Source organism: Halobacterium zhouii (genome assembly GCF_021249405.1).
GTDB classification, from domain to species: Archaea; Halobacteriota; Halobacteria; order Halobacteriales; family Halobacteriaceae; genus Halobacterium; species Halobacterium zhouii.
This window is the reverse complement of sequence record NZ_CP089593.1, coordinates 166,603-393,248: the sequence shown is the minus strand read 5'-3', so window position 1 is coordinate 393,248 and position 226,646 is coordinate 166,603. Positions and strand designations below refer to the sequence as shown.

The window sequence follows — 226,646 nt, the reverse complement described above, 5'->3', positions numbered from 1 at the left end:
GAACTCGACGTCGCGGAACTACAGGCGAGAGGTGCATCTGATGACTGAGGACCACGAACATTACGAGGCAGTCGTGGTCGGCGCCGGCCCGGGTGGGGCGGCGGCGGCCGCGACGCTCGCACGGAACGACGTAGAGACGCTCGTCCTGGAGCGCGGCGTAGAGGCCGGGGCGAAGAACGTGAGCGGCGGCTTGCTGTACGGCGAGACATCAGCGCCGTACACGATAGACGACCTGTTTCCGGACTTCCGAGAGGAAGCGAGCGAGCGCCCGGTGACGGAGTACAAACTCCACAACGTCGCGGGCCGGCAGGTCAAGACCTTCGACATCACGCCGCTGCACGAGCACGACACGGACTGGTCGGACGCCGTACTGCGGCGACACATGGACTCGTGGCTCGCCGAACGCGTCCACGAGAAGACCCGCGAGACGGTCGGCGGTCTGCTGACGGACGTCCGCGTGAACGGACTTCTGCGGGAGAACGGGGAGGTCGTCGGTGTGACCTGCGACGAACTCGACCCGATCCGGGCGGACCTCGTGGTCGCGGCGGACGGCGCGAACAGCGAACTCGCGCGGGATGCGAACTTGATGAATTGGGACGAGCCAGACGAGTGGTTCCAGGGCGTGAAAGCCGTCGTGGACGTCGACCCCGAGGAGATAAACGAGCGCTTCGGCATCGAGGACGGCGAGGGCGTCGCGCACCTGTTCTCGGGTGACCTGTTCGAGGACGTTCGGGGCGGCGGGTTCTGTTACACGAACGAGGACACGCTCTCCATCGGGACGGTGTTCCACCTCGACAGCCTCGTCGCACAGGAGGCCGAACCCCACGAGTTGCTCGACGCGCTGCTCACTCATCCGCTGCTCGCGGACTGGCTGGGCGACGACTACGACGAACTGGAGTACTCCGCGAAACTCGTGCCGGACTCGAAGAAGGCCGCGCACACGTCACCCCACCGCGACCGCCTCGTGCTGGTCGGGGACGCCGCGGGCCAGATGCAGGCCCAGGGGCCCATCATCAAGGGGATGAATCACGCCGTGACCGCGGGCGCGCTGGCGGCGGAAGCGTACGTCGAGGCGAAATCCCGGGGCAACCCGCATCGCGCCGGCGAGCGCTACGAGAAACGCCTCCACGACGAGGGCGTGATGGGGAAACTCCGACCGACGGGGTACCGCGTGACGAGCGCACTCGGCGAGCACGCACCCGTGACGAGCGTCGTGGACGGCGTCCTGGAGTCCGGAGTCGGTCGCGCCGCCGTTCGCGCGCTCGGCGACCGCCTCGAGGGCCTGTACGGGTCACCGTACCTCTCCTCGATCGTGCCGGACACGCAGACGCCGTACGTCACCCTGCCGACGGTCATCGCGGAGGAACTCGGCGAGCGCGTCGAAGGCGTTTCCGCGGTGGAACCGCCGAGTCTCGCGGACCGCATCGGCGACCTGACGTACGACACGGACGTCGGCAACCCCCACATCGAATTGGTCGACGAGTCCTACGCGGCGAGCGGTGCGGCGGTGGCGGCGTGTCCGGTGAGCGCCGAGGACTTCGGCGGCGGCTGTTACCGCTCCGAGACGGTCGAACGCAACGGCGGAGAGGAGCGCGTCGTGAGCCTCGACACGCAACCCTGCGTGGAGTGTGGAACGTGTGCGGTGGTCGCCGACACCGAGTGGGAGCACCCGCGCGGCGGGAAGGGTGTCGAGTTCAAAGAGGGATGACCCAGTCGTCTCACTCGGCGCACTGGGAGCGCGTTCGCGCGCTCGCGGAGGAGTCGCGCCGGGACCGGGAGTCCTTCGACCCGCCGACGGAACCGCCCGACGAAGAGCAAGCGAAGCGCTACCTCGTGGAGGGCGTCGGTCCCGCCGTCTCGGTGTACGTCGAGGGGCGGACCGGCGGGAGTAACGCCGCGTTCTCGGACGTGGAGTTGTCGCTCCTGGAACGCGCGATGAACGACTGGCTGACACTGTACACGCGGTGTTACGGCGTCGAACTGGACGCGGATTTCTCGATTCGAGAGGCCGCGACAGCGCTCCTCGACACGCGGAACGTCGTGGACACGGCGCAGGTGTTGACCCGCGTTCCCGAGCGCGGCGGGTCGTGAACGCCACCCCGTGTTCGATACTGCAGCGCAGTGACGGTCGTGCTAACTGGTGACAAGATTTTAATAGCGAGGTTTGGTAGCAATAAGCATGAACGTACAGCGGGACCTGGAGTTCGGGCACGCGGACCGGAGACAGATCTACGACTACGTAGAGCGGAACGGCGCCAGCCGGTTCGAAGACCTCGAAAGCGCGCTGCGCCTCGACCCCCGGGGCATCCGCCACCACGTCGCCATCCTGCGCCGCGACGGCTACCTCACGGTCGAGGACGGCGTCATCCAGGTCGCGTTCGACGACACCGTCGCCGAGGAGCACCGCGACGGCGACGTCGAGTTCGTCGTACGGCCCGCCCGGCAAGCAGATCTGACTGGCCTCGTCGGCGCGATCCGCCAGGTCGCGAGCGAGGGCGCGTACATCGAGGCCGAGAGCGTCGCGGACGTCATCGACCACGAGGAAGTACTCCTGCGCCACAACGACCTCGAGGAGCGCATGTTCTTCGTCGCCACCGTCGGCGACGACGTCGTCGGGTGGGTGCACGTCGCCGGCCCCGAACTGGAGAAACTCGCGCACACCGCCGAACTCACGGTCGGCGTCATCGAAACGTACCGCACCCACGGCATCGGCAGCCACCTCCTCGAGCGCGGCCTCGAATGGGCGGCCGCCCACGACTACGAAAAGATCTACAACTCCGTCCCCGCGAGCAACCAGGACGCCATCGAGTTCCTGAAAGCCAACGGCTGGGAGGTCGAAGCCACGCGCGCCGACCACTACCAACTCGACGACCAGTACGTCGACGAGGTGATGATGGCCGTCCGGCTCTGAGCCGCGACCCGTGCCAGCACCGAAATGACCTGTTCCGAAGACGGCTGTGACCGCGCGGTGGCCATCCGCCTCTACGACCCGCGCGGCCCCGACCGAGACGTCTGTCTCCCCCACGCCCGCGTACTCGCTCGCGAGGACGGCGTCGTCGCCGAACCGCTGACCGACTCGAACTCCGAGTGGCCCTAGGATTTACTGCTTGTTCTGGCCAAATGTGAGTAGCAGAGCTGTCTGATTCCTCTGCCGAGACTGCCCAGAAAGCCCCGGTTGAAGACGACAATACTGCTTTTGAGGCCACCCAGAAAGCCCCGCCCGGCTACGGTCGCGCGACTCGCTGCGCTCCGGCGGGTGCTTACTTCGTCGGGCTTCCCGTAGCCGGGCGCCCCTTTCAGTCCCTCCCAGGCCGGTTGGCCAGCCGGCATCGGGTGGGGTCGAAAGGGGCGGGCGTCTCGGCGACGGCAGGCGACGTAAGCATCGCAGCGACCATCGGGAGCGAGGAGCGCAGCGAGCCTCCCGAGTCGAGACGTTCGGAAGACGCGCAGCGTCTTCCGCAGTCGTCCGAGAGACGCGATGCGTCTCTCGGGATGACAAGAGGCGGCTCCGCCGCCTCTTGAACCACCCATCAGAAACGCTACGCGTTTCTGAGGACGCCCGGGGCTTTCTGGGTGACTGAGGAAGTAGTTCGGTTCTCTGCAGTCAAGACCTTCTGGGCGTCTAACGACGACCTTCGTTTCCAACCCCCAAACAAACACTACTCCTCTTCTAGCAGTTCGCGCTCGATGTCTGGTTCGCCACCCGTAGCACCCCCCAGACTGCGCGTGAGCACGTCGAAGAAGGCCACGAGTGGCCACAGCACCAGACCGATGTAGCGAACGGGGCGGGCGACCGCGAGCGCCCACGAGTCGGCGTTCGCGAGCCCCCAGGATTTCGGGACGATCTCGCCGAAGACGAGCACGAGCGTCGTGGCGACCAGCGTCGTCCCGGCGACCGCGAACCCGGGCGGGAGGTAGGCCACGAGCAACACGGTGAGGATGCTGGTGAGCGCGACGTTCACGACGTTGTTGCCGACAAGAATCGTGACGAGCAGGCGGTGGGGGTCGTCGCGCAGGCGTTTCACCTCGGGGCCGCGGGCGTCCTCGCCGGCGAGCGCGTCGAGGCGACTCGGCGTCAGTGAGAACAGCGCGATCTCGGTGCTGGAGAAGAACGCCGACGCCGCGAGCAGGACGGCGACGGCGGCCAGCGACGCGGCGATGGAGACGTCGACCATGTCGAGAAAGACGGCATCGCGACGGAAAGCGGTTGGTGCGGCCTCGCTGGTGGTTGCTTCCCGCTATTCGTTCCACTTCGCGTCCGCGAGCGTGCGCTGGACGGCGCTCTCGCCGACGGCGCGGGCGAGCGTGTTGTAGCCGGCCTGCTCCGAGCGGTCGGCGGCGTCCGCGACGAGGCGGGAGACGATGAACTCCGGCGTGGACTTCCCGACGGTGTCGAAGCGCGGCTGGTAGTCCACGCGGAGCGCGAGGTCCTGGTTCAGGCCTTCCGCGAAGATGCCGTCCGTGCGCGCGACGTCCGGCAGCGGTTCGAGGTCGTCCGCGAGGTGGGTGACGAACACGCCGAGGGCCTCCTGTTCGACGGTGAGCGTGACGAGGCCGTGGAGCAGGTCGGCGGCGCTCCCCGGTTCGGTGATGGCCTCGAACTCGTCGACGAGCATCAGCGTGCGGTCGCCGGCGGTGACCGGCGGCACGACCGAGCGCAGCGTCGCCTCCAGCACGCCCGCGTTGAACGACGCGTGGCGGCGGTGGAACACGACGGAGTCCATCGGCCCGACCTCCGCGCGCTCGGCGGGCACCGGCAGGCCCATGCTGGCGAGCACGGCGACCTGGCAGAGCGTCTCTAGGAGCGTGGTCTTCCCGCCGGAGTTCGCGCCCGTGAGCACGGCGACGCGGTCTCCGGAGGGCGGGTCAGCAGCGGCGCTTCCCGAGGGCTCTATGTCGTGGTCGCCGACGGCGTACGTCACTGGCTGGACGTCCTCGCCGTCCGCGTCGAGTGCGAGGTTCCGGGCGTTCCGAACCGCGAGTCCGTCGTGGTCGACGAACTCGGGGCGCGTGAGGTCGTACGCCGCCGCGAAGCGTGCGAGCGAGAGGTGGAATGCGATGTCGCTCACCGCCTCGACGGCGGCGGTGACGGCCTCGCGACCGCCCGAAATGTCGCCCCGCAGTTCGGCTTCGACGTCGTCCTCGCGCTCGGCGGCGCGCTCCCGGACGTCCTCGGCGAGCGAGCGCAGCGTGGTGCTCACGAAGTCCGCGGCGTCGGCGGCGTCCGGCGACATCGCCTCCCGGACTTCTCCGGTGCGCACGTCGGTCTCGCTGGCGACGTACTGGACGAACGCCTCGCGGAACTCGTCTGTCCCGTCGACGCCCTCCGAGCGAACCGTCTCGAGCACGTCGAACGTGTCGCGTTCGAGGCGCTCGAGGGTACTCGCCCGCTCCCGGAGGCGGTCGAGTTTTGCGTCCGCGCCCTCACGCACGCCGTCGGGACCGAGGTAGCGAAGCGCCTCGGCGGCGTCCTCGAGATGGCCCCGGTCGATGGCGGCGAGCGGCGCGAACACGCCGCTGGCAGCTGTTTCGCCCGCTCCATCCGACCACAGGGCCTCGCAATCCCGGAGCGCGAGCGCCGTCTCGACGGCAGCGCGCTCCCCGCTGTCCCGGCTGTCGTGTTCCTCGAAGATGGCCAGTACGTCACCGCGCGCGTCTTCGTCCAGATTCCGCCAGGTCTCGCGGGCGGCGGCGACGCTGTCGAGGCGCGCGGCCATCTCCTCGCGGTCGGTGAGCGGCGTGAGCACGCGGACGCGGTCGGCGGCGTGCTGTGTCACCGCGAACGTCGCGGCGAGCGCCACGAGGTCCTTGTACACCGCTCGCGCGTCGTCCGTCGCGAGCGCGTCCATCCCCTCCCCGCCGTTCGCGCGCCGCAGAATGCGGGTAGCACGGCCGCGCGAGATGCCCGCGGACACCAGCGTTCGCACGTCGGCGCTCTCGATGGCGTCGACGGCGTCGGCCACCCCGAGTTCGGTTTCGAGGCGCTCGGCCGTCTTCGGGCCGACACCCCAGAACTCCTCCAGTCGCATGCTTCGCCGTCTGTCGGCACGGGAGTAAAGGGTTGCGTGGTCGGCCCGGCGGTGACGCTCCGCGTCGCGACCGGGTAGCGATGCTGGCGACCAACCGGCGACCGCTGCATCCCAACGCTTAATTACCCAGTTGTAAAACCCAGTAGTATGCCGTTCGACTCGTTCGCAGACGCCGACGAAGCACAGGTGACGCGCGCCATCGCCCGCCAGTGGACCGAGAAGTTCATCGACGACACCGAGACCGACGTCATCGTCGTCGGCGGTGGCCCGTCCGGCCTGATGGCCGCGAAGGAACTCGCCGACCGGGACGTCGACGTCACCGTCGTCGAGAAGAACAACTATCTGGGCGGTGGGTTCTGGCTCGGCGGCTTCCTGATGAACAAACTCACCGTTCGCGCGCCCGCAGACGACGTGCTCGACGACCTCGGCGTTCCGTACGAGTACGACGAGGAGACCGACGGTCTCGCCGTCGCCGACGGCCCGCACGCTTGCTCCGCGCTCATCAAAGCGGCCTGTGACGCCGGCGCGCGCGTCCAGAACATGACCGAGTTCACGGACGTCGTCGTGCGCGACGACCACCAGGTCGCGGGCATCGTGATGAACTGGACGCCCGTCCACGCGCTCCCGCGCGAACTCACCTGCGTCGACCCCATCGCTGTCGAGGCCGACCTCGTCATCGACGCCACCGGCCACGACGCTGTCGTCGTCTCGAAACTCCAGGAGCGCGGCGTCCTCGACGCGCCCGGCATCGAGCACGCGAGCGAACACAACACGGGCATGGATAAGACCGCAGACGGCGAGTACGGCGCGCCCGGTCACGACTCGCCCGGCCACGACTCGATGTGGGTCGCGGACAGCGAGGATAAGGTCGTCGAGCACACCGGCAAAGTCCACGACGGCCTCGTCGCGGCGGGTCTCGCCACGGCGACGACGCACGGTCTGACGCGAATGGGACCGACGTTCGGGGCGATGCTCCTCTCCGGGAAGGCCGCCGCGCAGGCCGCACTCGACGAACTCGGCGTCGACGCGCCGACGGTCGACCTCCCGGGTCGCGGTGCCACCGCCGCCGACGACGACTGATGCGGAGCGCGCTCGCGGTTCCCGTGGCTGCAGTTCTGGCCCTCGCCGGGTCGACAGCCGTCGGACTGTGGGCCGCACGGGGTCGTGTCGGCACCCTCGACGACTTCGTGGTCGCTCGCGGAACTGCGGACGTCGGGACGCTCACGGCGACACTTGTGGCATCCGCGATGGGAGGCTGGATCCTGTTCAGTCCCGCGGAGGCGGGCGCGGCGTTCGGCGGGCTTCCGGCCGTCCTCGGCTACGCGGTCGGCAGCGCGCTTCCGCTGTTCGCGTTCGCCGTCGTCGGGCCGCGCGTCCGCGACGTCGTCCCCTCGGGGCGCTCGCTCACGGAGTACGTCCACGCGCGCTACGGGAGCGCCGCCTACGCCTACGTTCTCACGGTGAGCGCGCTCTACATGTTCGTCTTTCTCGCCGCAGAGCTAACCGGCCTCACGAGCGCCCTCGCGTATCTCGCCGGCGTGCCGCCGTGGGTGACCGCCGCTCTCGTCGGCGGCGCAGTGCTCGTCTACGCGGGGTACGGTGGTCTCGTCGCGACGCTCGCGACCGACGCCCTGCAGGCGCTGGTCGTGCTCCCGTTGCTAGCCGCGACGGTGGCGGCCGTCGTGCTCTCGTTCGGCGGCGCGACGGCAGTTCACGGCCACATCGTTGCGACGAATCCGAACCTGCTCTCGCCGGGCTACCTCCCCGGCGTGACGTTCGGCGCGTACGTGACCCTCGCGGTTCTCGGCGCGAACCTCCTCAACCAGAGCGAGTGGCAGCGCGTCTACGCCGCGCGCGACGACACCACCGTCCGGCGCGGATTCGTCGTCGCTGGCGTCGCCGTCGTCCCGATGGTGCTGCTCGCCGGTCTCGTCGGCGTGCTCGCGCGCGGCCTCGGCGTCGTCGGCACGGAGCGCGCGAGCGTGGCGTTCTTCGCGGCCGCAGACGCCGCGCTCCCCCAGGCTGGGGTGCTCGCGGTCGTCGTGCTCGCGGTACTCCTCGTCGCGAGTTCCGCCGACACAGTGTGTAACGCGCTCGTGAGCCTCGTCACCGTGGACGCCGCACGCCTCCTCGACGACCCGGACGACTCGACGCTCGTGCGCGCCGGACGCCTCGGCACCGCGGCCGTCGTCGTCGCCGCCACAGTCGTTGCCGTGCAGGGGTACGGCGTGCTGACGCTGTTCCTGTTCGCCGACCTCCTCGCAGCGGCGACGTTCCCGCCGATCGTCGCGGGACTCTACGCCACTCGGCCCACGGGTGAGGACGCACTCGCAGCGGCCGTCCTTGGACTGGGAGCCGGTCTCGTCTGGTTCCCCGGAGCGAGGGCCGTCCTCCCGAGTGGTCCGTTACCAGCACCCTCGTACCTCGCGGCGTTCGTGGCGGCAACGGCCGTCGCTACCGTGCTGACGCTACTGCTGCCCAAACGACACGACCGCTCCATCGACGTCGACGCGCTCGACGACCGCGTCCGCTCGCGCTCTCGAACCGCTCGCGCGGACGGCGGGGAGGGGTCGAAGTGACGGTCGGACCGCTCGCGTTCGCCGCGCTGGTCTGGGGCGCTGTCGCGCTCGTTCTGGGAGCGTTCGCCTTCGAAGTGTACGCGGTTCTCGGCGGGTGGTCGGGGTGACCGACCCGCCAGTCGCACTCACGGTCGCGGGATCGGACAGCGGCGGCGGTGCGGGCGTCCAAGCCGACCTCAAGACCTTCGAGGCGTGCGGGGCGTTCGGCACATCCGCGCTCACCGCCGTCACCGCACAGAACACGACGGGCGTCACCGCGAGCGAGGTGCTCGACCCGGCGGTCGTCCGCTCGCAGTTCGATGCCGTCGTCTCCGACTTCCCCGTCGCAGCGGCGAAAACCGGGATGCTCGGGAACGCGGACGTCGTGGCAACGGTCGCCGACGCGGTCGCTGACGCCGACTTCCCCGTGGTCGTCGACCCGGTGGCAGTCGCCCAGAGCGGTGACCGCCTGCTCACCGAGCGCGGCGTCTCCGCGCTCCGCGAGGACCTACTGCCGGAAGCGACCCTCGCCACGCCGAACGTCCCCGAGGCGGAACTGCTGGCGGACGTCACCGTGGCGGACGAGAGCGACCTGCGCGCCGCCGCCGAAGCGGTCCTCGACCTCGGCCCGGACGCGGTCCTCCTGACCGGTGGCCACCTCGACGGTGACCCCGTAGACGTGTTCGTCGGCGAAAGCACGCGGGCGTTCACTCGAGAACGCGTCGACACCGCGAACACGCACGGCTCCGGGTGCACGCTCTCCGCCGCCATCACTGCCCACCTCGCTCGCGGCGACGAACTGCCCGTCGCCGTCGAGCGCGGCGTCGAGGCCGTAACGCGCGCCATCGAATCCGGACTCTCGCTCGGCGCCGGCAACGGCCCCGTCGACCACGACGCTGTCGACGCCGCCAGCACCGACGCACTCGCCGACGCCCGGAGCGTCGTCGCCGCGCTCGAACGCGAGTGGCCGACCGGTCTCGTCCCTGAAGTCGGGACGAACGTCGCCGTCGCACCACCAGACGCCCGCACTCCCGACGACGTGGTCGCCGTCGACGGCCGCCTGCACGCCACGCAGCGCGGCGTTCGTGCCGCTGGCGGAGTTGCCCCGGGCGCGTCGAGCCACGTCGCGCGCTTCCTGCTCGGCGTTCGAGAACGCGACCCTGCCGTCTCCGCGGCCGCGAACGTCCGCTGGAGCGAGCAGCGCGACCGCGACGTGCGCGAGCGCTGGGACGCTGTCGTCGTGGACCGCGCCGAAGAACCCGCCGACGCCGACGGCACGATGGACTGGACGGCCAGAGAAGCGATGAAACGCGTGGCCGACCAGCGAGAGGCCACGGAAGGACGAGCGGTGACTGGAAGAAACCGCGAGCGACACCGAGCGCCGGACGCAGTCGTCGACAGCGGCGCGGTCGGAAAGGAAGCGATGATCCGCGTGCTCGCCGACGACGCCGAATCGCTCGAGGAAAAACTGCTCTCGTTCGCGTAGAGGACGAACGGCCGTCTCGCGGCGGCTACTCGAATTTCACGCCGACGTCGTGCATCCCCTCGTTGTTGACCGCGAGATTCACGAGCAATGGCGTAAGCGACTCCACCTCCGCCGCGTTCGCGAGCGGGCCGGCGTCGAGCGCGCGCAAGCCCTCGATTCCGCTCGCGAGGTCGGCGACGTTCTGCTTCGCGTCGCCGTCGTCACCCACGACGAGCGTGTCGAGGTCCAACTCCACGTCGAGATTCGCGAGGCGGTCCGCCGCGAGGTTGTGGAACGCGCCCACCACGGGTGTGTCGTCGGGCACGTGGCGCGCGACCAGTTGGCTCACGCTCCCCGCCTTCGGGGGGTTGTACCGGAATCCGTCGTCCGTGCGCTTCATCCCGACCGCCGGCGTCACGAGCGTCGTCTCCGCGTCGAGTCTGTCCGCGACCGCCTCGACGGTGTCCTTGGCGTGGTACGCCGGCACCGCGAGCACCACCACATCCGCGCGGTCGGCCGCCATCTCGTTGGCGAACCCAGTCACCTTCCGCTCGACGCCGCGGCTGTCCAGTTCCGTCTCGTACTCCTCGGCCTTGGTTCGGGCCTTCTCCGGGTCGCGGGAGCCGATCACGACCTCGTGGTCGGTGTGGTACGCCCATCGCAGCGCCAGCCCTTCGCCGATGTCGCCGGTCCCACCGAGCAACGCGATTCGCATACTCGTGAGTCACCCGGCGACCGAATAAGGATTTGTGTCACGCTCTCACTCGGATCCCGACCTCGGCTCCAGTGCCTCCGGCAGGTCGTTCACCGAATCCAGCACGAGATCCGCGTCCGCCCCCTCGTACTTCCGTCGGCCCGCGTCGCCCGTCAGACCGCCGGTAAGCACGCCAACAGCCCAGTACTCGCGCCCAGAGTCTGCCTTCCGAGCGTTCAACGCCGTCTCGATGTCGTCGAGCGTGTCCCCCACGAACACCGCCGAGTCGGCGCCGGTGCGCTCCGCGAGCGTCACCAGCGCACGGGGGTGTGGCTTCCCCTCCTCCCAGTCGTCCATCGTGAACCGACGGTCGGCCGGCACGTCGAGACCGACGCGGTCGAGTGCGATGTCCGCCTCGTCCGACGGCCGGCCCGTCAACACGCAGACGGGGTAGCGTTCGGTCAGGCGCTCGACGGTCTCCGGGGAGACCAGCACGTCCTCGTCGTGGATGAACCCCGGACAGTCGATGTCCGCCGCGCCACCCTCCAGTTCCTCGTACAGGTCGCTCCCGAGGTACAACTGCTGGAACACCTTGCGGAGACGCTCGGGGTTCCAGGCCTCCCGCACCTGCTCGACTGCGTCCGGGGCAAGCGAGGATTCCACGACCGCCTCCGCCGCTTCGAGTCCGCCGCCGCGCTCGGCTATCGCGTCCGTGAACGCCGCCACGTCGCCGTCGTAGCCCTCCCGCGTGGCCAGCACGAACAGCGCCGCGGCGTCGGTCAACGCCCAGTCGTTGTTGAACCCGCCCGCGTCCTTGAACGACTGGACGGCGCCCTTCTCGATGGTGTCCCCGTAGACGCGCTCGACGGACTCCACGATAGCGCGACGGTACGAGTCGGCCACGTCCACGAGCACGCCGTCCACGTCGAGGACGACAGCGTCGGCTTCCATGTCCGCAGCCACGCGACGCGGCGGAAAATCAGTTCCCATTCGGGCCACCACGTCGCGTCACACGCCACCGCGTTACAGCACAGACCACCGCGCTACGGGTCGTATCTGGCGATGACGCCGCTGGAGTTGTTCCCCTGATAGTAGATGCGAATCGCCTGACCCTCCGACCACTCGGTCACCGACGCACGCTCCCCAGCGTCCAGCGGGTCGCTCGGGTCCAGGTCCAGGTCGATGCCAGCCCACGTCCGGTTCTTTCCGCCCACGATGTCCACGTACACCCGTCCGCTCTCGATGGCGTCACCCCCAGCGAAGTACAGCGTCATCGAGTTCGGATTCGGCCGGAACTCGATCTGCACGTCCGGCAGGTCGTCTTCGCGCGGTTCCGTGGGGTCCACCGACAACGTCGGGAACCCCAGTCCGAACACTGTGACCGCCACGAGGATGACGGCGGCGACCAGCGCCGCGCCAGCCAGTATCCAGGTGAACGTCGAACGACCGTCACTCATCGAACGTGGGAATGTCCGGCTTCGCCGAGGAAAACCGTGCTGGCCAACTACCGGCGAGCGACGTACAGCGTGTCTGCCTCGACGGTCCGCCGCTCGACGGACACCGCGGGCTGGTCACCCCCTAGCGTCGTAAACACGCACGCCGCGCCCGCCGCGTCCGCCACGTCAACGACCGCGCGATGGAGTTCCGGCGGACAGTTCAACGCGTACACCGCGTCCGCGTCGGCGTACACCTCGGGGTCGGGGTCGGTCACGTCGTCGACCACAAACTCGACGCCGTCCGGTACGTCACGCTCGTACACGTCCGTCGCCGTCACCGCACACCCCCGCTCTGCCAGCGCCGCCGCCACGTCCGTCCGCCGGCCGACGCCGACCTCCACCAGTCGATCGAACTCGGCCAGCGCGTCCACCACCGTCTGCGGTTCGCTCACGCCGGGATGTTTATTGCCGACGCCGATAAACATCACCCCATGCGGGTAGATATCGTCCCTGTCGGCGACGTGCCCGCGCACGTCAAACGCGAGGCCTCCAGCAGTCTCCGGTCCATCTACGACTGCGAGGTGACCGTCTCCCCCGAACAATCCGTTCCGGAGGACGCCTACGACGAGGGACGCAGCCAGTACCGCGCCGCTGAATTCATCGACGTCGCCAGTCGCGTCGGCGACGGCGACAAGACGCTCGCCATCACCCCTAACGACCTCTACTATCGACGACGGAACTACGTCTTCGGCCTCGCGTACCTCGACGGCCGCGGCTGTGTCGTCTCTACCTACCGACTCCAGACCTCCAGCGACGGCGGGTTCTCCGAACGCCCCGCAGCAGACGTCTTCGACGACCGCGTCCGGAAGGAGGTCGTCCACGAACTCGGCCACACGCTCGGCCTCGAACACTGCGACAACAACCGCTGTGCCATGAACTTCTCCCCCACGGTCCGCGAAGTCGACCGGAAGGAACAACACCTCTGCGGGAGCTGCCAGCGGAACATCTTCTAGACGCACGTTTTGCGCTGTCGCCGAAAGGCGCGAAGCGCCTTTCGAGATGACGAAAGACGGCGTAGCCGTCTTTCGGACCACGGGCGCGCTTCGCGCGCCCTCGGCAAAACCTGCACTAAAAGCACTCCTCGCTCACTTCACTTCGTTCCGTTCGCTCGTCGGCCCGCGAGCCTTCGGCTCGCGGTGAATCGCGCGTCTCGGGTTCTGGCGAACCGCTCGACGCGCGAACGCTAGCGCCGGCCGGCTGGTCCGGTCCCGTCTCGAACACCAGCTAGACAACCTCTCCACCGGACACCAGCTGGTCAGTCCGCTTCGAGATTGCCGGCCCGCCCCTCGGCTTTCGCGACGACTTCCGGACGGGCCGCGAACTCGAAGCTGATTGTCGAACCGTACTCGACGGATTCGACGGCGCCGTGGTCGTGGCACCACGAGACGAACGCGTTGCCGGCGTCCGAGTTCGGGACGCCGAGCGAGACGCGGTCGCGGTCCGGGAGCGCGTCGGTAACGGCGGTCTGGAGCGCGCCAATGCCGTCGTCCTCCGTCGCGCTGACGACCACCGGGTCGCCCGCGAGTTCCGCGACGGCGTCGCGCTTCTCCGCGAGGTCGGTGGCAACGTCGCGCTTGTTGAGCACCGGGACGAGTGCTCCCTCTCGGGTATCTAGTTCCTCGAGGCTGGTCTCTGTCTTCCGCAGCACCTCGGAGACGGAGTCGCTCGCGTCCACGACGAGTAGGACGGCGTCCGCCTCGCGGGCGGCCGACAGCGTCGTCCGGAACGAGGAGACCAGCCAATGCGGGAGGTCGCTCACGAAGCCCACGGTGTCCGTCAGCAGGACGCGGCGGTCGCCGAGCGTGGCGCGCCGCGTGGTCGTGTTCAGCGTCTCGAACAGGCGGTCGCGGGAGGCCGCGGTCTCCCCCAGGTCGTCGTGGCGCGCATCGTTCTCCTCGACGGCGTGGTCCTCGGCGAGGCGGCGGAGGAGTGTCGACTTCCCGGCGTTCGTGTAACCCGCCAGCGCCACCAGGTCGAACCCCGCTTCGTGGCGCTCGCGCCGGGCGTCGTCGTCCGCGTCGTCCAACTGGTCGAGTTGCTCGCGGACGTTTTTGATGCGCTGTTTGTAGTCCGCGCGCATCTGGGCGGCCTGCGGTTCCTCGCCGCCGCTCTTGAACCCGCGGCGGCCCGAACTCTCGCCGCGCCGCGCCTTCGCCTCGGCGTGCGGGAGTTCGTACCGCAGTTCCGCGAGTCGGACCTCCAGGCGAGCGCGCTTGGTCTCCGCGCGTTCCGCGAAGATGTCGAGGACGAGGCGCGTGCGGTCGACCACCTCCGCGCCGACCGCCTCCTGGAGGTTGAACGCGCGACCCGGGTCGAGTTCGTCGTCCACGACCACCAGGTCGGCGCTCTCCTCCGTGACGCGCTCGGCGATGTCCGCCACCGCGCCAGCGCCGAAGTCGTGGGTCGGGTCGGGCGGGCGAACCTGCGTCCGCTCCCCGACGACGTCGAGGCCGGCGGAGTCACAGAGCGCGCGTATCTCGTCGGTGTCGATCGGTTTCGAATCTGTGCGTTTCGCTACGAGTGTCTTGTTGCCGCGTCGTGACATGCGTGTGAGAGTCGGCGGTCGAACGTCGATGCACGTCGTGACGCCCGCACGCGGCGGATGTGAGAAGGGCCGAGCTTCGTCGGCCGCCGGGTTCGGACGCCCGGCTACGAGTCGAGGAGCATGTACACACCCACCGACGACGGCACCCGGAAAAACGATGCCGGTGGTGTGTCAACGGCTACCGCACCATCGGCGGGAACGTCGACGCGTTCGCCGACTGCTCAGCGTGCCGCCAGCGATCCGAACGCGGTCAGCCCGTCGTCGTCGCTCGTGTTCAGCGTCGAGTCGTCGGTGTCGTTCACCACGTCGATGACGCCGCTCGTGGTCGAATCCGGAGTGAGAGACGTGTTCGTGGACCCGGCGGTTTCACCGCCGGCGCCCACCGTCAGATTTCCGTCCGGGCCGACCGACAAGTTACCGTCCGGCCCGACGGACAAATTTTCGTCCGGACCCACAGACAGATTTCCGTCCGGGCCGATGGACACGTTCCCGCCCGAACCGACCGACCAGTTACCGCCGCCGACCGGACCGGGAATACCACCGAACCCTGGTTTGCCGGCACCGAGTCCGATCGAGGTGTCCCCGGTCTCGTTCGACACTCCGGCGACGCTGCGGGCTATCGAGGACACCGTCGGGCCCGACAGGTTCGCCGCGTCCGTCCGGAGCCTCGTGATGGCGTCGACGTCCACGCCGGTGGCCTCGAGTTTCGCCCGCGGCAGTTCGGCGGCGGTGTTCGCGGTCACGTTCGACAACTGGCGCGCCGTGGATATCTCGGCGGCCAACCCCGCCATCTCCGCGCGGAACCTCGCCTGGGAGATACTGCCGTTCTGTTTCGCTTCGAGGAGCGCGCGCTTTCGCTCCCGTAACTCCGCGAGCGTCTCACTCAGTTCGCCGGCCTGCGTCGCCACGACTGCGGCCCTCGACGCGTTCGAGCGAGCAGCGGCTATCTGCAGGCCGAACGAGCGAGCCTGCACCTCGCCCTCGACGGCCGCGGCCTGCACGTTCACCACGCCGGCGAGTTGCGCACCCGGCGACGTCGACGTGTTCTCCGCCCCGTTCTCCGTCTCGTTGCCCGGCGTCTCGAGTGCCTCCGACGCCGGCCCGGCGTCGGTTGCCGACGGCAGAGGCCCTGCCCCTGACGCCGCGACCAGCGGTGCACTCGCGCCGACCACGACCAGTGCCGTGACGACGACGACAAATGCTCTCATCTTACCAGTTCGTTGCACCCCGTTGGACTTATAGAACCGTGACCGTGCGACCCACTTACGGACGATTAACGCGAATTAACCGTGGTTAACGGTCCAGTTCGCGGAAGAGCCCGCAGAAATCGTCAGTTTCCGTCGGAAGTGTAGCCGGTCGACGGACAGGTCAGTTCGTGTAGTAGTATTCGCCGTCCCGCTTCTGCTGTTTGTCGAGTTGGCTCCCCGGCTTGTTGATGCGCGGCCGGCCGAGGTTCTCGTCGCGCCGGAACGTCACGTCGAGGTTCGCGAGGAACTCGTTCATCCCCGAACGCATCGGCTGCGGCGTCGACGCGTGGCCGTGTTCGGCGGGTTCACCGTCGAACACCATCAGGCGGTCGGACACAAGGTCGACCATGTAGATGTCGTGGTCGATGACCATCACGGTGGTTTCGCGGTTCTCCGCGAACCGACGGATTGCGCTCGAGGCGAGCACGCGCTGTTCGACGTCGAGGTGCGCCGACGGCTCGTCGAGCAGGTAGAGGTCGGCGTCCTTCGACAGCGTCGCCGCGATGGCGACGCGCTGGCGCTCCCCGCCCGAGAGGTCCGGGAGGTTCTGCTCCATGATGGAGTCGAGCTGGAGTGGGTCCGCGATCTCGGTCTGCCAGTAACTCGACCCGAAGTCGTCCGTGATGGACGCCAGGAACGCGTCCACGCGCATCTGCTGGTCGGCCTCGACGTACTGGGGCTTGTACGCGATGTCCAGATCGAGGTCCAGTTCGTCGGCGTCCTCGCCGCCGACCGTTGTTGGTTCGAGGTCGCCGGCGAGCATCTTCGCGAACGTCGACTTCCCGATGCCGTTCGGGCCGACGACGCCGAGCACCTCGTTCCGGTTGACCTCCCCGCCCTCGATGGACAGCGAGAACTCGCCCTCGCCGTAGGACTTCTCCATGTCCGGGTAGGAGACGAGGGTGTCCGCGCGCGTTGCGGGCCGCGGCGCGTGCTCTTCGAACTCGATGGTCTCCGGCCGGATGCGCATGTTCTCGTTCTGGAGATACCCCCTCAGGTACTCGTTGATGCCGTTGCGCACGCTCTTGGGTGGTGTGACGACGCCGTACACGGACGGTTCACCGTACGCGACGTGGATGGTGTCCGCCAGCATGTCGAGCACGGCGAGGTCGTGTTCCACGACAAGCACCGCCTTGTCCTCCTCCTCGGCGAGTTCGCGCACGATTCGCGCCGCCGTGACGCGCTGCCCGATGTCGAGGTACGGCGTCAACTCGTCGAGGAAGTAGAAGTCCGCGTCGCGCGCGAGCGTCGCCGCGAGCGCCACCCGCTGGAGTTCGCCGCCGGACAGCGAATCGATGGACTGGTCCATCACCGGGCGGATGGAGAGTCGGTCGACGAGGTCGTTGAGGACGCCGCGCTCGTCGGTCGCCTCCAGCAGCTCGCGGGTGTCGCCGTCGAACTGGTTCGGAATCTGGTCGACGTACTGGGGTTTGCGCGCGACGCTCACGTCGTCGTCGCGCACGTCCCGGAGGTAGTCCTGGAGTTCTGTGCCGCGGTACTGCTCCAAGATCTCCTCCCACCCTGGCGGATCCCCGTGGTCGCCGAGGTTCGGAGTAATCTCGCCGTCCAGGATCTTCACCGCCGTGGACTTCCCGATGCCGTTCGGGCCGAGCATCCCCGTCACCTTCCCGGACTCGGGCACCGGCAGGCCGTACAGCGCGAACGCGTTCTCGCCGTAGCGGTGGGTCGGCTCCTCCGTGAGCTCCTGCGGGAGGTTGATGATCTCGATGGCGTCGAACGGGCACTTCTCCACGCAGATGCCACACGACTCCCCGAGACAGATCTCCTCGGAGATGTGCACCTGGTCGGGGTCGCCGTCCTCTGCGTCCTCCCCGCGCAGCGTGATACACTCCTTGCCCGTGCGGTTCGGCGGGCAGTAGTTCGAGCACTCGTAGTTACAGCGGTCGGGTTGACACCTGTCGAGGTCAACGACCGCGATGCTGTCCTCCGCCATTGGTTAGAAGGCGATGCCCTCGGTCAACAACACGCCCCACGCCACGAACCACATCGCGAACGTCATGAACGCAATGTAGAGGTGGTCCTTCGCGGAGAACTCACCGACGTCCACGCCGAACGCGCGCATTAGGCCGAGTTCCACGACCACGAGCGCAAACACCACGAGCAGGCTGTTCCTGCTCCCGGCGGGCACGCTGATGGCCTGGGACGCGAGCGCCGCTGCGACCCCGCCGAGCGTGGCGATGGTGGTCACCTTCAGGCTCCGACGATGGGAGGCCTTGCGGTCCACGGTCTCTGTCATACCCGACTCTCCGAGGGCCGCGCTCAAAAGGAGTTCGCTTGCTAGATGGCGTGGTTTGTCGAGCCTGATTTCTCGGTGTGGGTTGGAGGTGTTCAGAAGTCCGCACTGCAGACAACGAATCTGCTACCGCCGCCAACACCCAGAAAGCCCCGACTGGAAAACACAACTGAGCCACCGCCGTCAACACCCAGAAAGCCCCGGCGCACTCGCGGTCGCGCGCCGGCATATCTGCTCGCTGTGCTCGCAGATAGTGGCCAGCGAGACGACTAAACGATGCGCGAGCGCGCCGCCCCTTTCAGTCCCACCTCGTGCCGACTGGGCAACCGGCTTGGGTGGGACTGAGCAGGCGCTTGCGCCCGCGACGGTTGGAAGACGAGCGCAGCGAGTCTTCCAGGACTGAAAGGGGCGGCCGTCTCGACGAAGGCAGCCGACGCAAGCACGGAAGCGAACACAGTGAGCGACGCGCGCAGCGAGGCTCCCGAGTCGAGACGTTCACGAGACGCTGCAGCGTCTCGTGCAGCCCATCAGAACGGCTTCGCCGTTCTGAGGACGGTCGGGGCTTTCTGGGTGTTGGCGGCGATGATATGACCGTGTTTAGCCGGGATTTCCGGACGTTCGAGGATTTGACGAGTTCACGTCGAACGAACATGCCAACGTATTCGCCCGCAGATTTAAGCGGGTGGGGTGTTTCGAATCGTAATGATGGCTTCAGACGACAGTGTGCTGGAGGACCTGCCACCGAGCGCCAAGCTCGTCTACAAGGTACTCGAGTACGACGGTCCCCTCACGCAGAAACGAATCGTCGAGGAAACCATGCTCTCCGCCCGGACAGTCCGGTACGCGCTCGAGCGCCTCGAGGACCGTGGCGCCGTCGACGAGGACATCTACTTCGCGGACGCCCGCCAGAGTCTCTACCAGTTGACCCGCCAGAACAACGACGACGCCTGCGCGGAAGCCGACGCGGAAGCCGCGTAGCGCTCCCGTTCTACGACCCTCTTCTCGCTCGTTGTCGCCTTCTCGTCGGCTGCCTCCTACTCGTTCGGGACGACCGAGATCATCAGTTCGCGGTCGATGGCGCGCTCTAACTCCTCCGCGATGGCCGAGCCACGGGAGACCTTGATGTCGCCACCACGGCCAACCGTCGCCGTGAACAGGTACTCGCCGTCGGCCTGCACTTCGACCGTCTCGCCGGAGCGACTGCCCTCCAGCGGGATGATGATATGCCGCGAAGTGACCTCGGGTGTGACGATGTCGCCCGACTGACCCGCGCTCTGGCCGCCAGCAGAACCTGTCGCGCCGCCAGCACCGCCGCCGCTGCCGCCCGCGCCGCTCCCGCCAGCACCGCCACCGCTCCCGCCCGGGTGCTCGTCGAGCGTGCGCACGTCGATGCTGATGCCGAGGCGGTTCTCGATGTCCGAGATGCGGCCGCCGCCCTTCCCGATGACGTGGCTGATGTCGTCGTCGGAGACGTAGACGACCGCGTTGTTCGGCCCCTGGATGTCGACCTCGACCTGGTCGCGCGTGGCGGCCTGAATCTCGCGCTCGACCTCCTGTTTCGCCAGCTGGTCGACGCCGGACTCGCTGCCGCCGTCCTCCAGCGGAACGGTGACGACCTGGCGGTTGAACGTGTAGATCTCGTAGGCTGGCTTGCCCGTGGACTGGTCCCGGACCTGGATGACGGGGCGCGCGAGGTCCTCCTCCATCAGACCCTCGGGCACCTTCACCTCTGTCGCCACGTCGTACACCGTCTCGACGTCCCCCGCTTCGATATAGACGACGGTGTCCACGATCTGGGGGATCATGCCGAGTTCGACGCGGCCGACGAGGCGCTGGAGCGCGTCGATGGGGCGCGTCGCGTGGACGACGCCGACCATCCCGACACCCGCGAGGCGCATGTCCGCGAACACCTCGAAGTCGCCGGTCTTGCGCACCTCGTCGTAGATGGTGTAGTCCGGGCGCACCATCAGGAGGCTGTCTGCGGTCTTCTCCATCTGCCCGCCGAGTTCCGTGTACTGCGTGACGTCCTTCCCGACCTGGAGGTCGCGGGGTTTCTCCATCGTCTTCACGACGTACCCGGAGTCCGCGAGGAACTCCGCGACGGCCTGCCCGAACGTGGACTTCCCGGCGCCCGGCGCGCCGGCGATGAGCACGCCGCGGTCGCGCTCCAGGAGGCGCTCCTGGAGTTCCTCCTGGTGTTCGTAGTCCTCCATCGTCGTCTTCACGGTGGGCCGCACGGCCGTGATTTCGAGCGCGTCGGAGAACGGGGGCTCGGAGATGGCGATGCGCATGTCACGGACCTGCGCGATGGTCATGCCGTCCTCGGACAGTTCGACGAACGAGTCGTCCGCGCGCTTGGCGGTGTCGACGACTTCGCCCGCGTACTCCTTGAGCGTCTCGGGTTCGAGGACGTCCTCGCCGACCTCCTCGTAGGACACCTCGCCGACGCTCCCGCGCTTGGCCATCGGCACGACGCCCTCCTTGAGGTGGACGCTCATCGTCTCGTCGTCGAAGAACTGCTCGACCGCGAGTTCACCGAGTTCGCGTTCGAGGGGTTCGAGATACTCGACGTCCAGGCCCTTCGCCTTCGCTACTTCGGCCTGCACGATGTCGCTCGTCACGAACACCGCGTCGTACTCGTCCGCCACGTCACGGATGATGGCGTCGATTGCGCCTGCGGACGCGCGCTGGATGTCCTCCTCGGCGGCGCGGTCCCCCACGTAGTGAAGCTCTATCTCGCCGTCGTCGGCGAGGTCGGCGAGGCGCTGGAGTTCCTCCAGTGCGTCCCACCCGGTCTCCCGGCCGCTGTTCGCTTGCGCTTCGACTTCGCCGACGACGGCCTCCGGGACGTAGATGGTGACCCCGGCGTACTCGCCGTCGCGGACGCGCTCCGAGACGCGGCCGTCGACGACGACGCTCGTATCAGGAACGACGTTCATGTTGATTCGAAGTTGTCCCGGCGCACCCATAAGGGTGTTCAAGCGCACGACCGGGCGATGATTCGATTCGTGGCGGTCGGTTCAACGGCGACGGTCGACACGCGACCGACAGGTCGACGGCGACAGACTAACAGTTCGTTGACGACACGCCGACAGGAGAGGGGGCTACCGCCGCACGTGTCAATCAGACGGAGGCAGGATGAATCTCGAGTGCGAACGCCTGACACCCTGAATTACCCGCGAGTCGGTACTGTTTTTTGGTTGGCTCGTATCGGAGTTACGTAACATGGACGTAGAGCGCGTCGACGAACAGACAGTTTCCCTCTCGAAGGTGGCGCTGTACGGGAGCCTCGTACTCGCCATCGTCGTCGTCGGCCTGCTGCCGGCACTCCTGTCCTGGTCGTACATCCGAGCGTTGAAAACGGTCATTCTGCTGGTCATCCTGGTCCAGCTCGCACGACTCACCCTCTCAGCTATCATCTCCGTTCCGGAGGCAGCCGACCCGCCCGAACTCGCGGACGACGAGCGGCCGACGGTCAGCGTCATCATCCCCGCGTACAACGAGGCGAGCGTCCTCCCGGAGACCATCGAGGCCTGCAAGAACCTCGAGTACGACGCCGAGAAACTCGAAGTCGTCATCTGCTACGAGGCCGACTGCACCGACAACACCGGCAAAATCGCGGAGCGCGCGGCCGCCGAGGATAGCCGCTTCGTCGCCGTCGAGCGCGACGAGGAGGGCGGTGGCAAAGCGGTAGCCGCCAACTACGCGCTCGAACACGCGGACGGCGAGATCATCGCGAGCATCGACGCCGACCACCAGTTCGAATCCGACGCCGTCGACCGCGCCGTGCGCTGGTTCGCCGCCGAGGAGGACACCTGGTGCGTGAAGGGTCGCTGTTACGGCCGCAACCCCGGCGACTCCCTCATCGCGCTGTACGCCACCGTCGACCGCCACATCATCGAGAAGGTCGAGCTGTTCGCCCGGCAGGTGTTCGGCGGATTCACGCTGTTCGGCGGCGGCCAGGCGTTCTTCCGCTCGACGGTGTTCGAAGAGATCGGGCCGTTCGACGAGGAGATCCTCGTCGAGGACATCGACCTCTCCGCGAAGATCCACGCCGAGGGGAAGACCATCCGCATGGACCCCGACATCATCACCTACGAGGAACAGCCGACGACGGTGCTGTCGTGGTGGAGCCAGCGCAAGCGCTGGGCGCGCGGCTGGATGCAGGTCAGCGTCCGACACATCGGCCGTATCATGCGCTCGCCGGGCCCGTCGAAGACAGCGAAAGCCGACGCCGTCCAGACGTTCTCCTACAACCTGCTGTTGCCGCTTCTGTTCATCGGACTGCCGCTCCCGCTGCTCGACCTGCTCCAGACCGCGGGCTTCTTCGACGCGGGCGTGAAGCTCACGGCGTACCTCCCGTACAGCCGCGTTCTCTGGACGATTCTCGGAGTCTTCCCGGTCATCGCCGCGGGCGCGATGTTCTACAGCGACCGCCGGGACGGACTCGACCACCATCCACACGAGTACATCGCCGCGCTCACCATCGGCGCGTTCCTCGTGGTGAACTCCATCTTCTACGTCATCGCGTTCATCGAGGAGTTCATCCTCCGGCGCGACGCCGTCTACGTGACGACGGCGCGAGCGGACGACGAGTAGGCAGTTCAACGGCTCTGGCACGTTTTGGCAGACGACACTGCTTTTGTGTCCCGAGTAGACCGCGCAGTATCGCGTTCAGTCCAGATAGCACTCCTCTCGCGTCTGTTCTCCGAAGAACCGCCGCAGTGTGTTCGGCGGCCGGGACAACACGGCCAGGACAACAACCCTCATAGGTTCGCGCGTGAACGTGGCACTATGGCGACACAGGCCACCGACGAGGCCCCCGAAGCGTACGAAAACCTGCTCGAGCACTACGAACAGATCTCGAGCGTGAACGACGCGAACGGCATCCTCTCCTGGGACCAGGAAGTCATGATGCCCGAGGGCGGCACGCCCGCCCGGTCGAAGCAGAAGTCCGCGCTCTCTTCGCTGTCCCACGACCTGCTCACTGAGGAGCAGGTGGGCGAGTGGCTCGACGAACTCGAGGACGCCGACCTGACCGACGAGCAGGCGGCGGTCGTGCGCGAGATCCGCCGCGACTACGAGCGCGCCGCTGAGGTGCCCAACGACCTCGTCGCGGAGATCTCCGAGAAGACCTCGGAGGCGCTCCCGAAGTGGAAGCAGGCCAGGGAGGAGGACGACTTCTCGGTCTTCGCGCCCATCCTGGAGGAACTCGTCGAACTCAAGCGGGAGTACGCCGCGCACATCGACGACGAGGCCGACCCGTACGCGGTGCTGTTCGCGGACTACGAGCCGTACCTCGACCTCGAGACCGCAGAGCGCGTGCTCTCGCGTCTCCGCGAGGAACTCGTGCCGCTCATCGAGGACATCCGGGAGAGCGACGTGGAACTCGCGGACCCGTTCGACGGCGAGTTCGACGTGGACACCCAGGAGGAACTCGCGCGGGACACCCTCGACACGCTCGGCTACGACTGGGAGCACGGTCGCGTCGACACCGCGCCCCACCCGTTCTCCTCGGGGACGCAGTTCGACGCTCGCGTGACGACGCGCTTCAAAGAGGACGACCCCGTGGACGCCCTGATGTCCACCATCCACGAGTTCGGGCACGCGCGCTACACGCTCGGCCTGCCCCGCGAGCAGTACGGCAGCCCGCTCGGTGAGTCGCGTGACCTCACCGTCCACGAGTCCCAGAGCCGCCTCTGGGAGAACCACGTCGGGCGCTCCGAGGTGTTCTGGGAGAAGTTCCTGCCCGCGATGAAAGAGCGCTTCTCGCAGGTCGAGGATGCGACGCCCCGCGAGGGCTTCGAGGCCGCCAACGAGGTGTACGACGACAACCTGATTCGCGTGGAGGCGGACGAACTCACCTACCACATGCACATCGTGGTGCGCTTCGAGATCGAGCGCGCGCTCATCGAGGGCGACCTCGACGTCGAGGACGTCCCCGAGGCGTGGAACGACAAGTACGAGGAGTACCTCGGCGTGCGCCCGGACACCGACGCGGAGGGCTGCCTGCAGGACATCCACTGGAGCCACGGGTCCTTCGGCTACTTCCCGACGTACTCGCTGGGGAGCGTGCTCGCCGCCCAGATCTACGACGCTCTGGAGGAGGACGTCGGCGACGTCGAGGCGAAGGTCCGGAAAGGCAACTTCGACGTCATCGCGGACTGGCTGGAGGAGCATATCCACCAGCACGGCGCGCGGTACACGACGCCGGAACTCGTCGAAGAAGCCACCGGCGAGGCGTACAACGCCGACCACTTCCTCGACCACGTCACCGAGAAGTACACCGAACTGTACGACCTGTAGATCGCTCGTTCGGAGCGAATTTTTGCAGTAGTCGCCGGTACGGTTTCGTTGTTCAGCGTTCCGGATGAACCAGCTACTCGGTACAGTGGTGCGGGGAGCGCTCGTGGGTCGAGGGTGGGACTGCAACTGGTTGCTGTCGCAGCACGCGGGGGTCATCCCCGCCTACGAACGGTCACCTGAAGAGCGCGAGACGAATCACCTGAAGAGCGCGAGCCCAACGATGCCTGCGAGCGTGACGCCGAGGAAGAAACAAATCAGGAGCAGGCGGCGCGGCTCACCGGCTTCGGTGGGGGCGCTGATGAGGGCGTCCTGAGTGGCGAGGCCGTCGGGGGCCTCGGAGTTCTCGTTGAAGCTGGCGGTGCCGGTGAGCAGGCTGACGACGACGAGGCCGCCGAACGTGAAGGCGAACGCGGTCAGAGCGAGGGGGAACGACTGCGAGGCGGCGAGCGCGTATCCGAGCGCGGCGACGACGGCAGCAGCACTCCCGCCGTAGAGTCCGGGGGAGACGAGGAGACGCAGGTTCATACTCGGTTACAAAATCGTCAACACGAAAAAGGGAGGGGTGGTGTCCCGTCTCGCGGCGTCGCGACAGGGATGCGGTTGCGGACGTGCTCGTCCCGCCGAAAACTTATGATGCGTCTGCCGGCAAGTTCGAGTATGCCAGGACCCGTCTTTCTCTCCGGCGAGACCGTCACTCTCCATCCGCCCGAGCGCGAGGACCTCGCCGCGATACGCAGATGGATGAACGACCCACGAGTGTGGCGGCCAGCGCTCGACGCGAACCCGATGAACGCCGACCTCGGCGAGGAGTTCTTCGAGCGAGCACTCACCACCGAGGACGACGTGAAACTGGTGGTGTGCGCGGACAACCAACGGGCGGCTACGACACGCGAGGACGACGAACCAATCGGTATCGTCTCGCTGACCGGCAGCCAGTACGGCCCGACGGCGACCGACCGTGCGCGCAGCATGGAACTCGCGTATCACTTCGACCCCGACTACCAGGGACAGGGGTATGGCTCGGACGCCGCGTCGACGGTCGTCGAGTACGCCTTCGAGGACCTGAACCTCCGGCGCGTCGAGGCTGACGTCGGCGCGTTCAACGACGCCTCCATCGGCCTGCTCGAATCGCTCGGCTTCGAGCGCGAGGGGGCGCGTCGGGACGCGGCGTACTACCGCGGCGACTACCACGACATGCTGGTCTACGGCCTGCTTCGCGAGGACTGGGACAACGACGAGGAGTAGGTTCTCGTCGGGTGTCACTGCTCCTGGGTCGGTGCGGTGAACGGTATCTTGGCGGCGGTCCGCCGGGCGACCGTGGCGGTACGGAGGATGTACGCGAACAGCGTGATCAGGGGGAGGAGGCCGACTGTGATGGTGACCGAGACCAGCAGGTCGAGGTATGGACGTGGGACGATTGCGGTGCTGCTCGCGGTGAACGCCAGGAGCGTCGATACGACGACGAAGAGGGCGGGGATACCGACGTAGAACAGGAGTCGAGAGAGCGAGGCGAGTTCCTGCTGGAGGTAGACGCCCTTGAAGTACTGGCGTGCGATGTCGATGTCCTGTAACTGGTGGATGAGCGTCTCGGTCGCGTCCCTGACCTCGTCCGGGAGTCGGTCACCGTGCTGGGCCCTGAGCTGTCGGAGCCGGTAGATGTCCCGGGCGTAGTTGGTGCCGAGCGTGGTCGAGAGCACCGTGAACGTGGAAGCGTCGGAGTTCTGCAGGAGGTTGTCGACTCTGTCGACGTTCTCGGTCACGTTCGTGACGACGCTCTCTAACTCCTCCGTGACGCCGTCCGCGTTCTCGGCGTCTACGGCCATAGAGACGTCCGATGTCATCTCGGAAAACGTCAGTCCGCCGAGTTGTTGGGCGGTCGTGCGCGTGTTCTCGTAGAGCAGGCGGAGGAATCCGAGTGGTTCCACGGGCGCAGTTCGCCCGGAGACGTCCTCGACGTGGTTGCGGTACTCGATGGTGCCCTCTATCTGTGAGCGGAGTTTGTCCGGGGTCGTCAGCTCCCGGGAGATCAACAGCTGGTTGATGGAGACGACCACGGTGATGATGGTGAGGTTCCCGCCGAGGAGGCCGCTGAAGACGTAGAACAGCGGCTGGGTGTCCTGTAACGGAGCGATTCCGGACGCCGACACGAACGTCACGAGCACGAACAGGATGCCGGTGATGCCGCCCGCGACGACGCCGCGGTTGCCGTCGAGGAGGAACCACTCCCGGAACTGGACTTTGCGGCGCTCCACACCGAGTTTTCCCCCCTCTTCACCCCCAAAGAGCATGCGAACCGGGCTACGACCCGAACGTCAAAATGTCCACGGGCCAACTGATTGGTGGGTGACCGCCAGTCGTTGTCCGCCGCTGGCTCCCCGGTCACTGCCCACGCCGATTCCGGACGCCCACTTTTCCGGCTGCCGAGGGTTGATGTACTGACAACACACACGCGTTTGCATGGCGACGAACGCGGACGCGGATGGCTCCGAGACGGACGCATACACCGAACTCGAAGACCGGGTGAAACGGCTCTCCTACCTGGGCGACGCGAGCGGCGCGCTGGCGTGGGACCAGCGCGTGATGATGCCCGAGGGCGGTGCGCCCGCCCGCGGGAAACAGCTCTCGGCGCTGTCGACGGTGAGCCACGACCTGCTCACGGACGACGAGGTCGCCGGCTGGCTCGACGAACTGGAGTCCCGCGACCTCGGCGAGGACGAACGGGTGCTCGTGCGGGAGACGCGCCGACAGTTCGACCGCGCGACGAGCGTGCCGAGTGACCTCGTCGCGGAGCTGACCGAGACTCAGTCCGACGCCCAGCAGGTGTGGGAGAACGCGAAGGCCGACGCGAACTTCGACGCGTTCGCGCCGACACTCGATGACCTCCGGGAACTCCACGTCGAGCGCGCGGCTCACATCGACGAGAGCGCGGACCCGTACCGCGTGATGTTCGAGGACGGCGAACCGTACCTCCCGCTGGAGCGGGTGGAATCCATCTTCGACACGCTGCGCGAGGAACTCGTGCCGCTCATCGAGGAGATCACGGAGAGCGACGCCGAACTCGCGACGCCGTTCACAGGGGAGTACGACGACGACACGCAGATGGCGCTGTGCCGCGAGGTCGTCGACGAACTCGGGTACGACTGGAACCGTGGTCGCCTCGACACCGCGCCCCACCCGTTCATGGTCGGCCCACAGTTCGACGCGCGCATCACGACGCGCTTCGCGGCCGACGACCCCGTGGGGTCGGTGATGTCCTCGATCCACGAGTTCGGCCACGCGACCTACCAGCACGGCCTCCGGGACGACGAGTACGGCCTCCCGCTCGGGCAGTCCCGCTCCTCGGGCGTCCACGAGTCCCAGTCGCGGTTCTGGGAGAACCACGTCGGTCGGACGGAGGCGTTCTGGGAGTACGCGACGCCCATCGTGAACGACCACCTCGACACGGACGCCACGCCAGAGGAAGCGTTCGAGGCGGTGAACCAGATCTACCCCGAGAACCGCATCCGCGTGGAGGCGGACGAGCTCACCTACCACATGCACATCATTCTCCGGTCGGAGATAGAACGGGAGTTCGTCGCGGGCGACCTCGACGTCGATGCAATTCCGGAGCGCTGGAACGACCTGATGGAGGAGTACCTCGGCGTGCGCCCCGAGAACGACGCTGAGGGCTGCCTACAAGACATTCACTGGACGGGCGGATTCGCGTCGTTCCAGAACTACACGGTCGGCAGCGTGCTCGCCGCACAACTCGACGCCGCGATGCGCGAGGACCTCGACGTGGACGACCTGGTGCGCGAGGGCGAGTTCGACCCGATTCGCGAGTGGTTGACCGAGCACGTCCACAGCCACGGCCAGCGGTACACGACCGACGAACTCGTGGAGGTCGCCACGGGAGAGCCACTAACGGCGGATTACTTCGTGGAGTACGCCCACGAGAAATTCGGCGACCTGTACGACCTGTAGGGTAGCGGCGGACGCGACACGGCGACCGGGAACGCGGTTCACGTCAGACCAGGGTTTAGCGCGGTGTCAGTACCCCCGGTAGTTTGAAGTGCGTGGTGTGCCATACCATACCTTGTATGTCGAGTGCACCGTCTCCGGACGACGACTCACTGCTGGACGACTTCCTCGAACAGCGCGGCCACGACACCGCGACGTGGGAGCGAAGCTACAACAAGAAGCAGTGTCCGGACTGTGGCGGACTACACGACGTAGACGCGACGACGTGTGACGTCTGCGGGTGGACGCCGTAGGTCGCGTTCGCTTTCCTCCCAGCGGATTTTCGAAGATGCCCGAGAGCTATCGCCGTCCACTCACGCGAGTTCACGGCGGACACTGGCGTGGAGTGGTAATCATGTAGTAACAGAATGACATCCACCTGGTCGGCCAGCACACCTAAGACGACTGCGACGAAATGCCAGACAAGATATGCCCGAGTGTCAGAACTGCGGGTCGTTCGTGACAGAAGCGTACGCCCGAGTGTTCACCCCGAACGAGATTGCTGCCCCGCGAGTGTGTCCGAACTGCGAGGACAAGATCCGCGACGGCGCGGACGTGCGGGAAGCACGGTCGACGCGCCGCGCGTGACGCATCTCACGGTGGAGACGTAGTCGTCTGGAAACTCGCGGCAGAAACGTGGCTCCTGGGGTAGACGCGTCGTCTAATACCCCACATAATTCAGCGAGAATTCACGTCGTTTATACGTTATCGGCCCCTGTTACTGTGCAATGACTGACTCGGAGCCGGAAGTGACGCGGCTGTTCGGTGGCCCGGGAAGCGGGAAGACGACGGCGCTCCTCGACAAAGTCGAAGAAATCCTCGAGGACGACGACGTCGAAGTCAGAGACATCCTCGTCGTCTCGTACACCCGCGCCGCGGCCGCTGAGATCCGCGAACGACTCGCCGAGCGCCTCGACGAGAACCCGCGTTCCCTCCGCGGGAACGTCTCGACGATGCACGCGAAGGCGTACGAACTGCTCGGCCTCTCCCGAGGCGACGTCGTCGGCGAGTCCGAGAAAGAGGAGTTCTGCGAGGAGTACGGCATCCCGTTCGAGGACGAGTACTCCTCGGGGTCCCGGCGGACCGCGCGCTCGACGACGCTGGGCAACAAGGTCATCGCGACCAGCCAGTGGCTCCAGCGCACGGGACGCGAGGTCTCGGACTGGCACGACGTGCCGTTCCGGTGGAACGACGAGGAGGTTCGTCTGCCACCGGAGATCGACGACAACGCCCAGGTCGGGAACAAGTACACGCCGACGTGGCCCTCCAGCGACGAGCGTTACGACATCCCGGAGGCGATTCGCGCGTGGCGTTCGTTCAAGGGCGAGCACGAACTCGTCGGCTTCGCGGACATGCTCGAGCGCGTGAAACAGCGCTCGCTCGTGCCGAACGTCGACTACCTCGTCATCGACGAGTTCCAGGACATCACGAGCCTGCAGTACGAGGTGTACAAGGAGTGGCGGCCGCACATGGAGGAGGTGCTCATCGCGGGCGACGACGACCAGGTCGTCTACGCGTGGCAGGGCGCGGACCCCGACCTCCTGCTCGACACGCACGTCACGGACAACGTCGTGCTGCCGAACTCCTACCGCCTGCCTTCCGAGGTGCTGGAGGTCGTCCAGCAGGAGATCGGCCACATCAAGAACCGGCAGGAGAAGAACCTCAAGCCGCGAAAAGAAGGTGGGAGCGTCGAGGCAGTAGAGAGCCCGTCGATGCTCGACCTCGTGCGGAACGTCCGTGGCACCGTCCAGGAGTCCGAGGACGAGACGGTGATGGTGCTGTTCCGGGCGCGCTACCAGCTCTTCGAGTTCGTCGACGAGTTCATCGACGAGGGCATCCCGTTCAAGGCGCTGACCGACCAGCGCATGTGGACCGACCGGCTCCAGCAGTACGTCGACGCGGTGGAGGCGCTGACGGCCCAGGAGGACATCGACGGCCTGCAGGCGCGCCGCCTGATGGACATGCTCCAGGATTCGGCGTTCGGGACGAACAACCGCAGCGACCTCCGGGAGGCCATCGACGAGGCCCAGGGCGAGAACACGGACCTCACGGAACTGACGTTCTCGCCGTCGTTCATCAAGGACTTCGTGCCGTTCGTTCCGGGGCCGTCGGCGGCGGGTGACATGCTCCGGAAGGTCACTCGCTACCAGCGCAAGAGCGTGGACGCGTACTTCTCGGGAGATTACCGCGGGATGGACCCCGACCGCGTGCGCGTCGGCACGATCCACTCCGCGAAGGGCCGCGAGGCCGACCACGTCTTCGTCTCGACGGACCTCACGGAGAAGGTCGTCGAACAGATGGCGGCCTCGGTGGCCGACGAGGGCGTGGACTTCGACTCCAAGACCAGTCCCGTGCCGGTGCTGACGGACAACGAACGCCGCGTCTTCTACGTCGGAATGAGCCGCGCTCGCGAGCGCCTGGTCATTCTCCAGAATCTCATCGACGGCGCGCCGACGCTTCCCATCGACGTGTTGCTGTACGGGAAGCCGACGGGGGAGACCCTGGAGGACGCGCTCGCTGCCGACACGCCCGTCACCCTCCCCTGAATGCGACTCGCGGCCCTCGACGCCGCGCTCGCGGAGGCGGACGCGGCGGCGTTCGTCCACGCCGGTTCGGCCGGCGATTCGACGATACGATTCCTGAGCGGTGTGGCTCTCCCCTGTGAGACCGTCGTCGTCTACGACGAGGACAGCGTCATGCTCGTCCCGGCGTGCTCGCTTCCAGAGCACGTCGAACCGAAGGACGGCGTCACGGTCCTCGATCCTGCTCCGTCGCCGGCCGAGCGCGCCGCGGAGCTGGCCGACGGCCTCGACGGAAGGCGCGTGCTCACACCCAGAGATATCCCCCACGACGCGGCGCTCTACCTCGAGCAGGCGGGCCTCACCGTGGCGTCGACGGACGCCCATTTGCGGGCGCGCGAACGGAAGACGGACGCCGAACTCGACGCCGTGGCGGACGCGCAGGCCGCCGCCGAGGCGGGGATGGCGGCCGCCGCGTCGCTGCTCGCCGACGCGTCCGAATCCGGTGACGGACTCACGGACGAAAGCGGTGCCGTGACTGCAGCGCGCGTTCGCCGCGCCGCGAACGTGGCGGTGGCCGAGGCGGGCGCGAATCCCGCCGGGAACACGGTCGTGCTCGGGGGTGGCACGGCTGTTGAGTCTGAAGACAGCGCACTCTCGGCGACCGACCCCGTCGCCGTCCGCGTCGCGCCGCGCGTCCGGGGCTACCACGGTCTGCTCGCTCGGACGTTCGTCGCGGACAGCGACGGCGGGTGGGAGCGCCGCGCGACGCTCGCGTGCGAACGGGCCATCGAGATGGGACTCGACTTCGTCGACCCGGGGGAGACGACGGCGGACGCCGCGGCCGGAGAGGTCGCGGCGGAACTCGGGTCGTACGGCTTCCCGCCGACCGACGCGTCCGGGGACGTCTACGGCGTGGGTCTCGACCGCCGGGAGCGGCCGGTCGGTGAGCACGCCCTCGAACCCGGCGCCGTGGTCGCGCTCGAACCGAGACTCGACGGCGACGCGGACGACAGCGGAGCGGGTGACAGAAGAGAAACGGTGTGGCTCGCGGACCTCGCGGTGGTCGCGGCGGACGGCGCGGAGCGACTCGGGTCGTTCCCGCGGTCAGTAGTGCCTCAATCGGGCGCGTGGCAGTCAGAGTAACTACTCGTTTTCCGCACGCTCCCCGGTTCCGTCCTCGGGCGTCTCCGCGACGCTGTCGGCCGCTCGCTGGGCGGCGAGTACGGGGATGTCGGTGGGCGTAGTGACGTAGCGCTCGAAGAGTAAGATAGCGGCGGCGAAGCCGAGGTACACCCACCCTGTCGGGTCGCCAGCGAGCACCGTCTCCAGACCGAACAACGCGGCGGGCGCGGCGAACGCGAGCGCGACGGCGAAGGTGACGAGGTCCAGGATGCCCATGGACGTTGATGGGCGCCGGGCGCGGAAAAGTCTCACCACGTCCGCGCGGGGAGGAGGTCGCCGGCGCGGCAAACGCCAACCTCCCCGTCGTCGGTCCGGACGACAGCCCGGACGTCGGGCCCGTAGTCGGCGAGGAGTTCGGCGCAGACGCCACAGGGCGAGACGACGCGGAAGTCGTCGGCGTGCTCGTCCCGGGGGTGCTCGACTGCGACGACGCGCTCGAACGCCTGGGCGCCGTCGGCGACGGCGCTCCCGATGGCGCCGGGTTCGGCGCACGTGGAGGCGCGCCCGATGCTCGCCGGAAGACTGGCGGACGTGTAGACGTCGCCGTCGGCCGTCTCGACGGCTGCGGTGACGACGTGGGCCGCGCCGTCGAAGCGGCCCTCGCCGGCGGGGGAGAACGCGTTCTCGGCGGCGTCGACCGCGCGGTCGACGAGACGTTCGTCGGCGGGCGTGAGCGGGTCGGTGTCCATACTCCGCTGGTTCGGGAGCGGCGGCAAGTGCCTTCCGGCGCGTTCCACAACACTTTCGTTACGCATGACTAATTTGGATGTATGTTCACGGGAATCGTCGAGGAGGCGGGGACGGTCGCTCGCGTGACCGACGACGAGGGCGGCCGCCGTCTCCGCATCGAGACCGATGAGATGACCGACTTCTCGCACGGCGAGAGCATCAGCGTGAGCGGCGTCTGCCTCACCGTCGAGGAGTGGGGAGATCAGTGGTTCTCGGTGTTCACGGCGAGCGAGACCCTCGAGAAGTCCACGCTCGACGCCGTCAGCGAGGGCGACCGCGTCAATCTGGAACGCGCGCTCCCCGCGGACGGCCGCCTCGACGGGCATGTCGTGCAGGGCCACGTCGACACCACCACCGAGGTCCGGGACGTCGAACAGGTCGGCGACGACTGGACGTTCACGTTCGCGCTCCCCGAGGGCTACGAGCAGTACGTCGCGGAGAAAGGATCTATCGCGCTCGACGGCATCAGCCTCACCGTCGCGGACGTGGACGACTCGGCAGGAATCTTCTCCGTCGCGGTCATCCCCACCACCCACGACCTCACGACACTTGCGGAACGCGACCCGGGCGACCGCGTGAACGTCGAGGTGGACGTGATGGCGAAGTACGTCGAACGCCTCGAGGGTTATCGCTCTGACTCCGTCGCGTCGGAGTCCACCGACATCGCTGATTCGACCGCGTCCTCGGAGGCAGCCAGTTCGTCCTCGTCGTCGTAGACGAACGTCGCGCCGCTGTCGACGTACGCGTCGCGGTACGCCGAGAGTTTCCGGTAGAGGAGGTAGAACAGCACGCCGTCGTACGCGATGACGAACGCGAGGAACGCGACGCCGGCCCCGATACCGAGGATGCCCGCGAGGACGCCGATGTTCGTGACCGTGGTGTTGTACGCGCCGTGGATGAGCGCCGCGATGAGTATCCCTTTCACGACGATGGGGCCGCGGTTCTCCGGGTTGAACTTCGCGAGACCGAGGTAGTAGCCGGCGAACGCCGAGTAGATGACGTGCCCCGGTCCGGCGAGCGTTCGCACCGCGGCGGTCTGGAGCGCGACGTCGGCGATCACCTGTCCGCTCGCGGCCTGAGACACCGTCAGCACCTCGCGTGCGATGTAGATGGCGTTCTCGATGGTGGCGAATCCGAGGCCCGCCATCGCGCCGTACACGGCGCCGTCGACGACCGCGTCGAAGCGCGAACTCCGGTAGGCGTAGAGGCGAACCGCGAGCCACTTCACCGTCTCCTCGACGGGGCCGACGACCACGAAGAAGTACACTGCGGGCGCGGCGAACGCTAGCAGCGCGGGCGCGCCGGGGGACGCGAACTGCATGAAGAAGCCGGAGAATACTGAGTTGAGGATGGCCGCGAACCCCGCGAACAGGAACCCGAGCGCGAACGTGACGACGAGCAACTCCAGGGGTTCCTGCATCGTCACGTCGGTCCGCCAGATGAAGACGGCGAGGCCGAGCGCGGGCACCACCGAGAGGAACACGTAGCCCGCGACGACCGGCCGGTTCACGAACACGAGGCCGGCGGCGGCGACGAACTGCGCGAGCACGATGAGCACCGCGAGCAACACTACCAGTGCGCGCGCTGCGCTACGGACGCCCCTGTAGAGCAGCGTGGACGCTCGGTCCACGACCGTTCGTTCCTCCCACGTCACCACGTCGTAGAGGTCCATCTCCTCCCCCGCTGCGCGCTGAATCGGGTCCCTGTCCCCTGTCATGACGCGTCCTTCTGACCGGAGGCATTTCTATGTTCTCGCCACCCGACCTAATATGCCATAAACTGCCTAAAGGAGGTAGCTTATCAGTTCTCCCTGGTAGACCCAGCCATGGCACAGAGCCACAGTCGAGGGCTGCTGTATACGGCCCCGCCGAAAGCGAACCGACGAGACGAGAACCAAGAACCCGACGCCACAGCGGACGCGGAGTCCGCACACGAACCGACCGCCGACGCCGACGACGCGAACGCGGCCGTACACGCCGACGACTAATTCTGGGAGACGCACTGTGGTCGGTTCTGCTACCGCACGTTCCGCGACGCAGTAACCCCGAGCAAGCGCGAGTTCTCGACGGGCGTGGGACAACAGACGCGAGGCGACAACCCTGAAAACCCTGCGCGCCGAACGGGAGGTATGCTCTTCGACCAGCGCACCCGGGCCGCGCTCCGGGAAGCGGGCCTCTCGCAGGACGACCTCCGCGAGGTCGAACAGGCGGCCAGCGACCGAGCGGCCGAGGATGCCGAGCGCGTCGAATCGTTCTTCGACGGCCTCGACGTCGTCTACTCGGACATGGACCTCACGCACTCCCGGGACGACCACCCCGAGCACGACCTCGAGTACGTCGACCTGTTCACGCACAGCGAGGACGTCCGCGGATTCATCCGGTTCGCGTCGTGGGGGGTGTACGTCGAGGGGGCGCGCGTGTTGGAAACGACGGACGGCGAAAGCGCGGGCGAGGTTCGCGTCGTGGAACTCACGCTCGGCCCGACCGTAAACGACCGCGTTCGCTTCGCCCGCGAGCGGTCCGCGCTCGAATGACGAGCGTTCGCGTTCGCGGCATCTACGCCACCGCGCTGACCCAGCGGTTTCGGGAAGCAGACCTCGACGTGGTGGCAGCGTCCCCGCCAATCCGCGAGCGATTCGACGCCGACCTCCCCACCCGGGAACCCGACGCCGACGTCTGGATGACCGGCGACCGGCAGGGCGTCGGTATCGTCGGCGACCCCGCGGCCGCCGAGGACGTGCGCGCCGTACTCGCTGAAACCGGCGTCGACACCCTCGTCTGGGACGCCGACGCGCCCCGCGGCGCCGTCTTCGACGCGACCGTCGAGCGCGCACTTGGAAGCGGGGCGGTCGTCTCGCTCGGTGATAGCGAGGGAGACGGGGGCGAAAAAGGCACAACCGAGGGGTTCCTGCCGTTCGACGCCGCCGACGGCTACGTCGAGGAAGACGACGACCTCCGGGTGCAGGTCCACGACCCGAATCCGCCGTGGCGGGACGACCGCCCGGTCGTCGGCACGGAACTCGAGGTCGGGGGCGCGCTCGCGTCTCTCGTTCGCGGCGTCGATTCGCTCGTCGCGGGAACGCCGGGCGGGTCGACTGACCACGAACTCGCGCGCACCACGGAGATTCTCCCCGTCGATGTGCCAGACGAGTGGGGCGTGCGGTGGCAGTACGCCGCAGAGGGCGCCGAGATGGACGCGCTCTCCGGCGCGCTGTCGGGGCTCGTCGAGCGCGCCGAAGAACTCGAAGCGGTCGTCGACAACGCGGATGTCGAACAGGACGGCCCCCGCGTGGCCACCCCGGAGGCCACGCTGTGGGCGTGGTTCGGGCGCGAGTCGCGGTTCGCGCTCGACGACGCGCGGCGCGACGTGACAGACACGCTCACCGGCCACCACCGCGTGAAAGCCGGCTGCGAGGCCGCGAGCGCCGCCGTCGACTTCGCGGAGTCTCTCGGCGCGGCGCCCGGGTCGTTCCCGTTCGACGCCGTCACCGACCGGTTCGGGCCGACCGAGGACGACTCGGTCGCTATCCACCACGGCAAACCCGCGGGCGACTGTTTCTCGCTCGGCCGCGGCGACGTGGTGGAGCGGAACGTCGAGAAAGCACAGGTCACGGTCCGCCGGGAGATGACCGGCGGCGGGACGTACGACGCGCTCGGCGTCGACCGAGAAGCCGGGGACACCGCCACGACGCGATTCACAGAAGGGAACTGGTGGTATCCGACGGTGTACCGGGGTGAGGAAGGGAGCGTGAAGGGGACGTACATCAACGTCTCGACGCCCGTCGAGGTGTTCCCGGACGCCGTCCGCTACGTCGACCTCCACGTCGACGTGATAAAGCACGCCGACGGCGCCGTCGAACTGGTCGACGAGGACGAACTCGCGGCCGCCGTCGACGCCGGCCACGTCACCCAGGAACTCGCGGACCGCGCGCTCGACGTCGCCGAACGCGTGCGTCGCGCGGTCGAGTAACGCGACAGCGGTCGCAGAATCAGCAGTACCGTCGGGGTTTCAGAAGTGCTGGTCGGAATCTGGACTGCCCTCGCCGCGGCCGCCGCGGCCGCCCTCGTTCTGCTCGACGCCCATGTAGCTCTCGGCCTGGCCGTCCGCCCAGTCGCTGCTGTCCGAGTCCGTGAACCGGACAGTCACGTCGGTCACCGCCTCGAACTCGTCGGCGAGTTCGATCTTGATGGTCTGGGCGGTGCGCGGGCTGATACCGCACCCGGAGCACGCGCCCCCGAGTTCGATGACGACCTCGCCGTCCGCGGGGTCGGCCTTCCGCACGGCGCTCGTGCCGCCGTGCATCTGGATGACGGGCATCTGGCCGGCGAGCCACGTCTCGACGCGTTCGTGGAGGTCGCCTGCGCCCGCTGTCTCGCTCATACCCGGGGCTTGGGGCTCGACGTATGGAATACCTTCGGTTCGTGTACGTGGTTGGGTTTCGGTGAGCGAGTACTGGTCCTGAATGCCTCGAAAGCCCCGGCGTGCTCGCGTCCGCTCGCTCGCTGCGCGCTTCACTCACTTCGTTCGCCCAGTGCTTGCCTGCGAGGGACGCTTCGCGTCACTCGGGCCGTGCGAACGGGGGCTTTGCCGCCGTGAGCAGACGTCGCGAGCGAACAAGCGATGCGCGAGCACGCCGCCCCTTTCAGTCCCACCCGGTTCCGGCTGGTCAACCGGTAGGAGGTGGGAAGGAAAGGGGCCGGGCGCTGAACCCGGCCCCGACGATGTAAGCACCGCAGGTCGAAGACCAAGGAGCGCAACGAGTCGCGGACGGTTCAGCGCTCGGGGGCTTTCGAGGCGTTGAAAACGCCTGTCGAGCAGTTCTATACCTATTCTCCTAGCCGTCGCCACGCCGCGAGCGCGCCAGCAGACACCGCAGACAAGCCCGCGAGTACGCCGAACCCGGGCGTGTTGCCGCCGGACTCTCCGTCGGTCGTCGTGCCCGGGTCGACGTTGTCGGTCCGGGTCGTGGCGTCCGCCGTGGTCGTGTCCTCCGCAGCTGTCCTCACCACTGTCGTCGTCTGTGTTGTCGCCGTCTGCGTCGCGTTGGACCCCGACGTCGTGTTCGGGGAAGGGTCGTCGATTTCGGGTGGGTTGGCCTGTTCACCCGCGCGGTCGGGGAACGTGTAGACGCCCATCGGGTGGTTCGTCCCTGCAGACGCCATGTCGCTGCCGACGAACACGCCGTCGCGGGCGAACTGCGCGGCCCAAATCTTCGCGTAATCTGGCTGGCGCCACCACGCCAACTCCTCGGGGTTCGCGGGGTCGCTGACATCGTGGATCTTCACGCCGCCGCGGTACCACGACGTGTAGAGGCGGTCGCCGTGGAAGTCGAAGTTGTGGGAGGTCGTCCACACGCCGCCGTACGTGGGATCCGGCGTCAGCGGCGGTTCGATGAACGCGACCTTCTCGGGGTTCTGCGGGTCGGAGATGTTCCAGAGGTCGATGCCGCCCGGGCCGCCGTCGCGCTCGTCGTCGGGGTTACGATCCCACGCCTCCGCGCCCGACGCGAGCACGGTAGCGTCGTCGTTCACGGCGACGTAGTGGGAGTTTCCAGGAAGTTGCAGCCCCTCCCTGCCCGGCTGGACGTCCGTCAACTCCGACAGCTCGTAGTGCCCGAAGTGGTTGACGTACTCGGGGTTCGCGGGGTCGCTGACGTCGACCAGCCACGTGCCCGCGTCCCAGTGAGCGATGTAGAGCACGTCCTCGTGCACGTAGACGTCGTGGCAGGTGCGCACGTACCAGTGGACGTCAGCCCACGCCTCGTTGTAGTCGACGATGGACCAGCGGGCAATCTCCGTCGGACTGTCCCCGGAGACGTCCACGATGACGACGGGATTGTCCTGGCGGTTGTTCGCGGTGAGGTACGCCGTGCCCTCGTGCAGGAAGCAGTTGTGGATGGGGAAGTCGGTCTCGAAGAAGGACTTCTGGGTCGGGTTCGCGGGGTCGGTGACGTCGTAGACGAGCATCCCCTCGAGGGACGGCTCGTCGTGGCGGTTCGCGGGGCCGACCACGAGGAGGGTGTTCCCCTCGACCTTCACGTCGTAGATGCCCGATAGCGGCCCGCCCTCGCGGTCGGGGAGGAGGTCACGGCGGGTCGCGAGCGTCTCGGGGTTCTCGGCGTTGCTGATGTCCACTGTCACGAATCCAGTCGTCGCGGCGACGTAGACGGTGTTCCCGTCGTCGCCGACGACGGCTTCCTTGGCCCCTTCGATGCGCTGGAAGCCGAGCGGTTCGTAGGCGTCCTGGGTCGTCGCTGTCGCGGCGGTACTGACGAGTGGGAGGGCTGTCGCGCCAGCGGTGGCGCGCAACACGTCGCGTCGTCGCATACCACCTCTCCACGTGGCTGGAGGAAAAAACCCTGTGCCGAATCACGGTTCGCGCGAACCGACGACAGCGTGCGGACAGCCCCGGCTACGCCCGGTGAGACCCGTCACCCGTGCCGCCCGTGAGCGCCGCCGCGAGCGCGCCGCGCAGCACCACGTCGTCCCCGAGTTCGGTGAGTCGGACCTCCGGAACGTTGTTGAACACGTCCGTCTCGAGGTGTTCCCGGATGGGGGCGAGCACGCGGTCGGGGTTGTTCAGCGCGACGGCGCCGCCCACGGAGACCACGAGTGGCGCGTACGCCTGTACGATGTTGGTCACGCCGACGGCGTTCCAGAATCCGACGCGGTCGACGACCCGGGCCGCGAACTCGTCGTCGTCAGCGCTCTCGAAGACGTGTTTCGCGGAGAATTCGGAGTCCTCGAGCGGGAGGGTGGTCTCGACGCCGCCGGATTCCTCGGCGAGCGACCGGGCGTACTCGGGGATGTTCTCGCCAGAGCAGTACGCTTCCCAGTGACCGTCGCGGCCACACCCACACGTCTGTCGGCCCTGTGGGTCGACGATCATGTGCCCGATCTCGGCGGCGTTGCCGTCCCACCCCGCGAGCACGTTCCCGTCGACGGCGACGCCCGCGCCGATGCCCGAGGAGATGGTGACGTACGCCATGTCGTCGGGGTTCCGGTCGGCGTAGAAGCGTTCCCCGATGACGCCCGCCACGGCGTCGTTGTACAGGGAGACGCGCTCGGAACCCACGAGATTCGAGAGCGGGCCGACCAGCGGAACGGTGCCGACGGGGATGTTCGCGGGCCCCTCGGCGACGCCCTCCGCCAGGTCGAGGGGGCCGATGCTGCCCACCGCGGCGGCCCGAACGTCCGTCGGGGCGACGCCGGCCCCATCACACGCGGCGCGCACCGTCTCGAGAACCTGTTCTGTGACGGCGACGCCGTTCGGACCGTGCGGAGTGCGCTTCCGGGCCGTCGCGAGCACACGACCGTCGTCGTCGCCCACGGCGGCGCGCACGTTCGTCGCGCCGAGGTCGACCCCCACGAAAGACGCCATCTACACGGAGTGCCGGTCCGCGCGCACTTAACTGCACAGTTTTACTCGGAGCAGAGTTATCGTGGGCGGCCGCCGACCGCCGGCCTCGTCCCGACCCAGACCGTCGCTGGCCCCTGAATCCGGCAGGTCGGCGTCGCCTCCTCCTGTGCGCCCGCCCGCTCGACGGTCACGTCCGCGCGTTCCTCGAACGCGACGACGTGGGCCGCAGTCACCACGCGTTCGTCCCCTGCTTCGAGTGTGATTGCGTCGACGCGGCCGCGTCCCGCGAGGTACAGCGTGCCGTCGCCCGCGCCGGTGGTCAGAAACAGGCCGTCGCCCCGCGCCGGACCGTCGCCGACGCGGTCTGCGCCGACGCGGACGCCGTCGGTCGCCGCGAGGAACGCTGTGCGGGCAGTCGCGACGGGTTCGTGGTCGACGCTACAGGCGACCACCTCGCCGTGGAACGGCGGCGCGAGACGGACCGTCGCGTTCTCGTCGGCGACGACGCGGACCGGCGTGCGTTCGCTCGTCGCATTCGCCACCGACCGCAGCGCGTCCTCGCGCGGACGCCTGACCCGCACGCCGCCGGTGTGGTCGACGAGCGAATCCGTCGCTGCAAGCACGGACTCGCCCGCGTCGAGGTCCAGGACGAGCGTGCCGCTGGCTCCGGGTTCGGCGGTCGCGTCCATCAGTGGTCGCCGCGCACGAACGTCACCGGACACGGCGAGGACAGTAACACCGTCTGGGCGGTGCTGCCGAACACCGCCTTCCCGGTCGGCGAGCGCTGCCGGCCGCCCACGAGCACGAGATCGGCGTCCGTGTCGTCGGTGAGAGAGACGATGGACTCGCCGTGCAGTCCGACGCTGCCCCGGACGGCGTGCTCGACGCCCGCGTCCGCGAGGCGGTCGGCGAGGTCCTGGACGGTCGCGTGCCGGCGAGCGACGTCGTCCGGTGTCACCGCCGCATCCTGGTCCACGCCGAGTCGCTGTCTCGTCTCCTCGTACTGGTCGTCGGTGAATACGTGCGCGAGTGTCACCGTCGCATCGGCGGGTGCCGCGACGTTGGTCGTCGCCCGCGCGAGAGCGTCGACCCGGTCAGCGTCGCCGGGGCCGACGGCGAGTAGAACGTTATCGAGAGCCATGTCCGGGGGTGTCCCGGGAACCCCATAAGCATATGGCCGCGTCCGCAGTCGATTCGGATATGCTCGACCCCGACCTCGACGGGCGCGTCGCGCTCGTCACCGGCAGCGCGAGGGGGCTCGGTTCCGCGCTCGTCCGCTCGCTCGCGGACTGCGGCGCTAGCGTCGCTGTCCACTACCACACCAGCGCGGACGCCGCCCGGGAAGTAGCCGACGAGGCCCGCGACGCCGGCGCGCCCGACGTCACGACAGTCCAGGGCGACGTCACGGACCCCGACAGCGTGGACGGTCTGTTCGCCGCCGTGGAGTCAGATCTCGGGAGCGTGGACGTGCTCGTGAACAACGTCGGCGATTTCGCGCCCGAACACTGGAGCGACACCTCGTTCGAGGACTGGAATCGCGTACTCGACACGAACCTCACCGCCACCTACCTCTGCTCGAAGCGCGCGCTCCCCGCGATGCGCGACGCCGAGTGGGGCCGAATCGTCAACGTCGGCTACGCGTCCGCGGAGAAGGGCCTCGTCGCCCCGAAGAACTTCCCGTACTTCGCCGCCAAACAGGGCGTCCTGATGTTCACGCGGATGCTCGCCGCCGACACCCAGGACGACGGCGTCACCGCGAACGCCGTCTCACCATACGTCCTGGAGAACTCCGACGAGTATCCCGAGGACGCGCCGCGCGGCCGCTGGGCGTCCTTCGAGGACGTCGCGCAGGTCGTGCGGTTCTTCTGCCACGAGGACTCCGGGTACATCTCGGGCGAAAATATCGAGGTGGACGGCGGATGGCTGCCGGAAGACGTGTGAGTCGGCGGCAGGTGGCTGCCGGAGGACGTGTGAGTCGGCGGCGGATGTCGACTACTCCGTCTCCTCGGCGGCCCATGGGCCGACTCCGGCGACTGTTCCCAGCACCCACCCGGCGAAGAACGGTGCGAGGACTACCAGACACCCGATTCCCACCCACCGCGCAGGCGGCGGTTGCGAGGCGAGGTAGCCGAGATAGAGCGTCCCCGCGAGCGGCAACAGTTTTCTGAGTCCTGTCCCGCGCTTCGAGGTCATGTGTCCAGTAGCGAGCGCTGACGGAAGAAGCCACCTCTGTTCGGTTCGCCGTGGGTGTTCCGACCGGCTTCCGCGACGGTACGCTCGAATTACGGCGAGCGACACGCCTTTGCCACCCCGGCGTGTCACACCAGCGCATGCACGAGCGAGCGGCCGAGTTCGCCGAGCGGGCGCGCGAGGAGTACGGCCTCGACATCGATGTTCACGAGTTCGACGAGGGCACGAAGACGGCCGCCGACGCCGCGGACGCCGTCGGCTGTGACGTCGCCCAGATCGCCTCCAGCATCGTCGTAAGCGTGGATGGGGACCTGGTGGTCGTGGTGACGAGCGGTGCGAATCGCGTGGATCTGGACGCAGTTGCAGCGCTGCGCGGCGCGAGCGAGGGCGAGATGGCCGACCCTGGAGACGTGAAGGAGGCGACCGGGTGGAGCATCGGCGGTGTGCCACCCATCTGCCACGAGAACGGCGTCCCAGTGTTGCTGGACGAGACGCTACTCGAACACGAGGAGGTGTGGGCGGCGGCGGGCACGCCGACCGCGGTGTGGCCGGTCGAACCGGCGCGACTGCGCGAACTCGCGGACGCGGAGGCGGCGGCCGTCGCGGAGTAGAAAAGCGGGAGTGCTAGTTTCCTTCGATAGCGTCTATCACCATCGCCGCAGCCACGACGGCCTCCTTGGGCACATCGCTGGCGTCGTCGATTTCGACGGTGTACTTGTCGCGGAGGGAGAACTGGCCGCTGATGCGGCCGACGTGGTCGCCGTCCGGGTCGACGATCTTGTACTTCGGCGGGAGCACGTCTACGAAGTGTTTGAGTAGCGAGTAGAGCTTGCTCTTGGACTTGATGGTAGCGAGGATGTCCCCGGTGTCGGGGTCTCGGATGCGCCAACGCGTGCGCAGCAGCGTGAACTTCTTGTCGAGGACGACGACCTCATCGCCCGTCCCCTCGTCGACGATGGCGTAGTTCCCCGCAACGTCCAGAATGCCGCCGGCCTTCACGGTGAACGCGGGGTCGCCATCCCCGGTCTCGAACGGGAACTGCTCTTTCATCTTCAGCATCTTCTGCTTCCCGCGGAGGACGACGTCGCCGGCGCTGTCGCGGGCGGCGTACTTGTTCCGCACGAGGGACTGCGTGACCTCGTAGCGGTCGTCGTCCAGTTGCAGCGTGGAGATGTCGTAGGTGCCGCTGTCTGCCATACCGGGCAATCCAAGCGAGAGGGGAAAAGCGTTCCCACGACAGTTCCGACGTATCGATTCGGGGGCGTGGTTACCGTCTCGTCGACCGATGCTGGCCACAACACGCGGGCGCGTACCGGGACCGACAGACCTTCACCCCCGTGGCGGCTACTGCGTCTCCAATGAGTGAGGACTTCATCGAGGTCCGAGGGGCGGAAGAGCACAACCTCGAGGACCTCGACGTACAGATTCCACGCGAGTCGTTCAACGTGGTGACCGGCCTCTCCGGGTCGGGGAAATCGTCGCTCGCCTTCCAGACCATCTACGCGGAGGGCCAGCGCCGGTACATCGAGAGCCTGTCGGCGTACGCCCGGAACTTCCTCGGGCAGATGGACAAACCCCAGGTCGAGGCCGTCGAGGGGCTGTCTCCGGCAATCAGCATCGACCAGAAGAACGCCGCGAACAACCCGCGGTCGACCGTCGGCACCGTCACCGAACTCCACGACTACCTGCGACTGCTGTACGCCCGCGTCGGCACGCCACACTGCCCGGAGTGCGGCCGGGAGGTCGGCGAGCAGTCCGCCCAGCAGATGGTGCGGCGCATTCTCGAACTCCCCGAGGGAACGAAGGCGAAGATCGCCGCGCCGGTCGTACGCGACCAGAAAGGCGCCTTCGAGGACCGCTTCGACGAACTCGTCTCGGAGGGGTACTCCCGGGTCGAGGTCGACGGCGAGGAGTACGACCTCGCGTACGACCGCCCCGACTTGGACGAGAACTACGACCACACCGTGGACGTGGTCGTGGACCGCGTGTCTGTCAGCGAGGACGCGCGCTCCCGCATCACGGATTCGGTCGAGACCGCACTCGAGGAGGCCGACGGCGTGCTGAAGGTCGTTATCCCGGACCCCGACGAAGGAATCGAACTGGGCGGTTCGACGGCGCGCTCCACCGGCGACCTGGCAGGCGGCGCTGGTGATGCAGACGGCGACGGAGCGGAGAACGACCGCCTCGTCGTGGAGTTCTCGGAGGCGCTGGCGTGCACGCACTGCGGCATCGACATCAGCGAGATAGAGACCCGCTCGTTCTCGTTCAACAGCCCCCACGGCGCGTGCCCGGAGTGTGAGGGCCTCGGGAACACGAAGGAAGTCAGCGAGGACCTCGTCGTGCAGGACCCCTCGAAGCCGCTGCGGGACGTCTTCGAACCGTGGAGCTACGACCGGTCGTACTACCGCACGCGCCTCGACGCGGTCGCCGAGCACTTCGACGTCTCGCTGTCGACGCCGTTCGAGGACATAGAAGAGGACGTCCAGCAGAAATTCCTCTACGGCACGAGCGAGCAGGTGGTGTTCAAGCGCTCCACGAAGAACGGCATCCGGCGCAAGAAAAAGCGCTTCGAGGGCGTGATTCCGAACCTCGAGCGGCGCCACGTCGAGACGGACTCGGAGTCGACGCGCGAGCACATCGAGAAGTACATGAGCGTCACGACGTGCCCGGCGTGCGACGGCACGCGCCTGAAACCGTCCTCGCGCGCGGTGCTCGTGGACGGCACGTCCATCACCGAGGTCAATCGCGCGAGCATCGGTGACGCGCTCGAGCACTTCGAGGCGATGGAGGAAGGGATGGACGAGCGCGACACGAAGATCGCCGAGGAGATACTCAAGGAGATCCGCTCGCGCCTCGGGTTCATGCAGGAGGTCGGCCTCGAGTACCTCACGCTCGACCGCGAGGCGTCGACGCTCTCGGGCGGTGAGAGCCAGCGCATCCGCCTCGCGACCCAGATCGGGGCTGGCCTCGTCGGCGTGCTGTACGTCCTCGACGAGCCCTCCATCGGCCTCCACCAGCGCGACAACGACCGCCTGCTGAACACCCTGGAGGAACTCCGCGACCTCGGGAACACGCTCGTCGTCGTGGAGCACGACGAGGAGACGATGCGGCGCGCGGACAACGTCGTGGACATGGGACCGGGACCGGGTCGCCACGGCGGTGAGGTCGTCGCTAACGGCTCCGTCGAGGACCTGATGGAGGCCGAGGAGTCGGTCACCGGCGACTACCTCGCGGGCCGCAAGGAGATTCCCGTCCCCGAGGAGCGCCGCGAGTGGGACGCCGCGCTCACCATCGAGGGGGCGCGCCAGCACAACCTCCGCGACCTCGACGTCGAGATTCCGGTGGGCGCGTTCACCGCCATCACGGGGGTTTCGGGCTCCGGGAAGTCGACGCTGATGCACGACATCCTCTACAAAGGGCTCGCCCGCGAGATGAACGACAACACCTCGGTCGACCCGGGCGACCACGACGCTATCGAGGGCGTCGAGAACGTCGAGAAGGTGCGCCTCATCGACCAGTCGCCCATCGGTCGCACGCCGCGCTCCAACCCGGCGACGTACACGAACGTCTTCGACTACATCCGCGAGAAGTTCGCCCAGACCAAACTCGCGAAACAGCGCGGGTACGAGAAGGGGCGGTTCTCGTTCAACGTCAAGGGCGGGCGGTGTGAGGCCTGCGGCGGCCAGGGCACTCAGAAGATCGAGATGAACTTCCTCTCGGACGTCCACGTCCCGTGCGAGGAGTGTGGCGGCGACCGGTACAACGACGAGACGCTGCAGGTCGAGTACAAGGGCGCGACCATCGCGGACGTCCTCCAGATGAGCGTGGAGGAGGCCCACGACTTCTTCGAGGCGGACTCCCGGCTCGGCCGTCGCCTGAAACTCCTGATGGACGTCGGCCTCGACTACATGCGCCTCGGCCAGCCTTCGACGACGCTCTCCGGTGGTGAGGCCCAGCGCGTGAAACTCGCAGAGGAACTCGGGAAGAAGGACTCGGGCGACACCCTCTACCTGCTCGACGAACCCACCACGGGTCTTCACTCCGCGGACGAGCGGAAACTCATCGAGGTGCTCCAGCGCCTCACCGACCGCGGGAACAGCGTCGTGGTCATCGAGCACGAACTCGACCTCGTGAAGAACGCCGACCACATCGTCGACCTCGGCCCGGAGGGCGGCGAACACGGCGGCGACGTCGTCGCGATGGGGACTCCCGAGGAGGTGGCGGGGAACGACGACAGCCACACCGGGCGCTACCTCCGAGACAAACTCCCCGGAGTCGACATGGAGGGGCCGCGCTCGGACCGCAAGAAACCCGCGAAGGACGACGAGAAGGCCGCGCTCGCACAGGACGACTGACGCCCGTCAGTGCGAGTCGACAGGTACGCCGAGCGCTCGGAAGTCGCGCTGATTCGCGGTGACGACCGGCTCGTCGTCGCTGTCGGCGACGGCCGCGCCTCGCCGGCCTCCGCTGTCTCTCCGCTACGTCACCGTCAGCGTCGCGTCGAGGTCACCGACCGAAATCGTGTAGTCGCCGGGAACCACCGTCAGTTCGTCCTGCGAGAACATGCCTCCGGGTACCGTAGCAAGCGGCGCGATCGACGCCCGGACGCGGACCCGGTTCGATTCGCCGGGAGCGAGTGAAACGCGCTCGAAGCCGACGACCTCCTCCTGGGGGTAGAGCACCGGGCCGTGGCGGCGAGTGCCGTAGACGGGGACGACGTGCTCGCCGGCGCGGTCGCCGGTGTTCGTCACCTCGACGGAGACGGTGACCTCGTCGCGTGCGGCCGATTGCTGGAGTGTCGACGGGCGCACGCGCAGGTCGCGGTACGAGAACTCGGTGTAGGACTCGCCGTGCCCGAACGGGAAGACGGGGTCCTGGTCCGAGTGGGGTGGGCCGGGGTCACCGCCCTCGTGGAAGCGGTCCGGCGGGTAGTTGTCGTGGAGGTTGAGCAGTTGGCCGGTTCCGTCCGGCCACGTGAACGGGAGGCGGCCGCTCGGATTGGTGTTCCCGAAGACGGCGTCGGCGACGGCGCGGCCGCCCATCGTGCCGGGGAGGTAGGCCATCAGCGCGGCCGGGAGCTCCTCGAACACCTCGGTGCCGCGCGGGCGGCCAGCGAAGAACACGCCGGCGTGTGGGGTGTCGACGTCCGCGAGCGTCGAGACGAGTCGCTGCTGGGCGTTCGGCAACTCGAGCGTATCGGTGTCGCCTTTCTCCTCGGCGTACGGCCCCTCGCCGACGACAGCGAGGACGGCGTCGGCGCGCGCAGCGGCGTCGCGGACTTCGCTTTCCTTCTGGAACTCGTGGAGGCCCGTGGGCACGTGGACGACTTCCGTCGACGCGGAGACGGTCTCCCGGATGGCTTCGAGCGGGGTGACCGCCGGCGGGAGCACGTCGCCGACGCCCTGCCAGCCGAGCGTCCACCCGCCCATCATGTTGGCGACGCTGTCGGCGCTCGGCCCCGTGACGAGAATCGTGTCGGCGTCGGCGTCGAACGGGAGCGCCCCGTCGTTCTTCAGCAGCGTCATCGAGTCGGCGGTGGTGTCGGCGGCGATGCTGCGGGCTTCCTCGGAGCCGACGACGTCGGCGGCGCGCTCGGGGTCCGCGGTGGGGTCGTCGAAGAGGCCGATCGCCTCCTTGAACGCGAGCACGTTCGTCACCGCGTCGTCGATGCGCTCCATCGGCACTTCGCCCTCCTCGACCAGTTCCCGGAGGTTCTGCTGGTAGGTCTCGACGGTGTCGCTCGGGATGCCACCGGCGGGCACCATGTACATGTCGATGCCGGCGTTGATGCCGAGTTTGGTGGCTTCCTTCACGTCCGCCGCGAACTCGTGGACCGCGACCATCCGGTAGAAGTCGTGCCAGTCGGAGACGACCATGCCCTCGAAACCGAGCATCTCGCGCAGGATGTCCTCGAGGAGTTCCTCGGAGGCGTGCGCGGGGATGCCGTTGACCGACCCGCTGTTGACCATCACCGTCTCCGACCCGGCGGAGATGCCGGCGTGGTACGGCGGCAGGAAGTAACTCCGGAACGTCCGGTACGGGAGGAGCGCGGGGCTCCTGTCGTTGCCGTTCGCGGGTTCGGAGTACCCCGCGAAGTGCTTCGTCGTGGCCGCTGCCCGCTTGTGGTCGCGTTCGTCGGTCTCGTAGCCACGGACCTTCTCCTCGACCATTCGGGCGGTGAGGTAGGGGTCCTGGCTGAACCCCTCGTAGAACCGACCCCAGCGCGGGTCGCGCTGGAGGTCCGCGACCGGGGAGAACGTCCACGGCGTCCCCGTCGCGCGGAGCGTCTTCGAGGTGTGGTCGGCCATCTGGTGGGCGTACTCGGGGTTCCACGTCGCGCCGAGGCCGTGGTTGTGCGGGAAGATGATGGCGTCCTTCAGGTTGTTGTTCCCGTGGACAGCGTCCAGTCCCCACACGAACGGCACGTCGTGTGGGTGGGTCTCGACCATCGCCTCCTGGAGGTCGTTCGTGGCCTTCGCCTGCGTCACGGCATCCTTCGATTTCGCGTAGATGAGCGACCCAGGGAGGTACTCCTCGAAAAACTCCCGGGGGTTCTCGCCGAGTTCGTAGGCGGCGACCTGGGTCATCTGTCCGATCTTCTCGTCGAGGGTCATCTCCCCGACGCGCCGTTCGACGTCGGCGCTCGGGTCGGCGCTCTGTGCGGTCGTGACGCCGGAACTGATGTACGCGGAGAGCGCCGTTACCGACGCCAGGCCGCCGGTCGCCTGCATGAACGTGCGTCTCGACTCGTCGATGGCATCACCGTCACTCTCTACCATGACACCTCATGCCAACCCCACCATATTAATTGTATTGTATGGTCTATTTAAACTAACGTCGATTTGACCTGTTTTCTCGAGTTACTGCCCCGACCGCGAACAGGTTGGCGCAACTCTTCCGAGGGGAAGACATTTGCTCGTCCCCGGGCTACGGCGACGTGATGTACGACTTCGCGGTCGTCGGCGTCGGTCCAGCGGGCGCGCGGTTCGCGCGGCGGGCCGCGGAACGCGGCCACGACGTGGTTGCCTTCGAGTCGGGTGAACTCGGCAAACCACTGGCGTGCTCCGGACACGTCAGCCTCGACGTCTGGGAGTTCGTCCCCGAGGAGTACCACGACGAGTTGTTCCAGAACGCCATCCACGGCGCGCGCTTCCACCTCGGCGGCGCGGACTCCGAGTCGTATCCGTTCTACAAATCCGAGCCGATTTCGAACGCCATCGACCGCGTGCAACTGGACAAGACGCTGGCAGACGCCGCCCGCGACGCGGGGGCCGACGTCCGTGAGCAACACACCGTGACGAGCGTCGAGGAGCACGCCGACCGCGTCGAGTTGACGGTTCGCGGCCCCGAGGAGACAGTTGAAGTGGACGCGAAACTGGTCGCCGGCGCGGACGGCCCGCGCTCGCGGGTTCGTGACGCGCTCGGCCTGCCGGAACCAGAGGAGTTCCTGCACGGCGCGCTCGCGTTCGACCCGGACCCCGACCACCAGAACTTCGTGGACGTCCACCTCACCGTCCCGGAGTTCTTCGCGTGGCGCATCCCGCGCGGCGACGCGGGCGTGGAGTACGGTCTCGCCGCCGCGCCCGGCGAGGACGTGACCGCGATGTTCGACGACCTCGTCGAGGACTACGGCGTCGAGGTCGAGCACCGCTGCTCGGGGCTGATTCCCATCGGTCCGCCGGACAGCGTGACCGGCCGTCGCGGGTTCCTGCTCGGCGACGCCGCCGGGCAGACCAAGCCGTTCACGGGCGGTGGCATCCGCTACGGGATGACGGCGGCGGATTGTGCGGCGCGCGTAATCGACCCCGACGACCCCGGTACGCTCGCGGCCTACGAGTCGGCGTGGCGCGACGAACTGGCGCGGGAGATCAGACTCGGCCACCTGGTGCGTCGCGGCTACTCGTTCCCCGAGGTCGTCCAGCGCGCCGGCATGCGGCTGTTCTCCGGGGAGATCGGCGTCCACATGGACGAACCGACGAGCGTGTTCTCGCTCGCGCAGATGAAGGCGATGCTGCCCGGCCTATCGAGCGCCGAGAAGAACCGCTGACGGTCAGTACTTCGGCAAGCGCGCGGATTGCTCGCTGCCCTCGACGAACGGCAGGTCCGCGACGGGCGCGTCGACGAAGCCGTTGGCGGTCTCGACTGCCAGCGAGTCGCCCGCCTCCCACTCCACGGTGGCGAGCGCGACCGGTTCGTCGAGCACGGGGCTGACCGCGGCGCGCGTCACCTCACCGATGGGTTTGCCGGCGTCGCTCACGGTCGCCCCCGCTTCCGGGAGCGCGTCGGGCGCGAGGCCGACGAGTCGGGAACTCGGCTGCCCTCTGTTCTCGACCTTCGAGACGACCTCCTGGCCGACGAAACACCCCTTCTCGAAGTCGACGGCGTTCCGCAGGCCGAGCACGTTCGGAATCTGTCCCTCCAGTTCCGTCTCGTACAGCGGCGTCCCCGCTTCGAGGGTGAGCGTCTCCCAGGTCTGCCGGCCGAACGGCGCGGCGTTCAGGCCGCGGACCAGCAGCGTCTCGAACACGGGGTCGGCGTCCTCGGCGGCGCAGACGACGAGGTAGCCCTCTTCGCCCGCGAGGTTGTCGTCCCGGATGACGGTGACGCCGGCCTCCATCTCGCCGCGCACGAACGTCAACGGGTCCTCGCTCGGACTGGCGTTGTGGAGCACGCTCGCTATCTTCTCGGTGGCGTTCGGGCCGTGGACGCCGAACACACCGAAGTCGTCGGTCGCGTACTCGATCTCGACGTCCTGGACGAACGTCCGCTCGCTCCACTCGTCGGCGAGGTCCTCACCGGTGCCCGCCGGCAGGAACAGGAGGAGCGTGTCGCTCGTCGCGAACACGTAACAGTCCAGGCGGACGCGGCCCTGGGAGTCGAGGAGGAGCGCGTACACGCCCTCGCCGTCGGCGTCGGGCACGCGGTTCGTCACGGTGTCGTCCACGAACTCGCGGCGGTCCTCGCCGGCCACGACGAGCACGTCGAACGCGTGCTCGGTGACGCCGACGACGTTGCGCACCGCGCGGTGGGCGCGCTCCGGGCGACCGTACTGCTCGGGGAACGCGCGCCCCGCGACGTCGCGGAACGCGGCGCCGTGGTCCTCGTGGCGCTCTCTGACGACGGTCATCGGTCGAACGTCCGCACGGACGGCGGGTAAACCCACCGCTCCGCGGAGCGGGACGGCGCGAGGACGGTCGTTCAGAAACCGAGTTTCCGGCGGATGGCGTCGAGCCAGGACGACTCCTCGACGGAGTCGTTATCTCCCTCGGGGACGACGCGGTCGTCGGCGATGAAGACGGTACGGTCGCCGTTCTCCTCGGCGTCGATGAGGTTCTCGTCCTTCAGCGAACTCAGGGCGTCCTCCAGCGTGTCGATGTCGGCGTCGACCTGGGAGCGCAACTCGAAGACCGTCATCCCCTCTTCAGAGCGGTCGACGAGCGCGTCGAGCACCGCCACTTCGGTGTCGTCACGGTCCCGATACTCGCGCTTCGCGTGCATACTCGAACCGAGACGCCCCTGCGTCTTATCGGTATCCCCGAACGGTACCCTTTTGCCGTTGGCCCCGGAACGACCCTGCCAATGGGTCTCAGGTGCTCCCTGCTCGGACACGACTACGGAGAGCCCTTCGTCGAGCGGGGCCGGGAAGAGCGCGGGAACGAGGTGGTCGTGACCGAGCGCGAACTTCAGGAGTGTTCGCGCTGTGGAGCGGAGAACGTCACGACGGAGAACACGGAAGTTCGGTCCATCGAACCGACCGATTCGGCGACGTCGTCGGACGCAGGGGCGTCCGGCGCGTCGACGGGGGCCGAGAGTACGGCCGGCGGTTCGGCGTCCGGGAGAGCCGGCGCCTCGCCGTCCGGCGGTGAGACCGCCGACGCAACGTCTGGCGCGTTCACGTCCGCGTCCGACGCCATCGAGCGAGCGGAAGCCGACATGCAGACGGACTCGTCGGGCACCGCCGGCGGTGCGTCGGCGGCCGACGCAGACGCGACCGCGGCCGGCGCCGACACCGCGACGGACGCGGGCGAGGACGACGCCGTCATCATCGACGATTCCGCCGACGAAGACACTGCGGGCAGCGAGCAGTGGGACGAGCAGGCGGACGTCGACCCGGACGCCGACCACGACCCGGCGCCCGACCCGGACGGCGAAGACGTCGAGTTCGTCGACGGGCCACAGACCGGCGGCGACAACACGTCTACCGACACCGGAGCCAGCGACGCCGCGTCCGCGGGACAGTCCGGCGGCGCGCAGGCCGTCGCCGCCGAGCGTTCTGACGACCGCCCGCGAGGCGAGTGGCCGGACCACGACGGCGAGGACGCCGGCGTCGACGCGACGACCGACGACACGTCGTTCCAGTTCGGCGACGAGAGCGAGCAGTTCGTGGAGGCCGACACGGGGTTCACGAGCGCCGGCCCCATCGAGCAGTCCGAGAGCGAGGACGACCTCGACTTCGCGCTGTACTGTCCGGAGTGCGGGTTCGAGCGCCGCGCCGCCGGGTCGAGTCTGCGCGCGGGCGACATCTGCCCGGACTGCCGGAAGGGCTACCTCGCCGAGGACTAGTGACGGCCGGCGGCGGCCGTGCTGTCGGTGGAACGTGGCAATTTCGGACGTGGTGATTCCGGACTGGCAGTGAGCCGTGGCGGCTTCCGGGGGCGCCCGCTGACGAAACAGGTAAACCAATCGCTGTGCTTTTCGAGTCCATGAAGGAGTACAAGATGCGCCGCGGGGAGTACCTCGAAGACCGCATGCCCGACCTCGAGGCCGAAATCGAGGACTACTTCGGTAGCCCGACGGCCACCGAGGAGTACAAGGGAAGCGACCTCCACGTCGTCGAGGACCCCGACAACCCCGTGTTCGATCGCATCGTCGCGGGCGCAGTGACTTACTCCGGAAAGAAGGACAAACTCGCCGTCGACTTCGAGGAGCGAGACGCCGAGGACGTCATCGCGGAAGGGAACGCCGAGGCCGCTGCGGACGCCGTCAACGCGAAAAACGAGTTCCTGCTCGAGGCCACGGGCCGCGACGCGAAGTCCCGCCGCGACTCGATGAAGCGCTCCGTCGAGGACGACGCGGAGAAACCCGACAACGTCTCGTAGCGCACTTTTCGACTGGGCCGTTCACGTCGTTATCAGAGAGGGTGATTACAGTTGCCGAGAGCAAGGGCTGTCCGCCAGCCTGTGACTCGTAGAAGGCGAAGAGAGTGTGGTTACCGGTGGTTCAGCTTCGAGCGGCTGATGCCGATGCCGCTCGGCGTGACGATGATCTGGTCGTCGCCCTTCTGGACGATGTCGCCGCCGACTTCCCGGGCGACCTGTCGGAGTTCGTCGACGACGTGTTCGACGGTGCTGTCCTCCGTGCGGAGGCGCGTGATGTCCGCGATGACGAGGTCGCCGTCGTACACCGCGTCCTTGATAGCGATGACGTCCTCCTGTCCGTCGATCTCCGCGATGTGGAGTTGCACGCCGGCCTCCGCCGCGTCCGTGTCGAAGTCCTCGATGTCGAGTTCGACGTAGTCCTCGGTGGAACTACCGCTCCCACCGAGAATCTTGTCCATGAAGCCCATTGGGGAGGAGGTGGCCCGCCGCCCGCATAGTTCTTGCGTCAGACGCCGCGGGCAGAGGGTGCTTCGCGAGTCGGAGGTCGGTGCGTGGACCGTGTGCCCGCGGTCGAAACCCAGACCAGGGGTTCTCGACGCAGTCCGCCGCCGGCCAGCGACACCTACATGGAGTAAGGTGCCCCAGTTTCGACCATGCAGACCGCGCTCGTCGTGCTGGACGGCTGGGGGCTCGGAGACCACGACAGACTGGACGCCGTCCGCGCGGCCGATACGCCGAACTTCGACGACTACGCCGAAAGCGGCGCGTTCGGCACGCTCACCACGTCCGGGCGGGACGTCGGCCTCCCGCGCGGGCAGATGGGGAACAGCGAGGTCGGGCACCTCACCATCGGCGCGGGGCGCGTGGTGCGCCAGGAGTACGCGCGCATCGAAGACGCTGTCGCGGACGGCGAACTCTGCCAGAACGACGCCATCTCGGGTGCGCTCGATCACGTCGAAGTGACGGGTGGGCGCGTCCACTTCATGGGACTCGTGAGCGATGGCGGGGTGCACTCGGACCACGAACACCTGCACGCGCTCCTCGAGTGCGCCGCGAGCCGCGACCTCGAAGCGACCACGCACGCGTTCACGGACGGACGAGACACCGCCCCGCAGAGCGCCGAGAACTATCTCTACTCGCTCCAGGAGGTCGTCTCCGAGTACGACACCGGGGACGTCGCCACGGTCTCCGGCCGGTACTACGCGATGGACCGCGACCAGAACTGGGACCGTACCAGGAAAGCCTTCGACGCCATCGTCGAGCGGAACGGGATGCACCGCGCGGAAACGGCGGTCGACGCCGTCCGGGAGTCCTACGAGCGAGGGGACACGGACGAGTTCGTCGAACCGACCATCGTCAGGGGCGGCGACCGACTGAGCGAGGGCGACGCGGTCGTGTTCTTCAACTTCCGCGCCGACCGCGCGCGCCAGCTCGTGCGGATGCTCGCGGACATCCGACCGGACGACTGGGGCTTCGACACCGACCCGCCGGACGTGCCGGTCGTCACGATGACGGAGTACGACGAGACGTTCGACCTCCCGGTGGCGTTCCCGGCGAAGGAGCCAACGGACACGCTCGGTGAGGTCGTCTCGGAGGCCGGACGTACACAACTGCGGGTCGCGGAGTCCGAGAAGTACCCTCACGTCACGTACTTCCTGAACGGCGGGCGCGAGGTGGAGTTCGACGGCGAGATGCGGCGCATCGTCGACTCCCCGGACGTGCCGACCTACGACCAGCAACCCGAGATGAGCGCGCGCGAGGTGACCGACGTCACGCTCGACGCGCTCGCCGACGAGGACCCGGACGTGCTCGTGTTGAACTACGCGAACCCGGACATGGTCGGGCACACGGGCGACTACGAGGCCGCAGTCGATGCAGTAGAGGCCGTCGACGAGCAACTCGGGCGACTCGTGCCAGCGCTCAGAGAGGCCGATGCGCACGTCGTTCTCACCGCCGACCACGGGAACGCCGACGACATGGGCACCGAGGCGGAACCCCACACCGCGCACACGTTCAACCCCGTGCCGTTCGTCCATGTAGCGCCCAGTGAGGGCAACAGGGACGACGATGGTGGATTTACCGTCCGCGAGGACGGCGCGCTCCGCGACGTGGCTCCCACGCTGCTCTCCCTGCTCGACGTCGAGCAACCTGACGTGATGACTGGCGAGTCGCTACTCGAATAGCGCTCTTCTCACGCGTCCTGCCGGTACACGACGTCGCCGCCCACGACCGTCGCGTCCACGTTCACGTCCCGAATCGACTCCGGGTGCTCCCACGGCGAGTCCGCGAGCACGACGAAGTCCGCGAGCACGCCCTCCCGGAGCGTGCCCATCTCGTCCGCCGCAAATCCGGCGTACGCGCCGCCCGAGGTGTACGCGCGGAGCGCGTCGGTCACGCCGAGTCGCTGTGAGTCTGCGGGCGCGTTGACCGCGTGGTGGACGCCGAGAAGCGGGTCGAGTGGCATGCAGTCGCTGCCAAACGCGAGGGGCACGCCCGCCTCGCGGTACGCCGCGAATCGGTTCGATGCCTTCCGGCGCTCGGTGCCGAGGCGGTCCTCGTAGAGGCCGTCCTCGCCCGCCCACTTCAGGAAGTTCGGCTGCATCGACGCCACGACACCCAGGTCGGCCATGCGCTCGATGGCGTCGTCGCTCGCTAGTTCGGCGTGTTCGATGCGGTGGCGGCGGTCGCGCACGCTCCCGTCACCCGACTCGCCTGCGCAGGCCTCGTAGGCGTCCAACACCGCGTCGACGGCCTCGTCGCCGATTGCGTGGACGGTCATCTGGAGACCAGCGTCGTCCACGCGCTCGACGACCGACTCCAGTTCCTCGGGGTCGACAACCCACTTCCCTGTCTCGTCCGGGTCGTCCGCGTACGATTCCGAGAGCTTCGCGGTTCGCCCACCGAAACTCCCGTCCGTGAACGACTTGATGCCCCCGACCTCAACCATCTCGCTCCCGTGGTTCGTCGCCAGACCGGTCTCCAGGACGGCGTCGAGGTGGTCCGTCCAGTAGTTCAGGCGCACGCGAACCGAGAGCTCGCCGGATTCGTCCAACTCGCGGAACGCCCGCGGCGAGTGGGACTGTCGCACCATGTCGTGGACGCAGGTCACGCCGAGGCTGTTGGCTTCGCGCTGGGCCGCTCGCAGGAGGTCCTTCGTCTCCGTGGAGTCCGGGTCGGTGGCGTCGTAGACGACCTCGACGGCGTCCTCCACGATGCGGCCGCCACCCATCACGTCGCCGTCGGGCATGTCGTCGCCGTACTCGCTGATGACGGCGCTGTTCACCGTCGCCGTGTGCATGTCTTCGCGGATGGCCGCAACAGGCCGGTCCTCGCTCACGCGGTCCAGGTCGCCCGCGGTGAGGTCGGCGGCGTCCGTCCCCTCGCTCGCGTTCCACGTGCTCTCGTCGTAGCCGAAGCCCAGCACCCAGCCGCCGGCGTCGTTCTCGCTGCCCTCGGCCAGTTCGTCCGCGCGCACCTGCAGTCGCTCCACGACCTCCTCGGGCCCGCTCGCGCCCCGGAGGTCGGCGTGGACGCCGTACTGTCCGACGGTCTCCATGTGCGTGTGGGCGTCCACGAATCCGGGCAGCAGGACGCGTCCGTCGAGGTCGACCACCTCCGTCTCGACGCCCTCCAGGAACTCGATCTCGTAGTCGCTGGCCAGGCGCACGACGCGCCCGTCCCGCACGGCGACGGCCTCGTGCGTCTCGTCCGGGTCGGCAAGCGTGTGCACCTCGCCGTTGCGCAGAATCAGGTCGGCGGCCGCAGTCATACCAGTTCGCGGGACCCGCGACGCCAAAGTCGTTCGGGAACCAGACGTTCGTCCGCGCTGGCCGGGCCGCTCGACAAAGGACAACCTTCAGGGCGTCCGCCCGACGAACTCCACGCATGACCGACGCCTCGGGGCTCGCAGACCGCGTGCAGTCCGGTGACCTCCGACTCTACGAACTCGAAGACCACGCCGACGCCGACACCGCCGCCGCGGCGCGTCGTGAACTCCTCGCCCGGGAGACCGGCGTCGACCTGGACGCCATCGGCTCGTTCGCGTTCGACGCCGAACAGGCCAGCGAAACCGCCGTCGAGAACCTCGCGGGCGGTGCGCAGTTGCCGATGGGCGTCGCGGGACCGCTGGCCGTGAACGGCGGCGCCGCGGACGACGAGTACTACCTGCCGCTGGCCACCACGGAGGGCGCGCTCGTCGCGTCCGTCAATCGGGGCTGCTCGGCGATTACGACGGCGGGCGGCGCGAACGCTCGGGTCACGAAGACCGGGATGACGCGGGCGCCCGTCTTCCGCGTCGAGGACGTGCGCGAGGGCGCTGACGTCGCGGAGTGGGTCGAGGAGAACGTCGACGCGCTCCGGGAGGCCGCCGAATCCACGACGAGCCACGGGAAACTCACCGGCGTGACGCCGTACGTCGTCGGCGACAACGTCTTCCTCCGGTTCAGCTACGATACGAAGGACGCGATGGGGATGAACATGGCGACCATCGCCACGGGCGCCGCCGCGGACGTCGTCGAGGCGGAGACGCCCGCGGAACTCGTCGCGCTCTCCGGGAACCTCTGTGCGGACAAGAAGCCCGCCGCCATCAACGCCGTCGAGGGCCGCGGACGCACCGTCACCGCCGACGTCCACATCCCCGCGGACGTCGTCGAGGAGCGCTTCGGCACGACGCCCGAGGCCATCGAGGAGGCGAACACGCGCAAGAACCTCATCGGGAGCGCGAAGGCCGGGAGTCTCGGGTTCAACGCGCACGCCGCGAACGTGGTCGCCGCGGTGTTCCTCGCGACCGGGCAGGACGCAGCACAGGTCGTCGAGGGCGCGAACTGCATCACCACCGTCGAGGCCAGGGAAAACGAGCTCTACGCGTCGGTGAATCTAGCGTCCCTGGAGGTCGGCACCGTCGGCGGCGGCACGAAACTCCCGACCCAGCGCGAGGCCCTCGACGTGCTCGGGGTGCGCGGCGGCGGTGACCCCGCTGGGTCGAACGCCGACGCGCTCGCGGAGGTCATCGCCGCCGGCGCGCTCGCGGGCGAACTCAGTCTGCTCGCGGCGCTGGCGTCCCGCCACCTCTCCTCGGCGCACGAGGACCTTGGGCGCTGAACTCGCCCCCCTGAATCTGGACGCCGACGCCGTCCACTGAACCCAGCCACACGCAACCCCTCTGGGAGCCAACATTTACGTTCCGGGGTGCGTACCACCGACCATGTCAGACGTCGACGTGCGCGGCACGGCGCTCCAGTACGGCATCGGGTGGGGTGGACTGACGGGCGTGCTCACCGTCGCGCTCGCCGTCGTCGTCGCGTTCCCGCTGAAGTTGCTCGGCGCCCTCATGTTCGCCCTCGCGGCGTTCATCGTGCCCGCCATCGTCGGCATCACGGACTCCGGCATCGAGACGGTGGCGGCGAGCACCCGCATCGGTTTCTCGGCGGGAGACCCGAACGACTACCGCGCCGGCCACCTGCCCGTTCCGAACGCGCTTCAGGTCGTCTGCTGGCTCTGCGGGGTCGGCGTCGTCGGCCTCGTCACGCTCGTGCTCACCGCGTGACCGGGCCATCGCACCCCCGTCTGGACGCTCTCGACACCCGCCCAGACACTTTCACTTTCATCCCGGTGCAGGCACAGGGTTATTTTTCCAGCCGGCGTTTCGAGTAATATGCGCACGCTCGACGACCCTAGCGCTGACGGCAAATCACCGTCGCGAGCGGTGCGCACGCTCCGCGTGCTGAAGTTGCTGCTCACGGTGCTCGTGCTCGCGCTGACGCTCTGGCGCGGCGTCGGCGAACTCCCGCTGTAGGGCTCAGTAAACGCGCCACAGGCGCGTCGCTGTCGGATCAGAGCCGGCGGTACCGTCCCCCGGACTTCGAGACCTCGCCCGCTCGCTCGAACTTCGACAGCGCGCGCTCCACGTACTCCCCCTCGACGCCGTGCTCGGCCGCGAACGCCTTCACTTCGTCCTCGGTCGGTTGGTCGAGTTCCCGGAGCGCCGTCTCGACGGCCGCGCGCTTCCCGAGACTCCGCGTGGACTGCTCGGCGCGCTCGCCCGCAGCGGCCACCTCGTCGGTGTCCACGCCCGATTGCGCCATGAACTCGTCGTCGGTCATCCCGGTGTCCTCGACGAAATCCTCGAGCGTCGTGAAGTCCTCCACCTCCGCGAACGCGTCGCCGTGCCCGGCGCGGTTCGCGAGCATCGACGCGCGAACTTCGCGGGCGTGGTCCTCGTCCTCCGTCGTCACGAACTTCCGAAGTTTGGAGAACTGGTGGCGTTTCTCACAGCGCGGACACCCCGAGGTGTCGGGCCGCCCCGAGACCACCCACAGCGCGCTACAGTCCGAACACCCCACGACCGCGTACATGCTCGGGTGTCGGTCGCCGTTCCGGATAAACTACCGGGTCGACGGAAACACTAACGTGTCGACGCTGCGTCCGCCCCGGCATGACTGACCCGCCGTCGACGCGAGCGCGGCTCGCCGAACGCCCGGACTGGTGGAAGCCCATCGCCGGCATCGTCGCGTCGCTCGTCGTGACCGCCGTGCTCGGCGCCGTGCTCCCGCCGGACGCGTACGTCTCGCTTCTCCTGGTGCCGTTCGTGCTCGTGGGGTTCGGCCTCGCTGTCCTCTCTCCCGTGTTCGTCTACTTCGACCGACGGTACCTCGCGGACGCCGACGGCTGGACGCCCTCGGAGTGGTACTATCTGATGTGGTTCCCGCCGCTCGCGCTGGTGCTGCCCGCGCTCTACCTCTACCGGCGCCACCGACGCGTCGGCGTTCCCAGAAACCCGCTCGCGTGACCACTCCACCGAACTCCTGCTACTCGGATCCCGACAGATACCAGCCGTAGCGCTTGCGAGCGGCGCGTTCCTCTCGGTCCCGCCCCTTCTTCGAGCGGCCCCGCGTCTTCCCCTCGAGAATCTGGCGCTCCACGACGTTCGCGGCGAGGCGGAACGCGTGCCCCGCGCCGTAGCCCTCGCCGGTGCCGACGAAGTGACCCTTGTCCGTGAACAAGCGGATGCGCGCCAGCATCAGCGGCGTGCCGCGCACCCGTTCCTCGTGCTCGTGGAAGTAGACGTTCGCCTCCAGGAGTGACATCGCCTCGTACCGGGAGACGAGTTCGTCGACAGTGTTTCGAACGTTGTCCACCGAGAGGTCGTCCATCAGGTCGACGTTCTGGACCTGCACGACCGGCGCGTCCTCGTCGGTCCACGTCAGCGACTCGAGCGCGTCGGTCTTCGTCACGATGCCTGTCGCTCGCTCCGATTCGTCCACCACGACGAGCGAGGAGATGCCGCGCTCCAGCATCTCTCCGACGGCCTCCCCGAGCGGTCGGTCGGGCGTCGTGGTCGCTGCCGGGTCGCTCATCACGTTCCCCACCGGGACGCTCATCAGGTCGTCTCGGTCTCCCTCTCGCGCGCCGAACCCGCCGTGGCTCAGCCCCTCCGGGAACCCGGTGTCGCCGCCGCTCGACTTCTCCACCGAGCGCGTGGTGATGCCGAGCAGGTCGTGGACGCTCACGACGCCAGCCACGTCCCCGTCGTCGTCCACGACCGGGAGGTGCGTGATGGCGCGCTCGCGGAAGTGGTTCAGCACGACGCCGACGCCGTCGTCTGGCGACACCGTCACCAGATCATCGGTGTGAACGTCGTCGACCGTGAGCGCGTCGAGGTCCTCCCGAACAGCCTCGAGTACGCCGTCCGCGGTGACGACCCCAACGAGTTCGTCGCCGTCGAACACTGGCAGCACTGTCGTCTGCCCGCCGACGAGCAGGCGCGCGACGTCCCGGACGTCCTCGTCGGGTCGGACTCTCGATACGTGCCAGACGAGCGACCGAACCTTCGTCTTCGGCGGCACGTGCGAGCGCAGGAACTGGCGCTCCGTCACGACACCCTCGTAGTCGTCTCCCCGGACGACCACAGCTTTCACGCCGTCCTCGCGGAACCGCGCGGCGAGTTTCGACGCGGGCACGTCGGGTGATACGTCCGCGTACTCGGTGACGTAGATGTCTGCGATGTCCATCCCGCTGGCTAGACGCCACCGACAGTGATTCGCTTTCTTACCAGTCTGTTCGAGTTCTGGTGGTCAGTTCGTCGCGGCGTCGCTCGCTCGACGCTAACTCGCAAGCAGGGACAGCGCCGTTCAAGACCGGTCACTCCACCTCGAATCCCTGGTCGCGCAGCAGGTCGGGGACGCGGTCGGTGTGGTCGCCCTGCACCTCGATGGTGCCGTCGTCCACCGTCCCGCCCGCGCCGAGCTGGGACTTCAGTTCAGACGCCACCGCAGAGACGTCCACGGAGTTCTCGTCGAACCCCTCCACGATGGTCACGGGCTTGTCGTAGGTGCGCCGCTCGACGCGCACGGTGAGCTGCTGGGTGGCTCGGTCGAGGTCCGAGGTCGGGTCGTCCGGAATCTCGTCGAAGGGGTCGTCTCCTGACACGTCCCGACGTACGGTGCCCGGGGACAAAGCAGTTGGCGAACGCGGCGGCTCCCGGTCGCAGTCCCGCAAAGAAGTGGCTTGTTTGGTGGCCCGGTGGGCCGGCGCTCGATTGCGCGCGGTCGTGGACGTCGTCGGCGAAAGCCGACTGCGCGAGGAGCGAATTACGCGAGCTCCTCGATCCGGTCGACGACGGCGTCAGCGTACTCCGTCGTGGAGAGCTTCTCGCCGCCCTCGATCTGGCGCTCGAGGTCGTACGTGACCTCGCCCGAGGAGATGGTCTCCTCGACGGCGTCCCGGATGAGCTGACCCGCGTCCTCCCAGCCCATATACTCGAACAGGAGGCGCCCGGAGAGGATGAGCGCGGTCGGGTTGGCCTTGTTCAGGCCGGCGTTCTTCGGCGAGGAGCCGTGGACCGGCTCCGCGAGACAACGGCCCTTCCCGAAGTTCGCGCCCGGCGCGACGCCGAGGCCGCCGATCTGAGCGCCCGCGGCGTCCGAGAGGTAGTCGCCGTTGAGGTTCGGCATCGCGAGCACGTCGAACTCGTCGGTGCGCAGCTGCATCCACTGGAGCATCGCGTCGGCGAGGCGCTCCTCGACCATCACGGCGTCCTCCGGGATGTCGACCTCGTCCTGTTCCTCCCAGAGGGAGTCGGGCGCGGCGAACACCTCGTCGTCGGGGTACTCCTCGTCGGCGACCTCCATCCCCCAGTCACCGAACTGCCCCTCGGTGAACTTCATGATGTTGCCCTTGTGGACGAGCGTGACCTTGTCGCGGTCGTTCTCGATGGCGTAGTCGATGGCCTCGCGGACGAGGCGCTTGCTGCCCTTCTCGGAGATGGGTTTGAGACCGAGGCCGATGGGGCCGTCGTGCATCACGCCGTCGAAGTCCATCTCGTCCTCGACGAAGTCCCGGACCTGTTCGGCCTCGTCGCTGCCGGCCTCCCACTCGATGCCAGCGTACACGTCCTCGGTGTTCTCCCGGAACGTCACCATGTCCATCTCCTCGGGCGACTTCATCGGGGACGGCACGCCGTCGAGGTAGTACGTCGGGCGGACGTTCGCGTAGAGGTCGAGCGTCTGGCGGAGCGCGACGTTCAGCGAGCGGAAGCCCGCGCCGACGGGCGTCGTGAGCGGACCCTTGATGGCAACGCGGTGGTCGCGGATGGCGTCCACGGTCGCGTCCGGGAGGTTCTCGTCGTACTTCTCGCGGGCGGTCTCGCCGGCGTACACTTCCATCCACGCGACGTCGTGGCCCGTCGCTTCCGCGGCGGCGGTGAGCACCTTCTGTGCGGCGGGACCGACCTCGTTTCCGATGCCATCCCCGTGGAGGATGGGGATGATGGGGTTCTCGGGGACGCGGAGTTCGTCCGCCTCCTCGTCGTACGTGACCTTCTCCCCGTTCTCGGGGACCTCAACCTGCTCGTAGCTCATATCGGTTCGAAAATCGCAGGTAGCGCCTAAAAGGACTGCTGTTTCCCGCCGTCAGTGTCAGTTGTTCACGCGTCAGAAGCGGTCCGACGGCGGTTCCGTGGAGTCCAGCAGTCGTCGCGTCAGCCCACGTCTGTCGGCCCGCGCTCCGAGTCACTCCGCGGGGGGCGCGGGTCGCACGACGTCCGCGAGCGTGACGAGCAGGCCGAGCACCCACCCGACCGGGACCGCGAGCGCGAACCACATGCCGACGTAGGCAACGCCCGCGAGGTCGAACCGCGAGCGGAGGAACTCGTCCACGCCGGTCCCTGCGAGCGGGTTCTCGAGGAGCCACACCGCGAAATTGTAGCTGTTCGGGAACACCCACTCGCCCAGCGTCGGCGAGTACAGCGCCGCGACCACGGGCGGCAGGAACACCGCGGTGACGCCGAACGGGTACGCCAGCAGGACTGTCGTCGCCCGCCCGTCCCACCGCGCGAACGCGGTCGCCAGCGCCGCCGACGCGACCGCTACCCCGCCACCGGCGGCCACCGCGAGGACGCCCTCGCGGGAGAACTCCAGGAGGTAGACGCCGACGGTGAGAGCCCCCCAGATCAGCGTGGCCACTGCGACCACGCCGAGGACGCCGAGCGCGAGCGCGGTGCTGTACAGCCGTCGGCTGTAGAACCGGACCGCGAACCCGGCGAGCGCGAACGGATAACCCACGGCGACGGCGAGCGCGCCGAGGACCGCCCACGCGACGTAGGCGACCCGCTCAGTGAACGTCGTCGGCGACCACCGGCCGAGCGCCGGGTGATTCTGGCGCTGCTCGGGGAACACGAGCCCCATCCAGGCGGCGTGAAGCCACGCGAGGTCGTTGCGGAGCAGCGTCAACACGCCAGGGTCGCTACCCGCCGTCCCGCGGCCAGTGCGCTGCTCCCGGGCCACGGTGTCAGTCCGACCGCTGGAGTGACCTGATTCGATGCTGACGCCACGGAATCGCGGCGCGAATTCTCCGCGTCATACCGGGTCGAGGCGGTTCTCGGCGTCCGTGACGAGGTTCGTTATCGCCTCCTCGCGGCCCGTGGCCTGCCGCTCGATGTCGGACTGGGCGTCCACGGCCTGCTCCTGGAGGCGGTCGACGCGGGGGACGTCGGTGACGTTCGAGAGCAACACGGTCGCCGAGAGGGTGTCACTCGACGGCCGCGGGTCGTCGCCAGCGAGCACCTCCACGCTGTCGATCTCTCCCTCCAGCCACTGTCTCGCGCGGACCAATCCCTTGTGTGAGAGTTCCTCGGGCGGGCCGGAGACGACGACGAGCGCGCGCTCCGTGGATTCGACCTCCGCGGGGCACGTGAGCCGGGACTGCACCGCGCGCCGGACGAGGCTGTGGATCTTCGTCGCCGAGTCCGCGTCGGTGCCGTCCGAACCGTTCGAGCGGACGCGACCTAGCAGGCCCTGCTGGCGCCGCGTCGACTCGTCGACGGCCGCCTCGGCGTACGCCACCGTGCTGACGCCGCCGACCGCCAGCGTCCGGTTGATGTCACTGGAGTCCATGGCGTTCTCCGAGACCGTCGAACCGTCGTACTCGCCAGCCCCGAGCAGCGTCACGACGCGCTTGGCTATCTCGTGGTTCGTGCGCTCGTAGCCGGACTCGACGGAGTCCGCTCCCTCCTTCCAGGCGTCGTTGTCGAACAGCACGAGGCCGTCCGTCTGGTCCATGTACGACTGCACCGAGCGAGCGGCGTTCAGGGACGCGCGCCCGCCCTCGTCCTCGCTCGGGAGGACGCCGAGCCCGTAGACGGGTTCGTTGTACTGCTCGGAGAGGATGCCGGCGAGCACGGGGCCGCCGCCGCTCCCCGTGCCGCCGCCGAGGCCGCCGACCACGAGGAACGCGTCGATGTCGTGCAGCGGGACGCCGTCGAGGAAACGTCTGATCTCCGCCCGGTCCTGGCGGGCCAGCTCCGCGCCGAGTTCGGGGTCCGCGCCCGCGCCGTGGCCCTTCGAGCGCTCGTCGGTCTGCCCGACGAGCACGCGGTTCTCCCGCGGAATGTGCGTTATCTTCTCCAGGTCGATGCTCGCAGTGTTCACGGCGGCGGTGAACCGGCAGAGCGCGCGCCCCGTCTCGGCCTCGTACTCCACGATTCGGTCGGCGACCTTTCCGCCCGCGTTACCGAAGCCGATCACGGCCAGTTTCATGATTCCTCTCGGACCCTCAGGATGCTTTGCTATTCACAGGCTACTGCGCCCCCGGACTGTCTACCCGCTGCGTACAGAGTTCCTAACGCGGGCGTCCGGGTGTGCTGCGAGCTCCGGTTCGTCGGCCGGGAAACCCCACGACTAAGAGCGCGTGCGCGACAGGAACGAGTATGAAGATTATCGTGCACGGCGGCGCGGGCAGCAGCCCGGACGAACCGGAGCCGCGACAGGCGACGCTCGACGAAGCGGCGAGCGCGGGCGCGGACGAGGACACCGTCACCGACGCCGTCGAAGCCGCGATTCGAGTGCTGGAGGGGAACCCCCGATTCAACGCGGGAGTGGGCGGCGCGGTGCAGTCCGACGGCATCGTGCGGACGGACGCCGGCGTGATGAGGAGCGGGCGGGCGGGCGACGACAGGACGGAGTCGCCGGATGGCCGAGCGACCCGCGAGGCCGGCGCGGCGGCGTCGATGCCCGGCGTCGAGGCCGCGATTTCGGTCGCGCGAGCGGTGATGGAGGAGACGCCCCACGTCATGCTGAACGGCGTGCACGCCGTCGACTTCGCCGACGACGTGGGAGTCAAGACCGAGTGCGACCTCTGGAGCGAGGACACCCGAAAACGCTGGGACGACCTCGAAGACCACCCCGACGGTGGCCCGCGCGAGCACCTCGAGTGGATCCGGGACAAGTTCGGCGCGATGAACCTCGACAACGGCGGTGACAATAGCCGGACTAGCGACGACAAGGACCACGACACGGTCGGCGCGGTTGCGTACGATGGGGACGAGTTCGCCGCGGCGACGTCGACGGGCGGTCGCTGGCTCGCGCTCGCGGGACGGGTCGGCGACGTTCCCCAGATCGGGTCCGGGTTCTACGCCGCGCCAGCGGGCGCGGCGTCGGCGACGGGCGCGGGCGAGGCCATCGCGAAGACGACGCTGACGCGGCGCGCGGTTCGCCACCTGGAGGACGGGATGAGCGCGCAGGCCGCCGCGGAGCAGGCCGTCGAGGAACTCGAGGAGATGACGGGCGAGGGCGCAGGCGTCATCGTTCTGGACAGCGACGGCGGGTTCGGAGAGGCGTTCAACACGGACGGGATGCAGACCGCGCGGGTCGAGTGAAACGAGACCCGCGGGATTGCGAGCGGGGAGCGTACTGATGGCCCCGCACCAGAGCACCCGAACCAGTTCGCCGAAGCGTTCTTCTACCGTCCGCCTGTAGAGACGTGCCTACAGTCGGAGCGACGCCTCCGGCGGCCCTCCAGCATGCCCGAACGGCCCACGTACGACGGTTTCGAGAAGATGTCCCTGCTCGACCCAGAGCAGTTGCGCGAGCAAACCGACGTGTTGTTCCACGAAGAGACGCGGGTGGTGAACGACCGCGGCGCGTTCAACGGCCACGAGTCGTGGGTCGGGACGGTCGCTGTCGGCGTGGTGAACGGTGACGGCGACGTGTTGCTCGTGAACGCGCCCGAGGGGTGGTCGCTGCCGAGGAGTCCGGTGCGACCGGGCGACGACTGGGGAGCGGTGGCGCGACGGTGGGTCGCCCAGAAGACGGGCCTCGCCGTCTCACTCGAGCGACCGGAGCGCGTGACGCGGACGAGCTACCGCCTCGCGGGCGCGGAGTACCGCCAGACCACCGGCTACGACGTGGTCCTTCGAGCCGAGCCGGTCGATTCGGCGGTTCCGGAGAACGCGAACACGCCGATGGACCACCTGAGCGCGAAGCGCGCGTCCGAGGAGGGTGACGAGTGGGACGCCCGGTGGTTCGGCTGCGTCCCCGACGGCGTCGCCGAGCGCGCGGACGGCGAACAGTACTGGAACGGCGGGGAGCGCGAGGACGCCGTCTCGGACGTCGAGTGGTTTCTCGAGGAGTGAGCGCGCCGGCAGGACTTTGAGGGCGCCGAGAGACGAGTCGCGTATGAACGTGCGCCGCCTGCTCGTCGGCCCCCGCCGCAGTGCCCTCCGCGTCGGCATTCCGGTCGTCGCCACGGTGTTCGTCGTCGGCGCCGTCTCGACCGTGGTCTACCTCGATGCGAACGAACCCGGCGTCTACTTCCCGGTCGACGCCGCGTTCGCGGCGGTGGTGGCGAGCACGCTGTACGCCATCCGGTATCACGCGTTCGCGGTCTGCGTCGCCATCGGCGTCGCGGCGTTCGCCGGGTCGGCAGTCGGGTTCCACGTGCTCGGCAGCGACGGCGCGCTGCTTACGACGCTCGCGCGGTTCGCCACGGACCTCGAGGCCGCGACCATCGGCGGGATCTTCGGCGTGCTCGGCGCCGCTGCGGGCGGTGCCGTCGGTCGCGTGCTGCGGTTCCGGCGTCGGACGACCGCGTAGTCCCGCAACCTCTTTCCCCTGTTCGGGTGAAGGGACGGGCATGGCAGACAGCGTCGAACCCGGCTCCGAGGCGTACGAGCAGTACGTCGAGGCCGGGGAGATCCTGCAGGACGTGTTGAGCGAGGCCGCCGACCGCGTGGAGGTCGGCGTCACGCAACTCGAGGTCGCGGAGTTCGCAGAGGAGCGCATCCGCGAACTCGGCGGGGAGCCCGCGTTCCCGGTGAACATCAGCGTCGACGAGGAGGCGAGCCACGCCGCGCCCGGCAGGGACGACGACACCGAGTTCGGCGAGGAGATGGTGTGCCTGGACGTCGGCGTGCACGTCGACGGCCACATCGCGGACGCCGCGACGACGGTCGACCTCTCGGGCAACCCGGAACTCGTGGAGGCCGCCGAGGAAGCCCTCGAGGCCGCCGTCGACGCGGTCGAACCGGGCGTCCACACGGGCGAGGTCGGCGCGGAAGTCGGGGACGTCATCGAGGCGTACGGCTACAACCCCGTTGTGAACCTCACCGGCCACGGCCTCGACGTGTACGACGCGCACACGCCGCCAAACGTCCCGAACCGGGCCGTCGACTCGGGCACGGAACTCCAGGCGGGCGACGTGCTCGCAATCGAGCCGTTCGCCACGGACGGCACGGGGAAGGTCACGGAGGGCTCTGCGACAGAGATCTACGAGGTCGTAGGCACCGGGAACGTGCGCGACCGGCGCGCCCGCCAGTTGCTCGAGGACCTCGAGGCGTTCGACGGCCTGCCGTTCGCGGCGCGCTGGCTGGACGACTCGCGCGCCGAGATGAGCCTGCGCCGCCTCGAGATGGCGGACGTCGTGCGGTCGTACCCCGTGTTGAAGGAGGACGACGGCGCGCTCGTGAGCCAGGACGAGCACACGCTCGTCGTCACCGAGGACGGCTGCGAGATTCTGACGTAACTGGTCGTCGCGAGGGCTGTCGACGCGGCTTCGTCGCCCGGCAAAAAATATGAGGAACGGCTCCGGCGACGACGTCTACGCGTTGTTCATGCGCTGGCTCGTCTCCTCACCGCACACGAGACACGACGTTACTCGATACGGCTCGCGGGAGAACTCGGCGTTCTCCTCACTGGAACTCTCGGTACGAAGTTCGACGGAGACTTCGTGAGACGTCTCTCGCCCACAGTTCGTACACTGTTCCGTCATACCGTCAGATCGAGATGCTTTACTCTCCATCGGAACCACCCTCGTCGAGTACGAGTCGTTCGCGACGTAAATAAGCGGCTCTTGATTTCGGTTTCGTGCCATGTCACCGGAGGGTTCCGGGAACCACCGGGTGGTGGGGACAAATCCCCGAAACACTACTGGCGTGGGCCGTCAATCCCGCGGCATGGACCAGGTGTTCGCGCCGTGGCGAATCGACTGGGTCGAGCGCGAGGAGAAAAACGAGGACGTGGACTGCGTGTTCTGCGAGTACCCGGAGCGGCCGGACGCCCGCGAGCATCTCGTCGTCGCGCGCTCCGAGCGCGCCACCGTGATGCTCAACAACTATCCGTACAGCCCGGGCCACTGCATGGTGATTCCGAACGTGCACACGGGCGACTACACGGACCTCGCTGCCGACGTGCTCCTCGACCACGCGCGCCTGAAGCAGGCGACGTTCGACGCCATCGAGGCGGCCTTCGGCCCGGACGGCTTCAACGCCGGGTTGAATCTCGGCGGGAGCGCCGCGGGTGGGAGCATCGACGACCACCTCCACACGCACGTGGTGCCGCGCTGGGACGGTGACACGAACTTCATGCCCGTCATCGGCGACACGAAGGTCATCGTAGAAGCTCTAGAGGACTCCTACGACCGCCTCCACGAGGCGTTTTGCGACCACCCCGCTGCCGCCGAGACGGACGGCGGTGCGGTCCGACTCGCGTTCGAGTAGTCGGGAAACCCTACTTCTGCGTATGTGTCATTGCGACGCGCATGTCCCTCCAATCGACGCGACGACGCGTCCTCCGGACTGGCGGCGTGCTCACAGCAACCGCACTCGCTGGCTGTACCGCGCTCTCGGGGAACGGGAGCAAGGACCCCGACGCGGGGACCGACTCGTACGGCGTCCGCCTCGAGAACGAAACCGAACAGACACAGTCGGTCACCATCTCCGCGACCCTTCACAGCGGCGGCGAACCCGTCTTCGAGGAGACCGTCGAAAGCGCCCCCGACGAACCCCAGAAGTGGGACCAGGTGTTGACCGGCGAGCAGACGTTCGTCGTCGAGGCGACGGTCGACCACGAGCATTTCATCGAGGGGATGGGGTCGAACGTCAGAATGATTGTCGTCGGCGCGTCGAACTCCATCGAGGCCAGGAACGTCGTCGTGACGGTGGCACCGTACGACCCGGGAATCGTCGCCAAGGTCGGACTCGGAACCGACGGTTAGTCGTAGCCCGCGGCCGCCACCAGGTTTCGACTGAATCGAAAAACCGAACATCGGGGCGCGAAAAGGAGACGTAGAATGGACCGCAAGCGCGCCGTTCGGCGGGTCGGCGTCGTGGTGCTCGCCGCGAACCTCCTGCTCGTGGCGGCGAAGGGCGTCGCGTGGTGGCTCACTGGCAGTCTCGCGGTCGGCTCTGAAGCCGTCAACAGCATCGCGGACGTCGCGTACTCGCTGGTCGTGCTCGGCGGCCTCTACTTGACCACCCAGCCGCCGGACTTCGAGCACCCGCACGGCCACGAGCGCATCGAACCGTTCGTCTCGCTCGTCGTCGCAGTGGGCGTGCTCGCCGCTGGCGCCGGCGTGCTCTGGACCGCCACGAACGCGGTTCTCGACGGCTCGTACGGCCGCTCGACCAGCCTCGTGGCTGTCGTCGTGCTCGTCGGCACCGCCATCGGCAAGTACGTGCTCTACCGCTACTGTCTGGGCGTCGCCGAGGACCACCGCTCGCCCGCGACTCGCGCCACCGCGCTCGACAATCGAAACGACATCCTCACAGCGAGCGCGGCGCTCGTCGGCGTCCTCGGATCCGCCATCGGCTACCCCGTGCTCGACCCGCTGGCCGCGTTCGTCGTCGCCGCCGGCATCCTCTACACGGGCTACGAGATCATCCAGGACAACGTGAACTACCTCGTCGGTGCGGCTCCGGACGAGGACCTCCGCGAGGAGATACTCTCCCGCGCGCTCGACCACCCCGAAGTCAACGGGGCGCACGACGTCGTCGCCCACTACGTCGGCCCGGAGGTCGACGTCAGCCTCCACATCGAAGTGGAGGGCGACATGACGCTCCACGACGCCCACGACATCGAGACGGCCGTCGTCGAGAACCTGCGCTCGATTCCCGAGATCGACGACGTGTTCGTGCACATCGACCCGCGAGAGCTCGGCGAGTGGGAGACCAGGGCGGGCGACGGCGATAGGTGGACAGCGGAGGACGGCGATAGCGGGGTCGAATCGGAGGACAACGATAGCGGAGTCGAATCGGGGGACGACGCAGGCAACGAGTCCGCCACGCGGAAGTGACTCGACTCACTCCGCGAGCGTCTCGGCGGCGTTGTCCCGGGGCGTGTACCCGAGTACGCGCATCGTCTCCGTGAGCGTGTATGTTCGCTCGTCGTTCCGCGAGACGGCGTTCAGCGTCACCGGGCTCTCCGAGAGGTCCGCGAGCGCGGCCTTCCGGTGGACGTCCCGGCAGTCGTGGGGGCTCAGCCACATCGCTCGCGCGAACCGGTCCTCGACGCGCTCGACGGCCTCCCCCGTGTGCTCCCGGAGGTCGTCTTCGTCGAGGTACCAGCCGATGCGGAGGTTCACGACCTCGAGGCCGTGACGGTCGGCGTAGAAGTTGGTCAACGCCTCACAGGCCGCCTTGCTCACGCCGTAGTAGGTGTCCGGGCGGGGTGACGCGTCGGCGCCGACGGTCCGGGCGTTCTCGAGTACCATCTGCTCGGGTTCGGCGGGGTCCGCGGTGTTGTACATGCCGACGGCGTGGTTCGAACTCGCGAACACCACCCGCTCGACGCCGTTCTCGACGGCCGCGTCGAGGACGTGTTTGGTCCCGTGGAAATTCACGTCGACGACGGTGTCCCAGTCGGTCTCCGGAGACGACGCCCCCGCGAGGTGGACGACGACGTCGAACCCGTCGAGGGCGTCGGCGACCGCGTCGGGGTCGGTGACGTCGAGTAGTTCGCTGTCCAGATCTTCGTGCTCAGAGTGCGTGAACGGAACGACAGCGTGTCCGTCGCCGAACGCGTCGAGGAGTTCTCGACCGACGTTGCCGCCGGCACCCGTGAGTGCGACCCGTGTCATTGTCGGCGGTACAGGGCGTGGGGATGTATCGTTACTGGATTCCCGCAGACATCGCCGGCGGCGACGGCGTTGTTCCGAAACTTCGAGAACCACTCAGCGTCCGGGAACTCTGGGTGCCCATTCCAGCACTCCCGAACGCGGGACAGTCCGTCTCAGAACCCCGAGGGCGCCACGTCTCGCGCGTCGCGGAACGCGCCCTGGACGACCTCCGAGAGCGCCGGATGGACGTGAATGGTCTCCGCGATTCGCTCGGCGTCCCCGCCGGCCGCAACCGCGGTGCTCACCTCGTGAACGAGCATCGAGGCGTGCGGCCCGACGACGTGGAAACCGAGGACTTCGTCGTCCGGTGCGACGAGCGCCTTCGCGTACCCCGCGTCGCTCGCCAGCGCCGACCCGAGGGCGGTCTCGTCGTACTCGAACTCGCCGACGTCGTACGCACGGTCCCCGAGGTCGGACTCGGTCTTCCCGAGACTCCCGATCTGTGGCGACCCGAAGACGGCGTGAGCCATCCCGGGGAACTCGACGGGTGTCCGGGCGTCGCGCACGACGTTCTCGACGACGTACTCGGCCTCCTTGTCGCCGGAGTGCTTGAACATGAAGTTGTCCGCGATGTCGCCGATGGCCCACACGCCGTCCACGGACGTCTCCAGGCACTCGTCGGTCGCCACGAACCCCTTCTCGTTCGTCTCCAGTCCGGCGGCCTCGACGTTCCACAGGTCCGAGTTCGGTCGCCGGCCCGTCGCCACCAGCACCTCGTCGCCGCGCACCTCGAGTTCGTCGCCATCCTCGGATTCGGCGGTCACGACCGTCTCGCCGTCGTCGTCAGCGAGCGCGGTCACCTCGTGGCCGAGGTGGAGTTCGTGCTTCCGACGGTAGGCCTCGGTGAGTCGCTCCGCGACGTCGTGGTCCTCTCGGTCGGCGAGTACGTCACCGTGGCCGACGATGACGACGGTTGCGCCCATCTGCCCGAAAAAGTGCCCCATCTCGACGGCGATGTACCCCCCGCCGACGACGACGAGGCGGTCGGGGAGTTCGTCCAGTCGGAGCGCCTCGTCGCTCGTGAGGAACGACGCTTCGTCTGCGCCGTCGATGGAATCCGGAATCAGCGGTCGTGACCCGCCGGCGAGCACGACGTCGTCGCCTGTGATCGTCTCGTTACTGTCGTCTCCCCACTCGCCTCCGGTTCTCACCTCGACGGTCCGCTCGTCGACGAACCGTCCCGCCGCCTGATAGAAGGTCACGCCGTCGTGTTCGCGGGCGCGCTCTGCTTTCGACTCGGCTTCCTCGGCGACGGTCGCGTTCACCTCCGCGACGACGTCCGCGAACGGAACGTCGTCCAGCGTCGCGTCGATGCCGTACGCCGAGGCGTTCCGGACTGTCTCGACGACGTCCGCCCGGTGGATGAGTTTCTTCGAGGGGTTACAGCCCCGGTTGAGGCAGGTGCCGCCGAGTCGGCCGCGCTCGACGATGGCGACGTCGAGTCCTGCGTCCGCCGCCGCCGACGCGACGATGTTCCCGGTGCCACCACCCAGCACGACGAGGTCGAACACTGTCACGCGACGCACTATGGCGGCCTCCGTAAAGAGTATCCTTGCCGTCCCCGGTCGAGGATCCGCCTGGCCGCGGACCGTGGCGACGAACCACGGACGGTCAGTCGATTGTCTCCTCCAGCACCGCGTCGAGCACCTTCTGTTCGGCCTTCCGGAGGTGCTGGTGGAACGTCGGCGGCGCGACGCCCATCGAGTCGGCTATCTCCTCCCCGGAGTGGGTGCGCGGCCACTCGAAGAACCCGCCGCCGTAGGCCGCCCTCAACGCCGCGACCTGTCGCTCCGTGAGTCCCCCCTCGAGGTCCCGGTGGGACCCGACAGTCGGGTCGTCGTCCCTGGTGACCTGCCGGCGGGACAGCATCTCCGCAGTCGGATACTCCGACTGGACGGTGTCGATGACCTGCCGGACCGCAGTCCTGGGTCTGAGGTGGAGTCGCAGGTCGAGTTTGTCGCCCTCGAAGACCGCGCGTTCGACGCGGCCGCCCTGGGATGCGACCATCGAGAGGATCGTCGATTCGGAGATGCGCACCTGGAACCGGACGCCGTCGTCCGTCTCTTCGCGGCGCAACAACCCGTTCCAGTTCGGGAGCGTCTCCGTCAGGGCGTCCACGAGTTCGACGCCGGCGGCGTTCGCCGTGCCGTGGGCGAGGAACGAGTCCGCTCCCGTCGGGACCGTCTTCGTAATCTCCAGCCGACAATCGGCAGGGACGTCGACGTCCAGTTCGTCGAACACGCCCGGGATGGCGAAGTCGAGTTCGACGACCTCGTCGCTCATCAGCGCGCGCTTTCGCTCCACCGCGGCGATGGCGTGCCCGACGACCTCCCCGAGTTGCTGGAGGACGGCTCTCTCCCGTCCCGTGAACGCTTCGGGGCGGTCGGAGTAGACGTTCAACACGCCGTAGATGGTGCTCTCGTGGACGACCGGGATGGCCGCCGACGCGACGAACCTGTGCTCCCGGGCTTTCTCGCGCCACGCCTCGTAGGACTCGTCCGTGAGCGCGTCTTCGACGACCTGCATCTCCCTCGTCTGGACGGCGCGCGCGGTCGGCCCCTGGCTGTGGGTGTCCTCGGGGTCGATGGTGATCGTGGTTCCCTCGAGGTAGTTCTCCACGCCCGCCTCCGTGCGCGGATTCACCGTGCCGGTCGCCACGTCGACCGCCCCGACCCAGGCGAACTCGTAGGAGTCTGTGTCCGCGAGGTGGTCACAGACGGTCTGTTCTACCTCCTCCCGGGTCGGCTGTTCGACGACCGCGTCCGTGATGTCGCGGAAGACGACGTTGAGGGTGTTCAGCGCCTCGAGTTGCTCGCGCTTCCGTCGGAGTTCGCGCTCGTCGCTGTGCCGGTTGATGGCCGTCGTGAGGATGTTCGCGACCGACTGAACGAAGTTCACGTCGTGCGTGGAGAACTCCGTGCGGTCGCTGTCGTGGGTCCCGAGAATCCCCCACGGGTCCTCGTGCGAACCGATGACGACGCTGATGCCGCTCCGAACGTCGTGATTGCGCAGGAGGGACGGCCCGCTGAACCGGTACTCGGTTTCGAGGTCAGTGACCACGACCGGTTCGTCGTGTTCGAGCGTGTAGGCCGCCTGCGAGGAGTCCTCGCTGGCCGACACGGTCGCGTCGCCGACGAGGCCGTCCTGCCAGCCGACGCCCTGCCGGAGCAGGAGTTCGTCGGCCTCCGGCTGGAGGTCGAGGACCTTGCAGTAGTCGTTGTCGAGCACGTCGGCGACGCGCTCGCTCACCTCGGCCATCAGCGCGTCGACGTCGTCGGTGTTCAGGGCCAGTTGCCCGAGGTCGGCGATGGCCTCCTGCTGGCGGAACTGGGCCCTGAGTTGCTGTTCGCGTTTCGTCCGCTGGGAGACGTCCCGGACGATACCGGTGAGGAACCGCTCGCCGTCGTGCTCGTAGTCGTTGAACGAGATCGCGAGCGGTATCTCGTTGCCGTCCGCGTGCTCTCCCTGGACCTCGAGGTTGTCCCAGTTCCCCTGGCGGTCGCCGGTCTCGAGGTACTGCCGCAGGTTCGCGTCGTAGTCGGCGGCCATCTCGTCTGACAGCAGCGTCCTGATCGACGCGCCCACCAGGTCGTCCGGTTCGTACCCGAACACGTCCTCGACGGCGGGGTTGGCCATCTGTATCGTCCCCTCGGTGTCGATGGAGACGATGACGTCCGACGCGGTCCGGGCGACCGTCTCGTACTGCTCGAGGTGGCGCTCGCGTTCCTTCCGTTCGGTGACGTCGCGAACGTACGCGGAGAGCCCGGTCTCCGAGGGGTAGACGCCGACGTGGAGGTGCCGGTCGAGGTGGGCCGAGAAGAACGACAGTTCCGCGGACTCCTGGGTCTCGATGGCTCGCTCGGCGACCGCCCGGGGCCGCCCGCCGTCGAACGCGGGAAGCACGTCCGCGACGTCGGTTTCGAGCAGTTCGTCCGCGGAGCGTCCGGCGAATTTCGCCATCTTGTCCGTCACGTACGTGAACTGCCACTGTTCGTCGACGGCGAAGAAGGCGTCGTCGATGCGTTCGAACACCTCGTCGAGTTCTGACTCGAGGGTGTCGCGCTGCCGGCGGAGTCGTTCCTCGAACCGCCGTCTGTCGCTCATGTCACGCGTCACCTTCGCGTACCCCTGGAGATTGCCATCCTCGTCCCGGATGGCGGTGATGGTGACGTTCGCCCAGAACCGCGACCCGTCGTCCCGGACGCGCCACCCGGTGTCCTCGACGGACCCCTGTTCTGCGGCGCGGGCGAGGTTCTCCGCCGGCACGTCCGCCGCGACGGCTTCCTCAGTGTAGAACGTCGAGAAGTGCTGGCCGACGATGTCCTCTCGGTCGTACCCCTTGATGCGCTCGGCACCCGGGTTCCAGGTCCTGACACACCCGTCGGTGTCGAGCAGGAAGATGGCGTACTCCTCGACGGCGTCGACCAGCGAGACGAACAGTTCCTCGGTGGCCGCCGCGTCGTCCACCGTCTCGTCGTCGAATTCGTCCGCCGACTCCACGGCGTTCACGTCCGCCGACCCATCTTCGATTCCGTCGACGGACCCGGACTGGGCCCGCCACCAGACGCGCCCGCGGGCACCCACTTCCTTGGTCTCGAGGTGCCCGCCGTCGGCCAGTTTCTTGAGCCTGTCGTACGTGCTGCGTCTCCCCACGTCGAGGTGGGCGGTCACCTCGCTGGTGGTCAGTGGCCGCCTCGAATCGAAGACAGCGAGCGTCTCTCGGAGGGACTCCGTCATCGATTCTCCGGTCATTGACCCATTCCAGGTGCTCGTTCGACTTCAAGACTCCGACAACGGAACCCATCACCACCGAACGGCGAAATCCCGAGCTATGAGAGGATGGATACCTCCGACAACGGAACCCGCCGGCACAATTCGCCCAGGTAGTTCCGATAACGGAGGCTATCACGCGGCGACGTTCCGCTGTCACGCATCTGGTACGTATCGTAACACCAGGTGGGTGCAGACCGGGTGCTGTCCTGTACGCAGAGAGCGGTTTCTCTCGGACACGGCAGCCTTATATTTTACAGGGAGGGCTTACCCGGATAGGGTGTATGTGTAGAAGTACGTTCCCGGGGCGGCCCCGGGTGAATCACCATGTCGAAATCACCAACTGACAAAGCCAGTGTCGAGAACAGCTCCACCCGAATGGACGCTGACGCGCGGTACCACGTACTCGCCAACGACGACCGGCAACGCGTTCTCCACGCGCTCGAAGGCACGTCCGCGCTCTCACTCGAGGAACTCGTCGAGGCGGTGATTGCAGAGAAACAGGACGAGAGCACCAGAAGGCAGGTCAAGATCGCGCTCGTCCACCAGCACCTCCCGATGCTGGACGACGCCGGCGTCGTCGACTACGACCGCGACGAGGGAACCGTCACGCACTCCGAACGGGCACTCGAGGACCTTCTGGAGCTACTGTAACTGCGACGCTGCTGGCGGCCACGAGACGAATCACTATGACGGACACTCCTGACGAACCGGCTGGCTCAGCGACAAGCACTGACGAGTCTCCCCCGGTCAAAGACCCCAGCAAGTGGACGCTTCAGACCCAGGCAGCGTTCGAGCCAGCGGACACGAGCGACCTCGTCGTAACCATCGTCTCCGCGGTCGCCGACGTGGAGGACGTCCCCGTCGACCGCGTCGACCCGCCGCTCCAGGAGGTCGTCGACGTCGACGCCATCAGCAGGTCCTTCGCCAGAACTCACGCGACAGACCGGGACCGGGATTTCTCCCTCGAGTTCCCGTATCGCGACCACCGCATCGTCGTTCGGGGTGACGAGTGGGTGCAGGTGTACTCGAAACAGGAGTGACGGCGAAACAGGAGTGACGGCGAAACAGGAGTGACGGCGAAACAGGAGTGACGGCGAAACAGGAGTGACGGCGAAACAGGAGTGACGGCGAAACAGGAGTGACGGCGAAACAGGAGTGACGGCGAAACAGGAGTGACGGCGAAACAGGAGTGACGGCGAAACAGGAGTGACGGCGAAACAGGAGTGACGGCGAAACAGGAGTGACGGCGAAACAGGAGTGACGGCGAAACAGGAGTGAAGGTCACACACTCGAAGAACAACGGGGCCAGCCGGCCGCCACGCGTCTCTCCACTTCCACCAGCTATCCGACTGTTACCGCCTCTTTCCGCCTGTTACTCGTCTATCCGCCCGCCACCAGCTATCCACCCGCTACCCGTCTGTCCAGTTGCTACGCGTCGACCGGTTCTCCGAACGCGTAGACGGTCTGGTGGCCGACGACCTCGACCTCGGCGAAGTCGCCGGGTTCGAGACCGTGCTCGCTGGCGTTCTGCACGACGACCTGCCGGTAGGCGTCGTCGTAGCACTTCACGGAGTCACCGGTCCCCTGCTCGGTGACGAGCACGCGGCGCTCCGTGCCCACCATCGACTCGTGGGCGTCCGCGACCACGTCCATCTTCAGGTCGGTCATCGCCTTCGAGCGGTCCTTCTTCGTCTGACCGCCCAGGCCCTTCAGGTCCGCGGCGTCCGTGCCCGGGCGCTTCGAGAAGCGCGTGACGTTGATCTTCTCCGGCCGGGTCTCCCGCAGGAGCGCCATCGACTGCTCGTGGTCGTGGTCGGTCTCCGTGGGGAAGCCGACGATGAAGTCCGTCGACAGCGTCCACTCCTCGAGGTAGTCGTCGAAGGTCTCCACGATGTCGACGTACTGCTCGACCTCGTGCTGGCGCCGCATGTCCTCGAGCACGTCGTCGCTTCCCGACTGCACGGGCGCGTGCAGGAAGTTGTATATCTCGTCGTGCTCGGCGAACACTTCGGCGAGTTCCTCGCGGATGCCGTGCACGCCGCCGGGGTTCGCCATCCCCACGCGGACGCGGAAGTCGCCCTCGATTTCGGTGGCGATTCGCTCCAGCAGTTCCGGCAGCTTCCGCTCCCCGTTGTCCCAACCGTAGACGCCGGTGTCCTGGCCCGTGATGCGGACCTCCTTCGCGCCGGCGTGAACGAGCGCGCGGGCCTTCTCGACGTTCTCCTCGACGGGTGGCGAATCGACGCGTCCCGTCGCCTGCTTCGTGATGCAGTACGAGCAGTTGCTCATGCAGCCTCGGGCGATGGGGAGGATGCCGATGACGCCGTCCAGGATGGGTTCGGCGTCCGGCGTCGTCGTCGGGCACTCGCCGTTCGTCACGGCCTCGGGTACCTCGTCCCAGTGGAGCACCTGCGCGTCCACGTCCTCGTCACGGAACTCCTCGCCCTGCGCGAGCGCCATGCAGCCAGTGACGATGAGGTCGGCCGTCTCGTCCTCCAGTTCCTTGGCCCGGCGGAGCATGTTGCGCTCCGTCTTCTCGACGACGGTGCACGTGTTCAGGATGGCGACGTCCGCGGCGTCCGGCCCATCCACCTGGTGGTGGCCGGCGTCGCGGAGCCGCCGCTCGATCTCGCGGCTCTCGCCGCGGTTCGAGGTGCAGCCGTACGTCTCGATGTGGTACTGGGCCATGCGTTAGAAGAACGTTGGGAGCGGCACAGCAAAAACTCGGCGATAGCGAGACCAGTGTTCGCGCGAGGGGTATTCGCGAGAGAGGCTGTTCGCGCGAGGAGGGCCATCGGTCCCCCTGCCGTTTAAGACGAACCCGGCCGCGGGTGGTGGTATGGAACTGCCGGGCGTCGAGCGAGCGACGGGTCGCGTGGCGGTCGCGCTCACGCTCGCAGTCGCCGCGCTGTCGGTCGCGGTGGGCATCCTCGGCATCGTCGACCCGACCGCGAACTTCGGGCCGCTGGCGCGCATGATTCCGCCCGCTGTGAGCCAGACCGCGGGGTTCACGGGCGCGCTCACCGGCTTCCTGATGGTGGCGAGTGCGCTCGGCCTGCGGCGCGGACTGCGCGTGGCGTGGTACTCCACGGTCGTGCTGTTGCCCGTGACCGCCGGCCAGGGACTCGTGCAGGCGACGCCGTACTCGGTGCCTCTGGTGGTGCTGTCGGTGGTCGCGCTCCCGGTCGTGTTCGTGGCGCGCCCACGCTTCGACCGCCGCGTCTCGCTGTCCACCACGCAACTCGCAGCGGGCGGCGCGCTCGTCGGCGTACAGGCCTACGGCACCGTCGGCACGTACGCGCTCCGCAGCGGGTTCCCGGGCGTGAACACTGCCCTGGACGCCTTCTACTACACGCTCGTCACCGCGACGACGGTCGGCTACGGCGACATCACGCCCCAGAGCCAGGAAGCGCGCCTGTTCTCGCTGTCCGTGCTCGTGCTCGGCACCGCGAGTTTCGCAATCGCGCTCGGCGCGCTGCTCGGCCCCGCCCTCGAAGCCCGCTTCGCGAGCGCTCTCGGACGCATGACCCAATCAGAACTCGAGTCCCTCGACGGCCACGTGGTCGTCGCGGGCTACGGCGACCTGACGGAACCGATTCTGACCGAACTCACCGCCGGCGGCCGCAGCTTCGTCGTGGTTACGGAGGACGAACCCGTCGTCTCCACGCTCCGGGAGCGTGACGTGAACGTGCTCGCCGCCGACCCCGCCGACGTGGAGTCCCTTGATCGCGCGGGCGTCGGGCGCGCCACAGCGGTGGTCGCGGCGACGAACGATGACGGCGAGGACGCGCTCTCGATACTCACCGTGCGCGAGCGCTTCCCGGACGTGCGCGTCGTGGCGTCCGCGACCGAGCAGGAAAACGAGGAGAAGTTGCGGCGAGCGGGCGCGGACGCCGTGGTCAGCCCCGTGGTCATCGGCGGGCGGTTGCTCGCGCGGTCCGCGCTCGGCGACGAGGACGCCGAGCGGGAGGCCGCAGACGTGTTCGAGGAGAAATGACTGTCGACTGGTGGAGAGCGCCGTACTACCCGAGGTGGACGACCGCGATGTCGGTTTCGAGGTCGCGGACGCGCTCGAACGTGGGCCGGGAGATGAACCGGGAGGCCGCCGACCGGTCCGTGCTCGCGCCGAGGAACACCACGTCGTAGTGGGCGTCGTTTCGCTCTAGGAACGACTCGACCGACGACCGCGAGACGCGGGTCTCACAGCGAGCGTCGACCGTCTCCGTGAGGTCGGCGAGCATCGACTCCGTCGTCCGGCGGTCGCGCTCCACGTCGATACAGGAACAGACGCTGAGCGACCCCGTCTGCCCGACGAGCCGTCTGGCGTAGTCGACCATCGCGTGCGCCACGTCCGAGGCGGTTCGCACGGGCACCATGACGCGCTTCCAGCGCGTGCGCCCGCCGGTCGACCGGAACGCGATGGCGTCCATGTCGCTGCGGAACAGCGAGCGCACGAACGGCGAGAGCCCGCTCCCGTTGGCTTCGAACGGCGTCACCACGAGGTCGGAGTTGGTCTCCTCGGCGGTCGCCAGCACGGTGTCCGCGGGGTCGCCGTCGGCCACCGCGACCACCACGTCACAGGGGACGCCGATGCGCGTCTCGATGGCGTCCGCCTGCCCCTCGAGTTCCAGCGCGGTGGCGTCAGCGGCCTGCTGTTCGGCCTCGTTCTCGGCCTCGCTCTCCCGAGTTCTGTCCTGGTCGAGGCGCTCGCGGGTCGCGTCCGAGATGGCGTCACGTTCGACGGCGGCGACGTCCTCGTCGTCCACGACGTCCAGGAGGACGACCTTTCCAGCGTCGTGGGCCGCGGCGATGCGCGCGCCAAACATCGACGTTTCCGCGGCGCGGTCGCCGCGCATCGGGACGATGACGTGGTCGTCGGCCCTCGTCGTCTGGTAGAGAAAACGGGCGCGCTGGGAGTAGAACTCGTGGTGCCACACGACGAACACGAGGGCGACGAGGCTGGTGGAGAGCGCGACGCTCACGACGTACGCGAGCTGTCCGGCGCCCGTGATGAGCACGAGCAACGCGGTGGAGAACGCCGTCGGGAGTTCGAGGTCGACCGTCCACGCCACGATTCCCGTGAGCAACACGCTGAGCGCCGCGGCGCCGGCGTGCGCGCCGAGTTCGGCGGGGGGCACGCCGTAGACGTACGCGGCGGTGAACTCCACGGACGCCCACCCGCAGAGCGCGCCGAGGGTCATCCCGCCGACGAACTTCCGGGGGTCCGAGTAGCGGCCCTCGGGGTCCGAGAACAGCGTGTACGTGCCGGACGCGAGCGGCGGGAACAGCAGGAACGAGACGACGCCGAGGGTGCTCGCCAGCAGCGTGACGAGCGCGATGAGCAACGGCACGAACAACAGCACCGAGAGGTGGGTGAGATTGTTCGTGGTTTCGAGCCACTTGCGTAACTGCTCGGCCTCGCGGCGCTCGAGGCGGTAGACGCGGCGGCGGGCGGCGACGAGACGGCGCTTCAGTTCCGCGAGCACGTCCCGCAGTCCGCCGGTCGGGAAGTTGGATGTTTCGCTTCGAGGAGTTCGTTGCGGCAGCCAGACGACTGAATCGTGGGGTTTCGGGCGCTCACGCGAGTTCGACGACGTTGGCAGACGAAGTCTGCCAGGCAGTCGAGTCGGCTACGCCAACTCGACGACCGAGTCGAGTGCGATGTCGATGGCGCGCGCGACGTTGTTCTTGGCCTTCTCCGGGAGTTCGTCGTCGCTGTCCGCGCCCTTCTGGTTCCCGGCGACGAGGTTGCCGTCGACGGTGCAGATGGCGCCCGCGGCGAGGCCCTTCCGGCGCGCGAGCGAGAACACGGTCGCGGCCTCCATCTCGATGGCGAGTAGGCCAGCGTCGTTCCAGTCCTCGACGTACGCGTCGTCCTCGTTGTAGAACGCGTCGTCGCTCACGATGGGGCCGACGTGCACCTCCTCGCCTCGCTCCTCGGAGACGTCCACGAGACTCGTGAGCACGTCGTAGTCCGGCACCGCGGGGTAGACCGCGGACTCGTAGCGCTTGCTCGTCCCTTCCTCCTTGGCGGCGCCGGTGGCGACGATCATGTCCCCGACCTCGACGTGCTCCTGGAGGCCGCCGATGGTGCCGACGCGGATGAACGTCTCCACGCCCACGCGAGAGAGTTCCTCCACGGCGATAGCGGCCGACGGACAGCCGATGCCGGTCGAGCAGATGGTGAGATCGACGCCGTCGTACGTCGCGTTCACGACCTTGTACTCGCGGTTTTCCGCGACGACCTCGCTGTCGTCGCAGTGGCCCGCGATGCGGTCGACGCGCCCGGGGTCCCCCGGGATGAGTGCGATGTCGTTCACGTCGCCGTCCTCCACGAGGAGATGGGGCTGTTTCGCCATGCCAGCGGATTCGGTGCTCCCCGAGAAAAAGAGCGGGGATACCGGACGGCGGTCCGCCCGGTCGGGCCGCGGACGCCAGAGTCCGGGTTCGGAACGCGACAGGCGTACCGGTTCGCGTACCGTTTTGTCGCTCCGGGCCCCAGCACGACTGTGACTTTCAGCATCTGCGTCCGCGAACCGTACGAGGCCGAGGACGGCGAGGAGGCGTACCGCTTCGGCGTCGCCATCACCACGCGTCTGCCGGGCGTCGGCGTCCCGTGCCCGCACGTCAACGAGTACGGCGCTGTCGCCACCCAGAGCGTGACGAACCCGGACCTCGGCAGCCGCGGCGTCGAGTATCTCGCGGAAGGGCTGGCCATCGAGGACGCGCTCGACGCGCTGTTGAACGCAGACGACGGCAGCGCACAGCGCCAGTTGCACGGCGTCTCCAGAGACGGCGCGTTCACGTTCTCCGGCGAGGAGTGCAACGACTGGTACGGCCACGTCGAGCGCGAGGGGTTCACAGTCGCCGGGAACCTGCTCGCGGGCGAAGCCGTCGTCGAACGCACCGCCGACCACTACGCCGACCACCGCGACGACCCCGACCCGCTCCCGAAGCGACTCATCGACGCGCTCGGCGCCGGACAGGCCGCCGGCGGCGACAAGCGCGAGGACCTCGACGTGCAGAGTGCGGCGGTGCGCGTGGTGGACACGGCCGACGACGAGCGCCCGTACTACGACGACCTGCGCGTCGACGCCAGCGAGAACCCGATTTCGGACCTCCGCGAGACGTACCGGCTGGCCAAGCGGGGCTACGAGGACGCCATCGAGAAGTACGGCGAAGAGTAGCGAGAAGCACGGCGAAGAGTAGGCTGTCGGTCCGCGCGCGCAGACCGACAAGGAAGCGACCTCAGACCGAGAACTCGTACAGTTCGTCGCCGACGTGGTGGAGACTATCCACGACCTTCCCCGAATTACCGACCATCTCGTCGCCGTCGACGAGCGCGCGCCCGACCGCGAGCACCTTCCCGTGGGCTTCCTCGGCGATCACGACGAGGTCCCCCGTTTCGATCTCGTCGTCTGCTTCAGTGATGCCCGGACGCATCACGTCCGCGCCGTCGCTCACGAACGACACCGCGCCCGCGTCGACGGTGACGACGCCCCGCGACGGCGGATGCGCGTTCGCGCCGCGCACGGTGACGAACGGTTCGCCCTCCGGATACCACACCATCGGCTCGCCGTCCACGAGCACGAGGTCGAAGTCCTCGTCGGCGAACTCCACGAGTTCGAAGGAGTCCGCGTCGAGTTCGACGCCGAGGCCGTCCGCCAGCGCGTCCGCTATCTCGCGGACGTCGTCGCTTCGAAGGTGGTGGCGAGAGGATACCTCCATACCCGACGTGTGTCGTCTCGGCGCTTAAATCGTCCGCTCTGCGGTGCGCGTCTTCCTGTGGCACTTGCTTGGGCGAGCGAGCGCCGGGAACGGAGTCGTTTACGGGGTGCCGACCGACTCACGACCACCGACCAAATCGCTAAGTACGGGGCCGGCCTCTCTTTGCGTGATGCTGGGGTCCCGGAACCAGACCGTCTCCTGTATCGCGTGCGGGACGGACCTCGAACGAGCAGACGCCCGCGAGTACGACAAGTACGGCGACCGGTGGGATCGAGACGGGAAGGAGTTCGAACACCTCTGCAAGCCGTGCTTCCGCGGTCTCAACAAGTACGCCCGCGACGGGTTAGAGGACACGCTCGTGGAACTGGACGCGGGGCGCGTCAGCGACGCGGAGTTCATCGAGCAGTTCATCGAGCGGACCCACGAGGAACACGCCGGCCGCGAGTGACGCGGTAGCGTGAGTTTTGCGTGCCCGGGAGTGGCGCCGGGCAGAACGTCGACACGACTAACTGCGGGTGCGAACAACGAGTAGTCATGAGCGACGACGCACAGGCGGCCGCGGGCACTGCAGAAGCCCAGGGCCCCGTCGAGATTTCTCCAGACCTCGCCCGCCAGATCGAGAACAAGCGCGAGGACCTCTTCGAGAAGTTCGAGATCCGCGACGAATTCCCCAGCGAGGTGCTCGCGGAGGCCGAGGAGCGAATCGAGGACGTCCAGACCGAGATTCAGGACGAACTCGAGGAGCGCCGCGACCTCCGGGACCGCGCGACGTGGACGACCGACCCCGTGGACGCCCAGGACTTCGACGACGCCATCAGCGTCGAGGAGCGCGACGACGAGTACGTGCTCTGGGTTCACATCGCGGACGTCAGCCACTACGTCCATCCGGATTCGGCGATGTGGGAGGAAGCCATCGAACGCGGGAACACTGTCTACCTCCCCGGCTACACGATTCACATGCTCCCGCCGGTGCTCGCGGAGACGGTGTGCTCACTCGTCCCGGAGGAAGACCGCCTCGCACACACTGTCGAGATGCACCTCGACAAGGAGGATCTGGGCTACGAGTCCATCGACATCTACAAGTCCGTCATCCACTCGAACGAGCGCCTGACCTACAAGGAGACCGAGGACCGCCTCGACGACGAAGGCGCGCCACTCCACGACGAGATGTCACTCGTGTTCGACATCGCCGACCGGATGCACGAGCAGCGGAAAGAAGAGGGGAGTCTCGTCCTCAACCCCCGCCGGGACCGCGCACACACCATCATCGAGGAGTGCATGCTGAAGGCGAACAAGGCGGTCACGCACGAACTCATGTGGTCTCGTGGCGTCGAAGCCGTCTACCGCGTCCACCCGCAGCCGTCGCCAGACGAGTGGGACGAGGCGCTCCGCGAGATCCAGGAACTCGACGGCGTCTCCATCCCCGGCGACGCCTGGGACGACCCCCGGAAGGCCGTCAACGCCACCCTGGAGCAGGCGCCCGAGCGCCAGCTCGGGAAGATCCAGTGGGCGGTGATGAAGGTGATGCCGCGCGCGAAATACATGAACGACCCGTTCGGCGGCCATCACGCCCTGAATTTCGAGATTTACGGTCACTTCACGAGTCCCATCCGCCGCATGAGTGACCTCGTGAACCACTGGATCGTCTACAAGAACGACGTGCCCGAGGCGCTCGTCGACCTCTGTGACCACGCCAGCGACAAACAGAAGGACGGCGAGACGGCCGAGCGCGAGTACCGGAACTACCTCGAGGAGGTCGGCCTCGACCCGGACGCCGTGAACAACCGCGGCATCGAGATCGTCGAATCGGACGAGTAACGAGTCCGATTCGACTGCACGTCACGCTCTGATTGCCGGCGTTGTAGACGCGGCGTAACCTCCCGAACAATCGGCCCCAGTAGACAACTCAGAGGTCGTGAGCCAGCAACAGTTCCATCTCCGCGCCCGGTAGCTCCGACCCCAGTTCCGTCACGGGTTCGAATCCTCGGTCCTCGTAAAACGACCGCCCGACCTCGTTCGCGGCGATGACCACCGTCTGCAGGCGCTCGACCCCGCGCTCGCGCAACGACCCCTCCACTCGGTCTAAGAGCGCTGACCCGACGCCGTCCCCCCAGTGATCCGGGTGGACGTACAGCCGATAGAGCTCCGCAACCCCCTGTTTGTCTGCGAGTTCCGAAGCGTGCGCGAATCCAATGACTCCCTCGCTCTCCGCGACGAGGAAACACGGCCCGTCGACGACGCCCCGGATTTCCGCCTCGTGGTACCAGTCGTCGACGGTGTCCTCGACCGTGTCCGGGCCGAGAACGTCGTCGTACGCCGCGTGCCAGGCCGCTCGCGCCACCTCGGTGATGGCGTCCACGTCCGACTCCTCGGCCGGGCGCAGTTCCACGTTCTCCATCTTCTCTATGGACGGTGGGCAGCACCAACTCGTTTTCGGCGCTACCAGGACGTCGCGGGTGGATGTGACGAGTTCTTGAACGGCATCGGCACGCCGTTCGTCCACAGCGACCGCCCGAGCCAGTATCCGACGTGCCAGCCGACCTTCTCCGTGTCCCCAACAGCGATGCGGGCGTCCGTGAAGTACTCTGGCTGCGGGTCGTCATCCACGCTCGGCCCGCGCCAGTCCACACACGAGTGGTCGGGGCCGATCGTGTCACACGCCTCGACCGACCGCCGGAGGTCCACGACGACGTCCGCGTCGTGCGGGTTCTCGACGTACTCGAACGTCGGCGGTGAGCCGACCGTCCCGTCGGCTCCGCGCTGGTAGTACGCGAGCGCGGCCTTCACTCGCTTGCGCGTGGTCTCGGAGACGCCGTGGTCGGAGACCGCCGCGACCGTGACCGTCCCCTCCGCCCACGGATACCGGCGGTCCATCGCGTCGATGACGCTCTCGGGCGCTCGCGCCGCCAGATCTTCGCTCATCACGGTGGAGTTCGCGTCGTGGTCGAGGCCGAGCGTGTGGCCGAACTCGTGTTTCAGGATGGCGAGTGTCGTCTCCTGCGAGTGACCGGCGCGAATCCGGATAGTTGTCGTGCCGTTCACCGTCTCGTTCGGAGTCAGCGTCGGTGCACACCCGAGCACGACGCCCTCGGTGTGTTCACCACAGGAGGCGATAGTCCGCACGACTCGGACCCGGATCTCGGGCGAGTCGGTCTGGCTCACGAGTCGGTACTCGGGCGTGTACGTGTCGTAGGCGTGGGCGTTGCGCTCCCAGTACGAGAGCGCTCGCATCACTTCCGGGTGGACGTTACGCCCCCTGCGCGCCGAGTTCTCGACGACGACCTCGATCGGGTCGGCGTTCCAGGGATCCTCGAGTCGGTCACTCGTCTGCCCTGGGGCCTCCCGGAGGTCGAAGGGGTGGTCGGCCGTCGGCGTCGCTGTCGGCCCGACGCCTGCGGGTTCGGCGGTGACACACCCCGCAGTGACGACGAGGACGAGCACACCGAGCGCGACCGACGCCCGTGCCATCGAATAACTGTTAATCGTGTTGCGTATTAACGTATCGCTTGCTCGCTGGCGTGTGTACACTACTGACGACAGTTTCTGAGTGTCATCCCACGAGAGAATCGAGTGGGGGCCTGTCGTTCGTCAAGACGGCGAACCGGGCTCCCGTATCACGGACAGGGGGCTCGCGTATCTCGCGAGCGATCTCGACGCTGACGACCTCGAGGACTATCCCGAAAGCTGGCGCGCAGCCGCTGCGGACACAGTGGCTGTTTTCCCCGACCGAACCACGCGATACGCCACGTTCGCCGCCGCAGCGACGTGCTCGAAACAGCCGCTGTCGTGGTCGAAGTTGCGGCGATGTCGCGCGCCGATGGGGTGACCATACTACCGGGGGTGTTGTGAGCGCGCACAGTTTATTCCACCGGCCGTTTCCAGTTGAAGCGTCTGCCGCGCGTCAGACGGTGCCGAATAGAGACGGTGTGAGACACTATACATGAAAATTTGCCAACTTTTAGGAGGGAAGAATATAAGTCACCCTCGTGGTTACGGGTGAGCCACGCGCACAACAAGTGGGAAAGGATTGAAACAGGACGTTATAACGTTCTGGTAACCACTGCAGACACCCGCGTTGTGTGCCCGAACAACCATGACACGCAAACTCAGCTTCGAAATTCCGGAAATGGACGACGAACGTGGGGTATCCCCTGTCATCGGGGTTATCCTCATGGTCGCTATTACAGTCATCTTGGCCGCCGTCATCGCGAGCTTCGTGCTCGGCTTCGGTAACAGCGTCAGCAGCAACGCGAACGCCGGTGTGGATATCAACACAGACCCTGGTGAGAACGCTACAGTTACGGGTACTTGGATCAGTCAAGGCAGCGCAGAGAAGGTCAACGTGACTGTGAAAGTACAAGGAGGCGTGACTACTGGATTCACTCTGGCGAATGTTAGCAATACAGGTACCTTAACTGAGTCCGGTGACCTGGGCGTAGCAGATACCAACGGAACAGACACCCAGGTCCAGATCATCGTGACCGCCATCAAGGGCGACACGAAGACCGTCATCCAGAACAAGCAGAAGTCGATCTAAGCGGCCACCATTCTCGCCTCGTTCTTCTCGCGGATTCCTTTGGTTAAGTAGCGCCTGCTGGTCGGTTCGCCCGCAGTATGGCAACTACCAACGACGTGTTCAGCCTCCACACCAAGGGAGGCTTCGACCTGCAGGACCTGATCGGCGCGCCGCTGTTCGGCGTCGCTGCGCTCGTCCTGAGTGGCATCGGCACCTTCACCGTCTTCGGCTACAGCCTCAGCGAGACGCTGTAGTCCGGGAGTTCCGCGACCATCTCGGCCGCGTTCCTCGTCTGCCTCGTGCTGCTCGCGCTGTCGTGGGCGACGAACCGCGCGGGCGACGGCTGGGACGACCTCGAGCACGTCGAGCGCATCCGCCGGATGGAGGCGACCGAAGAGGGCCGCCGCGCGCTCGACGCCGAGGACATGAGCACGCTCCAGCACCAGCAGGGGAACACCGACCAGCGCGCCGACATTAGCGGCCTGAAGGCCATCCAGCAGGTAGACGACCTCATCAACGGGAAAGCGCCCGTCGTGGTCGTGCTCGGCGAAATGGGCGCCGGCAAGAGCAACTTCGCGTCGCTGCTCGGCCAGCGATTCGTCCACCAGAACCCCGGCGCGCTCGTCGGGACGAACATCCAGAGTCTCCGCGAGAAAGACGACTGGGAAGACGACCGCGGGCGCGAGCGCGACGGGTGGCTGCCGTCGTTCCCGGCGCTCAAGGAGTGGCTACAGCAGGACGGCGACCCGCTGCATCACGACCAGACGCGGAAGCTCGCCATCCTCGACGAACTCAGCAGCGCCGCGAGCGGGAGCGGGAAGGACGGCCAACTGACGCGCAAACTCATGGGGCCGCTGGTGTTCAAGGTCCGGAAGTACGGCGGCGCGCTCATCGTCATCGCGCACGACGAATCCTCGATCCATCCGCTGCTCTGGCGTCTCGGCATCATCGTCAAGAAGGAGTCGCCGAAGAAGGCGAGCGTCTGGGAGCGGGTCACGAACGGCCAGCTACGCGACAAGGTCGGCGAATTCGAGGGCGTCCCGCCGACGGACTGGCGGTACAACGACCAAGAGGCGTCGTCGTGGTCGTGGACGCAGGCCAACGACGAGACCGGCGAGCCCGAGATTGCCGAGGACGACGTGAAGCGCGTCGCTATGTGGACGATCGCGAATTGCAAGCGCGAGGGACTGAGCAACCGCGAAACCGCCGAGCACGTCCCGTTCAGCCACACTACCGTCAAGAACTGGTGGCAGGAGTATCAGGACGGCGGCGAGAAGCGCGAGTGGGTTTCCGACGTGGAGGCGGTAATCGCATGACCGCAGTACGACGGAAACGTGGAAAGCGCAACCGGCCCCCCTTTAGGACTGGCCCACCGCGTCGAGGACTCGCGCCAGAGGGCGCTCGCCCCGATGGGCGGCGCGTCGTTCGTCCGGCGACCGGGTATATATATAGTGGCGCGCGAGGCGCGAGGGCTGCGTAATGCCGTCGCAGAAGGCCAACAAGTACGGCACGGCGGTCGAGTACAAGATGGCCGAGCAGTACAATCTCGATCTCGCCCGCGCCTCCTGGAAGGACGTCGACGCGAGCGACGGGACGGCCCACGAGATCAAGGCCGCGATGCACGAGCACGCCGACGGCCAACCAGGGACGTTCAAAATCTACCGGCAGTACCACGAGAAACTACAACGCGAGGGCGTGTACTACGTGTTCGCGGCGTACCGGATTGGCGGCCGCGGCGTGCAGGTGCTCGCACATGGGCGACGTCGAGCGTCTCGACTGCCGACGGTTCGGTGGCACGGCGGCGGGGAGCATCGGGAGACACAGCAGGCGAAAATCGCTATCGCGGACGTGCTGTAGGTATCTTCGACTCTATTGAAATCCTCCTCTTCAGACCCAGTAGGAAGTCAATCGACTGTTCGGTAGGCGTGTTTGTTCATCAGCCATTCCAATCCAAACTGAGTCGAAAGAATCGGGCCAATCGTCGTGCGTGCAAGTGGTACGCTAGTCCTGATGAGACTCTCCAGTTCTGATATGCCTCGTGCTGAATCAGCTGATGTTTCAGCTACGTCGTGCTACTACTGGCCTGCAACGGCCTCGGAACTGACGTCATCACTCATTTTCGAATTCCACACGGGAACGTCCGACGAATCCACCCAGGAACCACTCCCTGAGAGACAGCTCATCCTCCGGGGCCATATCTCCCGGGAAACGGTGTTCCTCTGTCTGCGCGTAGTTGAGGATTGCCACTGGGAGAACGCCGCCGAGCGTATTGCCGAACAGCACTGGCAGAATGATCTCCCTGGTCACCGGCCAGAGGGCAGCCTCACCGTGAAAGAACAGATACAGCCCATCAGTCATCGAGGTGATGATGTGGAACAACCCTGTGACGGGAATCGTGTACATGATGAGATAGATGAGGAACAGTCGCGCAGTGGAGGTGCGCACGGCGTGGTCTAACCAGACGAGTCCGCCGACGAGCCAGCCCGCGAAGACCGCTTTGAAGAACACGTCCCACCACGGCATCCGAAGGATTTCGAGACCGAACTCTCCGGCCACGACTGCGGCGTCTGCCGAAAGCACACCCGTATTCGCCAACATGAATGCGCCGATGCCGACGCCGATGAGGTTGCCGATGATGACGAGTCCCCAGACGCGGAGCAACGCGGGGATGCTCGCGAGGCGTGTGAGGACGAGTGTCACGGGCGGGAGCGTTTCTTCCGTGTAGAGCTGGTAATGACCGAGGATGATGAAGATGAATCCCAGCGGATAGAGGAACGGCTTGATGAGGGGTGCAGTGTTCCCCACGGCAGCGCTGACGGCAGCGTATGCCATCACAGTCAGCGTGATGGCGAACCCGGCAGCGATTCCGCTGAAGAACAGCTCCTGGTTTCTGGATTCCATTTCTTCTTCGGCACTCGCGACGATGCGCTGGAAGACCTCGCCAGCAGAAAAGCGGTCGCGGACCGCCTCGCCACCCGCGGGTGCACCGCTTTGCGCCTCGTCCAGTGCCCCCCGAATATCCGTTTGATTCGAATCGTCTTGAGGACTCACAGTGTACTATCTCGTTGTAGTCGTTCGTCGCACAAAAACTGAATGACGGACAGTAATACCACCCTCATGCCCGCTCTCATGGTCCGGAGAGTAATCCACAAACACATGCTCCTCGGGCGCTCAGTAACGCAGTTGAATGACACAGTGGCTGTACTTGAGTACTGGAGGTCAAAGTCCCCTATCCGGTGAGGAGATCACTTCTAGAAGGCCGACCTACTCGACGTCGACGCTCGTTTCTACGTCGTAGTGCAGCTGCATCGTGCGCGTACTCAGGACCGCCGCGAGTTCTTCAGTCACGTCGGGATGGGCGGGCGTGCTCGCAGGCTGCGAGCACCGCGCCGGTCTTGGTGGTCTCGTCGAGGGCGTCCATGGCGCTCTCGATCGAGTCAAGGCGGTGCGAGTAGTCGCCGTCTGTCCGGAGCCGCATACTCGTTTCGTACACACGACCCCGCTTAACCCATGTATTTCGAGCAACTGGAACCCCGATTTCGCCCCGATTTGGCCTCGATCTCCTCGGTCACCCTGGTCGCGGCGACCTCGCAGCGATGATGGGCGGGGAGATATGCACACGACCGAGCGCGTCTCGTGTGCATATTCAGGAGTCGGATTCTCGGCGCGCGTTACCCCGTGCAGTAATAGGAAATCCGATTAGAGAATCATAGATCCAACTCCTCTCCGTAGTCAGTGAGTAATGCCATGACTGTGTAGAGAAACGTGAACAGCGCCAAAAGAAGAGCAAGGAACACCACCACGAGACCAACGACTTCGAGTGTTCCCGCACCGTCTAGAAGCCTAAGAAAAAGAAATGTCGCGCTGCTGAAGCCTGTAATTGAAGAGAAGAAAAGCGAAAGATACGCCGCTGTTTGAGTAATCCCGATTGCGTCATCGTCCTCATCAAGCGTCAGGGTGAATCGAGTGATAGCAAAGACAACTGTGGTGAGTAGAATCGAGACTTCTACGATTTTGATAAGTGTAGAGTTTAGGGCCACTGATTCCCAATTTTAACCACTTATCCTTCAATCTCACTAACCAGGAAACGCTTTTGTGATTTAGATTTTAGAATGTTAATATGAGTGAGATAGGCATTCTTAAGGAGATCCTTGGTGGAGCAACGGATTATTACGAGTATTGGAAGGACTATAAAGGAGAACGAATCTGTATTCGGCAACAAACTATCGCTGCAGGTGGCAAATCACGGGGGAGCGTTAAACAGAACATCTACATAATCGAGGGGACAGTTAGTAATGTCACGTCCTATCCGCCAGGATTCCTTCTCACTGAGGTTGAAGAGTACGTTCAGTTCCGCGATACAGAGATAAGTCTCAGTGCTGGCAATATCATGGACGCAATTGCGGGTGTAAATGATAAGCAGGTCTTGCGGGAGGTTGACGAGAAGTATGTTTCATTCGATGCGATTGAGGAAATCGAGCCGAAGGGCGCTTCCGAAGCGGCCTCTATACCGTTCAAATAAGAGGTCTAGATGGATTTCTGGTAGAACTGTTTCTGCTGGATGAGACGGCGGTGTGGTGTGTTTTGAATTGGTGGCCTTAGCCACACCCCTAACGGAGACCCCAACGGGGTTTGTTGGGGTCTCCGCTGGGTGCGGCCACGGTCGCGCCGACCGAATGGGAGCGCGCGACCGTGGCCGCCGCGCGCTACCCCCCCACCCCTACCCATAGAACGGTGGTTTTCGGGTGGAAACAGCCTGAAAACAGCGTGTAGAACAGCGTTGCCACTACCCGCGGGCCGCGCTACCCGAGGAGCTTGAATGCTCGCATCGAGGTCGCGCCGTCGTCGTGGTCCCATCGCACGGTTGCTTCTCGGAAGCGCGTCGGGTCCTGGCCCGCCTCACGCCAGAGGTCGAAGGCGCGCTTCACTCGGTAACCGACCTTCTTCGGACCGGAGACACGCCCGCTCCACGACACGCTGCCCATGTCACCGAGGTCGATCTCCAGGGCGTCCGCGCGGTTCCGGATGTCCACGCCATGCTTGTTGCACCACGCAACCCACTCGGCCATGGCATCCGAGACGCCGCGCTCGGCGGTCTCGATGGCCTTCGCGGTCGTCTCCGCGGCCTTCCGCGTCGCCTCCTTCGCGTCCTGCACGGCGTCGTGGACCATCTCGGCCACGTAGTCCGAACGCAGACCCACCTCGCCGTAGCGCCGGTCGACGAGCTCGTCCATCGCGCGGAGCGCGCGCCGGACGCTCCCGACGTGGCGCTCGTTCTCCTCGGCGATATCCGCCGGAGAGACTTTCCCGCCGTCCGTGACGAGCGTGGTCAGGGATTCCCACTGCACGGGCGAGAGACCGTCAGCAAGGTGGCGCACAACGACGCTCTCCTGCTCCTGGCGGACGCGCGTGAGGTCGAGACTGATGGGGTCGGGGCCGCGCTCGCTCGTCGACGGCGTCCAGTAGGCGTCCATCTCGACGAACGCGCTCCCGCCCATGTTCCCCGGCGAAACGTCGATCCCCGCGTCCGCGAGCACCGAGAGGACGGTCTGGTCGAGTTCGCGTTCCAGTTCCACGAGGTCGTCCCAGCGCACGGTCTCGGTGACCGGGACGAGGGAGGTCTGCAGACTCGCGCCGACCTTCGGGTGATACAGCGCCTCGTCTGCGTCCATGCTGGCTGCCTCACGGGCGTAGTAATGTTTCACCTCCTTCGGGTAGCGGTGGCCGGGGAACGCCTCTCCCATCCGCGTGGCGTCGAGCGTGACGGTGTGGTAGTAGCCAGGGAGGTTCCGCCCATGCCCATCGTCGTCGTTCTGCACCAGCTCCCGAGACTCCGATCGGTCGTTCTCGAACAGGTCGCTCGATCGGACGAACGCAACATCCTCGACTCCTTCGGGAAAACCGCCAGGCTGCGGCGGCGTGGTTTCTGCAGTCTCTTCGACTCGTTTAGAGACGGGGCTGTTTCCGGACGAGTCCCGGATAGACGATGCCTAGTGGACGACTAACAGCGTCGTGACTGCCAGACTCGGGAACGCGAAGAATCGCTATGACTCGCTGGGACTGAGCGAACGTGTCGCGTTCGCGAAGGTCAGCGAGTCCGCTGACCGAAGTGAGCGAAGCGAACGAAGGAAAGTGGACTCGCTGGGATTTGAACCCAGGGCCTCTTCCTTGCGAAGGAAGCGATCTACCCCTGATCTACGAGCCCGCACCCGATGGAAGCCGTCGGTCGCACTTGAGGGTTCTGTTTCGACCGTCGAATCGCCGGACATTCGGACGGTGTTCGCGCCGCCGGCCGGCTGACGGACGCCATCAGTCTCGGCCGATGATGAGGTACAGCAGGAAACCGAGGACGCCGCCGAAGAACGCGACGAGCGCCCACAGCACTGGACTGTCGGTACTGTTCCGCTGAGCGTCGCTGTACACCCACAGCGGCAGGACGATTGCGAACACGAGCCAGAGCAACGCGAACAGCGCGAACAGTCCCGCGAATGCAGCCATGACTCAGCCCTCGAAGTGTCGAAGCAAAAGGCCCCCGGAGGGTACAGCAGCGATTTGAGTGTGGGAATCGACTGCAGGGCGGCCTGCACTCCGATTCCCGGCGGCTGTGGACCATCTCGTGACCGCGGCGTCACGCCGACGGGTGCGCAGACGCGATACTACCCGGGAGAGTGTCGGAAAAAGACGTGATATCCGCAAAGCGGCTCGGCTCAGTTCCGGCAGACCCGATGTCTGCCAACCTTCGCAAAATCGAAGATTTTGCTCAGTCCTGCAGGACGATCTCGATGTTGACGTCGTTGGGAACCTGAATCCGCATCAGCTGGCGGAGCGCGCGCTCGTCCGCGTCGATGTCGATCAGACGCTTGTGGACGCGCATCTCCCAGTGCTCCCAGGTAGCCGTCCCCTCACCGTCCGGGGACTTCCGGGATGGGATTTCGAGCGTCTTCGTCGGGAGCGGAACCGGACCGCTGAGCTTCACACCGGTCTTGTCCGCTATCTCCTGCACGTCGCCACAGATGTCGTCAAGGTCGTCGGGATCGACGCCGGAGAGACGAACGCGTGCCTGCTGCATGGATTAGGCTTCGTTGACGTCGATGACCTTCCCGGCGGCGATGGTCTGACCCATGTCACGCACCGCGAAGGAGCCGAGCTCCGGAATCTCGGAGGCCGGCTCGAGGCTGAGGGGCTTCTGCGGGCGCACCGTGACGACCGCGGAGTCGCCGGACTGGATGAAGTCCGGGTCCTCTTCCTGGGTCTCGCCGCTGGACGGGTCCATCTTCTTGTCGATGGATTCGATGGTACACGCGACCTGCGCCGTGTGGGCGTGGAAGACCGGCGTGTAGCCGGCGGTGATGACGCTCGGGTGCTGCATCACGACGATCTGCGCCTGGAACGTCTCGGCGACGCTCGGCGGGTCGTCGGCAGGACCACAGACGTCACCGCGACGGATGTCGTCCTTGCCGATGCCGCGGACGTTGAAGCCGACGTTGTCGCCGGGCTCTGCCTTGTCCACTTCCTCGTGGTGCATCTCGATGGTCTTGACCTCGCCACCGACGTCAGACGGCTGGAAGCTGACGTTGTCGCCCATGTTCATCGTACCAGTCTCGATACGTCCGACGGGGACGGTACCGATACCGGAGATGGTGTAGACGTCCTGAATCGGGAGGCGCAGCGGCGCGTCCGTCGGCGGGGACGGCTCCGGCAGGCTGTTGAGCGATTCGAGGAGCGTCTCGCCGTCGTACCAGGGCGTGTTCTCCGAGGACTCGGAGACGTTGTCGCCCTCGAACGCGGACGTCGGAACGAACGACGCGTCGTCCGTGTTGAAGCCGACCTGACCGAACAGGTCCTTCACGTCGGAGACGACGGAGTCGTACTCGCCCTCGTCGTAGTCGACGACGTCCATCTTGTTGACAGCGACGATGAGCTCGTCGATGCCGAGTGTTCGCGAGAGGAACACGTGCTCGCGGGTCTGGGGCGCCACACCGTCGTCTGCGGCGACGACGAGAACGGCGTTGTCCGCCTGGGACGCGCCCGTGATCATGTTCTTCACGAAGTCGCGGTGGCCCGGACAGTCGACGATAGTGAAGTAGTACTCGTCGGTGTCGAACTCCTGGTGGGCGATGTCGATGGTGACACCACGCTCACGCTCTTCGGCGAGGTTGTCCATGACGTAGGCGAACTCGAAGCCGCCCTTGCCCTTCTCCTCTGCCTCTTCCTTGTGCTGTTCGATGACGTGCTCGGGAACGCTCCCCGTCTCGTAGAGGAGACGCCCGACCATCGTGCTCTTGCCGTGGTCGACGTGGCCGATGACGGCCAAGTTCTGGTGCGGTTTGTCGCTCATGGTGGGATATCGCGCTAAAGGCGCGCTCTGTGGGAGTTATTCGTCAGTTCGCATTAAAACCATTTCGGTACGCACTCAGCGGCAACCCGCTCCCGTCCAGCGGTTTGTGGGAACGTATCGCACGATGTGGCGTCGAGTTCCCGCAACTCGAGTCACTCCAACCGGTCGACGTCCGCGAGCACGGCGGTCGCCGTCTCGGGGCCGCCAGCCCCCGGCCCGGAGAGCGTGAGTCGGCCAGCGTGCGTGGTCTCCAGTTGGACGGCGTTCGTCGTCCCCGACACCGCGAGCGCGTCGTCTTCCGGGACGAGTCGCGGGCCGACGCGCGCGCCGTGCTCGGTCACCTCGCCGACGAGGCGAACCGGCCGGCCGTCCTCGGCGGCGAGTTCGAGCGCGCTCACGGGAACGTCGGTGATCCCCTCGACGTCGACGTCCGCGAGCGAGTGGCCGCCGCCGTGGACGACGTTGGCGAGAATCGCGCATTTCAGCGCGGCGTCCGTGCCCTCCACGTCGAACGCCGGGTCTGCTTCCGCGACGCCGAGATCCTGGGCTTCCGCGAGCACGTGCTCGTAGTCGAGGCCGTCGGCGGCCATCCGCGTGAGCAGGAAGTTCGCGGTGCCGTTGAGTACGCCGCGTACCGCGGTCACGCGCTTCGCACCGACACCCTCGATGGTCGAGAGCACGGGAACGGCGCCGCCCACCGTCGCCTCGAAGCGGACCTCGCCCGCGCTCTCACGTTCGAGGGCGCGCACGTCGTCGTAGCGCTCCGCGACCGGCCCCTTGTTCGCGAGCACGACGTGCCGGTCGCGCTCGAGCGCCGCGCGGACGTGCTCGAAGCCAGGTTGGGCGTCCCCGAGCGTGGTAGGCGTCGCGTCCACGAGGACGTCGTAGTCGGCAGCGAGCACGTCCGCCGGGTCGGCACTCCCGACAGCCCCAGCGTCGTGTTTTCGATCGAGTGCCGTCGCGACGTCGACGCCAGCCTCATCCACGACAGCGCGCGTGGAGTCCGCGAGCGCAGTCACACTGTACCCGTGTTCGCTGGCGAGTCGCGCGACGGACGCGCCGACCGCGCCCGCACCGAGAACGCAGAGCTTCACGCCTCGCTCACCAGCGGTTCGACGACGCGGAGGTCCGCCTCCGCTGCTACCTCGCGCACGGTGTCGAGTGCGTTCTCGGCGCCGCCGGTCTCGACGGCGAGGCGGAGTCGCGCGCTCGACGCACCCCCGGCGTTCGCCTCGCCGGCGAGCGTGAGACCCTCGACCGACGCGCTCGCACACGACTGGAGGCGAGCGAGCGCGTCCGAGACGTGGGCTTCGAGGTCGTCGCCGACCAGCAACACGGTGAGCGCGTCGCCGTACTGTTCGGCGTCGGCACTCACCACTCGCACGCCCGCGTCCTGGATGTCGGCGACGATGCGCTCGAAGCGCGCGGGCGAACACGTCAGGTCGACTTCGACGGGGATTTGGCCGCGCGGCGTGAGCGACCCGCGTTCGTGGAACACCGAGCGCAGGTTCCCGCCGTGGTCCGCGATGGGGGAGAGTGCGCGCAGCAACTCCCCGGGTTCGTCGACGAGTTCGAGGCGGAGCGTGTGCGCGCAGTCGTCGCTGCTCATCGCGGCGCCCTCACAGGAGACGCGGCGCGTGTTGTCGGCGTCGAGCGAGAGTGCCGTCGCTCCGTGCCGATTCCACGCGCAGCGCGTCTGCCTGCGTGCATGCCCCGAAGTGGGGGCGCTCTCCAGTATAAGCCTTCGGCTGGGTCAAAACTTGGCGCCAATCGACCACACGTTATGCAACCTACACAGCCGGTAGTTGTGCGGAAGACACCAGCATACTCGCGCTCCGCGCGAGTTTCACGGCGAGCGTGGCGAGCGCGGGACGTTTTTAGCGTCCTCCGGAGCGAAGCGACGGAGGGCTCGGGAGAGCTGAGCTCTCCCGGCGTAGATTTTTGCAAGCAAGGGTGCGCTCCGCGCACCCTCCGCAGTAAAAAGGTACGCTCTAGAAGTAGTCGATGCTCTCGGGGAGCTCGAGTTTCATGCCCTTGCGCTCGCGGATCTCGTTGATGATCTCGGGCTGGAGGTTGTCGGCCATGACGCGGAAGCCGGCGTTCTCGGTGTTCCAGGACGCGCGACCCTCAGTCGCGGAGCGGATGTCACTGGAGAAGCCGATCATCTCCTCGACGGGCGCGATGCCCTCGACGACCATGAGGTCGCCTTCCTGGTACATGTCGTCGACGCGGCCGCGGCGGCCCTGCACTTCGCCGGACGCAGCGCCCATGTGCTCGGACGGAACGTCGATGCGGACGTCCTGAATCGGTTCGAGCAGGCGGACTTCGGCGTCGATGAGCGCGCGGTGGACGGCGTCGCGGACCGCGGGGATGACCTGCGCGGGGCCGCGGTGGATGGCGTCCTCGTGGAGTCGCGCGTCGTGGAGACGGAGCAGCGCGCCCTGCACGGGTTCGGCGGCGAGCGGACCGTCGTCGAGCGCCTCTTCGAGACCCTCGTTGACGAGTTCCATCGTCTCGTTGAGGTGCTGGATACCCTTCGTGTCGTCGATGAGGATGTTCGTGCCGTGGATGTTCTCGACTTCCTGGGAGGTGTCCTTGTCCATGCCGGCTTCCTGGAGCGCTTCGCGGCGCTCCTGTTCGGGCATGTCCATGGAGACGTCGCCGAGCTGGATCAGTTCGACAATCTCCTCGCTGAGGGGTTCGAGGGTGATGTAGAACTTGTTGTGGCGGTTCGGGGAGACGCCCTCGACCTCGCGGGAGGACTGCGTGGGCTGTTCGCGGTAGACGACGATGGGTTCACCCGTGGTGACCGGAATGCCCTGGTTGCGCTCGATGCGCTGTGTCTGGACTTCGAGGTGGAGTTCACCCTGCCCGGAGATGAGGTGTTCGCCGGTGTCCTCGTTGATCTCGATTGAGATGGTGGGGTCCTCCTTGGAGACTTGTCGGAGCGTCTCGATGAGCTTCGGCAGGTCGTCCATGTTCTTCGCTTCGATGGACTTCGTGATGACGGGCTCGGAGATGTGGTCGATGGACTCGAACGGCGTCATCTCGACGCTGGAGACCGTGGAGCCAGCGATGGCGTCCTTCAGACCGGTCACGGCGGCGATGTTGCCGGCGGGAACGCTGTCGACCTCCTCGCGCTCGCCACCCATGTAGATACCGACGCTCTGCACGCGGTTCGTGCCCGCGGTGCCGGAGACGTAGAGGTTCTGGCCCTTCTCGATGGTGCCAGAGAAGACACGTCCCGCGGCGATTTCGCCGGCGTGCGGGTCGATGCCGATGTCGGTGACCATCAGCACGACATCGCCGTCCTCGTCGACGAGACGCATCGTGTCGGCGAGTTCGGAGTCGGCGTCGCCGCGCCAGATGCGCGGAATACGGCGAGGCTGAGCGTCGACCGGGTTCGGGAAGTGCTCACACACCATGTCGAGAACGACGTCCGACAGTGGCGTGCGCTCGTGGAGCTCCTGGCGCTTGTCGTTGCGCTCGAGTTCCATGATGTCGCCGAAGTCCATGCCCGTGCGCTGCATCGACGGCATGGAGACGCCCCACTTGTAGAGCGCGGAGCCGAATCCGACGGTGCCGTCCTCGACGGAGACCGTCCAGTCGTCGATGTCGTCCATCTCCTCGGTCATTCCGCGGATGAGCTCGTTGACCTCGTTGATGACCGAGAGCAGTCGCTTCTGCATCTCCTCGGGGCCTTCCTGCAGTTCGGAGATGAGGCGGTCGACCTTGTTGATGAACAGCGCGGGCTTGACGCCCTCGCGGAGCGCCTGCCGGACGACCGTCTCCGTCTGGGGCATCGCGCCCTCGACGGCGTCGACGACGACCAGCGCGCCGTCGACCGCTCGCATCGCGCGGGTGACGTCCCCGCCGAAGTCGACGTGGCCCGGCGTGTCGATGAGGTTGATGAGGTGGTCGGTGTCCTCGTACTCGTGGGTCATCGAGACGTTCGCGGCGTCGATGGTGATACCGCGCTCCTGCTCGTCCTCCTCGGTGTCCATCGCGAGCTGTTCGCCGGCGGTGTCGTCGGAGATCATGCCGGCACCCGCGAGGAGGTTGTCAGTGAGCGTGGTCTTCCCGTGGTCGACGTGCGCGGCGATGGCGATGTTCCGGATCTGTTCCGGATTGTCCATCAGCCGTTCGCACTGTTCGACAATCTTCTTTCGTCGTCCCATTGGCCATTGCTACTGCCAGCGGGTTCAAAAGGGTAGTGTTTTGCCGGAGGCACGGCACGCCGGAGCACGCCCGTACGCCACGAATCCGGGCGTTCACTCGCCCGAGAATGTGCCAACGTTACCCACACCAAAAGCGCCTTCAACGCTCGTGGCGTGAGAAACAACTGCATGGATTTGCGCGTGACGGGCGCGGGTCCCGCCGGCCCGTTTCTCGGCGCCCGCGACCTCTTCGAAACCGCACACGACCTCGAGTTGCCCGTGCGCGTCCGCATCCGCGAGAACCCCGACGAGCGGACGTGGGCAGGCCACTTCGAGGACCACCACGTCCTGAACATCTCCCAGCAGGCCGCGACCAGCGCGATGGCGCGCGAACTCGCACTCCACGAGTTCGCACACATGCGCCGCCACGAGCAGTCACACCCGAGTCACGTCCTCTCGATGGACGAAGTACTCTACCTCGCGCTCACCGGGCGGCGCGTCGAGCGGCGCGTCCTCACGCACTGCTACCAGATCGCGAACCACGTCAAGGACATCTACGCCGACGACATCACCCTCGCGGTCGGCCCGACCCACAAACTCGTGTCGTTCCTGGAGTCCGAACTCGCCGCCGCGCTCGCCGACCAGCCGGTCGCCGGCGCGCGTTCTGGCCACCGTCTCACCGCCGGCGCTGACCCGACGATGACGGCCGTGAACGCGGCGTTCGCGGTCGCGCTGCTGGAGCGACACGACGCCATCCCCGACGACCACCGCATCTACGATCTCGCGTACGCCGCCGGCGAGGACGCCCCCGAGATCGACCTGGAGACGTTCCGGGACCTGTTCGCGTCCCTGGCCGCCGACCCCGACGAGAGCGAATGCCGGCGCGGCCTCGTCGACACCATCCGCACGTACGTCGACGCACAGGAAACCACGAGCGGGCCCGCTGCCGACTGACTTCAGGTCCGCTGCAGACCGACACCGACCCTGGTTGTCGTGGCGCGGCGCTGTCGCCGTAGACGGGGGCTGTTAGCGCAGTCGTCTCCTGAGTTTCGCCCCGGAGCACGGACCGCTGAATCACTGCGTGGACGAGGAGATTCGACGGCATCCGGCGCGACCGCCGAACAGTTGCCGTCACCGAATCGACGTCAGGCAGCACGGAATTTTTGAATCAGCGAGCGGAAGCCAGACCCGGTGAGGCGCCAGCATCAGAACCTCGTTTTGTTCGGGTTATACAGCGTTTGTGGCGCGCTCGTCTTCGTCGGCGCGAAACTCGGGATGCCGGACGTGCCGCCGTTGGTGTTCGCAGCGCTCCGTCTCGACATTGCTGGCGTGGCGTTGGTCGCAGTCGCTGTGTGGAGTTTGGAGTACTGGCTCCCTCGCACTCGCCGTGATCTGCTTGGGGTGGTGGTCGTCGGCGGGTTCACGCTCGGTGTCATGAACGCGATGCTTCTCGTCGGGCAGCAGTACGTGACCAGCGCTGTCGGCGCGATTGCCTACAGTTTAATGCCGATACTGACTACGGGATTCGCCGTTGTTCTGTTGCCGACAGCGTCGCTCGATCTCGTTGACGCGCTCGGCATCCTCCTCGGATTCGTCGGGGTCGGTGTCGTCGCGCATCCATCGCCAGTAGGCATGCACGCGGACCGCGTCATTGGATTCGGACTGATGGTCGGGAGCGTCGCGGTCTTCGCACTCGGAAGCGTGGCGACCCAGCGAATACAGCCAGCCCTGCCACGGCCCGCACTCACCGCGTGGGGTGTTCTTCTCGCTGCGGTCGTGAACCACGGCATCGCTGTCGTTTTCGGACGCTCACTGACCACGATCACGTGGACGTCCGCTGCCATCGCTGGCGTCTTCATCGAGAGTGTATTCGCGACGGCCGTCCTGTACGGAATCCACTTCGAACTCATCGACAGAATCGGCCCGGCTCGGACGAGTCTCAGTTTCTATCTACAACCGATCGTCGCTGCACCGATCGGGCTAGTCCTGTTCAACAATCAGTTGACAGTCACGAGTCTCGTTGGCTTCCTCGTCATCTTCGTCGGGTTCGTACTCGTCGAACGACAGTTGCTACTCGACTAGTGAATCCACCGCCCCTACCGGCCGTTTCACCTCGTGTCCCGAATACAGGGTCCGAGTGCGAGCGGCCGGAACGGCGGACGGCACCCACACGAGAGGGAGAGACGGCACTGCCGCTGGTGAGGTGGAGAACGAGAGAAGAGAGCGGCAGATATCAGCGGGCTGCAGCCGCGACGCGTTCCTTCTCCTCCTTCTGCCCGACCGCGTACGTCTGCACGTCGTAGTCGGCCGCGCCGATGAGCTGGTTCGCGAGCGCGTCCGCCGCGTCCGTCGGCGACTTGAACGACGACGAGTGCGCGCCGTCCGCGATGAACTTCAGCGCCTGGTCGACGCGGCGCTGGGGCGCAACGTCGACCGCCTTCGGCACCGAGATGCCGCCGTACTTCAGTCGAACCGTCTCCTCGCGAGGCGCCGCGTTCTCCACGGCGCGAACGAGTATCTGAATCGGGTTCTCGTCCGTTCGCTCGTGGACCTGGTCGAACGCGTCTCGCACGATCTGCAGGGCCTTCTGCTTCTTGCCCGCGTTCTGACCGGTCTTCATCAGCCGGTTGGTGAGTCGCTCGACGATGCTGATCTCGCTCTTCTGGAACTGCTTGCTCGCGTGACGACCCATCGTGTGCGCGACCGGCGTCACGGAGAGATAGCGCCGCGTACTCGGGTCGCGGTACTGGATGTCCGTCGTGTCCCAGCGCTCGAAGAGCTTCGCGTCGACGCTCTCCTCCTCGCTGCCGGCGGGCGCCTCGGGTTCGGGGGCTTCGTCCTCGCTCATGTTATCGCACCGGTTTCTCTGCGTTCCCGCGAACCAGTTCGATGAGGCTCACGCCGTTGACCTTCTCGACCTTGTAGTTGACACCACCGAGGTCCCCCATCGAGCGACCCTTCGCACCGCCGATGCCCGCGATGGTGACCTCGTCGTGCTCGTCGATGAACGAGATGGCGCCGTTGCCGGGGCAGAACGCCGTGACCTGCTTCCCGTTCTTGATGAGCTGCACCCGAACGCACTTCCGAATGGCGGAGTTCGGCTGCTTCGCCTCGATACCGATCTTCTCCAGTACGATGCCACGTCCCTGGGGTGCGCCCTCGAGAGGGTCGGACTTCGCGCCCAGGCCCCGCTCTCGCCGCGCGTACTCAGAGTCGGACCATCGACGCTTCTGACGGTCCTTCTTGAGTTTGCGTGCGGCATACTTGCCGTTCGACATACAGCGGTTTATCCTTCGGAACCACTTAAGCCTCTTCTTTCGCGGCCGTCACCGCCCTCAGCCCCCGGCCACCATCACGCATCCTCGAACCCGAGGGTGAGGTGCCCGGAGAGTTCGCGCTGTGCGGCCGGGCTTGCGTCAACGCCCGCCGCCACGAGTGCGTCCCGAACCCGCCGCGTCAGGCTCGATTGCACCCGCCGAATGTCGGGATGTTTCACGTCACGCATCCAGACGTACAGTTCGAGCGTTATCGCGTCGTCCGCAAACGACGCCACTACCTCCGGCGGCGGCGACTCGACCACGTCTTCCACCGCCGCTGCGCCGTCCATCATCGCCGCCTCGGCTACGTCGAGGTCCGCGTCGTACGGCACGCCGACGGCGACCGACGTCCGGTACCGCCCGCGCGCGTACGGGTTGTGCACTGCCTGCGTCGCCAACTCCGTGTTCGGAACCGTGACGAGTTCGTTCGCCGTCGTTCGCACGCGCGTCGAGCGGAACCCAACGACCTCCACGACGCCGCCAGTCTCGCCGCCCCAGGACACCCAGTTCCCGACGTTGAAGTTGCGGTCCGCGACGAGGAACAGTCCGCTCACGACGTTCCCGAACACCTCCTGTCCCGCGACACCGATTGCGAGCGTCGCCGCCGCAACGACGATGGCGGAGTCGCCGAGTACGTACCCGTAACCTGCCGTGAGGATCGCGACGACGACGGCGACGGCGACGCCCAGCGCTCTGACGTACGTCCTGACTGCGTTCACGAGCGTTCGATTCCGGGGGTTCCGGGCGACGACGGCTCGAGAAAGCGCGGGCGCGACTGCCCACGCAGCCACTGCGTACGCCGCGACTGCCGCCGCGAGCGTCTGCCCTGCGCGCCACGCGGCGTCCTCGAACCCCTCAACTGGCACGTTCGAGCCGACGGCTCGCGGCCACGTTGCTATGCGGTGATTACTCCGGAAAGAACGGCCTACCCGCGGCGCCAGCGCGGAACGCGGCCCGTCTGCTTCGTCGGTGCGGAACGCGCGGACTGGCTGTGTGACTCCGTGGAGGAAAGCGGGAAGCGGGCAGTCGGTCTGTTTGCCCCGGGCGTTACGCGTACCCGAGTTCGACCAGTCGGCGTTCGACGGTGTCCGACACCCCGTCACCGCCCGGGTCGGCGGACGGGTTGATGTTGTACTCCACGGAGACGAGCGCGTCGAGTACGTCCCGGGACGCCACGAACGAGTCGAGTTCGCGCTCCAGGTCGGTGGCGTCGCGCTCGCCGTAGACGTTCTCTTGTTCGCCCGGGTCGGCCTCGAGGTCGAAGAGCCGCGACTCGACGTACTTGCCCTCGGCGACGTCGTACGTCTTGAGGAGTTTCCGGTCGTCGGTTCGCAGTCCGACGTAGAGGGCGCCCTCCTCGCCGACGCCTGGGTGGGTCGTGAGCAGCGGCACGGGTTCGTCCGGGGTCTCGCTGAACGGCGTGCCCTCCCAGTCCGCGGGCGGCGTCTCACCGAGCGCGTCGAGAATCGCGGGTCCGACGTCGTACTGCCGGACGGTCCGGCCGTCGAGTGCTTCGTCCGGCCCGTTCACGACGAACAACGGGACGCGCACGGTCTCGTCGTACAGGTCGACGTGTGAGACGTGGTCGTGGTGGAGCGCTTCGCCGTGGTCGCCGGTGACGACGACCATCGCGTCGTCGTCCAGGAACTCCACCAGCGACGGGAACTGGTCGTCGAGGCGTTCGACGCACTGCCAGTGGAGGTCGGGGAGGGTGTCGACGGTTCGCTCAGAGAGCGCGGCCTTCTCGTGGCTGCGGAGGAAGTACTCGACGCTCGAGTAGTACGAGTCGAGCAGGCCGGTGCGCAGGCCGCGCGCGAGACCGGGGTGGTACGGGGAGTGTGGCTCCATGAGATGCATCCAGAGGAACCGCGGGCCGTCCGTCTCGGCGTACCACTCGCGCGCCTGCTCGGCGATCTCCGCTGCGGACACCGACTTCCGCAGGAGCAGCGTCTGGGCGAGGCGTCGCCACCACGTTCGCGCCGTCGTGGCGAACGACGACGACAGGTCGGACGTCCGCGTCAGCCCGCTCGTCCGGCCGTCCCGGTACGTGTCGAAGTGGTCGGCGTAGTGCGCGAGGTTCGGGTTGTCCGCGACGAACGCCGCCGTCTCGTAGCCGAGTTCCGAGAGCGTCTCCGGCAGCGACGGGGCGTCCGTGTCGAGTTCGAACCCGTCACCACCCCACTCCAGCGCGTCCGTGTGGAACTGACTGTGCAGCAGCGAGGTCGACACCCATGGCGTGGCCTCCGCCGGCGCAATGGCGTCCGCGCGAACCCCGTCGTCGGCCGCAAACGACTGCAGGTTCGGCATCCGCGACGGCGCGTCGTGCCGCCAGCAATCGACCGTAATCAGCACCACATCGTTCATGCATCTGGGAACAAACTGGGAACGGATTGTTATGCTGAACCTACGGCTCTGCTGTGGAAGCGATTCAAAGCGAGTGGCCCGCTCGCGACGAACGGCCGCTCCGAGCGTCTGAACCCGACCACCGGTATTCGGTAGCGTTCGCCGCCCGAGTGGGCCGTCAGGCCCCGGAAGGCCAGCATTCACTGCGCGAGCGAACGAAGTGAGCGCAGGCCGACGACCGAACGGAACGAAGTGAAGGAGGCGTGTTTTCGGGTGGCTTTTGCCGAGCGAGGGTAGCCAAAGGCCACCTCCCGCAGCGCAACAGCGCCTACGTCAACTGGATGTCGTCGACGTCGAAGTGACGCTCCGCGAGCAGTTTCGCGGCTTCGATGTTCTTCCCGTCGGCGCCGATGGCGACCCCCTTGTCGTCGTGGTCGACTTCGGCGTACGCCACGGTGGTGTCGTTCTCGCTGATGGTGACGTTGTAGACGGCGGCGGGCGAAAGCGCGTTCGCGACGAACCCCTCGGCAGTCGGCGCGTCCTCGACGAGGACGACGTCACGGCCGAGTTGGTCCTCTAAATCCTTGACGCGACTGCCGCCGGGGCCGATGGCCGACGCCATCTCGCCGGCGGTGACGACGAAGATGACGCGGTCGCGGTCGTCGTCGACGACGCAGTCGACGGCGGTGGCGTCGGTCTCGTCCTCGAAGGCCGCGATGTGGCGGCGCGCCGAATCCGAGAGCCTGACGGTCATCAGTCCGAGGAGGTGGAACCCATGCGGAGGTCGACGTCACCCGTGCCGAGTTTCACCGGCTTTCCGACGATGACGTTCTCGATGACGCCGTCGAGGTCGTCCTCTTCGCCGTAGATGGCGGCGTCGAGAAGGTGGTTGACCGTCACCTCGAACGCCGCTCGCGCGAGCACCGAGTCCTTCGAACCGGAGATGCCGTGCCGGCCGATGGACTGGATGGTGCCGTCGTTGGTCATGATGTCCGACACCAGCATGAGGTGGCGGATGTTCACGTCGCCGAGGCCCTGCTCCTCGAGCGTGGTCATCGTCTCGTCGATGATGGTCTCGCGGGCGGCCTCGACGCCGAGGGTCTTGTGGACCTCGTGGATGTTGTTACACGTCGTTCGGGAGGCGTCCACGCCCTCGATGTTGAGGGCTTTCTTGAACGCCGACCCCTCGGTGTAGAGGACGAACTCCTCGTTGCCGTCGTCCATCTCCTCGCGGCGGATGACGACGCGGGTGACGTCCTCGATGCCCTTGAACACGATGTCCCGGAGCTGTTCGACGAGCTGGAGCAGGTCGCGATAGGAAGGCTCGTTCGGCCCGAACTCGATGGCGGTGCCGTTCTGTCGGACGTCCACGCCGAGGCTGTCCTGGATGGTGTCCGCGATCTCGGCGGCGATCTCGTTCGTGTCGTCCACGAGCGGCCAGCGCTCCTGGAGCGTGTCCTCGTTGAGGTCGACGCGGACGACCATGTCCGCGACGTTCGTGGAGATGTCGCCGAGCGCGAGGATCTTCGTCGCCTCGATCTTCCAGACGACCTCGTGGGCGCGCTCGCGTTCGGTCGCGTACTCCTCCTCGAGGAACACGTTCATCACCGGCGTGTCCGGCGTCTTCCGGGCGTCCACGAGCTCGATGAGCCGAGGGAGGCCCTGGGTCACGTCCATCTCCGCGACGCCCGCGTAGTGGAACGTGTTCATCGTCATCTGGGTCCCTGGCTCCCCGATGGACTGGGCGGACACGGTGCCGACGGGGTCGAGCGGGTCGACGCGCGTCTCCAGATACTGGGACTCCGCCGCGAGCGCGATCTCCTCTGCGTGCGTCTCGGTGACGTCGTCGCGCTCCTCGATGGTGTCGAGCACGCGGTCCTTGAGTCGCCGCGGCAGCTCCGTCTCCTCGACGGTGGTCCGGATGCTCTCGGTGATCTCAGTCATCCGACTCCACCTCCCAGGACGCGCCGTGCTCGGAGAGATTCGTCGGCGGTTCCTGCACGCCGAGGAACTGCTCGCGGTCGTCTTCGGAGTCGAACTCCGCGTCGACGACGCGGTCCGCGATGGCGTCCACGTCGATGTCGTTCTCCTCGCCGGACGCGACCTCCACCGGGCTGGTGGAGTCCTCGCCGAACTCGAACTGCACGATGGTGTCCGAGGTGTCCCGGACGGTGCCGTCGTACTGAGCCTCGAGTTCCGAGAGCGCGTTGATGAGGCGTCGCTGGAGGTAGCCGGACTTCGAGGTGCGGACTGCCGTGTCCACGAGCCCCTCGCGGCCACCCATCGCGTGGAAGAAGAACTCCTTGGGGCCGAGCCCGCTCGCGTAGGAGTTCTCCACGAAGCCGTGGGCCTCACTCGAGAGGTCGTTCGGCGCGAAGTGCGAGAGCGTGCGGTCCTCGTAGCCGCGATTGATGCGCTCGCCACGAACCGCCTGCTGGCCGACGCAGCCGGCCATCTGCGTGAGGTTCAGCATCGACCCACGCGCGCCGGAGTCGGCCATCACGACCGCGGGGTTGTCCTCCGCGAAGTCGTCCTCCGCGACGTCGCCCGCGGAGTCCCGGGCCTTCCCGAGCGTCTGCATGATCTTCATCTCCAGGGTCTCGTCGACCGTGCGACCCGGCAGGGACTCGAGGTCGCCGTTCTCGTACGTCTCGATGAGTTCCTGCACGCGGTCGTAGGCGGAGTCGATCGCGTCGTCGATGCGCTCTCGGGCGTCCCCCGACACCGTCTCGTCGTCGATGCCGATGGAGAACCCGAAGTGCATGATCGAGCGCATCGCGAGCGCCGCGACCTCGTTGATGAAGATGCGGGCGCGGGTGTTCCCGTGAACCTTCGCGAGGGTGTCGACGATCTCGCCGCCGAATCCGCCGACCTCGTCCTCCGCGATGGTGCCCTCGAGGAGTTGACCGTCCTCGATGACGACCGGTTCGCCGACGGTGCCGGTGAACTCTAGATTGAGGTCGTCGGGCAGCAGTTCGGAGAACAGCTGGCGGCCCTCCCAGTAGGGGTCGCCGTCCTCGGTTCCCGCCGGCTCCGGCAGTTCGTCGATGCGGGTCTGGCGCAGGAGGTCCGACGCCTGCGTCTCGTTGAACTGCGGGTTCGTGTGCGTGAGCAGGTACGTCCCGCTGATGTGGTCCTGGATCGCGCCGATGATGTTCTCGCCGAAGCGCGGCGAGAGGATCTGCTCCTGGACGCGCATCAGCACGCGGGCCTCGGCGCGGGCCTCCTCGTTCTGGAGCGCGTGCATGTTCATCTCGTCGCCGTCGAAGTCCGCGTTGTACGGCGGACAGACGACCGTGTTCAGGCGGAACGTCTTGTACGGCATCACCACGACCTCGTGGGCCATGATGGACATCCGGTGGAGCGACGGCTGGCGGTTGAAGATGACGATGTCGCCGTCGATGAGGTGTCGCTGGACCTCCCAGCCAGGTTCGACGCGCTCGGCGAGTTCCTCACACACCTTCTCCGTGACGCGCACGCGGCGACCGTCAGGTCGCTTCACGTAGTTCGCGCCCGGATGCCCCTCGGGGCCGTTCCGGACGTACTGCTGGGCGCGTTCGATGTTCTGCTCGTTGACGACCATCGTCTGGGTCATCTCCGTCGCCACGCGGTCGGGAACCCCGACCTCGTTGAGCGAGAGCGTCGGGTCCGGGCTGATGACGGTTCGCGCGGAGAAGTTCACGCGCTTCCCGGAAAGACTGCCGCGGAACCGGCCCTCCTTGCCCTTCAGCCGCTGACTGAGCGTCTTCAGCGGGCGTCCGGAGCGGTGGCGGGCGGGCGGCGTGCCCGAGATTTCGTTGTCCATGAACGTCGTGACGTGGTACTGGAGCAGTTCCCAGAGGTCCTCGATGATGAGCTGTGGGGCACCCGCCTCGCGGTTCTCCATGAACCGCTGGTTGATGCGGATGATGTCCACGAGCTTGTGCGTGAGGTCGTCCTCACTGCGCTGGCCGTTGTCCAGCGTGATGGAGGGACGAGCCGTCACCGGCGGCACCGGCAGCACGGTGAGGATCATCCACTCGGGGCGCGAGCGCTCCGAGTTGACGCCCAGCACTTCGATGTCCTCGTCCGGGATGTCTTCGAACCAGTCCCGGATGTCCGAGGGCATCAGCTTGTTCATGTCCTCGGTGGTGAGGTCCGCGCCGAGGGCCGCCTCGATGGCCTCGCGGTCGTCGCGCCGCGGGCGGAACTCCCCGGAGAGGATGTCGTTCACGCGGTCGATCTCGATGCCCGAATCCTCCGCGAGTTCCTGGGGGCTGATACCGACGTCGTCCTCGTCGTCCGGGTCCGGCTGCATCGACGCCGCGATGCGCTCGGAGTAGTCCGACGCGAGGACCTGCTGGACCTCGTAGTACGTCGTCGGCTTCTCGTGTTTCACGTCGTACTGGACCTCCCCGCAGTGCGGGCAGTGGTCCTTCTTCCGGGCCTCCCGGATAGCCGCCTTCGTCACGTCCGAGACGTCCTCGCGGAGGCTGCGCGTGCGCTCTAAGTCACCGAGGTACTCGTCTTTCTCCTCCTCGGTGAGCAGGAGGCGCGCGCACTCCCGGCACGTCCCGCGGAGCAGGCGGCGGATGAGCTTCGAGAACCCGACGTGGATGACGGGCGCGGCGAGTTCGATGTGGCCGAAGTGGCCGTTACACGAACCCGAGCGCTGGCCACACGTCTTGCACTCCAGGCCGGGGTCGATGACGCCCAGCCGGGGGTCCATCAGCCCCATGTCGATGGGGAAGCCGTCGTCGTCGTACGTGTCCGCGGTGATGACCTTCGTCGCGGACATGTCCCGGTACTCCTCCGGGTCCATCAAGCCGAACTTGATCTCCCCGATCTCCTTTGGTGATTGTCCTGCACTCATACTGCGTCCTCCAGTTCGAGCCGCGGTGCGATTCCGAGCGCCTTCATCTCGTCGAGCAGGAGCTTGAACGCGTAACTCATCTCGAGTTCGTGGACGTCCGTCTCCTCCTCGCAGTTCGGACAGTAGACGCGGCGCTGGTCGTAGTTCTCCACTGCTGTCATCCCGCAGTTCCCACAGACGTGGACGCGTTCACGGTCAGAGGAGTCGAGCAACCGCTCCTTGAGCACCATCGCGGCGCCGTGCCCGATGACGGTGTCCCGCTCCATCTCCCCGACGCGCAGACCGCCCTCGCGGGCACGCCCCTCGGTGGGCTGGCGCGTGAGCACCTGCACTGGCCCCTTCGAGCGAGCGTGGATCTTGTTCGACACCATGTGGTAGAGCTTGTGGTAGAAGATGGTGCCGACGAAGATCTCGGCCTCGATCTTCTCGCCGGAGACCCCGGAGTACAGCACCTCCTTCCCCGAGGACTTGAAGCCGCGGTCCTCGAGGGTCGAACGGATCTCCTCCTCGTCGTCGCCGGTGAATGCCGTGCCGTCGACGGGCTTGCCCTCCATCGACCCGGCCTTTCCGCCGAGCATCTCCAGCACGTGGCCGACCGTCATCCGGGACGGGAGCGCGTGCGGGTTCAGGACGAGGTCCGGCACGACGCCGTCCTGCGTGAACGGCATGTCCTCGTGTGGAGCGAGGTGGCCGACGACGCCCTTCTGTCCGTGGCGGGACGCGAACTTGTCCCCGAGTTCGGGGATGCGTTCGTCGCGCACCGACACCTTCGCGAGCTTCGAGCCGTCCTCGCCCTCCATCAGCGTGACCGTGTCCACGACGCCGTCCTCGCCCGAGCGCATCGTGACGGAGGTCTCGCGTCGCTTCTGCGGGCTCAGGCCGCCCATGTCGTCGGGCTCTTCGAGGAACCGCGGCGGACTCGTCTTCCCGAGCAGCACGCTCGAGTCGTCGACTTTCGTCTCCGGGTTGACGAGGCCGTCCTCGTCGAGGTGCGTGTACGCCTCCTCGCCACGGCCGCCCCGAACGTCGTCGTCGGGGATCTCGAAGCGGTCCTCCTGACCGCCGGGGTAGCGCCGCTCCTCGCCCTCGTACGTGCGGAAGAAGTGCGAGCGAGAGAGCGCGCGTTCGACCGAGCCCTTGTTCATGACGAGTGCGTCCTCGATGTTGAACCCCTCGTAGCTCATCACGGCGACGACGAAGTTCTGGCCCGCCGGCCGGTCGTCGTAGCCGATCTGTTTGGTGGTCTGGGTGTTCACCATCGCCTTCTGCGGGTAGTGCAGGAGGTGCTGGCGGGTGTCCGGGCGGATGCGGTAGTTCGCCGCCGGCAGCCCCAGACTCTGTTTCATCATCCCCGCACCCATCGTAATGCGCGGGCTGGCGTTGTGCTCGGGGTACGGAACCATGCCTGCCCCGATGCCGAAGATGAGTTGCGGGTCGATCTCGAGGTGCGTGTGGTCCTCGGTAAGGTCCTCCTCGTCGACGCCGACGAGGACGTCCTCTTCTTCCTCGGCGTCGATGAACTCGATTTTCCCCGCGCGCACGAGGTCCTCGAAGTCGATGTCGCCGGACTCGATTGCGTCCATCTCCTCGTCGGTGACGAGCGTGTCGCCGGACTCGACGACGAGCAGCGGACGGCGGGCGCGCCCCGCGTCCGCGTTCACGATGACCTCGTTCGTTCGTTCCTTCACGGAGACGTTCACCATCTCGGAGACGTCGCCGTGTCGCCGTGCCTCTCGGATCTGTTCGGCGAGCTTCTCGGGACTCTCGTGGGTCCCGACGAGGCTGCCGTTGACGTACACTTTGGCTTCGCGTTCCGTGCTCATGTTAGTCGTCTGCGGACGTGGGTTCTGTGTTGATCCCGGGGACTCCCTCGACGCCCATCGAGGAGAGCTCCTGTTTCAGTTCGCGCTCGTCGTCGACGTTCTGGGAGAGCTCCATCGCTTGCGCGAAGTTCTTCACCAGACCGCAGTTCGGCCCCTCCGGCGTCTCGGACGGACAGATACGGCCCCACTGGGTCGCGTGCAAGTCACGCGCCTCGAAGTGGGGCTGGGAGCGCGAGAGCGGCGAGCGAAGCCGCCGCAGGTGGCTCAGCACGCCCATGAAGTCGGTCCGGTCGACGAGCTGGCTAACACCAGAGCGCCCGCCCACCCAGTTCCCGGTCGCAATCGGGTGTTCGAGGCGCTCGGTCAGCACGTCGGAGCGGACCACCGTGTTCACGGTGAGTTCACGGTTTCGCATGTTCGCGCGCTCCAGCTGGTACTTCACGTCGCGCGCGAGCTTGTTCAGCGCGGTGCGGAACAGGTCCTTCATGAGGTCGCCGCTGACCTTCAGGCGCTTGTTCGCGTAGTGGTCCTTGTCGTCGGATTCGCGGCGGTCGAGCGCGAGCTCGAAGCACGCCTCGGCCATCCGACAGAGGTAGTAGGCCTTGTTGATGCGCGTCTCCTCGTCCTCGATGCCCTCCTCGTGGAGGTGCGGGAGGAGGTAGCGGTCGATGACGTAGTTCGCGCGCTTGAGCTGGTAGTTCTTCCCCTGGCCGGACGCGACCCGCTGCCCGAGGTCCTCGATGGCTCCCTCCTGGGTCTGGACGTCGGCCTCCTCTAAGTTCTCCAGCATGAACTTCACGATCTCCGGGTCGTCGGAGACGCGGTGGACAATCTCCTCGTCGGACTCCAGGCCGAGCGCGCGAACGAGCGTGACGAAGTTGATCGAACCGGAGACGCTCGGGAACGACACTTCGAGCAGTCCCTCGCGGTTCCGCTCGACGAGCACGAGCGCGCGGTAGCCGCGTCGCTGGCTGAACGTCTTCGCGACCTGAATCTCGTCGCCGTACTTCGAGTCGTACTCCGCGAGGATCTTGTTCGGCGCGAGGTCCTCGCTTGTCATCAGCACGCGCTCGCTGCCGTTGATGACGAAGTAGCCGCCGGGGTCCGCGGGGTCCTCACCGATCTCGATGAGTTCCTCGTCGGAGAAGCCCGCGATGTTGCATTTCTCGGAGCCGACCATGATCGGCATCCGGCCGACCTTCGTCTCTGTGGTGTCGAGGACGCGCTCCTCTTCTTCCTCGCCGCCGCGGACGATGCTCATCTCCATGAACACCGGCGCGGAGTACGTGATGTTCCGCAGGCGCGCCTCCTGCGGGTAGAGCAGTTCCTCGGAGCCGTCCGCCTCGCGCACGCGTGGCGTGACGACGCGAACGTCGCCGAGTTCGACCCAGACCGGTTCCTCCTCTTCCTTGTCGCCGATGTCCGTCTCGATGCGCTCCTTCTCGGTGACGACGTCCTGCATGCCACGTTTCAGGAACGAGTTGTACGAGCGGTAGTGGTGCTCCGCGAGTCGTTCCTTCGAGAAGTACGCCTTCGAGAGTTCGCGTCGGTCTTCCGTTTGCATCTATTCGATCACCAGTCGGTATACGATGGCTACGTCGGTGGTTCGGGAGTCCCGTTCGACCTTGATGACGTCACCCTGCTCGGCGTCGTCCGGCAACGCTGGATCCTTGCGCTTGATTTTCGGCAGGTCAGTGCGTTCGATGTCGTAATCCTCCAGCACGTCCTCGACGTCCGCCTCGTCGAGAACCGTGTGCTCGGGGACGAGTTCGTGTTGGCTTACGTCTACCATGGGTGCACCTGCGTGGGGGCAGAAGTGGCTCTCACGAGATACTACAGGCCAGTAGACAGCCGATGCATTTAACTCTTACCAACTCGTTCGTAGTTCGGCGTCCACGACACCCCGAGGCACACGGCCACCCGATTGGAAAGTCTTAAGAACGAAAGCGGGTTACCGTGAATTGCAGCAAGCCCGGGTGGTGTAGTGGCCCATCATACAACCCTGTCACGGTTGTGACGCGGGTTCAAATCCCGCCTCGGGCGCTTTCTCTTTCGACGTAACCCGCCGAGGGACGGCTGTGTCCCGAGGCGGTTGCTCGCTGTCGTGAAAGCCGCCAGGGATTTGAACCCTGCCAGTCGCGCGCAGCGCTAGCGAGCACGTCTGGCTCCGGTTCAAATCCCGGAAGACGCGCAGCGTCTTCCGACTTCCCGCTCGCTCTGCTCGCGGGAATCCCGCCTCGGGCGCTTCTCTGAAGATTACGTGCGGAGCGATGCGTCTCGTGTTACGCTCTACAGCCAGACTCTGTGAACACCCAGAAAGCCCCGGCGTACTCGCGTCCGCTCGCTCGCTGTGCTCCTCGGTCGCTCCGCTCCCTGCGGTGCTTACGTCGCGAGCGAACAGGTAAACGCGAGCACGCCGCCCCTTTCAGTCCCACCCATAGGCCGAGTGACCAGCCGGTAGGTGGTGGGACTGAAAGGGGCGGCCGTCTCGACGAACCCGGACGATGCAAGCACGCGACCGTCGGGAGCGCACGTGGTTCGAAAGACGGCTTCGCCGTCTTTCGTCATCTCGGAAATCGAAGATTTCCGGCGACAGCGAGTCCCGGGAGTCGAGACGGCCGGGGCTTTCTGGGTGCTAACGAAGTAGAGTGACCGTCCAGCAGACGGGGATGCCTGGATCTCCGTAACGACAGCACCCACAGAGAGCCAGTCGAAAACCCAGGCAGTCTATCCTTTCGCGAAGCGCCGCGTGACCTCGTACTCGTTGCCGGTGGCGATGTACGCGACGTCCTCGACGACGCCGCCGAGTTCCGGGATGATGCGCAGGAGCGCGAACGTGAGCGCGACGAGCGCGACGACCGATAGCGTCTGCGCGAGGATGCGGTCCGCGAGCAGGTACGACACCATGTTGGCGTTCGCGCCGGTGAACAGCGAGAGGACGATATCGGTGACGAGCGCGCCGTCGAACCACTGGTTACCGTGTGCGAGCGCGATGAACGTGATGCGGATCACGTTCAGCACGTAGATGATAGGGAGCGCGATGGCGAGACCCTGGAGGCGGCGCTCCAGTGGGGCGTCGACGGCGAGTGCGAGCCCGCCGACGATGGCCATGCTGCCAACGCCCGTGCACGCGAGCACCACCGTCGTCGTGAACAGGTGGCCGGACTCGCCGGCGGCGTTCACACCCGTGAACACGAACTTCGCGCGGTAGCCGGCGTCGCTCTGCACGACCGGCGGCGTGTAGCCGAACTGCGCCATCAGCCACTCGGCGTGGTGTGTCACCGTTTCGATGGCGACGCGCTGGAGCGGCTCGAGCGTCTGGAACGGCAGATACAGCAGCCCCATGATGGCGACAGCCTGCGTGAGCGTCTCAAGGTCCTTCCGGTCGGCGGCGACGAGGTACGCGGTGTAGAGGCACGCGGGCACCGCCGCGGCGCTGAGCACGCCCTCGACGATGCTGCGCTGCTCGAACGCGAAGTGCGGGACGAGCAACCCCCAGAACACCGCGAACACCACCCAGGCCGCGACGCTCGCGTAGCGGCCGTACCGCCGCGACTGGCCGTAGAGGAGCGCGCTCGCGCCGAAGGACGCGATGACGACCCAGGCGAGTGCGTCAGTCAAGGCGGTCATCGTGTACGAAGTCGTCGGTGGCGGCCAAAGGCGTGTCGGTCGCCCACGGCGCGCAGTCACGTCGAGTCAAATTACTGCCACACGTCTGCGAAGTGCAGCGCTCGCTGCGGCGTCGTGTACGGTACAGCGCCGCCGCTGGGGAGCGTGGCGCGCGAAAGAAAATGCGAAATGTGGTTCGAACCGCGGAGCTCAGCGTGCGTTACTCGCGCAGGGCGAGGAGCGCAGCGCCGAGGACCGCGACGAGTGCGACACCGATGCCGAAGCCGGGCGTACTACCGCTCGACGAGCCATCGGAGGACGTGCCGTCGTCCTCGTTGTCCGTCGTGGACGGAGCGGACGTCGTGGACGTGCTGTCGTCCGTCGTGGACGTGCTGTCGTCCGTCGTGGACGTGCTGTCGTCCGTGGTCGGGTTGTCCGTGGTCGGGTTGTCCGTCGTGGACTTGACAACTTCACCCGTCACACCGGAGACGCTGGTGCCAGCGACCGTGCTGGTACCCTGGCTGACGGTGATGCTGAACGTGGAGTTCAGCGCCGCTTCCGTGGCGTCGAAGGAAGCCGTCCAGGTGCCGTCCTCCTGCACGACGACCGTCTCGTCGCGGAAGATGAACGGTTCACCGGACGTCTGCTGGGACTGCACGCGGACCATGAAGGACGTTCCCGGTGCAAGCGAGGACTCGCCCGTGATGGTCGCGTTCTTGCTGTTCGCGAGCGACACGACGTCACCCTCGTAGGTGATCGACGTGGTCGCCTTGACGACACTGAACTGCGCGGACGCAGTCTCGTTCGCGGACACGAGGCCGCTTTCCGTCGTGACCTTGAACGTCGCCGTGTAGACGTCACCGGCGACCGGGCCGGTGGCGTCGCCCTCGAACACGAAGCTCTCGGGCTGCGCGACGATCGAGACCGTGTCCGTGGTCTCGTTCGTCACGAAGTAGAACGAGTTGTTTGCGACGCTGGCGCTGATGTCAACGACCTTGGGGTCCTGGTTCGGACCGGTGGACGCCTTGGTCTGGTTGATCTCGAGCTCGAGACCGTTATCGAGAGCCTGCGTGAAGTTGCCCTTCTCTGCGATCAGGCCGTAGATGCCCGTGGCGCTGACTCGCTGGACGACGTAGTCGCCCTTCGCGATGGTGCTCTCCTCGGCCAGCGTACCGGAGAGAACCTTGTCGGCGCTGGTCGAACCGGGCGCCGTCCAGGTGGTCATGCTACCGGTCGAGCGCTTCGTGAGCGTGATCGAACCGAGCGCGTCGGCGCTGCCGGTCAGACCGTTCCGGACGCTGATGTCGTACGTGCCATCAGCGAGCGGCTCCGAGAGGTTGGACTCGGAGTTGACCGTGAGATCGTCACCGCTGCCAACGGAGAACGCAGCACCGCGCTGCGTGTCACCGGAGGCGTAGGTGTTGAACTTGAGAACGACGTAGCCGTCGCCGTTCTCGTCCGTGACCGTGACGTTCGCCTCGTAGTTCACGCCCTCACTACCGAGGAGGACCGTCGCCTCGTTCGCGTTGGTGAGGCTGACGTTGAGCGTGGCGATGTCGCCGCGGTCAACGGTAATCTGGCTGTCGGCGAAGCCAGCCGTCGCGTCTGAGGCGGTCGTCACGACAACCGTACTGGTCGTCGCGGTGACGCCAGTGTTGTCGTCCGTGACCTGCACCGTGTAGTTGCCCGCTGCGACTTCACCGAAGTCGATTGCAGCACTACCGTCACTGTCAATCTGGGCGTCCTGCGTGTCGACGACCTCGCCCTCAGCGTTGAGGAGCTCAGCGGTGAGGTCGCGGTCGATCGTGTCGGCCGTGACCGTCGCCGTCAGGGCGTCGGTCGTGGTGATCGACGTGTCGTCAGCCGCGATTTCGAGACCGAGGTCGCTCAGTTCGAGCGTAACCTCGCTATCTCCGTTGGTGATGTTGTAGTCACCAGCCTCGAAGTCGTTCGTGTTGAGCACGTAGACCTGGCTGTTGGCGCCAGTGCCACGCGTCAGGTCGGTACTCGGGCCAGTGATTTCGAAGGTGTCACCGACGGTGCCTTCGAGGGCAATCAGCGAGCCAGAGTAACCGGTGAAGGACTCGGCGTTGGCGGTCGTGTTGACCGTCGATGCAGCGAAGGTGACGGCGAAGTCGTCACCGCTCACAGCGTTGCCAGCGGTGTCCTCGATACCGCTGACGGAGATGTTCTGAATGTTGTTGTGGACCGTGGACGTGTTCACAACAACGCGCCCGTTACCGGAGAACTCGACGTCACTGACAGGCACAGTAGTGCCGTCCGTGAGGCCGATCTCAGCGGAGGCGGTACCGTTCTCCACTACGTCCCCCGTGTATGCAAGTTCGACAATCGAACCATTGTCGGAGTCGACATAGTGCGTGGCCTTGCGGAGAGTAGGCGCAGTGCCGTCGACGCTAAACGTCGCGTTCACTTCAGCTGAGGTCGTGCCTGCCGTGAGCGAGGAGGCCTCGGCAGCAGCGAGCGTGTACTCACCCTCGCTGGACGGGGCGGTAATCGAACCGCTCCACGTCGCACCGTCAGCGGTGGCCGAGTTACTGACGTTAGTTTCGCCAGAGTTGTAGACACCGTTGCCGTCAGCGTCAACCCACACGTGGATTGAGCCGTTATCGTTTGCCGAGCTGTTCGTTACGTCGAAGTTGACGCTGCCTCCAGGAGCCACCGGACCGTTGGTCACGGTGAGGTTGGAGGCGTCCGCAGCGGCGCCGCCTGTGAACGCGATGGTGCCCGCGAAAACGGAGAACACCATCAGCGCCGTCAGGAAGACCGCGCGGAATTTGCTTGTATTTTCTGTCATTGTTGATTGCTGAATCGCTTGGTCGGCACCGTCGTCCGTCGCGCCGCGGGTGCGGCGGTATCGAACGTTGGCACCATGGGTAGGGGTGTGTCTAACTGACCAACGGTATCGGTAAATACTTTGTGTTGTTTCCGGGTGTATTTGGACTGAAAACGTGCAACGCCTTCACACGGAATTGGGGGCTGTGGGCCGTGAGTCGGACGTTCGGGGGTTTCGCGTTCAGACCACCTTACCCCGAACCTTTAAGAGTGGTATCGGGGTGGCGGCGGAGCGGCCCGAGTGAGCGAGAGCGCGTGAACGCTCTCTAGGCCGGCATTACTCACGCAGACTCCGTGAGTGAGCATACAATCAACGGAACGGCGGACCGGCGAACCAGACTATGGGTGCTTACGAGCGTCCCGAGGACGCAGGTCATCGACGAAACCGTCAGTCGACGGACTAACCATGGCGGTGTCGCCCCGGAACAGCATCGCCGCGCAGACGAACCCGAATCTCTGGCGATGGATTCGACCCAGACTTACTCACCACCCCGACTCCCACTCGCTCTGGCGCTCCCGCCGCCGTGTTCCGTCCGGCGCTCGCGCACGCGAATCGTGCACGCTGACTCCGTCGCGTCGTCTACGACGAGCGCCTCGCCACGGTTCTCCGGGAGTCGCGACGCCAGCGACCTCTCCAGATACATCGGGCGGGTCGCCGCGAGCGCGTCGACGTCGTCGCCCGACGTGAGGCGATGGGCGACCACGAGGTCTGACTGCGAGACGGCCACGTCGGGGAGCGCGCTGGGGCGTTGGGTCGCAAGCACGACGCTCGCGCCGGGCGCTCGGCCGCGCGTGTACAGCGTCTCGATGGCGTCCGCTGCTACCCCGCTCGCGCACGCGTGCGCCTCGTCCACGAGTAGCCACGGGAGCGGCGACCCGTCGTCGCCCTCCGCGTGCTTCAGTGCCGACCGGTACAAGGACTCCGCGACGGCGAACACCACGGCGTGGAGCGCCCCACCCCGGAGTCGCGTGCAGTCGAACACCACCCCACTGTCAGGCACACCCGTTCCGGAGAGCACCGTCCCATTCGCGCCGTCCGCACCACCCGCGCCGTCCGCGTCGCCACCGCCGTCCACGCCGCCTGCGCCGCCCGCGTCGTCCACACCGAAGCACCCCCAGGACTCCGCGAGCGCGAGGTGATTCGACGCCGCTCGCCGCGCCGCGTCGGCGGCGTCGGCGCGTTCCACCCACGACCGCATGCCGGCGAGCGTCTCGCGTTCGTCGGCGGCACGCCACACGAGCGTCCCCGCAGGAGCCGACGGCTCCAGTCCCAGCACACGACACCACGCCCGCGGCGGAATCGCGTCCGCTCGCACCCGCGGCTCGACGACACGACAGCCACTCCCGGCGTCCGTCCCCGCCTCGGCCAGTCCGCGGAACGCCCCCATTGGGTCGACGACGACGGGGGCGACGCCCGGCGCCGCCGCCAACCCCTCCGCGAGTACGCCGAGCGTGTAGGACTTTCCCGCTCCTCGCTTTCCGACCACGACGCCCGCGTGCGGCCGCTCGAAGTCGACGCCGACGCGAGCGCCGAGACTGCCGTCTGTCGCGAGATAGCGCCCGAGCCGTCCGTGCACCCCGCTCCTCGTCGCCTGATCGATGGACCGCGCCGCTCGCCCCGGTTCGACCGCCGACCGTCCCAGTACGTCCATGCGCTCTGCGTCCACGCACTCTGAATCCATCCTCCCAGTGTCCATGCTCCTGCTGCCCGCGCCATCCCGGATGAACCCTCGCCCGAGTCACCAACAGAACCCCCGACCGTCGAACGAATCTTTATACCCGAGAGCGGGGCCACCCACTCCCGTGCTCACCATCGACCCCACGACTCTGCTCCGCGTCGACGAGTTCGCGAACGACGAGCGCGCAATCGAGGGACTCCCGGTCCGCCTCGTCGTCGCGTTCGTCGTCGGCGTCGCCACGCTCAGCGTCCTCCTGAACATGGTGTCGGGCGTCGACACGCTCGCGGTCAGCGAACTCGACGCGAAACCCAGCCCCGAGGTCGTCTCCCCCGGCGAACAGACGCTCACGGTGACCGCCGTCGACGCCGACGGCGCGCCGGTCGCCGACACCACGGTCGTCGTGAAATCCGGCACCGCCTCGCTCGACGGCGTCGCCACCGCGACGACCAACGAGCAGGGGGTAGCAACACTCCACGTCGATCCGTCCCTCGGCCCGAATCAGGCGGAGGGAACCCTCGAGATATCGCTGCAGCCGCCGGCCGCGTCGAACTACGAGGACCGCCGGCCGAACAGCGACGTGCTCGTGGTCCGCGACTGAACGGCGGCGTCTGGGGAGCGCTTACCGCCGTCGACCGCGTCAGCCATCCCAGTCGATCCACTCGTGCTCCCAGCCCCGACGCGATTCGGCCGCGCGGACAGCGTGCTCGCGGTCCTCGCGCACGGTCCGGTTGCGCTCGACGGCGCTCGCCTGCTCGCCGTCGACGAGCAGCGGCGCGAACGTCACGTCGGCGTAAGCCGCCACCACACCGCCGTCTTCGACGGCCACGAGGCGCTGGCTGCTCGCGCCTTTCGGAAACACGAGTCGGCCACCCGGTGTAAGCTGGTCGACCAGCGCCTCGGGCGACCGAACGGCGCCGGCTTCCACGAGTACGCGGTCGAACGGCGCGTACTCGGGTAGTCCACGCGCGCCGTCCTGGCAGTCCACGAGCACGTCGTCGTAGCCCGCGTCCGCGAGGTTCCCACGCGCCTCGTACACGATTCGTCGGTCGATGTCGAGCGCGTGGACGTGCTCTCCGCCGACGATCTCCGCAATTACGGCGGCGGTGTAGCCGACACCAGCGCCGACGACGAGCACATCGTCCCCGGGTTTCGGTGCAAGTGCCTCGACGAGCAACCCGACGGCCGAGGGCGACAGCACGCGAGTGCCGAGGCGCTCGAAGGACTGGTCGGTGTACGCGCGGTGCTCCGCGTCGACGAACTCGTGGCGGGGGACCGCGCGCATCGCGCGAGCGGTCTCGGTGGACTCCACGACGGCCTTCGTCTCGTGTTCGAGACTGGCGACCATCTCGTCGCGGAGGGCCGCGAACTCCATACGAAATCGAGGGCGCGAAGCCTATTGAATCGAGCGCCTGCGCCCCGCGACGAACCGCAGATCGGTCCCCGGGACGTCGCCCGCTCGGACGTCCGCGAACCCGGTGTCCGAGAACCACCCGCCGACGGTCTCCTCCCGGTAGCAGTCGCCGGCCTTCGTGCGGGCCAGTACCTCCGCGGCGAGCGCGGCGTCCGGGTCCCCGTTGCGGAACGCGTCCAGGTGGACCGCCATGCCGTCCTCTCGAAGCGCGTCGCGCGCACTCGAGAGCAACTGGCGGTTGTCCTCGGGCCCGTACTCTCGCGCGACCCGCGGATACACCACGAGGTCGAACTCACCGCTCTCGCCGACGCCGTCGAGCGGGTCCGCGGCCACGAGTGACACGCGCTCGTGTTCGAGCAGCGGGTCGATGGCGTCCACCACCTCGGGGTCGTCGAGCAGCGTCACGTCGAACCCGCGGCGCGCGAACTCGACGGCGTGCTGGCCGGGGCCGTCGGCCAACACGAGCACGTCGTCGGCGTCCGGACACACGCGTACGGCCGCGGTGACAGCGGCGCGAACGCTCGCGTCGTCCTCCGCGGCGCGCGCCCCGAGCCAGTTCCGCGTCCAGTCCGCGTTCAACAGTGGTGGGTCGCCGCTCTCCATCGTCTCGGGCAGCGCCAGGAGCGCGTCGAGTTGGTCGAGTTCGTGGGGCAGACTGCCGATCGAGCGCACGTCGGTCTTCGTGATGAATCCGAGCATCCGATTGGTCGGCTCGACGCCGTCGTCCACGCGCTCCAGGAAGCCCATGTCACAGAGCGCGTCGACGGTGAGGCGGGCGGCGCGCTCCGTGACGCCCGCGCTGTCCGCGACCTCCGCTGGCGTGTCGGCGTCGGAGACCAGGGCGTCCAGGATGCCGGTTTCGCGCGCGGCGCGGAACAACAACAGTTCCCGAGTGTCCATGCGTGGCGCTCGTCGCCCAGTCGGTTAAAGTCACTCGCCGTCTGTTCCAGGTTTCTACTCGGAACGTTTCGCTACCGTGAACAGGACTGCTTCTGTGGCCACCCAAAAAGCCCCCACCGGAGTGAATGATAGCACTCCTGTCGACATCCAGAAAGCCCCGGTGCGCTCGGCGCCTGCAACTCGCTGCGCGCGTCGCTCACTGCGTTCGCTTCCGTGCTTACGTCGTTTCGACTGCCGAGCGCACCGCCCCTTCCAGTCCTCCCGTTGGCCGGTTGCCCGGCCGGTGCGAGGTGGGACTGAAAGGGGCGTGGCGCTCGCGCCTGCGTGGTCGTCTCGCCGACCCCTATCGTGAGCGAAGCGAACGAGATGTCGGCGAGCGACCGCGAGCGCCACGGGGCTTTCTGGGTGTTCCCAAACGAGAATTACGGTGCGGCAGCCGGGACTTTTCGGGTGTCTGCAAAGTGGACCCAGTCTTCGAAACTGACAGAGAAGCACCAACCGACTAGCCGCGCATTCGGACGAACCGAACGCCACCCCTGTCCTCCCGGTCGATCGACCCGTCCGACCGTTTGGTCGCGCGGACGAGTCGCTGCCGGCCGTCGCCGACGGGTGCGAGCAGCACGCCGCCGCCCCGGACCTGCTCGACGACTGCGTCAGGGAAGTCGGGGACGGCACAGGTCGCGTACGCGGCGTCGAAGGGCGCGCGTTCCGGCCAGCCGTCGCGGCCGTCGCCGGTGCGGATCGAGACGTCGCCGTATCCGGCGTTCGTGAGTGTCTCGCGCGCATTCTCCGCGAGTTCTGAATCGTACTCGACGCTGTAGACGTTCTCGCTCCCGACCAGCTCGGCGGTGACCGCGGCGTGGTAGCCACACCCCGCCCCGATCTCGATCACGGAATCGCCGTCCTGAACGCCGAGGTCCGTCGCCATGATGGCAACCATGTGGGGCGCGCTGATGGTCTGGCCGTTCCCGATGGGGAGCGGGCGGTCGTCGTACGCGGCGTCCCGTTGCTCCGACGGGACGAACTCGTGGCGCGGCACCGCGCGAATCGCGTCGGCGGCGCGCTCGCTGACGTTCGGGCGCTCGGCGAGCGCGTCCGCTAGCGCCTCGCGCGCAGCGGCCGCGTCGTCGCGTCCGTCGTCTGTGCCACCGCGTCCGTCTGGCATACTACCACGCCGACCACGCGGCCATCGTCTCGTCCCGCCCGTACACCCGCTTGACGTCCTTCGCCACGACCGTGTCGCCGTCGTCGCCGAGTTTCGGGAACTTGTAGCCGTCCACGGCGTTCTCCCGGATGTGGATGCCCGTGATCTCGAACTTCTCGTCCCCGAACTCTACGGTCTCCCCGATGACGAACTCGTGGTCGCCGGGCACGTGCAGCGTCACGCCCTGCGTCTCGTCGTGCTCGCCGTCCTTCGGGTGGACGGTGACGTCCACGGAGACGTTGTCCACCGCGCGCGTCCAGAACGTCTCCACGTCCTCGACAGCGGCCCTGCTCTCGCGCTGCTCGGGCCCCGTCTCGATGCTCGTCACCCGCACCTGCATGATGGCCTCCTCCGTCTCCACGATGAACTCCCCGCCCTCGTAGACGGTCTCGTCGGCGGGCGCCTCCACCGTCGTCGTGAACGACTCGCCGTCCTGAGAGACGACGACGTCCGCTGCCGCCGTCTCCTCGGACTCGATTGGCTGCTTGTGGACGTGGCCACACTCCGTGCACTTGACCGTCGCCGTGCCGCCGCCGGTCGTCAACACCTCGTGAACTGTCTCGAGGTCCGGCGAACACGACGGACACTCGACGGGAACTCGCTCCCCTGCGTTCTCGCTCATGGGCGGGTGTACTCGGGCAGGACGTAAAAACGCGCGGAGTCGCTAGTGGTTCTCTGGTCGGAGCACTCCGCTACCAATCCTGCTGACAACGTCTCCTCGAAAGCCCCGCGTTCTCGGGTCGGGGGCCTCGCTGTGCACGTTCGCTCCGCTCACGTGCTTGCGTCGGCCGCCTTCCCCGAGAACGCGGCCCCTTTCAGTCCGCCCGCTGCCGGCTGGTCAATTGGCCGCAGATTAGTGGGTGTCAATCAGCCGGGACACTGCGGTTGGTCAGTCGGCCTCAGGCCTGGGGGAGGTCGATTTCCTCACCATCGGCGTAGACTGTTGGCTCGCGGATGATGCCGTCGAGGTGGAGAGGGGCGTCCGTGTCGCCGCCGATGCCGGCGTCGTCGCCGATGGCGATGTGGACGGTGCCGGCGGCCTTCTCGTCGAGCAGGACGCTGCCGACGAGGTCGGTGACCGCGACGTTCGTGCCGATGCCGAGTTCCGCGAGGTTGTACGCGTCCTGCCCGACTTCCTCACTCGCGGTTTCGACCTGCTCGCGCACGTCGTCGTCCGAGATGCTCGTGACGAACCCGTCCTCGACCTCGAATCGGAGTTCCTGGCCCTCGTCGAGCAGTTCGTGGGGCATCATCGTTCCGTCCACGACGAACGTGCCGTTCGCGTTCTCCGGGGAGACGAACACCTCGCCAGCGGGCAGATTCGAGAACGCGCCGGGGTCGTGGACGATGCCGGTGTCGTCGCGCCACTCGCGCTCGCCGGGTTCGAACGTGATGTCGGTGCCCGCTGGCGTCGTCACCTGAATCTCCTCGGCGTCCTCGACCTGCGCGAGCACGTCCTCGCAGTGCTCGCGGATGGTCTCGTAGTCCGCGTCGAGACCCGTCGTGAACACCTCCTCGGTGATGCCCGGGAGCGTCGCGCCACGCGCGCCGGCCTCGTTGGCCTCTCCGCGGGCGCGAGTGTGACTGATGCTCTTCGTCGTCGGCGCGACGAACACGTCTGAGTCCGCCATCGCGGCCGCCACCGGCGCCGGTGGCTCCTCGCCGTGCTGGTCGCCCGGCGGATACCGGATGATGGTGACGTCCTCGGTGACCTCGCTCGCCACCTCGTACAGCGCCTCGCCGATTGGCTGGCGCTTGTCGTCGGTCACGACCGCACAGGACTCCCCCGCCTCGACGCCGAGGCACTGCTCGATTGCCGTCTCCGCCGCGCTCCGTAGGTCGGCCATGTGTCGTCGTTCTCCCGGCGCGCGTTAGGTCTTTTTCATCCGAGCGGCGCGGCGGTACAGACGACACCGAGCGAGTTCACTCGGAACGGTGTAAATCGGGGCCTCGAAACCGTTATCCGCTATCGCGATGCACGCTTACGTACATGATTCGCGTCGGCATCAACGGCTACGGAACCATCGGCAAGCGGGTCGCGGACGCCGTACGCGACCAGCCGGACATGGACGTCGTCGGCGTCGCCAAGACCCGACCGAACTACGAGGCCGAGCAGGCCCGCAGGCGGGGGTACGACCTCTACGCCGCCATCGAGGACCGAGCCCACCAGTTCGCGGACGCAGGCCTCGAGACCGCGGGACTCGTCGACGAACTCGTCGCGCAGAGCGACGTCGTCGTGGACGCCACGCCCTCCGGCATCGGCGCGCAGAACCGCGAACTCTACGAGGAGTACGACACGCCCGCCATCTACCAGGGCGGCGAGGACGCGGACGTCGCGGACGTCTCGTTCAACGCGCGCTCGAACTTCGAGGAGAGCATCGGCGCGGACCACGTCCGCGTCGTCTCCTGTAACACCACGGGGCTCTCCCGTCTGCTCGCGCCGCTCCGCGAGGCGTACGGCGTGGAGAAGGCGCGCGCGACGCTGGTGCGCCGCGGTGGCGACCCGTCCCAGAGCGACCGCGGCCCGATCAACGACATCCTCCCGGACCCCATCTCGATTCCGAGCCACCACGGCCCGGACGTGAACACCATCTTCCCCGACCTCGACATCGACACGCTCGGGCTGAAGGTGCCCGCGACGCTGATGCACATGCACGCCGTGAACGTCACGCTCGGCGAGGACGTCGACGCGAGCGAGGTCCGAGACCTGCTCGCCGAGGAATCCCGGATCGCGGTCCTCGACGAGGACCTCGGCATCGAGAGCACGGGCGAACTCAAGGAGTACGCGATGGACATGGGCCGTCCGCGCGGTGACCTCTGGGAGAACCAGCTATGGGGGGAGTCCGTCACCACCGAGGGCCGGGACTTCTACTGCTTCCAGGCCATCCACCAGGAGTCCGACGTTGTCCCCGAGAACGTCGACGCGATCCGCGCCATCACGGACAGCGCGGACGCCGCCGAGAGCGTCGCCACGACGAACGACGCACTCGGCATCTGAGGGCTCGAAACGGCCGAATACCCGTCTTTCCGGCGCTGGTGATGGGTTGCGTATCTCTCGGAAACCGGTGGAGTCCGAACGCTTTTCCACGGTGCCTGCATACGCCCGCTACATGAGACGCGACGACCGGGACGACCCGTTCGGTGATATCTTCCGCGAGCTCGAACGGATGATGGAGGAGATGATGGGGGGTGCGGCCGCGTTCGACGGCGATCAGTCCGGATTCTCCTCGGAGACACACGTCGACGTCCACGAGACCGACGACGAGATCCGCGTCATCGCGGACCTCCCAGGCGTACAGAAGGGTGACATCTCCATCCAGTGCGACGGCGACGTCGTCACCATCAGCGCGCAGTCCGACCTCCGCGAGTACGACGAACGCATCCGCCTGCCGGGCAGCGTCGACGCGCGCTCCGGCGACGCCAGCTACAACAACGGCGTCCTCGAGGTCGGCTTCGAGCGCGTGGAGACGTCCACGAACATCGACGTGGAGTAGCGCGCCCACTGGCGCGATAACGCGACTGCTGGCGTCGGATAGCGCGCCCGCGGAATCAAGAAGCGACAAGAAGCGACGACAGCTATTCGTTCTCCGCCGTTCGCTCGACCAGCGCCGCGAGTCGGTCGTAGAAGTCCGCGTCGTACTTCGCTTCGTCGTCGATGGTCGGGCGCGCGTTCGTCTCGTTGACCACCGCGCGATTCTCGGTGACCAGGACGTCCACGCCGAGGAGGTCGACGCCGAGCGCCGCGGCCGTGTCCCGCGCGAGTTCCCGAAGCTCCGCGGGGAGGTCGACGGCGTCCGCGTCGGCGCCCCGGTGGACGTTGTGTTTCCAGCCCTCGGGCGCGCGCCGCTGGACCGCCCCCACGACCTCGCCGTCGAGCACCATCACGCGGTAGTCCGCGGCGTCCGCCACGTACTCCTGGACGAGGTAGGACTTGTCACCGGTCGCGCGATAGTCGTGCACGAGGTCGAGGTAGTCCGTCACCCCGGACAGCGAGTCCGCGTCGTGGACCTTCGTCACGCCGACCCCGCGCGTCGTCGAGTTCGGCTTCACCACCACGGGCGCGTCGAAGCGCTCGAACGCCGCGCGCACGTCGTCCTCGTCGGCGGGATTCGACACGTAGACGGTGTCCGGCACGGGGACGCCAGCGGCGTCGAGCGTGGCGAGCGCGCCAGCCTTGTTCCGCGAGCGCAGGACGTCCGCGCGGTCGTTCACCCACGGCACGTCCAGGAACGCGTCCACGACCCCGCCCTCCATCAGTCGACCAGGGTACACGAATCCGGCGTCGAAGCGCGCCGGGTCGAACGGCGGGTCGTCGAGCGGGGTGACGGACTCCCGGATGGAGACGTGTTCCGCCCGGACGCCGCGCTCCGCGAGCGGGTCGCGCATCCGCTGGAACGTCTCCGTGTCGTTGGCGACCGCCAGTCCGAGCATATCTGGTGGTTAGTTGCGCAGGTCTAAAAACCGCGGTTTGGGTACCGTCCCAACCGCGTACCCCAGCGCAACCGCTACAGACCACGAAAACCGAGAATGAAGTGAAGTCCGATTACCGAACGAGCAGTTCCTCGCCGCGCTCGACGTTGATCTTGCACGGCGGCGTGATCTTGTTGTACGCGCGTCGGAAGGCCTCCTTGACGGCTTCGGCCTGGTCGACGTCACACCACGCGGTGAACAGCTGCTGGTCCGGCCAGATGCGAGCGGCGGTGCCGACCGGGACGCCGAACGCCTGTCGCATCCCGTCGGAAACACGGTCTGCGCCAGCGCCGGTCGCCTGCTTGTTCTCCCGGATTATCTGGTGGGGGAACTTGCGGAGGGTCATCTTGTAGTTGCCCTCGCCGAGTTCCTTGATGAGGTGGCGGTTCGCGGAGAGGCGCGCGGCCTCCAGCGAGCCGTGGCGGAGCTGGCACTCCTCCTCGGGAGCGAGGCTGATCTGGACGGGGTAGTCGTCGGCGTCAGCCTGCAGGTCGCCCATATTGTGCTGTGCGATCTTCGAGCCCGGAATACCCGTAACGTAGTCGCGTCGGGTGTACGACGGCTTGTCGATCTTCCGGTACATGGAGGCCGGGTTCTCGGACATGGTTACTACTGTAGGCTCAGGCGTAGCGTTCGAATAAAGGCTTCGAACCAGATTCGTCTGTTCGTGCGTCAAACGGCGTCGCTGTCGCTTTCCATCGACGGCACCCCGAGTCGTTTTCTCGCGGACTGCTCCCCGGGGTTGTGGCCTCGCGTCGGTAGTAAACACTGCCGAGGACGGCGACCAGCGGATTCTCGTCGGGGAGACGGCAGACGGCGACCTGCTCGGCCCCCGACCCCTACGCGTCTCTCGGCCCTCCGTCTTCGATACCGGCGGGCCGCGCCGGGTATCCGTCCGTTTTAGCCACCGCAACTGGAACACGGTGTGTGACCTTCCTGGAGTTCGACGCGCTCCGCGACGCGCTCGCGGACGCCGACTTCGACCGACCGCCGGCGTTCGTCGCGAACGCCCACATCACCGGGCTGTCTGTGGCTCGCGCCCTCGACGCCCACGACGTGCCAGTCGTCGCGCTGGACCGCTCGGGCGACGGCGCCGCACCGCCGTCGGACGCGGTCGACTTCGCGGGCCGCGTCGCGTACCCGCTGGACGACCGCGAGCGGTTCCGCGAGAACGTCGAAACGCTCGCGGCGGAACTCGACCACGACCCCGTCGCGTTCGGCTGCATGGACGAGTGGGCGCTCGCGTTCGCCGAGACCGAACCCGAGGGCGTTCGCCTGCCGTTCGCGGACAGTGACGTACTCGACGCGGTGCTCGACAAGAGTTCGCTCTACCGGACCTGCGAGGAACTCGGCGTTCCCTACCCCGAAACTCACCGGCTCTCCGAGGTCGATGCTGACGAGGCCGCCGACGAACTCGGCTTCCCGCTGGTCGTCAAACCCGCTCGCAAGCGGGAGTTCGAGGAAGCCGTCGGCACGAACGTCATCGAGGTGGCGGACCGCGAGGAGTACCACGACGTCGTCGAGATGGCGAGGGAGACGGGCATCGAAATCATGGCCCAGGAGAAAGTACCAGTCGCTCGCGGCGAGGACTGCTCGCTCGCGTCCTACGTCCCCGAGGACGGTGCCCCGCTGGCCGTCGTCGGGAACGCTCGCGTCCGCGCACCGCTCGGATACGGAACGTCGTGTCTCGTCGAGCGCGTCGAACGCCCGACGGTCGAGGACCGCGCCCTCTCGGTCATCGAGGAAACCGGCTACCACGGCATCAGCGAGGCCGAGTTCGTCTACGACCGCGAGCGCGACGACTACGTGCTCCTCGACGTGAACACGCGCCCCTGGAAGTGGATCTCCATGCCCGTCGCGGCCGGCGCGAACCTCCCGATGGCGGCGTACGCCGACGCCACCGGTGCCGACTACGAGGCCGGCCCCATCACCGACGCGCGCTGGTGTTCCCTCGAGGACTACCTCCCGTTGCTCGCGAACGACGAACTCGCGGACGTGCTCTCGGCCGCTGACTGGCGGGCGCTGGCGTCCGGCGACTTCGAGCGGAGCGGCGACCTCACGACGGCGGTCTACCGACCGAGCGACCCGGCGCCGATTGCCCACCGTCTGGACGTGGAGTTCGGTGGTCGGGACTACTACTGTTCCTGCTGAACGCGCTCCGCGTGCTCCCCCGCTGAACCCACACCATCCCCCCTTCGCGTCACGTGTTGCCGGCGTCAGTGACAACACAACGACCCTGCCGGTAGCAGCCACGCTAAACGTCACCCCCGGGAAGGAAGACCAATGAGCGACCGGATGCGGCTCAACCTCTTCACGATGAACGCCGTGGAGCACGTCTCCGTAGGCTCCTGGCGGCTTCCCGGCGACCAGTCCCACCGCTACCACGACCGGGAGTACTGGACTGACGTCGCGCGGACCGCTGAACGCGGCGGCTTCGACGCCGTCTTCTTCGCCGACGTCCGCGGCATCTACGACGTCTTCGGAGACAGCCACGAACCCGCCATCGAGAAGGGCGTGCAGACGCCGTCGAACGACCCCGCGTACGTCGTTCCGGCGATGGCCGAAGTCACCGACAATCTCGGGTTCGCCGTCACGAAGTCGACGTCCTACAACCATCCCTATCAGCTGGCCCGCGAGTTCTCCACGCTCGACCACACCACGGACGGCCGCATCGCGTTCAACGTCGTCACCTCCTACCTCGAGTCGGCCGCCGACAATCTCGGCTACGACGAGCGCATGGACCACGACGAGCGCTACGACCGCGCCGACGAGTTCATGGACGTCTGCTACGCGCTCTGGGAGGACTCCTGGAACGACGACGCCGTCGTCCGCGACGCCGACGCCGGCGTCTACAGCGACCCCGAGAAGGTCGACCAGATAGACCACGAGGGCGAGTACTTCGACGTGCCCGGCCCGCACAGCGCCGAGCCGTCGCCCCAGCGCACGCCCGTCCTCTACCAGGCCGGCTCCTCGGACCGCGGCCGCGAGTTCGCGGCGGAGAACGCCGAGGCTGTCTTCGTCAGCCAGCCCACCGAAGAGGCCGTCGACGACTACGTGACGGACCTCCGTGAGCGCGCCGCCGACGCAGGCCGCGACCCTGACTCGCTGGCGTTCTTCCCCGGCATCGTTCCGATCGTGGGCGAGACCGAGGAGATTGCGAACGCGAAACACGAGGCGTACAAGGACCGCATCGACACCGAGGGCGTGCTCGCGCTCATCTCCGGCTTCGTCGACGTGGACCTCTCCGAACTCGACCCCGACCAGAAACTCGAACACATCGAGACGGAAGCCATCCAGGGCGTCGTGAACGCGTTCACGTCGAACGACGACCGCGAGTGGACGGTCCGCGAGGTGGCGGAGTTCGCCGGACTCGGCACCACCTCGCCGGTCGTCGTCGGCACCCCCGAGCAGGTGGCCGACGAGTTCGAACACTGGTTCCGGAACGTCGGCGTCGACGGCTTCAACGTCAAGGAAGTCGCGCGCCCGGACAGCCTGCAAGACTTCGTCGACCTCGTCGTGCCCGAACTCCGCGAACGCGGACTGCTCCGCGAATCCTACGAGGGCGATACGCTACGTGAAACGACGTTCGGCCGACGGCGACTCCCCGACGACCACCCCGCTAGACAGTAGTATCGCGCCAGGCAGTCGTCTTCGAGACAGTTCGAGGCGGGCAATCCGTGTCCGGGGGAAGGCAACCATTTTCCCCGTTCGCTGTGTCCCACCCACCGATGGCAGACACCGCCGAGGACGGCGACCAGCGGATTCCCGTCGGGGAGACGGCAGACGGCGACCCGCTATCCTTCCCCATCGTGGAGATGCTCACCGGGAGGGGGTTCGTCACGGGGAAGTCTGGGTCCGGGAAGTCGAACACTACGAGCGTCGTCGTGGAGGAGCTCCTGGAAGCCGGCTACCCCGTTCTCATCGTGGACACGGACGGCGAGTACTACGGCCTGAAAGAGGAGTACGAACTCCTGCACGCGGGCGCGGACGAGGAGTGTGACATCCAGGTCGGCACCGAGCACGCCCAGAAACTCGCGCACCTCGCCCTCGAGGAGAACGTTCCCATCATCCTCGACGTGTCGGGCTACCTCGACGAGGACGAGGCCGACGAGTTGCTCCGCGAGACGGCGCGTCACCTCTTCGCGAAGGAGAAGAAACTCAAGAAGCCGTTCCTGCTCGTGGTCGAGGAGTGCCACGAGTACATCCCGGAGGGTGGTGGGATGGGCGAGACGGGGAACCTCCTCATCAAGGTCGGGAAACGCGGACGCAAACACGGCCTCGGCGTCGTCGGCATCAGCCAGCGCCCCGCGGACGTCAAGAAGGACTTCATCACGCAGGCGAACTGGCTGGCCTGGCACCGCCTCACCTGGGAGAACGACACGAACGTCGTCAGGCGAATCGTCGGCAGCGACTACGCCGACGAGGTCGTCGAGTTGGACGACGGCGAGGCGTTCATCCAGACCGACTGGAGCGACGAGGCGGTGCGCCGCGTCCAGTTCAAGCGAAAGCGCACGTTCGACGCGGGCGCCACCCCGGGACTCGACGATTTCGAGCGCCCCGACCTCAAGTCAGTGAGCGGGTCGCTCACCGAGGACATCGAGGACATCACGAGTCGCAAGGAACAGGAGCGCGACCGAATCGCGGAACTCGAATCGAAGATTGAGAACCGCGAGGAGCGAATCGCGGACCTGGAGTCCCAACTCGAGACCGCACGCGACGTCTCCGCGGCAGCGCGGAAGATGGCGAACGCGCTCGCGCACGGCGACGGCGCGCCGCCCGAGGCCTACGAGTCCACGCTCCAGACGAAAAACGAGGAGATCGACCACCTCGAATCCCGCATCGAGGAACTCGAGGCGCGCGTCGACGGCGAACTCGGGACCGGTGGACCGGCGGACGACGACGCGAGCGGTGCCGACACGGAAGGAGACGGCAGCGTGGAAACCGACGACGGTACTTTGGGAGTGGGGGACGCGGAGGCGGACGGGAACGCGGAAGCGGACGGCGCTGCGGAGGCGGACAGCGCCGCGGAGGCGGACAGCGCCGCGGAAGCAGACGGCAACGCAGAATCAGACGACGGTACAGGGCCGGGCGGCGATGCGGAAACGGACGACGACACAGAAGCCGACGACGGCGACGCCTTCGTCTTCGACACCGACGACACGAGCGACGTCGTCGTCGACGCCGTCCAGGAACGCCTGCGGCGGCGTGGCGAGCGCGCGGCCTTGCAGAGCGGGGCCGCGGAAGGAGGAGCGAGCGAATCGAACGGCGAACGCGACGGCTACCCCGAACCGGAGACCGTCGTCGACCTGCTGCAGGCCGCGCCCGTCGTCTCGCGCGTGAACGCTGCGCGCCGCGACTCGAAGTGCAACGACGACGACGCGTGGACCCTCGTCTCCGACCTCGCCACCACCCCCGGCAGCGACGCCCACTCGCTCGCGGACACCGCCGACGTGGACATCGAAGCCGTGCACACCCTCCTCCGGGAACTCCGCACGCGCGACCTCGTCGTCCGCGACGGCGACCGCCAGTACTGGTTCGACGCCCAGGAGTTGCGGACGGTCGTCGAACGCGACGACCCCTCGAAGCCCCGCACGGAACTCAGAGACCAGTGGCGGACCTGACCCGGTTCGGTCGAAGGCAGTCACGTCCGGAGCCCCAACGCCTACCCTGCTCCCGACCGACGTCCCAGTATGGAGAACGAGAGCGGGACGTTCGACATCGGTGGCGAACTGTCCGTCAATCGACTCGGGTTCGGCGCGATGCGCATCACGGGCGAGGACATCATCGGAGCGCCCCAGGACGAGAACGAGGCCCACCGCGTGCTCCAGCGCGCGGTGGACCTCGGGGTGGACTTCATCGACACGGCTGACTCCTACGGGCCGGGCGTGAGCGAGCGCCTCATCGGGGAGGCGCTCGACGACGGGGACGCCGTCGTCGCGACGAAAGCCGGACTGCTGCGGAACGAGTCTGGGGACTGGCTCGCCCACGGCGACCCGGATTACATCCGAAACCAGGTGCTGTGTTCGCTCGACCGCCTCGACACCGACACCATCGACCTCTACCAGTTCCATCGCCCGGACCCGGACACGCCGTTCGAGGACTCCGTGCACGCGTTCGCGGAGTTGAAAGACGACGGCCTCGTGAACCACGTCGGCCTCAGCAACGTCTCCGTGGAGCAACTCGAGACGGCCCGCGACATCGTGGACGTGGCGACCGTGCAGAACTCGTACAACGTCGCTGACCGCGAACACGAGGACGTCCTCGAGGTCTGTGAGGAGAACGACATCGGGTTCATCCCCTACTTCCCGATGGGCGCGGGCGACCTCGGTGAAAAACGGGACACACTCGAGGACATCGCGGACGAACACGACGCGACCGTTCGGCAGGTCGCACTCGCGTGGCTGCTCGAGCACTCTCCGGTCACGCTCCCGATTCCCGGCACCGGCAGCGTCGACCACCTCGAATCGAACGTCGCCGCCAGCCAACTCGAACTGACGGACGACAACCTCGCGCGTCTCGACTGACGGACGACAACCTCGCGCGTCTCGACTGACAGCCGAGACCCGGCCCCGAGGTCTGTTTTATCTCCGAGGACTAGTTCGTTTCCGCGAGTGGCTCCCGTCGCCGACACCGGCTAGTGGCCGGCAAATCGTGCGACGGCACCAGCGATCAGCACCAGCGCACCGGTGATAAACGTCCCAGGAATCGGTAGCACGAACAGGAACGCACCGAAAGCCAACGCGAGCGTGGAAGCGCGCACACTCGGCCAAACGGCACATCGCCGGGTACGTCTTGTGGCCAACCAGTGCCGCGTTCCCCGGTATCCGGACGAAGCAGACGCGCCGAAGAGCGTCACCACTACGCGGAGAATATGGTTCCGCTGCGAGAACGGACGCGTCGCTGCGGAACGTGGAAAGTCAGAAAACTATACCTCCGCCGGCGCCCGAAGGCGCCGGGGGTTCACCAGATTACAGCCGCTCGAGGTTCGTCGCGCGCGGACCCTTGTCCGCTTCCTCGATGTCGAACTCGACTTCCTGACCCTCTTCTAGGTCAGGACCGCCGACGTCCTCCATGTGGAAGAACACGTCCTCGTCTGCGTCCTCAGTCTCGATGAATCCGTAACCGCCCGTGTCGTTGAAGAAGTCAACCTTACCGGTCGCCATTGCAACTGTACGAAGTGCCCCCACACTCATAACCTTTCCGAGGTTCGAATCGGACGCGGTGGCAGTCCGAGACGTGCTCTACTGACTTCTCTGTCGGTCTTTTCGGCCAAATTCTGCCGGCAGCCGCGAACAGCGCGGACAGCACGTCCCGCAGGTAGAGTGGACAGCACGCCCCGCGGATGGATCAGACAACACGCCACGCGAACGGAGTGAGCAGCCAACCACACGGACGGGCCGGCCGACGGACGGGGCGGCCGGGCTGCCCGCTCGCTACTCGACGTGGGACAGCACTTCCTCGCGGAGGTACTCGAGGTAGTCCTCGCGGCCGAACGTCTGTGGCCGGTAGAGTTCCACGTACCCGCTCCGGGACGCGGTCATCTTCACGTCCTCGCCGTCGTACTCGTACGTCAACCCGACCTGGTTCAGGTTCGAATCCGCAAGCATCCCATCGAGATCGTACTCGTTTCGCAGGTCCGACCCGTGAACCACGCCGGTCACCGGGTCGTCACCCGCGCCGTAGAACCCCGCCTGCCAGGGGCGCGCCGACCCGTGCGCTGTGAAGAACCCGTCCAGGTCGAGGGTCGCGCGCTCGACGTCCGTGTTCGTGTCCGCGCTAACGAGGTCGAACGCGAACTCGCCGTCGCCGCTCCCGACGACGACGAACTCGCCCGGCACGCCGACGAACTCCGTGTACCGCGTGCCCACCCGCGGGTCCTCTCGGACCTCGATTTCACCGTCCTCGATGGCGTGGGTCTCGCGCTCGCGAAGGTACTCCTCCGCCGCGCGCCCCGCGAACGCCATCTCGCCGGACGGCAGCGAGAACACGCCGCGTATCTCCAGTCGCCGCGCCAGTTCGCGGTCGCCGTCCGTCACCGAGTCCGAAAACGAGTCGACGACGTCGAAGTCGCCGTCGACGACGCCGAGTACTCCTGCTTGCACGGAGGGACGTATCCCCCCACGTAATTTAACAGTTAACTCTCGCCGGAACCGCGGTCCGCGAGCGCTCCTGCTGACTACTGCTGCATCATCCGCTGGACGCGCGTGACGACGCCGCTCGCCCCGTGTTTCATCGACTCCTGCATCTCTTGCTGTCGGAAGTAACTCGCGAACGCGAGCAGCGTCGGGGGCCACAGACCGACGAAGATTCCCTTCAAGCGCTCCCCGCGCACGTAGAAGTAGAACCACGAGAGCGCGACGGACGCCACCGACGCGAGGACTATCGGGTCCGTTCCAGTTCGTTTGGTCGCTTCCATCGTCTCCTCCCTGGCCCTGCTCTGCTGTGCCATGAACGTTGCGTCGACACCTGAACACTTCGTTATGAGGCGTCTGCGTGACGAAACCTCGTCCATCTCTGAGTAAGCCGGCGTGACAGCGCGTAAGCCAGTCGTACCGACGAACGAGGCGACAGCCCAATCACTCCTCTTGCTTCCACTTCCCGGCTTCGCCCTTACGGAACTCCCCCATCGCCTCCCGGTCCCGCGGCCAGAACGCCACCACGAACACGACCGCGTAGAACGCGCCGACAATGCCCACCACGACCAACCCGGAGAGGGACGCGATGGCCGCCGTCGAACGCCACGACTCACCCGGGACGAACGCCGTAATCCGGAACACCCAGGCCGCGAGCAGGACCACCAGCAACGCCAGATACACCCGCCGCAGGCGGTTCCCCACGGCCTCCACCATCGACACCTTCAGCGTCGGTTTCCGATAGTCGTGGCTGAGCTCCGCACGCCAGTCCTCGTGGACCACGCCCTGCGTTGGGTCGAGCGCGTTCGCGAGCAGGTTCTCCTGAAACAATCGCACGCGCGACCGGTACACGTCGTAGTCGCGGTACCGGCGGGACTCGATGAGGAGGAATATCGCGACCGCTGCCACGCCGACGAGGATGACGTAGTGGGGGTTGTCCGAACTCGAGAACGCCCACGTCAGAATGGCCGCCATCACCGTCACCGCCCACGTCGTCGTCTGGTCGAGGCGCGACCGCCACGTCGTCTCCCGGTCTAGCTCCCCGCGGTACGCGTGCCCCAGAATCGACGTCATGTCCCCGACGTCGCCGACGATGTCCTCACCAAGTTCCGCGTGCTCGGGCGACTCGGAGCCAGACTTCTCGCTCTCCCCAGCCATACTGTCCGTTCGCCAGCAATCGGCAAATCGGTTTGGGCGACGTGTGTGAAATGAAACTGCCTCAGAGACGGCCAGCGTACCACGGCGAGCGCGAGGTCGACCGAAGGGGAACTCGACTCACGCGAGCGGACCGCTGGCCCGCGAGCAGGTCGCATCGACGGCTGCTACACCGACAATCCGAACCAGCCGCTCACCGAAGTGACGAGTCGGTCGGCGCCTGCCAGCGCCACACAAGAGATGAAAGCGGTAGTGCCGAGTTTCCCGCCCGCGCCGACGAACGCCGGAGCGACGACGATGAAGACGAGGCCACACAGCGCCCCAGCGAGTCCGACCCAGACCTCTCTCCCCAGTCGCTCGCGCGTCGACATCCCGACGAAGGATGCACAGAAAGCAACGACCGCCAGCGGCCCGCCGACGTCCGGAACGACGACCGGCAACGCTAGCTCTGCCGCGAGGCCGACCAGCGCCGACCCGAGGACGGCGCCGAGCCCGCAGCGAATGCTCAGAACGGCGGTGACCACGGCAGCGACGGCAGCTACCGGCACTGTGAGCGCGGCGTCACTCCACTGAACCCCGGCTGTAGTGGCGTAATCGATACCCAACAGCAGTCCAGTCGTACTGCATCCGAACAGCGCAAGCGTGCCGAGTTTGCCGCCGAATCCGGCGAACGCCTCTTTTGCGGCGACGAACGCCACCCCCGAAACCAGGCCCGCTGCAAACACGAAGCCAACAGACGGGAACACCGCCGGCGACGTCATGCCGACGAACGACCCGCAGTACGCGGCGGTATCGACGTCGGGAGTTCCGAGGCCAGCAGCGACGCCAACCAGCGCCGACCCAAGAACGGGCCCGAAGCCTGCGTGAACACTCAAGACGTACGTAAGGCCAGCCGCGACTGTGACCGCAAAGGCGTCGGCAGCGTCACTCGACTCGAAGGGTGTCGCGTCGAGGCTATCGAACGTGCTCCGACGTTCGACGGTTGCAGTTACAGCACCGACTAACACCAGACCCCCACTAAACCCCACACCGGCGAACGAGACGTGCGTCGGTTCGACAACTGCATTCCCGAGCAGTACTGTCGCTGTGACGAGTAACACGACGTAACCGACGACTCGAACTGCCCGCTGCACGGCCCCTTCTCAACAGATGACGCGTGAAAACGTTGCGAATCGCGACAGCGTCAAGCAACTACCGTCGGTGATTCGATGGACGTCGTTCTCGAGATGCTGGACTGACCCGTAACCGACCAACTTCCGACGCCGCTCTCCGATACAGTAAGGGGGAATTGAACATCACCGCTATCGGCCATTCTCTTCGATGTGCTCGTCATCGTCGTTGATAGATACTCGAGGATACGCTCGTCCGCGATAACCACAACGGCTAGCATACCGCGGCGATCGAAGCAAGACGAGGTTTCACCGGGCGTGACCGAAGGGAGCGCCCGGGACGTTTTTCCCCAAGTTTTTGCGAGGAGTGGTTCTGAGCGAACGCAGTGAGCGAAGAGCCCGACGAGGAAAAAGTGGGTGAGTGCCGCCTCCCGGATTGTGAACTACGCCGAGACGTTCCGGGTCGCTCACTCCGTTCGCTTCCCGGGCTTGCGACTCGTCTCGTTCAAATCGCGGTCGGAACACGTTCTGGATTCGAACACTCCTCGCTACGCTCGTCGTTTAGAATCACAGAAGTGCCGCCTCCCGGATTTGAACCAGGGACAGCTCGATCTTCAGTCGAGTGCTCTCCCAGTCTGAGCTAAGGCGGCTCGCATCCCGACCGATGCGGACGACAGAAAAAAGGATTTCGAATCGCCAGCCGACTCACTCCATGGACTCGCCGCACGTCGGGCACGCTGATTCGCCGCCGGTGCTGTCGAGGTCTGCTGGCTGCCCAGTCCACCCGCAGATCGGACACTGGACGGGGTTGGACGCTGTCATCGTGGGATGGTGTCTCTCGCGCCGGAAAAGGGTGGTGTCGAGTGGCGGCTTCGACGGCTCCATGTCGAGACCCCGAACGGGGCTTGTTTTCCCCATCAAAACCACCACGGTATAAAGTCATAAAGGGCCGCAGATTCGAAGCGGTGTGATATGGCAGATGGTGACACGGACAGTGGTAGCCAGTCGCGTCGAGCGTTCCTGACCAGCGCCGGCGGAGCCGCTGTGACGACGATGATCGCGGGTTGCTCCACGCAACAGGGACAGACAGAGACGTCCGAACCGGAGACGAGTGAGGACGGAACCACGGACGGGGCCGACACCAGTGAACCAGCCGAGAACCAATCGCCGCCGGACGAGTTCCCGGTGAGCATCACGCAGGGGAAGATGCCGACCACGCTAGACCCGCACGACCACCGGGACATCCCGACGGACATCGTCATGCGGCAGTCCTACGAGGGCCTGTTGAGCCGTTCGCCGGAAGGGAAGATCATCCCGATGCTCGCGACCGAGTGGGAGCGCAAGGAGAAGGGGCGGGTGCGCTTTACGATCCGAGAGGGCCCGACGTTCCACAAGACTGGCAACGACCTCACACCCGACGACGTTGCGTACACCATCAATCGCATCGTGGACAACGACGTCGGCTTCACGAGCCCCCAGCAGGGGCAACTCGCCGGCGTCACGGGCGCCGAAGTGGTGGACGGCCAGCGCGCCGTGGACGTACACTCGGAGGGGTTCAACCCGCTCGTCTTCGCCGAGTTCGCCATCTACTGCGACGTGGTGGAGAAGTCGTGGGTGGAAGAAAAAGGGAAGTCCTACGTCGCACAGCACATGAACGGCACCGGGCCGTTCGTTCAGACCGACTTCGAGAAGAACGTGCGCGTCGTCTTCCAGCGCAACGAGGACTACTGGCGGGAGCCCGCTGCCGTCTCCAAGCTCACGATGAACAGCGCGTCGAAGCCGAGCGTGCGCGTGAACCAACTCGTCGCCGGCGAGACCGACCTCGTCGTGAACGTCCCGCCACAGTCCGTCTCCCGCGTCGAGAACTCCGACGCGTCGGTCTCCGCGGTCGGCAGCACGCGCGTCCTCTACAACGGGATGAAGTCGACCGTCGAGCCGTTCTCCTCCGCGAAGTTCCGGCGCGCGATGAACTACGCGGTCGACCTCCAGAGCATCGTGTCCAACGTCCTGCAGGACTTCGGCGCGAAAACCAGCCAACCCACGCTGAACTCGTTCTTCGGGCACGACTCCGACCTGGATCCGTTCCCGCACGACCCTGGGAAGGCCGAGCAACTGGTCGAGGAGAGCGGGCACGCCGGCGCGTCCATCACGCTCCACACGCCCGCCGGACGCTACCTGAAGGACGTCCAGATCGCTCGCGCCGTCGCGAACATGATCGATAAGCTCCCGAACGTCACCTGCGAGGTGAAACAGCGGAACTTCCAGTCGCTCGCGACGAGCCTCGTCGACTCGGACATCACGACCGGGCCGGACTTCTACCTCATCGGCTGGGGGAACGCGACGTTCGACGCGAGCCAGACCATCAACCCGACGCTGACCAGCGACGGCTCGCTCACGTCCTACAAGAACGAGGAGCTCGACCAACTCCTCGCGGACGCCAACAGCACCGCGAAGAAGGGCGAGCGGGAGGACCTCCTCCAGCAGGCGAACACGCTGTGCCGCGAGGAGGCGCCGTGGATATTCCTCAACCGCCAGTACAGCGTCTACGGCGCCTCGAGCCGGATTCAGTGGGAGCCCCGGAACGACGAGCGAATCGACGCGTACGCCATCACGCCAGCCCAGTGAACACCGATGGGATACGCACGCTTCCTGGCGAAACGAACGGTACAGGGCGTGCTCGTCGTGTGGACTGTCGTCACCGTCGTCTTCGCGCTGCGGTACGTCACGCCGGGCAGTCCCGTGACGTTCATCGCGCCCCTGGACGCCGGCCCCCAGTTGCGACACCAGATAGCCGTCGAGTACGGCCTGAACCGCCCCATCTACGTACAGTACCTGGACTACGTCTGGGGGCTGCTCCACTTCGACATGGGCCAGTCCTACGCCGCGAACACCGCCGTCTCGGCGCAGGTGCTCAACGCGCTCCCGGTGAGCGTCGAGCTCGCGGTGTCGGCCACCGTCGTCGCGATGGTGTTCTCGATTCCGCTCGGAGTGGTGAGCGCGACGAACCGCCACGAGCCGGCGGACTACGGCGCGACGGTGCTCTCGCTCGGCGGCATCTCGACGCCGAACTTCTGGCTCGGATTGATGCTGACGCTCCTGCTGGCCGTGCAGTTGAACGTCTTCCCGACCGGGACGATGGCGAAGATAAACGGCAACACCGTGCTGTTCGTGGACGCGCTCCGCCACCTGCTCGTCGGAGAGACCCGGTGGATGGTGGCGTGGCTCGCCCACATGACGCTGCCGGCGGTCACGCTCGGGACGTACTTCACGGCGCTCGTGACGCGGCTCACGCGCTCGGGGATGCTCGAGGAACTCGGGCAGGGGTACGTGAAGGCGCTGCGCGCGAAGGGCCTGCCGGAGTCGCTGGTCCGCTACCGACACGTCCTGAAGAACACGCTCATCCCCATCATCACGGTGCTCGGCCTCCAGCTCGGCACGCTCATCGGGGGCGCGGTCATCACGGAGCGGGTCTTCGACCTGCCGGGGCTGGGCAACCTCCTCATCAACGCCATCAAGTCCCAGCACTGGATGATACTCCAGGGCTGTCTCATCGTCATCAGCGCGGGCTTCGTGGTCGTGAACACCGCCGTCGACGTGCTGTACGCGTACGTCAGTCCGGAGGTGACCGTCGAATGACTCGACGACAAGCGCCAGCGCGACGTCCGTCGCCGGCGGGGTGGTCGCGGTGATCTCACCGCGCACCCGCCGGAACCTCGCGCGCGAGTTCCGACGGAGCGCGCTCGCGAAGGTCGGCGTCGGCCTGTTCGGGGCTATCCTCTTCGTCGCCGTGTTCGCGCCGTTCCTGGCGCCCCACGACCCGACCGCCCAGCACCTCCAGCGGAAACTCCTCCCGCCGATCGGGCTCAGCGCGGAGCGCGTGGTGACCTCGACGAAGATGGTGGACGGGTCCGTCCAGGTGGTCAAACAGACGAAGCAGATCGAGGCCACGTGGGCGTACCCGCTGGGCACGAACGCGCTCGGACAGGGCGTGCTCTCCCGCGTCATCTACGGCGCGCGCACCTCGCTGCTCGTCGGCCTGCTCGGCGTCGCTGTCGCCGCCATCATCGGCGTGCCGGTCGGCCTGGCCGCCGGCTTCTACGGCGGGAAGGCCGACGACGCGCTGATGCGCGCCGCGGACGTGATGCTTGCGTTCCCGTCGCTCGTGCTCGCCGTCTCGCTCGTCGGCCTGTTCGGCACCGCGACCGTCGAGATACCCGACCCGTGGGTGGCACTCGGCCTCGCGCCCGAAATGCCCGCGACGTTCACGCTCCCGGGAACGGTCGTGCTCGTCGTCGGCCTCGTGAACTGGGTGTGGCTCGCGCGCATCGCGCGCGGCGAAGCACTCACGGTCTCGGAGTCCGAGTACGTGAAGGCCGCGCGCAGCATCGGCGCGAGCGACCTGCGTGTGGTCGCGAAACACGTCCTCCCGAACGCAGTCACGCCCATCCTCGTGCTCGCGACGACGCAGGTCGCCGCCATCATCCTCCTCGAGAGTTCGCTGTCCTACCTCGGCTTCTCGGGCACCACGCTCTCCTGGGGCTTCAGCATCCAGAGCGGGCAGGAGTACCTCGCCGGTGCGTGGTGGATCGCCACCTTCTCCGGCGTCGGCATCGTGCTCGCGGTGATGAGCGTGAACTTCATCGGTGACTGGTTCCGCGACGCCCTCGACCCCGGCGTCGAGGGGGAGGGCGGCGTATGAGCCAGGACCTGCTCCGCGTCGAGAACCTCTCGACGCGCTTCTTCACGGAGGAGGGCCAGGTGAACGCCGTCGAGGACGTCTCCTTCTCCGTCCGTGACGGAGAGGTGTTCGGCGTCGTCGGCGAATCCGGGTCCGGAAAGAGCGTCACCGCGCTCTCCCTGCTCGACCTCGTGGAGAACCCGGGCCGCATCACGAGCGGCGAGATCTGGTACCGGAACCCCGAACTCGCTGACGCCTACGACGGCGAGTTCGTGGACGGCGACTACGTCGATGTCGTCCGACTCCCCGAGGAGGGCCGCCGGTCGCTCCGCGGTCCGTCGTTCTCGATGATATTCCAGGACCCCATGAGCAGCATGGACCCAGCAGTCACGGTCGGCGAACAGATCGCCGAAGCCGTGGAGGTCCAGCGCCGCGCGAGCGCGAACCCGCGGTCGACGCGCGCCAGAACCCAGGGGTACGGCCTCGGGTCACTGCTGCTGGACGGCGTGCTCCCTACCCGGGGGTACGTCTCCGAGGAGTCCTGGGACCGCGCGGTGTCGCTGCTCGACCAGGTCGGCATCCCGGACGCCGAGGAGCGCGCCCGCGAGCACCCCCACGAGTTCTCCGGCGGGATGCTCCAGCGCGCGATGATCGCGCAGGCGCTCGCCGGCGAACCAGACCTGCTGGTCGCCGACGAACCGACGACCGCGCTCGACGTCACCATCCAGGCCCAGATCCTCGACCTCCTGGGCGACATCCAGGCCGAACGCGACATGAGCATCGTGCTCATCACGCACAACCTCGGCGTCATCGCGCGGATGGCCGACCGCGTCGGCGTGATGTACGCCGGCGAGATCGTCGAACGCGGCACGCTCTCAGACGTGTTCGACGACCACGTCCACCCGTACACGCAGGGGCTCCTCGAAAGCGTCCCGGACCTCGACGACCCCGACGACCGCCTCGAACCCATCGAGGGGAACGTGCCGAGCCTCCTCGACTCGGAGATGGGCGACGGCTGTTACTTCGCGGACCGCTGCCCGAAGGCGATGGAAGAGTGCCTCGACAAGCCCCCGGAGTTCGACTGCGGCGGCAGCGAGGAGCACGCCGCGAAGTGCTACCTCGCGGACCACCCGTACGACGAGTCGCAGGCGCTGCACGACGACCCCGCGGCGGTGTCGGAGACGGTCGAGGATGCCGGGTCGACCGAGGACGGCGAGACGACCGAAGACGCAGACACAGCGGGAAGCCCGGAACCGGCCGCGGACAGCGAGGGGGTGTCGACCAGTGACTGACCCCCTACTGTGCGTCGAGGACCTCGAGAAACACTACTACGAACGCGGCTCCCTGCTCGACACCGTACTGCGCCGCGACGCGACCGCCGTGCAGGCCGTCGATGGCGTGAGCTTCGACGTCAACGAGGGCGAGACGCTCGGCCTCGTCGGCGAGTCCGGCTGTGGGAAATCCACCACGGGCGAGACCGTGCTCCGACTCCGCGAGCCGACCGGCGGCACCGTCGAGTTCGACGGCGAGGACGTCTCGGCCCTCTCGGGCGACGACATGACCGCGTTCCGGCAGCGTGCCGGCATCGTCTTCCAGGACCCACACGGGAGCCTCGACCCGCGCATGACCGCCGGCGAGATCGTTCGCGAACCGCTCGAGGTCCACGACGTGGGGACGCCCGCAGAGCGCGACGAGCGCGTCCGCAACCTGCTCGAACGCGTCGGCCTGTCCGCCGACCAGTTCGACCGCTACCCCCACGAGTTCTCCGGCGGCCAGCAGCAACGCGTCGGCATCGCCCGCGCGCTCGCGCTCGAACCTGACTTCCTCGTGCTCGACGAGCCCGTGAGCGCACTCGACGTGAGCGTGCAGGCCCAGATTCTGAACCTCCTCGACGACCTCCAGGAGGAGTTCGGACTGACGTATCTGTTCATCGCCCACGACCTCTCGGTCGTCCGCCACATCTGCGACCGCGTCGCCGTCATGTATCTCGGCGAAATCGTGGAGACGGCGCCCACGCGCCAGCTGTTCGACGACCCGAAGCACCCGTACACGCAGGCACTCTTAGAGAGCGTGCCACGGCCCGATACCGACGAAGCCGACCGCGACATCCACACGCTCGCCGGCGACGTCCCGTCGCCGCGCGACCCGCCCTCGGGCTGTCGGTTCCGGACGCGCTGCCCGAAGGTCATCCCGCCCGAAGACCTCGACATCGACCAGGAGGCGTTCCGCGACGTGATGGACGTCCGCGACCGCCTGACGCGCGGCGAACTCGACGCCGACGACGTCGAAGACAGCGACGCGTGGCACGACCACGTCTCCCGGGACGTGCCCGCCGCGGCCGCGGACGCGCTCTCCGAGGCGTTCGCCGCGCTCGCCGACGGCGACGAGGACGCCGCCCGCGACCGCCTCCGCGAGACCTTCGAGAGCGTCTGCGAGCGCTCGAACCCGGGCCTCGCCGGCGACAGCCGCGCCGCCTGCCACCTCCGCGAATAGCCGGTTACCGGCTTCGCTATGCGCTCGCTCGCGCCGACCGACGACTGGCTATCGAGGCCGAGCGCGGGGTTTCAAGTCCGCGCCGCTCATCGCTTGCACGCACCCGATGGCCGACAGCGATTCCGAGGGCGGACTGCTGCAGACGCCGCTGACGAAACTCCGGGGCTGGCTCGTCCCGCGACTCGAAGCCAGCGACCGGGTGTCGGCGGAGGCCACGGCGCTGCTGGACGAGTTACTGAGCGCCGACCGCGACCCGGAGCGAGCGACCGAGAAACTGGATGCGTGGGTCGAGAAGCGGAAGTGAGCGGCGTCCGGCGTAGGCACACTCGTTACGGTGACCTTTTACGCCGACGGCGTCTCCGGTCTCCCGTGGGGAATCGACCCCGCGTATGGTTTGGCGGTCCTCTTAATCACGGGACCGCGTTCACGGAGCGCGTGCCCACGTGCTCCGGCCTGCTACACTTGTGAGTGGTATCTACGGGCAGACGGATCCGCCAACGGCCACGGAGCAAACGTCTTTACACCGGACTCTGGAGGGAATAGACGAGAATGGCGAGACCGCAAGGTCGTAGCTCACTAGGGATGAGAACGTCGGCGCGCTGGGTGCAGCAGTTAGAGGAACGGATACTCGAACACCTGGCTGAAGATAGCTGGTCGACGCCGCGATGGATCGGCCGTATCCCGGCCACGTCCAGCACACGGCCGACCCGAAGTGGCCGATCATCTTCTCGATGTGGGTGGCGCAGCAACAGGAGGTTCAGCGGTTGCAGAATGAGGGAAAAGAGGACGAACCTGCGCTAGAATGAGAGTCAGAACCGGGCAACCCGCTTCTCTTTCGTCGATGATGACTTCACCCGATGGTCGCGCCGGGTACACTTCCAGATACCTGCTGCTAATTGCTCGAAACCTCTCCCGTAGTTCCGGCCTTGATAGGAATACCAGACGAATCCGCATTCCGGACACGCATCCGGACAGTATTTCATGCAAGGACCACCTCGAAAACGGCCCTGTAGTCGGCGTCATCGAAGTCTGCCAGCGCTCGCTCTAATGCCGCTTCCAGTTCGGCCAACTCCGAAATCACCTCGGTGTAGCGAACGGCCTCCTGTGAACCAGGGGTCAATGTTTTACTTTCGAGTGTGGCGCGCTCTCGGGCGAGAGTGTAGTACTCGCCGAGTAGTTTGTCGTACGTTGCCCGCCGGTGAAGCGATTCGACGGTGGAGCGAAAGTCCGCTTCCGCAATCGGACTCGCCAGCGTATCATCGAATACGGAACGTTTTCCAGCGGCTGATTGTGAGGGGTCCGTCCTCGTAGAGAGGATTTTCGTCGACGCTTCTGTGCCGCATATCTTGGCCGCCACTTCCTCCGCACAGCACTCGGCGAGCCCCTCGTCGAGAATCGCGACACTCGTTTCAGCAGTGTGTTTCTCGATAGCTTCGCGTCCACAGAGAGCAGACTGGGCTGTGCAGTAATCAGGCAACCATCCATCGTACTGCGACACGGTATCGCTGTCTGGATGTGCGATTAGCACCGGCCGCGCGGGAGGGTGCTGTTGGGCCGGTGTGGGCATGCTTTCGACGCCAAGTGTCATTGCTACTCATCTTACTCTTCGCGGCCCAGGTCCTGAGAAGATGCTAACTATTCCATTAACGCACTCGCTGGCGAGGCCCTAACTGTTTAAACGAGAGCAGAAACTAATCGAGAACGCTCGAAACGACCGTTTCGAGGGCTATTCGGAGGTGACGGTGGAAGGTCGGTGGCGAAACCCCGAGTGATTCAGCGATTTCTTCACCGGTTTTGTCTCGCGGCCACTCGAAGAATCCGCCCTCCAAGGCAACTTTGAGCGCCCTGTGCTGGGGGTCTGTTAGTTCACCGATCACCTGCTTGTTGAGACTATCCGTGTTCTCGTCCGCTACCTCCTTCCGGCTGAGAAGTTCCGCATTCGGATGGTTCGCTTCACACGTCTCCATAAACGACCGGACGTCCGTTGACTGTGGCAATTCGAGCGTGATTTCGGCTTCTGTGGATGTCGCGGTGAGGGCAGTAATCGTCGCGCCTTGTTCGCCAAGGAAACTCAGGCCGGAAAGTTCTGTCAGAACGAGTCCGAAGAGTTCTCCACCGTTAGACGACCGCATTCGTTCGATGGATTCGACAGTAGGGAATTCTTGCAGCGCTTCGACCACGGTTTCGGGGTCGCTGTTCGAGGCGACAAAATACACCAACCAATTCCCGTCTGCCCGAGGAAGAAGAGACTCGACACGAAGTTCACAGTCGGCTTTCGCCGCGGTGTGTGTGAAAACACCGTTCGAGCTCGGAATTTCGATTGTCAGTTCCAGATGGCTATTGGCAAGAAGAGCTTCTTTGCGTTGTATTGCGTTGATGGCGTTCCCAATCGTGTTGCTTAGTTCTCTCAAGACAGACCGTTCTTTGTCCGAGAAAGAATCGGGATAGGCAGCGTACACCTCGAGAACGCCGTATGTAGTTTCACGGAACTGAATGGGCAAGCTCACCAGTGAACGATATCCGGCATTGAGCGTTTCTTCTCGCCACTTCGTCTCGGGGAATCCCGTTAGAACATTCTCAGTGAATACCGGCTCGCCCGTCTGCACCGCCCGCTCAGCCGGAACGAGCGGGTCGGAATCTCGGTCAGCGGTGAGCAATTGATCGATGAACATCGAATCCTCGCCACTCGATGTGTTCATCGTGAGGGCATCCGTTTGCGGGTCGACTGCACCAAACCAGGCTAGACGGTAAGCTCCGGCATCGGTAAGCGCGTCACAAACAGCAGCCTCCACCTCTCTTCGGTGGGTCGATTGTACCAGTGCCTTGTCGACTTTCCGGATGGTTTTGGTTATGCGGTTGACCTCCGAGAGTTGCTCATTCGTGTGTTCCAGGTCTTCTTGTTTTTCGATGAATTCTCGTTCCCGCTTCACTCGATCGAGTGCCGCCTCGACGTTCGCTGTGAGGATTTCCAGTAGTTCGATGTAATCTTCAACAGTCCCATCGTTGGATTCAGTTGCTGCCAGAATGACCCCGTGGTCGCTGAGCGGAATGAAGACTCGAGTTTGGATCGACGAATCGGGGTTGTACATTTCCTGACGTGGTGGTGACTCATCGAACGTCCGCATCTCCCCCGAAATGAACACGTCCCACATCATACTTTCACCCCCGCCTAATGTCGGCAAGCCGTGGTCATAGCGGGCCGTTATAGATTCGGTGGCGTCACCAGGTCTGAGAACCCCAGTCTCCTCGTCCCAGAGGTAGAGGGCAACGTCGGAAAATCCGAGGACGCTGTTTGCACAGTCGACAGTAGTTGTAGCGATTTTGTCCGCTGTTTCGCTACGCATCAGGTCGCGAGTTGTTTCGTGAATCGTCTTGAGGCGGTTCTTGTACTTCTTGTCGTCCGTTATATCCCGAAAGTAGACGGACAGGCCCGTTTCAGAGGGGTATGCGTGGACGTAGAACCACGTGTCCATCGGGGGGAAGTACTCCTCGAACTCGACTGGTGACTGCGTCTCGACCGCACGTCGGTATTCTTTGTTGAATCTGAGGTCGGTCGCTTCCGAAAACTCCTCCCAGATATTTTTTCCAACGAGGCCGGTTTGGGACGGATCGAGTAGTTCGGTCGCTCGCGAGTTGAGGTACGTGAATTCCCAGTCCGAGTTTAGAACAAAGAACGCATCGGTCACTCGGTCTAGGGCCTGTTTAGTATCTTCGGGGACATCTGGGGAACCTGGACGCTCTCCAGAGTTTTCCTCATCAGGTGGAGCCATCCTCTATTCTATCCCGGTATAATCTTGCCCGGTTGTTAACTCCTTCTGGAAACTTAAGAATCCAAAGTTGTTCGGGACGCCAGCAGCTTTCTTGACTCCATCTCGGGAGTCACCTGCCTCGCGCAGTTTATCGCGTTCTGTTTAGTCACGTCGTACTCGACGTTACAGGTGAAGAATCACGGCGTCGCCGGTTCGTCCTCAGCGGTTCAATTGGGTTTTCTGCACGAATGCGATGGCTCCGGATTCAAATCTAGCTCCACTACAACCACACCACTTTCTCGCGCTCGCTGCTGGGCTGACACGGAATACTGGCCGAGGGAGTGCTCTCTGAAGGTGTGCCAGTCCTCCCAGCCGCCAAAGGTCATCACCAGGCCGGGCTCGACCTCCCGCTCGCGGAGTAGCGTCCCCCCAGGGTTCAAACCGTCCTCACGAATTCACACACGCGGCGCTCGCGGAGGAGTGCCGCGAGAAGTTCATGGGTCCGGGCGGATTCGAACCACCGACCTCGGCCTTGTAAAGGCCGCGTCATAACCAACTAGACCACAGACCCACGGCCGAATCCAGCCGATGCGCGGGCAAAACCGTTTCCCTTCGGCGGAACGACCAAACCCAAGCAGGCCGTACCGCCCAATATGGCGACGCGCGTGTTCGCGGTGCTCGGCCTCGCGTTCCTCGCAGCGGTGGCGTTCGTCACGGTCGGACTGACGCCAGACACGGGAGCGACAGTCGTCGTAGAAACCGACAGCGACGAACACGTCGTGGACGTGATGGTCGCGGACGACTCCCGGGAGCGCTACACGGGGCTGAGCGACACGGAGTCACTCGGGCCGAACGAGGGGATGTTGTTCGTCTACCCCGAAGCCGGGAATCACACGTACGTGATGCGCTCGATGTCGTTCCCCATCGACATCGTCTACATCGGGGCGGACGGCAACATCACGTCGATCCACCACGCGCCCGTGGAGGCGGACAACCAGAATCTGACGGGGTACTCGGGGTACGGGAAGTGGGTGCTGGAGGTGCCGTACAACTGGACGGTCGAGCACGGCGTCGAGGTCGGTGACGAAGTGCGCATCGAGAGACAGCAGAACGAAACGACCGGGTGAGCGAGCGCGAATGGGAGCCTCCGACGGAACAACACCGAGCGACCGCGTCCAGAGACGAGCGGCGAGTTTCAGGCATGTTTCGGTTCGTAGGAACATCTTTTTGACAGGGGGAAGCTTTTGCTGAGGGGATGAGTACAGCTATCGAAGACGACGACCCCTTCGAGGACCAGCGGGAAGCGGTCGACAACGCGATGTACCGCCTGTTCGACGAGTACGGGCGGGACAACTCTTTCGCGGCGGTGGTCAGCATCGTGGCGAGCATCGTTGCCCGCGTCCTCGACCTGGTTCCCGCGGTCATGCTGGGGTACGCCGTCGACGCGTTCACGCGTGGGCAGACGTTCCTGCCGTTCCTCCCGGCGTCCCTCCGTCCCGCGACGCGGACCGGCGAACTCTATCTGGCGGGGGGCCTCATCGCCGGGGCGTTCCTGGTGGGTGCAGGCTTCCACTGGCTCCGCAACTGGGGCTGGAACTCCTTCTCCCAGCACATCCAGCACGCTGTCCGAACCGACACGTACGACAAGATGCAGCGCCTGAACATGGACTTCTTCGCCACGAAGCAGACCGGCGAGATGATGTCCATCCTCTCGAACGACGTGAACCGCCTTGAGCGGTTCCTCAACGACGGCCTGAACTCCGCGTTCCGGCTGTCCGTGATGGTCGTCGCGGTCGGCGGCATCCTCTTTTACTTCAACTGGCAACTCGCCCTGATCACGATGCTGCCGGTGCCCGTCATCGCGGTGTTCACCTACCGCTTCGTGGACAAGATCCAGCCGAAGTACGCTGACGTCCGGTCTTCGGTCGGGCAGATGAACTCCCGCCTGGAGAACAACCTCGGCGGCATCCAGGTCATCAAGACGTCGAACACCGAGTCCTACGAGTCAGAGCGCGTGGGCGACGTCTCCAAGGGGTACTTCGACGCGAACTGGGGCGCGATTACGATTCGCATCAAGTTCTTCCCGGCGCTCCGCATCATCTCCGGCATCGGGTTCGTGCTGACGTTCCTCGTCGGCGGCTACTGGGTCATCGCGGGGCCGCCGCTGTTCATGTCCGGCACACTCACCGCCGGCGAGTTCGTCATCTTCATCCAGTTGAGCCAGCAGTTCATCTGGCCGATGGCGCAATTCGGCCAGATCATCAACATGTACCAGCGCGCTCGCGCGTCCAGCGAACGCATCTTCGGGTTGATGAACGAGCCCTCGCGCATCGAGGAGAACCCGGACGCGAGGGAACTCGAGGTGAACGAGGGGCGCGTGGAGTACGACGACGTCACCTTCGGCTACGACGAAGCCGAGACCATCGTCGAGGACGTCTCCTTCGACGTCGACGGCGGCGAGACGCTCGCGCTCGTCGGGCCGACGGGCGCGGGGAAGTCCACCGTCCTGAAACTCCTGATGCGGATGTACGACGTGGACGACGGCGAGATCCGCATCGACGGAACGAACATCTCGGACGTGACGCTGCCGAGCCTCCGACGACACATCGGCTACGTGAGTCAGGACACGTTCCTGTTCTACGGCACCGTCGTGGAGAACATCAAGTACGGCACGTTCGACGCCGACGAGGAAGCGGTCGTCGAGGCCGCGAAAGCCGCGGAAGCCCACGAGTTCATCCAGAACCTCCCGAACGGCTACGACACGAAGGTCGGCGAACGCGGTGTGAAACTCTCGGGCGGCCAGCGCCAGCGCATCGACATCGCGCGAGCCATCCTGAAGGACCCCGAGATTCTGGTGCTCGACGAGGCGACGTCGGACGTCGACACGGAGACGGAGATGCTCATCCAGCGCTCGCTGGACCGTCTCACGGAGGACCGCACGACGTTCGCCATCGCGCACCGACTCTCGACCATCAAGGACGCCGACCAGATCGTCGTCCTGGAGGGCGGCGAGATTGTCGAGCGCGGCACGCACGAGGACCTCTTGCACGCGGAAGGGCTGTACGCCAACCTCTGGGGCGTGCAGGCCGGCGAGATCGACGAACTCCCGGACGAGTTCATCGAGCGGGCCGCCGCGCGCTCTGCGCGCATGGACGGCATCGAGGAAGAGGAGGCCGAGGACTGACGCGCGACGCGGTGTCACCGCCCGGTCTTTTCGTCCACTCGTTCCCCGTCATTTCGTCCACTCGTTCCCCGTCATTTCGTCCACTCGTTCCGCCCGCTCTTTTCGTTCCGCGTCGATGCCAGGGGTGACACGCCGACACGAGCCACCACACGCTGACACTGTCGCGCTACACGTCGACCCCGGCGCGGATGTCCGTGAGGACGGTGGTCGCGTCGTGGAAGTAGTCGTCCTCGACGCGTTCGAGGACGGTCGCAACCGACTCCTCGCCGCCCGCCACGTCGATGGAGTAGTCGCCGTACTCCGCTAGCAGGTACTCCCGAGAGACCGGGTACGACTCCCCCTGGAGCTGTTCCTCCAGTTCCTCGATAGTGACACTTTTTGGCATGATAGGGCCGAGGATGGGTTCCGTGAAACGCGTTATGACAGAGTACAAGCCGGGTGAGTGCGTGGTGCCGGTATGCGACTCGCGGACGCGACGTGGACGGACGCCGACGCGACCGACGCGGACCTCGCCGTGCTCCCCGTCGGCAGCACCGAACAACACGGCCCGCACGCCCCACTCGGCACCGACGTGCTCACCGCCGAACGGGTCGCCGAGGCCGCCGCGGACGCCTACGACGACGAGGTCGTCGTCGCGCCCGCGCTCCCAGTGGGCGTCGCCGAGGAACACCGCCAGTTCACGGGGACGCTGTGGCTCCAGCCCGAGACGTTCCGAACGAACGTCCGGGAGGTCGTCGGAAGTCTCGCCAGCCACGGCTGGGACCGCGTCGTCGTCGTGAACGGCCACGGCGGCAACGTCCCCGCGCTCGGCGAGGTCTGTTCGACCATCACTCGCCACGACGACGCGTACGCCGTCCCGTTCACGTGGTTCGACGCGGTCGGCGACCACAGCGCGGACATGGGCCACGCCGGCCCCCTCGAAACCGCGTTCCTCCGCCACACTGACCCCGAACTGGTGCGCGAGGACCGCATCGAGGCCGCCCGTGACGGCGCGAGTGACCACTGGGGAGAGTGGACGGCGCACACGAATCTCGCCCACGACTCCGCGGAGTTCACGGAGAACGGCGTCGTCGGCGACCCCTCGGCGGGCGACGCGGAGCGCGGCGAGGAACTGCTCTCTCTCGCGACCGACTCGCTGTGTGACCTGCTCGGCGCGGTCGCGGAGCGGGACGTCTCCCGCCCGCCACACCGGTAACCGGCGAATCGCCGCAGCGAACCGCCGGCGCGAACCACTGCCGCGAACCGCCGCCGTCAGCCCTGTCGAGGCCCTCTACCGTTACCCGGTGGTCTCCACTGCTGTCGAACGCGGCGTACGCTACAGGAAGGGGTTCCAGCCGCGTTCAATGGGACTCGACGACGACGTCCTGTCGCCGCTCGGCGTCGAGGGCTGCCAGTCCCGTGCCGGCGAGCCACTCGAAGAGGTCGGCGACCTCCGACGGGTCATTGACGGCGTAGGGCGCGGCCGTCGCGTCCGTATCCTTCCCAACGGCCACGCCGACGCCCTCTCCCTGGAGCGTCTCGAAGGCCGCCTCGTCGGTGGTGTCGTCCCCGACGTACATCGTCACCCACTGCTCGCCCTCGGGCGTGAACCGGTCGCGGAGCAACTCGACTGCCTCGCCTTTCCCCCAGTCAGCGTCCGGGCGGACCTCGACGACGTCCTTCCCCTCGGTCACCCGGAGGTCGACGCCGCCCGCGTGCTCGTCGATGGCGGTGTGGACCGCAGTCACGACCTCGTCGCGGCCGCAGTCCGCCATCCGGTAGTGGACCGTCGCCGTCGCGCCCTTGTCCTCGACGTGGACGCCGTCGATGTCGCTCATCTCGTCGGTCACGGCCGCACAGACGTCCGGCAGCACTTCCTGGGCGCGCTCGCCGTCCGAGTGGACCGAGCGGGTGTCGCCGTCGTGGAACTCCAGACCGTGGTTGCCCGCCCAGCACGCCCCGTCGATGTCCGCGCGCTCCCGGACGTCCTCCAGCGCCCGGCCGCTGACGACGCCAACCTTCACTTGCGGGTGGGACGCCAGCGTCTCCAGAGCCAAACGCGTCCGGCCGCGCATCGATGCGCTCTCGGGGTCGTCGACGATCTCCGCCGCCGTCCCGTCGAAGTCGGTCACCACGAGCAGTCCGTCGGCGGCCCGGACGGTGTCGAGGAGACGCTGCTTGTGTCCCCAGATGGAGACGGGTGCGGACTGCCAGTTGGGCGACGCCGAGGCGGCGCCGTCACCGTGGTCGGCGGCAGCGACCGTTTCCAACTGGTCGGCCACCCAGGCGTCGTTGTCCTCGTCGTGCACCCGGCGGCGGAGCGCACGCATCCGCCGAGTGCGGGTGCGCTCGGGCATCGAGAGCGCCGCCTCGATGGTGGTGGCGAACTCCTCGACGTCGTTCGGGTTCACCACGAGCGCGTCGTCGCCGAGGGACTGCGTGGCGCCCGCGAACGCGGAGAGCACGAGCGCGCCGTCGTGCTCGACCTGCGAGGCCACGTACTCCTTGGCGACGAGATTCATCCCGTCGCGGAGCGGACTCACGAGCGCGACGTCCGCGTTGCGGTACAGCGCGGCCAACTCCGTGCGCGAGTAGTGGTCCGTCGTGTACACCACGGGCGTCCACTTCTCGGTCCCGAAGCGGTCGTTGAGTTCGCCGACGCGGCGCTCGACCTCGCACTGGAGTTCGCGGTACTCGTCGATCTGGCTGCGCGACTCGCTGGCCTTCTGGACGTACGTCAGTTCTCCCCGGCGCTCCGGCTGGCGCTCCCAGAGGCGCTCCAGCGCGTCGAGGCGCTGGAGGATGCCCTTCGTGTAGTCGAGGCGGTCGACCCCGACCGCGACCCGCTCGCCGAGGTCGTGATCGCCGGCGAACTCGGACCAGAACCCCGCCGATTCCTCCGATTCCGCCATCTCCGAGAACTGCTCGGCGTCGATCCCCAGCGGGTGGCACTCGATGCGCGTCGTGTGGCCGTCGTAGGTCACCGTGCCCGCGTCGACGTCCACGGTCGCGTCCTCGAAGGCGGCCTCGACGCACTCGCAGAACGCCTCGACGTACGCCTCGTCGTGGAACCCCAGCAGGTCGTTCGCGAGCAGTCCCTCCAGTAGTTCGCGGTGCTGGGGGCACGTCTGGAACGTGCTCCAGGACGGCCACGGGATGTGCCAGAACTGCGTGAGGAACGCGTCCGGGAGTTGCTCCCGGACCAGCCGCGGCGCCAGCGCCAGGTGGTAGTCCTGGAACCACACCACGGGGTCCTCGGCGTCCGCGCGGTCCACGAGCGCGTCCGCGAACGTCTCGTTGACCTGCTGGTAGAACCGCCAGAATTCGCCGTCGAAGTTCGCCCGCGACGGCATGCCGTGGCACAGCGGCCACAGCACCTGATTGCTGTACCCGTAGTAGTACCCCTCCACCTCGCGGTCGTTCAGGTGGAGACACTGGATGGTGTACTCGGGGTCCTCCGGGGGCACCTCGATGCAGCCGCGCTCGTCGGCCACGTCGAAGTCGGCGTCGCCGCTCCCCCACCCCACCCACGTTCCCGACAACCGCTGGACGATGGGGTCGAGCGCCGACGTGAGTCCGCCCGCTGGCTTGGACACCGTCACATCGCCGTCGTCGTCCCGGTCGAAACTGTACGGCTTCCGGTTCGACGCGACGAGCAACTCGCGGCCGTCTAACACGCTGGCGGGCGACGCGTCGTAGCTGACGTCTGTGCTGTCGTGACTGTCGTCCGCACTGCTCGCGCCTGGAGCGCCGTTCACGCTCGCGTTGGGCTGTTCATCGGCGTTCTTCACGCTCGCTCCAGACGGTTCACGGACGTTCGTTTCAGGCTGTTTTACGTCCGCTTCAGACTGTTCACCGCCGGTCGTATGGCTCGTGTCATCCTCTCCGTTCAAGCCGCCCTCGGCGCCCGCGTCACTGTCTCCGTTCGACTCGCCGTGGTCAGTCACGGTCGATCCACCCCCTTTCGTCCCAGGCAGGAGTGTCCCGCCTGGCCGCGAGTTGGCTCCGCTGATGGGTCACGCTTCCGCACCCGAGGGTGATTCCGCTCATGAACTATCTCGTCTCGAACGGGAGACAGCGGTATAACACCCGCGTCAGTTTCGACGATTTCACGGTCTTAGGCCGCCGAAAACGATGGATAAGCGGACGTTACGAACGGTAACACTTCGACACTCGCCACGCGAATCCGGAGACTGGCAGGAGCCTGAAACGAACCATCCCCAGGGCGAGCCGTCTGCAGAAACGCCGAAGCGGTATCGCCCCGGTACTCGTCGGGACTCAGCTCACGCCGCAGGTCGTCAGCCTCGATTCGTTACACGTCTACGCTTCGTTACGCGTCCGCGTTCCCGTTACTCGTCTGCGTCACCGTTGGCTTCCTCCAGTGCGGAGCGGAGCGACGGCACCGTCGACGCGAGTTCGCCGACCTGCTCGCTCGCCGACGAGAGGTCCTCGAGCACGGCCTCGACGTTCTCGATGTCCGCCTCGAGGTCCTCGGCGTCCTCGAAGGCGTCCGCGCGCTTCCCCATCACGAAGGCCTTCTTCGCGTCACGCAGGTGGTCCTCGACGCCCTCCGCGTCGAGTTCGGTCCGGAGCGCGTTCAGCACGCCGAGCGTGTTGTCGGCTTCGACCTCCCAGATCTCCGCGGCCTCCGGGAGCGCCTCGTGTGCCGCGTCGAGGTGTTCCTCCACGTCCGAGCGCATCTCCTCGGCGGCCTCGCCGAACAGTTCGTCGTCATCGAGTGACGTCTGACTCATACCAGAGGATTCGCGCCCGCCCCGTTTAAAAACACGCCCCGGAGCGAACGTGAAACCACGCCACAGGCCGCTCCGAACCCAGAATTCGGCGGCCTGCGAGACGCCGCCTCGGCAGGTCACGAAGCGTCTGTTCGCCGAGTCCACTGTGCTCGGTCAGCCGGTCACGAGGCGCGGTTATCGGGTTACGAGGCCCGGTCACCCGGTCACGAGACGTCAGCCAACCGCATCCGCGGGTAGTCGTCCTCCATCTCCATCACTGCGACCACGTTCGTTCCCTCGTGCTCCACGACCACCTCGACCTCCATGTACTCACCCGTCAACTCCGTATACCCGTGTTCCGTGTCGAGTCCCTCCGTGAGAATGTCCACGGTCACGGACTCGCAGAACGGCTGGTTCTCTATCGACTCCTCGATGGCCGTCTCCAGACTCGACGCGCTCTCCGGACTCACCGGCGTCCCGGCGAACTGGTGGTAGAGCGCGCCGAACTTGATGCCCGCCTCGAAGCACGCCTGCTCGGCGTCGGTCCCCGCGGTAGTGCCTGTTTCCATACCTGTTCTTCCGCCGGTGGCGGCTAAGGCGTGTCGCTCCAGACCAGTTGCGTGTCAGTTCGTTCGCCGTGCTCCCGCCAGTAACCACTCCCTAGACTGCTTGAACGGGCGTACAGCCACGGACAGGGAACGGCTGGCCGCGATTCGAACCGGTCCAGTGGTCGCGCGCGCAGTCGAACTCGATGGCGCGAAACGCGCCGACCGACACGCAACACCCGAACCGCATCCTTCATTGCGAACGGACGCGGAGACGTACTCGAATGGACGACCGCGTCCTCCTCACGGGCGCCTCCGGGCGCGTCGGACGAGCCATCCTCGAGGGCATCGGCGACCGGTACGAGTGGCGACTGCTCGACCGCGAACCGCCGACCGAGGACGCCGACCACGAGTTCGTCGTCGCGGACGTCACCGACGAGGACGCCATCCGCGACGCGGTCGCGGGCGTCGACGCGGTGATCCACCTGGCCGGCGACCCGCGCCCCGAGGCGCCGTGGGACAGCGTCCTCCGGAACAACATCGACGGCACGCGCACCATCCTCGAAGCCGCCGTCGACGAAGGCGTCGAGAAGTTCGCGTTCGCGTCCTCGAATCACGCCGTCGGCCACTACGAGACCGAGCGCAAACCCGACCTCTACCGCACGGACGACGACTTCCACCTCGACGGCACGGAACTCCCGCGCCCCGGCAACCTCTACGGCGTCTCGAAAGCCACAGGTGAGACGCTCGGCCGGTTCTACCACGACGAACACGACCTCTCGTTCGTCGCGGTGCGCATCGGCAACCTCACCGAGGGCCACCCGCCCATCGACTACGAGCGCGGGCAGGCAATGTGGCTCTCCCACCGGGACTGCGCGCACCTCTTCGACTGCTGTCTCAACGCGTCCTACGGCTACGAGATCGTCTACGGCATCTCGGACAACGACCGCAAGTACTACTCGCTGGAGCGCGCTCGCGAGGTGCTGGGGTACGACCCGCAGGACAACTCCGCCGAACACGACGAGTAAGACGCGGAACGAACCGATTACCGCGTTCCGGCGAACGCCGCCGCGTCGCCGACAAGTTGGGGATGGGTTTAAGCCTTTGAAGTGGTAACCTCAGGTCATGAGACACTTCGGACTCAAACTCCGGATGGCGGTCGTCGGTGCCATCCTCTTCGCGTTCTACTCACTCGCAGTCGGCGTCGCGTACCTCATGTTCGGCGCCAGCATCGTCCCGATCGCCATTCTCGGATCCGTCCTCCTGGTCGGCGTCCAGTACAAGGTCGGGAAGTACGCCGCGCTGAAGAGCGTCGGCGCAGAAGACCTCTCGGAGAGTCAGTACCCCGAGATTCACCGGCGCATCGACGAACTGTGTGCGGACATGGACATCGACAAACCCGACATGAAGGTCGCCAGCATGGGCGTCCCGAACGCGTTCGCCGTCGGGCGGAAGGGCGCGGGCGTCGTCGTCATCTCCACGGAACTCATCCAGACCCTGGAGATGGACGAACTCGAAGGCGTCGTCGCGCACGAACTCGCGCACATCAAGAACCGCGACGTCGTCACGATGATGATCGGGCAGGGCATCGCGTCCATCGTCGGCATCGCCGCGCAGTTCATCGTGCTGTTCACGGGCGACAACGACATCGCGGACTTCTTCCTCGCGATGATCGTCGGGAACCTCGTCCAGTTCTTCGTGATGATCTTCGTGCTCGCCATCTCCCGCTACCGCGAGTACGTCGCCGACGCCGACGCGAAGCAGTACACGGGAAGCGGCGAACCGCTCGCTCGCGCACTCGAGAAGATCCAGGCCGGCAACCAGCACGCTCAGAAGTCGAAGGTCGACGAGGACGTCGCGGCGCTCTGCATCTTCGGCGAAGGAAAGGGCTTCCTCGCCAAGATCGTCTCGACGCACCCGCCCGCCGAGAAGCGCATCCAGCGCCTCCGCGAGTAGATGACGGGCGTCCGGGAACTCCTCGCGATAGCCATCGGCGCGCTCCTCGGCGCGCTCTGTCTCGCCGCGCCCGCCGCCGTGTTTCGGCTCTCCGTACTCGGCGGTGCGAGTCCGACCCGGAACCCGGGCGGCGAGTACGGGAGCGACCCGGAGCCCTCGGACCGCGCGCTTCTCGCCGTGCGCGCTGTCGGCGTCGCCTGCCTCGCTGTCGCCGCGTTCGTCGCGTGGCAGGCGTTCGCCTGACCGCAGAAACAGGGTTCAGTCGAACAGTCCCGCGACGTCATCTTCTCGCTGTTGTCGCCGCTGGACGTGTTGTTCGAGGCGCGCAGCCACTAGCCCGCGCTGCTCGGGTTGGGCCGCAAAGTCACACAGCAGCGCGCCGAACTCGTTCAACTCGCCCTCGCGGAGCGCCTCGCGGGCGTACGTCGCCGCGCGCTCGAAGATGTCCTCGTCGTAGCCCGCGTGCTCCGCGAGCGCGAGCGTCGCCTCGACGCCCGCCGGCGGGTCGAGCGCCCCGAGATCGAGCTCCTCGCCGTTGTACGTGAGCGCGGGCGGGTCCGTTTTACCGACTTCCTCCGGGTCGCGTTCGAGCGCCGCGAGATAGGTCCGCACCGTCTCGACGTTCACCCCCCGGTAGTCCGCTGGCAGTCCCTCGAGGTAGCCACGCGCCGACCCACACAACCCGACGGCGCCTGTCTGGTTTCCCTCGCTGACGTGGTGGACCGCCGCGGAGAACTGGATGAGGCCGTGGAGCAACCGCTCGTCGTCGCCGTCCGGGAGGTCGAGCCACGCGTCCTCCCAGGCGTCGTGGGCCGCGTGGTAGTGTCCGGCGTCGAACACCGCGATGCCCGCGCGAAGCGCCGCGTCCATGTTCACGACTGGGGCGGCCACGCGCAAACGGCTTTCGACGGAAGAAGAGAGCGCTCCGCGTCTTCGGCCTACGATCGGCGCTTGACACGCTCGACCGCCGACTTCATCGTGGACCGCTGCTCGCTCTCGGTGTCGCCCGCCCGCGAGCGCTTGACGCGCCGGACCGCCGCGTCCACGGTGCTTCGCTTCTCGCCGACCGTCGCGCCCAGTAACGCCCCCAGGCCAGCGCCCGTGCTCGCGCCGTTCCGGCTGAACAGACCGCCGATTGCACCGCCAATCGCGCCGCCAACGGCGGCGTACTTTGCACGATTCATCCCGCGTCGTATCTTGCTCATAGTGACACAATGGTGCGTGTGCTGGATAAAAGTACTCGCCAGTAGCGGTCGCTCGCGGTCGTGGTTACGCGATAAGTAACGTCCGGACGGCGTCTGCGTGAGCGGAGCGAGCGCAGGCTCGTTCGGGCGTTTCGAGTGAAACGAGAAACGTCCGGACGGCGATTTGAACGCCGGTCCCTGGCTCCGCAAGCCAAGAGGATAGTCCACTACCCTATCCGGACTCGTTCCTTCGTAGCCCGACAGTACGTAAAGCGGTTACGATTCGGGGGCAAGGTTCTTGCAATCAGCAGCCGAAATCCAGGTATGCGACGGCGGCAAGTGCTCGCGGGAGCGTCAGTGGCACTGTTCGGTGGTTGTCTCTCGTATCCGAGTGGCACGCCGTCCGACGGCGAGACGACGTCGCCAGCAGGAACGACGACGGCGACGCCCGCAGTCGAGCGCACGGGGTTCGAACTCCGTCGTGCGGACTGCGGGATGGTTCGGGAGAGAGCGTCCGTCTCCGCGGACGAGGAAGCGCTGGCTGTCACTGTCGAGGGAACGACGAGTGCGCCGAACGCGTGTTACTCGGCGCGACTCGCGGACGCGACGTACAACGCGGACAGCAACGAACTGCGGGTCGTCGTCGAGACGTACGACGCGAGCGACGGCGGGGCGTGCACGCAGTGCATCACGGAACTCGACTACGCGACAACCATCACGCTCACTGGGGGACTGCCAGCGAGCGTGGTGGTCGTACACTGGAGTCGTGGCGAGGAGCGGACGGTCGCCTCGACGAGTCTGTAGTCGGGGGACTCGCCGGTCCGTAGGTTCAAACCGGAGGGCGACTCACCCCGGGTTGTGACCATCGAAACTCGCAGACTGCAGCGCCTCAATCCCCCAAGGACAACGCTTATGCGCGGCGTGTGCCTGGGGTGAACCACGTACTTATGGGCGAAATCGAGGACATCTACGAGGACCTCGACACCGACGTCTCCCTCGATGAGTTCGAGGAGGCCGTCGATTCGAAGGTCGAGCAGATGGGGGGACTGGCCGACGAGGAGACGGCCGCGATGCTCATCGCCCACGAACTCGACGACGGCGAGGTCAACGGCGTCGTCGACATCGAACCCGAGATGGACGAAGTGAAGTTCCTCGGGAAGGTGACGAGCGTCGGGGAGGTTCGGGAGTTCGAGCGCGACGGCGAGGACGAGCAGGACGGCCGCGTGGTGAACGTCGACGTCGCCGACGAGACCGGGAGCGTCCGCGTCTCGCTGTGGGACGAGCAGGCGGTCGCCGCGACCGACGAACTCGAGGCCGGCCAAGTTCTGCGCATCAAGGGCCGTCCGAAGTCGGGGTACAACGGCGTCGAGGTGAGCGTCGACGAGATGGAAATCGACGCGGACGAGGAGATCGACGTGCAGGTACAGGACGAGTACACCGTCGAGGACCTCTCGCTTGGCATCTCGGACGTGAACCTCGTCGGGGAGGTGCTCGCCGCGGAGGACGTGCGCACGTTCGACCGCGACGACGGCAGCGAGGGGAAGGTGTCGAATCTCGTGCTTGGCGACGAAACGGGGCGCGTTCGTATCACGCTCTGGGACGACCAGGCCGACACCGCGACCGAGTTCGACGCGGGCGAAGTCGTGGAGGTCGTCGACGGCTACGTGCGCGAGCGAGACGGGAGTCTCGAACTCCACGTCGGCGACCAGGGCGCCATCGAGGAGGTGGACGCGGATGTCGCGTACGAACCGACGGCGACTCCAATCGACACCCTCGAGATGGACGACACGGCGGACATCGCGGGCGTGATCCGCTCGGCCGACCCGAAGCGCACGTTCGACCGCGACGACGGCAGCGAGGGACAGGTCCGGAACATCCGCCTGCAGGACGACTCGGGCGACATCCGCGTGGCGCTCTGGGGCGAGAAGGCGGACCTCGACCTCGGGCCGGGCGACGAGGTGGCGTTCGTGGACGCCGACGTCCAGGACGGCTGGCAGGACGACATCGAGGCGTCCGCGGGATGGGGGACGACGGTCATCCCGCTCGCGGACGGGACGGCGACTGGAGCAGGTGGTTCAACGGGCGATAGCAGTGAGAGCGACGGAAGTGACACGACTGGGCTGTCGGCGTTCGGCGGCGACGACAGCAACGACGGTGGCGACGAACACAGCGAGAACGGCACTGCGTCGTCGACGAACGGTTCGACGGCCGCCGACGGCGAGGAGGTCGAGTTCACGGGCGTCGTCGTGCAGGCCCAGAACCCCGTCATCCTCGACGACGGCGAGGAGACGATGAGCGTAGACACGAACGCGGATGTGACGCTCGGTCAGGAGGTCACGGTCCGCGGCGAACTCCGCGACGGTCGCCTCACCGCGGACGAACTGAACTGAGCGAGAGATAGCTGTGGTCGACGGCTACCGGCGAGGGCGGCCAGGCGACCCTTCTTCCGGCCACGTAGTCGAGTATCTGCTCCCCAGTCGACCGGTTTCTTAGTCGAACGCCTGGTCGTCCTTTCGGTTGTTGACGTTCCGCTGCTCGGACTCCTTGGCCTCCTCGTTACGCATCTCGTCCTCGCGTTCTATCTTCCGCTCGTTCTCCTCCTCCTGTTCCTGTTCGATCTCGCGCTGCCGAGACGCTTCCGCGTCGGCCGACGTGTCCTCGTCGTCACTCGTCGCCTCGGGCTCGGTTTCGTCGTTCGATGGCATACGTGTGCGTTCGTTCGCCAGTCAAAAATGCGTAGTGGCGGGAAGACAGCGAGCTGTTCCGCCCGGTGCGAACGCGAGTACCTCCGAGCGGGAACACAGAGCGGGTGATACCGTAGTGGAAACAGTTAAGCGTGCGAGCGCCACGCATTGACGCATGAGCGTCGAACTCCCGTTCGCGCCGGTGGACACGATCATCCGGCGACACGCGGGTGACCTGCGGGTCAGTGCGGATGGGGCAGCAGAACTCGCTCGACGCATCCAGGAGCGTGGCGCGGCCCTCGCGATGGACGCAGCGGAGCAAGCGGCCTCGGAGGGGCGGAAGACGCTGATGGCCGAGGACTTCGGGATGAGTTCGGCTCCGGACGCGGAATCGCTCGTGCTCCCGGTCGCGCCGGTCGACCGCATCGCGCGCCTCGACATCGACGACCGGTTCCGCGTGTCGATGGACGCCCGGGTCGCGCTCGCCGCGCAACTCGAAGAGTACGCGACCGACGCCGCGGAGGCCGCGCGGATGCTCGCAGAGCACGCGGGACGACGAACCGTACAGGCCGAGGACATCGAGACGTACTTCCGGCTCGTGGAATGAGATTCGGGTTCAGCGAGACGTGCCTCGAACACGACCCAGGGCCGCGACACCCCGAGACACCTGACCGACTGCGGGCGATCAAACAGGAACTCGCGAAGCGCCACGGCGTCGCCTACGAAGACGCACCACCCGCCGAAGAGAGCGACGCCACGGCCGTCCACGACCCCGGGTACGTCGCGGAGGTCCAGGCGTTCTGTGACCGCGGCGGCGGGAACTGGGACCCCGACACCGTCGCCTCCGAGGAGACGTGGCCCGCCGCACTCGCCAGCGCGGGTCTCGCGATGGACGCCGCACGAGACGCGCTCGACGGCGTCGACGGCAGGGAGACGCGGTTCGCTCTCGGCCGACCTCCCGGCCACCACGCCGTGTCCGACGACGCGATGGGGTTTTGCTTCCTGAACAACGCCGCAATCGCCGCCCAGCACGCAATCGACGAGTGTGGCGCCGAACGCGTCGCCGTCTTCGACTGGGACGTCCACCACGGCAACGGCACCCAGGACATCTTCGAGGCGCGCGGCGACGTGTTCTACGGCTCAGTCCACGAGGACGGCCTCTACCCGGGGACGGGTGACGCCGACGAAGTCGGTGTCGGGGACGGCGAGGGAACCACGCTGAACGTCCCGCTTCCCGCGGGGGCCGAGGACGCCGACTACTGTGCGACGTTCGACGAACTGTTCGCGCCCGCGCTCCGCGAGTTCGACCCCGATCTGTTGCTCGTGAGCGCGGGGTTCGACGCGCACCGCCACGACCCGATCTCCCGGATGCACGTCTCTACGGAGGGGTACGCGCTGCTCACGGACCGTGTGCGCGCCGTCGCCAGGGAGGCCGACGCCGCGCTGGCGTTCGTGCTCGAAGGCGGGTACAGCCTCGACACGCTCGCGGACGGCATCGGCATGGTCCACGAGACGTTCGACGGCCGCGAACCGGTCGAACTGGAGGACGACGCGAGCGAGACCGACGAGGTCCGTGAACTCCTCGACGGCATCGCGGCGGACCATCCCGCCCTCGGCTGATTCTTTCGCTTACACCGCCGGATCGAAGTAGCGTGCGAGTTCGACGCCGAACTCGCTCGCGAGTCCGCTGACATCCTCGCCGACGAGCACGTCGTAGTCGCCGCGCTCCACGATGGATTCGACGTGCGCGCCAAGCGCCACCTCGTCGAGGTAGTCGGTGGCGAACTGGCGGGCAGTCTGCACCTCGCGCTCGCGCTCCACGACGTACCGCCCGTCCTCGACGAACGGCCCGTAGGCGTCGGCGTCCGCGTACTTCTCGTAGAACCCCTCGGCGTGTCCGGGGACGTGAACAGGTGGCCCTTCGTGGCGCTCGATACGGGGGAGTTCCGCGACGTCGAGTTCCACGAACAGGACCGCGCGCTCGTCGGCCCACGTCGCCGCGCGGAGTACCGAGAACCCGCGGGATTCGAGACCGCGGACGAGGCCGTCCCGCGAGCGGTAGAGCTGCGGGTAGAGCTGGTCGTCCACGAGGTCCGGGGCGTCGAACACCACCGCGAGCGGCGTCGCCCCTCGCCGGTCGAGGTGCTCGCGAACGCCGTCGACATCGACCGGTTCCGGGGTCTCCGCCTCGAACGCGTCCTCGCTGGGGGCTGCGAGGAACTCGCGGGCGTGGTGCTGGACGCGCGCGACGTTCGTCGCCGAGACGACCGCCGCGACGTTGCGCTCCGGGTCCGTCGGGTCGACGACCACGAGCGGGTCGTCGAACGTCGCTTCGGCGTGGTCCTCGGGGTCGAGCACGACGGGGCGCCCCCACTCCCGGATCGCTTCGAGCGTCTCCCGGAACCCGCTGTACGCCAGCACGAGCAGTTCCGTGAGGTAGCCCGAGAACCCCTGCGTCCGGAGGTCGCTGCCGTACGCGCCGATTCCCTTCAGGAACTGCTTGAACAGGCGGACGTCGCCCGCCAGGTCGTCGTCCAGCCTGGCTTCGAGGTACGCGTTGTGGAACGGCGTGCGGTCGACCGCCGACTGGATCTGGGTGGCGTCCTCGACCCGATAGCACGGCACCAGGTCGACATCGTACCCCTCGAAGGACCCCTTCACGTAGGGGTGTTCGGCGTACTCCTCGCGCCCCTCCGGCAGCACAGCGTTCCCGACCTCCAGACCGTACTCCTCGAGATCTCCCCGCGGCAGGTCCGCCGGAAACCGCACGAACAGGTCGATGTCGCGGTCGCCAGCCACCCACGTCCCGCGCGCCGTACTCCCGACCTGCACCACGTCCGCCTCCACCGGGAGGTCCGCGATGGCGGCGCGCGCTCGCTCGGCCAGCCGCTCGACCGCGCCAGCGAGCGCCCGCCGCTCTTCGGCCGTCGGGTCGACGCGCCCCCGAACGCGCTCGACGACCGCGTCGAAGTCGCTCATACCCGTGTTTCTCGCGGCCCGTCCTAAGCCGTGTCGATGCCCTGGCCTCCGTCGAAACGAAAGCCATATCAAAACGAGTCGAGTACCGTGATTTGCCAGCCGCCGTAGCTCAGTTGGTAGAGCACCTGGTTGTTACCCAGGTTGTCCCAGGTTCGAGCCCTGGCGGCGGCGTACATCCTCCTGCAATTGCGCGCGAAGCGACGGCTTCGCGCGGTTGCTCCGAATCAGTACCTCCAGTACTCCACGGTGTGGACGTCGATGCGGACGGACGTGTTCTCGGACCACGCGTCCTCGTCGGCGCCGTACTTCCGATTGATGCGGTGGAGTATCTCTCGGGCCGCCCCGTCGTCCTCGACGACAGACGCCGCCCCCTGGAGCGTCACGCCCCACTTCGGGTGGCCGTCCTCGGCCTTCTGCACGGAGAGCGCGACGCGCGGATTCCGCCGGAGGTTCGCCAGTTTGCGCCCGGTCGTCGCGATCTCGACGACGCCATCGGAGTAAGTGTACCACACCGGGGCAACGTGGGGCCGGTCGTCGTGGCACGTCCCGAGGTGCGCGACGAGCGGTTCGCTGGTGAGCAGTTCCTCTGCCGCCTCGGGCACAGTCTCGGCCATACGCCACGTACGAATTCCAGGACCCTCAGTTTGCTCCCAGGGCTTCCCCTCGCCGTCGGCAGCCCTGCAATCCCGACAGGCTAAAGGTTCGGCCACGGGAATCGTCTCGTGAGGGCCCTTAGCTTAGTTTGGTTCAAAGCCCCCGGCTCATAACGGCCGCTGTCACCGCGGGAGCGGGCGTGGGATACCGGGTGAGCGGTGGTTCAAATCCGCCAGGGCCCACTTCTCTGCTGCGCCGACCGCCGAGCGCGCCATGCGCGAGGCGTCGGCCAGCTGTGAATGGGTCAGGATTTGAACCAGGCGAGTCGCACGCCCGGGAAGCGAACGGAGTGAGCGACCCGGAACGTCTCGGCAGGGTTCATAATCCGCCAGGACCTACTTCTCCGTTGCGCCGACCGCCGCCCGTATCAACTACGCAGCGTCTAGTTAGGGCCAACACGACACGATTTCGGCCGCTGATTCCGGACCGGATTCAAACGGGAGTCGGAACGCTATCGAGTGTGTTTTTCGAGGGTGAAACGATGGACCCCCTCGCTTGACGACACCCGATGGCGGAGGAGAGTGTGAATGTTTTTCCGCGCGACGACGAATGAGGGGTGATGGCAGACGGCGAGCGCGTCACCCCACCGGAATGGTTCGTCGAGCAGGCGAACGTCCGCGAGTCCCCCCGAGAGGCGTTCGAGCGGGAGTGGCCGGACGCGTGGGAGCGGGCGGCGAACCTGCTCTCGTGGGACCGCGAGTACGACGACATCTTCGACGCAGGGCCACCGTACGCGTGGTTCCCCGGGGGGCGCCTGAACGCGTGTTACAACTGCGTCGACCGCCACCTCGAGGAGCGGAAGAACCAGGTCGCTATCGCGTGGGAGGGGCAACTCGGCGAGCGCCGGACGTACACGTACCTCGATCTGTACCGCGAGGTCAACGAGTTCGCGGCGGCGCTCCGCGACATCGGCGTCGAGGAGGACGACGTCGTGACGACGTACCTTCCGGTGGTTCCGGAACTCCCCATCGCGATGCTGGCGTGCGCTCGCATCGGTGCCGTGCACAACGTCGTGTTCGCGGATTTCTCGGCTGACGCGCTGGCGAACCGGATGCGTCGCGCGGACTCGGAGCACCTCGTCACGTGCGACGGCTACTACCCGGGGGGTGGGGCAGTCGACCAGAAGAGCAAGGCCGACAACGCCTGCCTCTCACTGGACGCGGACGTGGAGTCGGTCGTCGTGGACCGCCTCAGCAACGACACGCATCTCGGCGACTGTTACGCCTACGACGACCTCCTGGAGCGCCACGCCGGCGCGGAGGTCGAACCGGTGGCCAGGGAGGCGACCGACCGCCTGTTTCGCATCTACACCTCCGGCACGACGGGTCAGCCGAAGGCGGTCGACCACACGACGGGCGGGTATCTCGCGCAGGTGGCGTGGACGACTCGGTCAGTCCTCGACGTGAAACCCGGTGACACGTACTGGTGTGGGGCTGACGTGAGCTGGATCACGGGGCACTCCTACGTCGTCTACGGGCCGCTCGCGCTCGGGACGACGCCGCTGCTCGTGGAGGGAGCGATGGAGTCGCTCGGCCAGGGACGCCCGTGGGAACTCGTCGAACGGCACTCCGTGGACGTCCTCTACACGTCCCCGACGGCGATTCGCGCGTTCATGAAGCGGGGCACGGATGGGCCCGCGAACCACGACCTGTCGAGTCTCCGGTTGCTGGGCAGCGTCGGTGAGCCCCTCGATTCGACCGTCTGGGAGTGGTATCGCGAGCACGTCGGCGGGGGCGAGTGCCCCGTCGTGGACACGTGGTGGCAGACGGAGACGGGGGCGATTCTCCTCGCGACGCTTCCGGGCGTCGACGACATGGAACCGGGGGCTGTCGGGCCGCCGCTCCCGGGTGTGAACGTCGAGGTCGTCGACGACCGCGGGGAGACTGTCGGTCGCGGTGACAGCGGGTATCTCACCATCACGCGTCCGTGGCCGGCGATGCCGCAGTCCGTCCGCACGGGTGATGGGTGGGCCGACCGGCCGCCGGGCGCGGACTGGCGGTACTACCCGGACGACCGCGCTCGCGTGACCGACGACGGGTACGTCGCCGTGCTCGGGCGCACTGACGACGTCGTCAACGTCGGCGGCCGGCGGTTCTCGACGCTCGAGTTGGAGTCCGCCATCGTGGCGGTCGACGGCATCGCGGAGGCGGCGGTCATCGTCGGCAACCACTACGAGAAGGGGCGGGCGATCCACGCGTACGTCAGCCCCGAGCACGATTACCCCGTGGCAGCGGAGAACCTCCGCGAGCGCGCTCGTTCGGCCGTCGAGTCCGTCGTCGGCACGTCCGCTCCCGAGACGGTGGTGTTCACGCCCGAGTTGCCGAAGACGCGTTCGGGGAAGATCATGCGTCGACTGCTCATCTCGGTCGCTAACGGCGAGTCGCTGGGCGACACGTCGGCGCTCCGGAACCCGGAGGTCGTCGGTGAACTCCGGAACGACGCGACCGACGAATGATTTCGTAGATATCTATATTCCCGAAACTCAGTTCGGGGTTTCGCTCCCGCGTCGACCAACTTGAGCGGACAACCGTCGAGGGAGCCGTCAAGCACACCAGTAGGCTTATTTCGTTCATGTTCGATGTGGCGACAATGCCGGAGCGGCTGACCGGAGCGCAGTACGAGCGCGTTCGTCGCGCGGCCGAGACCCACCGCGAGGACCTCGTGGTGCGTCTGGGCGGCGAGGTCGGACTCCGTCCGACCGAGATGGCTCGCGCTCGACCGGGCGACGTGGTGTCCCACGGCGACCACTACTTGCTCCGTGTTCGGGAGGCCGACGGGACGCGGAACGCGTTCTTCCCGGTCTCGGTCGAACACGAGTTGCGGAAGTACGCCACCGCCGCGAACGTCGGGGATGACGAGGAGTTGTTCGACGTGACCGCGCGGCGACTCCAGATGCTCGTCCGGGAGGCCGGCGACCGAGCGGGGGTCGACGTCTCCTCCTACGACCTTCGGCGGCACTTCGCGCGCTCACACCTCGAGGACGGCGTGTCCCCGCACGTGGTCCAATCGGTCGGCGGGTGGGACCGACTCGAGAGCCTCGAATCGCTGCTCGACACCCCGGATCGCGGAGATGTTGTGGCCGCGTTCACTCGCGGCAGGTCGTCCGAGCGCGTCGAACGGGCGGTTCGGTCCGTCGCCGACGTGGGCGAGGCACTCACGGCGGCCGGCACCCGGGAGGCCGTCGAGCGGGCGGTCGTAGACACTCTGGTCGCTCGCGACGACTTCCGGTTCGCTGTGCTCGCGGGTTGCAACAGTGGATTCTCGCGTCGCGCTGTCGCAGGCATCTCGACGGAGCGTGCTGACGACCTGCTGGATGGCTACGACCGAGCGGTCGTCGACGACGACGACGTCCGCGTTCGTGAGGACGGTCCGGCACCCGCTGTCGTCCTCGTCCCGCTCGTGTACGGTGAGCGGGGACGAGACCTCCTCGTCGCTGGTGTCGAGACCGGAGTGAGTGACCTCGAGCGAGTGCTGGTCGACGCGCTCGGCACGCAGGTCGAGCAGGCGCTCGCCACCGCCGAACACCGCCGCCTGCTGTCCCCCGATACGGCCGTCGAACTGGAGTTCCGGGCGGGCGACGAGAGCAGCCTCGTGGCGGCGCTGTCCGGCGACGGCGACTGCCGGGTCTCGCTGTCCGGGACGGCCCCGACGAACGGAGCCGTCGTCTGTTTCCTCGTCGTCGAAGGTGGCGACGCCACCGACGCGATCGAGTTCCTCGACGGTCGGGACGCCGTCCGCGATACTCGACTGGTCGAGGATCACGGCGACGGCGGATTCCTCGAGGTGGTCGTCGCGGCCGGCCCCGTGTTGACAGTCGTCGAGCAGGGTGGCCTGGTGACGGGGGCGACTGCCGACAGCGGAACGGCGACGCTCACGGCCGAGGTTTCGGACGAAGGGGGCGTCCGCGAACTGGTTGACGGGGTGGTCGAGCGGTTCCCAGACGTGACCCTCGCTGCCAAACGCGAGGTGGAACAGCCGGTCGAGTCGGACGCGGCGTTCCGGGAGCGACTGGCCGACCGCCTGACTGACCGACAGGCGTCGGTGCTACAGGCGGCGTACTACGGTGGCTACTACGAGTGGCCTCGCGGTTCGACGGCCGAGGAACTCGCCGACGCGCTCGACGTCTCCTCCCCCACGCTCCACAACCACCTCCGGAAGGCCAACCAGAAACTGCTCACCGTCTTCTTCGACGAGCAACGCGGGGGCTAACTATTTAGCCCCGAATCCGGCTTCCCGTCACCGGTCGGTCGACGGCGAACCGAGGTATCGGCAGAATTTGCGTGCGTCGAGCGCTATCAACCCCGCTCCCGTTCGTATACGGACGTTTGTGATAATTAGCGCGTCGGCTTATTGTGGGTGCGTGATACGGCACGTGTAGGCATGTCACAACAGCCAGAACTCGAAGCACGACTGGAAGACCAGAACGAGTTCGAACCCCCCGAGTCATTCGTCGAGCAGGCGAACGTCTCGGACCCGAGCATCTACGAGGAGTTCGACGAGAACTGGCCCGAGTGCTGGGAGCAGGCCGCCGACCTGCTCGACTGGAGCGAGGAGTACGACCAGGTACTCGACGACTCGAACCCGCCGTTCTACGAGTGGTTCACGGGTGGCAGCCTGAACGCCAGTCAGAACTGCATCGACCGGCATCTCGAGGAGCGCGGCGACGAGGCCGCCATCGAGTGGGTCGGCGAACCCACCGGCGAGGAGAATCGCACGTACACGTACGAGGACCTCCACCGCGAGGTCAACGAGTTCGCGGCGGCACTCCGCGAGATGGGCGTCGGCGAGGACGACGTCGTGACGATGCACATGCCGATGATTCCCGAGTTGCCCATCGCGATGCTGGCGTGTGCCCGCATCGGCGCACCTCACTCCGTCGTGTTCGCGGGGTTCTCCGCATCCGCACTCGCCGAACGCATGAACGCCGCGGATTCGGAGTACCTCGTCACCGCGAACGGCTACTACCGGCGCGGCGACGCCCTCGACCACCTGGAGAAGGCCAACGAGGGCCTCGAGGGCGTCGAACACGAGGTCTCGGACGTGGTGGTCAAGGACCGTCTCGGCGACGACGCACACGGCCACGACCTCGCGGATAACCAACACGACTACGACGAACTCGTAGCTGAGCACGCGGGCGCCACGGTCGACCCCGTCGAACGGGACGCCGAAGACATGCTCTTCCTCATGTACACCTCCGGAACGACCGGAGAGCCGAAAGGAGTCAAACACACGACCGGCGGCTACCTCGCGTGGAACGCGTGGACGAGCCAGGCCGTCCTCGACATCAAGCCCGATGACACCTACTTCTGCTCGGCCGACATCGGCTGGATCACCGGGCACTCCTACATCGTCTACGGCCCGCTCTCCCTCGGCACCACGACCGTGATGTACGAGGGCACACCGGACCACCCCGAGCAGGACCGCTTCTGGGAGATCGTGGACGACCTCGACGTCACGCAGTTCTACACCGCGCCGACGGCCATCCGCGCGTTCATGAAGTGGGGCGCGGAGTACCCCGACGAACACGACCTCTCGAGTCTCCGCCTCTTGGGCACCGTCGGCGAACCCATCAATCCGAAGGCCTGGAAGTGGTACTACAAGCACATCGGGGACGAGAACTGCCCCATCGTCGACACCTGGTGGCAGACCGAGACCGGCGGCATGATGGTCACCACACTCCCAGGCGTCAACGACATGAAACCCGGGTCCGCTGGTCCGCCGATTCCCGGAAACGACGTCCGCGTGGTGGACGCCAGCGGCGACGAAGTGTCCGCGGGCGAGGCCGGCTACCTGACGGTAGAGAAACCGTGGCCGGGGATGTTGCGCACGCTCTATCAGAACGACGAGCGATTCATCCAGGAGTACTGGGCGGAGTACTCGGACACCGACAGCGACGACCCCGAGGACTGGGTGTACTTCCCCGAGGACGGCGCGAAAATCGACGACGACGGCTACATCACGGTCGTCGGCCGCGTCGACGACGTCGTCAACGTCTCCGGGCACCGCCTCGGCACCATGGAGATCGAATCAGCCGTCGTGGCCTCCGAGGGCGTCGCGGAGGCCGCGGTCGTCGGCGCTGACCACGAGGTGAAAGGTGAGGCCGTCCACGCGTACGTCATCACGGAAGACGGCTACGACGGCGGCCGGGAGATGCAGGACCAGATCGAGCAGTCCGTAGAGGACGCCATCGGCCCCATCGCGCGCCCGGAGAGCATCGTATTCACGCCCGAGTTGCCGAAGACCCGCTCCGGGAAAATCATGCGCCGTCTCCTCGAAGAGATTGCGAACGGCGAGGACCTCGGGGACACGTCGACGCTCCGCAACCCGGACGTCGTCGAGGACATCCAGCAGCAAGTGGGGAGTGAGTGACGATGCCTGCAGACACCGACACAGCCAACCCCGCCCCGCTCGGCCTCGTGGGCTTCGGTCTGACGACCGTGCTGTTGAGCGTCTACAACGCCGGCTTCCTCCAGCCCGACCTCGAACTGGTGGTCGTCCCGATGGCGATGGCCTTCGGCGGCACCATCCAGTTGTTCGCGGGCCTCCTGGAGTACCGTGAGGGGAACACCTTCGGGACCACCGCGTTCTGTAGTTACGGCGCGTTCTGGTGGTGGTTCGGCCTGCTCGTCGTCTTCATGCACAACGGCTGGATTCCGTCCGTGAGCGCCCAGGCGCTCGGCCTCGCGCTCATCATGTGGGGCGTCTTCACGACGTACATGTGGGTCGCCACGTTCAAGCTCAACTGGGGGCTCTGGAGCGTCTTCGGCCTGCTGTCGGTGACGTTCTTCCTGCTCGGCTTCGGTGACTTCCTCGGCATCGGGGGGCTCGTCGTCGCCGGCGGCTACGTCGGCATCCTCACCGGCCTCGACGCCATGTACGTGAGCTTCGCCGAAGTCACGAACTGGGCGTGGGACCGCGAGGTCGTCCCTCTCGGGAGCGCTCCGCTCGAGTCGACGACCACCGAAAACACCTCCGTGCAGCCCACCGACTGACCCAGGCGCGGCGATTCGGTGTTTCCTCCGTCCGCGGTTTTCGAGGGGCGAGATATCTGTCTGACCGACCCCCGAGCACAGTCAGAACTGGTCAAGAACTCGGTCGAGAACCGCCACCGTCGCCTCGGTGTGCAGGTACCGGTTCTGATTGCCACACTGCGAATCCATGATGCAGGCCGGACACCCGCCCGTTCCCTGACAGTCGCAGTCGTCGACGCGCTCGCGGGTCCGCCGAGCAATCTGTTCGGCCTGCTCGTAGATGCGTTTGCTGAATCCGAGTCCGCCCTCGACGGCGTCGTGGATGAACCACGTCGGAACGCCGGTTTCCTCGTGGACGGGCGTGCTCAGGCCGCCGAGGTCGGACTTGTCCATCCGGAGTTCGAGCGGCGTGAGCTTGATCATGCCGTGCTCGGCGCCGTGCAGTCCCCCACCGAACACCTCCATGACGTCGCCGTCCGTGAGCGACTCGGCGGTCTCGCCGGTGACCGCCTCGAGAACCGTGTTCTGGAGCGACGGCGGCATCTCGACCCACACGAGGTGCGTGTGGAGTTCGATCGGAGGGAGGCCAGTCGGCTGGAGTGACGTGCTCACGCGCCCCGACTGGATGTCCTTGCGCTGGTAGTGTGTGTAGTGAATCTCGACCGTCCCCGTCCCCCACGCCAGCCGGTAGCCGTTTCCGAGGTCGCGTGAATCCTCGACCTCGAGGCCCCGGACGGCCTTCTCGGAGTGGGTCTCGGTGTACTCGTTCGTCCGAACCGCCTGGACCGTGATGGACGGATTCGGCGCGCCCTCGTCGAACTCGACGACTTCGTACTGGGTGCCGTCGTGCAAGAAGAGCGCGCCCTCGTGGTGGTCGCGGTACGCGCGCTCCCGGTCGATCGGCTCCATGTCGATGTCGCCGTCCCGGCACCGCACGTCGAACTGCGTGGCCGACGACGTGTACATCGATATCTCGGACTGCGGCCGCGGAGCGCCCGTGTACCGGACACTCCGGGACAGGTCGCCGGTGAGTTCTCCTGCGTCCGTCCACATCTCGACGGCGCGGTCGAGTCGCTCCCCGTCGAACCACTCCCGGTCGTCCTCGGTCAGTGGTCGTTCGTGGGCGGCACACTGGACGTGCTGGGCGTACACGGGGTTGTTCTCGAGTCCGATGACCGCGTCCTCGATGGCGTCCCCGAGGACGTACTCGGGGTTGTCGAGGATGTACTGGTCGATGGCGTCCGCTCGCGCGACGAACACCGAGAGCGCGTCGGCGTTCCCGCGCCCGGAGCGCCCGACCTGCTGCCAGAACGACTGGCGCGTCCCCGGGTAGCCGGTGAGGATGGTGGCGTCCATCGACCCGATGTCGATGCCGAGTTCGAGCGCGTTCGTCGACGCGACGCCGTCGAGTCCGTCGCTCTTGAACTGGTACTCGGTGCCGCGGCGCGTCTGCTTCCCGAGGCCGGCGTGGTACGGTTCGACGCTCACGCGCCCGGATCGGGGGTGTTTGCTCGCCGCGTCGGTGGCGTACTTCGCGCCGAGTTCCGCGTTCTTCCGACTGCGCGTGAACAGAAGCGTCTGGACGTCGTGCAGTCCCAGGTGGGCGAGCACCGAACTCGCCTCCCGAACGGGGTTCGTCTGGGCCGCCCGGAAGTCCTCGAAGGCCGCCTCGGGGCCGAGTTCGGATTCGTCGACCGGCGGCTTCCAGAACGCGACGTCCCGCTTGCCGCGCGGCGACCCGTCATCGTCGACGACGGCGAAAGAGTGCCCCGTGAGGCGCTCGGAGTGCTCGCCCGGGTTCCCGATCGTCGCGGACGTACAGACCATCTGCGGGTCGGACTCGTAGTGGTCGAGGACGCGCCTGAGTCGGCGCATCGTCCACGCGACGTGCATCCCGTGGACGCCGGTGTAGGTGTGGGACTCGTCGATGGCGAGCAGTTCGCAGTTCGAGAAAAACGAATGCCAGCGCGGGTGATGCCCGAGGTAGACGTTCACGCCGACGAAGTTCGTGATGACGACGTCGGCCGTCTCCCGGATCTGCTTCCGGTTGTCCTGTGGCGTGTCGCCGTCGTACACGCGGACGGTGACGTCGAGTCCGAGGTCCCCGAAGAACGCGTTGAGTTCCTGCTCCTGGTCGCGGGAGAGGGCCTTCGTCGGGTACACCAGGAGCGCCGTCGACTCGGGGTCTGCGAGGTGGTTGCGAGCGATCTGGAGGGCGTACACGTAGGTCTTCCCCGACGCCGTCGACGTGGCGACGCAGACGTTCTCGCCCGAATCGAGGCGGTCGAGCGCCTCGGCCTGGTGCGTGAACAGGTCACCGACGGCGTCGCCGAATCGGTCGGCGAGCGTCGGGCGGAGCACCGTCTCCGGCGCGACGTAGTCGCCGTCGTCGGCGGAAACGGTTTCGGCGTGCCGGAGTTGGTCGTCGTACTCCGGGAACGTCTCCCGGAGACCCCGGGCCGTGATGGGTGCGTGCTCCGGCGGGTCGGAATCTGAGCTCATGGTGGTTACCAGTCTGAGAGACTGCCCTGCGTGGTCGTCTCCTCGAGGTCGCGGGACTGCTCGGTCGTCGAGACGATTCGGCTGCTCTCCTGGAGGGCCTCGTGGATGGTCGCGAGCGCTCGCACGTCGTCCTCGCAGTAAGCCACGAGTTGCTCCCAGTCGGGTTCGGTCTCCGGAGAGCGGTCGGCCATCCACGCCTGGTAGGCCCGCGCGACTGCCGCTCCCGTCAGCCCGGTTTCCGCGGGTTCGTGGCCGAGGGCTTCGGCCACGTCCCCGAGCTTGTTCGTTCGACCGGGGAGCACGGCGTTGCCGTTCGTGACCGCCCACTGGTAGGGGTCGAAGCGGTACGTGCTCGTCCAGTCGTCCTCGTACCGCGGGCAGTACTCGATGACGTGGTCGTGGATGACCGGGAAGTCGAACCGCCAGCCGTTGTAGGCGACGACCGGGCGGTGGCTCGCGTTCGCCGCGTACCAGGCCAGGAAGTCTTCGAGAGCGCGGCCGGGTTCGTCGGGGTTCCGCTGGACGAACGAGATGTAGGTTCCGTCCTCGGCCGACCCGTCGAGCACGCCGATCAGCCACGTGATGGTGGGGGCCAGGCCGTCCGTCTCGATGTCGACGTAGACGGGGTCGCCGTTCGGCAGTTGCTCGTCCGAGCTCCGAACGACCTCGCCGTCGGCGAGCGCTCGCGCGCTCTGCTGGATTCGTTCCGCCGTCGTCTCACCCAGCCCCTGGATTCCCCTGAGGTGTCGCTGCTCGGCGTCGGCAACTGCGTCCCTGCGCTGGAACCCGGCGTCCCGGAGTCGCTGTGCGCGAGTCCGACCGACGCCATCGAGAGCACGCAGACCGAGTTGGTCTCGCGTGAGCGTTCGCGTGAGCAGTTCTCCGTCGCTCCGGCAGTCGAGTGCCACCAGTGGCTCGCCCCTGGTGCCGGCGTCGGCGCCACCACCGACGACGGTGAGGTCGTTCCACTCGCGGCGGTACTCCTTCGGGAGGCGCGTCGAGACGTGCACGTACTCGCCGTCGAGGCGCTCGGGCGCGAGCGCGTCCCGGTACTGGTCGCCGCCGACGAGCGACGTCGAGAGCGTCGTCGTGTCCACGTCGACGTCGAGCAGATTGCTGAGCACGTACGTCGGTTGTTCACTGCGGAGTTCGTCCCCTTCTTTGCCTGCAACCGCCCGGAGGGCGTCTGTCGACGGTGCGAACACGAACTGGACGCCGTCGACCGTCTTAGCCCCCTCAACCCCTTGTCGGTGGGTTCCACTGGGATGGAAGCAGACTGTTTCCGTCTCGGTCTCACGCCGCAGGATGCGGACGGCCTGTGTGGCCGGTGAGTCGCCGGTGAGCAGGACGACATCCGGGTCGAAGTACGAGAGCCAGTCCGCGCGTGCTGGCTGTGGCGCTCGCTCGACGAACTCCGGGGCCACGGCGGCAATCCGAGTGGTAGCGGGCGACGGCATGCTAGATGCGATCGTCGCTACTCCGTTCTGGTCCCATCCGCTTGAGTGTGGGGAAACCAGGGTAAAACAGAAGCCGGCAGTCGTCCACCACGTCCCACACCGCGAGCGGATCAGCCGGACCGGAGCACTCGCGACGACGCGTCGATCAGGACGAGTCGGCGATCACGTACAGCGCGTCCCGATGGAAGAGAACTTAACTCAGCCTGGCCGGAACGTGTGACCAGCACCCATGCAGATAACGGACTACGAACTCTTCGAGGTCCCTCCGCGCTGGCTGTTCCTGAAACTGACCACGAGTGACGGAACCGTCGGCTGGGGGGAGCCAGTCGTCGAGGGGCGCGCGCACACGGTCCGCGCGGCCGTCGAAGAACTGCTGGACAACTACCTGCTCGGGGAGGACCCGACGCGCATCGAGGACCACTGGCAGGCCATGTACCGCGGCGGGTTCTACCGCGGCGGCCCGGTGTTGATGTCGGCCATCGCGGGCGTCGACCAGGCGCTCTGGGACGTCAAAGGGAAGCAACTCGACGCGCCCGTCCACGAACTGCTCGGCGGCCGCGCCCGCGACCGCATCCGGGTCTACCAGTGGATCGGCGGTGACCGCCCCGCCGACGTCGGCAAGGCGGCCCGCGAGAAGGTCGACGCCGGCTTCACCGCGCTCAAGATGAACGCCACCTCCGAACTCCGTCGCATCGACACGCCCGCGGCGGTGGAGGACGCCGTCGAACGGGTCGCGACCGTCCGCGACGCCGTTGGCAACGAGGTGGACATCGGGGTGGACTTCCACGGCCGGGTCTCCAAACCGATGGCCAAGCGCCTCGCCGCGGCGTTCGATCCGTACGACCCCTTCTTCCTCGAGGAGCCGGTGCTCCCCGAGCACAACGACGCGCTCCCGGAGATCGCGGCCCACACCTCGGCGCCGATCGCGACCGGGGAGCGAATGTACTCGCGGTGGGACTTCAAGGAGGTGCTCGAGCAGGGGAGCGTGGACGTCATCCAACCTGACCTCTCGCACGCCGGCGGCATCACGGAGGTCAAGAAGATCGCGAGCATGGCCGAAGCCTACGACGTCGCGCTCGCCCCGCACTGCCCGCTCGGCCCCATCGCGCTGGCCTCCTGCATCCAGGTCGACGCCTGCACGCCGAACGCGCTCATCCAGGAGCAGAGCCTCGACATCCACTACAACGACACCAACGACGTGCTCGACTACCTCGTCGACGACGGCGTCTTCGAGTACCGCGACGGCTACGTGGACATCCCGACCGCGCCCGGCCTCGGCATCGAGATCGACGAGGAGTACGTGCGAGAGCGCGCGGAACAGGACGTGAACTGGCACAACCCGGTGTGGCGACACGACGACGGCAGCGTCGCCGAGTGGTGACGACGATGGAAGAGCCAGTCAGCGGGCGCCGAGAGCGACGGTGGAGCGGCGATGCCGTTCAGTCGCCGGTTCGCGTGAACACGACGACGACGCGGTCGCCGATGTCGTCGAGGGGGTAGGTTTTGCTGGTGTAGGCGTCCCCGAGGCGCTCCGCGACGTTGTCCCGGAGCGCCGGTTGGGTGATGACGACGGGTGGCGTCTCGTTGCCGACACCGTCGACCCGTGGGACGCTGTCGACGTCCGCGCCGAGAGCTTCGGTGTACCACGGAAGCGGTATTCGAGCGTGCCACGCGCCCGTCCCGGGCGGGTAGTCCACCCGGGATTCGTTCATCGCGAGGCGGTCGCCGACGTACAGCACGTCGACGTCGTCGCCGCCGGTCGCGGTCGCGCGCTCGATGTCGTTCACGACCTGCCGGAGTTCGCCGGGGGCCTGGGCGTAGTAGATGACGTCGTTGCCGGGGTCGCCCCGCGGGCTCTCGTGGGGCTGCTGGTAGCTCGTCTGCGCGATGGTCGCGCCCGCAGAGGCGACGAGGAAGACGAGCAGGCCAGCGGCGACGGTGGCTCGTACGGCGTGCATCGGCGTGCGGTCCCGGAGGAGAGCGGGTTCGCGGGCGGGGAGTCGACTGCGGCCCCACTGGTAGACGGCGTACGCGCCGACGGCCGCGGGGATACAGAGCGGGACGATGGCGTGAACCGTCGACCACGGCACGGGGAGGTTGTTCGCGAGCGGGTAGCCGACGAGCGCGGCGACGCCGCTGTAGAAGTTGAACGCCACGAGGCCGCGCGGCGCGTCGCCGGCGTAGCGGTCGAAGAGGAAGCCGACGACAGCGAGCAGCGCGACGCCGAGCGCGCCCGCGAGGACGGTTTCGGCGGTGTCCGTGAAGTACGGGAGGTAGGGGTGTTCCTGGATGCTCCCGGACACCCAGTAGTCGATGGCCTTCTGGAGGGAGCCGAGCGTCGCCTCCCCGACGACGGCGGGGAGTGTCCCGAACTCGCCGCCGAGCGCTCGCCACAGACCGATCTGCTGGCCGGGACCGGCACGCGGCGCGTAGAAGTAGACGACGACGGCGAGGAAGACGGCGCTCGCGAGCACGGCGTGGGGCCACCACTCGCGGACGCCGGCGGCGGCGCGGTCGGCGCGGCCGCGGAGGAACTCGAAGGCGTCGCCATCCTGGTCCCGGGCGCGGAGGAGGTAGCGGTCGAAAACGAGTGCGCTCGCGCCGGCCCACGTCACCAGCCAGAGCAGGACGCTCTCCTTCGTGGCGAACGCGATACCGAGCGTGACCGCGGCACCGTAGAGGTAGCGCGGGCGCCGCGTGTCGGACGCGCGCACGAGCAGGCCGAGCGTGACGAGCATGAACGCGGCGAGCGGGAGGTCCTTGCGCATGAACCGCGAGTAGTAGAAGAGGACGGGGTTGAACGCGAGCGCGACGCCGAGCGCGACGACTTCGCCGTCCCGGAGGTGCTCCCGGAACAGCCACGCCGAGAGCGGGAGGAGCGCGCCGACGACCGCGACGAAGAGGCGCGCGGTGGCGTCGTTCGCGCCGAGCACGGGGAAGACAAGGGAGTTCACGCGAGCGAAGAGGGGGCCGTGGAGGATGGGGCGGTACTCCCAGGCGCCGTTCTCCATGAACCGCAGCACCCAGTAGCCGAACCAGGCTTCGTCGTAGTAGAAGACGCGCTCGCCGAGCTGGACGAGCCGCGAGACGAGTCCGAGGAGGGCGAGGCCGACGAGCGCGGCGGACACTCGCCGGTCGCGGAGATGTTCGAGACGGGTCACTGTCCGTTTCGTAGCGATAGCGCCGATATATTCTTTGTGTTGAACAGCCGTCGTGTCGGGTGATTCGGGTGCCTGGGTCGAACGCGTAGGTCGGACGGTCCGGATGCGTAGGTCGTGCGGTTCGGATGCGTAGACTGCACAGTCCGGATGCGTAGACCGCGCGATTCAGACGCGCGTGTCGCCGCCGTCCGGTCGTTCCGCGCAAGATGCAGAAGAACTAATCCGTCACTTCACCTGTCCAGTACTGTGCAACTCCTCCCGGTCCTCCACTGGGGAGTGGGTCTCCTGGTCGTCGGACTGCTCGCCCTCCCGCTGACCGCCCGCCTCCTCGACCCGCTGGAGACCCGCGGCGCCGGGTTCTCCTTTGTCGTCGGCACCGCGGTCGTCACCCTGGTCGCGTTCTGGACGGGACAGGTCGCGTTCGGCCCCTCCGCCGCCGCGTTCGGAGTGGGCGCGCTTGCGGCGCTCTCGGCGCTTGCGGTGCGCACTGGCGTCTCCCCGCCTTGGCGGCGGTTCGCCGAGAGCGCGTTCGTCTTCGCCGCCGCGTTCGTTCTGGCGGTGGTCGTCTCCGTCGACAGCCCCGGCCTCGAGGTGTGGGCCGAGGGGTTCCTCAACTTCGGCACCGTGAAGTCGCTGTTCCGGGCGTCGGCGCTCCCGCCGGCCGACTTCTGGTTCGCGGGCGCGCCGATGCAGTACTACTTCGGCGGCCACCTCACCGCCGTCCTCTGGGCGTTCCTCACCGACACGCCCGCCCGGTACGTTCCGACTCTCGCCGTGCCGACGTTCTACGCGATGGTCGTCGCCGGCGGCTACGACCTCGGTCGCTCGCTCGGCGCCGCACGCGGGATACACTCCCGGCTCTCCGGCGCGTTCGTCGCCGTCTTCCTCGGCATTGGCGGGAACCTCTACGAACCGCTCGGACTCGTCCTCGGGTCGCTCCCGGCGAGCGTCGACCGGGCGGTCCTGAGCGCGCTGTCGCTGCCCGCGAACGCCTTCGCCGGGTCGTTCTCGACGTTCGACGCGACGCACTTCGCATCGTTCCCGACTGACGTCCCGCTGTACTCGGTGCTCGTCGGGAGCCTCCACGCGCACGTGATGAGCCAGCCGTACACGCTCCTGGTCGCCGCGGTGCTGTTCGCGTACTACCAGACGAGCGCCGGCGACCGCGGCGCGCGCGTCGGCCGACTCGCGGCCGTCGTCCCACTCGCGGGCGTCGTCGCGGTCACGAACGTCTGGAGTCTCCCCACCGCGCTCGGCCTTGTCGCGCTCGCGGTCGCGTTTTCGCCCGAGCACCCCGCGGGTCTGCTCCCCGACGGCAGCAGTCGACTCGAGCGGGTCCACGGCGCGCTCCGGAACGAGGGCGGACGCTACACAATCGCGCTCGGCGTCGCCGCGGTCGTCGGCGCGCTCGGCGTCCTCGTGGTCGCGCCGTTCGTCTTCGGGACCGACACCACGCGGCCGCTCGCCTTTCTCCCGGAGCGCAGCGACGTCTCGCTGTACCTCCTCGAGTACGGGGCGTTCCTGCTCGCATTCGCGCTCTACCTCGGCCCCCGCCTCCGCCGGCACACCCCCACCCTCGCGCCGGTGGTCGTCGGGGCCATCCTCGTCGCCCTCGCAGTCGCACTCGAGTTCGTCGCGCTCGCGTTCGTCGCGCCGGTCCTGCTGGCCGCGTGGTGGCTCCTCCGGCGGACCCGCTCGGTCGGCTACGAGACCGTGCTCGTGCTCGCGGGCGCCGGACTCGTGTTGCTCGTGGAAGTCGCGTACGTGAACGGCGGCGCCGCGCCCGGCCGGTACAACACGATATACAAGATCCACAGCCAGGTGTGGTTGCTGTGGTCGGTCGCCGCCGGGACGGCGCTCGCGTCCGTCGTCGCTGCGTGGCTTCCGACGGACTCGTTCACCACGCCCGCCGTCGACCGCGACGCGGCGCGGGCGGTTGTCGCGGTCGCGCTGGTGCTCGCGACGTCGGTCTACGGCGCGCTCGCGCTCTCTGCGGTGGCGACGGAGGACCGCTCCGTGGTCGAGGGGCCGACACTCGACTCGACGGCGTTCGTCGGCGTCCTCCACCCCGACCACGACGCCGCCATCGAGTGGCTCGACGCGCGCGCCGGCCAACCCCACATCGTCGCCGCCGCGCCGACCGAACGCGCGATGTTCGGATTCCGCGCGAGTCCGGCGTCCAGCCTCACGGGACTCCCCACAATCGCGGGGTGGACACACGCCGCCGACTACCACTCCGAGGCAGCCTACAATCGGCGGGCGGCCGACGTCCGCGCGATATTCGAGGGGGACGCCGCGACGCGGGCCGCCCTCCTCGAGCGCTACGACGTCCAGTACGTCTACCTCGGTCCGTACGAACGCGAGCGATACGACGTCCGGCCGTTCGAGCGCGAACACGGGTTCCGGCCCGTCGAGTTCGGCAGTGTGACCGTGTACGTCGTGAACCAGACGGCGCTTCCGGACTCGTAGACCAAACGGCGCTCCCGAACCCGTGAATCAGACGACGCTCCCGGACTGACGGGCCAGGGCGGTCAGCCGGGAACTGGTGTGCATCCAGTAACCAGTGGGACAGGAGAGCAATCAGTCCGAGTGCCGTCTACCCGGGCATGGAAGAGTACGACTTCGTCGTCATTGGCTCCGGGTCGGGTCTCGAGGTGGCGAACGTGGCCGCGAACCAGGGGCAGTCGGTCGCCGTCGCGGAGAAGGGGCGGTTCGGCGGGACGTGCCTGAACCGGGGTTGCATCCCCTCGAAGATGCTGCTGTACCACGCCGACGTCCTGGAGACGGTCGAGCGCGCCGGCGAGTTCAACATCGACGTGACGGTCGAGGACGTCGCGTTCGCGGACATCGTCCGCAAGGTGAACGAGGACGTACACGAGGACGGCGAGTCGATCCGCCAGGGTCTCCACTCCTCGGACCAGCACACACTCTACGAGCACGAGGTGCGGTTCGTCGACGACCACACGCTCGAAGTCGTGGCGGGCGAGAACGAGGGCGCGCGATTCCGCGGCGACACCATCCTGGTCGCGGCGGGGACGCGACCGACGATTCCGCCCATCGACGGCATCGAGGACGTGGAGTACCTGACGAGCACGGAAGCCCTCCAGTTGGAAACGCCGCCGGACCATCTCGTGATAATTGGGGGTGGCTACATCGCGGCTGAACTGGGGCATTTCTTCGGGACGTTCGGCAGCGACGTGAGCGTCGTCGGGCGCCGGCCGTCGCTGCTCCCGCAGGCCGACGAGGCGGTGTCCGAGGCGTTCACGGACCGGTTCGCCGAGCGGTTCGACGTCCACACCGGCTGTGAGGCGATATCGGTCTCTCAGTCCGGCGACGGGTTCACCGTCGAAGCGCGCGAGTACGAGTACGACGACGGCGGCGACGGGGGCGGCGTCGTCGAGGACGGCGAGTCGGTGTCAGTCACGGGCGACGAACTCCTCGTCGCGGCCGGCCGGCGGCCGAACACCGACCAGTTGAACCTCGACGCGACGGGCGTGCAGACGGACGACCAGGGGTTCGTAGAGACCGACGAATACCTGCGGACGGACGTCGAGGGCGTGTGGGCGCTCGGCGACATCGTCGGCGAGTACCTGCTGAAGCACAGCGCGAACCACGAGGCCCAGGCGGTCGCTCGGAATCTCTTCGGGCCGGAGCTGCAGCCGGTCGACTATACGGCGATGCCGTTTGCAGTGTTCGCGTCCCCTGAGGTCGCTGGTGTGGGTGCACGCGAGGAAGAGTTGCGGGCGGACGACGTGGAGTACGCGGTGAACACGCACCAGTACGAGGACACCGCGCGTGGGGACGCGATGCACGCCGAGGGGTTCGTGAAGGCGATAATCGACACGGAGGGCGAGATTCTGGGTTGCCACATCATCGGCCCGGACGCCTCGACGCTGATCGAGGAGGTCGTCGTCGCGATGAAGGCAGGAACGGGCAGCGTACAGGACGTCCGGGAGTCCGTGCACATCCACCCGGCGCTCCCCGAGGTCGTCCAGCGCGCGTTCTCCGGGCAGTTCAGTCGTCCCGGCCACGAACACCACCATCACCACCACTGACGGCTGGTTTATGGGCGAACCCACTGACGGCTGGTTCACGGGCGAACTGTCGGGTCACGGTCCCCACCGGCGGTCACGTTTTTCCTCTTTGCCGGCGATGGTCGTCGTATGGCAGACGAACTTCCCGTCGAGGAGTACGAGGTGGTGGTCGTCGGCGGCGGTCCCGCCGGGCAGACGGCGGCGCTGTACACCACTCGTCTCGGCCACCAGACGGCGCTGGTCGACCGCGGCGGCGGTCGCGCCGCGATGATGCAGGAGGTCCACAACGTCCTCGGGGTTCGCGAGGAGACGAGCGGCCACGAGTATCTCGGCGTCGGCCGCGAACAACTCGAGGCGTACGGGTGTTCGATCCATCAGGACGCCATCTCATCCTGCCGATGGACTGACGACGACACCGTCGAGTTGTGCGGCGACGACGCGAACTACCGCGCGGAGCGCGTCGTCCTCGCCACCGGATTCAGCGACGTCCAGCCTGACCCGCCGCTCCCGCGGACGGGCCGCGGACTTCACTACTGCCTGCACTGTGACGCGTACATGTTCGTCGACGAGTCGGTGTACGTGATGGGCCACTCCGAGAGCGCCGCGCACGTCGCCGCCATCATGCTGAACTTCACCGACGACGTCGACCTGCTCACGCGCGGCGAGGACCCCGAGTGGAGCGAGGAGACCGCCGAGATGCTGGACACCCACCCCATCGGCGTGGTCCACGAGGACGTCACCGGCATCCAGAACGGCGACGACGGATGGCTGGAGGCCATGGAGTTCGCGGACGGCTCGACCCGCGAGTACCGGGGCGGGTTCGCGATGTACGGCGCCAAGTACAACAACGGCCTCGCGCGGAACCTCGGCTGCGACGTCAACGACGACGGCACGGTCGCGGTCGACGACCACGGCCAGACGAGCGTCGAGGACGTGTACGCCGTCGGGGACCTGACGCCGGGACACAATCAGGTGCCAATCGCGCTCGCGGACGGCGCGAAGGCCGGCATCTCGATACACTTCGCGCTCCGTGATTTCCCGCGGGACTCCGACGCCGTCGAGGCGGCGGGACCGGTTCGGTCCGGAGAGGTTCCAGGCATCCCCGACGACCTCCTCGAGCAGGCCGTCGACTTCCACACGTACGACTGAGCGTCGTCCCGAACGTGTCGGTTCGTCGCCTCCGACGGCCCCGTCGACCGGGGTACGTGTCGCCCCGAGTCCAACAAGACATATACCGGTGAAGAATAGAGCAATCGCTACCGGGTAGGGGTACCCGAGTTCTTTCGAGCACACAGTTCAAGAGCGGCGCGTCCATAGCGGGAGGTGAATCAGATGGCAAGCGACAGCGGAGCGGCCAGGGAGTCGAGAGCCACGCCGGAACGCGACGAGCGCGCCGACTACGACTACCGGGGAGGGGAGACGGAACGCCCGGGCCTCGAAGCGGCCCTCGACGAGCGCGTCGCGGGCGACGTGCGCTTCGACGACTACTCGCGGGAGCTGTACGCGACGGACGCGAGCGCCTACGAGGTGACGCCGGTCGGCGTGGTGTTCCCGGCGTCCACCGAGGACGTGTCGAGCGTCGTGTCCTACTGCGCGGCCCGCGAGATACCCGTGTTGCCCCGGGGCGGCGGGACGAGTCTCGCGGGGCAGGCGGTCAACGAGGCCGTAGTGCTGGATTTCACGCGCTACATGGACGCCGTCGAGGAAGTCGACGCAGAGGCGGCGACAGCGCGCGCAGAGGCGGGTGTCGTTCTGAGCGACCTGAACGAGGCGACCAGCGAGTTCGGCCTGAAGTTCGCGCCGGACCCCGCGGCGGGCGACCGGAGCGCGCTCGGCGGCGCCATCGGGAACAACTCCACCGGCGCGCATAGCCTCCAGTACGGGAAGACGGACGCCTACGTCGAGTCCTGTGAGGTGGTGCTCGCGGACGGCACCGTCACGACGCTCGGCGAGGTGACGCTCACGGAGCTCCGAGACGGTGCAAATCAGGATGGCGCGCTGCTAGAGCGCGTCTACGCCGAGGTCCTGCGCATCGTCGAGGAGGAGGCCGGTGAGGTCGAGGCCCAGTACCCCGACCTGAAGCGCAACGTCTCCGGGTACAACCTCGACGCGCTCGTCGAGGAGGCGCGCGAAGCACAACAGGACCCGGACGCTACCGTCAACCTCGCGCGATTGCTCGCCGGGAGCGAGGGGACGCTCGCAGTAATTACGGAGGCGACCGTCGCACTCGAACCCGTGCCGGAGACGACGAGTGCGGCGCTGCTCGCGTACGACAGCCTGGACGCCGCGATGCGGGACGTGCCGGCCATTCTCGACCACGACGCGGCGGCCGTCGAACTGGTCGACGACGTCCTGCTGGACCTCGCGCGGAACACTGCGGAGTTTGCGGACGTCGCGGCGATGCTGCCGGACGGGACCGAGGCCGCGCTGCTCGTGGAGTTCTACGCCGACAGCGAGGACGAGGGCGTGGCGAAGATAGACGAGTTGCTCGCGGATCGGGTTGGCGACCACGCCTTTGACGCCCTCGAAGCCCACGACGACGCCACCCAGGAGCGCTTCTGGAAACTCCGGAAGGCCGGCCTCCCCATCCTGCTCTCGCGCACGAGCGACGAGAAGCACATCTCGTTCATCGAGGACTGTGCGGTGCCACCGGAACACCTCGCCGACTACGTCGCGGACTTCCAGAAGATTCTCGCGGACCACGACACGTTCGCGTCGTTCTACGCGCACGCCGGCCCTGGCGTCCTGCACGTCCGCCCGCTCGTGAGCACGAAGGACGTCTCCGGCGTCGAGGCGATGCGGGACATCGCGGACCGCGTCACCGACCTCGTCGTCGAGTACGGCGGCAGCGTCTCCGGGGAGCACGGCGACGGCCGCGCGCGAACCCAGTGGAACCGGAAACTGTACGGCGACCGCCTCTGGGGCGTCTTCCGCGACCTCAAGACCGCCTTCGACCCGGACTGGCTGCTGAACCCGGGGCAGGTCTGCGGGGACGTCTCGATGACCGAGAACCTGCGCTTCGACCCGGGCTACGAGTTCGAGGCGGTCTCCGCGAGTAGCGCGAGCGGAGGCTCGTCGGGCGAGCGAAGCGAGTCCGACGGCGGCTTCGACCCGGCGCTGAACTGGCAGAACGACAACGGGATGCAGGGCATGGCGGAGCTCTGCCACGGCTGTGGCGGCTGTCGGACGAAGCAGTCTGAAGGCGGCGTGATGTGTCCGACCTATCGCGCCGCCGAGGAGGAGTCGCTGTCCACGCGGGGTCGCGCGAACGCGCTCCGGCAGGCGATGAGCGGCGACCTCCCGAACGAGCAGTTCACCGACGAATTCGCCGACGAAATCATGGACCTCTGCATCGGCTGCAAGGGCTGCGCGCGTGACTGCCCGAGCGAGGTGGACATGGCGAAACTCAAGACCGAGGTGAGTCACGCCCGCCACCAGCGCGACGGCGCGAATCTCCGTGAACGCGTGTTCGCGAACGTCGACGAACTCGCGAAGTGGGGAAGTCGCTTCGCCCCGCTCGCGAACCGGCTTCCGGACCTCCCGGGCGCTCGGGCGTTCTTAGAGCGCACGCTCGGCATCGCCCGGGAGCGCTCGCTTCCCGAGTTCGCTTCCGAATCCTTCCAGGACTGGTTCCGCGAGCGCGGTGCTGCGGTCGCTCGCGAGGACGCCGAGCGCCGCGTCGTCCTGTTCGCGGACACGTACACGAACTACGCCAACCCCGAGGTCGGGAAGGCCGTCGTGCGCGTACTCGAAGCCACGGGCGTCCACGTCCGCGTCGCCGACCGCACCGACAGCGGCCGCCCCGCCCACTCCAAGGGATTCGTCGAGCAGGCCCGGGACACCGCCAGGGCGAACGTCGCGGAACTCGCGCCGCGCGTCGCAGACGGCTGGGACGTCGTCGTGCCGGAGCCCTCGGACGCCGTGATGTTCCAGAGCGATCTGCTCGACCTCTGCTCCGGCGAGGACGTCGAGGTGGTCGCCGACAACACCTACGGAGTCTGCGAGTACCTCGACACGTTCCGCCTCGGCGACGACGTGGAGTGGGAAACACCAGGCGACTCGCTGACCTACCACGGCCACTGCCACCAGAAGGCGACGAAGAAGGACCACCACGCGGTCGGCGTGCTGCGGCGCGCGGGCTACGCCGTCGACCCCCTGGATTCGGGGTGTTGCGGGATGGCTGGCTCCTTCGGCTACGAGGCCGAACACTATTCGATGAGTCGCGCTATCGGCCGCCTGTTGTTCGAGCAAGTGGAAGATAGCGACGCCGACACCGTGGTCGCGCCGGGCGAGTCCTGCCGCACGCAACTGGGCGACCGCGAAGGGGAGGGACGGCCGCCGCATCCCGTGGAGAAGCTCGCGGACGCACTCGACTGAGCCAGCGATTCAGCCATCAATCCAATTTCTGCCGGCGACACAGCCGGTACCCCTGGCGGATTGAAAGGGCGAGGGCGTCTCGCGGGCGAAGCCCGTGCACGCATCACCGACCACTATCGCGAGCGTAGCGAGCGATATGCCGGTGAGCGTGCGCGAGAGGCCCGAGGGCTTTCAGACGGCTGTTTCGAGAGATTGTCGTCTCTCAGCTCCCACTCCAGTTCCTGCTGACGAAAACGCTTACCCGCGCTCGCTCCGTCTCTCCGCGTATGTCCGGGCTGGACCTCGACCCGGTGGAACTCGACCGCTACTCCCGCCACATCATCATGGACGGCGTCGGGCCGGAGGGCCAACAGCGCCTGCTCGATTCGGACGTGCTCGTGGTGGGCGCGGGCGGCCTCGGCGCGCCGGTCATCCAGTATCTCGCGGCGGCGGGCGTCGGCACGCTCCGCATCGTGGACGACGACGCAGTGGAGCGCTCGAACCTCCAGCGCCAGATCATTCACGCGGATTCGGATGTCGGCGTGCCGAAGGCCGAGAGCGCGAAGAGCTACGTGGAGAACCTGAATCCCGACATCGAGGTGCAGGCCCACGAGACGCGACTCGACCAGTCGAACGTCGCGGAGTTCCTGGAGGGCGTGGACTTCGTCGTGGACTGCTCGGACAACTTCGCGACGCGCTACCTCGTCAACGACGCCTGCGTGCTCCGCGGGATTCCGTTCAGTCACGCCGCCATCTACCGCTTCGAGGGGCAGGCCATCACGGTCACGCCCGACAGCGCGTGCTACCGGTGTCTGTTCCCCGAAGCGCCACCAGAAGGTACGATTCCAGACTGCGCGACGGCGGGCGTGCTCGGCGTACTCCCGGGGACGATGGGCTGCGTGCAGGCCACGGAGTGCGTGAAGTCGCTGCTCGACAGGGGCGACCTGTTGACGGGGCGCTTGCTGTTCTACGACGCCGACGCGATGACCTTCGAGGAGGTGCCCGTCCAGCGGAATCCAGCGTGTCCGGTTTGCGGCGAGGACCCCGCCATCGACTCCGTCGAGGACGTCGAGTACACCGAGGGGTGTGCGGTCGGCTCCGCTGACTGACTGCGCGTATCGAAGCCGGCCAGTTCGGTACAGCCGACGCTGGGGGCGACGATACGCACGAAGAAGAATGCGGATGACTCGTTCGTCAATCGCTCGCCGACTGCCCGAACCGCTGAATCGCCAACTGCTGAGTTGTCAACTGCTGAATCGTCCGCGCGTCGTTACTGTCGGCGGTAGGCGAGGAGCGCAGCGCCGAGCGCTGCGACGAGCGCGGCGCCGATGCCGAAGCCGGGCACGCTGCCGCCCGAGGAACCGCTGCTGCCGTCACTGCCGTCGCTCGTGTTGCCGGAATCGGCGTTGTCGCCGCTGCCGTTGCCGGACATCTTCACCGTCTTCGTCGAGAAGTGGTTGATGGCGACGTACACCTGCGCCTTCGCGGAGGCGCTGGACGCCTGCTTGACCATGTACGCAGAGGAGTCGCTACCGATAGCGCCCTTGAGTTTGCTGTACGAGGAGACCTTCGCGGCCGCCTCGCCGTCCACGGTCACGTTCATGTTCGAGGTCGAGCCGACCGCCGCCTCGGAGACGCTCGTGATGACGATCTTGCCCTTCGATGCGGACCGCTCGACGGTCATCTTCACCGTGCTCTCGGCGGACTGCTCGGCCTTCACGGAGGTCTTCTGGGTGTACGCGACGGTGTCGGTCACCATCTTGCCGTCCTGCTTTTCGACGTACACCTCGCCGGCGACCTTGCCGGACGCGATGAGCTTCTCGTTCTGCTCGGCCTGGTCGGACTTGCTGTCCGGGTACGCCCGGAAGACGAGTTTCGAGTTCGCCTGGAGTTTCGCGGACACGTTACCGTTCTCGTTGACGGTGACCGAGCCCTCGCCGACCACGATGAACGTGCCCTTCGTGCCGCTCTCCGTGGTCACGGACACCTGCTGGTCGGACTCCGCGGACGCCGACGCGCCCGAGGAGACGTTGGCGACCACGACCTGCTTGTTCTCGCCGGACTTCACGACGAGGATGCCGTGGCTGTTGTCGTGGGCCTTCATCTTCGCGGACCCGGAGGCGGAGATGGTCGCCTCCGCGTTCGCCGTCGCGTCGAGGCTGAGCGCACTCCCCTCGATGGACGTCACCGAGGAGAGCGAAAGACTCCCCCCGAAGAGTCCGCCGGTGTCACCGGACGACCCGGCCTGGACCTTCACGCTGTCCAGCATCGTCGTTCCGCCGACCTGGTAGTCGACGACCGCGTTCTGCTTGACGTCGAACTGGACGTGCGTTCCGGTGTACGCGGACGCCTCCTGTTTCTGCGCGTTACTAGCTGTCGCCATCGCTGCCGTCGGCACGGCACTGACGGCAATCAGTACCGTCAGCACCACCGCGATTGCTTTACGTGACATCGGTGTCCCTCACTTACCAAGCCCTTTGAAAACATTTTGTGGCCACCTGTTGGAAGCGGAACCGGATATCAACGGTCGATATCCGCAGTGTTACCGTCTAACACGGCGTCGACCTCCGCCGGCGTCACCAGTGCGACGTCGCCTGGAATCGTCCGCTTGAGTGCGGCCGTCGCCGCGCCCCACTCGAGTGCGTCAACGATGTCCCCGCCCTGCGCTCGCCGCGCGATGTAGCCGCCGACGAACGCGTCCCCGGTGCCGACCGCGTCGTGCGTCTCCGCCTCGAACACCGACTGTTCGACCGTCTCACCGCCGTGGAAGGCGACTGCACCGTCTTCACCGCGCGTCACCACCACCGTCCCGAAGTCGAAATCCTCGCTGAGACCGCGCGCGATCGCTGGCGCATCACCCTCGCGGTCCAGAACCCGTCGGGCGTCCCGTCTCGCGACGAACAACACGTCCACGTGCGGGAACAGCGACTCAAGTTCCGCTCGCGCCGTCGTCGAGTCCCACAGTTTCGACCGATAATTCACGTCGAGTGCCGTCGTCGCGCCCGACTCCCGGGCGCGCGCCAGCAGGTCCCGCGTGGTGTCCGCGAGCGTCGCGGACAGCGCGGGCGTGATGCCACTCGTGAAGAAGTAGTCCGCCGCCTCGACCCTCGACACGTCGAGATCCGCGGGCGTCGCCGTCGTCACCGCCGCGTCCGTACGGTCGTAGACGACGTTCGTCCCTCGCGGCTCGCCGGCCTGTTCGAGGAAGTAGACGCCCTGTCTGCCCGACTCGCTCCACGCGACCGCAGGTTCGGTGCCCTGCGCGCGCAGGGTCGCTGTCACCTTCCGACCGAGCGGACTGTCGGGGAGTTTCGACAGCCACGTCGTCTCGAGGCCGAGTCGACCCGCAGCGACCGCGACATTGCTCTCCGCGCCCGCCGCGCGGAACTCCAGTTCCGTCGCGCGCTCGAGGCGCTCCTGACCGGGCGGCGAGAGGCGAAGCATCGTCTCGCCGAACGTCACGAGGTCCATACGCCGGGATGGAACGGCGGCGGCTTAGTTCCCCGCATCCTCCCGCCGCCGCCCGCCGTGCCCGGGGTAGTCCCGCTCGAAGCGCGTGGCGAGTTCGTCGCCGTCCACGCGAACCACTGTCGGGCGCCCGTGCGGGCACGCGAACGGGTTCTCGCAGTCGTCCAGCGCGTCGAGCAGCGCGACGATTCGGCCCTCCGCGAGCGACGTGTTCCCGGTGACGGCGGGCCGGCACGCCATGTCGGAGAGCAGTTCGTCGGCGGCGTCCGCTACCAGGTCACCGCCGGCGTCGGCCACGAAATCTGCGAGCACGTCCCGAGCCAGTTCCGGGTCGAGCGCGTCCGCGATGACGGCCGGAACCGCCTCGACGATGGCAGTCCGCTCAGCCAAGGACGCCTCGAAGCCCAACTCCCGGAGCGCCGGCAGCGCGTCCTCGAACACCGCCGCTTCGCCCGCCGTCAGATTCAGTTCGACGGACTGCACGAGCGACTGCGAGGTGCCGTCGAGACGCTCCCGCAGGCGCTCGTACTGCACGCGCTCGTCCGCCGCGTGCTGGTCGACGAGCACCAGTCCGTCGTCGGTTTCCGCGACGACGTACGTGTCCTGTAACTGGCCGAGTACCCGAAGGTCGGGGAGGGATTCGAAGTCGTCGTCGGACTCGTGCCCGTCCGCGGGCGTCGACGCATCAGCAGGCTCCGACGCGCCCTCGTCGTCCACGAGGCGAGCGTTCTCCGTCGGTTCCGAGAACCGACTTCCCGACGTGTCGTGCTCGGCCTCGCTCGCACCGGTGGTCGTCTCGGTTGCGCCAGTGGATTCGCTGCTCGATGACGAACGCGTCTCCTCGGAACGCGAACTGCCGCGCCTCTCGCTCGCCACCTGCGCACGCGGGTCACCCGCTTCGTTCTGGTCGCTCACTCCGTCCGAGTCGCGCACGCCGCTGGAATCACGCCGTTCCGGCGAGACGGGCGCGTCACCGGGCTTGGACTTCCCGCGCGGGGCCTGCGAACGCACCAGCCCAGAGTCCAGGAGGGCGCCCCGGACGGCGTCGCGAACCGCGCGCTTCACGCCGGCTTCGTCCTCGAAGCGCACCTCCATCTTCCGGGGGTGGACGTTCGCGTCGACACCGTCCACCTCGACGAACAGCACCGCGAACGGGTAACGGTCGTTCGCGAGCTGGCCGCCGTAGCCGTCCAGCACGGCCTCTCGCAGGATGGAATCGCGGACGGAGCGCCCGTTCACGAACGTCGCGAGATACTCGCGAGTCGCCCGCGTGACCTCGGGGTCGGAGACATAGCCGTGAACGCGCTCGACGGCTCCATCGGTCTCGCCGCCACCGCCGGACGTGTCGCCCAGTTCCGCGTCGACGCGGCGGAGCGACTGCGCGACCTCCCGACCGTACACCGAGAGCGCAGCGTCCCGCACGTCCCCCGTGCCCGTCGTCGCGAACACCTCACGGCCGTCGTGGGTCAGCGACACCGCGACGTCGGGGTTCGCGAGCGCGTACCGCGTCACCGCGCGGTTGACGTGCGCGAACTCCGTCGCCTCCCGCTTCAGGTACTTCCGGCGCGCCGGCGTCTCCGCGAACAACTCCTGGACCTCGACGGTCGTGCCGGCGGGGCGTCCAGCGGACCGGACATCGCCAGCGTCGCCGTGGTCGACCGTCAGTTCGGCGCCCGCGTCGCCCGCATCCCGGCGGCGCGTGGAGACGGTCATCCGCGACACGGAGCCGATGGTGTAGAGTGCTTCGCCCCGGAACCCGAGGGTCGCGACGCCGTCCAGGTCCGATGCGTCGCCGAGTTTGCTCGTGGTGTGCTGGCGCACCGCCGAACGCAGGCCGTCGGCCGTCATGCCGTCGCCGTCGTCCGCGACCGTGATTCCCTCCGTGCCGCCGCTCTCGACGGTCACGTCGATGCGCGACGCGTCGGCGTCGAGGCTGTTCTCCACGAGTTCCTTCACCACGCTCGCCGGGCGCTCTACCACCTCGCCCGCCGCGATCTGCGCGACCGTCGCGTCGTCCAACTCGCGGATGCGGTCGCTTGCCGTCATTGCATCCAGCCACGAAGCGGCCGCGTATCAATCTCCCGCTACCCGGCGTCGCGAACAGCGCCCTGCTGTGGCAGGCGACGAACACGCGCTGTTGCTGTCGCGCGACGAGCAGCACGCGCCGAACTGCGTCCACTCGACAGCCAGTCGCGTACAGGGTGAAAGCCCAAGCCCACCCGGATTAATTCGTGTTAATTCGGTCGAGCGCCCCGGAAACCCAGGTTCAGCGCTTGCCCCGTTGAAGGGGCCGTGGGGCTACCCGTCTGGTACAATGAACGCAGAACGTCCCGCGCTCCTCGGCGTCGTCGGCCTGCTCGTCGCCGCGACGGCCGGCGTCGCCTTCGGTGTCCGACTCGGCCTGCCGGTGAGCGCACAGACCCTCTTCGTCGCGACGCTCTGGGGAACGACGATACTGTTCGCCGGCACCGCAGTCGTCTGGTTCGTCCTGACGTACGTCGTCGGCGCCGGCTACGAACCACCCGAAGCAGTACACGGCGGCGACGACGTGCAGGTCCGCATCCTCACGATCGACGCCGCGGACGTCGTCCAGCAGACCGTCGACTCGCTCCCCGCGGAACTCGACGACGTGCACGTCGTCGCGGAAGCCGACATCGACGTGGCGGGCGCGACGGTCCACGCCGTTCCCGACGACTTCGCCTGCGAGGCCGTGCGGAAGGGGCGCGCCATCGAGTGGGCGCGCCGGCACATCGACTGCGACCGCGAATACGCGCTCTACCTCGACGAGGACAGCATCGTCGAGCAGTTCGACGGCCTGCCGGACGCCGACGTCGTCCAGTTGCGCGAACAGCCACGCCACACGGGGTCGGTGTGGAGTTACCTCGCGGACGTCTACCGGATGGGCGTCCAGATCGAACAGCGCGCGTTCGCTCGCCTCTCGGTCCCGCTGTTCGCGTGGGGCGGCGGCATCGCCGTCCGCACGTCCCTCGAGGACGACGTGACGTGGGACCGCGAGACGCTCGTCGAGGACACCGCGTTCGTGTGGGCGGCCGCCCGGCAGTTCGACATCGACTTCGAACTCGGTCGCGTCACCTGCCGGAACGAGGCGCCGCCGACGCTCTACGAGATTCTCCAGCAGCGCCGCCGCTGGGCCGCGGGCAACCTGCAGGCAACCTCCCTGCTGCCGCTTCGCTACCGCGTGCTCACGCGAGTCCGAAACTACGCGTGGGCGCTCTCCCCCATCGTCACGCTCGTCGCCGTGCCGCTGTCCGTGCTCGGCGTCGGCGTCGTCTACGGCGGGGCGTTCACGCTCGCGTCACTCGGACTCGCGGCGTTCACCGCCTACTGGTACCTGCGCGGGATCACGTACTACGGGGCGCCGGAGTTCCACTGGGCGCTCGCGGTGCCGCTCGCGCCCGTCGTCACGCTCGTGCATTCGATGGGCACCGTCGCGGGCATCCTGAGTCCACCCGCAGAGTTCCGAGTCACGAAGAAAGTCGGCGGTCGGTAACTTCCGTCGCAGGGCCGCCGTCACCGCCGCCTACCTGTCGTCCTCGAGGCGCTCCTGCCACGCCTGCACCTTCGACAGCAGTTCGACGGGCGGCGTCTCGTTGACGTCGACGTCCCGGAGGTCCGCCAACACGTCCTCGGTCGCCGGGTCGAGCGCGTCGTCCCGGCCAGTGTCGTCGCCCTCACTCGCTCCGTCCGTCTCGGCACCTCTGTTCGACTCCGTGTACTCGCCGCTCTCGACGTCGAACACTGCCTGCACGGGCTCACTCGCGCTGCCGCGCGCTTCGACGGCCTGCTCGTCACGGAGGCGGGCGAGCACGTCACGAGAGCGGTCGACGACGGGGTCGGGAACCCCAGCTAAATCCGCGACGTGGACGCCGTACGAGCGGTCGGTCGAACCGTCGCGGACGGTCCGCAGGAAGGTGACGTCGTCTTCGGAACCCGAGTCCGGATCGCCGTCCACCGCGACGTGGACGTTCGCCACGTCGTCGAGGTGGTCGGCGAGACCCGTGAGTTCGTGGTAGTGGGTTGCGAACAGGGTCTTCGCGCGCACCTCGTTGTGGAGATACTCGGTCGCCGCCCACGCGATGCTGATACCGTCGTACGTCGCGGTGCCGCGGCCGACTTCGTCGAGGATCACGAGCGAGTCCTCGGTGGCGGCGTGGAGGATGCGGGAGAGTTCCTGCATCTCCACCATGAACGTCGAGCGGCCGCCCGCGAGTTCGTCGAGCGCGCCGACCCGGGTGTAGATGCCGTCTACGAGGCCGACGCGGGCGTGGTTGGCGGGCACGAAACTGCCGACCTGCGCGAGCAGGACGACGAGTGCGACCTGGCGCATGTACGTCGACTTCCCGCTCATGTTCGGCCCGGTGACGACGACGAACCGTCGGCTAGCGCCGAACGTCGCGTCGTTCGGCACGAACTCGGTGGTCTGCTCGACCACGGGATGACGACCAGCCTCGATCTCGAGGTCGTCGCCCTCTGTGAGTTCCGGGCGCGTCCAGCGGTTCACAGCGGCGTGCTCCGCGAAGCTGGCGAGCGCGTCGAGTTCCGCGAGTGCGCGCCCCACCTGCTGGAGGAGGTCCGCGCGCTCGCCCACCCAACTCCGCAGTTCCTCGAAGAGTCGGTACTCGAGGTCCGCGCGCGCCTCCTCCACTCGCACGATCGCGCGCTCGCGCTCCTCGAGTTCCTCCGTGGTGTAGCGTTTCGAGTTCTTCAGCGCCTTCACCTCGCGGTACTCGTCGGGCACCGCGTCGGTCTCCGAGCGACCCACCTGCACGTAGTAGCCGTCGGTCTTGTTGCGGTCGACCTGGAGGTGTGTGATTCCGAGTCGCTCCTTCTCACGGGCGGCGAGGCCCTCCAGCCACTCGGTGTGCTCGCGGTGCTCGACGAGCAACTCGTCGAGTTCCTCGTCGTACCCCTCCCGGAGCAGGCCGCCCTGTCGGAGCGTCTTCGGCGGGTCCTCGGCGAGCGCCGCGGCGAGTTTCTCGCGGACGTCCGCGGCCGCGTTCCGGTCCACGCGGGCCAGCACGTCTGCCGCGGGCGACTCCGCGAGTTCGGGGACTGTGGTCAGCGCGTCCGCGACGTCGGGGACGAGCGCGAGCGTGCGCCGCACCTGGAGCAGGTCGGTGGCGTCTGCGCGCCCGCCCGCCGCCCGACTCGCCAGTCGCTCGAGGTCGTACGCGTCGCCGAGCGCGTCGCGGAGTTCGTCGCGCGCGAGCGGCGAGTCGACGAGCGCCCCGACCGCTTCCTGCCGGCGCTCGAGTTCCCGTCGGTCGCGCACGGGGCGGGTGAGCCACGCCCGGAGCCGGCGTCCGCCCGCCGCCGAGGCCGTGTGGTCGAGCGTCTCGAACAGCGTCTGCCCGCCCGCATCCGTCATCGTGTCGGTGAGTTCGAGATTCCGTTGTGTGGTCGCGTCGAGTTCGACGTGCTCGTCCGCTCGGTAGGGCTGAAGGCGGGACAGCGAAGCGAGCACGCCCGCGTCGGTCTCCGCGACGTAGTCGAGGGCCGCGCCCGCCGCGCGGGCCGCCGGGCTCTCGGCGTCCACGCCGATGCTCCGGAGCGCGCTCTCCCCGAACTGCTCGCGCACGCTGTGTGTCGCCTTCCCGGGCGCGAACGCCCCCGACTCGTGGAGCGACACCGTGGCGTCGGTGCGCTCCCGGAGCGTCGCGAGGAAGTCGCCGTCACCGCGCAGGTCCGGGCCGGGCAGTATCTCGGTCGGGGCAAACCGGTAGAGTTCGGTGACAGCGTCCGCCCGGTCGCCGACGGTGGTGACGCGGAACCGGCCCGTCGTCACGTCCACGAACGCCACGCCCCAGTCGCCGTCCCGCACCACGCTGGCGAGGTAGCGCGCCTCGGCGTCCGTCGTCTCGAGGAGCGTTCCGGGCGTCACGACGCGCGTTATCTCGCGCTCGTGGCCGTCCTCGGTCTCGTTCTGGTCCGCGATAGCGACGCGGTAGCCGCGCTCGACGAGCGACTTTAGGTACGGCAAGAGGTCGTCGACCGGCACGCCCGCCATCGGGTACGAGGAGCCGTGACTCGACTTCTCGGAGACCTTCAGGTCGAGTTCCTCGCTCACCGTCTGTGCGTCCTCGCCGAAGCACTCGTAGAAGTCCCCGACCTGCATCGCCAGTACGTCGGCGTCCGTCCCCTCCTTCAACTCGAGGAACTCCTCGACGATGCTCACGGCGACCGCCTCGCGTCCATCGTGACTGCTCTCTGTGGGCGCCCACGACAAGAAGGCTCCGGGACGCCCCGCAAGCGGCGTGCGAATCGGGAACACGAACCGCCCGCGTTTCGTGGAAATCGGCGGTTTCGGGCGCCTCGAGCCTGCTACTGGAACCCTGCCGAAAGGTGAGATAAATTATACGTCAGCTGCGTGCGATAAGGTTCTTTGGTGGTGGGTGAGTCGCCCCTAGGACGAACGACGACAGCACCGAGAAGGACAGCTGGTAGGACACCTGTGCTTCTCACTCCGCCGGCATAAGCGTTTCCCGGCCAGTGGCGACGCTGTGCCGGACGGCGGCGGAGTGGCGCGCGGTTCGCCGGTGTGTCGACCCCCCGAACGACCCCCGAAGAGGTGACACGATGACACCGGGAACCACTCACGACGACACACAGTCGAGACGGCAGGACAGTGACACACGCTCGAGACGGCAGAACAGCGGCACGGCCACCGACCCAGCGGAGACAGGACAGTTCGCAGCGCTCGCGGTGCTCCCTGCGGCCGCCACGCTGGCCGGCGTCGCGCTCGGCAGCGTCGTCGGGTTCGGCGTCTTCGACACCCGGACGCCCGGCGCCGGGCGCGCCGTCGCGTACGCGCTCCTGGTCCCGTACTTCCTGCTCGGTGTCGCGGGCACCCGCTGGCTCTACGAGGACGCTACGCGGCTCCGCGCGTCCGGCGCGGACTGGCGGCCCAACCCCTGGCACTACGTGGGCGGCGGCGGCGCCGTCCTCGCGCTCTATTACCTCGTTCCGGTGGTGAACGGCGGCGGACCCGCGACGGGCGTGGTCGCGTACCTCGCTGGCGGATTCGTGCTCTCGCTCGCGCTCTCCTCGGTCGTCGCCGGCCCGGTCTACGTGCTCCGGCGGCAGCGCAACCTCGACGCCTTCCGACTGCGGGACACACTCCCCGCCGCACCGGCGTGGTTCACGGTGTCCCCGAACTCACGACAGTAGCGAACTCACGGCAGAAGCAAACTCACAGCAGAAGCGAACTCACGGCGATAGCGTAGCGGGGCGAGAGAAAACTTACGGCAGCAACGACGCCGGCCCGACGGTGGCTGCAACGGCGACAACTGCGACGGCCGCGACCGCCACGGCCAGCACGGCGCCACCGACCAGCAGGTCCGCGGTCGGTCGTTCGCGCTCCTCGCCCCCGTCGCTCCGCGGTTCGTCGGACTCGTCGCGGCCGCCGACGATGACGCGCGACCGGTCGTCACGCGGCCCGAACACGGCGTCTCGAGCTGTGCCCGCCGCACGGCGCGTCCGTCGACCGACCGCGCGCAGTCCGTTCGCCCCACGGCGAGCGGCGCGGCGGAGCACCGACCCCGACCGCTGGGCGCCCTCACGCGTCGCCGCCGTCGCGCGCCGGCCGTCCGACCGAACCGCCGCGACCGCTCGGTAGCCGAGGTAGCGGACGCCACCGGCGACGTAAGCCACGGCGACCAGAAGCGCGCCGACGACGTGCCGGACGACGTAGTAGAGCGCCGCGAACACGCCCCAGACGATCGCCTTCCCGACGAACGTCACCATCTCCCCGAGTTCCAGGGCGACCGACTGTGCGTCCCTCGGTGGCGCCCTCGTCCGCGTCACGCGCGGACTCCGCGAGTCGACCCAGTCGTCCATCGCGTCCAGACGCTCGGCGAGGTCCGCCGGGAACGCCGGCGAGAACGACCGCCGCGAGTCCCGGCTGTTCACGACGCGCCCGCCGCTCGTCGCGCGTCCCCTGTGGACGCCCGGGCCGTCGTGCTCCTGGATGATTCCGCGTCCCGCGTCCGTGGCGCCGCGACCGGCGGCGCCGTTGGATACCGCGTCGTCGTTCCGACCGCTCGACGACGCCGAACTGGCGGTACTCGTGGTCCCGCCTGCATCACTCGAATCCGCCGCGTCGTCGGAGGACGTCTCGCTCGCGTCCGCACTCGACGTGTCCCCGCTCGAAGATGCGTCCGCCGCCTGACCGCTGGCCGATTCCTCGACGTCGTCGAGCACGCCCGCGGACTCCTCCGGTTCCTCGTCGTCACCGCCGCGGTCCGGCGCCGCGTCGACGCCGTCCTCTACCCCTTCGGGGTCTTTCTTGAACTTCGTCGCCGCGAACGCGTCGAGCCAGGACTGCGGGACTGGCTTCAGGTCGGGGTCCCGCGTCTCCCCGAATCCGGGCGTCGCGCCCGCGTCGAACGTGTTCTTCTTCCGGAACTTCACGCGCCGGATGGACTCGTCCCAGTCAGTCACCAAAAACGACTCGCCGGTGTCCAGGGACTCGATCTCCTCGGCGTACTCGGGGCCGAGCACGCGCTTGACGACCTTCGTGTCGTTCGCCCAGGTGAGGCGATGCCACGCCAGCCAGTCGCACTGCGTGATGAAGTCCTTGTCCACCGCCGCGGGGCGCTGGGAGAGGCCACAGAGCCCCAGGCCGCGCTTGCGGCCGCGCTTCGCGATGCGCACCAGCATCTCGCCGACGTCGCCGAGGCCGCCCTGCTCGGGGATGTACTCGTGGCACTCCTCGACGAGCATCAGACACGGCTGGCGGATCGACCCCGCCGTCGCGAAGACGTGTTTCGCGACCTCGTACACCAGTTCGTTCGCTTCCTCTACCTCCAGGAACCCCGACACGTCGAGCACCACGGGAACGCCGTCGGCCAGCACCAGTTCGCTGACTATCTTGGCGTTCTCGGGTTTCACCTCGACGTCGCACTGGTCGCCCGCCCCGAGGTGTAACACCTCGTACCCCTCTTTGAGGCCGTAGTACTCGCCGTCCGTGTCGATGACGAGCAGGCGCGCGTCCAGGGAGAGTAGCTCCTCGGCGAACACGCTCACCGTGTTCGACTTTCCGCTGCCGGACTTCCCGGTGACGAACCCGCGACCTGTGAGCACCTCGGCGGCCGGGAGGCTGACGCCGTCCTCGGTCACCTCGAGCTCGTCGCCGGACTGAACCATCTTGGATGTACTCTCACAGCCCAGGGATATATGCTTCCTCGTTGGCTCCCAGATAGGTCCCCCGTTGCCACCACTCCGGAAGAAGCGCCGTCTGAGCGACTTGCACGGCGGCGACGAGCAGGGAAGTCGTTGAACTGGAGGGCGTCGACGCGTCCGGCGGCGACAGTGAACGGGGCGTCCGCGAGACCCACAGGCTTATCTCCTCGCCGGAAAAGCACTCGGACAGCATGGAACGTGAGTACCTCAGTCGAATCGCCGTGCTCGTCGCGGCCTCGACAGTCCTGCTGACCGCCGCGTTCGTCGGCGTCCGCTCGTTCCTCGCGGGGGCCGCTGTCGGCGTGTCCGGTCGGCTCCCGTACTACGTGTTCGGCGGCGCGGTCGTGTTCGTCGTCTCGATGGTCTACCTCGAGGACCCCACCCGTCGTGGCACCCAGGTCTTCACCTCGACGGCCAGTCTCTCGATCCTCGGGTTCACGCTCATCGCGCTCGGCGGCGAGGGCGTCGTCTACGCGTCCCGCCACCCCAGCGAACTGTTCGGCTCCCAGCTCGTCGTCTACTTCCTCGCCGCGGCGCTGGTCTGTACGGGCTCGGCGTACTGGAGCATCAACCACTGGCGGGAGCTGGCGGCCACCACCCGGAGCTAGCGGTCCGAACGTCGGCTTCCGTACGTATTCAGGGGCGTGCGACGGCACTGTTCAAATACAAGGCAGCGACCGGCTGTGTCGGCCAGTGACACAGCCGGTCGCCTGGTGGATTGCAAGGGCGAGGCTGGCTACGCGAACCCCGGCGTTGACGAGACGCCGTCGGCGTCTCGTTCGCACATCAGAAACGCTTCGCGTTTCTGAGGACGAAGCAAGCACGAGAGCGACCAACGGGAGCGAACGCGCACAGCGAGCCGCGGGAGCGTAGCCAGCCGAGGGCTTGCAGGCGTTGCCACTGACGAAATTAGTTACAACGGCTGATCTGAAGACTGCCCGTGAGACCGACCGCAACCAGTTAGTGAGCGCTCGCACAACGACGAGTATGACTAGCGGTCGCTTCGCGCCCGTCGCTCTCGCCGCGCTCCTCGTACTCGCCGGTTGTGCCGCGCCCGTCGGCAACGCTCCGGTCGCGCCAGGCGGCGGCTCGGCGGCCGTCGACGGCCCCGACGACGGCGCCACGGCTGACGCGAACGACCCGCCGGACGACACCGACTGGCAGAGCGCGGCGCCCGACGGCGTCGTCGTCCAGAACGGACATCTCGACGTGAACGCGAACCGGACGTTCGAGCGAACCCAGACGCTGCTCGGCGCGGAGTTCGCGGGCACCACCGTCACGGTGCGCGATCTCTCGGCGTACAAGTCCGCGGACGTGAGCAGCGTGGCGTTCTTCCGGCTGTTCGGCGTGGCGAACCCGAGCCTCGACCCGGACCAGCCGGCGGGACTCACGACGCTGACCGGGTCGGTGTACGTCTCGCCCGCGGGCGCGACCCCGCAGCGCGTCGAGCAGGTGCTCGCCCACGAGTTCGTGCACGTCGCGCAGGTCCGCACGGAGATGGTGCCGTGGTTCGGCGGCTTCTCGCTGTCCACCGTCCCCCTCGACGAGCGACTCGCGCACGGCGCACTCGTGGAGGGCGGCGCGGTGTACGCGACCGACGCGTACACCCGCGAGCACCTCCCGAACGCCACGCTCCAGTCCGAACGAATCGCCGCGCAGTACGCGAACGGGTCCTCGGGGGACCGCCTCTCGCTCGGCCAGTACCGCTTCGGCGCTCGGTACGTGAACGCCACCGTCGATAACCCGACCGAACTCGCGAGCGTCTACGACGACGCGCCCGACACCACCGAGGCGGTGCTCCACCCCGACGTTCGCGAGAAACCCGTGGCCCTGGACGTCGACGCGGAGACCGAGAACCACCGACGGGTTCGCTCGCTCACGGGGCGGGCCGGCGAACTCGTCACGCGGATTGTGCTCCGGGACCTGGTCGCGAGAGAGCGCGCCGTCGCCGCGAGCGAGGGGTGGGGGAACGACCGCGTGGTGCTGTTCGAACCCACCGACGCGGGCGCCACGTCCTGGGTCGAGCAGTCCGCCGCGTGGGTGACTCGCTGGGACTCGGCGACGGACGCCGACGAGTTCGCGGCCGTCGCGAGGAACGCCTCGTGGACGGACAACCCGGGGTACGCGTACCGCACGGTGCGCGTGGACGACCGCACCGTCGTCGTGCTCGCTGGCGGCGAGCGGTTCGTGGCGAACGCGACGGTTTCGGGGAACGTCACCGTCACGGCGTGACGCGACGGCCCGTACAGCGACGGTCCACGCCCTCCGAAAAGCGACGGCCTACGTCTTTCTGAATCGCTCCAGTCCGGTCTCGTAGGCGCCCCAGAGCGGGTCCGAGTCGGGTTCCGGAAGGGGGTCTCCATCGACTGTGACCGCAGCCAGCGCGCTGCCGGCGTCCCGGCGCTCCTCGACCGCTCCCACGTCGGCGGCACGGACGCCCTCCCCAGCGAGCGCGTCGAGGACGCCGGCGACGGCGTCCGGGTCGACGGCCATCACGACTGTTCCCTCGCTGGAAGCCGTCCACGGGTCGATGCCGAAGTAGTCACAGACCTCGCGGACGCCGTCGCCGACGGGCACCGCGTCGCGTTCGACCGCGAGGCGGACGCCGCTCGCCGCCGCGAGTTCGTGGAAGCCGTTGGCGAGGCCGCGCTCGGTCGCGTCGTGCATCGCGGTGACGCCGCCCGCGGCCGCTGCGGTGAGCGCGTCCCGGACCGGGCTCGCCTCCTCGAAGCGCTCGCGGGCGGCGTCGACGGTCGACCCGGCAAGCGGCAGGTCGTCGCCGAACAACACGGCGAGCATCCCCGCCGACTCGACTGCCGGTCCCTTCGTGACGACCACGCGGTCGCCGGGGCGCGCGCCAGTCGGGTAGACGACGTCCTCGGGGTCGCCGACCGCGAGCGCCGTCGCGCCGCCAACAGTCGGGAACGCACATCCCTCGTAGGTGCCCGTGTGGCCGGTGACGATGCTCGTCCCGAGGTTCCGGGCTTCACGGTCGAACACCGACCAGATGGCGTCGAACGTCTCGTCCGTGGTGTCGGGCGGGAGGTTCAGGTCGACCGCGAGGTGCGTCGGCGGCAGGCCGGAGAGTGCAACGTCGCTGACGCAGATGTGGAACGCGTACCACGCCGCGCGCTCGATTCCCAGGTCGCGGAGCACGAACACGGGGTCGCTGGCGAGCGCGACGACGCGCCCGCCGACGTCTATCGCGCCGAAATCCGCGCCGTAGGTCGGCCCGAGGCGGACGTCCTCGCGGTCCGCCCCCGTTCGCTGGAAGACGTGCTCCTCGAAGAACGAACGGTCGGCCTTGCCGGGGTCCATGGCGGTGCTTGGTGGCGGTCCCACAAGTAGCCCAGCCATCCACAACCATAACCAGAGTTACAGAACGGCCGTTCTGGAAACGGTTTAGGGCGCTGTCCGCCACGACGACGTATGGATCCGCGAGTCCGCCAGCACGCCGAGGTCATCGTCGAGCACTCCACCGAAATCGAAGAGGGCGACCACGTCGTCATCAACGCGCCTTCGGAGGCCGAGGAGCTCGTCACCGCCCTGTACCGACTCTGTGGAGAGCGCGACGCGAAGCCGGTGTGGGTGGGGACCAACCCCCGCGCGTCTCGCGAGCTCCTCCAGCACTCGGACCCCGAGAAGTTCAGCGTTCCCGAGCACGTGAAAGGCCTGTACGAGGGGATGGACGTCTACATCGGAGTCCGGAGCGCGACGAACGTCAACGAGATGGGTGACCTGTCGCCCGACATCATGGCCGAGTACGGGAAGGCCCAGAAGGAGGTTCAGGAGATCCGCCTGGGGAAGCGCTGGTGTGGCACCCAGTACCCCTCGCAGGGGTACGCCCAGAAGGCGGAGATGTCCACGGCGGCATACGAGGAGTTCGTCTACGACGCCGTGAACAAGGACTGGGCGGCCCAGCGCGAGTTCCAGGCCCAGATGGTCGAGATTCTCGACCCCGCAGAGGAGGTCCGCATCGTCTCCGGGGACACCACCGACATCACGATGAGCGTCGCCGGAATGAACACGGTCAACGACGACGGGAAGACGAACCTCCCCGGCGGCGAGGTGTTCACCGCGCCCGTTCCGGACAGCGTCGAGGGCGAAGTACTGTTCGACAAGCCGGTGATGACGCGGGGACGCGAGGTCCAGAACGCGTCCCTCGAGTTCGAGGACGGCGTGGTCGTCGATTACGACGCCGACCAGCACGCCGACGTGCTCGCCGCCGTCCTCGACACCGACGAGGGCGCGCGCAGACTCGGCGAACTCGGCATCGGGATGAACCGCGACATCGACGAGTTCACGTACAACATGCTGTTCGACGAGAAGATGGGCGACACCATCCACCTGGCAATCGGGAAGGCCATCGACGAGACGGTGCCCGAGGGCCAACCGAAGAACGAGTCCGCCACCCACCTCGACATGATCGTCGACATGGCGGAGGACTCGTACATCGAGGTCGACGGCGAGGTCGTCCAGCGCGACGGTACCTTCCGATTCGAGGACGGGTTCGAGGAGTAGCGTGGTTCGGAGCGAGTGAAACGAGCGAGAACCACGAAATCCGAACGGCGAACGCAGTGAGCCGTGAGGACGGGTCCGAGGAGTAGCCGTCGCGGTTTTTTAGCGTCCTGTTGAACGCAATGAAACAGGGCTCGGGAGACCATCGGCCTCCCGGCGTAGATTTTTGCGAGGCGAACGGAGTGAGCGGCGGAAAAAGGTACGCGAAGGTCGTGCAGCGTAACGGGACGTTCGTGTTCGAAGACGGGTTTGAACAGTAGATTTAGCGTAGCGGTGCGGTCTTTTTAGCGTAGATTTTTGCGGGCCGAGTGCAGCGAGGCCCGGAAAAAGGTACGCTGGAAAGGTACGTTGGCGTGCCGTCATGCCGAAACTCAAAGCCCTTTACGTCGGGGCGTGCTATGGAGCGCTAAGACACATGCAGGGCCAGAACCAGCAGCAGGCCTACGACCGTGGGATCACCATTTTCTCCCCGGACGGACGCCTCTATCAGGTCGAGTACGCGCGGGAAGCCGTCAAGCGCGGCACTGCGAGCATCGGCGTGCGCACCGAGGGCGGTGTGGTGCTCGTCGTGGACAAGCAGACGCGCTCGCCGCTCCTCGAGGGCTCCAGCGTCGAGAAACTCCACAAGGTCGACAACCACGTCGGCGTGGCGAGCGCGGGGCACGTCGCTGACGCCCGGCAACTCATCGACTTCGCGCGCCAGCAGGCGCAGGTGAACCGGGTGCGCTACGACGAACCCATCGGCGTGCGCACGCTCACGAAGGAGGTTACCGACCACATCCAGCAGTACACGCAGGTCGGTGGCGCGCGCCCGTTCGGCGTCGCGCTCCTCATCGGCGGCGTCGAGGACGGCGAACCCCGACTCTTCGAGACCGACCCTTCGGGCACCTCGAACGAGTGGAAGGCCGTCGCCATCGGCGCGGACCGCGCGGACATCCAGGACCACCTCGAGGAACAGTACGAGGAGTCCCTCTCGCTCGACGAGGGCGTCGAACTCGCACTCCGCGCGCTCGGCAAGGGCCGGGACGACCCGCTCGAGGCCGAAGCCGTCGGCGTCGCCACCGTGGACGCCGAGACGGGCGTCTACCGCAACCTCACTGCCGACGACGTACAGGCCTACCTCGACGAACTCGAGTAACCCGCAAACACGCTCGCGGTGGTCGCTGCACGCAGCGATTCACTTCCCAGCAGCCGCTGCCGGCCCGCCAGCACTTATCCGCTATCGGCACCTATGGAGCGACGTGACTGAACAGACGCAGAAACCGCTCCGCGTCGCCGACGGCGGCGAGTTGGAGGACGTACTCGCCACCCACGACCGCGTGCTCGTAGAGTTCTACACCAGAGGGTGTACAATGTGCCAGGCCATCGAGCCAGTGCTCGGGAACGTGGCACGCGAGACCGGCGTCCCCGTCGCGATGGTCAACCCAGGCGACGACGTATCGCTCGTCGAGGAGTGGAACGTTCGGAGTGTACCCACGCTCGTCCTCGTGGAGAATAGTGAGGAGGTCGCGCGACTCGCCGAGGGGTTCCAGGGCGGCGCGGCCATCGAGGCATTCCTGGACGAACACGCCGGGACAGAGCGCAGCGCGTCAGCGTAGCGCAGCACGCCAGGGCGTAGCAGAGAACGTGTTCGGCGTCAGTCGCTAGCTTCCGCCGGTACGTCGCGGTCCTCGAAACTCGGGAGGTTCGGGTCGCGGTGAGGATTCCGGCCGAGCGCCCGCCCGATGTCGTCGTCTAGTTGTTCTCGCTCCCGTAACTGTTCTTTGAGCACGCGCCGGAGTCGGTTCAGGTTCGTCACGTCGAGACCGTGGCGCTCCGCGAGGCGCTGGAACGTCTCCTCGTCGGTGACGTCGTGGGCCTTGTACTCCTCGAACAGCGACTCCATGCGGTCCTGGGAGAGCGCCGACGCGTCGACGTCGTCGAGACCGAAGTACTGCCGACGGTCGACGTCGACGACGTGCCGGAGCACCACGAGCGCGACCTTCGGGATGGCGCGCTGGCTCCCGAACTCCGTGAGGTCGATGTCGCCCATGATACCCAGCGCGAGGTCGCGCTGCCACGGCGTCACGTCGAGTGCGTTACATAGCGCCTGCGTGGTGCGCAGGCGGTCGAGGTAGTGCGCGCGTTTGCTGTGTCCTTCCGTCGCGGTGTGGCGTTCGTCGTGGAGGCGGCGCACGCTCTCCGAGAGGTCGGCCTCGGGCGACTCCGCGCGCCCGATTACCGTCGCACTCGGCGAGACGACGCCCCACTGCCGCACCGCGTTGTCCCGGCGAGCCTCCGCCCGCGAGAGCGCTCCCGCCCCGGGCCGGTCTTCGAGCCAGCGGTCGTCCGCGTCCGCGTCGTCCCGGTGCCTGGCCTCCGGCATCATTGTCTGTGGCCCAGTGGACGCATCGGTTTAAACTCTCGCCCGTACACCGACGGGACGCGTCGCTACGGGGCGTAGCGTCGCGAAGAAGTCCTTCGTATCTACTCCTTGTCGCCAGAGACACTTAAAGAACGATCGACCCACTCTGCGCTTCGGGCGCCCACCGAGAAACCGACCGTCGCTGGACACCCATTCGTCGCTGGGACCCACTCATCACTGATTTGGACGCATCCCTCGCTGATTTAGACTCACCCATCGCTAATCGGTCGAACACTCCCGCAGAAGCCCTTCGTATCTACTCCTTGTCGCCAGAAGCACTTAAAGGACGGTCGGCGACTGGCCGCGTTCACTGCCGTCCGTCGTGCGCCGACCTGCTCGGCGCTACTCGCCCTCGACCAGCCGGCGAAGCTGTGCAGGCGGGACCGCGCCGCGCGCCGCGTATCCGTCGTACGCGAACGTCGGAACCCCCGTGATGCCCATCTCGTGAGCCTCGTCGAACTGGTCGCGCACGCGCTCGCGCCACTCGTCGTCGCCGACCGCGTCCCGGACGTCCTCCGGGTCGACGCCGACGTCGTCTGCGATGTCCGCGAGCACGTCCACGTCGCCGATGTCGCGCTCGTCCTCCCAGAGCGCCTCGAAGACCGCCGCGTCGAAGTCGAGCCACGCGTCCGGGTGCTCGCGTTTCACGTACAGCGACGCCACCTGCGCGGCGAAGGAGTCCACGTCGCGGGAGATGTCCACGGTCATCTCGTCGGCGCCGTAGTTCTCCTTCAGGCGCTCGACGTTCTCTCTGGCCTGCTCGTAGTACTCTTCGTCTTTCCCGTTGTCCACGCTGTGGTCGATCTCCCCGTCGGGTCCGCGCTGCTGGGCGCGCAGGTCGAAGGGGCGCCAGTCGATGTCGAGTTCGTCCTCGCGCTCGTCCTGGTACTCTCGGAGGGACACACGGCCCAGGTAACAGAACGGGCAGACGTAGTCCGAATAGACGGTGATCTCGTCGGTGTCGCTCATCGGGCTGGTGTAGCCGCGGCAGGCCGAAAAAACCGGGGCTGGCGGGGAATCCCTCCGGTTGCAGGTCGCGATTTAGGGGCGACTCGAGCGCCGACGCAACCGCTGGGCAATCGAACACGCTCGCAGAAGTCCTTCGTATCTACTCCTTGTCGCCAGAAGCACTTAAAGAACGAACGTGGTGTAACGCTTTGCAGAGCTCTCGCTCGGCGGTCGAGTTCCCGCAGAGGTTCTTCGTATATACTCCTTGTCGCCAGAGATACTTAAACGAGCACGGGCGTGGTGGCCAAGCGTCTCGACTTACCGGCAGCCAGCGTGCGCCGAGCGATTCTTGTCGACCCGACGACTACGCCACGGCGTGACGCGCACCCTCACCGCACCCGACGCCGACCGGGCGGCCGCGTTCGTCTCGGACGCGCGCAGCGACGGCCTCGCCGTCTCGCTCGTCGGCATCTGCGGAACGTCGTTCGAGGGTCGCACGGAGCGCGCGCTCGAAGCAGGCACCAGACAGGTGCTCTGCAAGCCTGACGATACAGTGCTCGTGCACGGTGCGACCGGCCGAGATCCCGGCGCGTGGTCCACCAGCGGGAGCGTCAACGTGACGGCCGCCGAGGACGGCGATGCGCTCGAACTCCGGTGTGGTGACGACGACGGCCGAGGCGGCGACGCGGCGGCGGTGCTCGAGATCAGTTTCGACGACGTCCACCACGCGACGGCGTTCGACCCCGCGGAGACGACCGGCGACGGCGCGGGCGCGGAGGCCGACCTGAAAGAACGCGTGCTCGCGGACCCCGACCTCGTGGAGTCCGGGTTCCGCGCGCTCGCCACGGAGCGCGAGACGCCGGCCGGCCCGGTGGACGTCTACGGCCGCGGCGCTGATGGCGCGGTGGTCGTTGTGGAACTGAAGGCCAGGCGCGCCGGCCCATCGGCGGCCTCGCAACTAGAGCGCTACGTGAACGCACTGCGCCAAGACCTGCACGCCGACTCGGAGGTCCGGGGCGTACTCGTCGCACCCGAACTCACGGAGAAGACACACCGCCTGCTCGCCCAGAACGGGCTCTCGTTCTCGGCGGTCGAGTGACGCTACCCGGATTGTCCGGCTGCGGTCCCGCTCAGTCGATTTTTCGCTGGAGGTCGTGGAGCACGTTCAGCGCCTCGACGGGCGTGAGCTCCGCGACGTTCACGTCCTCGAGTTCGGCGGCGAGATCCGAGGACGCCGCGGGCGTCTCGTCCGTGTTCGGCGGTTCGTCCGTGTCCGCGTCCGACGACTGGACGTCCGTCGAAGCGCCGTCCTCACCGACGTCGGCACCATCGGCAGCACCCGCCGACTCGTCCAGCAACTCCCGCGCGCGCTCGACCACGTCGTCGGGGACGCCAGCGGTCTTCGCCACCTCCACGCCATAGGAGGCGGTGGCGGGGCCGCGCGCGACCTCGTGTTCGAATGCAACTCCATCCGGGCCTCGCGTCGCCGCGAAGTGGAGGTTCACGGCGTCGTCGAGGCGTTCGGCGTCCGCAGTGAGTTCGTGGTGGTGGGTCGCGAACAGCGTGGTCGCGCCGAGTTCGTCGTGGACGTGCTCGGTGACGGCGCGCGCGATGGCAAGACCGTCCGTCGTGGACGTGCCCCGACCGACCTCGTCCAGGAGGACGAGGGAGTCCTCGGTGGCCGCCCGGAGGATCGAGGCGAGTTCCGTCATCTCCACCATGAACGTCGAGCGCCCGCCCGCGATGTCGTCGCTCGCGCCGACGCGGGTGAAGATGCGGTCGACGATGCGGAGGGTCGCTCGCTCGGCGGGCACGAAACCCCCGGCCTGGGCCATCAGCACGGCGAGCGCGACCTGGCGCATGTACGTCGACTTCCCGCTCATGTTCGGACCCGTCACCACGGCGACGCGCTCGTCGGGCGTGAGGCGGGTATCGTTCGGCACGAACCCGGGTTCCGTGCGCTCCACGACGGGGTGGCGACCGCGGTCGATGTCGAGGCTGTCGCCACCCATCTCCGGGCGCGCGTAGTCGTGGGTCGCGGCGGCGGTGGCGAACGACGCGAGTGCGTCGAGTTCCGCGAGCGTCGCCGCGACTGCCTGCACGCGCTCGCTCTCGCTCGCAACGCGGTTCCGGACCTCACAGAACAGGTCGTACTCGAGGTCCTGGGCGCGCTGCTCCGCGCGCACGATGTCGTCCTCGCGGTCTTTCAATTCGGGCGTGACGAACCGCTCTGCGTTCTTCAGCGTCTGGCGGCGCTGGTACTCCTCGGGCACCGAATCGAGGTTCGGGTTCGTCACCTCGATGTAGTAGCCGTGGACCGCGTTGTGGCCGACCTTCAGGGAGTCGATGCCGGTGCGCTCGCGCTCCTCGGTCGCCAGGTCGTCGATCCACTCCTTGCCCGACTGCTCGGTCTCCCGGAGGTCGTCGAGCGTCTCGTCGTACCCCTCGCGGATGAGGCCGCCCTCGGTGAGTTCCTGTGGCGGGTCGGCGACGATAGCGCGGTCGAGCAGGTCACGAATCTCGGGGAGGTCGTCGAGGCCCGCGCGCAGGTCCCGGAGTTTCCCGCAACCCACGTCGGCGAGCAGACCCCGTACCTCCGGAACCACGTCGAGTGTGTCCTTCAGCGCGCGGAGGTCCCGGGCGTTCGCGCGACCCCGGGACACCCGCGAGACGAGGCGCTCGAGGTCGTAGACGTCCCGCAGGTGCTCGTGGAGTTCCTCGCGCACCATCGGGTCCGCGACGAGTTCGCCGACCGCGTCGTGGCGCGCCTCGATCTCCTCGCGGTCGGTGAGCGGGCGGCGGAGCCAGTCGGTGAGTTTCCGGCGGCCGAGCGCGCACGCCGTCTCGTCGAGCACGTCCACGAGCGCGGTGCCCTCCACGCCGTGGACGCTGCGCTGGTCGAACACCTCGAGGCTCCGCAGCGCCACGGCGTCCATCTGGAGGTAGTCCCGGGGGTCGTAGCGCGTCAGGTGGTTCAGGTACGCGAGTTTGTCCTGCGGTTCGTCCTCGTTGGTCGTCGACACGTCGGCGTGGGTCGAGTCCCCCCGCGAGGCGACGCTCCCCCGCGTGTACGCCGCGTAGTCGAGGAGCGCGCCACACGCCCGGATCTCGGCGTCGCCGGCGAGCGCGTCGACGCTCCCGAACTGCGTGCGGATGCGCTCGGCCGCCGCCCCGCGGTCGAACGCGTCGTCGTCGTACTCGGCGACGAACACCTCGCGCTCGAAGCGCTCGCCCGCCACCCCCGGGCCGGTGACCAGTTCCGCCGGCGCGAACCGCCCGAGTTCGTCGCGGACGCGCGCCGCGTCTGAGAGAGTGGTCGCGTAGAAGTCGCCCGTCGAGACGTCGAGCAGCGCGAGACCGAAGCCACCCGGACGTTCCACGTCGCTACCCGCCACGGTCGGGTCACTCGCTGCCAGCGCCGCCACGAAGTTGTTGTCGTCGCCCGCGAGCAGTTCGTCCTCCGTCAGCGTCCCCGGCGTCACGACCCGGGTGACCGCCCGGTCCACGACGCCCGACACCTCGTCGGGGTCCTGTACCTGGTCCGCGACTGCCACCCGGTAGCCCGCGTCGAGCAGGTCGTCGATGTAGGATTCGGCGTTGTCGATGGGGACGCCCGCCATCGGGTAGCTCCCCGTCGAGTCCTCGCGCGCGGTGAGCGTGATCTCGCAGATGCGGGCCGCGGTCTCCGCGGCCTCGCAGAACAACTCGTAGAAATCCCCGACCTGGAAGAGCACGAGCGCGTCCTCGTAGCGCCGCGTGAGCGCGAAGTACTGGCTCATCATCGGCGTGAGGTCGTCCTCGTTCTCGGCCATCGCGTCGGGTGGCCCGAGCGCGCCGTCCATGGACGACGGGAAGGGGTTCGGGGCTGTTATTCGCATCGGTTGGGCGGTCGTTCGAGAGATGATGGCTTGGAGATGGCTCTGTTGTGAGGCACTGGAACGTTCCGGCAGATAATAACTACTCTCGCGGGGTAACCACCCAGAAAGCCCCGGCGCACCGCCCCTTTCAGTCCCACCTACTACCGGTTGGTCAGCCGGCAGGGTGGGACTGAAAGGGGCGAGGCTGTAGACGAAGGCGGACGACGCAAGCAACGAAACGAAGTGAGGAGCGCAGCGAGTCCCCCGAGTCTACAGCCTCGGGGCTTTCCGGGTGTTTTCGGTCGTGTCGACGTTCACTGCGGCCGGGGCTTTCTGCGTGTCCACAGGTTCAGTATCGGTTACGAAAGCGTCTCCAGAAAAACAACCACACCGCTCACACGCCCCAGAAGACGACGATGCCAGCGACTGTCACGAACGAGAGCAACAACTGCAGCGGAACCCCGACCCTGGCGTAGTCGCCGAACGTGTAGCCGCCGGGGCCGTAGACGAAGAGGTTCGTCTGGTAGCCGACGGGCGTCATGAACGCCGTCGACGCGGCGAACGTCACTGCGAGCACGAACGCGAACGGGTTCGCGCCGATGTCGACGGCGGCCTCAACCGCGACGGGAATCATGAGCACGACGCTCGCGTTGTTGCTGATGACGCCCGTGATGAGGCCGGTGAAGAGGTAGAACACCCAGAGCACGCCGACCGCTGGGAGCACGGTGCCCGAGAGCGCGACCAGCGACCCGAGCAGGCCGGCGGCGTTCGTCTGCTCGAGTGCGATGCCTAGCGGGATGACGCCCGCGAGCAGGAAGATGACACTCCAATCCACTGACTCGTACAGTTCCCCGGGCCGCAGGACACCGGTGCCGACCATGGCGACGACGCCGCCGAGTGCTGTCGTCACGATGTTGAGTGGGGTGACCGTCGCTGCGAGCACGACGCCGATGATGGTGGCGACGGCGTGCGGGATCTTCTCCGTGCGGTAGTTGGGTTCCTCGGGTTCGTGGGCGACGATGAAGTCCGGGTTCACGGAGAGGCGGTCGATGCTGTCCTCGGGCGCCTGCACGAGGAGGGTGTCGCCGACGTGCATCTCGAGGTCGTCCAGGCGCTCGCGTAGCGTCTCCCCGCGCGTCCGGAACGCGAGGACGTTCGCGTTGTAGCGCTCCCGGAACGACGTCGTCGTGAGCGTTTCCCCGGCGAGCGACGACCCGGACTGGATGACGACCTCGACGAGCGCCTGTTCGTCCTGGGTCGTGGGTTCGAGTTCCTCCTCGGTCTCCGGCGTGCCGGACAACGAGAGGTCGTCGACGGCCGCGATCTGTCCGAGCGTGTCGCGGTCGGTGCGGACGGTGAGCACGTCGCCCGCCCGGATGACCTTCTGGCCGATCGGTTCGATGAACCGCTCCTCACCGCGCACGATCTGGAGAATGTCGGCGTCGAAGCGGCGTTCGTCGATGGCTTGCTCGACGGTCTTCCCAACGATGGGGGAGGTCCCGCGGACCACCACCTCGCTGAGGTAGTCCTGCATCTCGTACTCCTCGAGGACGTCGTCGTCCGGGGGGACGCGCTCTGGCAGCAGGCGGTGCCCAATCGTGAGCAGGTAGATGGACCCGACGACGAGCACGATGGCGCCGAGGCCGGTGAACTCGAACATCGAGAATCGGTGGAGGGCGGCGATGTTCTGGGTCTCTCCGAGGCGTCCGGCGACCTCGCTCGCGAGGAGGTTCGTGGAGGTGCCGATGAGTGTGAGCATCCCGCCGAGCATGGAGGCAAAGGAGAGCGGAATCAAGAGTTTCGACGGGCTGGTCTTGCCCTTGTGCGCGAGGTCCGAGACGACGGGAACGAGGATGGCGACGACGGGCGTGTTGTTGATGAATCCGGAGACGGGACCGCTCACGCCGATGGTGGCGGCGAGTTGTTTGGTCTGGCTGTCGCCCGCGAACGACGCCATCCGCCGCCCGATAATCTGGACGAGGCCGGTGCGGCTCACGCCCGTGCTGAGGATGAGCATCGCGAGCACAGCGATTGTCGCCTGGTTCGAGAACCCGGAGATTCCCTCAGTGGTCGAGACGTGGGTCCACGGTTCGAGGACCACCAGCACGACCATCACCAGGATCGCGGTGACGTCGATGGGCAGCCACTCCGTCACGAACAGGACGAGTGTGCCGAGGACGATGGCGAAGACGACGAGCATGTCCGTCGTCACCGCCGGTAGTTCGGCCGCAGCGAGCACGGAGAGAGAGAACACGACTGGTACAACGTACCCACCCCACTACAAGGTAACGGAAACCAATTCGTAACTTACCGCATCGTTATCCCTGTGGGAGAGAGGGCGACACCGGAACACCGCTGTCAGCTGCTAACCGCAAAAACAGCTGTCGCTCGCCGCGAACACCCGAAAAATGGAGTGGCTGTCGACGGCCCAGCAGCGGCAGTCCACCGTCGCTGGGCCCGGCGTCCTTCCCGCGTTACGCGCCCGCTTCCTCGAGGGCGTCCTCGAGTTGCTCGCGCTGGGTCACGCCGACGAAGCGCTCGACGACGCCGTCGTCGTTCTCCACGACGATGGTGGGAATCGATCGAACCTGGTACTCGTTCGCGACGTCCTCAGCCTCGTCGACGTCGATCTTCTCGAAGGCCACGCTCTCGTCCCAGTCCTCCTCCATCTCCTCGAGGATCGGGTCCTGGGTCTTGCACGGGCCACACCAGTCGGCGTAGAAGTCCTTCAGGGTGACAGTCATCGGTCTATCTTGACTTGCCGCGCCCCGCGCATAAGGGTTACTCACGAGACGGGGCTTGCCGCTGTTGAGGGGAAAGAGACGCGAGGGACTCGGTCCCGTCGGAACGCGCGCACACTCGAAACGTTTAGGCATCCGGAGAGAGGAAGACCGAGTATGAGCAGTGGACAGAACAGCGGCGGCCTGATGTCGAGCGCCGGGCTCGTTCGCTACTTCGACTCCGAGGACCCGAACTCCATCCAGATCGACCCGCGGAGCGTCGTCGCGACGGGCGCGATGTTCGGCGTCGTCGTTCTCCTCCTCCAGTTCTTCGCATAGACGATCTGGACGTTCGCCTGACGACCCTGGGCGCCGAACTGCCGGGTGGTTCTGTGCCGAGTGACGCCGCGCCGAGAGGCTTTTTCCCCACCACTCCCTACGACCAGTCATGACTGTCACCGCGGGCGTCGTGGCCGTGCAGGGCGACGTCGCCGAGCACGCCGACGCCATCCAGCGCGCCGCCGCCAGCCACGGCGAGGACGCCGATGTCCTCGAGGTTCGGAAGTCGGGCGTCGTCCCGGACTGCGACATTCTCCTGCTGCCGGGCGGCGAGTCCACGGCCATCTCGCGCTTGCTCGCCCGGGAGGGAATCGACGAGGAGATTCGCGCGCACGTCGACGCCGGTAAACCCGTATTGGCGACGTGTGCGGGCCTCATCGTCGCGTCGACGGACGCGAACGACGAGCGCGTCGAGACCCTGGACCTCGTGGACGTGACCGTCGACCGGAACGCGTTCGGGCGGCAGGTCGACTCCTTCGAGGCGCCCCTGGACGTGGACGGCCTCGACGAGCCGTTCCCATCGGTGTTCATCCGCGCGCCGACCATCGCGGACGTCGGCCCGGACGCCGAAGTGCTCGCGTCCTGGGACGGCCGGCCGGTCGCGGTGCGCGACGGCCCCGTCGTCGGCACCTCCTTCCACCCCGAGTTGACGAGCGACTCCCGCATCCACGACCTCGCGTTCTTCCGGACGGAGCGAGCGCCGGTCTGACTGCCAGGCACCGTCCCGGATTCTTGCCCGGACAAGCAGGCAACCTTTTGCCCGGGCCACCGAACGGTAGGGCATGAACGCGCACATCGAGGGCGTCCGCGTCGCCGGCACGCCCGAGGGCGCGCTGCCGGTCGTGCTCGTCGGCGTCGAGGACGAATCGGACGTGCTCCCCATCTTCATCGGCTTCGACGAGGCGACGAGCATCGCCCGCGGGCAGGACGCCACGGACATCGGGCGGCCGCTCACGCACGACCTCCTGCTCGACACCATCGAGGAACTCGGCGGCCGCGTCGACCGCGTCGTCGTGCGCGGCGTCGACGACGGCACCTACCTCGCGGACCTCCACCTCCAGACGCCGCGCGGGGAGGCCGTGGTGGACGCGCGCCCGAGTGACTCGCTCGCGCTCGCCACCCGCACCAACACCCCCGTCGAGGTCGAGGCGGACGTCTTCGAGGACGGACGCCGCGCCATCGAGGACTTCGAGGAACTGGAGGACATCCGCGAGGTGATGGAGCGATGAACGACGCGCTCCGTGAACTGTACGCGGTCATCGAGGACCGGAAGGAGACGCTCCCCGAGGACTCCTACACCGCGAGCCTGCTCACCCACGAGAAGGGTGAGAACGCCGCCCTCGAGAAGTTCGGCGAGGAGGCCACGGAGTTCGTCCTCGCCGCGAAGGACGGCGACGAAGACGAACTCGCCAACGAGGGCGCGGACGTCGTCTACCACATGCTGGTCGCGCTCGCCCAGCAGGACGTCGACGTGGACGCGCTGCTGGACGAACTGGAGGAACGGCGGTAGCTCCGCGTTCCCGAGCTAGTTCTCGTCGGCGAGCAGGCCGCCGATTGCGCCCGCGATGGCGCTGTCGAGCGCGAGCAGGCCGAACGCGAGGAGCGCAAACAGCGCGATGCCAACGCCGAAAATGGTCCCCGGAACGAACCCCGTGGCGGTGAGCAGCAGGCCGAACACGAGCGCGAAGACGGCGACGAGAATCCCGCCGAGCGCGCCCGCGAGGAAACCGTGCCACGCGCCACTCCAGGCGCCGCCGCCCGCCATCCACCCCGCGACGAACCCGCCGACGAGGCCCGCCGCGGCGTGTCCGATTCCCGGCAGCGCGAACGCGAACACGCCGAGTACGAACTCCACGGCGAAACCAACGAGGACCGCGCGCCAGTTGGTCATGCGGGGGAGACGGCTTGCAGGGCTAAAAGAGTCTGTGCGTGCAGACCTGCCTGTGTGCTTATCCGCGTTCGTCGCCCACAGTGTACATGAGCGTCGTCGGTAATTTCACGATTGTGGCGGAGTCGTTCGCCCTGGACCACGCGCTCTCGACGGCCCCGGACGTGACTGTCGAGGCGGATCGTCTGGCATCGCACAGCCCACAAGAGGTGTTCCCGTTCCTCTGGGCGGCGGACGGGGACCTAGAAGGCTTCCAGCGTGCGCTCGAGGACGACCCCACGACCACCAGCGTCAGCGTCGCCGAGGAGACCGAGAACGAACTGCTCTACCGATTGGAATGGAGCGAGGAGTTCCAGGACCTCATTCAGCAGATGGTGGACCACCACGCGGCGATCCTCGAAGCGAAGGCCCGCAGCGGCCGATGGCACCTGCGGTTGCGGTTCGCCGACGAGCAGATGGTGTCTACCTTCCGGTCTCACTTCCGGGAGGCGGGCCGCGAGTTCGAGGTGAACCAGCTGTACCACCCGACGGACCCCCGGCAGCGGACGTTCGGCCTGACGGCGGAACAGCACGAAGCTCTCGTCACGGCCGTCGACGAGGGGTACTTTGCCATCCCGCGGGAGACGTCGACGGCGGAGTTGAGCGAGGCACTTGACGTCTCGGCGAACGCCGTCTCCGAGCGGATCCGGCGGGGCTGTGAGACGCTCGTCCGCTCGGGGCTGGTCCGGGCCGAAGACACCAAGTAGGCGCGCCCAGCGACAGGTGTACATAAACAGCAGTACTGGTGAGGCCGTCGGCTGATTGAGGCTTCCGACCTACGAGTAGTCGATGACGACGAGTGAACAGAACACCTCCGCGAGCACAGCCCTCCAAGAGGCGGGAGCAAGCACCGTCGACATCTTCGACGCGTTGGCGGACCCACATCGGCGGGTCGTCCTTTCACATCTCGACGAGCACGATGGCCCGTTGCCGATGGAGAGAGTGGCAGACAGACTCGCGCAGTGGGAGTCGGACGAACAGGCAGACGAGTCCCTGGACGAACAGTCACGAGAGTTCTATCTGGCGCTATATCACGTACACGTCCCGAAGTTGGTCGACGCGGGGCTCGTCGAGCGCGACGAGGACGCCGGCACGATTTCGCTGGTCGACGAGTGCGACGAGATTTTGGTGGAACTGGACCTGTCGACCTCGGAGTAGCGGTGAGCCACGGCTCCAGGCCCGTGTTCTGTCGGGGGACCGAGTCGCGCGCAACGACCGCGTAGACAGTCACTGCGACCACTCTCGCGAACGGTGATACGTGGCCTTTTACGTGTCGCGCGTCTACTTGCGGGCATGATTTTCGAGAACCTGCCGACGACGCCCACGTCGGAGGAGCTCCTCGACAAGGCGTTCTCGCGGGCGGCCAGGGCGGGCCGCGCGAAACAGGGCGTGGAAGCCCAGGAGTCGATGCTCCAGACGTCCTCGAACATCCTCGGGGACAACCTCCACAACGTGGTGACGTCGTGGCCGGACTTCGACGACGCGAACGACTTCTACTACGACCTCGCCGACGCCGTGCTCCGCAAGGAACTCCACGAGGAGGGCGGCGTCGACGCGGTCCGCCAGCACCTCTCGGAGCTCTCGTGGGCGTCACGGAAGACCCACGACCTGGGCCGCGAGTACATGGGGAAACTCCCCCGTGGCGACGCCGACGCGGCGCGCAAGATCCGCAAACAGGGGTTCGCTCGGATGGGGTCGGTGATGGACCAGATCGCCGACGACCTCGCGACCGTGGGCAAGGCGCGGGACGCGCTGAAGGTGCTGCCGGACATCCGCCCGGACGAACCGACCATCGTGGTGGCGGGCTACCCGAACGTCGGGAAGTCGTCGTTCGTGAACACAGTGACGAACGCCCGGAACGAGACCGCGGAGTACCCGTTCACGACGAAGGGCGTCCGAGTCGGGCACTTCGATAACGACCGCGTGCGCTGGCAGATCGTGGACACGCCCGGCCTGCTCGACCGGCCCGCAGAGGAACGCAACGACATCGAGGGGCAGGCGGTGTCAGCGCTCGCGCACCTCGCTGACGTGATCCTCTTCTTCGTCGACGCCAGCGAGACGTGTGGCTACCCGCTCGACGACCAGCGAGCGCTCCGCGCCGAGGTCGCCGAGGAGTTCCCCGACACTCCGCTGGTCACCGTCTGCAACAAGGCCGACCTCTCCGAGGACGTCGAGACGGACTACTACATGAGCGTGGAGACCGGCGAGAACGTCGAGGAGACGCTCGACGAGGCGGTCGACGCGGCCGGCTACGAGCACGAACTCCCGTTCGAAGAGTAGCGTGGTTCGGAGCGAGCGACCACAGGGAGCGAGTGAGAACCACGAAAACGCGAGCGGCGTCAGCCGCGAGCAGTAGCGAGGGTCTGAGCGTGGCGAAGACCCTCGGAGAAGCGAACGGGGAACGAAGTGACCCGTGAGTGAGAAGCACGTCGAAGCGAAGGAGTGGGGCCGGCGCGGACGCTACTCGACGTGCTGGACGAACGTGTACCGAACCTGAAGTGACACCTCGCTGCCAGAGCGCTCCTCGACGCGCTCCTCGAGGCGCGCAGCGAGTTCCGGCAGGTCGGCGTCGGGCGGCACCCCAAGTGTGACCACCACCGTCTGTGGCTGACGGAACACGATGCCTGTGTCGTACCGGAACTGGGTCTCGAGCAGGGTGACGTTCTCGTACGTCGAGTTCGTGACGATGTCCGAGATGCCATCCGTGACCGCTTGCTCGGTCGTCGCGGTCTGGTAGGAGGAGTACGTAACGCCGCCGAGGAACGTCGACAGCACGAGGATGGCGGCGGCGAGGATGGCCGCGCGCTTCAGCAGCGCGGAGCGCGCGTTCGGGACGTGGAAGAAGCGCTCGGGCCGATAGCCCGAGTACCAGAGCACGATGAGCGCCGCCAGGTTGATGGAGAGCACGTTGACGAGCGTGAGCACCGCCGACCCGATGGCGAGCGACGGCAGGCCCCACGCGATGCCGATGCCGACTGTCGCCGCCGGCGGAATCAGCGCCACCGCGATGGCGACGCCGACGAGCGCCGACGAGACGCCGGTCATCAGGCTGAACACGCCCGCGATGCCCGCGCCCAGGGCCACGACGAGTGAGAGGAAGTCCGGGCGCAGTCGCTCCCGGACCTCCGAGAGCGACAACACGTCCAGACCAGGCGGAACGATGTGGACTTCCTTCAGGACGAACGCGAACACCGCTGCGCCCGCGACCGAAAGCACGAGACCCACGAACTGGAGGTAGACACCGCGCCGGAACAGGTCCTGGTCGTCCACGACGGTGCCGACGCTCGCCGCCATCGCGGGACCCAGCAGCGGCGCGATGACCATCGACCCGACGACCGTTGCCGGCGAATCCAGGAGGAGGCCTGCCGCCGCGATGACGGTACTCACGAGCGTCATCACGACGTACGTCGTCCGCGAAGGGGCGAGGTCTTCGGCGCGCGCGACGAGTTCCTCGCGCGCGATGCGGTCGGTGGTCTCCTCGTCCTCGGCGTACCTCGCCTCCAGTTCCTCGAACCGCCGCGAAATGACGGTCTCCGCGTCGACGACGACGGTGTACGCGTCCTCCGAGATGCCCGCCGACCGGATCGCGTCGAGGGCGTCCGAGACGGCTTCCGTCGGAACGGGGAAGTTCACGACCGCGGTGTACTCCCGGCCGCTGGTCTCGTCGGTCACCACGTAGTCGATGTCCCGCTCGTCGAGCGCCTCGAGGACTGCTTCGCGTTTGCCGCGGGGGACCGTCACCTGAACGAGTCGCACAACCGTCCCGTGGAACGGCGGCGAGAAATAAACACGGGTCCTCAGTCCGCTGTCGCGACCTGCACGGATTCGACCTCCACGCGCATCGAGCCGGACGCGTTCAGCCGGGCCGCGATGGCGTCGGCTAACCCGGGGACGGGTTCGGCGTCCGTTCGGCCGACGCGGACCACCACGCGAGTGGGCTGTGCGAACAGCGTCCCGGGCCCGTATTCGACCGTGACGTCCAACAGGACGGTGTCGCCGTACCGTGGTTCGTCGAGCAGCGACTCGATGTCGTCCCGGACCGACTGCTCGAACCCAGCCCTGGAGCGCGCGGCGTTCGTCGTGACGCCGATGAACGCCGCGAGCACGAGGATCAGGACGACGAGAACGGCACCGCGCTTCAGCGTCTCGCTCCGCGCCTCGTCCGTCTCCTTGAACTCCACGGGCCGGTAGCCGGCGCGCCAGAGCACGACGAGCGCCGCGAGGTTGATGGAGACCAAGTTCACGACGAGCAGGACGCCCGATTCGAGCGCGAGTCCGGGCGCCGTCCACGCGATACCGATGCCGACGGTCGCCGCCGGCGGGACGAGCGCCACCGCGATCGCCACCCCCACGAGCGCCGACGACACGCCCGTCATCAGGCTCACCGACCCCGCCACGCCCGCGCCCAGCGCCACCACGAGTGACAGCAGACTCGAGGACGACCCCTGGCGCACCTGCTCCAGCGTGAGCACGTCGGTGTCCGGCGGTAGCAGGCCGGTCACCCGGACGAACAGTGCGAACGCGCTCGCCGCAACCACCACCAGCGCGAGGCCGGCGAGTTGCCAGCGAACCCCGCGAGCGAACAGGTCGCGATCGCTCAGGACACTCCCGACGCTGGCCGCCATCGCGGGGTTCATCAGCGGAACGATGACGTTCGCGCCGACCATCACGATGGCCGAGTCAAGGAGCGCACCCGCCGTCGCCAGCACCGCACTCACCACGAGCATCACGACGAACGTCCGGCGACTCGACGTGAACTCCTCGACGGTCGCGACCAACTCCTCGCAGGCGATCTGATTGTGCTCGACCTCCGCCGCGTACTGCTGTTTGAGTTCCTCGAAGTTCCGCGACACCACCGTCTCTGCGTCCACCACGACCGTGTACGCTTCCTCCGAGAGCCCACTCGAACGTAGTTCCGACAGCACCTCCTCGACGGCCTCCGTCGGTAGCGGAAAGTTCACGACCGCGGTGTACTCCCGGCCGCTGGTCTCGTCGACCACCACGTAGTCGATGTCTCGCTCGTCGAGCACATCCAGGACTGCTTCGCGCTTCCCGCGGGGAACCGTCACCTGAACGAGTCGCACGTACGTTCGTTCACTTCCACCGACAAAAAGCGTTCAGGCGGTTCCGTGACGCCAGACGCATCGAGGAGCGGAAGCCCACGATGCGGTCTCTCCACAGGCGCGCGGAGAGTCCGGTACGCTGTCGCGGCGTGCGTTACGCTGACGTCGCGTTGTACGTCACCTGCACGCTCGCGGT

210 protein-coding genes, 7 tRNA genes and 1 pseudogene (2 of these 218 only partly in view) are annotated in these 226,646 nt (G+C 67.1%); 105 read left to right on the top strand and 113 right to left on the bottom strand.

The genetic code is table 11. The features are described 5' to 3' along the window. The 5 genes from LT970_RS01920 to LT970_RS01900 form a co-directional block, all read left to right on the top strand. Window positions 1-48, top strand: partial view of an electron transfer flavoprotein subunit alpha/FixB family protein gene (locus tag LT970_RS01920; protein WP_232687282.1) — the 3' end only. Its footprint begins 1,611 nt before the window's first position; 48 of the gene's 1,659 nt are visible here — the last part of the coding sequence; the start codon falls outside the window, past its left edge; it ends in the stop codon at window positions 46-48. Then, window positions 41-1,708, top strand: a complete 1,668-nt coding sequence (locus LT970_RS01915) for an NAD(P)-binding protein (RefSeq protein ID WP_232687281.1) — start codon at window positions 41-43, stop codon at window positions 1,706-1,708. The genes LT970_RS01920 and LT970_RS01915 overlap by 8 nt, the downstream gene beginning before the upstream one ends. Continuing rightward, entirely contained in the window at window positions 1,705-2,091 is a 387-nt protein-coding gene (locus tag LT970_RS01910; RefSeq protein WP_232687280.1) for a DUF8055 family protein, read from the top strand. The genes LT970_RS01915 and LT970_RS01910 overlap by 4 nt, the downstream gene beginning before the upstream one ends. Window positions 2,092-2,179: 88 nt before the next feature. After that, the gene (locus LT970_RS01905; RefSeq protein ID WP_232687279.1) at window positions 2,180-2,911 is read left to right on the top strand and encodes a bifunctional helix-turn-helix transcriptional regulator/GNAT family N-acetyltransferase; all 732 of its coding nucleotides are present in this window, start codon (window positions 2,180-2,182) and stop codon (window positions 2,909-2,911) included. A 24-nt stretch (window positions 2,912-2,935) separates the two neighbouring features. Next, window positions 2,936-3,097: a DUF8014 family protein gene (locus LT970_RS01900; protein WP_232687278.1), complete on the top strand. Its 162-nt coding sequence runs from the start codon at window positions 2,936-2,938 to the stop codon at window positions 3,095-3,097. Between the two features lie 562 nt (window positions 3,098-3,659). On the opposite strand, the gene LT970_RS01895 is transcribed toward LT970_RS01900, so the two are convergent. Beyond that, complete coding sequence (locus tag LT970_RS01895) at window positions 3,660-4,175, bottom strand: CNNM domain-containing protein (RefSeq protein ID WP_232687277.1); 516 nt, start codon at window positions 4,173-4,175, stop codon at window positions 3,660-3,662. 63 nt (window positions 4,176-4,238) lie between these two features. Beyond that, window positions 4,239-6,029 (bottom strand): MutS-related protein, encoded by a 1,791-nt coding sequence (locus LT970_RS01890; RefSeq protein ID WP_232687276.1) that lies wholly within the window; start codon window positions 6,027-6,029, stop codon window positions 4,239-4,241. 147 nt (window positions 6,030-6,176) lie between these two features. Here LT970_RS01890 and LT970_RS01885 point away from each other — a divergent pair, with 147 nt between their 5' ends. From LT970_RS01885 to thiD, 3 genes are all read left to right on the top strand, one after another. Continuing rightward, window positions 6,177-7,109 carry a sulfide-dependent adenosine diphosphate thiazole synthase gene (locus LT970_RS01885; RefSeq protein ID WP_232687275.1) on the top strand — a complete coding sequence of 311 codons (933 nt, stop codon included), beginning with the start codon at window positions 6,177-6,179 and terminating at the stop codon, window positions 7,107-7,109. Then, on the top strand, window positions 7,109-8,608 hold the full coding sequence (locus LT970_RS01880) for a sodium:solute symporter family transporter (protein ID WP_232687274.1): 1,500 nt from the start codon (window positions 7,109-7,111) through the stop codon (window positions 8,606-8,608). Before LT970_RS01885 ends, LT970_RS01880 begins: the two co-directional genes overlap by 1 nt. A 103-nt stretch (window positions 8,609-8,711) precedes the next feature. Then, complete coding sequence (gene thiD / locus LT970_RS01875; RefSeq protein ID WP_232687273.1) at window positions 8,712-10,073, top strand: bifunctional hydroxymethylpyrimidine kinase/phosphomethylpyrimidine kinase; 1,362 nt, start codon at window positions 8,712-8,714, stop codon at window positions 10,071-10,073. A gap of 25 nt (window positions 10,074-10,098) precedes the next feature. On the opposite strand, the gene npdG is transcribed toward thiD, so the two are convergent. From npdG to LT970_RS01855, 4 genes are all read right to left on the bottom strand, one after another. After that, window positions 10,099-10,767, bottom strand: a complete 669-nt coding sequence (gene npdG / locus LT970_RS01870; RefSeq protein WP_232687272.1) for an NADPH-dependent F420 reductase — start codon at window positions 10,765-10,767, stop codon at window positions 10,099-10,101. Between the two features lie 45 nt (window positions 10,768-10,812). Continuing rightward, window positions 10,813-11,697, bottom strand: a complete 885-nt coding sequence (locus LT970_RS01865) for a TIGR01548 family HAD-type hydrolase (RefSeq protein ID WP_232687271.1) — start codon at window positions 11,695-11,697, stop codon at window positions 10,813-10,815. Between the two features lie 92 nt (window positions 11,698-11,789). Next, window positions 11,790-12,203, bottom strand: coding sequence for a hypothetical protein (locus tag LT970_RS01860; RefSeq protein ID WP_232687270.1), 414 nt, complete (start codon window positions 12,201-12,203; stop codon window positions 11,790-11,792). Window positions 12,204-12,250: 47 nt separating this feature from the next. Continuing rightward, window positions 12,251-12,634, bottom strand: a complete 384-nt coding sequence (locus LT970_RS01855; protein ID WP_232687269.1) for a UPF0146 family protein — start codon at window positions 12,632-12,634, stop codon at window positions 12,251-12,253. Between the two features lie 39 nt (window positions 12,635-12,673). Between LT970_RS01855 and LT970_RS01850 the strand changes: the two genes are divergently transcribed. Next, entirely contained in the window at window positions 12,674-13,195 is a 522-nt protein-coding gene (locus LT970_RS01850) for an archaemetzincin family Zn-dependent metalloprotease (protein WP_232687268.1), read from the top strand. A 302-nt stretch (window positions 13,196-13,497) separates the two neighbouring features. On the opposite strand, the gene hflX is transcribed toward LT970_RS01850, so the two are convergent. The 4 genes from hflX to LT970_RS01830 form a co-directional block, all read right to left on the bottom strand. Continuing rightward, a complete protein-coding gene (gene hflX, locus LT970_RS01845; RefSeq protein WP_232687267.1) occupies window positions 13,498-14,787 on the bottom strand; it encodes a GTPase HflX in 1,290 nt (429 codons plus the stop codon). 221 nt (window positions 14,788-15,008) lie between these two features. Continuing rightward, window positions 15,009-15,995 (bottom strand): DUF7096 domain-containing protein, encoded by a 987-nt coding sequence (locus LT970_RS01840; protein WP_232687266.1) that lies wholly within the window; start codon window positions 15,993-15,995, stop codon window positions 15,009-15,011. A gap of 160 nt (window positions 15,996-16,155) precedes the next feature. Beyond that, window positions 16,156-17,988, bottom strand: coding sequence for a ribosome biogenesis/translation initiation ATPase RLI (locus tag LT970_RS01835; RefSeq protein ID WP_232687265.1), 1,833 nt, complete (start codon window positions 17,986-17,988; stop codon window positions 16,156-16,158). A 3-nt stretch (window positions 17,989-17,991) separates the two neighbouring features. Continuing rightward, on the bottom strand, window positions 17,992-18,291 hold the full coding sequence (locus LT970_RS01830; protein WP_232687264.1) for an EMC6-like membrane protein: 300 nt from the start codon (window positions 18,289-18,291) through the stop codon (window positions 17,992-17,994). Between the two features lie 699 nt (window positions 18,292-18,990). Between LT970_RS01830 and LT970_RS01825 the strand changes: the two genes are divergently transcribed. Further along, window positions 18,991-19,266 carry a winged helix-turn-helix transcriptional regulator gene (locus tag LT970_RS01825; RefSeq protein WP_232687263.1) on the top strand — a complete coding sequence of 92 codons (276 nt, stop codon included), beginning with the start codon at window positions 18,991-18,993 and terminating at the stop codon, window positions 19,264-19,266. A gap of 56 nt (window positions 19,267-19,322) precedes the next feature. On the opposite strand, the gene LT970_RS01820 is transcribed toward LT970_RS01825, so the two are convergent. After that, entirely contained in the window at window positions 19,323-21,227 is a 1,905-nt protein-coding gene (locus LT970_RS01820; protein ID WP_232687262.1) for a PINc/VapC family ATPase, read from the bottom strand. A gap of 286 nt (window positions 21,228-21,513) precedes the next feature. Here LT970_RS01820 and LT970_RS01815 point away from each other — a divergent pair, with 286 nt between their 5' ends. Both LT970_RS01815 and LT970_RS01810 read left to right on the top strand, forming a co-directional pair. Next, window positions 21,514-22,887, top strand: coding sequence for a glycosyltransferase family 2 protein (locus LT970_RS01815; protein ID WP_232687261.1), 1,374 nt, complete (start codon window positions 21,514-21,516; stop codon window positions 22,885-22,887). A gap of 195 nt (window positions 22,888-23,082) precedes the next feature. Continuing rightward, a complete protein-coding gene (locus LT970_RS01810; protein ID WP_232687260.1) occupies window positions 23,083-24,594 on the top strand; it encodes a carboxypeptidase M32 in 1,512 nt (503 codons plus the stop codon). A gap of 195 nt (window positions 24,595-24,789) precedes the next feature. Here the strand turns inward: LT970_RS01810 and LT970_RS01805 are convergent, their stop codons facing one another. Then, complete coding sequence (locus tag LT970_RS01805; RefSeq protein ID WP_232687259.1) at window positions 24,790-25,119, bottom strand: hypothetical protein; 330 nt, start codon at window positions 25,117-25,119, stop codon at window positions 24,790-24,792. 132 nt (window positions 25,120-25,251) lie between these two features. Between LT970_RS01805 and LT970_RS01800 the strand changes: the two genes are divergently transcribed. Then, window positions 25,252-25,839 carry a GNAT family N-acetyltransferase gene (locus LT970_RS01800; protein ID WP_232687258.1) on the top strand — a complete coding sequence of 196 codons (588 nt, stop codon included), beginning with the start codon at window positions 25,252-25,254 and terminating at the stop codon, window positions 25,837-25,839. A gap of 14 nt (window positions 25,840-25,853) precedes the next feature. On the opposite strand, the gene LT970_RS01795 is transcribed toward LT970_RS01800, so the two are convergent. Beyond that, window positions 25,854-26,882: a DUF7972 family membrane protein gene (locus tag LT970_RS01795; protein ID WP_232687257.1), complete on the bottom strand. Its 1,029-nt coding sequence runs from the start codon at window positions 26,880-26,882 to the stop codon at window positions 25,854-25,856. A 169-nt stretch (window positions 26,883-27,051) separates the two neighbouring features. Here LT970_RS01795 and LT970_RS01790 point away from each other — a divergent pair, with 169 nt between their 5' ends. The 5 genes from LT970_RS01790 to LT970_RS01770 all read left to right on the top strand — a co-directional run bounded on the left by LT970_RS01790 (window position 27,052) and on the right by LT970_RS01770 (window position 32,258). Then, window positions 27,052-28,557, top strand: coding sequence for a carboxypeptidase M32 (locus LT970_RS01790; protein WP_232687256.1), 1,506 nt, complete (start codon window positions 27,052-27,054; stop codon window positions 28,555-28,557). A 116-nt stretch (window positions 28,558-28,673) separates the two neighbouring features. Further along, window positions 28,674-28,847, top strand: a complete 174-nt coding sequence (locus tag LT970_RS01785; protein ID WP_232687255.1) for an HVO_0416 family zinc finger protein — start codon at window positions 28,674-28,676, stop codon at window positions 28,845-28,847. Between the two features lie 175 nt (window positions 28,848-29,022). Then, a complete protein-coding gene (locus LT970_RS01780) occupies window positions 29,023-29,181 on the top strand; it encodes a DUF7563 family protein (protein WP_232687254.1) in 159 nt (52 codons plus the stop codon). Window positions 29,182-29,321: 140 nt separating this feature from the next. After that, a complete protein-coding gene (locus tag LT970_RS01775; RefSeq protein ID WP_232687253.1) occupies window positions 29,322-31,139 on the top strand; it encodes a UvrD-helicase domain-containing protein in 1,818 nt (605 codons plus the stop codon). Next, window positions 31,140-32,258, top strand: a complete 1,119-nt coding sequence (locus LT970_RS01770) for a M24 family metallopeptidase (RefSeq protein ID WP_232687252.1) — start codon at window positions 31,140-31,142, stop codon at window positions 32,256-32,258. Here LT970_RS01770 and LT970_RS01765 read toward each other — a convergent pair whose 3' ends face one another. After that, entirely contained in the window at window positions 32,259-32,513 is a 255-nt protein-coding gene (locus LT970_RS01765) for a DUF7533 family protein (RefSeq protein ID WP_232687251.1), read from the bottom strand. Window positions 32,514-32,545: 32 nt separating this feature from the next. Next, window positions 32,546-32,986: a cytidine/deoxycytidylate deaminase family protein gene (locus tag LT970_RS01760; protein ID WP_232687250.1), complete on the bottom strand. Its 441-nt coding sequence runs from the start codon at window positions 32,984-32,986 to the stop codon at window positions 32,546-32,548. A gap of 81 nt (window positions 32,987-33,067) precedes the next feature. Between LT970_RS01760 and LT970_RS01755 the strand changes: the two genes are divergently transcribed. After that, complete coding sequence (locus tag LT970_RS01755) at window positions 33,068-33,742, top strand: riboflavin synthase (protein WP_232687249.1); 675 nt, start codon at window positions 33,068-33,070, stop codon at window positions 33,740-33,742. Here LT970_RS01755 and LT970_RS01750 read toward each other — a convergent pair. Next, window positions 33,652-34,743 carry a PrsW family intramembrane metalloprotease gene (locus tag LT970_RS01750; protein WP_232687248.1) on the bottom strand — a complete coding sequence of 364 codons (1,092 nt, stop codon included), beginning with the start codon at window positions 34,741-34,743 and terminating at the stop codon, window positions 33,652-33,654. The two genes, LT970_RS01755 and LT970_RS01750, sit on opposite strands and share 91 nt — an antisense overlap. A gap of 108 nt (window positions 34,744-34,851) precedes the next feature. Between LT970_RS01750 and LT970_RS01745 the strand changes: the two genes are divergently transcribed. The 3 genes from LT970_RS01745 to LT970_RS01735 all read left to right on the top strand — a co-directional run bounded on the left by LT970_RS01745 (window position 34,852) and on the right by LT970_RS01735 (window position 36,995). Further along, window positions 34,852-35,013 (top strand): hypothetical protein, encoded by a 162-nt coding sequence (locus tag LT970_RS01745; RefSeq protein WP_232687247.1) that lies wholly within the window; start codon window positions 34,852-34,854, stop codon window positions 35,011-35,013. Between the two features lie 141 nt (window positions 35,014-35,154). Then, the gene (locus LT970_RS01740; protein ID WP_232687246.1) at window positions 35,155-35,559 is read left to right on the top strand and encodes a DUF7532 family protein; all 405 of its coding nucleotides are present in this window, start codon (window positions 35,155-35,157) and stop codon (window positions 35,557-35,559) included. Beyond that, entirely contained in the window at window positions 35,556-36,995 is a 1,440-nt protein-coding gene (locus tag LT970_RS01735; RefSeq protein ID WP_232687245.1) for a ribonuclease FAU-1 family protein, read from the top strand. The genes LT970_RS01740 and LT970_RS01735 overlap by 4 nt, the downstream gene beginning before the upstream one ends. 39 nt (window positions 36,996-37,034) lie before the next feature. On the opposite strand, the gene LT970_RS01730 is transcribed toward LT970_RS01735, so the two are convergent. The 5 genes from LT970_RS01730 to LT970_RS01710 all read right to left on the bottom strand — a co-directional run bounded on the left by LT970_RS01730 (window position 37,035) and on the right by LT970_RS01710 (window position 41,526). After that, window positions 37,035-37,406 carry a NifU family protein gene (locus tag LT970_RS01730; RefSeq protein WP_232687244.1) on the bottom strand — a complete coding sequence of 124 codons (372 nt, stop codon included), beginning with the start codon at window positions 37,404-37,406 and terminating at the stop codon, window positions 37,035-37,037. 446 nt (window positions 37,407-37,852) lie between these two features. Further along, on the bottom strand, window positions 37,853-39,352 hold the full coding sequence (locus LT970_RS01725) for an LVIVD repeat-containing protein (protein WP_232687243.1): 1,500 nt from the start codon (window positions 39,350-39,352) through the stop codon (window positions 37,853-37,855). Window positions 39,353-39,437: 85 nt separating this feature from the next. Continuing rightward, on the bottom strand, window positions 39,438-40,406 hold the full coding sequence (locus LT970_RS01720; protein WP_232687242.1) for an ROK family protein: 969 nt from the start codon (window positions 40,404-40,406) through the stop codon (window positions 39,438-39,440). 56 nt (window positions 40,407-40,462) lie between these two features. After that, window positions 40,463-41,074, bottom strand: coding sequence for an AIM24 family protein (locus LT970_RS01715; RefSeq protein ID WP_232687241.1), 612 nt, complete (start codon window positions 41,072-41,074; stop codon window positions 40,463-40,465). Further along, window positions 41,074-41,526 carry a universal stress protein gene (locus LT970_RS01710; protein WP_232687240.1) on the bottom strand — a complete coding sequence of 151 codons (453 nt, stop codon included), beginning with the start codon at window positions 41,524-41,526 and terminating at the stop codon, window positions 41,074-41,076. The genes LT970_RS01715 and LT970_RS01710 overlap by 1 nt, the downstream gene beginning before the upstream one ends. Window positions 41,527-41,585: 59 nt before the next feature. Between LT970_RS01710 and LT970_RS01705 the strand changes: the two genes are divergently transcribed. Then, a complete protein-coding gene (locus LT970_RS01705) occupies window positions 41,586-42,326 on the top strand; it encodes an SDR family NAD(P)-dependent oxidoreductase (protein WP_232687239.1) in 741 nt (246 codons plus the stop codon). 51 nt (window positions 42,327-42,377) lie between these two features. Here the strand turns inward: LT970_RS01705 and LT970_RS01700 are convergent, their stop codons facing one another. Next, window positions 42,378-42,578 (bottom strand): hypothetical protein, encoded by a 201-nt coding sequence (locus LT970_RS01700; protein ID WP_232687238.1) that lies wholly within the window; start codon window positions 42,576-42,578, stop codon window positions 42,378-42,380. Between the two features lie 137 nt (window positions 42,579-42,715). Between LT970_RS01700 and LT970_RS01695 the strand changes: the two genes are divergently transcribed. Further along, window positions 42,716-43,186 carry a YbaK/EbsC family protein gene (locus LT970_RS01695; RefSeq protein ID WP_232687237.1) on the top strand — a complete coding sequence of 157 codons (471 nt, stop codon included), beginning with the start codon at window positions 42,716-42,718 and terminating at the stop codon, window positions 43,184-43,186. A gap of 13 nt (window positions 43,187-43,199) precedes the next feature. Here the strand turns inward: LT970_RS01695 and LT970_RS01690 are convergent, their stop codons facing one another. Next, a complete protein-coding gene (locus LT970_RS01690) occupies window positions 43,200-43,772 on the bottom strand; it encodes an LURP-one-related/scramblase family protein (protein WP_232687236.1) in 573 nt (190 codons plus the stop codon). 161 nt (window positions 43,773-43,933) lie between these two features. On the opposite strand from LT970_RS01690, the gene uvrA reads away from it, so the two are divergent. Continuing rightward, window positions 43,934-46,930: an excinuclease ABC subunit UvrA gene (gene uvrA / locus LT970_RS01685; RefSeq protein WP_232687235.1), complete on the top strand. Its 2,997-nt coding sequence runs from the start codon at window positions 43,934-43,936 to the stop codon at window positions 46,928-46,930. A 123-nt stretch (window positions 46,931-47,053) separates the two neighbouring features. Here the strand turns inward: uvrA and LT970_RS01680 are convergent, their stop codons facing one another. Further along, on the bottom strand, window positions 47,054-49,354 hold the full coding sequence (locus LT970_RS01680) for a beta-glucosidase family protein (protein WP_232687234.1): 2,301 nt from the start codon (window positions 49,352-49,354) through the stop codon (window positions 47,054-47,056). Between the two features lie 161 nt (window positions 49,355-49,515). Here LT970_RS01680 and LT970_RS01675 point away from each other — a divergent pair, with 161 nt between their 5' ends. Beyond that, window positions 49,516-50,622: a geranylgeranyl reductase family protein gene (locus LT970_RS01675; RefSeq protein WP_232687233.1), complete on the top strand. Its 1,107-nt coding sequence runs from the start codon at window positions 49,516-49,518 to the stop codon at window positions 50,620-50,622. A gap of 3 nt (window positions 50,623-50,625) precedes the next feature. On the opposite strand, the gene ygfZ is transcribed toward LT970_RS01675, so the two are convergent. Beyond that, on the bottom strand, window positions 50,626-51,702 hold the full coding sequence (gene ygfZ / locus LT970_RS01670; protein ID WP_232687232.1) for a CAF17-like 4Fe-4S cluster assembly/insertion protein YgfZ: 1,077 nt from the start codon (window positions 51,700-51,702) through the stop codon (window positions 50,626-50,628). Between the two features lie 71 nt (window positions 51,703-51,773). Beyond that, window positions 51,774-52,073, bottom strand: a complete 300-nt coding sequence (locus tag LT970_RS01665) for a DUF6432 family protein (RefSeq protein ID WP_232687231.1) — start codon at window positions 52,071-52,073, stop codon at window positions 51,774-51,776. A gap of 81 nt (window positions 52,074-52,154) precedes the next feature. Between LT970_RS01665 and LT970_RS01660 the strand changes: the two genes are divergently transcribed. Together LT970_RS01660 and LT970_RS01655 are read left to right on the top strand one after the other, a co-directional pair. Continuing rightward, window positions 52,155-53,138, top strand: coding sequence for an MSCRAMM family adhesin SdrC (locus LT970_RS01660; protein ID WP_232687230.1), 984 nt, complete (start codon window positions 52,155-52,157; stop codon window positions 53,136-53,138). Between the two features lie 140 nt (window positions 53,139-53,278). After that, window positions 53,279-53,674, top strand: coding sequence for a DUF5611 family protein (locus LT970_RS01655; protein ID WP_232687229.1), 396 nt, complete (start codon window positions 53,279-53,281; stop codon window positions 53,672-53,674). A gap of 110 nt (window positions 53,675-53,784) precedes the next feature. Here LT970_RS01655 and LT970_RS01650 read toward each other — a convergent pair whose 3' ends face one another. After that, on the bottom strand, window positions 53,785-54,141 hold the full coding sequence (locus LT970_RS01650; protein ID WP_232687228.1) for a cell division protein SepF: 357 nt from the start codon (window positions 54,139-54,141) through the stop codon (window positions 53,785-53,787). Between the two features lie 186 nt (window positions 54,142-54,327). On the opposite strand from LT970_RS01650, the gene gpmI reads away from it, so the two are divergent. Then, complete coding sequence (gene gpmI, locus LT970_RS01645; protein WP_232687227.1) at window positions 54,328-55,857, top strand: 2,3-bisphosphoglycerate-independent phosphoglycerate mutase; 1,530 nt, start codon at window positions 54,328-54,330, stop codon at window positions 55,855-55,857. Between the two features lie 8 nt (window positions 55,858-55,865). On the opposite strand, the gene LT970_RS01640 is transcribed toward gpmI, so the two are convergent. Next, window positions 55,866-57,443, bottom strand: coding sequence for an amidohydrolase (locus tag LT970_RS01640; protein WP_232687226.1), 1,578 nt, complete (start codon window positions 57,441-57,443; stop codon window positions 55,866-55,868). Window positions 57,444-57,559: 116 nt separating this feature from the next. Between LT970_RS01640 and hmgA the strand changes: the two genes are divergently transcribed. The 3 genes from hmgA (at window position 57,560) to LT970_RS01625 (ending at window position 59,468) form a co-directional block, all read left to right on the top strand. Continuing rightward, a complete protein-coding gene (gene hmgA / locus LT970_RS01635; protein WP_232687225.1) occupies window positions 57,560-58,774 on the top strand; it encodes a hydroxymethylglutaryl-CoA reductase (NADPH) in 1,215 nt (404 codons plus the stop codon). Window positions 58,775-58,877: 103 nt separating this feature from the next. After that, the gene (locus tag LT970_RS01630) at window positions 58,878-59,219 is read left to right on the top strand and encodes a hypothetical protein (RefSeq protein WP_232687224.1); all 342 of its coding nucleotides are present in this window, start codon (window positions 58,878-58,880) and stop codon (window positions 59,217-59,219) included. A gap of 108 nt (window positions 59,220-59,327) precedes the next feature. After that, window positions 59,328-59,468: a hypothetical protein gene (locus LT970_RS01625; protein WP_232687223.1), complete on the top strand. Its 141-nt coding sequence runs from the start codon at window positions 59,328-59,330 to the stop codon at window positions 59,466-59,468. 37 nt (window positions 59,469-59,505) lie between these two features. On the opposite strand, the gene LT970_RS01620 is transcribed toward LT970_RS01625, so the two are convergent. Beyond that, window positions 59,506-60,027, bottom strand: coding sequence for a DUF5817 domain-containing protein (locus tag LT970_RS01620; protein WP_232687222.1), 522 nt, complete (start codon window positions 60,025-60,027; stop codon window positions 59,506-59,508). Window positions 60,028-60,107: 80 nt separating this feature from the next. On the opposite strand from LT970_RS01620, the gene LT970_RS01615 reads away from it, so the two are divergent. Beyond that, window positions 60,108-60,461 (top strand): hypothetical protein, encoded by a 354-nt coding sequence (locus LT970_RS01615; RefSeq protein ID WP_232687221.1) that lies wholly within the window; start codon window positions 60,108-60,110, stop codon window positions 60,459-60,461. Window positions 60,462-60,480: 19 nt separating this feature from the next. On the opposite strand, the gene LT970_RS01610 is transcribed toward LT970_RS01615, so the two are convergent. The 5 genes from LT970_RS01610 to LT970_RS01590 all read right to left on the bottom strand — a co-directional run bounded on the left by LT970_RS01610 (window position 60,481) and on the right by LT970_RS01590 (window position 65,706). Then, complete coding sequence (locus tag LT970_RS01610; RefSeq protein ID WP_232687220.1) at window positions 60,481-61,683, bottom strand: CBS domain-containing protein; 1,203 nt, start codon at window positions 61,681-61,683, stop codon at window positions 60,481-60,483. Window positions 61,684-61,813: 130 nt separating this feature from the next. Then, window positions 61,814-62,101: an SUI1 family translation initiation factor gene (locus tag LT970_RS01605; protein ID WP_232687219.1), complete on the bottom strand. Its 288-nt coding sequence runs from the start codon at window positions 62,099-62,101 to the stop codon at window positions 61,814-61,816. Window positions 62,102-62,262: 161 nt separating this feature from the next. Beyond that, window positions 62,263-63,531 (bottom strand): NADP-dependent isocitrate dehydrogenase, encoded by a 1,269-nt coding sequence (gene icd / locus LT970_RS01600; protein ID WP_232687218.1) that lies wholly within the window; start codon window positions 63,529-63,531, stop codon window positions 62,263-62,265. A 150-nt stretch (window positions 63,532-63,681) separates the two neighbouring features. Beyond that, on the bottom strand, window positions 63,682-64,455 hold the full coding sequence (locus LT970_RS01595; RefSeq protein ID WP_232687217.1) for a hypothetical protein: 774 nt from the start codon (window positions 64,453-64,455) through the stop codon (window positions 63,682-63,684). Between the two features lie 72 nt (window positions 64,456-64,527). Next, a complete protein-coding gene (locus tag LT970_RS01590) occupies window positions 64,528-65,706 on the bottom strand; it encodes a tubulin/FtsZ family protein (RefSeq protein WP_232687216.1) in 1,179 nt (392 codons plus the stop codon). A gap of 170 nt (window positions 65,707-65,876) precedes the next feature. Here LT970_RS01590 and LT970_RS01585 point away from each other — a divergent pair, with 170 nt between their 5' ends. The 4 genes from LT970_RS01585 (at window position 65,877) to map (ending at window position 68,968) form a co-directional block, all read left to right on the top strand. Then, window positions 65,877-66,824, top strand: coding sequence for an isoaspartyl peptidase/L-asparaginase (locus tag LT970_RS01585; protein WP_232687215.1), 948 nt, complete (start codon window positions 65,877-65,879; stop codon window positions 66,822-66,824). Window positions 66,825-66,968: 144 nt separating this feature from the next. Beyond that, window positions 66,969-67,580, top strand: a complete 612-nt coding sequence (locus LT970_RS01580) for an NUDIX hydrolase (RefSeq protein ID WP_232687214.1) — start codon at window positions 66,969-66,971, stop codon at window positions 67,578-67,580. 43 nt (window positions 67,581-67,623) lie between these two features. Then, window positions 67,624-68,040 (top strand): hypothetical protein, encoded by a 417-nt coding sequence (locus tag LT970_RS01575; RefSeq protein WP_232687213.1) that lies wholly within the window; start codon window positions 67,624-67,626, stop codon window positions 68,038-68,040. Between the two features lie 40 nt (window positions 68,041-68,080). Continuing rightward, window positions 68,081-68,968, top strand: coding sequence for a type II methionyl aminopeptidase (map, locus tag LT970_RS01570; protein WP_232687212.1), 888 nt, complete (start codon window positions 68,081-68,083; stop codon window positions 68,966-68,968). Window positions 68,969-69,043: 75 nt separating this feature from the next. On the opposite strand, the gene LT970_RS01565 is transcribed toward map, so the two are convergent. After that, the gene (locus LT970_RS01565) at window positions 69,044-69,244 is read right to left on the bottom strand and encodes a DUF7835 family putative zinc beta-ribbon protein (RefSeq protein ID WP_232687211.1); all 201 of its coding nucleotides are present in this window, start codon (window positions 69,242-69,244) and stop codon (window positions 69,044-69,046) included. A 154-nt stretch (window positions 69,245-69,398) separates the two neighbouring features. Between LT970_RS01565 and LT970_RS01560 the strand changes: the two genes are divergently transcribed. The 3 genes from LT970_RS01560 to LT970_RS01550 all read left to right on the top strand — a co-directional run bounded on the left by LT970_RS01560 (window position 69,399) and on the right by LT970_RS01550 (window position 71,515). Next, complete coding sequence (locus tag LT970_RS01560) at window positions 69,399-69,941, top strand: HIT family protein (RefSeq protein ID WP_232687210.1); 543 nt, start codon at window positions 69,399-69,401, stop codon at window positions 69,939-69,941. Window positions 69,942-69,982: 41 nt separating this feature from the next. Then, complete coding sequence (locus LT970_RS01555) at window positions 69,983-70,438, top strand: hypothetical protein (RefSeq protein WP_232687209.1); 456 nt, start codon at window positions 69,983-69,985, stop codon at window positions 70,436-70,438. 75 nt (window positions 70,439-70,513) lie between these two features. Continuing rightward, entirely contained in the window at window positions 70,514-71,515 is a 1,002-nt protein-coding gene (locus LT970_RS01550) for a cation diffusion facilitator family transporter (protein WP_232687208.1), read from the top strand. A 6-nt stretch (window positions 71,516-71,521) separates the two neighbouring features. Here the strand turns inward: LT970_RS01550 and LT970_RS01545 are convergent, their stop codons facing one another. The 3 genes from LT970_RS01545 to LT970_RS01535 form a co-directional block, all read right to left on the bottom strand. After that, entirely contained in the window at window positions 71,522-72,298 is a 777-nt protein-coding gene (locus LT970_RS01545) for an NAD-dependent epimerase/dehydratase family protein (protein WP_232687207.1), read from the bottom strand. 152 nt (window positions 72,299-72,450) lie between these two features. Then, window positions 72,451-73,854, bottom strand: a complete 1,404-nt coding sequence (locus LT970_RS01540) for a dihydrolipoyl dehydrogenase family protein (RefSeq protein WP_232687206.1) — start codon at window positions 73,852-73,854, stop codon at window positions 72,451-72,453. Window positions 73,855-73,948: 94 nt separating this feature from the next. Next, the gene (locus LT970_RS01535; RefSeq protein WP_232687205.1) at window positions 73,949-77,089 is read right to left on the bottom strand and encodes a PAS domain S-box protein; all 3,141 of its coding nucleotides are present in this window, start codon (window positions 77,087-77,089) and stop codon (window positions 73,949-73,951) included. Window positions 77,090-77,485: 396 nt separating this feature from the next. On the opposite strand from LT970_RS01535, the gene LT970_RS01530 reads away from it, so the two are divergent. Further along, on the top strand, window positions 77,486-77,761 hold the full coding sequence (locus tag LT970_RS01530; protein ID WP_232687204.1) for a DUF7344 domain-containing protein: 276 nt from the start codon (window positions 77,486-77,488) through the stop codon (window positions 77,759-77,761). Window positions 77,762-77,796: 35 nt separating this feature from the next. Further along, window positions 77,797-78,150, top strand: a complete 354-nt coding sequence (locus LT970_RS01525; protein WP_232687203.1) for a HalOD1 output domain-containing protein — start codon at window positions 77,797-77,799, stop codon at window positions 78,148-78,150. Between the two features lie 388 nt (window positions 78,151-78,538). Here LT970_RS01525 and LT970_RS01520 read toward each other — a convergent pair whose 3' ends face one another. After that, on the bottom strand, window positions 78,539-79,798 hold the full coding sequence (locus LT970_RS01520; protein ID WP_232687202.1) for a tRNA (N(6)-L-threonylcarbamoyladenosine(37)-C(2))-methylthiotransferase: 1,260 nt from the start codon (window positions 79,796-79,798) through the stop codon (window positions 78,539-78,541). A gap of 151 nt (window positions 79,799-79,949) precedes the next feature. Between LT970_RS01520 and LT970_RS01515 the strand changes: the two genes are divergently transcribed. Beyond that, a complete protein-coding gene (locus LT970_RS01515; RefSeq protein ID WP_232687201.1) occupies window positions 79,950-81,107 on the top strand; it encodes an NAD-binding protein in 1,158 nt (385 codons plus the stop codon). A 25-nt stretch (window positions 81,108-81,132) separates the two neighbouring features. On the opposite strand, the gene LT970_RS01510 is transcribed toward LT970_RS01515, so the two are convergent. Both LT970_RS01510 and LT970_RS01505 read right to left on the bottom strand, forming a co-directional pair. Beyond that, window positions 81,133-82,596: an HPP family protein gene (locus tag LT970_RS01510; protein WP_232687200.1), complete on the bottom strand. Its 1,464-nt coding sequence runs from the start codon at window positions 82,594-82,596 to the stop codon at window positions 81,133-81,135. A 144-nt stretch (window positions 82,597-82,740) separates the two neighbouring features. After that, window positions 82,741-83,469 carry a guanosine phosphorylase gene (locus LT970_RS01505; RefSeq protein ID WP_232687199.1) on the bottom strand — a complete coding sequence of 243 codons (729 nt, stop codon included), beginning with the start codon at window positions 83,467-83,469 and terminating at the stop codon, window positions 82,741-82,743. 150 nt (window positions 83,470-83,619) lie between these two features. Here LT970_RS01505 and LT970_RS01500 point away from each other — a divergent pair, with 150 nt between their 5' ends. After that, window positions 83,620-84,297 carry a DUF1028 domain-containing protein gene (locus tag LT970_RS01500; RefSeq protein WP_232687198.1) on the top strand — a complete coding sequence of 226 codons (678 nt, stop codon included), beginning with the start codon at window positions 83,620-83,622 and terminating at the stop codon, window positions 84,295-84,297. Between the two features lie 61 nt (window positions 84,298-84,358). Here LT970_RS01500 and LT970_RS01495 read toward each other — a convergent pair whose 3' ends face one another. Then, window positions 84,359-84,838 carry an RNA-binding protein gene (locus LT970_RS01495; protein ID WP_232687197.1) on the bottom strand — a complete coding sequence of 160 codons (480 nt, stop codon included), beginning with the start codon at window positions 84,836-84,838 and terminating at the stop codon, window positions 84,359-84,361. Between the two features lie 169 nt (window positions 84,839-85,007). Here LT970_RS01495 and LT970_RS01490 point away from each other — a divergent pair, with 169 nt between their 5' ends. Together LT970_RS01490 and LT970_RS01485 are read left to right on the top strand one after the other, a co-directional pair. Next, the gene (locus LT970_RS01490; RefSeq protein WP_232687196.1) at window positions 85,008-85,286 is read left to right on the top strand and encodes a DUF7562 family protein; all 279 of its coding nucleotides are present in this window, start codon (window positions 85,008-85,010) and stop codon (window positions 85,284-85,286) included. Between the two features lie 86 nt (window positions 85,287-85,372). Continuing rightward, on the top strand, window positions 85,373-86,656 hold the full coding sequence (locus tag LT970_RS01485; protein ID WP_232687195.1) for an RNB domain-containing ribonuclease: 1,284 nt from the start codon (window positions 85,373-85,375) through the stop codon (window positions 86,654-86,656). Window positions 86,657-86,744: 88 nt separating this feature from the next. On the opposite strand, the gene LT970_RS01480 is transcribed toward LT970_RS01485, so the two are convergent. Both LT970_RS01480 and LT970_RS01475 read right to left on the bottom strand, forming a co-directional pair. Further along, window positions 86,745-87,236 carry a GNAT family N-acetyltransferase gene (locus tag LT970_RS01480; RefSeq protein WP_232687194.1) on the bottom strand — a complete coding sequence of 164 codons (492 nt, stop codon included), beginning with the start codon at window positions 87,234-87,236 and terminating at the stop codon, window positions 86,745-86,747. A gap of 41 nt (window positions 87,237-87,277) precedes the next feature. Further along, window positions 87,278-88,306 carry a hypothetical protein gene (locus tag LT970_RS01475; RefSeq protein WP_232687193.1) on the bottom strand — a complete coding sequence of 343 codons (1,029 nt, stop codon included), beginning with the start codon at window positions 88,304-88,306 and terminating at the stop codon, window positions 87,278-87,280. Window positions 88,307-88,931: 625 nt separating this feature from the next. On the opposite strand from LT970_RS01475, the gene LT970_RS01470 reads away from it, so the two are divergent. The 4 genes from LT970_RS01470 (at window position 88,932) to LT970_RS01455 (ending at window position 91,211) form a co-directional block, all read left to right on the top strand. Next, window positions 88,932-89,375, top strand: coding sequence for a type IV pilin domain-containing protein (locus LT970_RS01470; protein ID WP_232687192.1), 444 nt, complete (start codon window positions 88,932-88,934; stop codon window positions 89,373-89,375). A gap of 77 nt (window positions 89,376-89,452) precedes the next feature. After that, window positions 89,453-89,608, top strand: a complete 156-nt coding sequence (locus LT970_RS01465) for a hypothetical protein (RefSeq protein WP_232687191.1) — start codon at window positions 89,453-89,455, stop codon at window positions 89,606-89,608. Between the two features lie 45 nt (window positions 89,609-89,653). Continuing rightward, window positions 89,654-90,670 carry a hypothetical protein gene (locus LT970_RS01460; RefSeq protein WP_232687190.1) on the top strand — a complete coding sequence of 339 codons (1,017 nt, stop codon included), beginning with the start codon at window positions 89,654-89,656 and terminating at the stop codon, window positions 90,668-90,670. Window positions 90,671-90,833: 163 nt separating this feature from the next. After that, a complete protein-coding gene (locus LT970_RS01455) occupies window positions 90,834-91,211 on the top strand; it encodes a PD-(D/E)XK family putative nuclease (protein ID WP_232687189.1) in 378 nt (125 codons plus the stop codon). A 252-nt stretch (window positions 91,212-91,463) separates the two neighbouring features. On the opposite strand, the gene LT970_RS01450 is transcribed toward LT970_RS01455, so the two are convergent. The 3 genes from LT970_RS01450 to LT970_RS01440 all read right to left on the bottom strand — a co-directional run bounded on the left by LT970_RS01450 (window position 91,464) and on the right by LT970_RS01440 (window position 93,394). Next, a complete protein-coding gene (locus LT970_RS01450) occupies window positions 91,464-92,405 on the bottom strand; it encodes a formate/nitrite transporter family protein (protein WP_269785474.1) in 942 nt (313 codons plus the stop codon). Between the two features lie 289 nt (window positions 92,406-92,694). Next, window positions 92,695-92,832: a DUF7692 domain-containing protein gene (locus tag LT970_RS01445; RefSeq protein ID WP_232687187.1), complete on the bottom strand. Its 138-nt coding sequence runs from the start codon at window positions 92,830-92,832 to the stop codon at window positions 92,695-92,697. A gap of 229 nt (window positions 92,833-93,061) precedes the next feature. After that, window positions 93,062-93,394: a hypothetical protein gene (locus LT970_RS01440; protein WP_232687186.1), complete on the bottom strand. Its 333-nt coding sequence runs from the start codon at window positions 93,392-93,394 to the stop codon at window positions 93,062-93,064. 80 nt (window positions 93,395-93,474) lie between these two features. Between LT970_RS01440 and LT970_RS01435 the strand changes: the two genes are divergently transcribed. Next, window positions 93,475-93,876 (top strand): hypothetical protein, encoded by a 402-nt coding sequence (locus tag LT970_RS01435; RefSeq protein ID WP_232687185.1) that lies wholly within the window; start codon window positions 93,475-93,477, stop codon window positions 93,874-93,876. 280 nt (window positions 93,877-94,156) lie between these two features. On the opposite strand, the gene LT970_RS01430 is transcribed toward LT970_RS01435, so the two are convergent. The 8 genes from LT970_RS01430 to LT970_RS01395 all read right to left on the bottom strand — a co-directional run bounded on the left by LT970_RS01430 (window position 94,157) and on the right by LT970_RS01395 (window position 101,870). Further along, the gene (locus LT970_RS01430) at window positions 94,157-95,335 is read right to left on the bottom strand and encodes a DUF7845 domain-containing protein (protein ID WP_489886104.1); all 1,179 of its coding nucleotides are present in this window, start codon (window positions 95,333-95,335) and stop codon (window positions 94,157-94,159) included. Between the two features lie 152 nt (window positions 95,336-95,487). Then, a tRNA-Ala gene (locus tag LT970_RS01425) sits at window positions 95,488-95,559 on the bottom strand. 104 nt (window positions 95,560-95,663) lie between these two features. Beyond that, window positions 95,664-95,852: a PLDc N-terminal domain-containing protein gene (locus tag LT970_RS01420; protein ID WP_232687183.1), complete on the bottom strand. Its 189-nt coding sequence runs from the start codon at window positions 95,850-95,852 to the stop codon at window positions 95,664-95,666. Window positions 95,853-96,114: 262 nt separating this feature from the next. After that, on the bottom strand, window positions 96,115-96,423 hold the full coding sequence (gene rpsJ / locus LT970_RS01415; RefSeq protein ID WP_232687182.1) for a 30S ribosomal protein S10: 309 nt from the start codon (window positions 96,421-96,423) through the stop codon (window positions 96,115-96,117). A gap of 3 nt (window positions 96,424-96,426) precedes the next feature. Next, on the bottom strand, window positions 96,427-97,692 hold the full coding sequence (gene tuf / locus LT970_RS01410; protein ID WP_232687181.1) for a translation elongation factor EF-1 subunit alpha: 1,266 nt from the start codon (window positions 97,690-97,692) through the stop codon (window positions 96,427-96,429). A 152-nt stretch (window positions 97,693-97,844) separates the two neighbouring features. After that, window positions 97,845-98,786 (bottom strand): homoserine dehydrogenase, encoded by a 942-nt coding sequence (locus LT970_RS01405; protein WP_232687180.1) that lies wholly within the window; start codon window positions 98,784-98,786, stop codon window positions 97,845-97,847. Next, a complete protein-coding gene (locus LT970_RS01400) occupies window positions 98,783-99,301 on the bottom strand; it encodes an amino acid-binding protein (protein ID WP_232687179.1) in 519 nt (172 codons plus the stop codon). Before LT970_RS01400 ends, LT970_RS01405 begins: the two co-directional genes overlap by 4 nt. Window positions 99,302-99,683: 382 nt before the next feature. Next, entirely contained in the window at window positions 99,684-101,870 is a 2,187-nt protein-coding gene (locus LT970_RS01395; RefSeq protein WP_232687178.1) for an elongation factor EF-2, read from the bottom strand. A gap of 168 nt (window positions 101,871-102,038) precedes the next feature. On the opposite strand from LT970_RS01395, the gene LT970_RS01390 reads away from it, so the two are divergent. Together LT970_RS01390 and LT970_RS01385 are read left to right on the top strand one after the other, a co-directional pair. Next, window positions 102,039-102,803 carry a DUF5781 family protein gene (locus tag LT970_RS01390; protein ID WP_232687177.1) on the top strand — a complete coding sequence of 255 codons (765 nt, stop codon included), beginning with the start codon at window positions 102,039-102,041 and terminating at the stop codon, window positions 102,801-102,803. Window positions 102,804-103,040: 237 nt separating this feature from the next. Continuing rightward, the gene (locus LT970_RS01385) at window positions 103,041-103,931 is read left to right on the top strand and encodes a DMT family transporter (RefSeq protein WP_232687176.1); all 891 of its coding nucleotides are present in this window, start codon (window positions 103,041-103,043) and stop codon (window positions 103,929-103,931) included. 151 nt (window positions 103,932-104,082) lie between these two features. Here the strand turns inward: LT970_RS01385 and LT970_RS01380 are convergent, their stop codons facing one another. The 10 genes from LT970_RS01380 to LT970_RS01335 all read right to left on the bottom strand — a co-directional run bounded on the left by LT970_RS01380 (window position 104,083) and on the right by LT970_RS01335 (window position 115,976). Beyond that, complete coding sequence (locus LT970_RS01380) at window positions 104,083-104,697, bottom strand: 30S ribosomal protein S7 (protein WP_232687175.1); 615 nt, start codon at window positions 104,695-104,697, stop codon at window positions 104,083-104,085. 1 nt (window position 104,698) lies between these two features. Continuing rightward, entirely contained in the window at window positions 104,699-105,127 is a 429-nt protein-coding gene (locus LT970_RS01375) for a 30S ribosomal protein S12 (RefSeq protein WP_232687174.1), read from the bottom strand. A 74-nt stretch (window positions 105,128-105,201) separates the two neighbouring features. Beyond that, window positions 105,202-106,032: a mechanosensitive ion channel family protein gene (locus LT970_RS01370; RefSeq protein WP_232687173.1), complete on the bottom strand. Its 831-nt coding sequence runs from the start codon at window positions 106,030-106,032 to the stop codon at window positions 105,202-105,204. Window positions 106,033-106,213: 181 nt separating this feature from the next. After that, entirely contained in the window at window positions 106,214-107,530 is a 1,317-nt protein-coding gene (locus LT970_RS01365; RefSeq protein ID WP_232687172.1) for a sulfatase-like hydrolase/transferase, read from the bottom strand. A gap of 307 nt (window positions 107,531-107,837) precedes the next feature. Further along, window positions 107,838-108,263, bottom strand: a complete 426-nt coding sequence (locus LT970_RS01360; protein WP_232687171.1) for a NusA-like transcription termination signal-binding factor — start codon at window positions 108,261-108,263, stop codon at window positions 107,838-107,840. Next, the gene (gene rpoA2, locus LT970_RS01355; RefSeq protein WP_232687170.1) at window positions 108,263-109,453 is read right to left on the bottom strand and encodes a DNA-directed RNA polymerase subunit A''; all 1,191 of its coding nucleotides are present in this window, start codon (window positions 109,451-109,453) and stop codon (window positions 108,263-108,265) included. The genes LT970_RS01360 and rpoA2 overlap by 1 nt, the downstream gene beginning before the upstream one ends. Then, window positions 109,446-112,361, bottom strand: a complete 2,916-nt coding sequence (locus LT970_RS01350; protein ID WP_232687169.1) for a DNA-directed RNA polymerase subunit A' — start codon at window positions 112,359-112,361, stop codon at window positions 109,446-109,448. Before LT970_RS01350 ends, rpoA2 begins: the two co-directional genes overlap by 8 nt. Beyond that, on the bottom strand, window positions 112,358-114,184 hold the full coding sequence (gene rpoB / locus LT970_RS01345; protein WP_232687168.1) for a DNA-directed RNA polymerase subunit B: 1,827 nt from the start codon (window positions 114,182-114,184) through the stop codon (window positions 112,358-112,360). The genes LT970_RS01350 and rpoB overlap by 4 nt, the downstream gene beginning before the upstream one ends. A gap of 1 nt (window position 114,185) precedes the next feature. Continuing rightward, window positions 114,186-115,748 (bottom strand): DNA-directed RNA polymerase subunit B'', encoded by a 1,563-nt coding sequence (locus tag LT970_RS01340; protein WP_232687167.1) that lies wholly within the window; start codon window positions 115,746-115,748, stop codon window positions 114,186-114,188. Further along, window positions 115,749-115,976: a DNA-directed RNA polymerase subunit H gene (locus LT970_RS01335; protein WP_232687166.1), complete on the bottom strand. Its 228-nt coding sequence runs from the start codon at window positions 115,974-115,976 to the stop codon at window positions 115,749-115,751. 178 nt (window positions 115,977-116,154) lie between these two features. Between LT970_RS01335 and LT970_RS01330 the strand changes: the two genes are divergently transcribed. Continuing rightward, a tRNA-Asp gene (locus LT970_RS01330) sits at window positions 116,155-116,227 on the top strand. A gap of 684 nt (window positions 116,228-116,911) precedes the next feature. On the opposite strand, the gene artA is transcribed toward LT970_RS01330, so the two are convergent. From artA to LT970_RS01315, 3 genes are all read right to left on the bottom strand, one after another. Beyond that, the gene (artA, locus tag LT970_RS01325) at window positions 116,912-117,814 is read right to left on the bottom strand and encodes an archaeosortase A (RefSeq protein ID WP_232687165.1); all 903 of its coding nucleotides are present in this window, start codon (window positions 117,812-117,814) and stop codon (window positions 116,912-116,914) included. A gap of 199 nt (window positions 117,815-118,013) precedes the next feature. Beyond that, complete coding sequence (locus tag LT970_RS01320; RefSeq protein WP_269785473.1) at window positions 118,014-120,608, bottom strand: DUF7827 domain-containing protein; 2,595 nt, start codon at window positions 120,606-120,608, stop codon at window positions 118,014-118,016. Window positions 120,609-121,125: 517 nt separating this feature from the next. Next, window positions 121,126-122,298, bottom strand: coding sequence for an ATP-binding protein (locus LT970_RS01315; protein WP_432419609.1), 1,173 nt, complete (start codon window positions 122,296-122,298; stop codon window positions 121,126-121,128). Window positions 122,299-122,449: 151 nt separating this feature from the next. Between LT970_RS01315 and LT970_RS01310 the strand changes: the two genes are divergently transcribed. After that, a complete protein-coding gene (locus LT970_RS01310) occupies window positions 122,450-122,923 on the top strand; it encodes an Ig-like domain-containing protein (RefSeq protein ID WP_232687162.1) in 474 nt (157 codons plus the stop codon). 39 nt (window positions 122,924-122,962) lie between these two features. Here the strand turns inward: LT970_RS01310 and LT970_RS01305 are convergent, their stop codons facing one another. The 5 genes from LT970_RS01305 to LT970_RS01285 form a co-directional block, all read right to left on the bottom strand. After that, window positions 122,963-123,697, bottom strand: a complete 735-nt coding sequence (locus LT970_RS01305; RefSeq protein ID WP_232687161.1) for a protein-L-isoaspartate O-methyltransferase family protein — start codon at window positions 123,695-123,697, stop codon at window positions 122,963-122,965. 21 nt (window positions 123,698-123,718) lie between these two features. Then, on the bottom strand, window positions 123,719-124,636 hold the full coding sequence (locus LT970_RS01300; RefSeq protein ID WP_232687160.1) for a class I SAM-dependent methyltransferase: 918 nt from the start codon (window positions 124,634-124,636) through the stop codon (window positions 123,719-123,721). A 502-nt stretch (window positions 124,637-125,138) separates the two neighbouring features. After that, a complete protein-coding gene (locus LT970_RS01295) occupies window positions 125,139-125,801 on the bottom strand; it encodes a protein-L-isoaspartate(D-aspartate) O-methyltransferase (protein WP_232687159.1) in 663 nt (220 codons plus the stop codon). Between the two features lies 1 nt (window position 125,802). Then, window positions 125,803-126,462 (bottom strand): HVO_0476 family zinc finger protein, encoded by a 660-nt coding sequence (locus LT970_RS01290; RefSeq protein ID WP_232687158.1) that lies wholly within the window; start codon window positions 126,460-126,462, stop codon window positions 125,803-125,805. Window positions 126,463-126,739: 277 nt separating this feature from the next. Then, window positions 126,740-127,687, bottom strand: coding sequence for an aminopeptidase (locus LT970_RS01285; protein WP_232687157.1), 948 nt, complete (start codon window positions 127,685-127,687; stop codon window positions 126,740-126,742). A 143-nt stretch (window positions 127,688-127,830) separates the two neighbouring features. On the opposite strand from LT970_RS01285, the gene LT970_RS01280 reads away from it, so the two are divergent. Further along, window positions 127,831-128,838 (top strand): type II glyceraldehyde-3-phosphate dehydrogenase, encoded by a 1,008-nt coding sequence (locus LT970_RS01280; protein ID WP_232687156.1) that lies wholly within the window; start codon window positions 127,831-127,833, stop codon window positions 128,836-128,838. A 112-nt stretch (window positions 128,839-128,950) separates the two neighbouring features. Beyond that, window positions 128,951-129,334, top strand: a complete 384-nt coding sequence (locus LT970_RS01275) for an Hsp20/alpha crystallin family protein (protein WP_232687155.1) — start codon at window positions 128,951-128,953, stop codon at window positions 129,332-129,334. Window positions 129,335-129,416: 82 nt separating this feature from the next. Here the strand turns inward: LT970_RS01275 and LT970_RS01270 are convergent, their stop codons facing one another. Further along, window positions 129,417-130,271 carry an ATP-grasp domain-containing protein gene (locus LT970_RS01270; RefSeq protein ID WP_232687154.1) on the bottom strand — a complete coding sequence of 285 codons (855 nt, stop codon included), beginning with the start codon at window positions 130,269-130,271 and terminating at the stop codon, window positions 129,417-129,419. 112 nt (window positions 130,272-130,383) lie between these two features. Then, window positions 130,384-130,914 carry a 50S ribosomal protein L16 gene (locus tag LT970_RS01265; RefSeq protein WP_232687153.1) on the bottom strand — a complete coding sequence of 177 codons (531 nt, stop codon included), beginning with the start codon at window positions 130,912-130,914 and terminating at the stop codon, window positions 130,384-130,386. A gap of 323 nt (window positions 130,915-131,237) precedes the next feature. Here LT970_RS01265 and LT970_RS01260 point away from each other — a divergent pair, with 323 nt between their 5' ends. The 4 genes from LT970_RS01260 to LT970_RS01245 all read left to right on the top strand — a co-directional run bounded on the left by LT970_RS01260 (window position 131,238) and on the right by LT970_RS01245 (window position 136,834). Continuing rightward, window positions 131,238-132,461, top strand: coding sequence for a carboxylate--amine ligase (locus tag LT970_RS01260; protein WP_232687152.1), 1,224 nt, complete (start codon window positions 131,238-131,240; stop codon window positions 132,459-132,461). A gap of 132 nt (window positions 132,462-132,593) precedes the next feature. After that, window positions 132,594-133,940: an LLM class flavin-dependent oxidoreductase gene (locus LT970_RS01255; protein WP_232687151.1), complete on the top strand. Its 1,347-nt coding sequence runs from the start codon at window positions 132,594-132,596 to the stop codon at window positions 133,938-133,940. Window positions 133,941-134,038: 98 nt separating this feature from the next. Further along, window positions 134,039-135,931, top strand: coding sequence for a helicase HerA domain-containing protein (locus LT970_RS01250; RefSeq protein ID WP_232687150.1), 1,893 nt, complete (start codon window positions 134,039-134,041; stop codon window positions 135,929-135,931). 69 nt (window positions 135,932-136,000) lie between these two features. Next, the gene (locus LT970_RS01245; RefSeq protein ID WP_232687149.1) at window positions 136,001-136,834 is read left to right on the top strand and encodes an aldo/keto reductase; all 834 of its coding nucleotides are present in this window, start codon (window positions 136,001-136,003) and stop codon (window positions 136,832-136,834) included. Between the two features lie 444 nt (window positions 136,835-137,278). Here the strand turns inward: LT970_RS01245 and LT970_RS01240 are convergent, their stop codons facing one another. The 6 genes from LT970_RS01240 to LT970_RS01215 all read right to left on the bottom strand — a co-directional run bounded on the left by LT970_RS01240 (window position 137,279) and on the right by LT970_RS01215 (window position 141,356). Continuing rightward, window positions 137,279-137,473: a cold-shock protein gene (locus tag LT970_RS01240; protein ID WP_232687148.1), complete on the bottom strand. Its 195-nt coding sequence runs from the start codon at window positions 137,471-137,473 to the stop codon at window positions 137,279-137,281. Window positions 137,474-137,743: 270 nt separating this feature from the next. After that, window positions 137,744-138,412 carry a hypothetical protein gene (locus LT970_RS01235; RefSeq protein ID WP_232687147.1) on the bottom strand — a complete coding sequence of 223 codons (669 nt, stop codon included), beginning with the start codon at window positions 138,410-138,412 and terminating at the stop codon, window positions 137,744-137,746. 74 nt (window positions 138,413-138,486) lie between these two features. Beyond that, window positions 138,487-138,759, bottom strand: a complete 273-nt coding sequence (locus LT970_RS01230; protein ID WP_232687146.1) for a hypothetical protein — start codon at window positions 138,757-138,759, stop codon at window positions 138,487-138,489. Window positions 138,760-138,886: 127 nt separating this feature from the next. Further along, window positions 138,887-139,600, bottom strand: a complete 714-nt coding sequence (locus LT970_RS01225) for a DUF2270 domain-containing protein (protein ID WP_232687145.1) — start codon at window positions 139,598-139,600, stop codon at window positions 138,887-138,889. A gap of 164 nt (window positions 139,601-139,764) precedes the next feature. Further along, the gene (locus LT970_RS01220) at window positions 139,765-140,730 is read right to left on the bottom strand and encodes a hypothetical protein (RefSeq protein WP_232687144.1); all 966 of its coding nucleotides are present in this window, start codon (window positions 140,728-140,730) and stop codon (window positions 139,765-139,767) included. A gap of 552 nt (window positions 140,731-141,282) precedes the next feature. Then, window positions 141,283-141,356 (bottom strand) — tRNA-Phe (locus LT970_RS01215). A 322-nt stretch (window positions 141,357-141,678) separates the two neighbouring features. Here LT970_RS01215 and LT970_RS01210 point away from each other — a divergent pair. From LT970_RS01210 to LT970_RS14735, 7 genes are all read left to right on the top strand, one after another. Then, window positions 141,679-143,331, top strand: coding sequence for an ABC transporter substrate-binding protein (locus tag LT970_RS01210; RefSeq protein WP_232687143.1), 1,653 nt, complete (start codon window positions 141,679-141,681; stop codon window positions 143,329-143,331). A 6-nt stretch (window positions 143,332-143,337) separates the two neighbouring features. Next, window positions 143,338-144,342 carry an ABC transporter permease gene (locus LT970_RS01205; RefSeq protein ID WP_232687142.1) on the top strand — a complete coding sequence of 335 codons (1,005 nt, stop codon included), beginning with the start codon at window positions 143,338-143,340 and terminating at the stop codon, window positions 144,340-144,342. Window positions 144,343-144,391: 49 nt separating this feature from the next. Then, window positions 144,392-145,405, top strand: coding sequence for an ABC transporter permease (locus LT970_RS01200; protein WP_232687141.1), 1,014 nt, complete (start codon window positions 144,392-144,394; stop codon window positions 145,403-145,405). Further along, window positions 145,402-146,676 carry an ABC transporter ATP-binding protein gene (locus LT970_RS14660; protein WP_349292227.1) on the top strand — a complete coding sequence of 425 codons (1,275 nt, stop codon included), beginning with the start codon at window positions 145,402-145,404 and terminating at the stop codon, window positions 146,674-146,676. The genes LT970_RS01200 and LT970_RS14660 overlap by 4 nt, the downstream gene beginning before the upstream one ends. Continuing rightward, on the top strand, window positions 146,669-147,877 hold the full coding sequence (locus LT970_RS14655) for an ABC transporter ATP-binding protein (RefSeq protein WP_349292226.1): 1,209 nt from the start codon (window positions 146,669-146,671) through the stop codon (window positions 147,875-147,877). The genes LT970_RS14660 and LT970_RS14655 overlap by 8 nt, the downstream gene beginning before the upstream one ends. 106 nt (window positions 147,878-147,983) lie before the next feature. Then, entirely contained in the window at window positions 147,984-148,181 is a 198-nt protein-coding gene (locus LT970_RS01190) for a hypothetical protein (RefSeq protein WP_232687140.1), read from the top strand. Window positions 148,182-148,527: 346 nt separating this feature from the next. Then, on the top strand, window positions 148,528-148,683 hold the full coding sequence (locus LT970_RS14735; protein WP_489886103.1) for a DUF8156 family protein: 156 nt from the start codon (window positions 148,528-148,530) through the stop codon (window positions 148,681-148,683). Between the two features lie 3 nt (window positions 148,684-148,686). Here LT970_RS14735 and LT970_RS14685 read toward each other — a convergent pair whose 3' ends face one another. The 4 genes from LT970_RS14685 to LT970_RS01175 form a co-directional block, all read right to left on the bottom strand. Beyond that, entirely contained in the window at window positions 148,687-148,860 is a 174-nt protein-coding gene (locus LT970_RS14685; RefSeq protein WP_432419602.1) for a hypothetical protein, read from the bottom strand. Further along, a complete protein-coding gene (locus LT970_RS01185) occupies window positions 148,857-149,465 on the bottom strand; it encodes a HalX domain-containing protein (RefSeq protein WP_232687139.1) in 609 nt (202 codons plus the stop codon). Before LT970_RS01185 ends, LT970_RS14685 begins: the two co-directional genes overlap by 4 nt. A 103-nt stretch (window positions 149,466-149,568) precedes the next feature. Next, on the bottom strand, window positions 149,569-151,647 hold the full coding sequence (locus LT970_RS01180) for a bacterio-opsin activator domain-containing protein (RefSeq protein ID WP_269785472.1): 2,079 nt from the start codon (window positions 151,645-151,647) through the stop codon (window positions 149,569-149,571). Window positions 151,648-152,123: 476 nt separating this feature from the next. After that, window positions 152,124-152,197, bottom strand: a tRNA-Val gene (locus LT970_RS01175). Window positions 152,198-152,279: 82 nt separating this feature from the next. Here LT970_RS01175 and LT970_RS01170 point away from each other — a divergent pair. Continuing rightward, window positions 152,280-152,753 carry a DUF192 domain-containing protein gene (locus tag LT970_RS01170; RefSeq protein WP_232687137.1) on the top strand — a complete coding sequence of 158 codons (474 nt, stop codon included), beginning with the start codon at window positions 152,280-152,282 and terminating at the stop codon, window positions 152,751-152,753. A 128-nt stretch (window positions 152,754-152,881) separates the two neighbouring features. After that, entirely contained in the window at window positions 152,882-154,810 is a 1,929-nt protein-coding gene (locus tag LT970_RS01165; protein WP_232687136.1) for an ABC transporter ATP-binding protein, read from the top strand. A gap of 166 nt (window positions 154,811-154,976) precedes the next feature. On the opposite strand, the gene LT970_RS01160 is transcribed toward LT970_RS01165, so the two are convergent. After that, window positions 154,977-155,195, bottom strand: a complete 219-nt coding sequence (locus LT970_RS01160) for a DUF5789 family protein (protein WP_232687135.1) — start codon at window positions 155,193-155,195, stop codon at window positions 154,977-154,979. Window positions 155,196-155,267: 72 nt separating this feature from the next. Here LT970_RS01160 and LT970_RS01155 point away from each other — a divergent pair, with 72 nt between their 5' ends. Continuing rightward, window positions 155,268-156,005 carry a creatininase family protein gene (locus LT970_RS01155; protein ID WP_232687134.1) on the top strand — a complete coding sequence of 246 codons (738 nt, stop codon included), beginning with the start codon at window positions 155,268-155,270 and terminating at the stop codon, window positions 156,003-156,005. Between the two features lie 145 nt (window positions 156,006-156,150). Here the strand turns inward: LT970_RS01155 and LT970_RS01150 are convergent, their stop codons facing one another. From LT970_RS01150 to LT970_RS01140, 3 genes are all read right to left on the bottom strand, one after another. Beyond that, window positions 156,151-158,736 (bottom strand): bifunctional alpha,alpha-trehalose-phosphate synthase (UDP-forming)/trehalose-phosphatase, encoded by a 2,586-nt coding sequence (locus LT970_RS01150; RefSeq protein WP_232687133.1) that lies wholly within the window; start codon window positions 158,734-158,736, stop codon window positions 156,151-156,153. A 402-nt stretch (window positions 158,737-159,138) separates the two neighbouring features. Continuing rightward, window positions 159,139-159,543: a DUF5790 family protein gene (locus LT970_RS01145; protein ID WP_232687132.1), complete on the bottom strand. Its 405-nt coding sequence runs from the start codon at window positions 159,541-159,543 to the stop codon at window positions 159,139-159,141. Between the two features lie 203 nt (window positions 159,544-159,746). Next, window positions 159,747-160,091: a dihydroneopterin aldolase family protein gene (locus LT970_RS01140; RefSeq protein WP_232687131.1), complete on the bottom strand. Its 345-nt coding sequence runs from the start codon at window positions 160,089-160,091 to the stop codon at window positions 159,747-159,749. A gap of 260 nt (window positions 160,092-160,351) precedes the next feature. Between LT970_RS01140 and azf the strand changes: the two genes are divergently transcribed. The 3 genes from azf to LT970_RS01125 all read left to right on the top strand — a co-directional run bounded on the left by azf (window position 160,352) and on the right by LT970_RS01125 (window position 162,266). Continuing rightward, entirely contained in the window at window positions 160,352-161,095 is a 744-nt protein-coding gene (gene azf, locus LT970_RS01135) for an NAD-dependent glucose-6-phosphate dehydrogenase Azf (RefSeq protein WP_232687130.1), read from the top strand. A 124-nt stretch (window positions 161,096-161,219) separates the two neighbouring features. Continuing rightward, window positions 161,220-162,023: a M48 family metallopeptidase gene (locus tag LT970_RS01130; protein ID WP_349292247.1), complete on the top strand. Its 804-nt coding sequence runs from the start codon at window positions 161,220-161,222 to the stop codon at window positions 162,021-162,023. Further along, the gene (locus LT970_RS01125) at window positions 162,024-162,266 is read left to right on the top strand and encodes a DUF6199 family natural product biosynthesis protein (protein ID WP_232687128.1); all 243 of its coding nucleotides are present in this window, start codon (window positions 162,024-162,026) and stop codon (window positions 162,264-162,266) included. Between the two features lie 15 nt (window positions 162,267-162,281). Here LT970_RS01125 and LT970_RS01120 read toward each other — a convergent pair whose 3' ends face one another. From LT970_RS01120 to LT970_RS01110, 3 genes are all read right to left on the bottom strand, one after another. Next, on the bottom strand, window positions 162,282-162,893 hold the full coding sequence (locus tag LT970_RS01120; protein ID WP_232687127.1) for a DUF309 domain-containing protein: 612 nt from the start codon (window positions 162,891-162,893) through the stop codon (window positions 162,282-162,284). Window positions 162,894-162,961: 68 nt separating this feature from the next. After that, complete coding sequence (locus LT970_RS01115; RefSeq protein ID WP_232687126.1) at window positions 162,962-163,228, bottom strand: glycine zipper 2TM domain-containing protein; 267 nt, start codon at window positions 163,226-163,228, stop codon at window positions 162,962-162,964. A gap of 148 nt (window positions 163,229-163,376) precedes the next feature. Next, a tRNA-Arg gene (locus tag LT970_RS01110) sits at window positions 163,377-163,449 on the bottom strand. 82 nt (window positions 163,450-163,531) lie between these two features. Between LT970_RS01110 and LT970_RS01105 the strand changes: the two genes are divergently transcribed. Then, the gene (locus LT970_RS01105) at window positions 163,532-164,011 is read left to right on the top strand and encodes a hypothetical protein (RefSeq protein ID WP_232687125.1); all 480 of its coding nucleotides are present in this window, start codon (window positions 163,532-163,534) and stop codon (window positions 164,009-164,011) included. Window positions 164,012-164,154: 143 nt separating this feature from the next. Next, window positions 164,155-165,597, top strand: coding sequence for a single-stranded DNA binding protein (locus LT970_RS01100; protein ID WP_232688664.1), 1,443 nt, complete (start codon window positions 164,155-164,157; stop codon window positions 165,595-165,597). Between the two features lie 99 nt (window positions 165,598-165,696). Here LT970_RS01100 and LT970_RS01095 read toward each other — a convergent pair whose 3' ends face one another. After that, window positions 165,697-165,912, bottom strand: a complete 216-nt coding sequence (locus tag LT970_RS01095; RefSeq protein WP_232687124.1) for a hypothetical protein — start codon at window positions 165,910-165,912, stop codon at window positions 165,697-165,699. 154 nt (window positions 165,913-166,066) lie between these two features. On the opposite strand from LT970_RS01095, the gene LT970_RS01090 reads away from it, so the two are divergent. Together LT970_RS01090 and LT970_RS01085 are read left to right on the top strand one after the other, a co-directional pair. Beyond that, on the top strand, window positions 166,067-166,498 hold the full coding sequence (locus LT970_RS01090) for a histone family protein (protein ID WP_232687123.1): 432 nt from the start codon (window positions 166,067-166,069) through the stop codon (window positions 166,496-166,498). Next, complete coding sequence (locus LT970_RS01085; RefSeq protein WP_232687122.1) at window positions 166,495-167,511, top strand: histone deacetylase family protein; 1,017 nt, start codon at window positions 166,495-166,497, stop codon at window positions 167,509-167,511. Before LT970_RS01090 ends, LT970_RS01085 begins: the two co-directional genes overlap by 4 nt. Window positions 167,512-167,520: 9 nt before the next feature. Here the strand turns inward: LT970_RS01085 and cca are convergent, their stop codons facing one another. Further along, window positions 167,521-168,870, bottom strand: a complete 1,350-nt coding sequence (gene cca, locus LT970_RS01080) for a CCA tRNA nucleotidyltransferase (RefSeq protein WP_232687121.1) — start codon at window positions 168,868-168,870, stop codon at window positions 167,521-167,523. 98 nt (window positions 168,871-168,968) lie between these two features. Between cca and LT970_RS01075 the strand changes: the two genes are divergently transcribed. Continuing rightward, a tRNA-Asn gene (locus LT970_RS01075) sits at window positions 168,969-169,041 on the top strand. A gap of 53 nt (window positions 169,042-169,094) precedes the next feature. Here the strand turns inward: LT970_RS01075 and LT970_RS01070 are convergent. Next, complete coding sequence (locus LT970_RS01070; protein ID WP_232687120.1) at window positions 169,095-169,484, bottom strand: pyridoxamine 5'-phosphate oxidase family protein; 390 nt, start codon at window positions 169,482-169,484, stop codon at window positions 169,095-169,097. Window positions 169,485-169,596: 112 nt separating this feature from the next. Here LT970_RS01070 and LT970_RS01065 point away from each other — a divergent pair. The 5 genes from LT970_RS01065 (at window position 169,597) to LT970_RS01045 (ending at window position 176,516) form a co-directional block, all read left to right on the top strand. Then, window positions 169,597-169,706, top strand: a tRNA-Ile gene (locus LT970_RS01065). 377 nt (window positions 169,707-170,083) lie between these two features. Further along, a complete protein-coding gene (locus LT970_RS01060) occupies window positions 170,084-171,979 on the top strand; it encodes an acetate--CoA ligase (RefSeq protein WP_232687119.1) in 1,896 nt (631 codons plus the stop codon). Window positions 171,980-172,113: 134 nt separating this feature from the next. Beyond that, window positions 172,114-173,733 (top strand): bacterio-opsin activator domain-containing protein, encoded by a 1,620-nt coding sequence (locus LT970_RS01055; protein WP_232687118.1) that lies wholly within the window; start codon window positions 172,114-172,116, stop codon window positions 173,731-173,733. A gap of 171 nt (window positions 173,734-173,904) precedes the next feature. Then, on the top strand, window positions 173,905-175,893 hold the full coding sequence (acs, locus tag LT970_RS01050) for an acetate--CoA ligase (protein ID WP_232687117.1): 1,989 nt from the start codon (window positions 173,905-173,907) through the stop codon (window positions 175,891-175,893). A gap of 2 nt (window positions 175,894-175,895) precedes the next feature. Beyond that, window positions 175,896-176,516 carry an acetate uptake transporter gene (locus LT970_RS01045; protein ID WP_232687116.1) on the top strand — a complete coding sequence of 207 codons (621 nt, stop codon included), beginning with the start codon at window positions 175,896-175,898 and terminating at the stop codon, window positions 176,514-176,516. Window positions 176,517-176,597: 81 nt separating this feature from the next. Here LT970_RS01045 and LT970_RS01040 read toward each other — a convergent pair whose 3' ends face one another. Next, a complete protein-coding gene (locus LT970_RS01040) occupies window positions 176,598-178,997 on the bottom strand; it encodes a DEAD/DEAH box helicase (protein ID WP_232687115.1) in 2,400 nt (799 codons plus the stop codon). Window positions 178,998-179,002: 5 nt separating this feature from the next. Next, window positions 179,003-180,454, bottom strand: coding sequence for a ribonuclease H-like domain-containing protein (locus tag LT970_RS01035; protein WP_232687114.1), 1,452 nt, complete (start codon window positions 180,452-180,454; stop codon window positions 179,003-179,005). A gap of 229 nt (window positions 180,455-180,683) precedes the next feature. Between LT970_RS01035 and dgoD the strand changes: the two genes are divergently transcribed. Then, on the top strand, window positions 180,684-181,835 hold the full coding sequence (gene dgoD, locus LT970_RS01030) for a galactonate dehydratase (protein WP_232687113.1): 1,152 nt from the start codon (window positions 180,684-180,686) through the stop codon (window positions 181,833-181,835). A 58-nt stretch (window positions 181,836-181,893) separates the two neighbouring features. Here the strand turns inward: dgoD and LT970_RS01025 are convergent, their stop codons facing one another. Continuing rightward, entirely contained in the window at window positions 181,894-183,615 is a 1,722-nt protein-coding gene (locus LT970_RS01025) for a flippase activity-associated protein Agl23 (RefSeq protein ID WP_232687112.1), read from the bottom strand. Between the two features lie 246 nt (window positions 183,616-183,861). Between LT970_RS01025 and LT970_RS01020 the strand changes: the two genes are divergently transcribed. From LT970_RS01020 to ubaA, 5 genes are all read left to right on the top strand, one after another. Beyond that, complete coding sequence (locus LT970_RS01020) at window positions 183,862-186,084, top strand: DUF2298 domain-containing protein (RefSeq protein WP_232687111.1); 2,223 nt, start codon at window positions 183,862-183,864, stop codon at window positions 186,082-186,084. A gap of 137 nt (window positions 186,085-186,221) precedes the next feature. Beyond that, window positions 186,222-187,670 (top strand): dihydrolipoyl dehydrogenase, encoded by a 1,449-nt coding sequence (locus LT970_RS01015; protein WP_232687110.1) that lies wholly within the window; start codon window positions 186,222-186,224, stop codon window positions 187,668-187,670. 108 nt (window positions 187,671-187,778) lie between these two features. After that, window positions 187,779-188,798 carry an NAD(P)/FAD-dependent oxidoreductase gene (locus tag LT970_RS01010; RefSeq protein WP_232687109.1) on the top strand — a complete coding sequence of 340 codons (1,020 nt, stop codon included), beginning with the start codon at window positions 187,779-187,781 and terminating at the stop codon, window positions 188,796-188,798. Window positions 188,799-188,981: 183 nt separating this feature from the next. Next, a complete protein-coding gene (locus LT970_RS01005) occupies window positions 188,982-192,026 on the top strand; it encodes an FAD-binding and (Fe-S)-binding domain-containing protein (RefSeq protein WP_232687108.1) in 3,045 nt (1,014 codons plus the stop codon). 266 nt (window positions 192,027-192,292) lie between these two features. Continuing rightward, window positions 192,293-193,114: an SAMP-activating enzyme E1 gene (gene ubaA / locus LT970_RS01000; protein WP_232687107.1), complete on the top strand. Its 822-nt coding sequence runs from the start codon at window positions 192,293-192,295 to the stop codon at window positions 193,112-193,114. Between the two features lie 161 nt (window positions 193,115-193,275). Here ubaA and LT970_RS00995 read toward each other — a convergent pair whose 3' ends face one another. The 3 genes from LT970_RS00995 to mutL all read right to left on the bottom strand — a co-directional run bounded on the left by LT970_RS00995 (window position 193,276) and on the right by mutL (window position 197,519). Further along, entirely contained in the window at window positions 193,276-194,457 is a 1,182-nt protein-coding gene (locus LT970_RS00995) for a PGF-CTERM sorting domain-containing protein (protein WP_232687106.1), read from the bottom strand. 68 nt (window positions 194,458-194,525) lie between these two features. Then, on the bottom strand, window positions 194,526-195,476 hold the full coding sequence (kdgK1, locus tag LT970_RS00990; RefSeq protein WP_232687105.1) for a bifunctional 2-dehydro-3-deoxygluconokinase/2-dehydro-3-deoxygalactonokinase: 951 nt from the start codon (window positions 195,474-195,476) through the stop codon (window positions 194,526-194,528). Between the two features lie 24 nt (window positions 195,477-195,500). Continuing rightward, window positions 195,501-197,519, bottom strand: coding sequence for a DNA mismatch repair endonuclease MutL (mutL, locus tag LT970_RS00985; RefSeq protein ID WP_232687104.1), 2,019 nt, complete (start codon window positions 197,517-197,519; stop codon window positions 195,501-195,503). 268 nt (window positions 197,520-197,787) lie between these two features. Between mutL and LT970_RS00980 the strand changes: the two genes are divergently transcribed. Beyond that, entirely contained in the window at window positions 197,788-198,984 is a 1,197-nt protein-coding gene (locus LT970_RS00980) for a glycosyltransferase family 2 protein (RefSeq protein WP_232687103.1), read from the top strand. A 30-nt stretch (window positions 198,985-199,014) separates the two neighbouring features. On the opposite strand, the gene mutS (LT970_RS00975) is transcribed toward LT970_RS00980, so the two are convergent. Next, window positions 199,015-201,669 (bottom strand): DNA mismatch repair protein MutS, encoded by a 2,655-nt coding sequence (gene mutS, locus LT970_RS00975; protein WP_232687102.1) that lies wholly within the window; start codon window positions 201,667-201,669, stop codon window positions 199,015-199,017. Between the two features lie 401 nt (window positions 201,670-202,070). On the opposite strand from mutS (LT970_RS00975), the gene LT970_RS00970 reads away from it, so the two are divergent. Then, window positions 202,071-202,661: a hypothetical protein gene (locus LT970_RS00970; protein WP_232687101.1), complete on the top strand. Its 591-nt coding sequence runs from the start codon at window positions 202,071-202,073 to the stop codon at window positions 202,659-202,661. 72 nt (window positions 202,662-202,733) lie between these two features. Here LT970_RS00970 and LT970_RS00965 read toward each other — a convergent pair whose 3' ends face one another. Continuing rightward, entirely contained in the window at window positions 202,734-204,638 is a 1,905-nt protein-coding gene (locus LT970_RS00965; RefSeq protein ID WP_232687100.1) for an ATP-binding protein, read from the bottom strand. Between the two features lie 227 nt (window positions 204,639-204,865). Here LT970_RS00965 and LT970_RS00960 point away from each other — a divergent pair, with 227 nt between their 5' ends. Together LT970_RS00960 and LT970_RS00955 are read left to right on the top strand one after the other, a co-directional pair. Continuing rightward, the gene (locus LT970_RS00960; protein WP_232687099.1) at window positions 204,866-205,282 is read left to right on the top strand and encodes a hypothetical protein; all 417 of its coding nucleotides are present in this window, start codon (window positions 204,866-204,868) and stop codon (window positions 205,280-205,282) included. 379 nt (window positions 205,283-205,661) lie between these two features. Next, on the top strand, window positions 205,662-206,906 hold the full coding sequence (locus tag LT970_RS00955) for a hypothetical protein (protein WP_232687098.1): 1,245 nt from the start codon (window positions 205,662-205,664) through the stop codon (window positions 206,904-206,906). A 48-nt stretch (window positions 206,907-206,954) separates the two neighbouring features. Here the strand turns inward: LT970_RS00955 and LT970_RS00950 are convergent, their stop codons facing one another. Next, complete coding sequence (locus tag LT970_RS00950) at window positions 206,955-207,992, bottom strand: AIR synthase family protein (RefSeq protein ID WP_232687097.1); 1,038 nt, start codon at window positions 207,990-207,992, stop codon at window positions 206,955-206,957. Window positions 207,993-208,103: 111 nt separating this feature from the next. Here LT970_RS00950 and LT970_RS00945 point away from each other — a divergent pair, with 111 nt between their 5' ends. From LT970_RS00945 to LT970_RS00935, 3 genes are all read left to right on the top strand, one after another. Next, window positions 208,104-209,195 (top strand): aminopeptidase, encoded by a 1,092-nt coding sequence (locus LT970_RS00945; RefSeq protein WP_232687096.1) that lies wholly within the window; start codon window positions 208,104-208,106, stop codon window positions 209,193-209,195. 412 nt (window positions 209,196-209,607) lie between these two features. Next, window positions 209,608-210,330 (top strand): archaeal proteasome endopeptidase complex subunit alpha, encoded by a 723-nt coding sequence (gene psmA, locus LT970_RS00940; RefSeq protein ID WP_232687095.1) that lies wholly within the window; start codon window positions 209,608-209,610, stop codon window positions 210,328-210,330. A 103-nt stretch (window positions 210,331-210,433) separates the two neighbouring features. Continuing rightward, entirely contained in the window at window positions 210,434-210,790 is a 357-nt protein-coding gene (locus LT970_RS00935; RefSeq protein ID WP_232687094.1) for a thioredoxin family protein, read from the top strand. Window positions 210,791-210,828: 38 nt separating this feature from the next. On the opposite strand, the gene LT970_RS00930 is transcribed toward LT970_RS00935, so the two are convergent. Both LT970_RS00930 and LT970_RS00925 read right to left on the bottom strand, forming a co-directional pair. Next, window positions 210,829-211,557, bottom strand: coding sequence for a DNA-directed RNA polymerase subunit epsilon (locus LT970_RS00930; RefSeq protein WP_232687093.1), 729 nt, complete (start codon window positions 211,555-211,557; stop codon window positions 210,829-210,831). Between the two features lie 381 nt (window positions 211,558-211,938). Further along, window positions 211,939-212,565, bottom strand: coding sequence for a DsbA family oxidoreductase (locus LT970_RS00925; RefSeq protein ID WP_232687092.1), 627 nt, complete (start codon window positions 212,563-212,565; stop codon window positions 211,939-211,941). A gap of 355 nt (window positions 212,566-212,920) precedes the next feature. Here LT970_RS00925 and nucS point away from each other — a divergent pair, with 355 nt between their 5' ends. After that, window positions 212,921-213,643 carry an endonuclease NucS gene (gene nucS / locus LT970_RS00920; RefSeq protein WP_232687091.1) on the top strand — a complete coding sequence of 241 codons (723 nt, stop codon included), beginning with the start codon at window positions 212,921-212,923 and terminating at the stop codon, window positions 213,641-213,643. A gap of 31 nt (window positions 213,644-213,674) precedes the next feature. Here the strand turns inward: nucS and mutS (LT970_RS00915) are convergent, their stop codons facing one another. The 3 genes and pseudogenes from mutS (LT970_RS00915) to trxA form a co-directional block, all read right to left on the bottom strand. After that, window positions 213,675-216,386 carry a DNA mismatch repair protein MutS gene (gene mutS / locus LT970_RS00915; protein ID WP_232687090.1) on the bottom strand — a complete coding sequence of 904 codons (2,712 nt, stop codon included), beginning with the start codon at window positions 216,384-216,386 and terminating at the stop codon, window positions 213,675-213,677. A gap of 409 nt (window positions 216,387-216,795) precedes the next feature. Further along, window positions 216,796-218,661, bottom strand: a pseudogene (locus tag LT970_RS00910) (SLC13 family permease); the annotation flags it as partial. Window positions 218,662-218,875: 214 nt separating this feature from the next. Next, complete coding sequence (gene trxA / locus LT970_RS00905; RefSeq protein ID WP_232687088.1) at window positions 218,876-219,145, bottom strand: thioredoxin; 270 nt, start codon at window positions 219,143-219,145, stop codon at window positions 218,876-218,878. 153 nt (window positions 219,146-219,298) lie between these two features. On the opposite strand from trxA, the gene LT970_RS00900 reads away from it, so the two are divergent. The 4 genes from LT970_RS00900 to hisE all read left to right on the top strand — a co-directional run bounded on the left by LT970_RS00900 (window position 219,299) and on the right by hisE (window position 220,970). Beyond that, entirely contained in the window at window positions 219,299-219,460 is a 162-nt protein-coding gene (locus tag LT970_RS00900; RefSeq protein ID WP_232687087.1) for a preprotein translocase subunit Sec61beta, read from the top strand. A 109-nt stretch (window positions 219,461-219,569) separates the two neighbouring features. Beyond that, on the top strand, window positions 219,570-220,169 hold the full coding sequence (gene pdxT / locus LT970_RS00895) for a pyridoxal 5'-phosphate synthase glutaminase subunit PdxT (protein WP_232687086.1): 600 nt from the start codon (window positions 219,570-219,572) through the stop codon (window positions 220,167-220,169). A 73-nt stretch (window positions 220,170-220,242) separates the two neighbouring features. Further along, window positions 220,243-220,689 (top strand): bifunctional nuclease family protein, encoded by a 447-nt coding sequence (locus tag LT970_RS00890; RefSeq protein WP_232687085.1) that lies wholly within the window; start codon window positions 220,243-220,245, stop codon window positions 220,687-220,689. Next, on the top strand, window positions 220,686-220,970 hold the full coding sequence (hisE, locus tag LT970_RS00885; RefSeq protein ID WP_232687084.1) for a phosphoribosyl-ATP diphosphatase: 285 nt from the start codon (window positions 220,686-220,688) through the stop codon (window positions 220,968-220,970). Before LT970_RS00890 ends, hisE begins: the two co-directional genes overlap by 4 nt. 15 nt (window positions 220,971-220,985) lie before the next feature. Here hisE and LT970_RS00880 read toward each other — a convergent pair whose 3' ends face one another. Then, on the bottom strand, window positions 220,986-221,351 hold the full coding sequence (locus LT970_RS00880) for a DUF5518 domain-containing protein (protein ID WP_232687083.1): 366 nt from the start codon (window positions 221,349-221,351) through the stop codon (window positions 220,986-220,988). Window positions 221,352-221,437: 86 nt separating this feature from the next. Between LT970_RS00880 and LT970_RS00875 the strand changes: the two genes are divergently transcribed. The 3 genes from LT970_RS00875 to LT970_RS00865 all read left to right on the top strand — a co-directional run bounded on the left by LT970_RS00875 (window position 221,438) and on the right by LT970_RS00865 (window position 223,667). Beyond that, entirely contained in the window at window positions 221,438-222,094 is a 657-nt protein-coding gene (locus LT970_RS00875) for a helix-turn-helix domain-containing protein (RefSeq protein WP_232687082.1), read from the top strand. An 82-nt stretch (window positions 222,095-222,176) separates the two neighbouring features. Next, window positions 222,177-222,545 (top strand): helix-turn-helix domain-containing protein, encoded by a 369-nt coding sequence (locus LT970_RS00870; RefSeq protein ID WP_232687081.1) that lies wholly within the window; start codon window positions 222,177-222,179, stop codon window positions 222,543-222,545. Window positions 222,546-222,680: 135 nt separating this feature from the next. Next, window positions 222,681-223,667, top strand: coding sequence for an NOG1 family protein (locus tag LT970_RS00865; RefSeq protein ID WP_232687080.1), 987 nt, complete (start codon window positions 222,681-222,683; stop codon window positions 223,665-223,667). 180 nt (window positions 223,668-223,847) lie between these two features. Here the strand turns inward: LT970_RS00865 and LT970_RS00860 are convergent, their stop codons facing one another. From LT970_RS00860 to LT970_RS00850, 3 genes are all read right to left on the bottom strand, one after another. Further along, window positions 223,848-225,143 (bottom strand): TIGR00341 family protein, encoded by a 1,296-nt coding sequence (locus LT970_RS00860; RefSeq protein WP_232687079.1) that lies wholly within the window; start codon window positions 225,141-225,143, stop codon window positions 223,848-223,850. A gap of 41 nt (window positions 225,144-225,184) precedes the next feature. Continuing rightward, window positions 225,185-226,471 (bottom strand): TIGR00341 family protein, encoded by a 1,287-nt coding sequence (locus tag LT970_RS00855; protein WP_232687078.1) that lies wholly within the window; start codon window positions 226,469-226,471, stop codon window positions 225,185-225,187. 133 nt (window positions 226,472-226,604) lie between these two features. After that, a protein-coding gene (locus tag LT970_RS00850; RefSeq protein WP_232687077.1) for an SIMPL domain-containing protein crosses the window boundary here: on the bottom strand, window positions 226,605-226,646 show its 3' end. 711 nt of this gene lie beyond the right edge of the window; only the last 42 of its 753 coding nucleotides appear in the window; its start codon lies off the right edge, out of view; its stop codon occupies window positions 226,605-226,607.

Excerpts from the sequence above, each read along its gene's own strand:
- LT970_RS01915 (WP_232687281.1), top strand. The coding sequence starts at position 41 with ATGACTGAGGACCACGAACATTACGAGGCAGTCGTGGTCGGCGCCGGC.
- LT970_RS01910 (WP_232687280.1), top strand. The coding sequence starts at position 1,705 with ATGACCCAGTCGTCTCACTCGGCGCACTGGGAGCGCGTTCGCGCGCTC.
- LT970_RS01905 (WP_232687279.1), top strand. The coding sequence starts at position 2,180 with ATGAACGTACAGCGGGACCTGGAGTTCGGGCACGCGGACCGGAGACAG.
- LT970_RS01900 (WP_232687278.1), top strand. The coding sequence starts at position 2,936 with ATGACCTGTTCCGAAGACGGCTGTGACCGCGCGGTGGCCATCCGCCTC.
- LT970_RS01895 (WP_232687277.1), bottom strand. The coding sequence starts at position 4,175 with ATGGTCGACGTCTCCATCGCCGCGTCGCTGGCCGCCGTCGCCGTCCTG.
- LT970_RS01890 (WP_232687276.1), bottom strand. The coding sequence starts at position 6,029 with ATGCGACTGGAGGAGTTCTGGGGTGTCGGCCCGAAGACGGCCGAGCGC.
- LT970_RS01885 (WP_232687275.1), top strand. The coding sequence starts at position 6,177 with ATGCCGTTCGACTCGTTCGCAGACGCCGACGAAGCACAGGTGACGCGC.
- LT970_RS01880 (WP_232687274.1), top strand. The coding sequence starts at position 7,109 with ATGCGGAGCGCGCTCGCGGTTCCCGTGGCTGCAGTTCTGGCCCTCGCC.
- npdG (WP_232687272.1), bottom strand. The coding sequence starts at position 10,767 with ATGCGAATCGCGTTGCTCGGTGGGACCGGCGACATCGGCGAAGGGCTG.
- LT970_RS01865 (WP_232687271.1), bottom strand. The coding sequence starts at position 11,697 with ATGGAAGCCGACGCTGTCGTCCTCGACGTGGACGGCGTGCTCGTGGAC.
- LT970_RS01860 (WP_232687270.1), bottom strand. The coding sequence starts at position 12,203 with ATGAGTGACGGTCGTTCGACGTTCACCTGGATACTGGCTGGCGCGGCG.
- LT970_RS01850 (WP_232687268.1), top strand. The coding sequence starts at position 12,674 with ATGCGGGTAGATATCGTCCCTGTCGGCGACGTGCCCGCGCACGTCAAA.
- hflX (WP_232687267.1), bottom strand. The coding sequence starts at position 14,787 with ATGTCACGACGCGGCAACAAGACACTCGTAGCGAAACGCACAGATTCG.
- LT970_RS01840 (WP_232687266.1), bottom strand. The coding sequence starts at position 15,995 with ATGAGAGCATTTGTCGTCGTCGTCACGGCACTGGTCGTGGTCGGCGCG.
- LT970_RS01835 (WP_232687265.1), bottom strand. The coding sequence starts at position 17,988 with ATGGCGGAGGACAGCATCGCGGTCGTTGACCTCGACAGGTGTCAACCC.
- LT970_RS01830 (WP_232687264.1), bottom strand. The coding sequence starts at position 18,291 with ATGACAGAGACCGTGGACCGCAAGGCCTCCCATCGTCGGAGCCTGAAG.
- LT970_RS01825 (WP_232687263.1), top strand. The coding sequence starts at position 18,991 with ATGATGGCTTCAGACGACAGTGTGCTGGAGGACCTGCCACCGAGCGCC.
- LT970_RS01820 (WP_232687262.1), bottom strand. The coding sequence starts at position 21,227 with ATGAACGTCGTTCCTGATACGAGCGTCGTCGTCGACGGCCGCGTCTCG.
- LT970_RS01815 (WP_232687261.1), top strand. The coding sequence starts at position 21,514 with ATGGACGTAGAGCGCGTCGACGAACAGACAGTTTCCCTCTCGAAGGTG.
- LT970_RS01810 (WP_232687260.1), top strand. The coding sequence starts at position 23,083 with ATGGCGACACAGGCCACCGACGAGGCCCCCGAAGCGTACGAAAACCTG.
- LT970_RS01805 (WP_232687259.1), bottom strand. The coding sequence starts at position 25,119 with ATGAACCTGCGTCTCCTCGTCTCCCCCGGACTCTACGGCGGGAGTGCT.
- LT970_RS01800 (WP_232687258.1), top strand. The coding sequence starts at position 25,252 with ATGCCAGGACCCGTCTTTCTCTCCGGCGAGACCGTCACTCTCCATCCG.
- LT970_RS01795 (WP_232687257.1), bottom strand. The coding sequence starts at position 26,882 with ATGCTCTTTGGGGGTGAAGAGGGGGGAAAACTCGGTGTGGAGCGCCGC.
- LT970_RS01790 (WP_232687256.1), top strand. The coding sequence starts at position 27,052 with ATGGCGACGAACGCGGACGCGGATGGCTCCGAGACGGACGCATACACC.
- LT970_RS01785 (WP_232687255.1), top strand. The coding sequence starts at position 28,674 with ATGTCGAGTGCACCGTCTCCGGACGACGACTCACTGCTGGACGACTTC.
- LT970_RS01780 (WP_232687254.1), top strand. The coding sequence starts at position 29,023 with ATGCCCGAGTGTCAGAACTGCGGGTCGTTCGTGACAGAAGCGTACGCC.
- LT970_RS01775 (WP_232687253.1), top strand. The coding sequence starts at position 29,322 with ATGACTGACTCGGAGCCGGAAGTGACGCGGCTGTTCGGTGGCCCGGGA.
- LT970_RS01770 (WP_232687252.1), top strand. The coding sequence starts at position 31,140 with ATGCGACTCGCGGCCCTCGACGCCGCGCTCGCGGAGGCGGACGCGGCG.
- LT970_RS01765 (WP_232687251.1), bottom strand. The coding sequence starts at position 32,513 with ATGGGCATCCTGGACCTCGTCACCTTCGCCGTCGCGCTCGCGTTCGCC.
- LT970_RS01760 (WP_232687250.1), bottom strand. The coding sequence starts at position 32,986 with ATGGACACCGACCCGCTCACGCCCGCCGACGAACGTCTCGTCGACCGC.
- LT970_RS01755 (WP_232687249.1), top strand. The coding sequence starts at position 33,068 with ATGTTCACGGGAATCGTCGAGGAGGCGGGGACGGTCGCTCGCGTGACC.
- LT970_RS01750 (WP_232687248.1), bottom strand. The coding sequence starts at position 34,743 with ATGACAGGGGACAGGGACCCGATTCAGCGCGCAGCGGGGGAGGAGATG.
- LT970_RS01745 (WP_232687247.1), top strand. The coding sequence starts at position 34,852 with ATGGCACAGAGCCACAGTCGAGGGCTGCTGTATACGGCCCCGCCGAAA.
- LT970_RS01740 (WP_232687246.1), top strand. The coding sequence starts at position 35,155 with ATGCTCTTCGACCAGCGCACCCGGGCCGCGCTCCGGGAAGCGGGCCTC.
- LT970_RS01735 (WP_232687245.1), top strand. The coding sequence starts at position 35,556 with ATGACGAGCGTTCGCGTTCGCGGCATCTACGCCACCGCGCTGACCCAG.
- LT970_RS01730 (WP_232687244.1), bottom strand. The coding sequence starts at position 37,406 with ATGAGCGAGACAGCGGGCGCAGGCGACCTCCACGAACGCGTCGAGACG.
- LT970_RS01725 (WP_232687243.1), bottom strand. The coding sequence starts at position 39,352 with ATGCGACGACGCGACGTGTTGCGCGCCACCGCTGGCGCGACAGCCCTC.
- LT970_RS01720 (WP_232687242.1), bottom strand. The coding sequence starts at position 40,406 with ATGGCGTCTTTCGTGGGGGTCGACCTCGGCGCGACGAACGTGCGCGCC.
- LT970_RS01715 (WP_232687241.1), bottom strand. The coding sequence starts at position 41,074 with ATGGACGCGACCGCCGAACCCGGAGCCAGCGGCACGCTCGTCCTGGAC.
- LT970_RS01710 (WP_232687240.1), bottom strand. The coding sequence starts at position 41,526 with ATGGCTCTCGATAACGTTCTACTCGCCGTCGGCCCCGGCGACGCTGAC.
- LT970_RS01705 (WP_232687239.1), top strand. The coding sequence starts at position 41,586 with ATGCTCGACCCCGACCTCGACGGGCGCGTCGCGCTCGTCACCGGCAGC.
- LT970_RS01700 (WP_232687238.1), bottom strand. The coding sequence starts at position 42,578 with ATGACCTCGAAGCGCGGGACAGGACTCAGAAAACTGTTGCCGCTCGCG.
- LT970_RS01695 (WP_232687237.1), top strand. The coding sequence starts at position 42,716 with ATGCACGAGCGAGCGGCCGAGTTCGCCGAGCGGGCGCGCGAGGAGTAC.
- LT970_RS01690 (WP_232687236.1), bottom strand. The coding sequence starts at position 43,772 with ATGGCAGACAGCGGCACCTACGACATCTCCACGCTGCAACTGGACGAC.
- uvrA (WP_232687235.1), top strand. The coding sequence starts at position 43,934 with ATGAGTGAGGACTTCATCGAGGTCCGAGGGGCGGAAGAGCACAACCTC.
- LT970_RS01680 (WP_232687234.1), bottom strand. The coding sequence starts at position 49,354 with ATGGTAGAGAGTGACGGTGATGCCATCGACGAGTCGAGACGCACGTTC.
- LT970_RS01675 (WP_232687233.1), top strand. The coding sequence starts at position 49,516 with ATGTACGACTTCGCGGTCGTCGGCGTCGGTCCAGCGGGCGCGCGGTTC.
- ygfZ (WP_232687232.1), bottom strand. The coding sequence starts at position 51,702 with ATGACCGTCGTCAGAGAGCGCCACGAGGACCACGGCGCCGCGTTCCGC.
- LT970_RS01665 (WP_232687231.1), bottom strand. The coding sequence starts at position 52,073 with ATGCACGCGAAGCGCGAGTATCGGGACCGTGACGACACCGAAGTGGCG.
- LT970_RS01660 (WP_232687230.1), top strand. The coding sequence starts at position 52,155 with ATGGGTCTCAGGTGCTCCCTGCTCGGACACGACTACGGAGAGCCCTTC.
- LT970_RS01655 (WP_232687229.1), top strand. The coding sequence starts at position 53,279 with ATGAAGGAGTACAAGATGCGCCGCGGGGAGTACCTCGAAGACCGCATG.
- LT970_RS01650 (WP_232687228.1), bottom strand. The coding sequence starts at position 54,141 with ATGGGCTTCATGGACAAGATTCTCGGTGGGAGCGGTAGTTCCACCGAG.
- gpmI (WP_232687227.1), top strand. The coding sequence starts at position 54,328 with ATGCAGACCGCGCTCGTCGTGCTGGACGGCTGGGGGCTCGGAGACCAC.
- LT970_RS01640 (WP_232687226.1), bottom strand. The coding sequence starts at position 57,443 with ATGACTGCGGCCGCCGACCTGATTCTGCGCAACGGCGAGGTGCACACG.
- hmgA (WP_232687225.1), top strand. The coding sequence starts at position 57,560 with ATGACCGACGCCTCGGGGCTCGCAGACCGCGTGCAGTCCGGTGACCTC.
- LT970_RS01630 (WP_232687224.1), top strand. The coding sequence starts at position 58,878 with ATGTCAGACGTCGACGTGCGCGGCACGGCGCTCCAGTACGGCATCGGG.
- LT970_RS01625 (WP_232687223.1), top strand. The coding sequence starts at position 59,328 with ATGCGCACGCTCGACGACCCTAGCGCTGACGGCAAATCACCGTCGCGA.
- LT970_RS01620 (WP_232687222.1), bottom strand. The coding sequence starts at position 60,027 with ATGTACGCGGTCGTGGGGTGTTCGGACTGTAGCGCGCTGTGGGTGGTC.
- LT970_RS01615 (WP_232687221.1), top strand. The coding sequence starts at position 60,108 with ATGACTGACCCGCCGTCGACGCGAGCGCGGCTCGCCGAACGCCCGGAC.
- LT970_RS01610 (WP_232687220.1), bottom strand. The coding sequence starts at position 61,683 with ATGGACATCGCAGACATCTACGTCACCGAGTACGCGGACGTATCACCC.
- icd (WP_232687218.1), bottom strand. The coding sequence starts at position 63,531 with ATGAGCTACGAGCAGGTTGAGGTCCCCGAGAACGGGGAGAAGGTCACG.
- LT970_RS01590 (WP_232687216.1), bottom strand. The coding sequence starts at position 65,706 with ATGAAACTGGCCGTGATCGGCTTCGGTAACGCGGGCGGAAAGGTCGCC.
- LT970_RS01585 (WP_232687215.1), top strand. The coding sequence starts at position 65,877 with ATGAAGATTATCGTGCACGGCGGCGCGGGCAGCAGCCCGGACGAACCG.
- LT970_RS01580 (WP_232687214.1), top strand. The coding sequence starts at position 66,969 with ATGCCCGAACGGCCCACGTACGACGGTTTCGAGAAGATGTCCCTGCTC.
- LT970_RS01575 (WP_232687213.1), top strand. The coding sequence starts at position 67,624 with ATGAACGTGCGCCGCCTGCTCGTCGGCCCCCGCCGCAGTGCCCTCCGC.
- map (WP_232687212.1), top strand. The coding sequence starts at position 68,081 with ATGGCAGACAGCGTCGAACCCGGCTCCGAGGCGTACGAGCAGTACGTC.
- LT970_RS01565 (WP_232687211.1), bottom strand. The coding sequence starts at position 69,244 with ATGGAGAGTAAAGCATCTCGATCTGACGGTATGACGGAACAGTGTACG.
- LT970_RS01560 (WP_232687210.1), top strand. The coding sequence starts at position 69,399 with ATGGACCAGGTGTTCGCGCCGTGGCGAATCGACTGGGTCGAGCGCGAG.
- LT970_RS01555 (WP_232687209.1), top strand. The coding sequence starts at position 69,983 with ATGTCCCTCCAATCGACGCGACGACGCGTCCTCCGGACTGGCGGCGTG.
- LT970_RS01550 (WP_232687208.1), top strand. The coding sequence starts at position 70,514 with ATGGACCGCAAGCGCGCCGTTCGGCGGGTCGGCGTCGTGGTGCTCGCC.
- LT970_RS01545 (WP_232687207.1), bottom strand. The coding sequence starts at position 72,298 with ATGACACGGGTCGCACTCACGGGTGCCGGCGGCAACGTCGGTCGAGAA.
- LT970_RS01535 (WP_232687205.1), bottom strand. The coding sequence starts at position 77,089 with ATGACCGGAGAATCGATGACGGAGTCCCTCCGAGAGACGCTCGCTGTC.
- LT970_RS01530 (WP_232687204.1), top strand. The coding sequence starts at position 77,486 with ATGGACGCTGACGCGCGGTACCACGTACTCGCCAACGACGACCGGCAA.
- LT970_RS01525 (WP_232687203.1), top strand. The coding sequence starts at position 77,797 with ATGACGGACACTCCTGACGAACCGGCTGGCTCAGCGACAAGCACTGAC.
- LT970_RS01520 (WP_232687202.1), bottom strand. The coding sequence starts at position 79,798 with ATGGCCCAGTACCACATCGAGACGTACGGCTGCACCTCGAACCGCGGC.
- LT970_RS01515 (WP_232687201.1), top strand. The coding sequence starts at position 79,950 with ATGGAACTGCCGGGCGTCGAGCGAGCGACGGGTCGCGTGGCGGTCGCG.
- LT970_RS01505 (WP_232687199.1), bottom strand. The coding sequence starts at position 83,469 with ATGGCGAAACAGCCCCATCTCCTCGTGGAGGACGGCGACGTGAACGAC.
- LT970_RS01495 (WP_232687197.1), bottom strand. The coding sequence starts at position 84,838 with ATGGAGGTATCCTCTCGCCACCACCTTCGAAGCGACGACGTCCGCGAG.
- LT970_RS01490 (WP_232687196.1), top strand. The coding sequence starts at position 85,008 with ATGCTGGGGTCCCGGAACCAGACCGTCTCCTGTATCGCGTGCGGGACG.
- LT970_RS01485 (WP_232687195.1), top strand. The coding sequence starts at position 85,373 with ATGAGCGACGACGCACAGGCGGCCGCGGGCACTGCAGAAGCCCAGGGC.
- LT970_RS01480 (WP_232687194.1), bottom strand. The coding sequence starts at position 87,236 with ATGGAGAACGTGGAACTGCGCCCGGCCGAGGAGTCGGACGTGGACGCC.
- LT970_RS01475 (WP_232687193.1), bottom strand. The coding sequence starts at position 88,306 with ATGGCACGGGCGTCGGTCGCGCTCGGTGTGCTCGTCCTCGTCGTCACT.
- LT970_RS01470 (WP_232687192.1), top strand. The coding sequence starts at position 88,932 with ATGACACGCAAACTCAGCTTCGAAATTCCGGAAATGGACGACGAACGT.
- LT970_RS01465 (WP_232687191.1), top strand. The coding sequence starts at position 89,453 with ATGGCAACTACCAACGACGTGTTCAGCCTCCACACCAAGGGAGGCTTC.
- LT970_RS01455 (WP_232687189.1), top strand. The coding sequence starts at position 90,834 with ATGCCGTCGCAGAAGGCCAACAAGTACGGCACGGCGGTCGAGTACAAG.
- LT970_RS01445 (WP_232687187.1), bottom strand. The coding sequence starts at position 92,832 with ATGCGGCTCCGGACAGACGGCGACTACTCGCACCGCCTTGACTCGATC.
- LT970_RS01435 (WP_232687185.1), top strand. The coding sequence starts at position 93,475 with ATGAGTGAGATAGGCATTCTTAAGGAGATCCTTGGTGGAGCAACGGAT.
- LT970_RS01420 (WP_232687183.1), bottom strand. The coding sequence starts at position 95,852 with ATGGCTGCATTCGCGGGACTGTTCGCGCTGTTCGCGTTGCTCTGGCTC.
- rpsJ (WP_232687182.1), bottom strand. The coding sequence starts at position 96,423 with ATGCAGCAGGCACGCGTTCGTCTCTCCGGCGTCGATCCCGACGACCTT.
- tuf (WP_232687181.1), bottom strand. The coding sequence starts at position 97,692 with ATGAGCGACAAACCGCACCAGAACTTGGCCGTCATCGGCCACGTCGAC.
- LT970_RS01400 (WP_232687179.1), bottom strand. The coding sequence starts at position 99,301 with ATGAGCAGCGACGACTGCGCGCACACGCTCCGCCTCGAACTCGTCGAC.
- LT970_RS01395 (WP_232687178.1), bottom strand. The coding sequence starts at position 101,870 with ATGGGACGACGAAAGAAGATTGTCGAACAGTGCGAACGGCTGATGGAC.
- LT970_RS01390 (WP_232687177.1), top strand. The coding sequence starts at position 102,039 with ATGGATTTGCGCGTGACGGGCGCGGGTCCCGCCGGCCCGTTTCTCGGC.
- LT970_RS01380 (WP_232687175.1), bottom strand. The coding sequence starts at position 104,697 with ATGAGCGAGGACGAAGCCCCCGAACCCGAGGCGCCCGCCGGCAGCGAG.
- LT970_RS01375 (WP_232687174.1), bottom strand. The coding sequence starts at position 105,127 with ATGTCGAACGGCAAGTATGCCGCACGCAAACTCAAGAAGGACCGTCAG.
- LT970_RS01365 (WP_232687172.1), bottom strand. The coding sequence starts at position 107,530 with ATGAACGATGTGGTGCTGATTACGGTCGATTGCTGGCGGCACGACGCG.
- LT970_RS01360 (WP_232687171.1), bottom strand. The coding sequence starts at position 108,263 with ATGACCGTCAGGCTCTCGGATTCGGCGCGCCGCCACATCGCGGCCTTC.
- rpoA2 (WP_232687170.1), bottom strand. The coding sequence starts at position 109,453 with ATGACTGAGATCACCGAGAGCATCCGGACCACCGTCGAGGAGACGGAG.
- LT970_RS01350 (WP_232687169.1), bottom strand. The coding sequence starts at position 112,361 with ATGAGTGCAGGACAATCACCAAAGGAGATCGGGGAGATCAAGTTCGGC.
- rpoB (WP_232687168.1), bottom strand. The coding sequence starts at position 114,184 with ATGAGCACGGAACGCGAAGCCAAAGTGTACGTCAACGGCAGCCTCGTC.
- LT970_RS01340 (WP_232687167.1), bottom strand. The coding sequence starts at position 115,748 with ATGCAAACGGAAGACCGACGCGAACTCTCGAAGGCGTACTTCTCGAAG.
- LT970_RS01335 (WP_232687166.1), bottom strand. The coding sequence starts at position 115,976 with ATGGTAGACGTAAGCCAACACGAACTCGTCCCCGAGCACACGGTTCTC.
- artA (WP_232687165.1), bottom strand. The coding sequence starts at position 117,814 with ATGACCGCCTTGACTGACGCACTCGCCTGGGTCGTCATCGCGTCCTTC.
- LT970_RS01320 (WP_269785473.1), bottom strand. The coding sequence starts at position 120,608 with ATGACAGAAAATACAAGCAAATTCCGCGCGGTCTTCCTGACGGCGCTG.
- LT970_RS01315 (WP_432419609.1), bottom strand. The coding sequence starts at position 122,298 with ATGGACGTACTGGGACGGTCGGCGGTCGAACCGGGGCGAGCGGCGCGG.
- LT970_RS01305 (WP_232687161.1), bottom strand. The coding sequence starts at position 123,697 with ATGGAGTTCGCGGCCCTCCGCGACGAGATGGTCGCCAGTCTCGAACAC.
- LT970_RS01300 (WP_232687160.1), bottom strand. The coding sequence starts at position 124,636 with ATGGACACTCGGGAACTGTTGTTGTTCCGCGCCGCGCGCGAAACCGGC.
- LT970_RS01295 (WP_232687159.1), bottom strand. The coding sequence starts at position 125,801 with ATGCCAGACGGACGCGGTGGCACAGACGACGGACGCGACGACGCGGCC.
- LT970_RS01290 (WP_232687158.1), bottom strand. The coding sequence starts at position 126,462 with ATGAGCGAGAACGCAGGGGAGCGAGTTCCCGTCGAGTGTCCGTCGTGT.
- LT970_RS01285 (WP_232687157.1), bottom strand. The coding sequence starts at position 127,687 with ATGGCCGACCTACGGAGCGCGGCGGAGACGGCAATCGAGCAGTGCCTC.
- LT970_RS01280 (WP_232687156.1), top strand. The coding sequence starts at position 127,831 with ATGATTCGCGTCGGCATCAACGGCTACGGAACCATCGGCAAGCGGGTC.
- LT970_RS01275 (WP_232687155.1), top strand. The coding sequence starts at position 128,951 with ATGAGACGCGACGACCGGGACGACCCGTTCGGTGATATCTTCCGCGAG.
- LT970_RS01270 (WP_232687154.1), bottom strand. The coding sequence starts at position 130,271 with ATGCTCGGACTGGCGGTCGCCAACGACACGGAGACGTTCCAGCGGATG.
- LT970_RS01265 (WP_232687153.1), bottom strand. The coding sequence starts at position 130,914 with ATGTCCGAGAACCCGGCCTCCATGTACCGGAAGATCGACAAGCCGTCG.
- LT970_RS01255 (WP_232687151.1), top strand. The coding sequence starts at position 132,594 with ATGAGCGACCGGATGCGGCTCAACCTCTTCACGATGAACGCCGTGGAG.
- LT970_RS01250 (WP_232687150.1), top strand. The coding sequence starts at position 134,039 with ATGGCAGACACCGCCGAGGACGGCGACCAGCGGATTCCCGTCGGGGAG.
- LT970_RS01245 (WP_232687149.1), top strand. The coding sequence starts at position 136,001 with ATGGAGAACGAGAGCGGGACGTTCGACATCGGTGGCGAACTGTCCGTC.
- LT970_RS01240 (WP_232687148.1), bottom strand. The coding sequence starts at position 137,473 with ATGGCGACCGGTAAGGTTGACTTCTTCAACGACACGGGCGGTTACGGA.
- LT970_RS01230 (WP_232687146.1), bottom strand. The coding sequence starts at position 138,759 with ATGGCACAGCAGAGCAGGGCCAGGGAGGAGACGATGGAAGCGACCAAA.
- LT970_RS01225 (WP_232687145.1), bottom strand. The coding sequence starts at position 139,600 with ATGGCTGGGGAGAGCGAGAAGTCTGGCTCCGAGTCGCCCGAGCACGCG.
- LT970_RS01210 (WP_232687143.1), top strand. The coding sequence starts at position 141,679 with ATGGCAGATGGTGACACGGACAGTGGTAGCCAGTCGCGTCGAGCGTTC.
- LT970_RS01205 (WP_232687142.1), top strand. The coding sequence starts at position 143,338 with ATGGGATACGCACGCTTCCTGGCGAAACGAACGGTACAGGGCGTGCTC.
- LT970_RS14660 (WP_349292227.1), top strand. The coding sequence starts at position 145,402 with ATGAGCCAGGACCTGCTCCGCGTCGAGAACCTCTCGACGCGCTTCTTC.
- LT970_RS01190 (WP_232687140.1), top strand. The coding sequence starts at position 147,984 with ATGGCCGACAGCGATTCCGAGGGCGGACTGCTGCAGACGCCGCTGACG.
- LT970_RS14685 (WP_432419602.1), bottom strand. The coding sequence starts at position 148,860 with ATGAAATACTGTCCGGATGCGTGTCCGGAATGCGGATTCGTCTGGTAT.
- LT970_RS01185 (WP_232687139.1), bottom strand. The coding sequence starts at position 149,465 with ATGACACTTGGCGTCGAAAGCATGCCCACACCGGCCCAACAGCACCCT.
- LT970_RS01180 (WP_269785472.1), bottom strand. The coding sequence starts at position 151,647 with ATGGCTCCACCTGATGAGGAAAACTCTGGAGAGCGTCCAGGTTCCCCA.
- LT970_RS01170 (WP_232687137.1), top strand. The coding sequence starts at position 152,280 with ATGGCGACGCGCGTGTTCGCGGTGCTCGGCCTCGCGTTCCTCGCAGCG.
- LT970_RS01165 (WP_232687136.1), top strand. The coding sequence starts at position 152,882 with ATGAGTACAGCTATCGAAGACGACGACCCCTTCGAGGACCAGCGGGAA.
- LT970_RS01160 (WP_232687135.1), bottom strand. The coding sequence starts at position 155,195 with ATGCCAAAAAGTGTCACTATCGAGGAACTGGAGGAACAGCTCCAGGGG.
- LT970_RS01155 (WP_232687134.1), top strand. The coding sequence starts at position 155,268 with ATGCGACTCGCGGACGCGACGTGGACGGACGCCGACGCGACCGACGCG.
- LT970_RS01145 (WP_232687132.1), bottom strand. The coding sequence starts at position 159,543 with ATGAGTCAGACGTCACTCGATGACGACGAACTGTTCGGCGAGGCCGCC.
- LT970_RS01140 (WP_232687131.1), bottom strand. The coding sequence starts at position 160,091 with ATGGAAACAGGCACTACCGCGGGGACCGACGCCGAGCAGGCGTGCTTC.
- azf (WP_232687130.1), top strand. The coding sequence starts at position 160,352 with ATGGACGACCGCGTCCTCCTCACGGGCGCCTCCGGGCGCGTCGGACGA.
- LT970_RS01130 (WP_349292247.1), top strand. The coding sequence starts at position 161,220 with ATGGCGGTCGTCGGTGCCATCCTCTTCGCGTTCTACTCACTCGCAGTC.
- LT970_RS01125 (WP_232687128.1), top strand. The coding sequence starts at position 162,024 with ATGACGGGCGTCCGGGAACTCCTCGCGATAGCCATCGGCGCGCTCCTC.
- LT970_RS01120 (WP_232687127.1), bottom strand. The coding sequence starts at position 162,893 with ATGGACGCGGCGCTTCGCGCGGGCATCGCGGTGTTCGACGCCGGACAC.
- LT970_RS01115 (WP_232687126.1), bottom strand. The coding sequence starts at position 163,228 with ATGAGCAAGATACGACGCGGGATGAATCGTGCAAAGTACGCCGCCGTT.
- LT970_RS01105 (WP_232687125.1), top strand. The coding sequence starts at position 163,532 with ATGCGACGGCGGCAAGTGCTCGCGGGAGCGTCAGTGGCACTGTTCGGT.
- LT970_RS01100 (WP_232688664.1), top strand. The coding sequence starts at position 164,155 with ATGGGCGAAATCGAGGACATCTACGAGGACCTCGACACCGACGTCTCC.
- LT970_RS01095 (WP_232687124.1), bottom strand. The coding sequence starts at position 165,912 with ATGCCATCGAACGACGAAACCGAGCCCGAGGCGACGAGTGACGACGAG.
- LT970_RS01090 (WP_232687123.1), top strand. The coding sequence starts at position 166,067 with ATGAGCGTCGAACTCCCGTTCGCGCCGGTGGACACGATCATCCGGCGA.
- LT970_RS01085 (WP_232687122.1), top strand. The coding sequence starts at position 166,495 with ATGAGATTCGGGTTCAGCGAGACGTGCCTCGAACACGACCCAGGGCCG.
- cca (WP_232687121.1), bottom strand. The coding sequence starts at position 168,870 with ATGAGCGACTTCGACGCGGTCGTCGAGCGCGTTCGGGGGCGCGTCGAC.
- LT970_RS01070 (WP_232687120.1), bottom strand. The coding sequence starts at position 169,484 with ATGGCCGAGACTGTGCCCGAGGCGGCAGAGGAACTGCTCACCAGCGAA.
- LT970_RS01060 (WP_232687119.1), top strand. The coding sequence starts at position 170,084 with ATGGCAGACGGCGAGCGCGTCACCCCACCGGAATGGTTCGTCGAGCAG.
- LT970_RS01055 (WP_232687118.1), top strand. The coding sequence starts at position 172,114 with ATGCCGGAGCGGCTGACCGGAGCGCAGTACGAGCGCGTTCGTCGCGCG.
- acs (WP_232687117.1), top strand. The coding sequence starts at position 173,905 with ATGTCACAACAGCCAGAACTCGAAGCACGACTGGAAGACCAGAACGAG.
- LT970_RS01045 (WP_232687116.1), top strand. The coding sequence starts at position 175,896 with ATGCCTGCAGACACCGACACAGCCAACCCCGCCCCGCTCGGCCTCGTG.
- LT970_RS01040 (WP_232687115.1), bottom strand. The coding sequence starts at position 178,997 with ATGAGCTCAGATTCCGACCCGCCGGAGCACGCACCCATCACGGCCCGG.
- LT970_RS01035 (WP_232687114.1), bottom strand. The coding sequence starts at position 180,454 with ATGCCGTCGCCCGCTACCACTCGGATTGCCGCCGTGGCCCCGGAGTTC.
- dgoD (WP_232687113.1), top strand. The coding sequence starts at position 180,684 with ATGCAGATAACGGACTACGAACTCTTCGAGGTCCCTCCGCGCTGGCTG.
- LT970_RS01015 (WP_232687110.1), top strand. The coding sequence starts at position 186,222 with ATGGAAGAGTACGACTTCGTCGTCATTGGCTCCGGGTCGGGTCTCGAG.
- LT970_RS01010 (WP_232687109.1), top strand. The coding sequence starts at position 187,779 with ATGGCAGACGAACTTCCCGTCGAGGAGTACGAGGTGGTGGTCGTCGGC.
- LT970_RS01005 (WP_232687108.1), top strand. The coding sequence starts at position 188,982 with ATGGCAAGCGACAGCGGAGCGGCCAGGGAGTCGAGAGCCACGCCGGAA.
- ubaA (WP_232687107.1), top strand. The coding sequence starts at position 192,293 with ATGTCCGGGCTGGACCTCGACCCGGTGGAACTCGACCGCTACTCCCGC.
- LT970_RS00995 (WP_232687106.1), bottom strand. The coding sequence starts at position 194,457 with ATGTCACGTAAAGCAATCGCGGTGGTGCTGACGGTACTGATTGCCGTC.
- kdgK1 (WP_232687105.1), bottom strand. The coding sequence starts at position 195,476 with ATGGACCTCGTGACGTTCGGCGAGACGATGCTTCGCCTCTCGCCGCCC.
- mutL (WP_232687104.1), bottom strand. The coding sequence starts at position 197,519 with ATGACGGCAAGCGACCGCATCCGCGAGTTGGACGACGCGACGGTCGCG.
- LT970_RS00980 (WP_232687103.1), top strand. The coding sequence starts at position 197,788 with ATGAACGCAGAACGTCCCGCGCTCCTCGGCGTCGTCGGCCTGCTCGTC.
- LT970_RS00970 (WP_232687101.1), top strand. The coding sequence starts at position 202,071 with ATGACACCGGGAACCACTCACGACGACACACAGTCGAGACGGCAGGAC.
- LT970_RS00965 (WP_232687100.1), bottom strand. The coding sequence starts at position 204,638 with ATGGTTCAGTCCGGCGACGAGCTCGAGGTGACCGAGGACGGCGTCAGC.
- LT970_RS00960 (WP_232687099.1), top strand. The coding sequence starts at position 204,866 with ATGGAACGTGAGTACCTCAGTCGAATCGCCGTGCTCGTCGCGGCCTCG.
- LT970_RS00955 (WP_232687098.1), top strand. The coding sequence starts at position 205,662 with ATGACTAGCGGTCGCTTCGCGCCCGTCGCTCTCGCCGCGCTCCTCGTA.
- LT970_RS00950 (WP_232687097.1), bottom strand. The coding sequence starts at position 207,992 with ATGGACCCCGGCAAGGCCGACCGTTCGTTCTTCGAGGAGCACGTCTTC.
- LT970_RS00945 (WP_232687096.1), top strand. The coding sequence starts at position 208,104 with ATGGATCCGCGAGTCCGCCAGCACGCCGAGGTCATCGTCGAGCACTCC.
- psmA (WP_232687095.1), top strand. The coding sequence starts at position 209,608 with ATGCAGGGCCAGAACCAGCAGCAGGCCTACGACCGTGGGATCACCATT.
- LT970_RS00930 (WP_232687093.1), bottom strand. The coding sequence starts at position 211,557 with ATGCCGGAGGCCAGGCACCGGGACGACGCGGACGCGGACGACCGCTGG.
- LT970_RS00925 (WP_232687092.1), bottom strand. The coding sequence starts at position 212,565 with ATGAGCGACACCGACGAGATCACCGTCTATTCGGACTACGTCTGCCCG.
- mutS (WP_232687090.1), bottom strand. The coding sequence starts at position 216,386 with ATGGACGGCGCGCTCGGGCCACCCGACGCGATGGCCGAGAACGAGGAC.
- trxA (WP_232687088.1), bottom strand. The coding sequence starts at position 219,145 with ATGACTGTCACCCTGAAGGACTTCTACGCCGACTGGTGTGGCCCGTGC.
- LT970_RS00900 (WP_232687087.1), top strand. The coding sequence starts at position 219,299 with ATGAGCAGTGGACAGAACAGCGGCGGCCTGATGTCGAGCGCCGGGCTC.
- pdxT (WP_232687086.1), top strand. The coding sequence starts at position 219,570 with ATGACTGTCACCGCGGGCGTCGTGGCCGTGCAGGGCGACGTCGCCGAG.
- LT970_RS00890 (WP_232687085.1), top strand. The coding sequence starts at position 220,243 with ATGAACGCGCACATCGAGGGCGTCCGCGTCGCCGGCACGCCCGAGGGC.
- hisE (WP_232687084.1), top strand. The coding sequence starts at position 220,686 with ATGAACGACGCGCTCCGTGAACTGTACGCGGTCATCGAGGACCGGAAG.
- LT970_RS00880 (WP_232687083.1), bottom strand. The coding sequence starts at position 221,351 with ATGACCAACTGGCGCGCGGTCCTCGTTGGTTTCGCCGTGGAGTTCGTA.
- LT970_RS00875 (WP_232687082.1), top strand. The coding sequence starts at position 221,438 with ATGAGCGTCGTCGGTAATTTCACGATTGTGGCGGAGTCGTTCGCCCTG.
- LT970_RS00870 (WP_232687081.1), top strand. The coding sequence starts at position 222,177 with ATGACGACGAGTGAACAGAACACCTCCGCGAGCACAGCCCTCCAAGAG.
- LT970_RS00865 (WP_232687080.1), top strand. The coding sequence starts at position 222,681 with ATGATTTTCGAGAACCTGCCGACGACGCCCACGTCGGAGGAGCTCCTC.